The following is a 197,532-nucleotide window of genomic DNA, read 5'->3' as shown; positions in this document are numbered from 1 at the left end:
TTGGCGGTAGCGGCGGTGTCCGCCGAGGGTGCGGATGCTGGTGAGTCTTCCTGCCTTCGCCCAGCGGGTGACGGTTTTGGGGTCGACGCGGAACATGATCGCGACCTCGGTAGGGGTGAGCAACGCCTCGAACCGGGGCGGGAGGGCGAGGAAGGGGGTGATGAGGGCGGAGCCGTCACCACCGATGACCTTGATGCCTTGCATGGGGGATCTCCTGGTGGGGGTCGGAGGACTATCGGCGGGCGCGTTCGAGGAGTTCAGCGTGTACGGCGAGGGCTGCGGCCAGGCGTTCGGGAGTGGTGTGGCCGGTGGATGCCCGCGCCCCGGCGGTGTGCTGGGCAGGGTGCACCGGCCGGGCCGGGGGTGCGGTCCGGCCGGTGCGTGCGGTTTCCCTCCCCTCCAGGAGGGGACCGCGTTGGGGTGCGGCCCGGGTCCCCTCCGGCCCGGGTCGCACGGTGGTGGGTGCGGCGGCGTCCCCTGGGAGGTGATGCCGCCGCACCGGCTTTTTAGGCCGCGTCCCGGTAGGGGCGGCGGGAGTGGTGGGGGTGGTGCGGCGCGGCGGCGGGTGCCGGGGAAGGAACGCCGCCGCGCCTGCTCGGGGGAGGCTGGGACGTCAAGGGGGCCGGAGGTATCGGGGGTGCCGACGCGGTCGGGGTGGCCGGGGCGGTGAGGGGGGTCTCGCGGCGGACGGTCACAGCCATGACCGCCTCATACATCCGCCTCTCCAGGTCCTCGGTGGTGGTGGCGTCGACCATCAGTGGTTCGGAGACCTGCCAGGCGGCCAGGGCGTAGAAGCGTCGGCTGCCCACGCCGTACAGGATCGTCCAGCTCGGCCACGCCTGCGCGAGTCGTTCGGCCTCGGCGCGGGCGCGCACGTCCCAGAGGCGGTGGGGGACGGTGGTGCGGGCCTGGCCAGGGCGGTGTCGTCCGGGGGCACGGGAGTCGCGGTGCCACATCACGACGTCACCTGCCCGGCCGCCGTCCTCGCCGTCCTGGCTGGTTCGGCCGGTCCGGTTGTCACGGCCGGTCCCGGCGCCTGCTTGACCTGACCGGACCACCCATCCTGCCTGTCCTGCCCGCCCGGCCTGTCCTGTCCGGCCTTTCCGGCGGTCTGCCGGGCGGCGGTCTCCTGCCGGTCGACCTCGGTCCTCAGCTCGTCGAAGGTGTCGGCGTCCACCGTACGGAACGGCGGGGCGTACCACTCCGAGTCGTTGGGGAAGGGGAGCACGCGGCTGGCCCAGAAGCGCCCGGCGTCGCTGAGGATTACCCGCCAGCCGGGGATCACGGGGTTGGGGGCGGCGGATCTAAGGTGTTCCATGGATCGGACCTCCGTTGTCCGGTTGAGGGTCCGGCCGGCGCTCGTGACGTCCGGCCGGACCCGGTCTGTGAGATGTGGGAGAAATGTCTGGGGCGCGCCGTATGAGACGGGCGATCGGCGTGTGAGCCGAGGGAACGGTGCGGTTCCGGCATTACGAGGGCCGTGGACGACCCCTCGGGAGCGGTACGGCGTGGGCAGCCGTCCGTCATTGCGTCGACGCGGTGTGCCGGTGGCGGGCCGGGATGTGGACGCCGGGCGCCGGATGGGGCGGGGCGTCCGTCTGGGCAGCGGCGGTGGTACGGCGGGAACGGCGGTCGGGGTGGGCGCGGGCGTGGTGACCGGAGACGGTTCCGGGCGGCGCTGGGCGGGCACCAGTGGGATCACCTCATCGGGGGTCACGACGGCGGGCGGTCCGTAGGCGGGCAGCGCCCGGCCCAGGCCGAATCGGTGGCGTGCTCCCAGGCGTTCGGCCATCAGCGCGCCGGACGGCTGTGCGTAGTCATGGCCGGGTGCGGCCTGGTCGCAGCCGTGGGCGTAGGGCGGGTGGCCGCAGGCGGCGCAGCCCATGGGCATTGGCGGAGTGGTGACAAAGCAGTCGCAGCCACATCTGCTCGCCGCCTGCCGATCGAGGATCGGCGCACTAGGGTTGGTCACGGTCAGGAGTGCCTTCCTGGTCAAGGACCCGTCCGGTCGTTCCAAGCGCCGGGCGGGTCCGCTTAAGTCTTGTTCCCTATAGTTCACAACTATGAAGTGCGGACGTCCGCTGCCATCAGTTATTTGCAGCTGTTGACAGTGGGTATCATGGGGTCATCGCGGATGCCTACGGTGATCTTGTGACGATCGAGTGGCGCGCGAACCAGCCGAAATGGGTCCAGATTGCGAACGTGATCAAGGACCGCATTCGCAAAGGTGTCTATGTGGTTGATGAGCCAGTTGCCAGCGAACACCTGATTGTCCAGGAGTTCGGCGTTGCCCGGCCGACAGCCCGTAAGGTGCTGGTTCGCCTTCGCGAGGAGGGCGTTGTCTACGCAGTTCGCGGGTTGGGGACATTTGCACGATCTCCTGACGAGTGGGCGTCGAGCGAGGACTGAAGCCCTTCGTAAGGGAACAGTGCGGCCGTTTTGTTCGAAATTGTCACCGTGCACTCACTCACTGTGGTGTGATTGCGAAACCATCATGCGCTTGCACTGTGCAGAAATGCAAGCGCTATGCATATGGATTTTTTATCGAACCCACAGCACACTGAGCGGCATGATGAAGAGCCCTACGGTCCGGCATCGTCGTCTGGGTCGTGAACTGCGACGACTTCGTGAAGTGGCGGGTCTCACGCCGGAGGCGGCGGCTCGTCAACTTGGTTGGAGTCGTTCGAAGGTCAACCGGATCGAGAACGCGCGGTTGCTTCCCAGCACGGTGGACATCGGCCACGCCTGTGACCTGTACGGCGTGGACACTACCGGGAAGGCTGGGCTGATTCAGCTTGGCAAGGATGCCGGCCAACGTGGCTGGTGGACGGCCTACAGTGATGTGTTCGCCAGCTCGTATGTTGGTCTGGAGGCCGAGGCGACGTCCATCCGTACGTGGGAGCCACTGCTGATCCCCGGCCTGCTCCAGAGCGAGGATTACGCTAGCAGGATCATGGGTGCCGCCCAGTTGACGCTGGAGGATTCCGAGCTGGAGCGGCGAGTGGCGGGCCGGATGGCTCGCAAGATCAGCCTATTCGGCGCCAGCGCGCCGACTCTGCACGCGGTTGTGGACGAGTGCGCTCTGATTCGTCCTGTCGGGCCGCCCGGTGTCATGACCCGCCAGCTCGATGACATCCTTCAGGTCATGGCTTGGCCGAACATCACGATCCAAGTTCTGCCGCTCCGAGCAGGTGAGCACAGCGGCATGGAGGGGGCCTTCTCGGTGCTTTCCTTCGATGCCGAGGACCCGGACGTGGCATATACCGGGTGCCCAGCGGGAAATGTCTACATCGAGGCGATTGACCAAGTGCGACAGCTTACGCTGACGTTCGAGCGCCTTGTTGGCGCGTGCCTGTCCCCCAAGGAGTCTGCGGCGTTTATCGCCGTTGCGAGGAGTAGCCATGATCTCCCCTGACCTGATCGGTGCGGAGTTCCGCAAGTCCAGCTGTAGTGGTGGCACCACGGACAATTGTGTAGAGGTGGCCACGAACCTTCCGGGTGTCGTTGCTGTCCGTGACAGTAAGGATCCGTCTGGTCCGGTGCTGGCTTTCACTCCGAGTGTCTGGCGTGATTTCCTCAGGGGTGTCCGCGCCGGAGACCTCTGATCTGCGGTTTCGCGTGACAGGCGGCGTCAAGGGCGCGCGAGGCGACGGACCAGGTACGGAACCTTATGCTGTCGTTTGAGTGCCTTGTTGGCGCATGCCCGTCCCCTGAGGAGTCCGCGGTGCTCATCGCCGCGGTGAGGAGTGAGCATGATCTCCCCTGACCTGTCCGGCGCCGAATTCCGCAAGTCCAGCCTCAGCGGTGGTGGTGACAACTGCGTGGAGGTGGCGACGAACCTTCCGGGTGTCGTCGCTGTCCGTGACAGTAAGGATCCGTCTGGTCCGGTGTTGGCTTTCGCTCCGGCTGTCTGGCGTGATTTCCTCAGGGGTGTCCGCGCCGAAGATCTCTGAGCTGCGATCGCGTGGTAGACGTATGGGCCGCCGTCGGCCGTTCGGAGGCGCCCCCGGTTCGCCCTGGGCGCCGCAGTACATGATCGGCGGCCTTTCGCCTGCCCTGACGGGGCGCGGGCGCCGAGGTGAGACTCACACGTGGTTGGCATGCTTGTCCGGCGGAGGTCTGGCTGCGCGTCGAGGCGCAGCCAGATTGGCTCCTGGCCAGGTGCTCCGTTCCTTTTCGCCGTGTTTCCAGGGGTTCTGCGGCCACCTGGCTCACGGCGATGCGGACTCGACCCGGCTCGCGGGCATTACGCCGCGAGGCCCGCGACCATCAGATGCATGTCGTTGGGGAACTGTTCCAACCAGGTGATCTCCAGGCCGTTGCGGATCATCAGACTCTCGTACTCGGCCCTGGTGCGCTCATGGCCGCCACCGAAGAGGCTGAGCATGCGCACGTCCAGAACCGTGGCCATGTGGGGCGGGCCGAACTGTGCCGGAGAGGTGGGGCGGAGCAGGTCGACGCACCACACCTGGGCCGGTCCGTCGGTGGCCTCCATGGCTTTTCGCACGTTCTGCAGGATCAGCCCGGCGTCGTCGTCGGACCAGTTGTGCACGACGCTGGCCAGCAGATACAGGTCCGCACCGGGGGGAACGAAGTCGAGGAAGTCGTCGCCGACGACCTCACACCGGTCCCGCAGGCCGAGCGCGGCGAGGTGCTCGGCGGCTGTCTCCGCGAGGTCCGGGCGGTCCAGCAGGATGCCCGTGCAGTGCGGATGGGTCTGGAGGATCTTCGCCAGGATGGTGCCGTGGCCGCCGCCGATGTCCACCACGGTGCGCACCCGCTCGAAGTCCAGGTCGGCGATCGCCGCCGCGACGGGCGCGGTGCGGGTCCGCATGAACCGGTGGAACAGGGCGCGGGTGTCGGGATTGTCCGCCAGATACTCGTAGGTGGGCTGCGGCAGGGCGGGCTGGCCGGTGCGGACGGTTTCCGGCAGGACACGGATCGCCTCCAGCCACCGTGGCTCGGCGGCCATCATTACCGCCGGCAGCATGGAGTCCGCCAGATCACCGCGCAGTGTCCGCCCCTCCTGGGTGAGGGCGTAGGTATCGGGCTGTTCGGTGGCGCGCAGCAGTCCGAGCGAGGTCGCGGCGCGCAGGATCCGGTGGAGGGGGTCCGCGTCCGCCTCGCACAGGCCGGCCAGCTCCGCCACGCCGCGCGGCCCGTCCGCCAGGTGGTCGGCGACGCCGAGGTCGGTCAGGCTGAGCAGGACGCCGAAGGAGACCACGCCGTTGATGATCTGCTGGACGTGCGCGCCGGGACGTTCGCCCGAGAAGGGGGGGACGGACCGTTCCCGGGGTGCCCGCTGCGGAGATGAGTGGGTGCCGGTCACGATGCTCCGTTCGTCGGGGTGGTCATGGCGGAAGGCAGCAGGAGCGGTGCGACGTTCAGAGGCTGGTCGAGGTAGTGGAATTCGAGCATCTGGTCGGCGACCCGCTGCAACCTGGTCGCGCTGAGGGTGAGGGGAAACTGGCCGAGGGTGATGACCTTCGCGATGTTCGGTGCGATCTGTGTGTAGGACGGGATGGTGGTCACGACCGTCGCGCGGTCGGAGGCCGCGATCTGCTGGCCGGCGGCCATCGCGCGCTGGAAGGCGCTGACGGTCTTCGGGTTCTTCTTCGCGAATTCGGCGGTGATCGCCCACCCGGCGATGGGGAAGTCCGCGGTTGGGCCGCTGGTCATGTCCGCCAGGGTTTTGGCGCCGTCGGTGGTCTTGGCCGCGGTGATGAACGGTTCGGTCATCCACGCCGCCTGTACGGTTCCGGCGGCCAGGGCTCCGGGCATGTTCGGCAGCGGCATCTCGACCAGGCGAACGTCTTTGGCGGTCATGCCGTGGATGTGCAGCGCGATTTCCAGGGTGAGGGTGCCGATGCTGTGGAGGGTGGCCACCGCGACCGTCTTGTCTCGCAGGTCGGCGAGGGTTTTCGCCGTGCTGGCCGCGGAGGTCATCAGCAGGAAGGTGTTGCTGCTGGCCTGGTAGGAGTCGGCGATGATTCGCAGATCCACCGCTCCCTTGCCCTGGGCGGTGAACGCGGACACGTAGTTGACCAGGGCGATATCCAGCTGGCCGTTCTTGAGCAGGGGGATGGCCGGGCCGGTGCCCTGGATGGTCTCCGTGCGCACCGAGTGGAATCCCTCGCGGGCGAAGAACCCTCGGGATTTGGCTATGTGGAAGGCCACGATGTCGGGGATGGGCATGGCGCCGATGACGAGGTCGGGTTTTTCCGGCCCGTTCTTCGCGGAGGGTGATGACTGGCCACCGCTACACGCTGTGCTTATCACCGTGGATAACAGAATAAGTGCTGCGAGTAACTGAATGCGGGATCGCATAAGACGGCTCCGAGGGGGGTTGGGCGCGGCACGCACAGGCCGGGCACACGGACGTGGGGAGTGCGGAAAGGTGTCAGGTGCGGTGGGCTGCGGGCGGCCGGGGATCTGGGCCTGTCGGCCGGTCCTGCCGCAGGCGGGTCAGGTCCACGGCCGTGGCCGGATCCCACGCCAGGCCCTGAAGCTGCTCGTAGGCGGAGTCATCCACGCGGATCTTCAGTGCCTGGGCGGCATCGGGCGACAGATTGATCATCCACGGGGGGCGGTCATCGGCCTGGGGGTCGCCGGGGAAGGGGCTCACCCGGGGGCGGCTGTCCGGCGTGTCGTCGAGCCCGATCGCGGCCGGCACGGTCGGGGCGGGGTGGGTTGCGCGGTCGTCGTGGTGGGTACGCGTCTGCCGGAGATCCGATTGAGCGGGGCCGGCGCTGCGAGCTTCGATTGACACACAGACTCCCTCCGGCCGAAAACGCAGGGCCACGTACTTGTCTCGGACGGATAAACCCGACCGTGTCATAATCGGTGCAACTCCTGGGAGCGCACAGCACGTTATTCACACCAAGTCATTTGGTTTGAATGGTGTGAACTAATCGGAACATCGAAGTTGGGAGGGTTCTTATGGCTCGTCCCCCCGGCGAGGTTGACCCTTCTGCGTCACTTAGCCACTTGTTTGGTGCGAACCTCCGCCACTGGCGCCTTTTGAGGGAAATGTCCCTTGAAACAGCTGGTGAGCGTATTCGGACCGCCGGTGCGGTGATCGGTCGGTGGGAACGTGGAGAGCGCCTGCCACCTCGTGACGCGGTTGGCCGGCTTGACAAGGCGTACAGGGCCGAGGGTGTTCTTATCGCGCTGTACGGTTTTCTACGGAAGGGCGACAGTGGAAGAAATGCTGACTCAGAGCAGCGGGTTAGGAGTACTCTCGTAAGTGCCGCGTTGCCTCAGAATGGCGGAGATAACGACATGGAGCGCCGTACTATCATGCAGCTCCTCGCCGCACTTGGTACCGGAGCCCCCCTTCCTTTGGATGCTCTGGAAACGCTGCGCGCCACCTTCGACCGGGCGGTTGATTCGGCTGGAGAGCACGCGCTGGAGGACTGGGAGCAGATTGCCCATCAGCATGCCTACGACATCCGGGTGGAGCCGCCGACCGCGCTGATCGGCAAGCTCGCCGTCGATGTGGCCGACGTGCGCCAGGCACTGGAGACCCGTCCCGACATCGACCGTAACGGGCTGCAGCGCGTCGGCGCCCAGCTCGCCGCCATCATGGCGATGGCCCTGGCCGAGACCGGCGAGTTCTGGGAGTCGCGCCGCTGGTGGCGTACGGCCCGCATCGCCGCCGACGCCTCCGGTGACCTTGACCTGCGGGTGTGGGTGCGGGGACGGAACGCCCTCATCGAGACGGGGGCGCCCCGGCCGGCCATCGTGAGCGTGCTGCGACTGGCCTCGGAGGCCGAGCATCTGGCCGGGGGCCGCCCGAGCGTCGGGGTGGCGGAGGCGTGGTTCGGCAGATCCGTGGCGCTGGCGGTGGCGCCCGCTTCCGCCGGGGGTGTCCCTGTCCCGGGCGATGTGCTGGGGCGCTACGACGACATCGGATCGAGGCTGCCCGCCGAGGTGACCGGTGAACACAGCGCCATCTGGGGATGGCCCGCGGAACGCCACACGAGCTCACGCGCCACGCTGGCCGTCCTCCTGGGAGTGCCCACGGCGCACGACGAGGTGGCCCGCCAGATAGCGGCAGACGGGCCCGGCGCCGACCCCCGCTCGGTGGCGACCGGCGTGATGAAGAAAAGTGTGTGCCTGATCAACGCGAGCGAGGCCCCGCAAGGACTCACCGATGCCGTCAACGCGTACACGAGGCTGCCGTCCGAGCATCGCACCACGTCCATCACCTGGTGGGCTCGACAGGTGATGCTCACGGCCCCCGAGCAGGCCCGATCACTGCCCGCCGCCGAGGAACTCCGCGCGCTCACCGCCTGAAACACCCCAGATCTCATGCCGGCCCTACTCGCGGAGGTGCTCGCCGATCCCCTTCCGCGACAGGGGGGTCAGCCGTCCCGTACGGCTGCGCAGGGCGGTGCCCATGTTTCAACGAGATCTAGCCAGGAACGGTTTTTGCAGCAGACCTCCGGGGTTTTCCGCGCGACCGGAGGTTCACTGCAGAACAGCGGTTCCGAGGCCCAGCATTGCGCCCGTTGGCCTGCGGCTTTACCGTGGGGGTCCTCATCACCCCTACGAGGTGACGTCCACGCTGGTGGTGTATGAGTTGACGAAGATCCTTGAGACGCACCGTGCTCTGCTGAGTCGGCTGCTGCCCCATGACAGGCCGGACGGTCTCACCGTCCGGCGGGGGCAGTTCCATCATGTGGTGATCGGCTCGGATCGTGTCGTGTGCTTCGCCCGCACCGAGGCGGCGGCCGCCAGGTTGCCCGGGCGGGCGGCGGTACTGCGCGCGCTCGCCGGGCTCGACCTTGGCTTCCGCACACCCGAGCCGCTGGTCGAGAGCGGCACTCAGGGCACAGACGAGCCGCCGTTCCTGGTGCTCAGCCGAATCCCCGGAGCACCGTTGAAGGACGAGGTGCTCGAATGCCCCGAGGTGGCCGAGTCGGTGGCGGCACAGTACGCCACGCTGCTGGCCGCACTGGCCATGGCGGGCGCTGAGGGGGAGGTACGAGCGGCGCTGCCGCACGCGCCGGAAGATGAGTGGCAGCAGTTCGCGGCAGGCGTCCGCGCAGAGCTGTTCGCGCTCATGTCCTGCAGCGGGCGTCAGCGCGCCGAGCGGGAACTCGCGGCGCTCGACGGCCTTCCCCACCTCACCACCGCGGTGGTGCACGGTGACCTCGGTGGCGAGAACGTCCTATGGGAGATCGTCGACGGGCGCCCTCGGCTCAGCGGAGTGATCGACTGGGACGAGGTCGCGCTCGGTGACCCCGCCGAGGACCTCGCGGCCGTCGGTGCCGACTACGGGAAGGATCTGCTGGACCGGGTCCTCGCGCTGGGCGGCTGGTCGGAGAACGGCATGGTCACCCGGATCGCCACGATCCGCAGCACGTTCGCCCTGCAGCAGGCCCTTTACGCGAACCGCGACGGTGACGGAGAAGAACTGGCGGACGGCCTGACCGGCTACCGCTGAGCGCATACCGTCCACTCCCGCCGCGACCGTCTTCTCTCACCACCGTTTCAGGGGCGGGTCTGGGATAGCCAGGTGAAGGCGCCCAGGCCGTCGGGGGTGATGAGTTCGGCCTCCTCCGAGGCCCGGACCAGGGCTTGGAGGTAGCCTCGCGGGTCGGTGTGGGCGCGTTCGACGGGCGGGCGGGTTCCGGTGACGCCGAGGGCGCGGAGGGCTTCCCGCTGGGTGGTCAGGATCGTGTTCACGGCGCCGGCGCGTTCTCCGGCCGCCGCGCAGGCGTCCAGGGCGACGTGGGCGGTGATGTCGCACGATCCGTCCGGCACGGGGGCGACGATTCCGCCGTCGCGGTAGCCGGTCAGCGTGCCGTACGGCGGGCGGCCGTCCAGCCGGTGGGCGTAGTCGATCGCGATCGCGCGGCCCTGGGCCAGCCGTACGATCACCGATGCCCACGCCTCGTCACGCGGTCTGCCGATCTCGGCCCGCTCGCCTGTCGTCCGCATCGGCCACCAGCGGTCCAGCCAGGCCAGGTCGGCCTCCTGGGGCCTGTCGCCGAGCCGTTCCCGGCCGTCGGACGGGTCGACCAGGACCAGCCGGGGGCCGTCGGCGGCCTGTTCGGCGACGTCCGTCGGCACGTTGTCCAGCCACTCGTTGGCGATCACGAGTCCGCGGATCCCGTCCGGTACGGCCGCGGCCCAGGCGATCTCCTCGGGCAGCCCGGCGGGCCGGGGGGCGAGGTCCACCGCGGTCACCCGCAGGCGCGTGCGAAGGCCGGGCGGTGCGGCGGCGAGCACTCCGGCCGCCAGGCCGCCCTCACCCGCGCCGACGTCCACCAGGTCGATCCTCGGGGGGCCGCCCAGCTCGGCGTCCACCGCGGCGAGTTCGCGCGCCACGGCCCCGGCGAGGACGGTGGAGGCGCCGACCGAGGTCCGGAAGTGACCTGAGGGCCGCTCTCGCAGATAGAAGCCGTTCTCGCCGTAGAGCGCCCGCTCTGTCGCGGCGCGCCAGGTGAGCCACACGTCCACAGACGTTACCGGTGGTGCCCCTGGGCCGTCGTCGAGATCACAGGGTGTCCTTGAGGAGGCCACGGTAACGACCTTGTGGCCTCGCGGGGACGTCCCGGAGGCCCCGGGGGCGGCTGTCATTACTGACAGGTTGCTCAGCCGGTCGGATGCCGCCGCTTTCGGACACCTGCCTTGACGCAGTCGGGAGGGTCAGGCCCGTTACGCTGGTCAACTGGGCACGGAGCCCCCATGTGGTCGAAGGACGGGACGTCATGGACGCAGTCGATCGCCCGGCACGGCTGGCCGTCGGAGTGGTTGGGGCAGGCCGGGTGGGTTCGGCGCTCGGGGTCGCGCTCACGCGGGCGGGCCATCGGGTGGTCGCCGCGAGCGGGGTCTCCGACTCCTCCAGGGAGCGGGCGATCGAACGGCTCGGCCTGACGCCGACCGGCCCGCAGGACGTGGTGGCCAAGTCGGATCTCATCCTTCTGACGGTCCCCGACGACGTGCTGCCCGACCTGGTCTCGGGTCTGGTCGGCACCGGCGCCGACCTGCGGGGCAAGCTGGTGGCCCACACCAGCGGCGCGTACGGCCTGGCGGTGCTGAACCCGGCGATCAGGGAGGGCGCGCTGCCCCTGGCGCTGCATCCGGTGATGACGTTCACCGGCAGGGACGACGACCTGCGCCGTCTGGTCGGCATCTCCTACGGTGTCACCGCGCCCGACCCCCTTCGCCCGGTGGCCGAGGCCCTGGTCATCGAGATGGAGGGCGAGCCGGTCTGGATCGAGGACGACGACCGGCCGCTCTATCACGCGGCTCTGGCGGGTGCGGCGAACCACATGGTGACGCTGGTCGCCGAGTCGTCCGAGTTGCTGGGGCGGATCGGCGTGGATCAGCCGGGCCGGATGCTCGGCCCGCTGCTCGGCGCGGCCCTGGAGAACGTGCTGCTGCTCGGTATCGCCGGGCTGACCGGCCCGGTGGTCCGTGGTGACGCCGCCACGGTCCGCAAGCACGTGGACGCGCTGATCTTGGCGGCACCCGAGGCCGCGGACGCCTACGTGGCCCTCGCTAGGCTCACGGCGGACCGGGCGCTGGCGGCCGGGCTGCTCAAGCCCGAGGCCGCCGAGCGCCTCCTGGACGCCCTGGGAGGAAACATATGGACGTGATCGTGGCGGCCGACCGGATCGGGCTGGTCAAGGCGAGGCGGACCCTGGGAATCGGTGGTTTCCCCGGAGACGCCACGCTGGCGCTGGTGCCGACCATGGGCGCGTTGCACGAGGGGCACCGGTCGCTGATCCGGCTGGCCCGCGAGCAGGCCGACCATGTGGCCGTGAGCATCTTCGTGAACCCCCTGCAGTTCGGTCCGGACGAGGACTTCTCCCGCTATCCCCGGACGTTCGAGGTCGACCTGGAGATCTGCGCGGCCGAGGGGGTGGGCCTGGTGTTCGCCCCCTCCGCCGGGGACATGTACCCTCCGGACCGGCAGGTCGGTGTGTCGGCGGGGAAGATGGGCACGGTCGTCGAGGGGGCGTTCCGTCCCGGGCACCTCGACGGTGTGCTGACCGTGGTGCTCAAGTTGTTCAACCTGGTCCAGCCGGATGTGGCGGTCTTCGGGCAGAAGGACGCCCAGCAGCTGGCGATGATCCGCCGGATGGTCGCCGACCTCGACCTGTCGGTCTCCATCGTGGGGGCGCCCACGATCCGCGAGGCGGACGGCCTGGCGCTGTCCAGCCGGAACCGCTACCTGTCCACGCACGACCGGCACACGGCCCTGGCCCTGTCACGGGGACTGTTCACCGGGGCCGGTCGGCGGACGCCGGAGGAGATCCGCCGGGCGGCGCGCGCCGTACTGGAGGGTGAGCCGGAGATCGCTCTCGACTACCTGGTCCTGGTGGATCCGGCGACCTTCGTCGAGGTCGGCGAGGACTACCGGGGTGAGGCGGTCCTGGCCGTGGCCGCACGGGTGGGGTCCACCAGACTGATCGACAACGTGACGGTCGACCTGCGGTGAGAGCGGCCTGTGCGTGACCGCGGCACCCCGGGGTGTTACGGGCCGTACGGTCGCCGGGATCTTTCGAGACCCTGGCCATGCGTCGGACCGGTTTTCAGGACCTGGGGCATATTCTTCGGGGCCCGGGGAATATGTGGTGGGCACCTTTGGAACCTCGGATATATTTTCGCCCAGGCGTGTACGCCACAGGGCGGCGCGACCGTGCGAAAGGTGATTGAAGCGTGCTCCGCACCATGCTCACATCCAAGATCCATCGCGCCACCGTCACCCAGGCCGACCTGCACTATGTGGGGTCGCTGACGATCGACGAGGACCTGCTGGACGCGGCGGATCTCCTCCCCGGCGAACAGGTCCACGTGGTGGACATCGACAACGGTGCCAGGCTGGTGACCTACACGATCGCGGGCCCGCGAGGCTCCGGGATCATCGGTGTCAACGGCGCCGCGGCCAAGCTCGTCCAGCCGGGCGACCTGGTGATCATCATCGCGTACGGCCAGCTCGACGACGCCGAGGCCCGGACCTTCCAGCCCCGGATCGTCCACGTCGACGCCGGCAACCGGATCGCCGACCTCGGCCACGACCCCGCCGCCGCCCTTCCGGGCCTTCTCCGTGGCGACGAGCTCCGCCGGGTGCCGGACTGTCAGAGGTAGGACGAGCCTCGCCCGGCGCCGGGTGCTCCCGGAGCCCGGTGGATCCGGTCGGGTGGTGGACACCCGCCCGCCGGCCGGTGTCGCGTGCCGCTCCGGTGGGCCGGCCGGCGTCGCGTTCCGGTCCCGCTCACCGGCCGGCGTCGTGCGCCGCTCCCGTGGGCCGGTCGGCGCCGCGTTCCGGTCCCGTGGAGCGGCCGGACGGAGGTGGGCACCCTCTCACCGGTCGGTCCGTACACGGCCCACCCCGGGGAACAGTCCTTCCGGGCCGCACGTTATCGTCACATTGACGAGATAAAGAGCCTCTAACCATCCCCACAAGGAGGCGGCAATGACGATTCCAGCCATCCCCCTGAGGCTGACCGCCCCACCTCCGGGCTGGACGGTCGACGCGGACGTCGTCGTGGTCGGCTCCGGTGTCGCGGGATTGACCACGGCGCTGCGCCACGCCCGCCTCGACCCCGCGGCCAGGGTCCTGGTCGTCACCAAGGACGTGCTCTCCTCGGGGTCCACCCGCTGGGCGCAGGGCGGCATCGCCGCCGTGCTCGACCCCCGGGACACCCCTGCCGAGCACCTGTCCGACACCCTCGTCGCGGGGGCCGGTCTCTGCGACGAGGAGGCCGTCCGGGTCCTGGTCACCGAGGGGCCGGGGGCGCTGCGCGAGCTGATGGCGACGGGGGCCAGGTTCGACACCGACGCCTCGGGCGCGCTCCAGCTCACCAGGGAGGGCGGTCACCGGCGCAACCGCATCGTGCACGCCGGCGGCGACGCCACCGGGGCCGAGGTGCAGCGGGCGCTCATCAAGGCCGTCCGGGAGTCGGCGATCCAGGTGATCGAGCACGCGCTCGTGCTCGATCTGCTCAAGGACGCCGAGGGCCGGGCCGCCGGAGTGACCCTGCACGTCATGGGCGAGGGCGAACGCGACGGGGTGGGCGCGGTCAGGGCCGGGGCCGTGGTGCTGGCCACCGGCGGCATGGGCCAGGTCTACGCCGCCACCACCAACCCGGCCGTCTCCACCGGCGACGGCGTGGCGCTCGCGCTGCGGGCCGGCGCCGTCGTCAGGGACCTGGAGTTCGTCCAGTTCCACCCGACCGTGTTCTGGCTCGGCGAGGACTCCGTCGGCCAGCAGCCGCTGATCTCCGAGGCGGTCAGGGGCGAGGGCGCGGTGCTGGTCGACGCCGAGGGCGTCCGCTTCATGCAGGACGTCCACGAGCTCGCCGACCTCGCGCCCCGCGACGTGGTGGCCAAGGCGATCATGCGGCGGATGCGTGAGACCGGAGCCGACCACGTGTATCTCGACGCCCGCCACTTCGGCGCGGAGAAGTGGCGCACCCGGTTCCCGACGATTCACGCCGTCTGCCGGGAGCACGGCGTCGACCCGGTCACCGCGCTCATCCCGGTCGTCCCCGCCGCCCACTACGCCAGCGGCGGCGTCCGGACCGACCTGCGTGGCCGTACCAGCGTGCCGGGCCTGTACGCCTGCGGTGAGGTGGCCTGCACCGGTGTGCACGGCGCCAACCGGCTGGCCTCGAACTCGCTGCTCGAAGGTCTGGTCTTCGCCGAGCGGATCGCCGCCGACATCCACGCCGAGCGGCGGGGCTCCGGCGCACCGGTGGCCGACGAGCGGCCGAGTGGCCTGGTGGACCCCAGGGCGAGACCCAGGATCCAGGGGCACATGAGCCGGGGCGCGAGCGTGCTGCGAAACCGGGAGTCCCTGACCGAGGTCGCCAGGGCGCTGCTGGACGTCCGGTGGACCCCGGTGGCGGTCCAGCCGTGCACCGAGTCGTGGGAGACCACGAACCTGCTGACGATCGCCTCGGCGCTGGTGGCCGTGGCCCGCACCCGTGAGGAGACCCGCGGGTCACACTGGCGCGAGGACTTCTCCGAGCGAAACGATGCCTGGTGGCTGGGCCACCTCGACCTGACCCTGACGGCGGAGGGAACAACCATGACATACGTCCCGCACGCGAGCGGCGCTGACGGCCTGCCGTCCCGGGTGCAGGCGGACCTGGTCGAGGCCGGTCTCGACCCGGCCGCGGTGACGGCGCTCTTCGCGACCGCGGTGGCCGAGGACGTCCAGGAGGCGGGCGACGTCACCAGCGTCTCCACCATCCCGGCGGGCCGGACCGACACCGCCGACGTGGTGGCCCGCGCCGACGGGGTGGTCGCCGGGCTGGCCCTCGCCGAGGGCCTCTTCTCCTACGTCAGCGAGGGCCGCCTGACCGTCGAGCGCCGGGCCAAGGACGGCGAGCACGTCGCGAGGGGCGACGTGCTGATGACCGTCACCGGCCCCACCAGGGACCTGCTGACCGCCGAGCGGACGGCGCTCAACCTGCTCACCCACCTGTCCGGCATCGCCACCCTCACCGGCCGCTGGGTGCGGGCCGTGGCGGGCACCGGGGCACGGGTCAGGGACAGCCGGAAAACGCTGCCCGGCCTGCGGGCCCTGGAGAAGTACGCCGTGCGCTGCGGCGGCGGGGTCAACCACCGCATGTCGCTCTCGGACGCCGCGTTGATCAAGGACAACCACGTGGTGGCCGCCGGCGGGGTGGCAGAGGCGTTCCGCGCGGTCCGGGACGCCCATCCCGGCCTGCCGATCGAGGTCGAGGTCGACCGGATCGACCAGATCGAGCCGGTGCTCGCCGAGGGCGCCGAGGAGATCCTGCTGGACAACTTCACCGTGGAGGAGCTGGCGCTGGCCGTACGGCTGGTGAGCGGCAGGGCGCGGCTGGAGTCCAGCGGGGGGTTGACCCTGGAGTCGGCTCGTGATGTAGCTGAAACAGGCGTTGACTATCTTGCCGTTGGTGCGCTCACGCACTCGGCACCCGCTCTTGACATCGCGCTGGACCTTCGGGGGAATTGATGCTGCTTGCCATCGATGTCGGTAACACCCACACCGTTCTCGGCCTGTTCGAGGGTGAGGACGTCATCGAGCACTGGCGCATCGCCACCGACGCCCGGCGCACGGCGGACGAGGTCGCCGTCGTGCTGCAGGGGCTGCTCGGGCAGTCGCCGCTGCTCAAGGGGGCTGACGTCGGCGGTATCGCGCTCTGCTCCACGGTGCCGTCGGTGCTCAACGAGATGCGCGAGATGTGCCGCCGCTACTACGGCGACGTCACCGCGGTGATCGTCGAGCCCGGCGTCCGCACCGGGGTCCCGGTCAGGATGGACAACCCCAAGGAGGTCGGCAGCGATCGGATCGTCAACGCGCTGGCCGCCATCCAGCTGTACGGCGGGCCGTGCGTCATCGTCGACTTCGGCACCGCGACCTCCTTCGACGCGGTCTCCGCCAAGGGGGAGTACATCGGCGCGGTGACCGCCCCCGGCATCGAGATCTCGGTGGACGCGCTGGCCGCGGCCGGGGCGCAGCTCCACAAGGTGGAGCTGATCCGGCCCCGCTCGGTGATCGCCAAGAACACGGTCGAGGCGCTCCAGGCGGGCATCATCTACGGTTTCGCCGGTCAGGTGGACGGGATCGTCGACCGCATGGCGGCCGAGCTGGCCGACGACCCGGACGACGTCACCGTGGTCGCCACCGGCAGCGCGGCGCCGCTGGTGGTCGGCGAGGCGCGCTCGATCGACGTGCACGAGCCGTGGCTCACGCTGATCGGTCTTCGGCTGATCTATCAGCGCAACACCCCTTAGCCGGACATCGGTAACCTTGCTCTGTGACCGATGAAGTGACCAACCCCGCCGAGGATCTGCCCGAGCAGATGCGCGTGCGCCGGGAGAAGCTCGACCGCCTCCGCTCCGAGGGCGTCGACCCCTACCCGGTGAACTTTCCGCGTACCGCGACCAACGATGAGATCCGCGAAAAATACGCGGATCTCACCGCTGACACCGCGACCGGCGACAGAGTGGGTGTCACCGGACGGGTCATGCTGTCGCGGACCGGGGGCAAGCTCTGCTTCGCCACCATCCGCGACGGCTCGGCCGACCTGCAGGTCATGATCTCCCTGGACCGGGTGGGCGAGGAGTCCCTGGCCGCCTGGAAGCGCGACGTGGACCTCGGCGACCACGTCGGCATCGAGGGAGAGGTCATCACCTCCCGCAGGGGGGAGCTGTCCATCCTCGCCGACCGCTGGGCGATCACCTCCAAGTGCCTGCGCCCGCTGCCGGAGAAGCACGCCGGCCTGACCGACCCCGAGGCGCGGGTCCGCCTGCGCTATGTGGACCTCATCGTCAACGACGAGGCGCGCAAGATGGCCTACACCCGCAGCGCGGTGGTGCGGGCGATCCGTGACTTCTGGCACGGCGAGGGCTATCTGGAGGTCGAGACGCCGATGCTCCAGCCGGTCCACGGCGGTGCGACGGCCCGGCCGTTCAAGACCCACATCAACGCCTACGACATGGATCTCTATCTCCGGATCGCGATCGAGCTCTACCTCAAGCGGCTCGTGGTGGGCGGCATCGAGAAGGTTTTCGAGATCAACCGCAACTTCCGCAACGAGGGCGCGGACGCCACCCACAACCCCGAGTTCACGATGCTTGAGGCGTATGGGACGTATCTCGACTACAACGACATGGCCGACCTGACCCAGCGCATGATCCAGAACGCGGTCGTGGCCGCGCTCGGCCACTCCGTGGTGACCCATCAGGGCCACCAGATCGACCTGGGGCTGGCCGAGTGGCCGAGGATCACCCTGTACGGGTCGGTCTCGGAGGCGCTGGGCGAGGAGGTCACCACCGAGACGCCGCTGGAGAAGGTCCGCAAGCTCGCGGACGCGCGGGAGATCCGCTGGGACCCCAAGTGGGGCCAGGGCAAGCTCGTCCAGGAGATCTTCGAGGCGCTCGTCGAGCACACCCTCATCCAGCCCACGTTCGTCATGGACTACCCGCTGGAGACCTCACCGCTGACCCGCCAGCACCGGGACAACCCGCTCCTCACCGAGAAGTGGGACCTGATCGGCTTCGGCACCGAGCTGGGCACCGCCTACTCGGAGCTGGTCGACCCGGTCGAGCAGCGCCGCCGCCTCACCGAGCAGTCCCTGCTCGCCGCGGGCGGCGACGCCGAGGCCATGCAGCTCGACGAGGACTTCCTCGCCGCCCTGGAGTACGCCATGCCCCCCACCGGGGGCATGGGGCTCGGCGTGGACCGCCTGGTCATGGCCTTCACCGGCAAGAACATCCGCGAGACCATCCTGTTCCCGTTGGTCAAGCCCGCGGGCTGAGCGGCCGGAGGGCGTGTCGGCCCGCGGGGGTGTGTTTTCGGACATGCCTCCGCGGGCCCTGCTTTCGGCTGTCCGTTTTCAGATACGCCCTTCCCCGCGGTACGGAGGTCGCCGGTGAGCGGCGGCCGTATCGGCCATCGGTGGACGACGATTGCACGGAGGGGCGTCGGCGGCCGATCAGAGGGTCGGATAATTCCAGTCGAGGCGGCGTATGGTACGGAAACGCCATTTCGCTGGTGTTCCCGTCTTGTGCTGATTGGCTAGTTTCGGCAGATATGTGCCGGATGCCGTAAAAATCGACTCACTTCTCTCTCATTGCGAGCCGATTCCCTCGGATCTGTCAAGGGGGTGGGTCAGGTGTCCGTGAGAGGGCGTGCCAGATGAGGTCGTTCTTTCTGGTGGAATGTGAGAGGAGGATGGTGGCCGTGTGACCGCCGGTGGAGGCGGTCCCGCCGCGGGAGGCCCCGGCGAAACCTTGTTCTGCGAAGACTCCGTCTGTCAGGGGGCGGTGGGGCGCCCGGGGGCGCCGGTCTTGGCGCGGCCATGACTTAACCGTAAAGGCGCCGACATATCATGAGTACTTCACGTAGCACACGCTATGTCAACAGCGCGTACTACCTCTATGAAGAGTGGAACTTGACGACCTTTGAACAAGCCGTTTACCGTTCCTGACGGGCGGCATTGATTCCAGACGACTCACGCCTGAGTTCCAGCGCGGGGGGAGCGACTCCAGATGGCATATCCAGAGGTGGACTCCCGCCGCGGCGACGGTCTTCTGGGCATGGGTGAGATCGGTCTGAGCGACGAGGATCTCGTGCTGCTGGCGGAGCTCGCCAAGGGCGTCACCGTGGACCGGGTGGGGCGCCGCCTCGACATCAGCGGCCGGACGGTCCGGCGCAGGCTCCGCGGGATCTGCGACCGCATCGGGGTGGCCACGGCGATCGAGGCCGTGGCCTGGGCCGCCCGCCGGCGACTGATCTAAACCCCGCCTCCCGGCCCGCTCCGGCCTTGAAGGCGACACCCCTACCCCGTGCCCCGTTTTGTCCCCGTGGTCGCCCCAGGGGCTCTCTCAGCCCGCCCCAGGGGCGGTTCTCGGCCCGCGCTCGGCCCGTGACCGACCCCGCACCCGACCCGCGCCCAGTTCACGGCCGGGTGTTCGCGGTCGGCCCGCGCCCGGTCCGCGGCGGGGTGTTCGCGCCCGGCGCCGCCGGGGTCCGCACCGGGTTCGCGCTCAGTCCGCGATACGCACACCACCGGCGAAGGGGCGGTTGTCGATCGTCGCGATGTGGATGACGTCACCGGTCTGGGGGGCGTGGACCATCAGGCCCGCGCCGATGTAGATCCCCACGTGGTGCAGGTCGCTGTAGAAGAAGACCAGGTCCCCGGGGCGCAGGTCGTCCCTGGAGACGTGGGTGCCCGCCGTCCACTGGTTGCCCGTGTAGTGCGGCAGGCTGATGCCGACCTTCTGGTAGGCCCACATCACCAGGCCCGAGCAGTCGAAGGAGTTCGGTCCCTCGGCGCCCCACACATACGGCTTGAGTTGCTGGGTGAGAGCCCACCGGGCGGCCTCGGCGGCCTTGCCGTCGCCCACGATCGGCACGTCGATCTTCACCCGGTTGCCCCGGGTGCTGCTCGCCCGGGACCGTACCTCCCGAAACAGGCTGCTCTCGACCTTGGCGACCAGGCGCTCGATCGTGGTGCGCCTGTCGCCGATCTGGTTGAGGAGGTCCTTGACCTCGGTGGTCCGGGCCTTGGCGCTCACCTGCGCGCTCTCCGCGGCCTTGATCGCCCGGCCGACCTGGGCGACCTCCTCGCTCTGCTGCTGCTGGAGCGCGTAGTTCGTGGTGGCCTGGTCGAGGAAGGCGTCGGGATCGGAGGACTGGCTGAAGGTGAGCCCCGGGCCCAGCCCGCCCGCCATGTAGCTGCTCTGCGCGAGCAGGGTGGCCTTGGTGCGCCGTGACTCCAGCTCCGACTCGCTGACGGCGAGGGTCTTCTCGGCGCTCTCGGCGGCGCGCTGGGCCTGCTTGAGCTTGACCCGCTCGCCGTTGTACTGCTCGGTGAGCGTCTCGATCTCGGTGTGCAGCTTCTCGGCCTGTTTGGCGAGCTGGCGGAGGCTGGGCTGCGGGTCGGCGGTGGCCGCCACGAGGGGGGTGCCGAGGGTGAGGGAGGCGAACGCCGCCCCGATGACCGCGAACCGGAACGACAGTCCGCGCGCCGCCTGTTCTCGGCTGCGGGCGTGCCTGCCCGCACGTCGTGCCCCACGGTCGCGCATGCGCTTCACCAACAGGCTCCTCTCTTGGCCGCCTACCGGGTTAGCTGACGGGTTCGGGCCGGAGGCAGCCCTACCGGATGCCGGTGGCACCTCGGATTCACCCCGGGGGACGTCGGGAGGGTGGGTCCCCGGTTCCCCAGTCGGGGGATTCGGCGGGTCAGCTCTTTACGTTGCTGACATCGAGGACGGACATTAGTGCAATTGGAGGTTCATGCTCAACCAGAACTGCAAAGTTGGTAGAGCTTTCACAACTGAAATGTCACGGTCAGGTCACATCATTTCATGATCGATATGTGTGTCACGCCGGCCCCGCGTCCCTCCTGGCGGAGGTGACGGGGGTCTTCGCAGGTCCGTGCGTGTGAGACGGGGGGATTCGGTCCGTCGGCGAAGATCTCGGCTCACCGTGGCAGGCGAGCTACGGTGCGTCATCCAACGGCTCCTGGACAGGGGTTAAGGCTGAGCCGTAAATAGGTGGTGACGAGGACGTACGCTGATCGGTCATGGAGCAGGTTGCGGAGCAGTCCCCGACGCCGGCCGTACGCCGCACCGGAGACGCGGGACGACGAGCGGGGACCGTGGACGGGGGAGTGGACGCGGATCGGGGATCGCCGAGCCGGCGGGAGGCCGGGGCGGACGCCATCGCGATCACGATCCGGCGTGCCCGCACCCCGGACGTGCGCGGCATCCGGCGGCTTGTCGACACCTACGCCGGGGCCGGTCCGCGCCTGCTGGAGAAGGCCACGGTCACCCTGTACGAGGACGTCCAGGAGTTCTGGGTGGCCGACAGGGACGGGGTCGTGGTGGGTTGCGGGGCGCTTCACGTCCTGTGGGAGGACCTCGCCGAGATCCGCACGGTCGCCGTCGATCCCGGCTGCCGGGGCCTGGGCATCGGCCACCGGATCGTCTCCGAGCTCGTCCGCGCCGCCGGCGAGCTGGGCCTGCGCCGGGTCTTCTGTCTCACCTTCGAGGTTGATTTCTTCGCCCGGCACGGATTTCAGGAGATCCAGGGCACCCCCATCTCGCCGGAGGTCTACGCCGAACTTCTCGCCTCCTATGACGAGGGGGTCGCCGAGTTCCTTGAGTTGGAGCACGTCAAGCCCAATACCCTGGGCAACACCCGAATGCTGCTGTACCTGACACCGCGGACCGGCTAGCTTTCCTCGGGTATTGGCTGATGCAAAAGGTGACTGTTGATACCTATCTCGATACCTTGTGCTCCAGAAGCATGTGAGTCGGCCATGTGCCACATGCGCAGTCGAAGTGAGGTGACGCGGTGAGCACCGGACAGCCACCGTATCCGCAGGATGATCCCGACCGCTCACCGTCGGGGCATCCGCAATACGGACACAATGGAGGTCGACCCCCTGGTGAACCCGATCCCGATGTGACAGTTGTGGGATATCGATCGGAGGCCTCACCGTCGAGCACGGGACCGGGGCAGACCCAGCCGGGTTACGGCCAGGCGGCCTACGGCCAGCAGCCGGGGACCGGCGCCTATGGTCAACAGCCCGGCTATGGCCAGCAGCCCGACTACGGTCAGCAGGCCTCCCAGCCCGGTTACGGTCAGCAGCCCGGGTACGGCCAGCAGCCCGGTTACGGTCAGCAGGCCCCACAGGAGCAGCCGGGTTACGGCCAGGCGGCCTACGGCCAGCAGCCGGGGACCGGCGCCTATGGACAGCAGCCCGGCTATGGCCAGCAGCCTGATTACGGGCAACAGTCTGATTACGGTCAGCAGGCCTCCCAGCCCGGTTACGGTCAGCAGCCCGGTTACGGTCAGCAGTCGGGGGCCGGCGCCTACGGTCAGCAGCCCGGTTACGGTCAGCAGCCTGATTACGGTCAGCAGGCCTCCCAGCCCGGTTACGGTCAGCCCGGATACGGCCAGCAGCCGGGCTACGGTCAGCAGCCCGGTTACGGTCAGGCCGCCCCCTACTCCCAGGGGTACGGACCTCAGGGGGAGATGCCCCCCGGCGCTCCGGCACCGCTCGCGGAGTGGTGGCAGCGTCTGGTGGCCCGTCTCATCGACGGAATCATCCTGGCGATCCCGACATTCATTGTCTCCGCGGTGATGACCGCGATCCTGGTCACCCAGCCGGACTTCGACCTCGAAACCGGGAAGTTCACCGCCGGGGGCGGACTCGTCCTCGCGGCCGTGCTCACCGGGATCGTCGGCGGCCTGATCTACGCCGCCTACGAGTTCCTGATGGTCCGGCAGAGCGGCCAGACCGTCGGCAAGATGGTCATGGGTATCAAGGTCGTGGCGGTCGGCGGCGCGCTGCAGCCGGGCGGGCTCTCCTCCGACCTCGCGCTCAAGCGGACCGGTGTGCTCTTCGGTCCGAGCATGGTGAACGGGATCCCGGTCATCGGGTGGATCGCCAACATCTTCTCCCTGGTGAACGTGCTCTGGCAGCTGTGGGACAAGCCGCTGCGGCAGTGTCTGCACGACAAGGTCGCCACGACGGTGGTCGTCAAGACCAAGTAGTCGCCTGAATATCGGGGCCGGCGGATGAACCGCCGGTCCCGTTTTCATACGTGGGCGGGTTCATACGCGGGCGGGAAACCCGGCCCGGTAACGGTGTCCCCCCCAGGCGCGATGGAAGCGCAAACCCATTCGCGGCGGGGAGAGGAGCGTTATGGCCGTCCACCGGCCTCCCCTGGCGACAATCCCCCTGGATCGGTGGCGTCGCGGCCCGGTGCGCCGTACGCCGCGCCGGCCCTCCGATCCCGTGGAACCCATCCGCCCGGCCATATGGGACCGTCGGCCGTCTCGCTCTATGGGATGCCAATGGGAGGGCACTCGCCGCCCGGAGTTCCCGTCTCACTCGCCGAATGGGCGCCGCCTTGCGGACGCCCGCGCCGTCGTCGGCGTCATCTTGGCGCGGTCCGCCGGAAACTTCGTGCGGTCCGCCGGATTGTCGTGCCGGACTTCTCCTTCCACTTCCGGGCGACACGTGAAGACCTTCTTGCCGATCCCGGCTCCACCCCCATGGCGTTGCCAAGGTTGTTGCGCGGTCCGATCCCGTTTGGTGGTTATACGGTCTACGACTATGTCCTGGATGCGGAGAGGGAAGTACTCTTGGGAAGAAAACGATGAAGGTCTGCCTTGTTCCGTCCGGCGGTGCCGTACCGCCACCCCCTGTCCGATGAACCGGGCAGCTCTCTATCCGGACGTTCTTCACGCCGGAGGCATTACCGCGGCGAACCCGCCGGTGATGATCTTCGGCTCTGCGGCAGACCTGCCCCGCCTCCCCCGCAACCACCCCTCACCAGGGGTTTCTCGGTCCAGGGGAGGGTAGTCTGGTGGTCATCAGGCCGGAGTGAGATTGATTTTTCGGCGGAGCGATCACCACGATGATCGCCCTGTCGGTTTTTTCCCTGCGGCTTTACGGAGTGCAACCGGTAAGACGGCTGGAGAGAAGCATTAAGGTAGTCAGCGGTCGACATGGCCGCCCCAGTGACACCTCTGGCCCGCAGGTGACGCTATGGTCATCTGTGGACGGATCCGGACTGATCGAGCGAGCGCCGTGCGCGGCCCGGGATGCCGCCGCCAGAAATTCCATGGTCCCCGGAAAGTTGCCCACGGTGCGGAGCGAGGACGAATGAGCGACGTATTGTCCGCGTTGATACCCCCGGTGGTCGTCGGCGGGGCCTTCATCTACGGAGTTGTCAAGCTTCTTCGCAGTGAAGCCGCAGGCCGCCGCCCGACAAAACGGCGGGATCCGTCTGAGTCGCAGAACAGCTGATCCACTCCCCCCTCCGGAGGTCGGCAAGAATCGCCGGGCTCCCGGAATTGCCGCTCTCCGATTGCGGGTATATGTTTAGCTAGCGAATGAAACAATACTCCGCGAAAGGATTGCGTAGATGGCCAAGCAGATCCAGGAGATTCTCATCGACGACCTCGATGGGGGCGAGGCCAATGAGACTGTCGCCTTCGCGATTGACGGCACGAGCTATGAGATTGATCTCAGTGAAGTAAACGCGAAGAAGCTCCGCGACTCCCTGTCGCCTTTCGTGCAGAGCGCTCGCCGTTCGGGTGCGCTCGCCCCTCGTCGTCGCCGTGCAGGTGGCGCCCGGGCACTCACGAGAGAGAAGAGCGCCGACATCCGGGCCTGGGCCAAGTCCCACGGTCTTAATGTCAGCGAGCGCGGTCGAATCGCCTCCAAGATCGTCGAGCAGTACGAAGCGGCTCACTAGATCGTTGAATCATGCGGTTATGGCGGCCACGGTGGGGTCCGGTGGCGGCCATGACCGCATGACGCGTTTGGGCGGTCGATAAACGTCGTTCGCTTGCGGCGTATCGGGAACACCGCACCCCCCGCAGGTAGTTGGATGGAGGGTGAACGCCCTGCTCTCGGGGAACGTCTACTGCATAGAGCGGTCGCCGGGGCGGGGCTACCATGCGGGATGACAGGGCCCGGATATCCCGGACCTGCCTGACCGCTCTGTGAGGAGCGACGAGATGTTCGAGAGGTTCACCGACCGCGCGCGGCGGGTTGTCGTCCTGGCCCAAGAAGAGGCCCGGATGCTCAACCACAACTACATCGGTACGGAGCACATTCTTCTTGGCTTGATCCATGAAGGTGAAGGCGTTGCCGCCAAGGCTCTGGAGAGCCTCGGCATCAGTCTTGAAGGTGTGCGTCAGCAGGTCGAGGAGATCATCGGCCAAGGACAGTCTGCGCCGTCGGGGCACATTCCCTTCACCCCACGCGCCAAGAAGGTCCTTGAGCTGTCGCTCCGCGAGGCCTTGCAACTGGGGCACAACTACATCGGCACCGAGCACATCCTGCTCGGCCTCATCCGTGAGGGCGAGGGCGTCGCCGCCCAGGTGCTGGTGAAGCTGGGCGCGGATCTCAACCGCGTACGGCAGCAGGTCATCCAGTTGCTCCACGGCTACCAGGGCAAGGAGCCGGCCGCCTCGGGCGGCCCGCAGGAGGCCGCGCCGTCGACCTCCCTTGTGCTGGACCAGTTCGGCCGCAACCTGACCCAGGCCGCCCGTGAGGGCAAGCTCGACCCGGTCATCGGCCGGGAGAAGGAGATCGAGCGGGTCATGCAGGTCCTCTCCCGGAGGACCAAGAACAACCCCGTCCTGGTGGGCGAGCCCGGCGTCGGCAAGACCGCCGTCGTCGAGGGTCTCTCCCAGAAGATCGTCAAGGGCGAGGTCCCGGAGACGCTCAAGGACAAGCAGCTCTACACCCTGGACCTGGGCGCGCTGGTGGCGGGCTCCCGCTACCGGGGTGACTTCGAGGAGCGCCTGAAGAAGGTCCTCAAGGAGATCCGCACCCGCGGCGACATCATCCTGTTCATCGACGAGCTGCACACGCTCGTCGGCGCGGGCGCCGCCGAGGGCGCCATCGACGCCGCCAGCATCCTCAAGCCGATGCTGGCCCGCGGCGAGCTGCAGACCATCGGAGCCACCACGCTCGACGAGTACCGCAAGCACCTGGAGAAGGACGCCGCGCTGGAGCGCCGCTTCCAGCCGATCCAGGTGGCCGAGCCCAGCCTCAGCCACACGATCGAGATCCTCAAGGGGCTGCGCGACCGTTACGAGGCCCACCACCGGGTCTCCATCACCGACGGCGCCCTCGTGGCCGCCGCTCAGCTCGCCGACCGTTACATCAGCGACCGGTTCCTGCCGGACAAGGCGATCGACCTCATCGACGAGGCCGGCTCGCGCATGCGCATCCGCCGGATGACCGCGCCGCCGGACCTGCGCGAGTACGACGAGAAGATCGCCAACGTGCGGCGCGACAAGGAGTCCGCGATCGACGCGCAGGACTTCGAGAAGGCCGCGGCCCTGCGCGATCAGGAGAAGCAGCTCCAGCTCAAGCGGGAACGCCGCGAGAAGGAGTGGAAGGCCGGCGACATGGACGTCGTGGCCGAGGTCACCGAGGAGCTCATCGCCGAGGTCCTGGCCACCGCCACCGGCATCCCGGTCTTCAAGCTCACCGAGGAGGAGTCCCAGCGGCTGCTCCGCATGGAGGACGAGCTGCACAAGCGGATCATCGGCCAGGACGACGCCATCAAGGGGCTGTCCCGCTCGATCCGCCGTACCCGCGCCGGTCTGAAGGACCCGCGCCGCCCGGGTGGCTCGTTCATCTTCGCCGGCCCGTCCGGTGTCGGCAAGACCGAGCTGTCCAAGGCGCTGGCCGAGTTCCTGTTCGGGGACGAGGACGCGCTGATCATGCTGGACATGTCCGAGTTCATGGAGAAGCACACCGTCTCCCGGCTCTTCGGCTCTCCTCCCGGCTACGTCGGATACGAGGAGGGTGGCCAGCTGACCGAGAAGGTGCGGCGCAAGCCGTTCTCCGTGGTCCTCTTCGACGAGATCGAGAAGGCCCACCCGGACATCTTCAACTCTCTGCTGCAGATCCTGGAGGACGGTCGCCTGACCGACGCCCAGGGCCGGGTGGTGGACTTCAAGAACACCGTCATCATCATGACGACCAACCTCGGCACCCGGGACATCTCCAAGGGCATCGGGGTGGGCTTCGCGAAGGCCAACGACGCCGAGTCGAACTACGACCGGATGAAGGCCAAGGTCCAGGAGGAGCTCAAGCAGCACTTCCGGCCCGAGTTCCTCAACCGTGTCGACGACATCGTGGTCTTCCACCAGCTCACGCCGAAGGAGATCATCCAGATCGTGGACCTGATGCTCGCCCAGGTGGCGCTGCGTCTGAAGGACCGCGACATGGGCATGGAGCTCACCCAGGAGGCCAAGCAGCTGCTGGCCGACCGGGGCTACGACCCGGTGATGGGTGCCCGGCCGCTCCGCCGGACGATCCAGCGCGAGCTGGAGGACATGCTGTCGGAGAAGATCCTGTACGGCGAGATCCGTCCCGGCCAGATCGTCAAGATCGCGGTCGAGGGGGAGGGCGACGACGCGAAGTTCACCTTCGTCGGTGAGCCCGCGCCCTCCGACCAGGTCCCGGACTCGGCCGCCGCCATCGCGGAGCCGATCCAGAACTAGGTCACACGTCAGCACTGGAGCAGACCCCGTCGTGAGGACATCACGGCGGGGTCTGTTCGTCTGTTCCCGCGGTTGTCCCGAAGAACCGGTGTTCTTCCCGAAGAAGGCGTCACGCCACTTTGTTCGTCAAGAAGGTGCCTCGCCACCAAAGGTAGTACTACACTCTGTAGAGTGAGTCTGCCCAACGGCTCACCCAAGCGATCCACACGTTGTACCGATTGCGGTGAGATCGGTCTGGAAGTCAGCCCAGCGGCGTAGCGAGGAATCAGCTCCGGGAGTGACGCGGAGAGCGGCGCCACGCGGGATGCTCGGCGGACCGAGCCGGATCCCCGGCCAGAGATCTGTCACCCACGACACCACGGCCGTCGGCGCAGAGCAGTCAGGGTCGCTTGCACCGAAGTACCCACCTGCCCTTGGAGGAACCGGATGCGTTTGCGACACCAGGACGGGACCCTCGTTCACCTGTCCTACAACGCGGGCGTCCACCCCGCCGAGGATCTGGAGAACCTGATCGCGCATCTGACCCGGTACGCCGTCCCGGTGCGCAAGCGTCTCGGGGTGGCGCGGATGGGGGTCGGCCTCTGGCTCTCCCCGAGTGTCGCCGACCACCTCACCGCCGACCGGATAGAGCTGGTGCGGCTGCGCCGCTCCCTGGAGGAGCGCGGCCTGGAGGTCGTCGGCCTCAACGGCGCGGGCGGGCGCAACCAGGAGACCCCCGGCCCCGACTGGGCCAAGCCCGAGCGTTACCGCTACACGATGGCGCTGGCCAGGATCCTGGCCTTCCTGCTGCCGGACGACGTCCGGTTCGGCAGCATCTCCACCATCCCGATCGGCTGGCGCCGAGACTGGCCGGCCGACCTGCACGACATAGCCTCCCGCAGGTTGGAGCGTCTCTCCCGCGAACTGCGCGGCCTCCACAGCGTCACCGGCAAGACGATCAGGGTCGGCTTCGAGCCCTGGCCCGGGTGCGTGCTGGAGACCACGAAGCAGGCGCTGGAGCGGGTCGGCGGCATCGACTCCGAGCACCTCGGGGTCTGCCTCGACGCCTGCCACCTCTCGGACGGTACGGAGGAGCCGGGGGCGGCCCTGCGCGGCCTGGCGGCGGCCGGTGCCCCCGTCGTCAAGCTCGGCCGTGTCCACAACCACCTCGACGACGGCCGCCGGGAACTCCCCAGCACCCGTTCGGTGCTGGAGGACACCCTCACGGCCATGTTCTCCGGCGCGGTGAACGGCACCGCCCACGTCGAGGTCGAGGCACATGAGCTGGCCGTACCGGCCAGGGCCAAGGGGCCGGGCGCACTGGTCAACATGATCGCCGAGGAACTCGACTGGGCCCGCACCAACCTCACCGCGCTCGGCCTGCGCCTGGCCGCCTGACCGCCCACCCGGCCGTTTGCCCGCCTGATCATTTGCCCGGCCGCCCGGACTGTCGGGCGGACGGTCAGGCGGGCAGGCGGTAGGTGCCGTCGTCGAGGACCTCGGCCAGGCCGTCGGCGACGAGGCCGTCGAGCGCGCGCTCCCGCTGCGGGGCGCTGTCCCAGACCACGTCGAGGGCCTCCTTCGGGACCGGGCCGTGGGCCTGGCGCAGGACGGCCAGGAGACGGCCACGGCACTGACGGTCGGTGCCCGCGTAGGACTGGCCCCTGCGGGCCGGGCCCTCATAGGCGGGGCTGCCGGCCAGGCGCCAGGCGCACAGCTCACGGATCGGGCAGTCGGCGCAGCGGGGGGCTCGGGCCGTACAGACCAGGGCGCCCAGCTCCATGACGGCGACCGCCCAGACGGGGGCGTCGTCGGCGCCGGGCAGCAGCGAGGCGGCGAGCCCGCGCTCGGCGGGTGTGGTGGCCTTCGGGGGATACTCCTCGCCCCGTACGGCCCGCGCCAGCACCCGGCGGACGTTGGTGTCCAGAACGGCGTGGCGCCCCCGGAAGGCGAAACTGGCCACCGCGGCCGCAGTGTACTCGCCGACGCCGGGCAACGTCAGCAGGACGGCGTGATCGTCGGGAACCTCGCCGTCGTGCTCGTCGGTGATCGTCCGGGCGCAGGCGTGCAGGTTGAGGGCGCGGCGAGGATAGCCGAGCCGGCCCCAGTGGCGTACGGCCTCGCCGGGGGACTCCTTGGCGAGGGCGGCGGGCGTCGGCCAGCGCTCCAGCCACTCGGTCCAGACGGGCAGCACCCGGACCACCGGGGTCTGCTGCAGCATGATCTCGCTGACCAGGATCGACCAGGGGGAGGCGTCGGGAGTGCGCCACGGGAGATCGCGGGCATTCTCGGCATACCACTTGAGAACGGGGTCCAGTAGGCGGTTCGGCTCGGGCACCTTCCGACGATAGTGCCGCTCCGGACCCGCCTCGGCTTCTTCCCTCGACCTCGTCCGTTGAAACGGGCCCCGACAGCGGCGGGTCGCCCCTCACGGCCCGAGGGAAATCCTCATACTGTCCGTATGGATCCGGACACTTTCCGTAGCGATATAGGGGTGGACGTCTACTGGCGGCGTCGGATGGCCGCGCTCGTCGGTGTGCTCGTGGTGGTCGCCGTCGTCGCCTGGGCCTGTTCGGCGAGCGGGCCGGGGAGCGAGTCGAAGGGGGAGAGCCTGGCCGGCAGGTCGCCCACGCCGGATCCGATCCTGGCCCTCCTGCCTGCGGCGACGCCCACCCCCTCGCCCGCCCCGGCGGCACCCACGGCTCCGGCGGCCCCCGGTTCCGCCCCCTCGGCCATGCCCTCCGTCACGGCCAAACCGGTGGTACGGCCCAGGCGTCCCGGCGACGCCTGCCTCCCGTCCGACCTCGTGCTGGACATGCAGGGGCTCGGAGAGGTCTACGCCGGAGGCGATCGGCCCCGGTTCGTTCTCACCCTGGTGAACGTCGGCAAGGTGATGTGCACGACCGACGTCGGCTCGCGGGCGCTGGAGGTCCGCATCACCTCCGGCGCGGATCGCGTCTGGTCGTCCGCCGACTGCGTCAGTGGTGAGACCGAGGACATCCGCAGGCTTGACCAGGGCATCCCGTACGTGCGGCAGATCGAGTGGGACCGGCGCCGCTCCGGCGGCGACTGCGCGGCCAAGCGCGTCGCGGCCAAGGCCGGCACCTACGTGGCTGCGGTCCACACCTCCCGGCTCAAGAGCCGCAAGGCCGTCTTCCACCTCCGGTAGAGGTGGGGGACGGAGGGTGTCGTGGGTGTCCCGGTCAGACGTAGCGCTCCAGAATGGAGGACTCGGCCAGCCGGGAGAGGCCCTCGCGGATGTGACGCGCCCTGGCCTCGCCGACCCCGCCGACCTCCTGGAGGTCGCCGATGCTGGCGGCCAGGAGTTTCTGCAGGCTGCCGAACTGGTCGACCAGGCGGTCGACCACCGTGCCCGGCAGGCGCGGGACCTTGGCCAGCAGGCGGTAACCCCGTGGGCTCACCGGGTTCTCCAGGGCCTCGCCGCCCGACTGGCCCAGGACCCGGGCGACCACCGACAGGTCGAGCAGGTCGTCGGAGGAGAGCTGGTCGAGGTCGTGCAGCGCCCCGGCGGATCCGCGCGGGCGACGGCCTCCGGCCGGGAGGTAGTCGCGGACGATCAGCTCGCGGTCGCTCTCGGTGCCGGCCACCAGCTCGTTGAGCTGGAGGGAGAGGAGCCGGCCGTCGGTGCCGAGCTCCACCACGTATCCGGCGATCTCATCGGAGATGCGGCGGACCATCTCCAGCCGCTGGGCGACCACCGCGACGTCGCGGACGGTCACCAGATCCTCGATCTCCAGCGCCGACAGCGTGCCGGACACCTCGTCCAGCCGCAGCTTGTAGCGCTCCAGCGTGGCCAGGGCCTGGTTGGCCTTGGAGAGGATCACCGCCGACTCCTCCAGCACATAGCGGATGCCGTCCAGGTAGAGGGCGATTATCCGCATGGACTTGCTGAGGGAGATGACGGGGAAGGCCGTCTGGACGGCCACGCGCTGGGCGGTGCGGTGCCGGGTGCCGGACTCGTCGGTGGGGATGGACGGATCGGGCATCAGGTGCACCGCCGCCCGAACGATCTTGTGATCGCCCGAGTTCAGCACGATGGCGCCGTCCATCTTGGCCAGCTCGCGCAGCCGTGTCGCGGAGAACTCGACGTCCAGCTCGAACCCGCCGCTGCAGATCTCCTCGACCACGTTGTCGTAGCCCAGCACGATCAGGCCGCCGGTGTGACCGCGCAGGATGCGCTCCAGGCCGTCGCGGAGCGCGGTGCCCGGGGCGACCGCGGCCAGGACGCCTCTGCGGCGCTCGTCGAGCCCTTGCTCGTCAAGACCTCTGTAGGTTGCTGCCACATGACCCCCGTGGTCTGCGTATCACACTCAGCTTACCGGTGAAAGCGCTGCGGAGCCTGGAATCGTCCGATGGTCAAACCTATGTGACATGGGTGAGCGCGTCCCAGACGTTTTCCGCTTCGACGACGTCGAAGCCCGGCATGAAGTTCGCGTTCCGGCCGCCGACGGGGACCAGGGAGCGGTCGGCGCCGCGTTTCTGCCCGGAGTCGAGGGAGCCGGACGGGACCAGGGCTCGGGTGAAGCCCAGCCGCGCGGCCTCCGACAGGCGGCGGCGCACGTCGCGCACCGGGCGCAGCTCACCGGCGAGGCCGACCTCGCCCAGCACCACCAGCCCCCGGGGCAGCGGCTTGTCCCCCGCCGCGCTGGCCACCGCCAGCATCACCGACAGGTCCACCGCCGGATCGCTGAGCTTGATGCCGCCCACGGTCGCGGTGAACACGTCGCATCCGCCGAGCTTGGCGTTGAGCCGCCGCTCCAGCACGGCCAGCACCATCGTCACCCGGTAGGTGTCGAGCCCGGATGAGGAGCGGCGTGGCTGCTGGGCCTCGGTCCGCGCGACCAGGGCCTGGACCTCGGCCGGCAGTGGACGGGTGCCCTCCAGCGTGACGGTGACGCAGGTGCCGGGCACGGGCTCGGCGCGGTGGGAGACGAACAGGCCGCTGGCGTCGGCGATGCCCTCGATGCCCCCCTCGTGCAGGTCGAAGCAGCCGACCTCGTCGACGGGACCGTACCGGTTCTTGATCGCCCGGACCATGCGGAGCCGGGAGTGCCGGTCGCCCTCGAAGTGGAGCACGACGTCCACCAGGTGCTCAAGCGTCCGGGGGCCGGCGATCGAGCCGTCCTTGGTGACGTGGCCGACCAGCACCGTGGACATGCCGCGCTCCTTGGCCAGCCGGATCAGGTTTCCGGCGACCTCCCTGACCTGGGTGACGCCGCCGGGCACGCCGGTCGCCTGGGCGGAGCCGATCGTCTGCACCGAGTCGACGATCAGCAACTCCGGCTGGACCTTCTCGACGTGGGCCACCAGCGCGCTCAGATCGGTCTCGGCCGCGAGGTAGAGGCGGTCCTGGATCGCGCCGATCCGGTCGGCCCTGACCCGCACCTGGGCCGCCGACTCCTCGCCGGTGATGTAGAGAACGGTCCGCTGCCGCGCGATCTTGGCCGCGGCCTCCAGCAGGAGTGTGGACTTGCCGATGCCGGGCTCGCCGGCCAGCAGCACCACCGCGCCGGGGACCAGGCCGCCCCCGAGCACGCGGTCGAGCTCGCCCACCCCGGTGCTGCGCGCGTGCGCGACCTCGGCCTTGACCTCGCCGATCGGGACGGCCGGAGCCGACACCGGCCCGGCGGAGGTCACCGTGACGCCGCCGCGCGCGCTCTCCTCCTCGACCGTGCCCCAGGTCTGGCACTCGCCGCAGCGCCCCACCCATTTGGCGGTCTGCCAACCGCACTCACCACAGCGATAGCCGACCTTCTTAGCCATGGCCGCACGTTACAGGTGTTGACCGACAGGTTTCACCCCGGTACGGCGCGCGCCGTACCGGGATGAGGGCCGCGCGGGCACCTTGAGCGGTGCCCGGGAAGGGGCCGCGAGGGGCTTTGAGCGGGTTTTGAGTGGAACGGGACAGGGGGGTCGGCTCAGATGTGGCCTTCGAGGTCGGCCAGGATCAGGCGCTTCGGCTTGGCGCCCCTGACCTGCCCGACCACCTCGCCACCCTTGTAGAGGTTGAGCGTCGGCAGGCCGAGGATCCCGTACCTGGCGGAGATCTCGGGGTGGTCGTCGGCGTTGAGCTTGGCGATCGTGACGCGGTCGCCGTACTCGGCCTCGATCTCCTCCAGGACCGGCGCGATCATCCGGCAGGGCCCGCACCACTCGGCCCAGAATTCCACCAGGACCGGCCTGTCGTTGTCGAGCACCTGCTCGGCGAAGTTCTCGGTGGTCAAAGTGATCATGAATCTTCCCGTCTCTTCAGTACGCATCCGGGGCAGGCGGCGGACAGCTGCCCCGCCACCTCGGCTCTGCGGGCCAGCAGCGTGCGGATCTCGTCGTCGATCTCGGCCAGCTTGCGCCGGTAGACCGCCACCGAATCCGGGCAGGACCCGCCCGACTCGTGCCCGGCTCGCAGGCACGCCACGAACGGCCGCGCGTCCTCCAGGGTGAAGCCGACGGCGAGCAGCGCCCTGACCTCGATGACGAGCCTGAGGTCCGCCTCGCCGTACTCCCGGTAGCCGTTCGCCGCCCGCCGGGCCACGATCAGCCCCTGCTGCTCGTAGTAACGCAGCGCCCTGGGGCTGACCCCGGCCCGCCTGGCGAGTTCCCCGATCCGCATCCGCTCCTCCTTGTGACAGCACGGTAGGCGTTGACACCGGCGTCAAGGTCAAGCCCGAAAACCGCCGGAGCCGCGATCCGGTGTTCCGGCGGGTCACCGCGGGGCGGGGCGCCGGGTCAGAATCGCCTCCACCGCAGCACATTGGGGTAGGCGATCTCCAGGCCGGGGGTCTCGGCGATGGCCCGCTCGGCGATCGCCGGGGTGAACTCGATGCGCAGCACCGCCTCCAGGTCGGCCCGGCGCTCGAAGGCCATGCGCAGGTCGAGGGGCTGGGTCTGCCAGCCCTGGCGGGTCCAGAAGGTCTCCACCGACCTGGCCGAGTAGGACGGGACGGACTGGCTGAACCAGCGGCCGAACGCGCCGCGGGTGGCGTCCAGGTCGATCACGAAGGCCGCGCCGCCGCGCCGTACCACCCGGGACAGCTCGGCCAGCCCCGGCTCGCATCCGGGACCGAAGAAGTAGGCCCAGCGGGCGACGGCCAGGTCCACCGAGGAGTCGCCGACCGGCAGGGCCTGGGCGGTGGCCCGGTGCACCTCGACGTTGGGCAGGGCGTGGCAGCGGCGCCTGGCCAGCCGGACGAGGTCGTCGTGCGGCTCGACGCCGATCACCCTGGCGGCCGTGGCGGACACGGGCGGCAGGTGGTAGCCCGTGCCGCAGCCGATGTCCAGGACGGTCGCGGCGGTCCACGGCCTGATGGCGGCGATCGCCGCCTCCACCCGGCCCTCGGGGTCCACCGCCCGGTTCTCCAGCTCGTAGATCTGGGGGGTGTGCCAGATGTTGGGGCTGGGGATGGCGCCTTGCGCGAACCGCGACATGCCCCCCACGGTAGCGACACGTCCGTGCCGTCCTCACGCGATGGTTCGTGTGACGTCCGGGTGAGGGGCCGCGCGATGGTTCGTGTGATGATCCGTGTGATGTCCGACGCATCAGCGGGCCGGACGCCACCGCGGGCCGGGCGCGCTTAGGCTGGGCAACGTGAGCGAGTTGGTCAACGGCATCGGCGGCGCCCGCTCACGCGAACTCCGGGGCGGAGGCGAGGAAGCCGTATGAGCGTTACCCGAGTGCCCAGCGCGAAGATCGCACTGTCCACCGCTTCGGTGTATCCGGAGCGCACGCCGGACGCGTTCGAGCTGGCCGCGCGCCTGGGATACGACGGTGTGGAGATCATGGTCGGCGCCGACCCGGTGAGCCAGGACATCGACGTGCTGGAGCGGCTGTCGGATCACTATCAGCTGCCGGTGCTGGCCATCCACGCGCCGTGCCTGCTGGTCACCCAGCGGGTCTGGGGCAAGGACCCGTGGGCCAAGCTCCAGCGGGCCCAGCGGGCCGCCGAGCGGCTCGGGGCCAGGACGGTCGTGGTGCATCCGCCGTTCCGCTGGCAGCGCGAGTACGCGCGCGAGTTCGAGACCGGCCTGTCCAGGATGCGCGAGGAGACCGACGTGATCTTCGCGGTGGAGAACATGTTCCCGCTGAGGGCGCGGGGCAACGAGGTGGTGCCGTACTCCCCGGACTGGAACCCGGTCGACCACGACTTCCCCCATGTGACGCTGGACCTGTCGCACACGGCCGTGTCCGGTTCCGACGCGCTGGAGATGTTCGGCAAGCTCGGCGACCGGCTGGCCCACCTGCACCTGGCCGACGGCGTCGGGATAGCGAACAAGGACGAGCACCTGGTCCCCGGCCGGGGCAACCAGCCGTGCGCGCCCATTCTGGAGCGTCTGGCGGGCAGCGGTTACGGCGGGCTGGTCGTGCTGGAGATCAACACGCGTAAGGCCGCCGGCCGTACCGAGCGGATCGACGATCTCGCCGAGGCGCTGGCCTTCGCGCGTCTGTACCTCGCCACCTCCTCACGAGCGTGATCGGGCAGTCGGTGACGGGCGAGAGCGGGCCGGTGACGGAGGGCGCGGAGGGCAGGAGGCGTCCCGGGCGCAGGCCGGGGACGGCGGACACCCGGGGCGAGATCCTCGCGGCGGCGCGGGAGACCTTCTCCGCCAAGGGGTTCGACCGGGCGACCGTCCGGGGCATCGCCAGGCTGGCGGGGGTGGACCCGGCGCTGGTCCACCACTACTTCGCGAGCAAGGAGGGCATGTTCGTCGCGGCGATGGAGCTGCCGGTCGACCCCGGCGAGGTCGTCTCCGAGCTTCTCTCCGGGCCGCGCGAGGAGGTCGGTGAGCGGCTGGCCAGGCTCATCTTGACGATGACCTCGCGGGCCGAGGCCCGTCAGCCGGTGCTGGCGCTGATCCGCACCGCGATGACCAACGAGCGGATGGTCGCGGTGATCCGGGAGTTCATGACGCACGCGCTGCTGAACCGGGTCGCCGAGGCGCTCGGGGTCTCACCGGTCCGGATGGAGCTGGCCTTCGCGCAGATGTTCGGCGTGGTCCTGGCCCGCTACGTGCTCGAACTGGAGCCGCTCGCCTCGCTCGACGTGGAGGACCTGGTCGAGCTGCTCGCGCCCACGATCCAGCGTTATCTCGACGGGACGCCGTGACGCGGAAGCGGGTGCCCTGAAGCGGGTGCCCTGGGGAGTATAGAGCATTGTTCTGGGCACCGTGATGACCGTATGGTGACCCTGGTCGCCACGGCTCGCTGTCCGAAATTATGTTACTGGCGGGTAAGGTCTGTGGGGACCCGCCGTCACCGTGGTCGGGCCGCGGTCGTACGCTGTCAGCCAACGCCGTCTGTGGGAGGACACGTGCTCTGGGTAGCGGTCATTGGGCTGGTCATGACAGTCGTCGCGCTCGCGCTCGCCGCGCGCCGCGTGCTGTTTCTCTACAAGCTCGCCACTGTCGGGCCATCCGCGCCCGAGCGGATCGAATATGCCAGAGACAACATGGGTGCCGAGATCAAAGCCCAGCTGGTCGAGGTTTTCGGTCAGCGGAAACTGCTCAAATGGACGCCCTCCGGCACCGCGCACTTCTTCGTCATGTGGGCCTTCCTCATCCTGGCGACGGTCTACCTGGAGGCGTACGGCGCGCTGATCCAGGGCGCGATCACCGGCACGCCCGACTTCCACATCCCGATCGTCGGGACCTGGGCCGTCCTGGGCTTCCTGCAGGACTTCATCGCGGTCGCGGCCCTGCTCGGCCTGGTCGCGTTCGCGGTCATCAGGATCAAGAACTCGCCGGCCAGGCTGGGCCGTGACTCCCGCTTCTCCGGATCGCACCTGGGCGGCGCCTGGCTCGTCCTCTTCATGATCTTCAATGTGATCTGGACGATGTTCCTCTTCCGGGGCGCGGCGTTCAACACCGGCAACCTCCCCTACCGCTCGGGGGCGTTCGCGTCCGAGGCCGTCGCCGCCGCGCTGCTGCCCCTGGGGACCTCGGGCAACGAGATCCTGGAGCACGTCGGGCTGCTGCTGCACATCGGCGTCATGCTGGTGTTCCTCGTGATCGTGGTGAACTCCAAGCACCTGCACATCTTCACCGCGCCGCTGAACGTGCTGTTCTCCCGCCGCCCCGACGGCAACGGCGCCGCCCAGCCGATGCGCATCGACGGCAAGGTCGTCGACTTCGAGGACGAGGACCTCGACGGCGACAGGCTGGGCCGCGGCAAGATCGAGGAGACCACCTGGAAGGGCTTCCTCGACTTCTACACCTGCACCGAGTGCGGTCGCTGCCAGTCGCAGTGCCCCGCCTGGAACACCGACAAGCCGCTGTCGCCGAAGATGCTGATCCTGGACCAGCGCGACCACGCGTTCAAGATCGCGCCGTATCTGGCGGCCACCACCGAGCAGCGCGCGGACCTGCACGAGGACGTGCTGGCCCTGCTGGACAAGCCGCTGGTCGGCGAGGACGGCGTCATCCACCCGGACGTGCTCTGGTCCTGCACCAACTGCGGTGCCTGCGTCGAGCAGTGCCCGGTGGACATCGAGCACATCGACCACATCCTCGACATGCGCCGCTACCAGGTGATGGTGGAGTCGAACTTCCCGTCCGAGGCCGGCGTCATGGTCAAGAACCTGGAGAACAAGGGCAACCCGTGGGGCATGTCCGAGATGAAGCGGGCCGACTGGATCGAGGAGCTCGCCGGCCGCGCCGACGACCCCATCGAGATCCCGCTCGTCGACGAGAAGATGCCCGAGGACACCGAGTACCTCTTCTGGGTCGGCTGCGCCGGGGCCCTGGAGGACCGGGCGAAGAAGACCACCAAGGCCGTCGCCGAGCTGCTGCACATCGCGGGCGTGAAGTTCGCGGTGCTCGGCCCGATGGAGGCGTGCACCGGTGACCCGGCCCGCCGCCTGGGCATGGAGTTCCTCTTCGAGATGCTGGCCAGGCAGAACATCGAGACGCTGAACGAGGCCGGGGTCAAGAAGATCGTCGCGACCTGCCCGCACTGCTTCAACACCCTCGCCAACGAGTATCCGCAGCTCGGCGGCGCCTACGAGGTCATCCACCACACCCAGCTGCTGGCCAAGCTGGTGGAGGAGGACAGGCTGATCCCGGTCACCCCGATCGAGGAGAAGATCACCTACCACGACCCGTGCTTCCTCGGGCGCCACAACAAGGTGTACTCCCAGCCGCGCGACATCATGGCCAAGGTGCCCGGTGTGCGGACCCAGGAGATGCACCGGCACAAGGACCGGGGCTTCTGCTGCGGCGCCGGCGGCGCCCGGATGTGGATGGAGGAACGGCTCGGCAAGCGCATCAACACCGAGCGGGTGGACGAGGCGCTGACCACCGATCCCGACACCATCTCCACCGCGTGCCCGTTCTGTCTGGTCATGCTGGGTGACTCGATCAGCGAGAAGAAGAACGCGGGAGAGGCCAAGGAGACGCTGGAGGTCGTGGACGTCTCCCAGCTTCTGATCAAGTCCGTCAAGGGCCGGCTCGCCGAGTCCTCCGGCTCCCCGGCCTGACCCCGAATTCCCCCCGTCGGGTACGGCCCGCGCCCGCAGGCCGTACCTGACACTCGGTCAAGTTTCCGCGAAAAGGACAGAAGGTCCGAAACTCTTCCTTCTGATTACGGAAAAATCACGGTAACCTCAACGTCGCGTAGCTCATTTGACGGGGAGGGGGGCTGCGGTGCATGTCGTCGTAACCGATGCCGAGGTCACTTTGGCCGATGTACTGTCCCTCCGCCTGGCCATCGACGAGCCGCTCACCACCGGCACCGAGCTGGTTCTGCGCCAGCGGGGGACGGCAGTGGAGCACCGCGTTCCGCTGGGGGCCACCGGGACGGAGGCGCGGGACGCGACACTGGCGGTCTCACTCTCCCCGCTGACACTCAGTCCCGGCCGCTGGGACGCCTACCTGAGACGCGACGGGGCCCGCGCCCGGCTGCGCAGTGTCGATCCGGGCTTCTCCCTCGACCACCTCGACGCCTACGCGCTGAGCCGGCGCATACTCGCCTACCGGGCCTACCGGACCCGAAACGGTTTCCTGGCCCTCAAGGTCGACCAGGCCGAGCCGGTCGCCGAGGTCCGCGCGGTCTGGTTCCGTGAGGGCCGCTTCGAGGTCACCGGGCTGCTGGCCTTCACCGGCCTGGACGACGACGAGTCCCGGCACCGGGCACGGCTCGCGCTCCGCCGCAGAGGCCCGGACGCCGAGCTGCGCTCGGCCGCCACGGTCCAGGGGGTGCGCTTCCACGCCGCCCTCTCCCTGTGCGACGTGCTCGCCGCGGCGCCCGAGCAGCCGGGAACCTGGGAGCCCACGCTGGAGGTGGACGGCCTGGCGGCGCCGCTCCGCCTGGGCTCCCGGCTGGACGACGTGAACGGCAAGCGACGCCGCCTGCAGTATCCGGCGACGCGGATCGACGGGGTGCCGATCCGGCCCTGCTACACCGCGGACGACGAGCTCAGGATCGAGGTCGGAGGATGAGGATCTGCCTGCTCGTCCCCTCGATCTACGGCATGCGCGGTGACGTCAGGTCGGTCGTCAACCTCGCGGGGGAGCTGGCGGAACGTCACGACGTGGAGATCCTCAGTGTCCGCCGCCACCGGGAGAGGCCGTTCTTCCCGGTGGCGCCCCAGGTGACGCTCTCCTGGGTGATCGACGCGCTGCCCGGGGTGCGGCACCTGTTCCCGCAGGGCCAGATGCGCACCGAGGTCGCCCTCTGGCGGCGGCTGCGCGCGCTCAGGGCCGACGTGGTCATCGGCACCAGGCCGGGCCTGAGCGTCCAGGTGGCCAGGCACGCGCCGCGCGAGATCGTGCGGATCGCCCGGGAGTGGGGTCACCCGCCGATGCCGGGGCCGATCGTGAAGTTCTACCCCCGGCTGGACGCGGTGGTCGCCGCGACGGAGCGGAGCCGGCGTGAGTGGGGCCATCTCCTGGACGGCGGGGCCGACGTCAGCCTGATCCCGGACGCGCTGCCCGCGGGGCCCTGGCCGCGCTCGCGGATGGACAACCGCATCGTCGCCGCGGGCGGGCGCTGGGTGTCGGCGAGGGCCTACGACCGCCTGATCCGCGCCTTCGCCGTGGTGGCCGGCAAGCGGCCCGACTGGCGGCTGCGCCTGTACGGCGGAGGCCCGGAGGAGAGGCGCCTGCGCGGCCTGGTCCAGGACCTCGACCTGCACAACCACGTCTACTTCATGGGCACCACCTCCGATCTGACCGGCGAGTTCGCCAAGGCGTCGATCGTGGCGGTGACCTCCAGGGCCGAGACGTCGGGGACGGCGGTGATCGAGGCGATGGCCAGCGGGGTGCCGGTGATCGGGTTCGACAGTCCGTGCGGTCCCGGCGAGTTCGTGACCGACGGCCGCAGCGGGGTCCTGGTCGCCGAGGGGGACGGCGAGATCGAGGCGTACGCCTCCGCGCTGCTCGCGCTGATCGGCGACGAGCGGCGGCGCAGGGCGCTGGCGGCCGGCGCGCTGAGGGCCGCGGCGGCCCACCGGGCGTCGGCGGTGGCCGACCGGTGGGAGAAACTGATCGTGACCACGTCCCGCTGCGTCTGACACGGGTACCGTTGGGACATGCATGGGTACAGCGGGGACAAGCAGGCTTATCTGACGCGGTTGCGGCGGGTCGAGGGGCAGATCAGGGGCCTGCAGCGGATGGTTGACGAGGATGCCTACTGCATCGACGTGCTGACACAGGTGTCGGCCGCCACCCGGGCGCTTCAGGCGGTGGCGCTCGGCCTCCTGGAGGACCACATCGCGCACTGTGTCGCGGACGCCGTCGCCTCCGGTGGCCCGGAGGCGCAGGAGAAGATCAAGGAAGCCTCGGCGGCGATCGCTCGCCTTGTCCGTTCGTGACTAGTCACCGGACTATCTTTCCGAGCCACGTCCCGGACCCCGCCGAGGAGTCCGGGACTAGGCGGTTCAGTCGGTTCTTTCAATGGCCTCAGCAGATCGCCGAAGCACTTAACCCGAGCGCGTTGTCGAGCTCCGCCAAGGTGAGCGGCCGTTCGCTGATGGCGACGGCGGTAAGCACCTCGGCATAGAGTGCGATCTCGTCCAACGCGACACGGTCGTGGACCCTGGAGTCCAGATCGTCGTGCCCCACCGCGTCGTCCTTCCTTCCGCAGCCCACACCCACTTCGAGGTTACGGCGGAAGGTCTTTGCTGCCCATGGCCCATCGGGACCATTCCTTCCGAGCACCCCCCTGACCTCGTAGGGACCCTTTCCCGCACCCGAGATCACAATTCGGAAAATTGTCTGATGCATATGAGGTTGGAGCGGTATAAGAGCCCGAGAGAAAATAACTGAATTTGTGGTTTGTTTGTGCTGATGTTGGTCAGAAGTGGCGGGGGAAGGTGCCCGACACACCGGGCGCCGGATCGTCCCGCTCGTGGGTCAGCCGGTGCACCACCGCCGAGGCGGTGGTGAAGCCCCGCTCCGGCACCGCGGTCCCGGTGAGGCGGCACCACGCCAGCCCCGTGGCGTAGGCGGCGCCCAGCAGGGCCGCGGCGCCGGCCCGGTCCGGTGGGTGCAGCGCCGAGGGCAGCCTGCCGGAGCGCGGCCAGCACCCCCGGAGCGGGTGGGACGACTCGGTGAGCACCACGTGCAGGATGTGGCGCAGCTCGGGGTCCAGCCACGGGTAGAGCGGGTGGGCCGTCCCGGCGCCGAACGGCGACAGGTCGGCGGCGAGCAGCGAGGCCGCCACCGCCCGGGGGTCGGCGCCCTTCGGGACGAGGAACCCCAGCGTCTCGACCAGGTCGTAGACCGCGTGCTGGAAGTGCTCCCCCGGAGAGGAGTCCGGCAGCGTCACGTGCGGCGGGCGGCGTGACAGCCACGCCTGCCGTACCGCGTCGTCGCCGAGGTGGGCGACGGAGGAGTCGGGGCCGGTCCGGCGGAGCAACGGCTCCACCATGCTCACCAGGGCGTCGGCCCGGGGACGGAACCGCGGATCGCCCCTGATCACCCCCGCGGTGTCGGCCATCAGCGCGACCAGCCGGAGACCGGCCTCGGGGTGCCCGGCCCTGACCCGCTCGCCGTACAGCGCGGCCAGGTCCTCCAGCGAGGCCGGGGGCAGCCAGCGGACCCACTCGTCACCGGGGAGCGGGCGGGCCAGGAACTCGCCGAACATCGACAGCAGGACCTCGTTGCCGTCGAAGGCCGGCGCGTAGGCGCACCACATGAGCGTGCCCCAGATCGCGGCGACCGGGCTGGCCACCTCCCCGGCGAAGGTCTCGGTGAACGGGCCGGTGAGCGGGAAGTCCTCCCTGCGCCTGCCGCGCTGGGAGACGATCAGCTCGCGGACCCGCTCGGTGATCGTGGGGGGCACGTCCGGGCCGACGAACCCCTGGACCGACCCCCGGTCGGAGGTGAAGTCGTGCACGCCGGGGACCAGGTGCTGCGGGACCATCGAGGTGACCTGGACGACGTGCGCGGCCGCACGCGTCCCGGGATCGGCCGGTGGGGCCGTCAGGTGCCAGCGGCCGTCGGCCGGGTCCTGGCGGTACCACCGCGCGTGCGTGCCGAACAGCCAGCGTCCCCCGTCGGGGGTGACCAGGGTGCGCAGCGCGACGGCCTGAGCGCGCGCGGGCAGCGGGAGCGCCGCCCACCGGGGGTCGGCGACCATGACACGCGCATCCCTTTCGATGGCGTCGAACCCGTCCCACTGCCGCACGGCGGTCATGTTACCCACGGCTCCGCGGCGCGTCAGCGGCCCGGGGGATCACGGCGGGGGCGCGGGCCCTCACCCCCGGGTGACGACGGCCGCGGCCCGGTGCCGCTCGGCCTTGGCCATGTAACCGTCGGGGGTGCGGGCGAAGGAGGCGCGGTCGTCGTCGGTGAGCTCGCGGACGACCTTTCCCGGGACGCCCGTGACGAGCACCCCGGCCGGGATCTTCTTGCCGGGACCGACCAGGGCGCCCGCCGCGACCAGCGAGCCCGCGCCGATCCTGGCCCCGCCGAGCACGATCGCGCCGATGCCGATCAGCGCGCCGGTCTCCACGTGCGCGCCGTGCACCATGGCCTTGTGCCCGAGGCTGACCCGCTCCTCAAGGACGGCGGGCTCGCCGGGGTCGGCGTGCAGGCAGCACAGATCCTGGATGTTGCACTCCTCGCCGACCTCGATGAGCTCGTCGTCACCCCGCAGGACCGACCCGTACCAGACGTTCGCGGCCCGGCCCAGCCGTACTTTGCCGACGACCACGGCGCCCGGGGCGATGTAGGCGGTCGGGTGGATGCGGGGGATCGCGTCACCGTCGAGGGAGGCGATGTACGGTACGGCGTTCATGGATTGATGGTACGGGGCGGTCATCTGTCCGATATTTCGGCAAGCCCCTGGCGCGTTCCGGTTGCGGTCTTGGGCAGTAAGCAGGAAAGTCGTCTCCTGACGTCTCCTTTCCCGCCACACAACCTCCACGGGCAGTGCCATGACAAACCAGCACGAGAGCTTTCCCGATCTGATGCATGAGGACTCGTTCGAGGTCGTCATGCGCGGCTACAGCCGTCGCCAGGTCCACGACTACATGAACCGTACCCGCAACCAGGTCCGCGATCTGGAGGAACGGCTCACGCGGGCCATCGACCAGGTCGAGCAGAGCCGTATGGAGTTGTCCGAGGCCCGGCGGCGGCTCTCCGACGCTCCGCAAGACTACGACGAACTCGGTCAGCGGCTCAGCCAGATTCTGAAGCTGGGTGAGGAGGAGGCCGCGGCCAAGCGGCAGGTCGCCGACGACGAGGCCACCAAACTCCGCGACGACGCCGGGGCCGAGGCCGAGCGGCTGGTGACCTCGGCGCAGGAGCGGGCCGAGGGCATACTGACCGCGGCGCAGCAGGAGGCCGAGCGCAGGGTCGCCGAGGCCACCGAGTCGGCCGAGCAGATGCTCTCCCAGGCCGGTGGGGACGCGGAGGAGACCCTCAACGCCGCCCGCACCGAGTCCGAGGAGACCCTGCGCGCCGCCAGGACCGAGGCCGACCGGGTGCTCACCTCCGCCAGGAACGAGGCGGAGCGGACGGTCGAGGGCGCTCGGGCCGAGGCCGACTCCACCCTGGGCAGTGCCCGCGCCGAGGCGCACGCCATGCTGACGTCGGCCCAGCAGCGCTCCTCGACCCTGGACGAGACGACCGGCCGCCGGGTCTCCTATCTCACCGACACCCACCACGAGGTCATGCGCCGCCTCAACGAGATGAGCGCGGTGCTGGGCGACCTGCTCCACCGGGAGGGCTCCGCCGGGCCGCTGATCGACGAGAACGCCGTGCTTCCCCCGGCCCCGGTCCAGCCGGCGCCCACCGCCCCCGAGGCCGAGGGCGAGCCGGAGACCGAGGCCGGAACCGGGGAGGCGTCCGACATTCACGCCGGTGCCACGGTCGACGTCGAGCCCGACGTCGAGGCCGTCCGAGTGATCGTGGACGAGGACGAGCCCCGCGACGGCGACTTCGCCGGTGGTCGCCGCGCCGAGGGCTTCGACGACATCGAGGCGGCGGGCCCGGCGGTCAAGGGGAATGAGGAGTACGCGGGCCGTAAGTGACCTCCGGGTGTCCCCGCTCCCGTAGGCGATCGGGGCCGGGGACATCCTCGGGCCCCGCCCGGGGCACTCGCCCGCCGGTCGTGTTCCGGTTATATGCCACGGTCCCGTGATGTCCGAGATCAAGCGGAAGCCTCCGCCCCCGATTGGGTCGGAGGCTTCCGCGATTGGGTGCCCAGTGCCGGAGCCGCGAGATCCGCTGACCCGGGCACCGGGCGGTTCTCTCAGGGATCCTCTCGGTCGGAGAGGTCCTGTTGATCGTGTAACTGCTCCCGCAGTCTTTTCGGATCGTCCGCGTCGATGGTCATGGCGCAGCCGAGGTCCCGCTGGGCGGAGCTCAGCGGGTGGTGGCGAGTGGCCCACCACCGACCCGCGTCGCTCCGCCAGATCGTCCAGTCGGGAAACTCCCGGGCGATTTCCGCCAGATGCCGGTCAAATGACATCCCTGCACCTTCCCCGCGCCCAGGCCCTTGCGACGTTCCATCTCTGACGGTGAGCCACTTCTCTAGAGAAATCAATGATCGTGAAGGACAGGTCAACCTATCGCTTGACGGACAGGCTTGATCTATGAGTCGAAGTCGTAGTGGAGTACGTAGGCGGCGGCGTCGAGGATCATCTCGTTGACCTCGACCGGGACCCAGTCCTCCGTGTAGGCGATCCGGCAGATCACCATGACCGGGGTACCCGCCGGCAGATCCAGCTGAACGGTCTCATGGGGGTGCGGCATGCGGGCCCGCACCTCCTCGGTGAAGTGCGCCGGTGTGTGGCCGAGATCGCCCAGGCGCGCGTAGACGCCCCCGGGACCGGTGTCCTCCCTGATGATCGGGGTGTCCTCCACCAGGGCCGCGGGAAAGTGGGAGACGGCCAGCTGGACCGGCCTGCCGTCCACCGAGTAGCGCCGTCGCCGCACCCACACCTCCACGCTGTTCAGGACCCGCGCCACGGCCTCCTCCGCGGCCTCCCTGTCGATGGTGATCTCGTCCACGGTGTAGGGGCGGCCTGTGGTGTCGGAGTCCCAGATCGCCTGCCCCCGTCCCCACTGCTGCCGTGAGAGTCGCCGCGAGCCGTGCCGCCTGATCGGCCGGAACTGCCGGACGTAGACTCCCGAGCCACGCCTGGGCACGGCCAGGCCTTCGTTGATGAGCACGGACAGGGCCTGTCTGGCGGTCGCACGGGCTATGCCGTACTCGGCCATCAGGGCGTTCTCGCCCGGAAGCCGGTCCCCGTCTCGCAGTTCGCCGGACAGAATCGCTTCGCGGAGTCCGTCGGCGATGCGTCGATAGATCGGGGGCTCGGGAGGAACCGGGGATTGCTGCACGTTTTATCACCCTCTGTCACCAACCGGGTTTGGCGTCTCCAGAGAACTTGCCCCGTCTTGTCCACGATCGCACAGATGCAGGGGTTGGTCCCGTGCTTCTTTTGAGAGGATCGTGCCCGTGTGGCGAGCTGCGGGAGGTTTCCCGATCCGTTACCGGCACACGGTCGCGGCCGGGGCGCGCCCGGCCCACCACCTCCGCGTGACCGCCGCGGCCAGGACGGCACCCGCCGTGTTCACCAGTACGTCGTCGACGGAGCTCACCCGGCCGAGACTCAGGCCGTACTGGAGGAGCTCGACGGTGAGCGACGCGCCGGCGGCCACGCCCGCGATCCCGGCGAACGAGGCGAAGCGCGCCGAGCGCACCGGGAGCATGGCGCCGAGCGCGGCGAAGACCAGAAGATTGCCGCCGATCTGCACGAACGCCGTCTCGGCGGACCCGCGCAGCAGCGTGAACAGGTCTCCGAACGGGATGAGGCTGACGGTGCCGAAGTCCGCCTCCGGGGTGAGGGTCATCCAGATCCAGGGAGCGGTCCCGGCCACCATGACGACATCGGCGACGGCCGTACGGACCGGGAGGGGGTGGCCGTCGCGGGCGCGGCGACGGGCGAGAAGACGGGCGGCGGCGACGGCCGCCGGGACCGCCACGACGGCCGCCACGACGACGTGTCCCCATAACCGCCACACCTGTTGCATGGGGCCATGATGCCGGGGCGGGAGGGCTTCCAGGGGTACGGGAAGATCACCTTCAGGCAAGGGCCGTCCGCGCCCCCGGGGCCCGTGTTCCGAGGGCCGCCGGTGTCCCGGATCCGGCGGGGGCTCAGCGGACGTGCTGTCTGAGGAACTCCACGGTCCGCCGCCAGGCGACCGGCGCGGCCTGGGGGTCGTGGAACTGCGGGGCCTCGTGGTTGAGGAAGGCGTGCCCGGCCCGCTCGGCGACGTACACCTCCACGTTCGGCCGCCCGGCCGCGGCCTGCTCCACCCGGGCGACCTGATCGCGCGGGATGAAGGGGTCCGAGCCGCCGAACACCAGCAGCAGCGGACAGGTGATCTCGTCCATCAGGCCCGTGGCCCCGGGGACGGCGGAGCCGTAGAACGACAGCACCGCGTCCGCCTCGACGGTGGCCGCCAGGAGGTAGCCGACCGAGCCGCCCAGGCAGAACCCGACCACCCCGGCTCCGCCGCGCGCCTCGGGCAGCGCGCGCAGGTGGGCCAGCGCCATGGCCGAGTCGGCGACCCCCTGGGGGAGGTCGAACGCGGCGGCGGTCCTCATCGACGAGGCCACCCCGTCCTCGTCGTGGCCGGACACCCAGTTGGGCTGGATCCGCCAGAACAGGTCCGGCGCGCCGACCACGTATCCGAGCCCCGCCAGGTCCTCGGCGACGCTCCTGATGTACGCCCCGACGCCGAAGATCTCCTGAATCAGCAGCACGACCGGGCCGCCGCCGCTCTCGGGCAGCCACAGGTGCAGGTCGAACGAGCCGTCGGCGACGGTGACCGTCTCGGTACGGGCTTTCATGGGAACTCTCCTGCCGGCTGACCGGGTCGAACGAACAGTGAACCGCATACCCACCCCGCCGGGTCAGATGCCCCGGGTGAGAGCTCGGGAGATGCCCAGGGCCGCGGCCTTGACCGCGGGGGCCAGGCGGGTGGGCTGGAATCGGGCCAGGGGGACGGAGACCGACAGGGCGCCGACCGCGACGCCGTTGCCGAAGACCGGGGCCGCGATGCAGGCGCCGCCCAGCTGGGCCTCCTCGCGCTCGTAGGCCAGGCCCGAGGCCTGGATCTGGCCGATGGCCTCCTCAAGGCGCTGCGGGTCCACGATCGAGTGGGGGGTCAGCCGGCGCAGGGGGCGGCCGAGCACCTCGTCGATCAGCTCGGGCCCCGAGTAGGCCAGCATGGCCTTGCCGAGCCCCGTGCAGGACAGCGGGAGGCGACCGCCGACCCGGGAGGGCAGGGCGAACGCCTCCTGACCACGGATCTTCTCCACGTAGACCACGTCCAGGCCGTCGCGCACGCCCAGATGCACGGTTTCGTGGGTGGCTTCGTAGAGATCGTGCATGAAGGGCAGCGCCGCGTGTCTCAGGTCGCGTTCCAGGGGCACGATGGAACCGAGTTCGAACAGTCGGCGGCCGAGATAGTAGCCGTCCTCGCGGCGGGTGATCGCGCCGATCTCGGTGAGCTCGGCGAGGAGCCGGAAGGCGGTGGTCTTGGGCAGATGGCATCGCTCGGCGACCTGGGTCAGCCGGAGGGGGCCTCCCGTGGGGCGGAACGCGTCCAGGACAAGCCAGGATTTCTCCAGCATCGAGAGGCGATCGGGGTTCCGTGTCACGGAACACATTGTTGCCCACAATCGTCTTGACCTCTATACCCGTAGATAGTGACCCAGCGGGGGTTCTTTTCCGAGGAGAAGTCTTGTCTGACCAGGTGACCCACTTCATCGGTGGGGTACCGGCCGCCGAGGGGGCGACGTTCGCCGTCCACGATCCGGTGACCGGACGGCCGGTCCGTCTGGTCCACGAGGCGGACCGTTCCGTCGTCGACCGGGCGGTCGACGCGGCCCGCGCCGCCCTGCCGGGCTGGGCGGCGCTGCCGGTGGCCGAGCGGGCCGGCTGGATGCGCCGGCTCGCCGACGCGATCGAGGAGCGGTTCGAGGACCTGGTGGCCGCGGAGATCGCGGACACCGGCAAGTCGATCACGCAGACCCGGACGCTCGACATCCCGCGCGGCGCGGCCAACTTCCGGTCCTTCGCCGAGATCGCCGCCCAGCGTCCGGAGAGCGCGTTCCATCTGACGGACGTGCTGAGCTACACCGTGCGCAAGCCGCTCGGCGTGGTCGCGGTGATCGTGCCGTGGAACCTGCCGTTCCTGCTGGCCACCTGGAAGATCGGCCCCGCGCTCGTCGCTGGCAACACCATCGTGGTCAAACCCTCCGAGCACACGCCGGGCTCGGTCGCCGTGCTGGCGGACATCGCCGCCGCGATCGGCCTGCCACCGGGCGTCCTCAACGTGGTGCACGGGTTCGGCGGCGGCTCCACCGGCCAGTTCCTGGTCGAGCACCCGGGGGTGGACGCGGTCACCTTCACCGGCGAGAGCCGTACCGGATCGACGATCATGAAGAGCGTGGCCGACCGGGTCAAGCCGGTCTCGTTCGAGCTGGGCGGTAAGAACGCCGGGCTGGTCTTCGCCGACGCCGACCTGGACGCGGCCGTCGAGGGGAGCGTCCGGTCGGTCTTCACCAACGGCGGCCAGGTCTGCCTGTGCACCGAGCGGCTCTACGTGCAGCGGCCGGTCTTCGAGGAGTTCGTCACCCGGCTGGCCGAGCGGGCCGGGGAGCTGAGGTTCGGCCGCCCCGCCGACGAGGACACCACGATGATGCCGATGATCTCCGCGGAGCACCGGGACAAGGTGCTCTCCTACTACCGGCTGGCCGCCGAGGAGGGGGCGGAGATCCGGGCCGGGGGCGGCGTGCCGAGTTTCGGCGACGACAGGGACGGCGGTTACTACGTCGAGCCGACCGTGCTGACCGGGCTGCCGCGGACCTCCAGGGTGAACCGGGAGGAGATCTTCGGGCCGATCTGCCACGTGACCCCGTTCGACACCGAGGCCGAGGCCGTCGAGCTGGCCAACGACAGCGAGTACGGCCTGGCGGCGACGGTGTGGACCTCGCGGCTCAGCAGGGCCCACCGGGTCGCCCAGTCGCTCCAGGCCGGCCTGGTCTGGGTGAACACCTGGTATCTGAGGGACCTGCGCACCCCGTTCGGCGGAGTGAAGCTGTCGGGCATCGGCAGGGAGGGCGGCACCCACTCGCTGGACTTCTACTCCGAACCCACCACGATCACGATCAGGCTGGAGCCGGAACATGACTGAGCGGAGCGAGACGGCCGACGCGCTCGTCGAGGCGGCCGACCGGCTGCTGGAGGCGGCGCGCGACGGCAAGCCCTGCGCTCCGGTGCGGGAGATGCTGCCGCTCGGGACCGCCGAGACCGGCTACGCCGTACAGGAGATCAACACCAGGCGGGCGCTGCACGACGGGCGGCGGCTGGTGGGGCGGAAGATCGGCCTGACCTCCCCGGCGGTCCAGCGCCAGCTCGGCGTGGACCAGCCGGACTTCGGCATGCTCTTCGCGGACATGGCCCACCCCGACGGCCTGCCCATCCCGGCCGGCGACCTCCTGCAGCCCAAGGCCGAGGCGGAGATCGCCCTGGTCCTCAAGGCGGACCTGGTGGGAGGGCCGTTCACGGTGGCCGACGTCATCCGGGCGGTCGACTTCGTGCTGCCGGCGATCGAGATCGTGGACAGCCGGATCGCCGGGTGGGACATCACGCTGCTGGACACCGTCGCCGACAACGCCTCCAGCGGGGCGTTCGTGCTCGGCAACACCCCGGTCGAGCTGCGCGGCCTGGACCTGCGCCTGGCCGGGATGACCATGAACCGGGGCGGCCGGGAGGTCTCCACCGGGGCGGGCGCGGCCTGCCTGGGCCATCCGCTCAACGCCGCCGTCTGGCTGGCCAACGCGCTGGGCGGCAGGGACTTCCCGCTGCTGGCCGGCGACGTCGTGCTGACCGGGGCGCTCGGGCCGATGGTCCCCGTCGAGCCCGGTGACGTCTTCGAGGCCCACATCGACGGCGTCGGCTCGGTAAGGGCGGTCTTCTCATGACCTCGGCAAAGGTGGTCTTCTCATGACCCTGGTAGGGGCGGTCCTCACATGAAGGTGAACGAGGCCGGCGTGGCCGGCGAACGGACGGATCCGCCCGCGGAGCGGGCGCGGAGCGGCGGACGGCCGATGAAGATCGCCATTATCGGCTCCGGGAACATCGGCACCGACCTGATGTTCAAGGCCCTGCTCTCCAAGCGGGTGGAGGTCGTCGCCCTGGCGGGCATCGACCCCGACTCCGACGGTCTCGCCCGCGCCCGGCGGCGCGGGGTGGCGACCACCCACGAGGGGGTCGAGGGCCTGGTGGCGCTGCCCGGCTTCGCCGAGGTGGACGTCGTCCTCGACGCGACCTCGGCCAAGGCGCACCTGCACAACGACCGGGTGCTCCGGGCGCACGGCAAGCGGGTCATCGACCTGACCCCCGCCGCCGTCGGTCCCTACGTGGTGCCCCCGGTGAACCTGGACGCCCACCTCGGCGAGCCGAACCTCAACATGGTCACCTGCGGCGGGCAGGCGACGATCCCGATCGTGGCGGCCGTGGCCTCCCGGACCCCCGTCAGGTACGCCGAGATCGTCGCCTCGATCGCCTCCAGGTCCGCGGGCCCCGGCACCCGCGCCAACATCGACGAGTTCACCGAGACGACCTCCCGGGCCATCGAGAAGGTCGGCGGGGCCGCGCTGGGCAAGGCGATCATCGTGCTCAACCCGGCCGAGCCGCCGTTGATCATGCGGGACACGGTCTACTGCCTCGTCGACGAGTGCGACGAGGCCGAGGTGACGCGGGCCGTACAGTCCATGGTGGACAGGGTCCGCGACTACGTGCCCGGTTACCGGCTCAAGCAGGACGTGCAGTTCGACCGGATCCCGGTGGGGGAGCCGCTGCCCACCGGGGAGCGGAACGGGGGGATCAAGGTGAGCGTCTTCCTGGAGGTCGAGGGCGCCGCCCACTATCTGCCCGCGTACGCGGGAAACCTGGACATCATGACCTCGGCCGCGCTGCGCACCGCCGAGCGGCTGGCGGAGGTGAACGTGTGAGACTCTACGTCCAGGATGTGACGTTGCGGGACGGCATGCACGCCATCCGGCACCGCTACACCACGGCCCAGGCCGCCCAGATCGCCGCGGCGCTGGACGCCGCGGGTGTGGCGGCCATCGAGATCGCCCACGGTGACGGTCTCGCCGGGGGCAGCTTCAACTACGGCCCGGGCGCGCACACCGACGACGAGTGGATCGAGGCGGTCGCCGGGGCTGTACGGCGGGCGAGGCTGACGACCCTGCTGCTCCCCGGGATCGGCACCATCCACGACCTCAGGCGTGCCCACGCGCTCGGCGTGAGCTCGGTCCGGATCGCCACCCACTGCACCGAGGCCGACATCTCGGCCCAGCACATCGCCACCGCCCGCGAGCTGGGCATGGACGTGGCCGGGTTCCTGATGATGTCCCACATGGCCCCGGCCGGGGAACTGGCGCGGCAGGCCAAGCTCATGGAGTCGTACGGCGCGCACTGCGTCTACGTGACCGACTCCGGCGGCAGGCTGACCATGGACGGGATGCGGGACCGGGTCAGGGCCTACCGCTCGGTGCTCGACGAGGGCACGGAGATCGGCGTCCACGCCCACCACAACCTGGGGCTGGGCGTGGCCAACTCGGTCGTGGCGGTGGAGAACGGCACCTACCGGGTGGACGCCTCCCTCGCCGGGATGGGCGCGGGCGCGGGCAACTGCCCGATCGAGGTGTTCGTCGCGGTGGCCGACCTGATGGGCTGGGAACACGGCTGCGACCTGCACGCCCTGATGGACGCGGCCGACGACCTGGTCCGGCCGCTGCAGGACCGTCCGGTCCGGGTGGACAGGGAGACTCTGACGCTCGGCTACGCCGGGGTCTACTCCAGCTTCCTGCGCCACGCCGAGGCGGCCTCGGCGCGCTACGGCGTCGACACCCGGACCATCCTGACCGAGGTGGGCCGCCGCCGGATGGTCGGCGGCCAGGAGGACATGATCGTGGACATCGCGCTGGACCTCCTCCGTGCGGAGGAGGGGTCGTGACCGACGTTCGCCGCCTCGCCGCGGTGCTCGACGAGGCCGCGCGTACGGCCCGCGCGGTGCCGCAGCCGGAGCCGGAGCCGGGCTACGACGTGGCCGCCGCCTACCGGGTTCAGGACGAGCTGCTCCGGCTCCGCCTGGACCGGGGGGACCGGCTGGCCGGGGTGAAGCTGGGCCTCACCAGCGAGGGCAAGCGCCGTCAGATGGGCGTGCACGACGTGATCTTCGGCCGGGTGCCGGAGTCGTCGGCCGTGCTCGACGGCTCACACGCCGACGTCTCGGGATACATCCATCCCCGGGTCGAGCCGGAGGTCGTCTACCTGATCGGCCGCCGCGTCGAGAGCGTCGCCGACGCCCTGGCGCCCGGCGCCGTCGCGGCGGTGGCCCCCGGCATCGAGATCATCGACTCCCGCTACCGGGACTTCCGGTTCTCGCTGCCGGACGTGATCGCCGACAACACCTCGGCCGCCGGATACGCGATCGGCCCATGGCGGTCCTACGATTCCGCCCGGTGGAACCTCGGCGTCGTCTTCGAGATCGACGGCCGCCCCGTCCAGGTCGGCTCGACCGCCGCGATCCTGGGCGATCCGCGCCGGGCCGTGGTGGAGGCCGCGCGGCTGGCCGTACAGGTGGGGGTGGTTCTGGAGCCCGGGTGGATCCTGCTCGCCGGTGCCGCCACGCCCGCCGAGCCGCTCACCCCCGGGGCCCATGTCCGGGTGGAGATCCAGCATCTGGGCTCGGTCTCGTTCACCGCCGGGGACATCGGCGGGGACACCGCCGCGGGAGCGGGGGACGCCGGGAAAGCGGGGAAGGCCGGGAAGACCGGCGGAGGCACGACCGGGGGCGCCGGGACGGGCGCCGCCGCGGGGACATCGGGGAGGACATCATGACCGGGGGGCTCGTCGTCACGGGCAAGGCCGCACCGCGCGGGAGATTTCCGCACGTCAAGCGGGCCGGAGACTTCATCTACGTGTCCGGCACCAGCTCCCGCCGGCCGGACAACACGATCATCGGCGCCGAGGCCGACGAGTTCGGCACGGTCAAGCTCGACATCGCCCAGCAGACCCGGGCCGTGATCGAGAACATCGCCGACATCCTTCGGGCGGCGGGGGCCGAGCTGAGCGACCTCGTACAGGTCACCACCTACCTGGTCACCATGAACGACTTCGGTGGCTACAACGCGGTCTACGCGGAGTACTTCGACGAGACGGGCCCGACCAGGACCACCGTCGCCGTTCACCAACTGCCCCACCCACACCTGCTCATCGAGATCCAGGCCGTGGCCTACAGACCGGAGGAGCGCCAGTGATACCCCCCATCGACTTCACCAAGTGGATCGACGAGCACGCCCATCTGCTCAAGCCCCCGGTGGGCAACAAGGTCATCTTCGAGGACTCCAACGACCTCATCGTGATGGTGGTCGGCGGGCCGAACGCGCGGACCGACTTCCACGTCGATCCGTACGAGGAGCTCTTCTACCAGGTCCGCGGCAACATGCACGTCAACGTCATGACCCCGGAGGGGCCGGAGACCGTCCATATCCGCGAGGGGGAGATGTGGCTGCTCCCGCCGAACCTGCCGCACTCGCCGCAGCGCCCCGAGGAGGGCTCGGTCGGATTCCTGGTGGAGCGGATCAGGCGGGAGGGCGTGCTGGAGAAGTTCCGGTGGTACTGCCAGGAGTGCGACGCGGTGGTCCACGAGGTGGAACTCCAGGTCCGTGACATCGTGGCCGACCTGCCGCCGATCTTCCAGTCCTTCTACGACGACGAGAAGGCCCGCACCTGCGACAACTGCGGGGCGTTCCACCCGGGCAAGGGATAACCATTGATCATCGACGCCCACACCCACTACGTCCCGAAGGGCTGGCCGGACCTCGGCTGGGCGCAGGCGCCGAGGCTCCGGGTGGAGTCCGAGCGGGAGGCCATGATCCTGCTCGGTGACCGGGAGTTCCGCCGGATCGCCGACGACTGCTGGAACCCGTCGGTCCGTCTCGACCAGATGGACGCCGACGGGGTGGACGTCCAGGTCGTCTCGCCGACGCCGGTGTTCTTCTCCTACCAGCGCCCGGCGGCGCAGGCGGTCGGGGTCGCCAGGATCTTCAACGACCTGGCCCTGGAGATCTGCGCGTCCGAGCGGCTGGTGCCGTTCTGCCAGGTGCCGCTCCAGGACCCGGACCTGGCCTGCGCCGAGCTGGACCGGTGCCTGGCGGCGGGGCACGCGGGCGTCGAGATCGGCAACCACGTCGGGGACCGCGACCTCGACGACGAGGGGATCGTCCAGTTCCTCCAGCACTGCGCGGCCGTGGGCGCGCCCGTCTTCGTCCACCCGTGGGACATGCCGGAGAGCCCCCGCCTGCAGCGCTGGATGGCCCAGTGGCTGGTCGGCATGCCCGCCGAGACCCACCTGTCGGTGCTCGCCCTGATCCTGGGCGGCGTCTTCGACCGGATCTCCGACGACCTGCGCGTCTGCTTCGCGCACGGCGGCGGCTCGTTCGCCTTCTGGCTCGGCCGCTTCGAGAACGCCTGGCACCGCCGCAACGACGTGGTCGGGACCTCGGAGTTCCCGCCCTCGGCCTACCTGGAGCGGTTCAGCGTGGACTCGATCGTGTTCGACGAGCGGGCGCTGCGGCTGCTGGTGGACACCATGGGGGAGGACCGGGTCATGCTGGGCTCGGACTTCCCCTACCCGCTGGGTGAGTCGCCGGTCGGCTCCCTGATCAGAAACGCCGGGTTCCTCTCCGACACCGCCCGCGCCAAGCTGCTCGGCGGGAACGCCGCCCGATTCCTCGGCCGGTGACCCGTGCCGCCGTCCGGTACGGCGGGGCGGCTCCGGGTTCCGTGTCCCGGAACCTCTGACGTCCCGACCTCCGCCGATGCCCGATGATGGAGAGGTCGGTAAGGCCCTAACCCGGAGATGATTCGTGACCCTCAGCCGTGCGGACTGCGTCGCCCTCGACGACGCCGATCCCCTCAAGCATTTCAGGAACGAGTTCGTCCTCCCCGACGGAACGATCTACCTGGTCGGCAACTCGCTCGGCGCGCCGCCCAGAACCGCCGCGGCGGCGACGGCGGACGTCGTCCGGGAGTGGGAGCGGCGGCTGGTCGGCGGCTGGAACTCCGGCTGGTTCGACCTGCCGCTGACCGTCGGTGACCGCCTGGCCCCGCTGATCGGTGTCGGTCCCGGCCAGGTCGCGGTGGGGGAGAGCACCTCGATCACCGTGGTCAAGGCCGTCTCGGCGGCCCTGAGCCTGCGCCCGGAACGCCGGGTGGTCATCTCCGATCTGACCAACTTCCCGACCGACCGCTACATGGTCGAGGGCCTGGTCAAGGCGCTGGGCGGCTACCAGGTCCGCGACATCGGGGACATCGACGACGCGCTCTCCGACGACGTGGCGTGCGTGCTGCTGTCGGAGGTGGACTACCGGACCGGGGACCGCTACGACACCGCCGAGGTGACCGCGCGGGTCCAGGCGGCGGGCGCGCTGATGATCTGGGACCTCTGCCACAGCGTGGGCGCCTTCCCGGTGGACATGTCGGCGGCCGACTTCGCGATCGGATGCACCTACAAGTATCTCAACGGCGGCCCCGGATCCCCCGCGTTCGTCTACGTCCACCCCCGGCACCAGGCCGACGCCGAGCAACTGCTGACCGGCTGGTACAGCCACGCGGCGCCGTTCGCCTTCGAGCCCGGCTACCGGCCGGCCGAGGGCATCCAGCGCTTCACCGTGAGCACCCCGCACGTGCTCTCCTACGCCCCGCTCAACGCCGCGCTGGACATGTGGGAGCGGGTGGACATGACCCAGGTCCGGGCCAAGAGCGTGGCGCTGACCTCGCTCTTCATCGACCTGGTGGAGGAGCTCTGCGCGCCGTACGGCCTCACCCTGGTCTCCTCCCGCGACCCGGAGCGCCGGGGCAGCCAGGTCAGTTTCTCCCACCCCGACGGCTACCCGATCGTGCGTGCCCTGACCGACCGGGGCGTCCACGGCGACTTCCGGGCACCGGACATCCTGCGCTTCGGCTTCGCCCCGCTCTACATCGGCTTCGCCGACGTCCACGACGCGGCCGTCACCCTGGCGGAGGTGCTGGAGAAGGAGCACTGGCGCGACGAGCGCTACCGGCGGCGCCTGGCCGTCACCTGACGGCAGGCGTTCCGCGGGACGCCTGCCGTACCGGCTTGCGCCCCGCGGACCGGACCGCGTCAGGTCAGTGCTGCCACTTGCTGTATCTGCGCACGAGAACCGCGGTCCTGGCCCGGCTGATCACCTCGATCTTCCTGCTGCGGGTCTCCTTGTCCACGTCGATCTTTATGCACTTCATCCAGACCCGGCGGGGCCCCAGTGGCGCGTCGAACCCGACATCCTCGGTGTCGTGTCCGTACTTGTCCTCGTTGAGACCGATGCCCAGCGCCGTACTGTGCCGCCTCACACCCGCGTCGTTGAGGACCTTGGAGAAGACGACCGCGTCGGTCGCCTTCTTGGGACAGCGCACGATCAGCCGGACGTCACTGTCCTGGCGGGGGCGTCCCGGGGAGATCCGGAGCGAGGTGAAGAACTGGTCGTTCTTGATCTTGCCGGCGTTGACCGGCTCGACGGCCACGGCCAGCGGGTCTTCCGGGTCGGGGGCGGCCGCCACGGCGGTACCGCTCGTCCCCAGAATGAGAAGGGCGAGCGCCCCCGACCCCATAAGCAAACGCATGTACTCCTCCTGCCGGGCGGCTGCCCGATCGTTGGCGACGTGCCGTCATCGGGCGACGGGCACGCAGATGACGTCGGAGGGTTGGCGAGCGAAGGTGACCCGTACGCAATCAACCCACCGCGTCCAGGGGGGAGTCGTCTTAGTATGCGCACTACGTCACAGCAGAAGAGCGGACGCCACGCCGAATTGGTGTTCATCCCGTTCAGCGGTGTTCGCAGGGTTCGTTCCTGAAAGTCCCCCGGCTCGGCCGGAATCCTCGGCGGATGGTTCCGACGTCACAGCGGCGCCGGTGGCCGGCCGCGCTGGATGAGCCGCCTCCGGTCCGCCCATGCGAAGTTGATGACGACCAGTCCTTCGACGGCGAGCCGGCGGGGCGTGGGACGAGCCGCCTCCGGTCCGCCCGTGCGGAGGACCGCGGCGCTAGCCGGGAGCGTCGAGCAGGGCGACCAGCCTCTTGGGCGCGACGGCCCGATAGCTCTCCTCGACCCAGTCGAGGAGCACCTCCGTCTCCGGGAGCTCGCCCAGCAGTGGGATCGTCACCCACCCCGCCTTGCCGAGCCCGTATCCCGAGGGCCTGATCCCCTCCAGAGCCAGCGCGTGGCCGTTCGACTGGGGCAGCTTGACCCCGACGTTCGGGCTCCACTTCTCCGTCGGCTGCTCGACACCGAGGAAGAGGAAGATCTTCTTGTTGACCTTGACCACCGTCTCGCCCCACGGATGGTCCTCGTACGTCTCCGGCAGACGCAGCGCGAACTCAAGCAGCGTCTGCCGGACCTCATGCCACTTCTCCGGGCTTCCCGCGTTCCCCGGGCTCTCCGCGTTCACGTTCTCCACGAGGCCCATTGTGCGCCGGGGCACCGACAGTCACGGCACGCCAGCGGCCGAGCACCCGGTCGACGGACGTCCGGATCCGGTCCCTGGCCTCAGCCCTGGGCACCCCCGACATCAGCAGCCGATCGTAGTCGGTGTCGAGATGGCGCACCGAGGCGACCACGGCCAGGGTGATCGCCTCGGTGCCGAACCCCCTGGCCGCGGCGGTACGGCCCACCCGGCCGCTGCCCCGCTGCCCGGCGTGCCGGGCGATCTCCTCGGCCCGCTCGGGCGGGCAGCCGGGAAACAGCCGGACGATCTCCCGGGCCATCCCCGCCTGGAACTCCACATCCTCCCCGGCCCGCCGTTCCCGGTCACGCTCCCTGCGGCGCAGCCGCACCTCCTCGTCGGCCAGGCACCGCTCCTCGGCCAGCGCCAGCGCGGTCTCCTCGACCAGGACGCCCAGCCGCTCATAACGTTTGCGCCGGGAGTTGAACCTGACCACCACGGCGGCCAGCCCGCTCTCCTTCTTGGCGCGGCGGCTGAGCGCCGCGTCGCCCGCCGGCAGGAAGACCAGATGGTCCAGGTCCGCGCAGGTCAGGCAGTACGGCCCGGCGTTCTCCATGATCAGATAGGGGCCTGAGTCGCCGCAGCCCGCGCACTCCCAGGGCTGCTGCGGCTCCACCGCCACCAGGTCGGGGGCCTTGCTCTGCCGTTCGGCCAGCTGCCGCCGCCGCGCCTCGCTCATGTCGGGTGAGATCCAGTGGACCCGGAAGGCGCCGTCGTCCCCGTCGGTGAGGAAGCGCAGCTCCCCCCGGTCCCGGCCGCCGGAGACGTAGGCGGTCTCGCCCGGCGTCAACCCCTTGGCCAGAGCCCAGCCCCGGAGCACGGCCACCGCGGCGGCCATCTTGGCGCCGTCCACCGCCGCGAGCTCCTCCAGCGTGGCGGCCCGGCCCTGCCGCCAGGTGTCCACATGCCTGGCGTGCAGCCAGCGGACCCCGGTCAGCACGTCGAGTGCGGTGACGAACTTACGCTGCGCGAGCGCGGCCTCCGCCGCCTCCACGATCCGCCGCTCCATTTTGCTCACCCCGCCAGCCTGCCGTACCGGAGCCTCTTCAGGGGGGGGACGTTCCGCGCTTCCGTCCCGGCCAGGTCGATCACGGGCCTCACGCGGCGCCCAAAGGCTGGCACCGGGCCGGACGGAGCCTTTGATCCGGCCGCGTGTTCAGGCGGCTTCGGCACCGTGGCCGGTGGCGATCGTGTCAATGTGGCGCGCGAGTTCGAAATCCTTGGCCGTGAGGCGGTTTCCGGCGTCGTGAGTGGTGATCGCGAAGCGGATCCGCTGCCAGGTGATGTGAATGTCAGGATGGTGGCCGATCTCACGGGCCTTGGCCGCGACGTACATCGCCATGTGCACACACTCGTGGTATGAGTGGGCGAATGTCCGGGTAATGGCCTGACCCTCGCGCTCCCATCCCGGTAGCCCGGCCAGATGGGCCACGATCTGTTCCTCGGACAGCGGCTGAGGGGTCATCGGCACCTCCATATCAATGGGGTCAGACGAATTGAGAGAGGATCTCATTCAACTCCCGGCCGGGCGCAGTACCCGCCCAGGCAGTCGCGCGGCGGGGAATGGCTCGGAGCTCCTGACGCAGCCTCGCCGACCCGGTGCCCTCGACGATCGCCGCCGTGGCTGACGCGATCTGGACAACCCGTTCCGGTTCGGGGATCGAGGCAAGAGCACCGGCCTGGCGCGCCCAGAACACTCCGTTGTCGCGCCGTGCCGCCTCCGGCACCGTGCCGAGAATCCGGTCCCAGAGCGCGACCGCCTCCCGGTAGGCGCCCAGCCGGAGATAGGCGGTCGCTCGCTGGACATCGATATATCCGGGGGTACGGCGGCAGGCGTTGCCCCAGGGGTGTTCGTCGTCGACCTGATCCACAAGCTCGGCCGCCTGGTCCAGCAACCGGTCCACCAGGTCCTTGTTCTTGACCGGCAGCATCGAGTTGCCGTGCGCTTGGTGGACCAGCGCAAGTATTCGAACTTTCGGGCACAGCTTGCCCTTGTCGTTCGAGGCAGCCTCTGCGTAGTCGACAACGGTGCGCCCCTCGCCCACATCGATCGCGAGCATCGCTTTGTTGGTGAGGGCGTAGCTGATGAGCTGCGGATCCTGAGACCGATGAGCCATGTCCAGGGTCAGTGCCCGCCAGAACCCGGACCGGTTGAGGTCACCAGCGTCCTGGTACAGCCAGCCGAGCAGTGCCGCGTATGCGACACCAGCGCCCAGTAGGCCACGACGCACCGGCGTGTCGGCCGCATGGGCGAGTTCCTTGATGAGCTTCGCCTGGGTCGTGACGGTTGGAATGAGATGGCGAGGACCGAGCCACATGTCAGCTCTGTAGTGGCCGGGAAGCTGTTCGAGAAAGTACATGACGAGCTCCGGAGCTACAGGGCCCTGGTGAGGCGGGTAGGGAATGAGGTCGATCGTAGTCAGACCCGTCTCCAGAATGTCACGGCACTTCGGCTTGGCCGTACCGAAGAGCTCGTCCTTGGGAATGCCGAAAGCTGTGGCGTAGGCGATGGTCCAGTCGCGAGGAAAGTGCTTACCTCTCTCCCAGTCACGAATCTGCCGCGCCAGGGATTCGACGGACCCGTGGTCGTGGCCGGCGGCGCGGATGAGCTGGCGTGCCATTTCACATTTGTTCCAGTGGCGCGCCTCGCGCTGAGCCTGCAACCGCATTGCCCACGGCGGACGCTGTTGTCGGGTCATCGCTGCACCAATCGCCTGGCCAGGGTGCCCGGAGACTTCAAGTCTCCGGGTGGTTCTCCGCCATTCTCCGCCTCCCGCTACGGAGTGCGCACGACTTCACTAACAGTGTGACCGAAAGACACGGAGAGCGGCGGTGCCCTGACAGATCGCAAAGCCCTTCGGACAGCCTCGCCCCGAACTGGCGAGGTGGCGCGGCTCACCAGACGTCGCGTCGTCGAATCCCCGAATGAAAGCGGACCCGCCCGGCGCTTGCGACGACCGGGCGGGTCCTCGACCGGACATTGGAGGTCCGATCCATGCACGATGGTAGATCCGCGATGCCCGAGTCCGCGACGTCGATGATCCCCGGTTGGCGGGTGGTCCGCAGCGACGCCGGACGCTACTGGGCCAGCCGCGTGCGGCCCTTCACCACCGAGCAGCTGAACCGTACCGACGCCTACCGCACGGTGGACGCCGACACCTTCGACGGCCTCCGGGCCGAGGCCGCCCGCCAGGAGGAGGCGGCCGAGGCGGTGACGTCATGATGTGGCGCCGCGACCCTCGCGACTCCCACACCTCCGGCCGTCACCGCGCCGGGCAGGCCCGCCCCACGACGGTGCATCGCCGGTTGTGGGACGGCCCGGCCCGAGCCCAGGCCGAACGGCTGGCGCAGGCGTGGCCGAGCTGGACCGTGCTGTACGGCGTGGGCAGTCGCCGCTTCTACGCCCTGGCCGCCTGGGCGACGTCCGAGCCGCTGATGGTCGACGCCGCCACCGCAGAGGAGCTGGAGGCTCGGATGTACGAGGCGGTCATGGCCGTGGCCACCCGCCGGGAGACCCCTCTCACCGCCCCGATATCTCCGGCGCTCCCGGCACTCCCGGTGCCCCAGAGCAGGCGCGGCGGCGCTCCTTCCCCGGCATCCGCCGCCGCGCCGCACCACCTCCGGCGTCCCCACCGGAGAGCCGCATGACCAACCCGCGAGTAACAGCAGACCCTCGTCGGAGCCCGCCGGACACTCCCGTGCTCATCCGCTGAAAGCCTGGCCGGGAAACCGGTCAGGAGACGGGCCCTCCAGGTCAGGCCGGTGCACACCGTGCGCCTGATCTTCCCCCCCATGAGCCGGTGCGGCGGCGTCACATCCCAGGGGGCCCGTCGTACGGCCCGGCTTGAGGGGGCCGGGCCGTACAGACTCCGGGTTTCACGTGCAACAACACCGCATACCGGCCGGTGATGGACGCGATGAAGCTGCTGGAGCAGTACGCCGAGGTCGACGGCAAAAGCCGCTTTCACGGCGAGGCCGACACGGTGCCGATGGACGGCGTCGTACGCAAGGACTGGCACGAGGCCCTCGTCGACGACAGGGGAAGGCCGAGCGGATCGCGGACGGGCCGTGCGTGCTGGCGGCGCTGCGGGACGTGATCCGGCGCTGTGAGACGTACGTCCAGGGCGGATGCGGTGGCGCAACCCGGAGGACGACCTGCCCGGCGACCTCTGGGCACCTCACACCGGGCAGACGACCCCGGTTCCCCCGAGGCCGCAGTAGCTGTTGAGGCAGGAGGCCTCGGAGCCCGCCGGAGCGAAAGGCTGGGGACTTCCCTTCCAGGGGCAGATCAAGACGCCTCACGATCCCGATATGGATCCATGTAGGGCTGTGTGGATTGCTGTACGGCGGCAAGGATCGGTTGCATGGCCGGGCCTGCCACGTAGTAGCGCCCTCTCGCCTGTCCCTGAGGGGCTAACCATCCCAACCGGCAAAGTTCCCGGATATCCCTGATGGCCTGCTGGGTGCTCAACTCGGCGTCCTGCTGGTAGACGGTACGCCGCACGCGCGAACCCCAGAAGGCGGGCAGAAGCGCGAACACTGTTCGCTCGTCGAGCCCGGCAACCGCGGTTACGGCCGACAGTTCCACCCATGCGCGGCTCAGCAGATCGACACGGCGTTTCGCCTGTTGAGCCTGAATGTGGTGAGCCCGCAGACAGAACTTGATCCACGGGTGCGTGTCCCGTTCGGGGCTCCACTCAGGACCGCCGACCTCACCCAGGACCTGGTAGTAGGCGTAGGTGTTCTGCCCCCTGCCGAGCCACTCCTCGATTGAGGAGAACTCCGCGGGCATCAGTGCCTCTCGTGCGAACACCAGGGTGGACAGTGCTCGCGACATGCGGCCGTTGCCGTCGGCCCATGGGTGGATCTTCACCAGGTTCAGATGCGCCATCGAGGCACGAACGTGCACCGGAGCATCGAGGTCTCCTTCGTTGAGCCATGCGACCAGTTCGCCCATAAGAGCTGGGACCGACTCGGGATCCGGCCCGGTGTAGGCGGCGACGGCAGGATCATCAGGACTGGTGACGTAGACCGGGCCTTGGCGAAGCCGGCCTGGGCGCTTGTCCGGGTGGTGTTCCTGGATCATGAAGTGGAGGCCGTTCAGCAGGCCCAGATCATAGGCAAACTCATCACCGGCATCGGACAGGCCCTGGATGTAGGTCATGGTCCGCTGGTAGCCCTCCAACTCCTTGCGAGTGCTCTCGCTGGATTCCAGCGGTTCTTCCCCTGCCATGAGCGCCTCGACATCATCAACAGAGGCTGCGTAACCCTCGATCGTGTTGGAACCGACGATGGCCCTAGCGGTGAGACTTCTACGCAACTGCTTGGTCCAGCGGGTCTGCGGACGAACATGCATGCGCAGGTCGTACCGCATCCTCTCGATCTCTTCGAGTGCCCGATGATCGGCTTCGTCCAGCTTCGGCGTACGGTATAACATGACTCGATGACATCATTATTGTGTCATCAAGTCAACTCTGCTCGTCTCCTCCCAGGTATAGATGACAGGAGACCGGAAACCCGAGGCAGCCTGCCAAAGCTGCATGCTTGGATGGGTCACCTAGCTTGACGTTGGTGCCCCCGATGCCGCAGTAATCATTGAGGGAGAAGGGAGGCTGTTGGTGGGTCCTGCCGCTCAGGCCACCTTTCATCCACGGCAGACACATCACGACCTGCGATGCCTCGACTTGAGGTAGTCGTTCACCCACTTCTTGCTGCTACGCCACATGCCGTCGTCGCCCTTGACCGCACGAAGTCGTCCCCGTGCGGCAGCTACCCGGAGGGCGTTCTCGGTGACGTCGCGCGTCGCGAGAGCAGGTAGGGGGACAAGCTTGACCGGTCCGGCCACCGCCGGCATGACGAAGCGGTACAGATTCGTCGTCACGCTGCGTGCGATGAGTTCACCCAACGGGCCGAACTCGTCATTGTCGGCTCGGCGCATCGCCTGAAGGTACTTGTCGCGGTCGCGCTTGTAGATGATCGCTGGTGGATATCCAGTCCTGCAAAGTATCAAGTTGAGCACCAAACGGCCCGTCCGTCCGTTGCCGTCGAGGAACGGATGTATTTGTTCGAACCGGTTATGAACGTGGGCCAAGCGTTCGGGGAGGGGTTCCTCGGACTCGCCGCGAAGGTCATCGACGACCTTTACCCAGTCCCGCATCTGGGAGTCGACTTCCGGCCATGGCAGCGGCTTCATACCTCCTGGGAACTTGGCGATCTCGTGCTGCCGGAAGTTCCCCGGGCCTTCGGCGGGGGTGGCATGCGGATGGGGATCCACAGCCCACACAAGCGACATGGCGGTGTGGTGGATCTGGCGAACTTCCTGGAGCGTGATGAGATCTCCGTTCTGCCAGTCTCCCGGCTCCAATGCCTGCCCGTACACCCACTTCGCAGCGTCGCCGTACCCCCGCACCTCCATGTAGTCCCTGAGCGGCTTCGCGCCTACCGCCCGGCCCTCCTCAAGGAGCTTCTCCACCTCTTGCAACACGAGCGTGTTGCCCTCGATCGCAGTGCTGTTGTGCGCCTCCTGGTGCCAGATGTCAGACCAGATGTCCTCCGCCTCAGCAGGCGAAGGCAGCCCGCCCAAGCGGTCACGGAGTTCTCGAACGGCCTCGTCGAGGCGCTGATACACAGTCGCCCTGGATGGCCTGCCCGGTCCCGACACCGACGCCCCCATGATTTTGTTCGGCTGAGTCGATATAACTATACCGAACAAAGTCAACCTGACTTGTTCGCTTCGGCCAAAAAAAGCGAACCGAACAACTCTTCCGATGCCGCGGCCAAGGAGGGAAGGACGTCGGAGCCCTCGATCGCCCTGGTCGGCGTCATCCTCCCGACATGGACTCCTTACCCAGCGAACGAACGAGATCCCCTCCGGGTAGGCTGGCCATCGCCCGGAGGTTCCAGCGCTCCCGCCCCCTGCTCACAAAAGGTCCTCAGCCCCGTCGGGCACCGAGCCGAAAGGTCATCCGCACTGCACCGGCGCCTACCACAGTGCGTTCGATGCCGGTCATTCGAAGGTGATCGGCGCCGACCCGCCTTGATCGACGGAGGAGCGACGACGAAGTTGCGCAGACGGATACGGTTCACGCCCAGAAGCTGGGCGTGAACCGTACAAGCGAAGTTCGGCGCTACTCCTCCGTCGGGACCAGGCCTGTCTGGCAGGCGCCCCACTCGGATGGGTCACCTAGCTTGACGTTGGTGCCGCCAACGCTGCAGTAACCCGCGAGGTGTCGGCAGCATGACGATGGGTTTCCTGACGGCGTTGGGGCCTCAGCTCAAGCAGCGGGAGCCCGTGGCGTCAGTCGGACCTCGACATCCGCGTCCAGGGCACGCGCCAGACGCTCCAGAACCGGCAACGTGGGAATGGTTCCGCCCGCCTCGAACCGCGCCACCGCCGACTGTGTCATGCCCGCCGCACGAGCCAGGTCGTTCTGACTCCAGCCTCGTCCCTCGCGCATCCCCCTGACCGTCTTACCCAGTTCGTAGGCAAGACGTGTGGCCTCATAAGCCTCAGCCGCGCCAGGCTCGGCCATCCGGCGATCTCTGAGCTCTCGCCAGCTCCGCTGTTCGCTCATGCTGTTTCTTCTTCCTCGTCGACGGTGTGCGCCAGTTCGACACAGCGACGCATGGCTCGCCGAGCCCGCTCAACCTCATGGCCATCACGCATCCGCGTCTTGTGAAACACGGTCAAGAGCACGATCCGACGATGAGGTGCAATCCAGTAGGTGATGCGCATAGCGAACTCGTCAAGATGAAACCGGAGCTCACGCAGCTTGCCGTCAAGCTGCTTCGTATAGGGCTCCCCCAGCAGAGGCCCTTCCGCCGCAAGCAGCTCAACATAGAAAGCCGCCCTCGCGAACGATGCCGCAGGCAGACCTTCAAGCCACTGCCGAACTTCCGGTTCCAGTTCTACGGTACCCCAGCTCATAGCGTTGATGCTATGAGTCGCGACTCCATCGCGCTCCGCTTTCAACTGAACACAGTCGCCTGCCGGAAGGGCACCTTCGGTGAGGATGACGGTAGAACCGGGCGATCAACGAATACGGCTCACGCCCAGGAGTTGAGCGCGAGCCGTACAGCGAGAGCTGTGGAGCCACTCCTCGGTCGGGACCAGGCCCGTCTGGCAGGCGCCCCATCCGGATGGGTCACCTGGCTTGACGTTGGTGCCCCCGATGCCGCGGTGGCCACCAGGGTTCGGGAGGCTGCCGCGGCCCGAGCAGGGGATCATCTGATCGGCTCTCCGCCTCCGGCTTCAGGTGTCGGTGTCTTTCGGGTGACGGGGGGAGGCGTAGACGATCCAGACAGTGCGAGTGGCGTCATCAATGGCATAGCGGACGCGCCCGCCGCTGGTGACCTCGAATTCCCATTGCTCCAGGTCCTGGCCATTATGACAATGAGTCGCGAGGTCACCGCGTAGGCGATGTTGACGCTCATGGTCCGCTCGTGAGCGGGGATCGACGCGCAGCGCCTCGAAACATCGGCGTGTGTTGCCCAGGGCGTGACGGCACAGTTCCTCCCACCCCTTGACCGCGTCGCCGGCACCGAACCGGATGTCCCATTCGTCATCCGGAGGCGGGACCGTGACCCGGTCACCGCGCTTCGGACTCATGCTGAAACCTCTACCGGTCCGTAGTCGCCGCTTGTGGCCTTGCGAGCCTGGGTGTAGTGCGCGGGGTCGGCCTTGATCCGAGCGGTCGCTCGCCAGCCCGCGATGACTTCCTGTGTGGTGAGGTCGACATCCAGTTCCGCGGCGTCAGAGAGCGCCTCCACCAGTTCGAGTGTGAAGGCGCGCAGCTCGTCGGAGGTGAGGTGGCGAACCCAGGGGAAGACCTCGGGCATGGCGATGACCAGCGCGCGGGCGGTCGGATCATGCTTGATGAGGGCGAGGAACAGGCGGGATGCCGTAGCCAGTGTCTGCCCGCGCTGATCCTCACGGTCAGCGGCGGTCAGGTAGAAGTCCGGGGCATCACGGTGAGTGACGCGTACTCGACCGAGGCGCGCGGCGCGTTCGGCGACGGCTCGGGGGTTTCTCGACAGGTCCGAGAAGGTGACGGCGTCGGCGTTACTGGTGCTCACTCTGCCATCGTAAGTCAGAACACATTCTGAAGTTGGTGAACCAGGGAAGGAGCGTCACACGATCGCCTGTCAGTAAGCAGGCCGAACCGAGCTGCCAAACGACTCTCAGCGCGAAGAAAAGCCATGAATCGTGCAGCAGCCCCTAGAAGGTCGCCCTGAATCAGTTCCCAGCTCGATGAAGGGGCAACGGCGAAACCTCGCAGACGGACACGGCTCACGACCGGGAAGGCAGAGGCGAGCCCCACAAGCGGGTACGGCTCACCCCCAGAGACCGGGCGCGAGCCGTACCGGTGAGGTCAGCGATACTCCTCGGTCGGGAGCAGGCCCGTCTGGCAGGCGCCCCATCCCGATGGGTCACCTGGCTTGACGTTGGTGCCGCCAATGCCGCGGTAGCTGTTCGACACCTCGAACAGATATTGCTGACAGTAACGGTGCGCTTCAGGCAACGAATGGTGATCATGCGTCGATCTTTACTCACGAAGTTTGCGAAGTCGCTGCGCCAGGTCGGGGATGTCTTCCAACTCGCCCGTTGCTACGGCGATGACGAGCCTTTCGGCTTCGTCCACGTCCCGGTACTCCAGGATCTCCCCGTTGTCCTCCAGAAAGGCGACGGACGCCGCCCAAGCGAGCCGCTTGTTACCGTCCACCAGCGGGTGCCCGATCAGAATGCTCTGCATCAGAGCCGCCGCCTTCTCCCACAGGTCCGGATAGGCGTCATCGCCGAAGACGGTGGTCTGCGGGCGCAGCACCGCTACGTGCAGTTGGCCACCATCGCGGAGAAGAACCTCCGGCAGCACCACCTCGGCCAAGGCAAGAAGGTCCGAGGTGGTCGGATAGAGCGTCATCGAGCGAGCCGCTCAAGCAACTCCCGGTCCCGCTCGGCGACCTTCCGGCCCATCGCCTGGTAGCGTTCCCGCCTCCGTCGGGCGATGTATTCCTCGATGGCCACCACCATCGCCGAGTTGACGCTCTGCGCGTCACCGCCGGCGATCTGCTTGATCTGCTCGTACGTCTCATCCGGCAGCCGAAGCCGTGTCTCAGCCATACGATCGACGGTACCATTTTTTGGTACCACTTCTCGGTGACATGGGGCCTTCAAGCCCTGTTCCTGTGAACCGGTCCTGCTTCAAGAGGAGTACCCATGGTGCAGCGTGGCGGACGGGGCCGCCTCAGGCTGGGCATGAGCCCCGGCGAGCACAGACCGAACGGAGCGCCTCCGCCAGCCCGCACGGCGCCGGCACCCCCGCCGACTCGCCTTCGCCCGAATCGCTTGAGGGCGATGACGAAGTTGCCCACTGATTTGTTCGCTTCAGCGATGGGTCACCTGGCTTGACGTTGGTGCCGCCGATGCCGCGGTAATCACTACGTGCACGTGACACGAGACGCGTCCTCGATCTCGTGTTCAGAGCCGTTCGGGCAGGAGAGTGAGCGCGTCTACATGCCGGGGGCGCACGACAGTGAAATGACGGCGATCGAGTGTGGCCGCCTCCGTCAGGCCAAGCCGCTCAGCCACCGCGATCACGGAGGCGTCAACAGCACCCAGTGGAAGGTTGGCGTACATCTCCACAAGCTCGCTCATCCGGTCCAGATTTTCGGTGGTGACCTCGACCAGAACCAGCCCGGCCCGAAAGGAGCTGAGAAACGCCGCCTCCGCCTTGCTTCCCTGCCGTCTCTCTATGAGCTGGCAGACTTCCGTAACGATCGTCGTGGAAACGAGAAGCGGACCGGGGTGGCTCCGCAGCAGCCTGGCGCAGGGTTCGTGATATCGGTCCCGGATGTTGACCGCTGCAACCAAAGGCCCCGAATCAATGACGATCACAAAGAGTGATTGTCCTCCGAGCGCAAGATCTCTTCAGAGCGTTCCGTGAAATCCGGCTCGGCCTCAAGCATCCCGATGAACGGCAGGTCACGGACGACGGGCCGCTCGTCGAGCTGGTCACGCACGAGGCGAAGCAGAGGTGCCACCTTCTCCTCGGGCAGGCGGTCCACCAGGTGGTGCAGTTCCTCGCGCATCACGCTCATGTATCGAGTGTAACCAGGCGATGCTCAACACACGGGGTCTCACCGCGATGCGGGCCGAGCGATGGAACGACCTGCATGCGAGAACCGGCGGCGCTGGAGGGCTACTCCTCGGTCGGGACCAGGCCCGTCTGGCAGGCGCCCCACTGGGATGGGTCACCTAGTACTACTAGCGTGGCCGTCGCCAACGAAACAACGGGAGCGCGCTGTGCGAGAAAGCAGGAGACGGTGGCCTGGTGTGGTGGCGGCGGTGGCCGCCGGGCTGATGATGCTGCCCGCCGCGGAGACGGGGAACGGAGCAGCGGGAGCAAGACGGAAGGCGATTGTTTCATAAACTGAAACATTGCTTTCAGCTTACACAAGTTCCATAGCGCTCGCGGCTGATTTCGCTACAGACAGCAACCACTCCACCTTGGCCACAACACCACTGCGGTGCTCCTGCAGAGGCCGGCCACGTACGACTCCTCTGGTTAGTTGGGCGAGGCGTAGATTGCCTTCACCGCTTGGGATCGAGCCCCCGAACACAGCGATCACGGCGAGCTGATCCGCAGAAGGATCAGGCACTACCGTTGCGGCGGATGTACGGCCCGAAAGTCGAGCCTGTACATGGCAAACGCATTCCTGTCGCGCTCAAAGCATCAACGATGTTTCCGGCAGCTACTTCGCTGAGTTCCCACCCTGGGTCGCACAGGCAAGAAGCCACAGGGTGCCGTGGACCTCCAACCCATGAACCCTCCCCACTGCCACGGCATCCCGATCGTCGGTGATGGCGATCCCCCCGGACAGTTCGGCCGCGGAGAACACACTGGCCTCCCCCAGGTCGCGCTCCGAAGATCCGATGCGCTGCACCCATGTGGCGAAGCACTTGATCTCTTCCAGAGAATCGAGCCTTGCGAGCCCAAGCCAGTCTGCGTCGAGCACGGCCTGCAGGAGCGGGTATGCGTGCACTCCCGCTCGCATCTCTTCCCGAACCACATGCGTCGTCAAGCACGCGACGCCTACTAGAAGATCACGCAGCACGTCCAAGCGCTCCGCGCGAGCGAAATGACTCAGGCACATGGCGTCGAACACCAGGACGGGGTCCGGCTCAGCACTGCTCACAGATCGAGATCCGCATCATCACGCATCGGCAGGTCGGTCGCCACGATCTGACCTCGCATAAGCTCGACCGCCCGAGATTCTGTTATGAGCGACCTCTTGTAGCATTCCATCACCGCATGCGCGAAGCTCGGAGGCACTCGAACCGCTTCCAAGTCGGGTTGAGGTGTCCACCCCACCGCTTCCATCAGTTCCCCGCGCGTCGGATTTCTCCGGCGCAACTCTCTGGCGGCACTCCTGTCGATGACTTCGGCTGCGACGGCTTGCCGCACAGTCAACGACCAGGAGGTCCTGAAGCGCGCGGCCATGACCACCAAATGCTCCCGCTTCGCCCTCTCGCCCGAGCGAGCAACGCTGCTAAATGCCGCGACCGGGAGAAGAAGCTCCGCAGCGAACGCATCGATGACCGCTTCTCTTTCATCACGAGAAGCATGGATTCCTATGTCTGTGGAGTACTCGTCTCCGACGATCAGGTGCCCCAGCTCATGAGCCGCGGTCGCGCGCCGGCGGCCAGGATCACCATGCCTGCTGACAACTGCCACAGCGAGATCGGCATCGATCAACGAGGCTCCTTCACCCGGCGCCTCGACCACCGCGACCATCTGCCCAAGCCGTTCGCATACACTCATGAGTGAATCGATGGGCTCAATGCCGTGACCTAGACGCTCTCGTACCCATACGGCGGCACGGCGGGCGCTCGACGCGTCCTGTACCTCTTCTGGGTAGCGTTCAATCTCAGGAGGATTGAACGCTCTCATCTCGACAAGCTGCCGGATGTCGGCCAACCATGTCGTGAGAGCCACTTCCAAGCGATGAGATTGGCGCGTCGCGTCTGTCACGGTGTCGTCGGCCAACTCTGCGCGACGGGACACGACCGAAGGCGGCGAATCAAGGAGATAGCCCAGGGGTACCTGGAGAACCGCTGACAGCTTGGCGAGTTCGAGCGCGTCGACACGGCGAACGCCTCGCTCGATCTTCGCGATCATGGTCCGATCGAGCTTCAGTGCCGACGCCAGCTCCTCCTGGGACAGGTCGGCAGCCATACGGCACTCCCGCACGCGCTCACCAATGTCCAGCCACTCTCCCGGATCCTTCATGGTGCGATAATCGCACAGGCGCCGGGAACGCGCGAGACGAAGAGCCGAATCCTGGCCTTTTATACGCCGATTGCCTTCCGTACCCTTACCCGGCCTACGTCCGGCTTGGTCGAGCAGGTCGGCGGCAGACTGTCAGCCAAAACGCCCAGGGCGGGGGGCTGACGCGGGTGCACCAACAGGCACGTGTGCCCTTATAGCGTGAGACCGAGACCAGGCAACCACGCCGGGAGTACGCCGCATGCGCTGGCAGGTCAACTCCGAAAAGCCGCTCTACACCGACCCGTGGCTCGATGTCCGGGCGGCGGATGTGGAACTGCCCGACGGCAGGCATCATCGTGAGCGGCACCAGCGTGGCCGCCCTGCTGTACGCCCTCACCGAGCTGTAGGCGGCGGCCGAAGTCCGGACAGCCGGCACGGTGGACGATCGCGGATCAAGTGCGGCCGGACAGCAGGACGGCTCGCGCCCGGAGCCGAGCGTGAGCCGTACAACGAGCGCTGTGGAGCCACTCCTCGGTCGGGACCAGGCCCGTCTGGCAGGCGCCCCACTGGGATGGGTCACCTGGCTTGACGTTGGTGCCGCCGAGGCCGCAATGACCGAGCCACCCGAGAACACGGCGAGACGAACGAGCAGGACGACAGACCTTCGGGATCTCCGAAATCTCATCAACACCCGAAGAAACGGAAGCGGCAGTGGTTGAGCCGAGGTCATGCGGCCAGAGAAGCCGAAGGACCCAACGGAACCCAAGGCGTATCGCATACCCGAACCCGTCGCCCACTGCCCAGGCGCGCCCATACTTGCATGTGCGCCAGCGAGGCGGGCGAGGTCAGCCGGTTGGCCGGCCATGGTCGGGGAGCGCAGCCAAGACGACTTCAGGCCGCCCATCAAGGGGCCCGGTCAGCTCGATCACCGGGACATCGCCCAACACCTGCAGCGGGTCGTCGTACACCAGATCCAGCAGGGTGTCGTTCACCGCCTGCCGGAGCCGGAGCATCTCCGCGCGAGGCAGCACCTGTTCGGTGTCGTACGTGATCGGCACCATGACCAGCAGATCCAGGCTCGCCAGAACCGACCGCAGGGCAGCGGGGTCGGCCTCGGTTCCGAGATTGACCCCCCGCACGGCGAGGTAGGCCAGAAAGTCCACCGGCGTGCGATCGAAAACAATCCTGGTAGCGGGTGAACTCAGCTCGGACAAGGATCGCGTGAGCTGCGCCCGGTAATCGTCCAGCGACGGGGGAAATTCAAACTCGTAGCCCTCCTCCTCAAGCAGGACGTATGGCTCATCGACTGGCGTGTGACCGGCGAGACGCGCACACAGCTCTTCGACGAGAGTCGTCTTCCCGGTCCCGTGCGCTCCGGAGACTCCGATCCGCATTCGTGACGCTCCTCACGTTCACACGCTGGACGGCCCACCGGTGTATCGCGTCGGCAGAGGTGACCACCGCGGGCCTCCAGGCTCTCCGACCAGTGATCTTAAGGCTGCGGTTGTGGTGGTTTGAAATCCAGGCGGGTCTTGGCCATGAAGCCGCTGATGAGCAGGAGTCGGTACTGCTCGGTTTCATGCTTGATGAGGGCGAGGAACAGGCGGGATGCCGTGGCCGGTGTCTGCCCGCGCTGATCCTCACGATCGGCGGCGGTCACATAGAAGTACGGGGCATCGCGGTGGGTGACGCGTACTCGACCGAGGCGTGCGGCGCGTTCGGCGACGGCGCGGGGGTTTCTCGACAGGTCCGAGAAGGTGACGGCGTCGGCGTCGCCGGCGCTCACCCCGCCATCGTAAGTCAGAACACGTTCTGAAGTTGGGAACCAGGGGAGGGGCGTCGCCTGGTTTACCGGCTCAGCCGTCGCTCTGGGACTACCGCCAGATGTGTCACCCGCTTCGTCGGTCCGTTGGCGGGGCGTACAGTACGATAAGAAATCGTATGTGAAAAATGTTGGTGAGGAGCGCACGGCCGATGCACGACCGCCCTGGCATGGCCTCTCGCGCTCTCTCCTCGACCGCCCGGCCATTCGGCCGGCCCGCTGCCCGTGCTGCCGCAAGAGACTCGCCCTGGGCCGTGCCGCCGACGGGGGCTGGCCGGGGGCCGCTTCCGGGTTGACGCCCTCGTCCTGACCGGCACCGGACGGACGGCTGTCGCGGGCCCGGTCGGCTCCGGGGGCGGGAACGGGCCGCCGGACCGGTGCCGTGCGCCGAGGATCAGCCGAGGATCAGGTGAGCACGCCGTTCGCGCCGGAATCGCGGACCGGTAGGAAGCCGCTGGTCTTTATGGTCAGAGGAGACGGCATGATGACGCGCGAAATCCGGCGTATCGTCGATCTGGCGAGCGGAGCGGAAGCGGTGTCACCCTCCTTGGTGACCATTTTCACCTACTCGCCGGTGTCGAGTTCCGCGGCACCGCTGTGAGGGTTCTGGGGGCAGTGATCGTTATGGGGGCGGCCGTCGGTCAGGGCACCGGCCGATGGCCAGGAGTGAGGGGAAACCGGTGAGAGCCGTCAAAAAGCCTGCGAAGGCCAAGGAGTCGAAGGCGGAACTCAGCTACGAACTGCTGCGTTCGCGAATCCTCGACGGCACCTACGGGCCTGGTTACCGCCTGGTCATGGATCAGCTCGCCAGGGAGACCGGGGTCAGCACGATCCCGCTGCGCGAGGCGGTGCGCAGGCTGCAGTCCGAGGGGCTCGTCGAGGTCGTGCGCAACATCGGTGCCCGGGTGGCCGTCTTCGACTCCATCCAGGTGGAGCACTCCCTGCATGTCCTGGCCCGGCTGGAGGGCTACGCCACCGCGATCTCCGCCCCGTTCATGACGCCGGAGCGGATCGAGGCGGCCAGGGAGATCAACGCCCGGATGGTCGAGGCGCTTGAGGAGTTCGACCCGACGTCCTTCACCACGCTCAACCGGAAGTTCCACTTCTCGATCTACCAGCACTGCCCGGACGAGCACCTGTGTGTCCTGCTGGAGCTGGAGTGGGCGCGGCTGGACCACATGCGCCGCTCGACCCTCACCTACGTGCCGGGGCGGGCCCGCCGTTCGGTGGTGGAGCACGAGCACATGCTGGATCTCATCGCGATGGGTGCCGAGCCGTCGGAGATCGAGCGGGTGGCCTGCGCCCACAAGATCGCCACCGCTGACGCGCTGCGCGGCGCGCACGTCGCGCCCCAGACGGTCTAAGCCGGTCGACCCCGGAGGTCGGCCCGGGCGCAGGTCCCAAGGCGCGGTCCGGGCCACGGTTCCCGGGGTGGTGGAGGCGTCCGTCTTCGGCGGCCCGCCCCTGGTCACCCGCCTCTGACCGTCTCTCCCCGGTGGTCCGGCCTCTGGCCGGATGGAAGCCGGATGGGTGCGAACGGGCCGGGCGGGTGCGAGGGGGTTCGGGCAGATCTGGACAATGGGGTTGGTGGGTTTCCCGCCCGCCGTACGAGAACGGGGCCCGGCGCACCGTGGGGGTGCGCCGGGCCTCGCCGCCTCAAAGATCACACCGGCGGCGCGATCGCCTCCGCCGCGCCGTCCGCCGAACCGGTGGTGCGCGTTTTGCCGCCGGTCATGACCATATCCCCGGATATGGAGTCACGCCGGGGTTCATCGGGCACCATTTCAGCATCGCACTGGACACCTCATTTCACCCCGCATAACGTACATGGAATCGGATATGATTTGCGGGTGTCTGCCCCTCGGAGAGGGCGCCCGTGCCACCGGAGGTAACGATGCCCCCGCATCCCGCGGTGCAGAGAACGGTCGACGACGTCAGGCTTCAGGACCGGGGTGCGGCCCTCCGGCCTGACGCGGCGGCGCGCGAGGGATTCCGGTGAAGGCGCACGACGCGCGTGACCGGGTCGTCGCGGCACCGCGGGCCGTCTCCGCGATACCCCGTCGATGAGTGGCGAGGTCCTCGTCCCGAGGAGGGGCCGCGCCACCCGAGACGAGATCCCGGCCGTTCACGATGTCTCGCCCGGCGAGGTCGCCGCAACCCTGAGGGCGAACGGCCACGATGTCTCGCCCGGCGCGATCACCGCGGCCCTGAGGGAGAACGGCGCGGGTGAGACGGCCCCGTTGTACGGCCCCGCCGCTCTGACCTCGGCCACCGTGGGAACGGTCCATAAGGGCCTCGCGGGCCCGACCTCGCTCGTCGGGCGGTGCGCGAACCCGGCTCCGGAGAGCGGCGCCGACGCCCATGTTCCAAGCAGACGCGACTCGTCCGGACGGCCCGCGCGGCGGTGACCGTTCTGGACTTCGGACACACCGTCGCCTCCGGATCCCTGGGACGTCCTCGACGGTCCGGCGACCGCGGCGGCGTATCCCGGGACGGCCGACGCCTTCATCCCCCATCGCCTGACCCCTCCCAGCCAAGGAAGTGCAGAAATGAAGTGTTCCCTCACCAATGTCGTCGCGGTCACCACCCTGGCCCTGGCCGGTACCGCCTGCGCCGGCGACGGTGGCTCGGCCGATGACCCGATCAAGGTTGGTTCGATCAACGGCCTCACCGGCCCGTTTCAGGCGCCCGAGGTCCCTCAGGCGGTCAGGGCCGTCTTCGAGGAGGTCAACAAGACCGGCGGCGTCGGTGGTCGCAGACTTGAGCTCGTCAGCAGGGACGACGCGATGAACCCCCAGCGGTCCACCGAGGTCGCCCTGGAGCTTCTGGAGACCGAGAACGTCGTGGCGTTGGTCGGCTCCTCCAGCGGGGTCGACTGCGGGCTCAACCGCACGACCTACAGCAACGCCGGGGTCGTCTCCGTCCCGGCCGTCGGCATGGACACCGCCTGCTTCACCAGTCCGAACATCGCCCCGGTCAACCCCGGCCCGTCCAAGCTGATGACGACGATGCTCTACTACGCCTCGGAGACGCTCAAGAACGACAATGTCTGCCTGTACTACACGGTGGTGCCGGGCAGCCGCGGCGACATCGACGCCGCCGTCAAGGAGTGGACCGACCTCACCGGCAAGGAGCTCACCGTCAAGGACATCTCCGTCGGCGAGGGCGACCCGACCCCCTACCTGGCCGCCGCCAAGGCCGCCGGCTGCCAGGCCATCCTCTACAACGCCGCGGTTGGCCCGTGGCTCGCCCAGGCCCAGGCGCAGGGCATGCGGGACGTCGACTTCATCATGGGCGCCGGCGGTTACACCGACGCCAACGCCAAGGTCATCCCCGAGGGCGTCAACGTCTACGCGGGGACCGAGTGGCAGCCGTACACCGACGAGACGCTGCCGGGCAACAAGCGCTGGGCGAAGATCGTCAACAGCAACAAGATCCGGAAGACGGCGTTCAGCCAGGGGGCCGTGATGTCGGCCGACCTGTTCGTCCAGGTGCTCAAGACGATCAAGGGCGACATCACGCGCGAGTCGGTGACCGAGGCGTTCAAGAGCATGAGGCCGATCCGATACCCGATGGTGGGCACCCCGTGGATCTTCGGCCCCGGCGACGCGCACAGCCCGATCCAGGGCAGCCGGTTCGTCAAGGCTGAGAACCGCAGGTGGCGGGTCCTTTCCGAGGGCTTCGTCGTCCCGGGCAAGAACTGAGCCCATCGGGGCTCCGGGATCAGCCCGCCGATCATCCTCCCGGTGGCCGGTGGCTTGTTTTCGCGCGCCCACCCCCGAGCCGGAGACCGGCCTGCGAAGGCCGGGAGGCTCGGGGGGCCGTTGCCTTCCGGACGCCGTCGTCACAGGGGGCGCCGGGGCGGGGAGCGGCTGTCAGGGAAGGCGGCGGGCCAGGTAGCGGCCGGTGACGGAGCGGCCGTCGGCGGTCAGGTCCATCGGGGGGCCCTCGAAGACCACGGTGCCCCCGTCGTGGCCCGCGCCGGGCCCGATGTCGATGACCCAGTCGGCGCGCGAGACGACGTCGAGGTTGTGCTCGATCACGATCACCGTGCTGCCGCCGTCCACGAGACGGTCGAGCAGGCCGATGAGGGTGTCCACGTCGTTCATGTGCAGGCCGGTCGTCGGCTCGTCGAGGATGTAGATCTGCGAGGTGCTCCCCAGCTCACCGGCGAGCTTCAGCCTCTGCCGCTCGCCGCCGGACAGGGTGCTCAGCGGCTGGCCGAGGGTGACGTAGCCCAGGCCGACGTCGTCGAGGGCCCGCAGGGTCCGGCGGATCGCGCTCTCGGTGAAGAACTCGGCGGCCTCGACGATCGAGAGGCGGAGCACGTCGGCGATGTTCCTGCCGCGGAGCGTGTAGCCCAGTACCTCGTCGGTGAACCGTCTCCCCTCGCAGGACTCGCAGACCGTGGTCACCGTGTCCAGGTGCGCCAGCTCGGTGTAGATCAGCCCCAGCCCCTTGCAGTCGGGGCAGGCCCCCTTGGAGTTGGCGCTGAACAGGGCGGCGCTCACCTTGTTGGCCGAGGCGAACGCCTTGCGGATCGGGTCGAGAATGCCGGTGTAGGTGGCCGTGTTGGACCGCCTGGACCCGCGGCCGAGACTCTGGTCGATCACCACGGCCTCCGGATGGCTCTCCGGCAGGCAGCCCTGGATGAGCGAGCTCTTGCCCGAGCCCGCCACCCCGGTCACCACGGTCAGGACGCCCCGCGGGATCGTCACGCGCACGTCTCGCAGGTTGTGCAGGTTCGCGTGCTCGACGGTCAGCTCGCCGGTCGGCCGGCGGGGCTCGGTCTTGACCGGCTGATGACGGCTCATGTGGTTGCCGGTCAGCGTGCCCGAGGTCAGCAGCCCGGCCAGATCGCCCTGGTAGACGATCTCCCCGCCGTCGCGACCGGCGTACGGTCCCATGTCGACGACGTGGTCGGCGATGGCGATGATCTCCGGTTTGTGCTCGACGACGAGGACCGTGTTGCCCTTGTCGCGCAGCTGCCGGAGCAACTCGTTGAGCCGGTGCACGTCGTGGGGGTGCAGGCCGACGCTGGGTTCGTCGAAGACGTAGGTCATGTCGGTCAGGCTGGACCCGAGGTGGCGGACCATCTTCACGCGCTGCGACTCGCCGCCCGACAGCGTGGAGCTCTCCCGGTTCAGGCTGAGATAGCCGAGACCGATGTGGGTGAGGCTGTCCAGCCGGGCGACCAGTGCGGAGAGCAGCGGTGCCACGGTGGGCTCGTCAATGGTCCGGACGAACTCCGCCAGGTCGCTCACCTCCATCGCCGCGCAGTCGGCGATGTTCCTGCCGTCGATCAGGCAGTCGAGGGCCGTCTTGTTCAGCCGGGCGCCGCCGCACGTCTGGCAGGCGGCGCGGGTGACGATCCGGTCCAGGGCGTTTCGCAGGTGCGTGGCCATCTGGTCGGTGTCCTTGGCCAGGTAGAGGCGTTTGAACTTCGGGACCAGACCCTCGTAGGTGGACTTGATCGTGCCGCCCAGGCTGCTGAGCTTGATCTTCTCGTCGGGCGCGTGGAGCAGCCGGTCCCACTCCTCGGCGGTGTAGTCGCGGAGCCTCCTGTCGTTGTCGAAGAACCCCGAGTGGGCGAAGATGTTCCAGAACCAGGAGTCCACCGCGAAGGTCGGGAACAGGATCGCGCCCTCGTTGAGCGACCTGTCCCGGTCGACCAGCGCCTCGATGTCGATCGCGGAGACCCGGCCCAGTCCTTCGCAGTCGGCGCACATGCCCTGGGGGTCGTTGAAGGAGAAGACGCTGGAGTGGCCGACGTGTGGCCGGCCGAGGCGGGAGTAGACGTTGCGCAGCATCGTGTAGGTGTCGGTCACCGTCCCGACCGTGGAGCGGGAGTTCCCGCCCAGCCGTCGCTGGTCGACGATGATCGCCGCCGACAGGTTGGCCAGTGAGTCGGCCTCGGGCTGGCCGTACCGGGGCAGCAGCGACTGGATGAAGGCGGTGAAGGTCTCGTTGATCAGGCGCTGTGACTCGGCGGCGATCGTGCCGAAGACCAGCGAGGACTTGCCCGACCCCGAGACCCCGGTGAAAACGGTGATCTTCCGCTTGGGGATGTCGAGAGAGACGTTCCTGAGGTTGTTCTCTCTCGCGCCTCGGATTTCGATGGATCCGTAAATAGTGCTGCTCTCCTCGGTGCGCAGGTTTCTGTGGATCTTCGGTAGGGGACGGAGCGGTTTATCTTCCTAGCTTTATAAACGTCCGCACCGACAACGGGAGGAAGACGGCGGCGAGCAGCGCGGGCCACACGACCGCCATGAGCGTCGCGTGCTGCGCGATCCAGGACTCGCCGCCGAACCCCGGATTGCCGAAGAGCCCCCGGGTCGCCGAGGCCGTGGCCGACAGCGGATTCCACTCGGCGATCGCGCCGAGCCATCCGGGCATCGTGCCGGGGTCGACGAAGACGTTGGACAGGAACCCGATCGGCCAGACCAGGATCTGGACGGCCGCCACCGACTCGGGCCCCCTGGCGACCAGGCCGACGAAGATGCCCACCCACAGCAGGGCGAACCGCAGCAGGAGCAGCAGTCCGACGGCGGCGAGGGCCGAGCCCGGCCCGCCGTGCCAGCGCCAGCCCAGCAGCAGCCCGGCACCGACCATGATCGACAGCCCGACGGCCGAGTTGAGCATGTCGGCGACGCAGCGGCCGGACACGACCGCGGAGGAGCTCATCGGCATCGAGCGGAACCTGTCGGTCACCCCTCGCGCGGCGTCGGTGGTCACCGCCGTCATGGTGGTCTCCAGGCCGAAGAGCACGTTCATGGCGAACATGCCCGGCATCAGGAACTCGAAGTATCCGCCCCCGTCCGGCACGCTGATCGCCCCGCCGAACAGGCCGCCGAACATCAGCACGATCATGACGGGGAAGAGCCAGCCGAGGGCGACCGCGCCGGGGCGCAGGGCCCAGTGGTTCAGGTCGCGCCTGGTGATCGTCCAGGTGTCGGCCAGGGCCCAGCCGAGCCGGGAGAGGGCGAGGTCGTCGGGGGAGTCGGCGGGGCGGGGACGGGCGGCGGTGGTCATGCCGTCACCTCCGTGGTCACCGTCGAACCGGCCGTACCGGTGCCGCCGCGGGCGCCGGCACCGTCTCCCGTGAGCCGGAGGAAGACCTCCTCCAGGGTCGGACGGCGCACGGTGATGTCCCGGGGTTCGACGCCCGCCTCGTTCAGCGCGGTCACGAGCTCGACCAGGGCCCGGGTGCGTTCCGCGACGGGGACGCCGACCCGGTGGGCTCGGCCGTCGACGCGCGGCTCACCGGAGGCGATCCGGGCGGCGACGACCGCGGTGGTCTCCGTGTCCGCCGCGCCGGAGAGCACCACGTCGATCCAGTCGCCGCCGACCGCCGACTTGAGCTCGTCCGGGGTGCCCTCGGCGACGATCCGGCCCGCGCTGAGCATCGAGACGTGGTCGGCCAGCCGGTCGGCCTCCTCCAGATACTGGGTGGTCAGCAGCACGGTGGTGCCGGATTCCACCAGGTCGTGGATGGCCGCCCACACCTCCTGCCTGACCGAGGGGTCCAGCCCCGTCGTCGGCTCGTCCACGAACAGCACCGGCGGCGCCACGATCAGGCTCGCGGCGAGGTCCAGGCGGCGGCGCATGCCTCCCGAGTACGTTCCGACGGGCTTGCCGCCGCTGCCGGAGAGGGAGAACCGCTCCAGGAGCTCGGCCGCCCGTCTTTCGGCCACCGCGCCGGGCAGGTGGTTCAGCCGCCCGAACATCACGAGGTTCTGCCGCCCGGTCAGGATCTCGTCGACCGCGGCGTACTGTCCCACCAGGCCGATGTGCCGGCGGACCTGCCGTGGCTGAGTCCGCACGTCGAACCCGGCCACACTCGCCCGCCCGGCGTCCGGTTCGAGCAGCGTGGAGAGGATCCGCAGCACCGTCGTCTTCCCGGCCCCGTTGGGCCCCAGCAGCCCCCGGACGGAACCGGCGGGCACCTGGAGATCGAACCCGTTCAGCCCCGCCCCGTCGGGGGCCTTCGGGTAGCTCTTGCGCACACCTTCCGCGCTGATCGCGATCGTGGTTGCCGTCATGTTCACCCCTTTCGCACACGTCATCCCGGTACGGCCCGGCCCCGCGAGGCGCCCATGCGGAACCGCGCTCTTCCGTATGATGTACCGTACACCGTACTGAATAGTCCTGACGGGGTCAACGCGGCAGGGGTGCGGTCTGTTCCCGTGAACTCGGGGACGCGAGGAGATCCGTCCGGGCCGGCGGCGGGGTTCGGGCTCTGCCGGCCCGGTTGGACTGTGGAGGCAGGTGGCTCGGAGGCCCGCCTCCGGTCGGTTCCGGGATCCGTCGCGAGTCTGAGGAACCGTGGGTCGCCCTGCTCCCGATCGTGGCCGGGAGGAGGGCGGGGGTCAGCGAAGCCAGCCTTTGTGCCTGATGTACCAGAGCGGGATCAAGGCGGCGATCAGCGTCATCAGGGTTGTGATCAGGAAGCCGTGTTCCCAGGACAGTTCGGGCATGACGGTGAAGTTCATGCCATAGAACGTGGCGATCAACGTGGGCGGTAGGAAGACCGCGGTGATGATGGTGAACACCTTGACGATCTGGTTCTGCTTGATGTCCAGCGATGTCAAGATCGACTGCTGTAGATAGCGCACCTTGTCATGCTCGTAGCTGGCGTGCTCCTTCACCCCGTCGATGTCCGCGATGAGGATGTCGAGCAGCCCGGCCAGCTGCACCTGGTCGACATTCAGTTCCGCGCGCAGGTGGCGGGCCGCGCGGGCCAGCAGCAGCTGGGTCTCCTGCGAACGCGAGACGATCTCCTCGGCCTCGTTCATCCGGGCGATGGCGTCCTGCATGTCGCTGACGCCGATCTCCCTGCCGCGCGCGGTGTAGCCGCTGGTCGCCATGGCGATCTCGTCGTTCATGGCCTCCAGGGCGTCGCTGGCGTGGTCGATGACCCACTCGGACGCCTCGTTGAGCGCATACAGCAGCGCGTACATGACGCCGTGGGGGCTGTCGGCCAGGTGGGGCGTGCGGCGCATCCGGGTGAGCGCCTTGTCGAACGGGGGGAAGTGGATGCTGGGCTGCAGTGTGACGAGCAGGTGACAGCCGAGGGCGAACGCCACGGCCTCCCGCTTGAGTGTGTCGCCGTCACGCACGTTGAGCACGACGGGGAGATAGACGAACTCGTCGGTCTCCCACACCCGGCCCGCACCGGTGGTGAAGTCGACGCCCGTGGCCTCGCAGATCCTGGCCGCCTCCACGGCGTCGTCCGCGGGCACCTGGGCCCAGAGGCGTCTCAGGTCGGCCGGGTTGTAACCGACGGCGGCTGTCCGGTTCCGCATGCTGATGTCTCCTTGTGTCTCCTTGGCGGATGCGGTTCAGTGCCCGGGGTTGAACGGGGAGATCGACGAGCTGCCGGTGTCCTTCGCGGGTGTCTCGGGTGCTCCGTAATGCACGACGAGCAGTCCGGTGCAGATGAACAGGTAAAGGCCGATGGTGAACAGGATCGCCTGGCGCTCCAGGTTGGGGCGCTTCAACCGGGCCTTCCGTGCGGCGTTCGGGGTGAGCGTGGTCATAGCGGCTCCTTGGGGTGGTTATACGGCCGTCTTCGGCAGCCGGGCGGTGGTTCCCGCAGGGGTGTGTCACCGGCGGGCGTGCGCGCACCCGGCCGCCGAATCGGCCCGGCCCGCGCCTGTGGCGCCGGTGGGCCGGCGGCCTCACGGGCCGTCGGGTGCCGGGTGGAGCTGAGGCGCCTGCTAGAGCGGCGGGGCCGACTGTCTGAAGTGCGCGCGGTACCGGCGGGTGCCCGGGGGCGGAAACCATGAGGAGGGCATGGCGAGACTTCCTTGATCGGGAGGAGGACACCGGGCGGCCCGCGGTTGCGGAGAGGACCTCAGCCCGATATGGCGGGCGTCATCGGCCTCCGCGAGAGGATGATGTGCGCGGGTGCGCGGCTCCGCACGCGAAAGCGGCGTCGCGGTGTTACGGCGTGCGGAAGGGAAGCAAGATCAACCGGATGTGGGGCCGACTGCGGCCCGGACTACTGCAGTCCATCTCTCGCCTCCTCGTTTAATGGCGCCCTGAGGGAATGCTCCTCCTGGAGCCTCCCGAGGCTAACCTTTACTCGCGTATTTACACAACTATATGCGTTATTGACCTCCCCCTCGTGGCCGCCCCCTCGCTGGCCCGCTGAGCTGCGGTCGGAGCCGCCGGGCGCCAGGAAGTCACCCTATCCGCAGCCGGATCGGTTGAGTCGGACATTTTGATGATCTCTCATCTTTGGCAATGTCCAGGTGTGGTCGATGAATGCCCGGGTGTTGATTGGCCGATCGGTTATATCGGTGATGAACTGGGAGTTCGGTTCGCATTTCAGGGTGGAAAAGCGGTGCCCGGTGGGCGCCCCCGAGTCGGCCGAGCCGATCGCGGATGCCGTCGATCGGCTCGCGGAGGGGGAGGCGGCCCGGCGTCCGCCGCCTGACCGGTCGTGGGGGCCGCTGTCGCGGCGTGAAGGGTCAAGGCTGTTTCGCGTGGCTCGGCCCCGCGGGCCGCCCGGGTGGTTCCGTTCGCTTTCGTATGTTGTACCGTACGATGTACGGAATGACTATGATGGGAGTGACGCCACAAGGTCTGGAGGCTGGTCCCGTGGGTGGAGGAACATGAGCGGACGGAAGGGTGCCGCCGCCGATCCGGCTCGGAGCCTGGCGCTGCTGTGGGGCTCGCACGGCAAACCCGGCAGATCGGGGCTGACCATTCGGTCGATCGTCGCCACCGCCATCGAGCTGGCCGACGCCGAGGGCCTGGAGGCCGTCTCCATGCGCCGGGTCGCCGAGCGGCTGAGAGTGGGCACCATGTCGCTCTACACCCACGTGCCGGGCAAGGCCGAGCTGGTCGATCTCATGGTCGACACCGCGTACGGGCAGCTCTACGACGACGTGGACGTGCCGTCCTCGCAGCCCGGCGGCTGGCGGGAGGCGCTGGAGTTCGTCGCCGCGCGCAACTGGGAGCTCTACCGGCGGCACCCCTGGCTGCTGCACGTCGTCGGCGCCCGGCCGGTCCTGGGGCCGAACGCCTCGCTCAAGTACGAGGCCGAGCTGCGCCCTCTGGACGGCGTCGGGCTCTCCGATGTGGAGATGGACTCCGTCCTCACGCTGATCCTGACCCACGTCGAGGGGGCGGCCAGGGCCAAGGCGAGCGTGGAGCAGATCCAGCGCGAGACCGGAATGACCGACGCCGAGTGGTGGACGGTCAACGCGCCGCTGCTCGACAAGGTCATGGACGCCGTGCGGTTCCCCGTCTCCGCCCGTGTCGGGCAGGCGGCCGGTCAGGAGTACGACGCGGCCTCCGACCCCGAGCGGGCCTTCGCCTTCGGCCTGGAGCGCATCCTGGACGGCATCGCGGGCCTGATCACGAGAAGGCGGCAGCCGTAGGCGTCCCGTTCAGGAGAACCGGGAGAACGGCGAGGGGCCGGTCACGGCCCGGCCGGGCGCAGGATCGAGACGGCGCCCGAAGGGCAGAGCCGTTCGGCCTGCCTGACCGCTGCGTGCCGCTCGGGCGGCGGCTCGGCGTCGAGGAGGACGACGGTGCCGTCCTCCTCGCTCTGGTCGAACACCTCGGGAGCCGTGAGCGCGCACATGCCCGCGCCGACGCACCGCTCCGTGTCGGTCTGGATTCTCATTCGATCCCTCCGGACGGGAAACTCGGACCCTTGATCACGCACGCCTCCTCCTGGCCGCCTCCTACCAGCCGACCGGGAGCGCGTGCACGCCGTAGATGGACATGGTGTCTCGCATCGGCACCTCCTCGGCCGGTACGGCGAGGCGCAGCCCGGGGAACCGATCGAACAGCATGGGGAAGGCGAGGCGCATCTCCGCCCGGGCGAGCTGCTGCCCGAGGCACTGGTGCACCCCGTGCCCAAAGCTCAGGTGGCCGCCGGGCGGGCGGGTGATGTCGAGGCGCTCGGGGTCGGGGAAGCGCCCGGGGTCGCGGTTGGCCGCGGGAAGGGAGACGGTCACCACGTCACCGGCCCTGATCGGCTCTCCCTCCAGCTCGACGTCCTCCAGGGCGGCGCGTATCGGGCCGACGTGGACGATGCTGAGATAGCGCATCAGCTCTTCGACCGCGTTGTCGATCAGGGAGGGGTCCGCGCGCAGCGCGGCGAGCTGCGCGGGGTGCCGCAGCAGGGCGAACGTGCCGAACCCGAGCATGTTCGCGGTCGTCTCGTGCCCGGCGGCGAGCAGGATGAACCCGATGTTGGTCAGCTCCTCGTCGTTCAGCTCGCCGTTTGTGATCAACCCGGTGAACAGGTCGTCGGTCGGCTCGGCCCGCTTGCGGGCGATGAGCCCGGCGAAGAACCCGGTCACCCCGTCGAGCGCCGCCCGTATCTCCTCCACGGAGGACTCCCGGTTGAGGAACACCGCCGTGGCGTGCTGGAACTCCTCACGGTCGGCGTAGGGGACGCCGAGCAGCTCGCATATGACCAGCGAGGGGATGGGCAGCGCGAACTCCCGCACCAGGTCCTGGGGAGGGCCGGCCTTCGCCATCGCCGCCAGCCGTTCACCGGTGATCTCCTGGATCCTGGGCTCCAGCTGTTTCATCCGGCGCACCGTGAACTGCGCGGTGAGCAGCTTCCGGTAGTGGGTGTGCTCCGGCGGGTCCATGCGGACGAACTGGCCGGGATCGGCCGGGTGGCGCGCCTCATGCGCCACCGGATAGTCGATCGGAGGGCACAGCAGTTCGCGCCGGGAGCTGAAACGCGGGTCGGTCAGGACGGACCGCGCCGCCGAGTAGCCGGTCACCAGCCACCCCACGCGACCGTCGGGGTAGGCCATGGGCGCGACGGGCCGCTCCCGCCGCAGCGAACGCAGCCGCTCGGGCGGGTCGAACGGGTCGGAACGGTCGACGGGAAAGGTGATCGGCCCGGTCCGGAACTCTGACATCTCATGCTCCTCGGCGGCGATGTGCTCCGTCACCGCCCAGAAGACTACATGAAATGCAAACTTGCAACAGGTGCATAGTTAAATCCTTGCACTAAGCTGCCCGCATGGGTGAGGTTCCGGGACTGCGCGAACGCAAGAAGCTTCGCACCCGTCGTGCCCTGACCGCGGCGGCACTACGCCTCTTCATGGAGAAGGGGTACGAGCAGACGACCGTCTCGGAGATCGCCATGACGGCCGACGTCTCGACCCGGACGTTCTTCAGTTACTTCGCCAGCAAGGAGGAGGTCCTCCTTTTCAACTCCCGGGAGAACCTCGGCCGTGTGCTGCGCACGGTCGCCGAGCGCCGGAGCGGCGAGAGCGCCGCGGACCTCCTGGCCCGGGCGGTCGGCACCGTCTTCGACGTCGTCTCGGCGGACGCCGAGATCGAGTGGGAGATCGCGTCGGTCAACCATCTGATCATGACCGTCCCCTCCCTCCGGGCGCACGCGCTGCTGCTCCTCTTCGATACCCAGCGGGAGATGGCCGAAGCCCTGCACCGGGCGTGTCCCGACGAGCTGGATCTCGTCGAGGCGGCGGCGGCCGTGGGCGGGGTGGTCGGCGCGGTCAAACTGGCCGGGTTCATCCGGCTGAACCGCGGCGCCCCGCCCGCGGAGGTGATGGCGGCCTGCCGCCGGGCGGCGGAGATGGCCCTGGCGGGACTGCGCGCGATCAGCACGCCGCCGTCCTGAACCGGTCGTCCGAGCCGTCCGGAGCACCCGAACGCCCACCTGGCCGTCCGGACTCACCCGGGGCACCCCGGGCACATGAACGCTCGCCCGGGGCACCTCTGAGCACTCGAACACCCACCTGGGCCGCTCGGGCTCGTCCGGGCCACCCCGGGCGCCCGAACGGGGGCCGTGCAGAGGAAAGGCAAGCACGAGGCTAACCGTGGGTTGAGTATTCCCTGACCCGCCTGCCCCTACCTTTTCGGTAGCCGGCCGCGAGAGCCGGGGCGGATCGAGGGAGCGGGCCATGTGGTGGCTGGACGGAAGACGGCGGCGGCCGATGGCGACCGCCGCCGTGATCACCTCGGCGGTGTGCGCCCTGTCCGGTTGCGGCACCTCACCGCCGCGGAACGACACCGTCGTCCCCGCGGGCCCCGCCGTCGCCTCTCCCAGCCCGACCGGGCAGGAGAGGTCCGCGCCGGTGGACGTCTACGCCCACGATCGGCCGGGCATGCTCAGCCCGGTCGTGGCGAGATTCCCGGCGCGGGTCTACGTGCCGAACAGCGAGAGCGACACCGTCTCGGTGATCGATCCCCGCACCTACCGGGTCATCCGGGAGTTTCCCGTCCACGGACGGCCGCAGCACGTGGTCCCGTCGTGGGACCTGAAGACGCTGTGGGTCAACAACAACGACGGGAACACGCTGATCCCGATCGACCCCGTGACCGGCAGGCCGGGGAAGGCCGTGGCCGTCGACGACCCCTACAACCTGTACTTCACCCCGGACGGCCGCACCGCCCTGGTGATGGCCGAGCGGAACAACCGGCTCGATTTCCGCGACCCGCACACCATGCGCCTGAGGCACTCGCTGAACATGCCGTGCCGGGGGATCAACCATGGGGACTTCACCGCCGACGAGACCGTCTTCCTGGCCAGCTGCGAGTTCTCCGGCCAGCTGGTGGCCATCGACGTGGCAGCCAGGAAGGTCCGCGCCGTCATCGACCTCTCGCATCGGAGGATTCCACGCGGCGGAGTGATTTCACACGGCGGTGCGATTCCCCACGGTGGCGTGCGCCCCGACGACGTACGGCACGGGGTGGCGAGGCACGGCGGCACGCGCCACACCGAGACCGGTCATGCCGAGCGGGGTCATGCCGACACGCGGCATGCGGTGGCGGAGCACGGCGACATGCGACATGGGATGACGGAGCACGGCGACATGCGACATGGAACGTCGCAGTACGACAGCATGCCGCAGGACGTCAAGCTCTCCCCGGACGGCACCGTCTTCTACGTCGCCGACATGGCACGGGGTGGCGTGTGGCTCGTCGACGCCGCGAAGCTCCGCGTCAAGGACTTCATCAGGACCGGCGCGGGCGCCCACGGGCTCTACGTCAGCCGTGATTCGCGGATGCTGTACGTGTCCAACCGCGGTGCCGGATCCGTCTCGGTCGTCTCCTTCGCCCGTCGGCGGCCTGTCGCGACCTGGCGCATCCCCGGCGGCGGCTCGCCGGACATGGGCGGGGTGTCCGCCGACGGCCGTCGCCTCTGGCTGTCCGGGCGCTACGACGGTGTGGTCTACGTGTTCGACACGGGCAAGGGCCGTCTCATCCGTAAGATCAAAGTCGGCGCCGGCCCCCACGGCCTGGCCGTCTACCCCCAGCCGGGACGCTACTCGCTCGGCCACACGGGGATCTTCCGGTAAGCCGGGCCCGACCACCCGCTCACCCGACCACCGGGCGAGCGGGCGGGCGGAGGCCACCCGGCCGCCGTTCTCAGTTCCGCGTCACGGCTTGCGCGCGACCGCACCGAACTGGGCCACCTCCGCGGGCGCCTCACCGATGTCGGCGAACTCGGACCGCCAGCGCGAACACGACACGATCCCCGGCTCCAGCAGCTCCAGGCCGTCGAAGAAACCGGTGACCTCCTCGCGGCTGCGGGCGGTGATCGGGGGAGTGGCGTGCTCGTTCCAGAACCGCATCGCCTCGACGTTCGCCTCACCGCCGAGTTCCAGGGTGGGATGGGTGAGCGCCAGATAGCTGCCGGAGGGCATGGCCTCCATCAGCCGCCTCACGATCTCCCGAGCCTCCTCGGTGTCGAGGACGAAGTTCAGGATGCCCAGCAGCATGACCGCCACGGGCCGGTCAAGGTCCAGCGTCTCCGCGGCGGCTCGCAGGACCTTGTCCACGTCGCGGGCGTCGGAGTCGATGTAGTCGGTGGCTCCCTCGGGTGTGCTGGTGAGCAGGGCGCGGGCGTGCACCAGCACGAGGGGGTCGTTGTCGACGTAGACGATCCGCGCCTGGGGGGCCACCCGCTGGGCGACCTCGTGGGTGTTGTCCACGCTGGGCAGGCCGGTGCCGATGTCCAGGAACTGCCGGATCCCCGCCTCGTCCGCGAGATAGCGGACCGTACGGCCCAGGAACGCGCGGTCGGCGCGGGCCACGTGGACGATGTTCGGGAACATTCCGAAAATCCGCTCACCGATCTCGCGGTCCACGGGATAGTGGTCCTTACCTCCAAGCCAGTAGTTCCAGACCCTGGCATTGTGCGCGACATCGGGGTTCAGCCTGCTCGACTCGGGGGCGTTCGGCGTGCTGTCCACGGGCTCTCCTCGGTCTCCGTACCTGCTGCTCGCCGGGTTTCACCGCCTCGGTACGGTTACGTCTCCGGTGAGATCCACCGAAATGATAATGAACTCATCGTCATACCTGCCTATCCCGTCGCGCGGGACCCTACTGACCTGTAAGGGTTGAATCCCGACACACTTTGGTGGTTTGCTGTGTCGGTTTGCTGCATAGGGAGCGAGCTTGCGCACTGTTCGGACGACCGTAGGCGGACTGGACGAGTCCCTCACCCTGGATCATCGGTACGCGGGCCCCACGGTGTCGCGGATGCTGGTGGGCGCGGAACTGCGCCGGCTCCGCGAGGCCAGGGGCATCACCCGGGAGGACGCAGGGAATTCGATCCGGGCCTCGCACTCCAAGATCAGTAGATTGGAGCTGGGCCGTACCGGCTTCAAAAGGCGTGATGTCGCCGATCTCCTCACCCTGTACGGCGTCACCGACGACGGCGAGCGCGCCACCCTGCTCTCGCTGGCCGAGCAGGCGGGGATGCCGGGCTGGTGGCACACCTACGGCGACGTGGTGCCCGCCTGGTTCGACGCCTACCTCGGGCTCGAACAGGCCGCCTGCGTCATCCGAGGCTACGAGGTCCAGTTCGTTCCAGGTCTGCTGCAGACCGAGGACTACGCCCGCGCCGTCATCCGGCTCGGCCCCGGCGACTCCACCGAGGAGCAGATCGAGCGCCGGGTCGCGCTGCGCATGCGGCGTCAGCGGCTGCTCCACCGGGCCGATCCCCCCAAGCTGTGGATCGTGATCGACGAGGCCGCGCTGCGCCGTCTCATCGGTGGTGTCGCGACGATGCGCGCCCAGATCGAGCATCTCATCGAGCTCGCCGAGCTTCCCCACGTCACCATTCAGATCATGCCGTTCTGCGCCGGTGGCCACCCGGGCGCCGCCGGGCCCATCACCATCCTGCGCTTTCCCCAGGGAGAGCTCCCCGACGTGGTCTATCTCGAACAGCTCGCCAGTTCGCTCTACCTCGACAAGACCACCGAGACCGAGCGCTACTGGCATGTCATGAACCGCCTCTACATCGAGGCCGAGCAGCCGCGCGCGACGGCCGAGACGCTCCGCCGGATCCTCGCGGAGACCTGAGCCGTAGGGGACCGTTCCTCTTCTCGCCGGCACCCCGTCTCGACGGTGAGCCCGTACCTCGGTACAGGTCGCGAGTGCCGCCGGGGCCGCCGCGCGTACCTCGTCCACTCCCGAGGCGCCCGCGCCGGAGCACTGGACGGCGACTCCGCCGGCGCCGTCCGCGGCGGACTCATCGCCGTACCGTGCTCGCATCAGGTGAAGTAGCGCAGCCACACGTAGATCCAGGCCATCAGCGAGCTGAGTGCCGTGACGAGGATGCCGTACCTGGTGAACTGCCAGAAGGAGATGGGGTGGCCGGAGCGGGCGGCGATGCCGATGGCCACGACGTTGGCGCTGGCGGCGACCGCGGTGCCGTTGCCTCCGAAGTCGGCTCCCAGCGCGAAGGCCCACCACAGCGCCTGGCCGGTGGCCGGGTCGGGGGCCTGGACCACGAGCCCCTCGACGATGGGCGTCATGGTGGCGACGTAGGGGATGTTGTCGAAGAATGCGCCCAGCGCGGCGGAGCCGAACAGCAGTGCGGTCGCCGCGCCGAAGAAGTTGTCGCCCACCGCGCCGATCGCCCAGTCGCCCACGGTGGAGATGACACCGGTGTGCACCAGCCCGGCGACCATGACGAACAGTCCGATGAAGAACACCAGGGTCGGCCACTCGACCTCGCGCAGGGTTTCGGAGACGTCGGTGCCCGACACCAGGACCATCACCCCGGCGCCGACCAGCGCGACGATCGACGGTTCGACGTGGAGGACGGCGTGCAGCCCGAAGCCGACGACGACGAGACCGAGTACGGCCAGGCAGCGTGCCAGCAGGCGCGGGTCGGTGATGGCGCGCCGTTCCTGGAGTGCCATCACCGCGGCCACACGGTCGGGGTTGTAGCGGAACGACCTGCGGAACAGCACGCGGGTCAGCAGCACGAACGCCGCGAAGGTCACCACGGCGATCGGCGCCATGTGGATGAGGAAGTCGTTGAACGTCAGCCCGGCCCGGCTGCCGATGATGATGTTGGGCGGGTCGCCGATGAGCGTGGCCGCGCCGCCGATGTTGGAGGCCAGGACCTCGGCGATGAGGTAGGGCTGGGCGGGGATGCCCAGCCGGTTGCACACGACGATGGTGACCGGGGCGACGAGCATGATCGTGGTGACGTTGTCCAGGAACGGGGAGGCGATGGCGGTGATGACCATCAGCATCACCATCAGCCGGTACGGCCGGCCCCGGGACTTCTTGGCGGCCCAGATGGCGAGGTAGTCGAAGACTCCCGTCTGCTTGAGGACCCCAACAATGATCATCATGCCGAGCAGCAGGAAGATCACATTCCAGTCGACGCCCTCGTGTTCGGAGAAGAACACCTCGGAGCCGGGGATCAAACCGAGCACCGCCATGGCTCCGGCGGCGATGAGCACCACCTTGACCTTGTTCGCCTTCTCGGTGGCGATGTAGAAGAACGCCACCACGAAAACGGCGAGCGCGACGACGGCACTCATCGGGTACGCCCCGGCGGTCCGGTCTGGATCCCGGCCGAGGCGCCGGGCCGGACCCGGCGGGATGGTGTCGAGAGCCGGGGCATGCCCGCAAGGCGTCGCCGGAAGTCGTGCATGGGAAAGCCTCCGAACGGTGTGCGCGCGTGCTGAGCTTCAAGGCGCGCGGAACAGGACCGGGATGGTGTACGGCGGGCGGGACGCGGAAGGTCCCGGCCAGGGCGAGGCGGGACGCCCCGGACTGAGGGCGCCGAGGGCGCCCGTCCGGGTCAGTCGCCGGAGCCGGAGAGGGCCAGGCTGGTGAGCAGGCGCTCCAGGGTGATCGTCCCGATCAGGACCCCCGTGCGGTCGACCACCGCCACCAGGGGGCTGCGCAGCCGTGCCATGAGGGCCGCCACCTCCAGCAGCGTCGCGTCGAGGGCCACCGTGGCGGGCTTGACGGGCTGGCGCGGCAGGCAGTCGCCCACCGTCAGGTCGCCCTGCTCCTGCCAGAAAAGGTCGGCATGCGCCTCGTCGACGGTCCGGGTGAGCGCCGGGTCCTCCTGGTAGGCGGTGGGGACCGTCATGCGGAGCACCTGGGTGCCGGGCAACACCATCCTGGGCCGAGACTCGTCGTCGACGACGATCAGTCCCGGCAGACGGGCCAGCGTCATCACTCGCACCGCTCTGGTGACCGGGTCGTGGACCGTCACCGTCGGCAGCTTCACGGCGATATCGCGTGCCTGCATGACACCGTCCCTCTGGGTCTTGCGAGTGCGGCCCGATCCCGGGCAGTGGCGTTTCACGTCCGGAAAGTGCGCGGACGGCACACGGACGTATCGTTCCCGAGCCCTCTGAAAAAGGTGTTCGTCTCTGTCTATTCTGCTCATGGCGCCCCTTCGGTGAGTGCGGCGAGTCGGTGTTCGAGGTCGGCGACCCGGTCGGCGAGGGGCCGCGCCTGGAGGAACCCGGCGACCTGGTCGGCCTCGTCACGCTCCATGACGACGCGGTGCGCGGGCACGTCGGGGTCGGCGGAGCCGTAGACCAGCAGGGAGAGGCGGTCGGCGTCGTCCACCAGCACGCAGAACCGGTGCCCGCTGCGGGTCTTGAAATGGTGCAGGGTGCCGGTACCGGGGACGGTGGTGTGGGTGATGTCCACCTCGATCCTCCGTTCGCGTGGGTGGGACGGGCGGTACGGACAACTCCGCCAGGTCGCGCCCGGCGACGTGGCGGCGGGCCACGGCCTTCACCGCGGCGGTCGTGGCGGGCGGCGGAGAGTCCTCGGCCGGGCAGTGGCGGACCGGGTCGCGTACCCGTGCCTCCAAGTCTGGGGGGCGCCGGGCGGTCAGACCATCGGGGCCGACACCCATCTACGGCCGGGGACGACATGTAGAAGGACCAGGTGGGAATGGGAGGAGGTGTGGCTTTATGGGGGGCACCGCGCATGGACAGACGGCCCGGCCGCAGTGAGGCTGGAGACATGAGCGACCGTGCTGAGCACCACCCGGGCAGGTCCGGCGCGTCCGGCGCGTCCGGTACGGCACCGGACGCGTCCTCCACACCGCCGGATGCGCCGCCGTCCGTGGCACCGTCCACGCCGCCGGACGCCTCCCACTCCCGCAGGACACCCGCGCGGGCGCTGTTCAGGAGGCTGTTCGCGATCAACGGCCTGGTCTTCACCGTCGGCACGCTCGTCCTCGCGATCTCGCCCGCCACAGTGTCCTCACCGGTCCTGCTCACCGAGGTGCCGGTCCTGGCGGTCGGGCTGGCGCTGATCCTCACCGCCAACGCGCTGCTGTTGCGCACCAGCCTGGCCCCGTTGGAGGCGCTCACCGCGCTCATGCAGCGGGTGGACCTGCTGGGGCCGAGCGATCGCCTCACCGACAACGGCAACGGCGACCTCACCCACCTCATCGACGCCTTCAACGCGATGCTCGACCGGTTGGAGGCCGAACGCACCACGGCCACCGCGCACGCGCTGGCCGCCCAGGAGGGTGAGCGGCAGCGCATCGCCCGCGAACTGCACGACGAGATCGGCCAGAGCCTCACCGTGGTGCTGCTCGGCCTGAAACGAGCCACCGACCGCGCGCCGGCCGAGCTGCGCGGGGAACTCCACACCATCTCCGAGACCGTTCGCTCCAGCCTGGACGAGGTGCGTCAGGTCGCCCGGAGGCTCCGTCCCGGCGTACTGGAGGACCTCGGCCTGATCAGCGCCATGAACGCCCTGGTCACCGACTTCTCCCAGATCAGCGACGTGCCGGTGACACGCCGCCTCGACCCGCGGCTGCCGAGGTTGAGCGGCGACGCCGAACTCGTGCTGTACCGCATCGCCCAGGAAGGCCTGACCAACATCACCCGGCACGCCGACGCCTCACGCGTCGAACTGTCCTTGACGGGGAAACCCGGTGCCGTGGTGCTGTCCATCACCGACGACGGCAGGGGCGGCCCGATCCGCGAAGGCGCCGGCATCCGCGGCATGCGTGAACGCGCCCTGCTCATCGGCGCCCGCCTGACCGTCGACCACCCGCCGGCGGGTGGGACCCGGATAGGCCTGACCATACCGGTCCGGCACGAACAGGAGTGATCAGGATGCAAGCACCTCCGACCCGGATCCTGCTCGCCGACGACCACGCGCTGGTCCGCCACGGGCTCCGGCTGATCCTGGACGCCGAGCCCGACCTGACCGTCGTCGCCGAGGCGGCCAACGGCGCCGAGGCCGTCGATCTGGCCGCCGGCCACGACATCGACCTCGCCATCCTCGACATCGCCATGCCCCGCATGACCGGCATCCAGGCCGCGCGGGAGATCTCCCGACGCGCGCCCGAGATCCGCCTGCTGATGCTGTCGATGTACGACAACGAGCAGTACCTGTTCGAATCCCTCAGAGCCGGCGCCTGCGGGTACGTCCTCAAGTCCGTCGCCGACCGGGACCTGCTGGAGGCCTGCCGGGCGGCCATGCGCGGCGAGCCCTTCCTGTATCCCGGCGCGGTCACCGCGCTCATCCGCGACCACCTGCAACGCGACGATCCCGCCGAACACCTGCCCGCCAGCCTCCTCACCCCGCGGGAGGAGGAGATCGTCAAGCTCATCGCCGAAGGGCACTCCTCCAAGGACATCGCCGACCTGCTGTTCATCAGCATCAAGACCGTGGAGCGGCACCGCGCCAACATCCTGAGCAAACTCGGCATGCGCGACCGGCTGGAGCTGACCCGCTACGCCATCCGTGCCGGGCTGGTCGAACCCTGACCTGGCGGCGGCTCGGTGAGCCGCGCGGGCCGGCCGAGCTCAGGCGGCCAAGGGCCGGCCAGGCTTGTTCCACCTGTCATCAACAGGGCCAAAGCCTCATCGGTGCGATCGGTGGGGCGTGTGAAAAGCAGGGAAATCTCCGGTGAGATTGAGATGTCGCCCCCGCTGAATTCGTTGTCCGGTCTGGAGGGAGTTTTCTGCCGGCCTGCTGTCCCGGAGCGGCGACTTTTGTCGGCCAAGAGACGAATTCATTACCTAAAAGGAAGCGAAAATATCCTTTTCGCCACTCGATGAATTTGGCGAACCGGTGTTGAATTGGGGCATAATTAACATATAACTATAAGTGGGAAGAGGTTTTGGTCCCTCGGGCCTTAATCGTCTTCCTGCGGCTTCCCGTCAAGGGTTCCGCGGCTGTCGACCTCCAGCTCAACGTGGAACCGGGAAGAGCTCTCAGTGAAGTCCGTCATGTAGTTGGCGGACTTTCTCGTGTCATGACAAGAGTCGTAACCGGAGAGGAGGTAACGTCGGCCTGCCCTTTTTCCGAGTGCAACCGATGAGGTCATCGTAACAGATTTCGCATGAGGGGGAACACTTCTCGCCGTAGAGAAGCATTTTCTGGGCGACATCAACACCTGGGCCGGTGATTGAGGCCGGAGTTTACCGGTGCGGCCCTCCCCCTTTTCTTGTCGACCCATCTTTCGACGGGTGCGGCAATATCGCTCGCAAGCGCCTCGTCCGGCCTCTTCGACGTTGGTGCTTTCGCGCCGCCCGGTGGGGGGCGGAGTAGTCGAGTCGACGACTTCCGTCATCGGTCGGACACCGGATCGGCGCAGCGCGTGGATCGCATGGAGCTCTGGCTGAACCCCCCGGCTGGATCGGCCGGGGCGGACCCTCCCCGCCCCTGTGAGGACTGTAACGATGTCCGAACTGCACCACCCGCAGACCGGTAACGACTCACCGACCCCTCGCCGACACTCCCTCCCCTCCTCTCCCTCTCCCTCCTCCCCGCCCTCCCGTTCGTTCTTCTCTTCGCTGTTTCCACGGGCGGACGTGAAGTCCGGTTTCCTGGTCTTCCTCATCGCTCTGCCGCTCTGCCTGGGCATCGCGCTGGCCAGCGGATTCCCGCCGGTGGCCGGTGTGCTGACCGCGATCATCGGCGGCGTGCTGGTCAGCCCGCTCGGCAGCGCGCCCCTGACCATCAAGGGTCCGGCCGCCGGCCTGATCGTGATCGCGCTGGGCGCCGTCCACGAGCTCGGTGCCGGTGACCCCGTCGCCGGCTACCGGCGCACCCTGGCCGTCGGCGCACTCGCCGCGATCGTCCAGATCGTCTTCGCCCTCTGCCGCACCGCCACCGCCGGTGTGGCCATGTCCCCCTCGGTCGTGCACGGCATGCTCGCCGCGATCGGCGTCATCATCATCGCCAAACAGGTCCACGTCGTGCTGGGTGTCACCCCGCACGCCCACGAGCCCCTGGGACTACTCGCCGAGATCCCGCACAGTCTCCTGAACGCCAACCCCCACATCCTGCTTCTGGGCATCCCCGCCCTGCTGCTCATGTTCGGCCTGCCGATGATCCGCGCCCGGTGGGCCCGCGCCGTACCCGCCCCGCTGGTCGTGCTCGCCGTGACCGTGCCCGCCGGCCTGTGGCTCGGCCTGAACACCCCGCACGACTACCGCTTCCTGTCCACACTCCACCACGTGGGCCCGGAATACCTCGTCCGGCTGCCCGGCACCCTGCTCGACGCCGTCGCCTTCCCCGACTTCTCGATGATCCTCACCGCCGCCTCGCTGAAGTACGTGGTGATGTTCGCCCTGATCGGCACCGTGGAGTCCACCCTCACCGTCCTCGCGGTCGACGCGATGGCCCCGCGAAGGCGCCCCTCCGACCTCAACCGCGACCTGCTCGCCCTCGGTGGCGGCAACCTCGTCTCCTCCCTGCTCGGCGGCCTGCCGATGATCTCCGAGATCGTCCGCAGCAAGGCCAACATCGACGCCGGCGCCACCTCCCGCCGGTCCAATCTCTTCCACGGCGCCTTCCTGCTGCTCTTCGTCGCGCTGGCCCCCGGTCTGCTGCAGGCCATCCCCCTGGCGGTGCTGGCAGCCATGCTCGTCTACACCGGCGCCCGGCTGGCCTCTCCCAGCCAGCTCGTCCACGCCAGGAAGGTCGGCCCCGACCAGCTCGCCCTGTTCCTGACCACTCTGATCCTCACCCTGGCCACCGACCTGCTCATCGGCGTCGCCGCCGGACTCGTCCTCAAGATCGTTCTTCACCTGCTGCGCGGAGTCCCCATCCCCGCCCTCCTCCGGCCCCGTACCGAGGTCACCCGGACCGGGCACGTCCTGCACGTCCGCATCCCCCGCGCCGCGATCTTCACCGCCCTGCTCCCCCTGCGACGGGCAATCAACGGTGCCAACGCCAACGGCGCCAATGCCAACGGTGTCAACGGTGTCAACGGCAACGGTGTCAACGGCAATGGCGGCGGCATCGGTAACGGCGGACCTGTCGGCATCGGCGCCATCGGCAACGGCGGCGCGGGCCCCGGCACCGTCCATCCCACGAACGGCCCGGCCGGCAACGGCGTCGGCCACAGCGACGGCGACGATCACGGTGGTGTGGAGATCACCGAGGTCGTCATCGACGTCAAGGACGCCGCCGTGGTCGACCACACCTTCCTGGCCGGACTGGCCACCATGTCACAGGAGTGCTCCACTCCCCTCACCCTCAGCGGGCTCGACGACCTGCGCCCCATCTCATCCCACCCCCAGGCCACCCGGCTCAGGAGGCGGACATGAGCCCCTCACCCCGTAGAGCCCGCCGAACCGCGTCCCCGTCCCGGCGACGCGGACGACCCTGAGCGGTGGCTGACAGCGGTCTGTGCTGAGTCTGGCAGCGGACCGGACCGGGGTGCACGGCGTCACCGCTCATCGCTCATCGCTCATGGGAGGAAACGCCATGCCCCTTGCCTTCGAGGCCGGGGGACCGGTCAAACGATTCGGGAAGACCCCCGCGCTCGCGGGGGTCGACCTGGCCGCCCGGCGGGGCACCGTTCTCGGTGTGCTCGGGCCGAACGGGGCGGGTAGGCCGGTCGCCCTACGATCACAGCCGCCCTTGACAGGTCCCGGGAGCCTCCGACAATTGGGCGGCGGGGTCACCCACCTGCACGCGCTACGCGCACACGTCAGATGGCGCGCTTCCCTCGTGTGATGACCGGTTACGAAAAGATCCCGCTGATGCGCTGATTCAGCGGGATCTTTTGTGCCCTTCGCCGACTGTCGTTCCTCGATGGTGGGCCGGGTCAGCCGGGGACGGCCTCCGGGGGTGAGGGGTCAGTCCTTGCGGCCGACTCCGCCGACGACCCACACCGCGTCGGGCTGGGGGAGCATGGTCCCGTCGGGCCGCCAGTACGGGATGTAGACGAAGCCGGGCTCGACGAGGGTGAGCCCGTCGAAGAAGGGCTCGACCTCGGCCTTGCGCCGCAGGTTCTCCCGGCGGGGGCCGGTGATCGCGCCCGCGTCCTGGTAGACCGTGGAGAGTTTCGCGGTCCGCTCGGGGCAGAGGTCGCGGACCGGGTGGGAGATGGCCATGTGGCTGCCGGGCACGATCTCCTTGCGCAGGTGGTCCATGACCTGGGTGGCGACCGCGTCGTCGGTCAGGTCCTGCAGGAGCGCGAGGACCAGGATCGCCACGGGCTGTTCGAGGTCGATCATCTCGGTGAGCCTGGGGTGGGAGAGCAGTTTCTCCGGCTCGCGCACGTCGGCTTCGATGACCACGGTCCGCTGATCGTCCTGGAGCATGGCCTGGCCGCGGACCACGACCATCGGATCGTTGTCGACGTAGACCACCCGCGCCTCGGGGGCCACCGATTGGGCGATGTCGTGCACGTTGCCGTAGGTGGGCAGGCCGCAGCCGAGGTCGATGAACTGCCGGATGCCCGCCTCCTCGGCGAGGAAGCGGACCGTTCTGCTGAGGAAGCGGCGGCCCTCGCGCCAGAGCATGGGCAGCTCGGGGGCGATGGCCAGCACGGTCTCCGCGGTTTTCCGGTCGGCGGCGAAGTTGTCCTTGCCGCCGAGGAGGTAGTCGGTTATCCGCCCCGCGCTCGGGACCGTGGTGTCGAGCCTCGGACGCTCCGGCTTCGACGGTGACACCGTGTTCTCCATCCAGCAGATCTACGTTTCTGCGGAGAGTATCCTTTTTCCGCCATCCGGAGCGACATGTTCGGATAATCGGTCATTGTGTCGAATTAGGGCGAGAATTAGGGCGTTAGCCGAAAATCATCCGATGAGCCCCAGACGATGCCGGACCTGGGTGTCGGCGCGGACCTCGCCTCCCGGGACCCGGGTGGGCGGGCCCTTCCGTTCCACACCCGCTGGTTTTCGGTGGGGTGCTCCCGGCTTTGGCCCCTCGCTCTGGTTAAGGACCGTTCCAGTGGTCGAGGCCGGTGAACGGCCGTTTTCTCCGGCGGCGGCGTGGCACATCATCTTCCTGAAAAATACCTTCTTATGCTGTGTTTTCGCAGGTCAGCGGATATAAGACTTTTTTGCGATACGTATACGGATGCCGCTACGGATGTGCGGAAGTTGCCGGTGGACCTAGCGTCACGACAGAGGTTGGTCCCCCTTCGGCCGGTCACCCCGGGAGAGCGGCGTGGGATCGATGCCGCCCCCCGGGCGGGATACGGAGGGGATCCATCACGGTCGGCGGCCCGGAGACTCCCGCCTGTTCGCAGAGTAATAAGGAGCACCATGAAGCGCCCCCCTCCCTCTCCGCCTCGGCCGCCGTGGCGGCGGTGTCGCCGTTCACTCCGCCGGTCGTGACCGCGGCGGCGGCCGGAGACGCGCTCCGGCCGCCGTTCATGCGTTCTCGGCCCTGCCCGCCAAGGGCTCCCAACGGGCGGACGGCCGGAGCGCGCCCCCTGCGACGGTGACGTTTCCGCCGGATGACGGCGGCCGGCCCCTCCCCGGCTGATCACTTCATTCGGCGAAAACCCGCTTTTCCCTCTCTTTCACCCCCCTAACTCCCACCGTTCCCGCTGTCGCGGATTCCCGGCAGTGCGGCCGTCACTGCTCGCATCGCGGTGTGGGAGACCAAAGAAAGGAACACGCGCGTGAGACGCAGAGCTCTACTCGCGGCCACCGTGGGCTTGGCCGCGGTGGCCGCGACGGCACCCTCGCTGCCCGCGGCCGCGGCCCCCTCCCTCGGGACCGCCGGCCGCACCCAGCTCCTCGGTGACCCGCCCGCGCTCGCCGCCGCCGCGGCGGACAAAGCCGTCGCCAGCGGCTTCGACGACCTGCAGAAGGGGCCGGACGAGACCTACCGGCGCACCGCGGTCACCCCGGGCGTCGGCGACATGTTCTACGTCACCTACGAGCGCACCTACAAGGGGCTGCCCGTGGTGGGCGGTGACGCGGTCGTGGTCACCGACGCCAAGGGACACGTGCGCGACACCACCGCGGCGGCCGACGCCACGGCGCGGGTGGCGACCTCGCCGAAGGTGACCGCCAAGGCCGCCCTGGCGAAGGCGAAGACCAAGCTGTCCCGGGTCGACGACACCGCCAGCCCCCGCCTGGTGATCCTGGCCTGGGGCGAGAAGCCGATCCTGGCCTGGGAGACGCTGGTCGCCGGCATCGCCGCGGGCAAGCCCAGCAAGCAGCACGTGTTCGTGGACGCGACCACCGGCCAGATCGCCGACTCCTACGACGAGGTACGGGCGGGCAGCGGCACCGGTTACTACAACGGCAAGGTCACCATCGGCACGAGCGGCTCGTACTCGATGACCGACTCGACCCGCAACGGTCTTGGCTGCGGCGGGCAGAACGGCTCCGCCTACACCGGCAACGACGACGTCTGGGGCAACGGTTCCGGGACCGACCTGGAGACCGCCTGCGTGGACGCGCTTTATGCGGCCCAGCAGGAGTGGGACATGCTGCGCGACTGGCTCGGTCGCAACGGCGTCAACGGCAACGGCGGCGGCTTCCCGGCCCGGGTGGGCCTGGCCGACGTCAACGCCTACTGGAACGGCAGCTACACCAACTTCGGCCGCTCCCAGGACGGCAGCCGCCAGGCGACGCCGATCGACGTGGTCGCCCACGAGTTCGGTCACGCCGTCTTCCAGAACACCCCCGGCGGGGCCGGTTCCGGCAACGAGAACGGCGGCATGAACGAGGCCGTCGGCGACGTCTTCGGCGCGCTCACCGAGGCCTTCGCCAACAACCCCGGCGACCCGCCGGACTACGAGGTCGGCGAGGAGGTGAACCTGGTCGGCAACGGGCCGATCCGCTACATGTACGACCCGTCGAAGGCCGGCGACCCCAACTGCTACTCCTCCTCGATCCCCAGCACCGAGGTGCACTCGGCGGCCGGTCCGTTCAACCACTGGTTCTACCTGCTGGCCGAGGGCTCCGCGCCCGGCGGCGGCAAGCCGAACAGCCCGATCTGCTCCGGCGGCCCCTCCTCGGTGACCGGTATCGGCATCCAGAAGGCCGGCAAGATCTTCATGGGCGCGCTGATGCGCAAGACCTCCAACTGGAGGTACGTCAACGCCAGGTCGGCCTCGCTGGCCGCGGCGGTGGAACTGTACGGCGCGGGCAGCACCGAGTGCGCCACCACCAAGGCGGCCTGGAACGCGATCAGCGTCCCCGCCCAGTCCGGTGAGCCGAACTGCGCCGCGGCCGCCGATGACTTCTCCATGTCGCTCAACCCCGCCTCCGGCTCGGTCAAGGCCGGTGAGACGGCCACGTTCACCGTCGGCACGCAGACCACCTCGGGCAACGCGCAGACGGTCAAGCTCACCGCCTCCGGGCTGCCGACCGGCGCCACCGCCGCCTTCGCCCCGGCCTCGGTGACCTCCGGTGGCTCCTCCACCATGACGGTCAGCACCTCGGCCTCCACGCCGGAGGGCTCCTACACCGTCACGGTCACCGGTACCGGTACGGCCGGCACCCACACCGCGACCTACAGCCTGAAGGTCGGCGGCGGCACCGGCCCGAACCCGGCGGCCCCGCCGAACATCAACGTCGACAACATCAAGGCGCACCTGCAGGAGTTCCAGTCGATCGCCAACGCCAACGGCGGCACCCGTAAGTCCACGGGCGCCGGCTACACCGCGTCGGTGTCCTACGTCGAGCAGAAGCTCCGCGCCGCCGGCTACACCGTGGTGCGCCAGGCGTGCACCTCGGGCTGCACCAGCGGTGCCGGCCCGAACCTGATCGCCGACTGGCCCGGTGGCGACGCCGACCAGGTCGTCATGGCCGGTTCCCACCTGGACAGCGTCTCGGCCGGTCCCGGCATCAACGACAACGGCTCGGGCTCGGCCTCCATGCTGGAGGTCGCGCTGACCCTGGCCGCGACCAACCCGTCGCTCGCCAAGCATGTGCGCTTCGGCTGGTGGACCGACGAGGAGCAGGGCCTGAACGGCTCCGACTTCTACGTCCGGTCGCTCAGCGCCACCGAGCGGAGCAAGATCAAGGTCTACCACAACTACGACATGGTGGGCTCCACCAACGGCGGCTACTTCATCAACAACATCACCACCGAGGCCGCCAGGTACCTCAAGGAGTACTACGACGGCCTGAACCTCCAGCCCGAGGAGAACACCGAGGGCGCCAACCGCTCCGACGACGCCTCCTTCCGCACCGGTGGCATCCCCACCTCCGGTGTGGCCGCGGGTGCCAGCGCCGTCATGACGTCGGCCCAGGCCGCCAAGTGGGGCGGTACGGCCGGCAAGGCGTACGACTCCTGCTACCACCGCGCCTGCGACACCACCGCCAACATCAACACCGTCGTGCTGGACCGGGCCGCCGACGCCGCCGCGTACGCGATCTGGAAGCTCGCGGTGGGCACCGCCACCGGCCGTGACTTCTCCGTCTCCACCACCCCCGCCTCGGGGTCGGTCCAGCCGGGCCAGTCCGCCACCGCCACGGTCGCCACCGCCACCGTCGGCGGCACCGCCCAGACGGTGAACCTGTCCGCCTCGGGCCTGCCGACCGGTGCCACCGCCGCCTTCAACCCGGCCTCGGTCACCTCGGGCGGCTCGTCCACGATGACCGTCGCCACCTCGGCCTCGACCCCCGCCGGTAGCTACACCGTCACCGTCACCGGCACCGGTGAGACCGCGACCCACACCGCGACCTACTCGCTGACCGTGCAGAACGGCTCGTCCGAGCGGACGTTCCGCAACGACACCGACTACCCCGTCAGGGACAGGTCCACCACCCGGAGCGCGGTCACCTCCACCGCGACCGGTTCGGCGACCTCGCCCGTCAAGGTCACGGTCACCATGAAGCACACCTGCGCCGAGGACCTCTCGATCCGGCTCCGCGGCCCGAACAGCGTCTCGTACCTGATCGACTCCCACAGCAGCACCAGCTGCACCCCGTACGGCACCCGGGACTACTCGGTGCCGGTCAGGCAGCAGGCGTCCGGACGATGGGTCCTGGAGGTCACCGACATGTACACCGGCGACACCGGCACCCTCGACTGGTGGAGCATCACCCTCTGAGTAACGGCTGACCGGCAGACGGTCTGACCGGCAGACGGCTTAACCGGCGAAACGCCCCCGGGACCCCCAGGTCCCGGGGGTTCGCCTTTCTCCCGGCTCCCCACTCGGATCCGGGCGCGACCATTCCGCTGGAACGGCGGGATCGGCACCTGCCGCTCCGGGGGAGGGCGCCGTCTCGTGGGTCAGGACGGCGGGGCGATCTCGGTCCGGGACCGTACGCCGAGTTTGCGCAGCACGGTGGCGACATGGGTCTCGACCGTCCGCGTGGACAGGAAGAGCACGTCGGCGATCTCCCGGTTGGTCCGGCCGAGCGCGACGAGCCGGGCCACCTCCTTCTCCCTGGGGGACAGCGCGCCGGAGTTGCCCTTCCGGCCCCGGGGAAGCTGGAACTCGACCCCGACGTCGCGCAGTGCGCGCCGGCAGCGGGCCGCGTCGTGGGTGGCGCCGAGCGCGGCGAACCGCTCGGCCAGCTCGGCGAAGGCCGAGGTGGCCGCGTGATCACCGAGGGCGAGCCGGGCGCGGGCCTCGCCCTCGCCGGCCCGCGCCGCCGCGTACGGCTGGGGCAGGGCGGTGTACGCCTCGCGGGCGCGGGCGAAGAAACCCGCGGCGTCGGCGTGCCGCCGGTCCGCGGCGGCCAGTGCCCCCCGGGCGGCGTCGAGGGCGGCGTGCGCGGCCGGTGCCAGCCGGCCTGTGATCCCCTCGGCGAACTCGGACACCAGTTCGGCCGCCTCCTTCATCCGGCCTGCCTGGGCGATCGCGGTGACGGCGGGCTGGATCATGGAGGCGCCCCACACCCACACGCCCTTGCGGCGCAGCCGGGCCACCGCGTCCTCCGCCTCCGTCACCGCGCTCTCCAGCATGCCGCGGGCGAGGTGGAGCTCGATCAGACCGCCCGAGGCGGCCAGCACGACCGGCTGGTAACGGCCGTCCGGCGCGTCCAGCCCCGCGTCGCGAAAGTGCCTGACGGCCTCGTCCCACTCACCGGTGGACAGGGCGAGCAACCCCAGCACCAGCCAGACGTCCATCATGATCATCGGTGTCTCGGTGGCCGGCTCCGCCAGGGTGGTCGCCCGGTCGCGGAGCCCGTCCCACCGTCCGACCAGCCATTCCCAGCGGATCGTCGAGATGTCGACGAGGTGGGCCGGGTACAGCGCGCCGGTCTCCGCGGCCAGCTGCCTGACCTTCCGGCCGAACTCCTCGGCCTCGGAGTAGAGGCCCAGCACGGTCGCCGAGTCGTGAAGGTTGGAGTAGGCGCGGGCGGCCTGCCGCCGGACCGCCGCGCACGGGTCGTTGACCGGCAGCGTGGCGATGGCCGCCGGCGCGCCGGGGGAGCCGATCGCCATCTCGAACGAGACCCGGTTGGCCAGGACCGTGGCCGCCAGCTCCGGGCTGTCGGTGGTCGCGACCAGCGATTCGGCGCGGGTCATCCACTCCTTGTGCGTCGCCAGCGACTCGGTGCCCCACCACGGCATCGCGAGGCAGGCCCAGCCTCGGGCGGCCAGCGTCGGCCGGTCGTGCAGCTCCGCGACGGCGGCCATGATCTCCAGGCGTCCACCGGCGCTGTCGCCGACCTGGTTGCACAGGACCACGCCGAGGTTGAGCCGCGCCTCACCGCGCACCTCGCGGGAGAGGAAGTCGTCCCTCAGCAGGTGGCGCAGGAACCGTACCACTCGCTGGTGCGACAGGCCGGTGGCCGCGACGCGGCTCAGCGCCAGCGCGAGCGGGCCGCGATCCGCCCTCGGCAGGTCGGGGTCGGCGAGCATGCCCTCAAGCACCTCGACCGCCAGCGGGGTGTCGCCGAGCGCGGCGGCCCGGTCGGCGGCCGCCATGCCGTGCTGGAGCCAGGACTCCATGTTCCCGGCCTGCTTGGCGTGGAAGGCGAGCTGGACCAGCGGCGGGGGGTCCACCGCGCCGAGCGCGGTCATCGCGTGCTCGTGCGCCAGCCGCCGGTCGGGTCCGGGGATCGCGTCGTAGACGGCCTGCTGGGCCAGGGCGTGGCGGAAGCCGTACCGGCCGTCGGGATGCTCGTGGAGCACGCCGGAGCGTAGAGCCTCGCCCAGTCCGGCGGAGTCGCCGCCGACCGCGGTGATCGTCTTCTCTCCCATGGGCAGCCGGAGCACCGCGGCCGCCTGTACGGCGCCCACCGCGGTCTCGGACAGCCCGGCCATCTGCTCGGCCATCGCCTCGCGGAGCAGCAGCGGCACCCCGGCGCGGTCCACCGCCTCGGGCCCCTCCGCGTCGGGAAGGGATCTGACGACCTCCTCCACCACGAACGGGATGCCCGCCGTGCGCTCGTGCAGCCGGGTGACGAAGGTGGGCGACAGGTCGGACCGGTTCAGCAGCGCGCAGGCCAGGTTGTGCACGCCCGGCACGTCCAGGGGGGTCAGCGGTATGACCACGCTGGTCGTGCCCGGCGGGCGCCGGTAGGTGTGGCCCAACGGCAGCCTGGCGGAGCCCAGGTCCTCCCGCCGGTAGGTCGCCACCACCGTCAGGCCGGCGGGTGGCTGATCGGTCAGGAAGCGCAGCAGGTCCCGCGTCCCGTCGTCGGCCCAGTGCAGGTCCTCGATCACGAGCACGGCCGGTCCGATCACGGCGAGCAGGGCGCGCATCGCGCGAAACAGCCGGTGCCGTTCGGCGTGCGGGTCGTCCAGCGGCGGCGGTGCGGGCGGCAGCGCGCCGGCCAGCTCGGGCAGGTAGCCGCGGAGCGCGCCGGTGACCGGGTTGAGGGTCTCGCTCGACGGCAGCCGGCCCGCGACCTCCCGCAGCGCCTCGACCACGGGCCCGTAGGGGAAGGGCTCGCGGATCTGATGGCAGTAGCCGAGCAGGACGATCCGGTCGCCGGAGGCGAGGCGGCCGAGCGCGGCGTGGACCAGCCGTGTCTTCCCTATGCCCGCCTCTCCCTCCACCAGCACCACGGCGGGCGGATGGGTCATCGCGTCGATCAGAACCTGGAGTTCCGCGGCGCGTCCGACGAGTACCGGCGAGGCGACGCTGCTCATTGACGGCTCCGAGGGATACAGGGTGCGGACCCTCGGGGAAAGTTACCCACATACCTCTGTTCAGGGTCAACCCTTGGGCATAACAGGCTTATTGTGACTCCACGTCAAATTTCATGTCAGGATCCGCGATGGAACGGACACGGCACCGTAGGGTATCGGTGCCGTCCGAGGTCCGGACCTCGCGGGTTCGGTGCCCGCGAGAGGTGGTCTCGCGGCGACGCCGGTCTCCGGTGAACGCCGGTCTCGCGGAGGGGCCGTGGGGAGCCTACCGTCTCCTCACCCGCCGCGCACCGCCCGAACGGCTCAGGACAGCCCACTCCGCGCGATCTCCTCGATCCTCGCGCGGCGGCGCACCGCGGGGGCCAGCGCCAGCTGGCCGAGGGCGGCGAGCAGTCCCAGGGTTCCGGTGGTGAACCAGAGCAGGCGGGGGTCGACGGCGAGCAGGCGGGTGCCGATCAGCGGGGCCAGCAGCGAGCCGGCCGACCAGGCCGAGCCGTACAGGCCCGCGTATCTGCCGCGCAGGTGGGCGGGGGCGAGCGAGGCGACGATGGTGCTCGCCATGCCCGCCGCGACGATCTCGCCCACCGTCCACACGGTGACCGTCACGGTGTAGCCCAGCGCGGAGGAGGCGCAGGCCGTCAGGGCGAACCCGGCGCCTATGACGGCGAAGCCGGTCGCCAGGACGCGGCTGGGGTCAAGGCGCGAGAGCCGGCCCAGGGTCAGCGGCTGGAACACGACGATCAGCAGGCCGTTGATCGACATGGCGATGCCGTACGCGCTGGTGGGCAGGCCCCGGTCGGCCATCGCGAGCGGCAACGTGGTGTACGCCTGCAGGTAGACGAACATGTAGACCAGGTTGACCAGCACGCAGCCGACCATCAGCCGGTCGCGCAGTACGTCGCGGAAGCCGCCGCGTTCGGCGTCGGCGGCCTGCCGTACCTCGGGGATCGCCCGCCAGACCAGTGTGCCGAACACCGCGCAGGTGAGCGCGTTGATCCAGAACAGCCAGGTGAAGCCGGCCTCGGCGAGCCAGCCGCCCGCGACCATGGAACCCGAGAAGCCGAGGTTGACCGCCCAGAACAGCAGTCCGTACGCCCGGGGCCGGTCCAGCGGGTCGACGAGGTCGGCGACGAGCGCCTGCGAGGCCGGCCGGTAGGCGTCCACCGCGACGCCGAGCACGAACATCGCGGAGACGAGGGCCGGGACGGTGGTGCTGTGTCCGAGCAGGACCATGGTGACGGCGGTGGTGAGCATGCCGCCGGTCAGGGTGGCCCGCCGCCCGATACGGTCGGCCAGCCAGCCCGCGAGCGGCTGTGACAGCAGCGACCCGGCTCCGAACACCGCCATCACCAGTCCGGCCGCCGTGATCGACATGCCGTGCGCCCGGGTCAGGTAGACGCCGATGAACGGCTCGACCATGGTGCCGAGGCGATTCACCACGGTGCCGCCGAACAGCACCCAGAAAGGGCGGGGCAGGCCACCCAGCTTTAGCCGGATGGCCTGCTGTTTCGCCCCCGGGTGATCCATATGTGTCCGTTTCGCTATGCCAGAAAGAGCGTTGACGATCCTTCAGCGGCATCCTAATGTGTGGCATGTGAAATATCACGTAATAGTGGACAGGGGGTGCTGTGACCGATATCGACCTTGATGATCGAGTGTCCGACCTGGTGCGCGAAGTGGGGCTCCGCCGCCCGGAGAATCGGTTTTTCCAGCGGGCGCGGCTGCTGGACTCTGTGGAACCGGATGCCGCCCTGGCGATCGCCCACCAGTGGCAGGCCATGACGAAGGCATTCATGTTTACCACCATCTCCGGCCTCGGGGTGATGGCGCGGGAGTTCAACTCACATCCGGCGCCGGACCGCGAAGTGCTGGGGGCCTTTCAGACCGCCTTCCGGGTCATCGGTGACGACCTGGATAACTTCGCCCCGGAATTCAGTGCGGTCTCCCCGAAAGGTGTGGCCGGAATTCACTACCTGTGGTGGCAGGACACGATTGTGACGCCGCTGGTGGCGGCGGTGCCCGACTCCGGGGCCCGGTCGGCCGACACACTGCCGGAGGGGATAAAGGGCCTATTGGAGAACATGGAACGGCTGGCCGAATCCAGGCTGGGGGCGGCGGTTCAGCTCCGGGTGGTGGAGACCATCGCGCTGGACATCGCGGTGGCGTTCCGGCGGGTGTTCTCCAAGGTCGCCGTGGACGGCCGGAAGGTGTTCACGTCGGCGGAGTCGCTGACGTGGATCGATTCACACATCAAGGCGGAGACGGGGCACGCCGAGTCGGTGAGCGATCACGAGACCGGCATGACGGTGATCGCGGAAAGCGCGTCCGACCAGGCGGAACTGCTGAAGCTGGCGGAGGAGTACGCGCGGAACTGGGCGCGGGCGCTGGACGACTTCGCGAGCGCGCTGGCCGGGTGACCCGCGGCGCGGAGCACCCGGGGCACGGAGAGCGGGGGATGCGGTACGGGGAGCACGGGGAGCGGTACGGGGAGCACGGGGAGCACGGGGAAGGGAGTTCGAGGCGTGGTAAACGGTCCACCCACCGAGGCCATGAACCTCACCGAGGTCATAGACGAGATCAATCGAATGCGCGGGACACTGGGGCCGCGCGAGACGTTCCGGAAGCCGGACTTTCTCCACGGGCTGGCCGACAGGCTCATGGGCTCGCCGGTGCTGCGGGGTCAACCGGCGGTGCGGGCGTTCGCCGAGGACGCCAGGACGTTCGACGACGATCCGCGGCTGAGCCGCACGAAACTTCATATCAACGGCGAGGTCGACAACCATATCTTCTCCCTGTTCGACGCCTCGTATTTTCCCGCGCTGTCGCTCGACTACCTGACATACAGGAAACTGCCCGCCGACGAGCATCTCACCCGGCGTTACGCGAGCAACACGATGCCGGTGACGATCGAGCGGATGACAGCCGGTTTCGAGTCGCGAGTGGTCGTGGCCCTGTTCCCGGAGAACCATCTCGACGGGTCGCAGAACCCCGACGACCTGATTTTCTACTTCATCGACAAGTTCGTCGAGCGGCATCTCCGCCTGACCCGCCGCCTGGTGTCGGCCGTAATGGCGGAAGGCAGTTTTCCGCTGGTCCTGGCGGCCGGGCCCGCCGAGGTGGAACGGGCATCCTCGTGGTGGGTGCGGTTGCATGAATATCACCACAGGCAAGGCGACATGCCGATCCCCGATTTCCTTCCGATAAAGCGTCTGAAACCGCTGGCGGGACTGGAGGAGCTACGGGTGGACGTCTCGTCGATGCTGGCCTGCCTGCATGACGACGCGCTGCCCGCGCGGGATGCGCTCCTGGCCTACGAATACATTCTCTCGGAGCGCCTGCTGCGCTACTCGGTGGAGGGAATACCCCGGCCCAACTACGACGCGGTGGCCTCGCAGGTGCTTTTCAACTACCTGATCGAGGCGGACGGCATCCGCCTGCGCGACGGGGTCGTCCACCTGGACCCCGGCCTGCCCGGGGTGCTGGCCGCCTTTCTGGCGGAGATCGAGACGATCGAGCGGCGAATCCACTCCGAGTCCGCCGAGCAGGTCCAGCGGCGGTTGCTCGATTTCGCCAACCGGTACGCCGACTTCGACGAGACCACGAAGGACTACCGCCACATCGCCTACTTTGCGGAGATCAAGCAGAGGCTGGGCGTCTGACGAAAGGCCGATGCGGATGAGTTTCAGCGACGATGCGAAAGACGGTGTGACGGACGGTGTGACGGTGGAACTCCCCCTCTACCAGGTGGACGCCTTCACCGACCGGGTCTTCTGGGGAAACCCCGCCGCGGTCTGCCCGCTGGAGGACTGGCTGCCCGACGAGGTGATGCAGGCGATCGCCCTGGAGAACAACCTCCCGGAGACGGCCTTCATCGTCCCCGTGGGAGACGCCTACGACCTCCGCTGGTTCACCCCGGCCACCGAGGTCGAGCTGTGCGGGCACGCCACGCTGGGGGCGGCCCACGTCGTCCTCACCCACCTGCGACCGGAGTGGGACCAGGTCACCTTCAGGTCCGCCAGCGGTCCTCTCGTCGTCTCCCGGGACGGCGGGCGGATGAGCCTCTCCTTTCCCGTCCTCGACTACGAACAGGTCGATCCGCCGCGGGCGCTCCTCGAAGGGCTGGGCCCGGCGCGGCCCGTCGCCGTCCACCGGTCCATGGACTATCTCGTCGTCTTCGAGAACGAGGAGCAGTTGCGGTCGGTCAGGCCGGACCAGGCGCTCCTGGCCACGCTCGACCTGCGCGGCGTGGTCATCACCGCCCCCGGATCGGCGACGGACTTCTCCTCGCGGTTCTTCGGCCCCAAGCTCTCCATCCCCGAGGACCCGATCACCGGGTCGGCGCACTGTGCCCTCGTGCCCTACTGGGCACGGCGCCTGGGCAGGACGTCGCTGCGGGCCCGCCAGTTCTCCCCGCGGCTGGGGAGCACGCTCGCCATCGACCTCGAATGTGAACTCCGCGGCGATCGGGTCGTGCTGCGCGGTTCCGCCAAGGAATATATGTCAGGCACCATCCATCTCACCGCCTCGGACCTCGTCCAGGCGGAAGCGTGACCCCCCTTTAACGATGTTGGAGAACCAATGCGCACCAAGCGGATCTTTCATGCGGTCGACTCCCACACCGAAGGCATGCCGACCCGCGTGATCACCGGTGGCGTCGGGGTGATCCCCGGCGCCACCATGGCGGAACGCCGCGTCTACTTCAGGGAGAACCTCGACCACCTCCGCACCCTGCTGATGTACGAACCGCGCGGGCACGCCTCGATGAGCGGCGCGATCCTCCAGCCGCCGACCCGCCCCGACGCGGACTGGGGGGTGCTGTTCATCGAGGTCTCCGGCTACCTGCCGATGTGCGGGCACGGCACGATCGGCGTGTCGACCGTGCTGGTGGAGACGGGCATGGTGCCGGTCTCCGAACCGGTCACCACGGTGCGCCTGGACACCCCCGCCGGGCTGGTCACCGTGGACGTGGCCGTCGAGGACGGCGTGGCCAAGGCGGTGACCCTGCGCAACGTCCCGGCCTACAGCGACCGGCTCGGCGCCGAGGTCGAGGTGCCGGGCTTCGGGTGGATCCGTTACGACCTCGCCTACGGCGGCAACTTCTACGCCATCGTCGAACTCGACGACTACGGCCTGCCGTTCAGCCGTACGGCCAAGAACGAGATCGTGGCCGCGGGCCTGGCCACGATGGAGGCGATCAACAAGGCCGACGAGCCGGTGCATCCGGAGGACTCCCGGATCCGCGGCGTCGGCCACGTGTACTTCACGGCTCCGGGCTCCGACGCCAAGCGGTCGCGGCACGCCATGGCGATCTACCCCGGCTGGTTCGACCGCTCACCCTGCGGCACGGGCACCAGCGCCCGGATGGCGCAGCTGCACGCGCGGGGCGAGCTGGAGATCGGCGCCGACTTCCTCAACGAGTCCTTCATCGGCTCGAAGTTCACCGGCCGGCTGGTCGAGCCGGCGACGGTGGCCGGCAGGCCCGCGGTGATCCCGACGGTCACCGGACGCGCCTGGATCACCGGCACCGCCCAGTACTTCCTCGCGCCCGACGACCCCTTCCCCGCCGGATTCCTGCTGTAGCCGAACCGTCAGGAAGGACGGACACCAGCTCATGGCCTCACGAATCCTTGGCCGCATCCCTCTCGACGACGAGCGGCTGGCGGCCGACATCGCCACGCTCACCCGGGTGCCCGCGCCGCAGGAACCCTACGAGGTGTTCACCACCGGCAGGTGGGTGAACTTCAACCTCTGGAACGCCTCCGGGCAGCACGACGACGGGTTCTTCTACGGCCACAAGCAGGTCGCCGGGCGTGCGACGGAGATCCTCGACGGGCTCCCCTACCTGGGGGAACTCCTGACCACCTGGTTCAACACCGACCTGCTCACCATGGTGCGGGCCCGCAACGTGGTCGAATGGTCCATCATCCCGCACCGGGACTTTCTGGAGTCCGGTCCCGCCAAGAACTTCTTCCGGGTGCTGATCTTCCTGGAGGACAACGAGCACGCCGTCAACTCCGACGAGGACATGGTCTTCCACATGCGCAGGGGCGAGGTGTGGTTCCTCGACTCGGCCCAGATCCACGCCGGGATGAACATCTCCTCCCGCAGCCGGTGGTCGCTCTGCCTCGACTTCAAGGCGGGGGAGGACTTCTCCCCGCGTGACGTCTTCGCCCGCGCCGACGACTACGACCCGACCATCCAGCCCGCGCTGGTGAAGCGGGAGCCGGCCTCCGCCGACCTGCCGGACCGCCTGCTCGCGCTGAGCTCCGTGGTGTCCAGGGACAACATCAAGGACATCGCGTTCATGCTGGGCAAGCTGCACCTCACCCAGGAGATACCGATCGACGCCTCCTGGGAGTGGCTGATCGAGATCACCCGGGCGTCGGGCGATCCGGAACTGCTCGACATCGCCGAGCGGGGCCGGACGTTCTTCCTGCACTCCCGCGAAGTGGGCGAGAACTTCGCCTTCGTCCCGGCGTAACCGCATGTCCGAGCAGCAGGCAGCGGGCTTCGCGCTGTCCATGGGGCAGCGCCGGCTCTGGTCGCCGGACCACGCGGCCGTCGGCGGCCCGGCGTTCACCCTGCGGCGGGCCCACCGGCTGCGCGGCCCGCTCGACCGCGCCGCGCTGGCCACGGCCCTGTGCGCCGTGGTGGCCGGGCACGAGGCGCTGCGCACCCGGTACGGCCTGGCGGGCGGCGAGCCGTACCAGGTCGTCGACGCCCCCGGGAGGTCCCCGTTCGCGTGGACCGACCTGACCGGTGAGACCGATCCGGAGCGGAGCGCGGCGGAGTTCGTCGAGCCGCCGTTCGACCTGATCGCGGGCCCGCTGTTCAGGGCCCGCCTGATCGGGCTCTCCGCGGACGACCACGTGCTCCTGCTCACCGCCCACGAGAGCGTCGCGGACAACCGGTCGATGCTGCTGGTGGAACGCGACCTCCGCGCCGCCTACACCGGCGGACCGGCCGCCGTGCCGCGCCCATCGGCACGGTACGGGGACTTCGCCGACCGGCAGCGGGACCACGTCGCCGGTCTCGCCGAGCATCTTGGATACTGGCGGCGGCAGCTGGCCGGAGCCCCGCCCGTGCTGGAACTCCCGGGCCGCCGGCGGACGCCGCCGACCTACCGGGGCGGGAGGATCCCCTTCACCCTCCCGGCCGACCTCGCCCGGCGATTACGCCGGTGGGACGAGGACGAGGACTCCAATGACGTCCTGCCCGCGATGGTCGCCGTGCTCGCCGGTTTCCAGGCGGTGCTGGCACGCCGCGCCGGGGTGAACGACCTGGTGGTGGGCGTGCCGGTCCCGGGACGGCCTCGGGCGGAGTACGACGGTGTCGTCGGGCCCTTCGCCGGCCGCGTGATGCTCCGCGGCGACCTGTCCGGCAACCCGGCCTTCGCGGAGCTGGTCGACCGCGTCCGCGACACCGTGCTGGACGCGCACACCTATCAGGACCTGCCGTTCGAAGCCCTACTGGACGATCCGCCCCCGTACGGCGCAGGCGGTTCCGGCACTCTGGGAGATTCCGGTCGGCAGCCGATCGCCCAGGTCTGGTTCGAGGTCGTCGAGGCCGGGCCGGGGCTGGACCTTCCCGGTCTGGAGGTGTCGCCCTTTCCCACCGCGCCGATCACCACGCGGTTCGACATCGAGCTCCGGCTCACCGGCGACGGCTCCGGGGAGCTGGTCTACGCCGTCGACCTGTTCGACCGGTCCACCATGGCCGGCTTCGCCGACGACCTGCTCGCCCTCCTCTCCGCGGCCGCCGCCGACCCCCGGATCCGGGTCGCCGAGGCCGGACCGGCACCCGGCATCCGGCGGCCGGACCCGCCGCCCGGCGCCGAGCCGTACGGAGAGGGATCCGGAGACGGCACCGCTGCGGAGCACGACGGCTGTGCGCGGACCGATAAGCAGGAACTGGCCGGCGGGCGGGAAGCGGCCGACGGGTGTGAGCGGGTCATCGCGCGGATATGGCGGGACGCCCTGTGTGTCGACCGGATCGGGCGGCACGACGACTTCTTCGAGCTGGGCGGCCACTCACGGCTGGCCATCAAGGTGGCGGACCGGTTGCGGGACGCCTTCCATACCGACCTGCCGCTACGGGTGATCTTCGACCACCGCACCGTCGCGGAACTCGCCACAGTGATCACGGCCCGTACGCGACCGGCCCCCACCCCGTGAGGCGCAGATGAGAGAGTCGAACCGTCAAGAGGGCCGGTCCGGCCGGACGATCTTCCAGCCGGTCGGCACGCTCGTCGAGTTCGCGGCCATGGCCGAGGAGTTCCGGGCGGCGCTGGACCGGGACGGGCCGCGGCCGGTGGCGAGCGGGGCCGGTGGGGAGTGGACGGGGCCGCCGGTGCCGGTGTGGACCGGCCCGAGGCGGGACCTCCTCGACGGCGTCGCGCTCGCCGCCGATCTCTACCCCGGCGTCCGCCGCCCGCCCGTCTGCGACCTCGGGGTGGTCGTCGGCGACGACGTGCCCCAGGAGCTGCGCCGGTTCGCCCGTCCCTTCGCCGGGGAGTGGCTCGGAGACCGGAGGCCGCCGGCCGGGACCGAGGGCTCGCTGCTCATCGTGGGGTGCCATGCCGAGCTGCGGGCCGCCGTGCTGCGGCCGGTGCTGGAGGAGGCGTACCTGCGAGGCCGGGACGTCTTCCTCCTCACCGGCCGCGACCCGCACTCCCTCGCCTGGGCGATGGCCAAGCAGTACGGCGACGCGGGCGCCGAGGGTGCCACCGGCCTGTTCACCGAACTCGACGAGCTGCCCCTGCCCACCCGGGCGCGCTACTTCCACGCCGGGCACATGGAGACGGCCGACATCCAGGCCGTCGTGCTGGGGCAGACCTGGAACCGGGTCCTGTTCAACGGCCACGGCACCGACGACAGCATCAACCTGGGCCGGTTCACCGTCTGCGGCCTGAGCCCGGTCGCCGCCGGCCGCACACCGGTGTCCGCGCCGAGGTGCGCCTACGGGCGGGGCTGTTACAAACCGGAGGACAAACTCATCGCCGCGCACCGGATCCGGGCGGCCGAGATCGTGCTCAGCGGCTGCGACAGCGGGCCGCTGGTGGACCTGGCCGCCTACGACCCGGCCTACCAGCTGCTGATGAACGCGATCGACGGCCCGGCCCAGGCACTGGTCGCCTCGCTCTCGATGCACCAGTCGGGCCGGGTGGAGAACGCGGTCTGGCTGGATTCGGCCGCGCGGGGAGGCAGTACCGCGCGGGTGCTGAACGACAGCCTCCGCGCCATCCACCCGTATCCGACGTTCGTCCAGGTCGGCCTGCCGAGTTCGGGCTACACCCGCGACGGCGGGGACCCGGCGCCCTCGGCGGACGGGGCCGAGACGCGCGCCCTGGTCCGTACGGCCAGCGCCCGCCTGCAGGGCCTGCTGACCACCACGCTGCTCTCGCCGGACCACCCTCTGCGGGGGAGGCTGGAGCGGCTGGCCGAGAGGATCGAGGCGAGCTCCACCCGGCTGGTCATGGGGCTGGACACCGAGCGGCGGTCGCTGCTGCGGTCGCTCGACCCCGACCTGCAGTCGCTGGACCGCGCTCTGGCGGAGCGGATCTCGGCCGACCCCGAGGACGACGTCATGGAGTTCCCGCGCTTCTTCGGTCACCGGAGTTCGGTGGCCGACGAGGACGTGACCGGTACCACGTGCCTGTGCGGGCGTCCCGCGTGGCGCTACCTCCGTCGGGGGTTCACCGCCCGGATCCCGGACACGGTCGCGCTGGGCTGCCTGCGGTGCGGCCCCATCGGATACTCGTTCGCCGGCGGGGTCACCCTCGGCTCGTCGGCGCCGGCCACGGTGACCGTCACCGGGACGCTGCGGGTCGAGGTCGAGGTCGAGGCGCCCAGGCGGGGGGTGGCGCAGGTTGGGGTGTCGGTCCCCGGAGACCTGCGCGCCCGGATCCACCCCGGGCTCCACCGGGTCCGGCTGCGCGCCGGTGAGCGGCGGCGCGTGGACTTCGACATCGCGCCGGATCCGGCCGCGGCCCCGCAGGAGTATCACTACACGGTCTTCGGCGTTCAGGACCTGGGGATCTCCCTGCTCCGCCGCCACTTTGGCGTCCTGCCGGAATGAGATGACGACGATGACCCTTTATGAGTGGTTCGCCGCCAGTGTCGAGCGCCACCCGGACGAGACCGCCCTTGAGGTTCAGGGCTGCTCCTTCACCTACCGGGGGCTCGACGCCCTCGTCGGCCGTCTCGCCCGCGATCTCCTCGACGTCCACGGCGGCCGGCCGGGGGCGGTCGGGCTCCTGGCCTCCCGCAGCGTGACGGCCTACGCGGCCTATCTGGCGATCCTGCGTGCGGGGGCCGCGGTGGTTCCGCTCAACCCGGCGTTCCCCGCCGCCAGGAACCTCGCCATGTGCGAGGGCGCGGGGGCCCACCTCGTCGTCCTCGACGAGGAGGGCGCCGCCCAGCGGGAGGCGATCGAGGCCGGCGGACGCCGTACCGTCGTCCCTCTGGCTCCGGACGGCCTCGACCGGCTCCGGGGCGCCACCGGGCCCGATCCGTATCGGGGCGTGGCGGACGACGTGGCCTACATCCTGTTCACCTCGGGGTCGACCGGCACCCCGAAGGGGGTCCCGATCCCGCACCGGAACCTCGACACCTACCTGGCGAGGAACATCGCCTGGTACGAGGCGGGGCCCGGGTGCCGCTTCTCCCAGACCTTCGACCTGACCTTCGACCCGTCGGTGTTCGACATGTTCACGGCCTGGGGGTCCGGCTCCGCGCTGGTGGTGCCGACCAGGGACGACCTGACCTCCCCGGCCGAGTACGTCGGCCGTCACGGGATAACCCACTGGTTCTCGGTGCCCTCGATCGTGTCCATGGCGCGGCGGCTGGACGCCCTCCGCCCGGCGAGCATGCCCTCACTGCGGTGGAGTCTGTTCGCGGGTGAGCGGTTCACCTTCGAGCAGGCCCGCGTCTGGGCGGACGCCGCGCCGAACAGCGCGGTGGAGAACCTCTACGGTCCCACCGAGCTGACCGTCACCTGCACGCGTTACCGCCTGCCGGCCGATCGGGAGAAGTGGCCGGTCACCCGGAACGACACCGTCCCGATCGGGAGGGTGCACGACCATCTGGAGGCGGCCCTGCTGGATGGCGACGGCCGTCCGGCGGCCGACGGCGAGCTGTGCGTGCGCGGGGTCCAGCGCTTCCCCGGCTATCTGGATCCGGGGCGGAACCGGGGCAGGTTCGTCGCCTTCGACGGCGCCCTGGGTGCCGTCTACGACGGGACCGGGCCGCTCGCCGGGCACCACTGGTACCGGACGGGGGACCGGGTCGCCTCCGAGGACGGGGAGCTCGTGCACCTCGGCCGGATCGACGACCAGGTGAAGATACGGGGTTACCGGATGGAGCCGGGGGAGATCGAGGCGGTGCTCCGGCGCCATCCGGACGTGCTGGACGTCGTCGTCGTCGCGGTGACCGCCGACGACGGTGAGGTGGATCTGCTGGCCGCCTACACGGGCGGCCCTGTGCCCGGGAGCGAGCTGGCCGCGCTTGTCCGCGGAGCGCTCCCCGCCTACATGGCTCCGGCCGGCTTCGTCCACCTCGGCGCTCTTCCGGTGAACCCGAACGGCAAGACGGACCGGGAGCGGCTCGCCGCACTGCTCTCGGAGGCTCGGCCGGAGTGGTGAGCCGCGGTGCGTTCGGAGGCTCGGCCGGTGTGGTGAGCCGCGGTGCGCCGGAGCGGAGTACGGCCGGGCGCGCTTGGCGGCGACCGGTCCGCGCGTGGGGCCGACGCCCGGACGCCGAAAGTTCCGCTGGCATGAGCGGTGGTCTCTGGTGCAGACTGGCAAGAAGCTGGAACCGGTGGCTTTCAGCCCTCCTCGCGGTGGTGCGCGGGCCTTCTAATCACCTTCTGAGTCTCAGGTGGGACACACGTTGGTAACGCCCCCTTGTGGGTAATATTTCACATTATTATGTTACGTGCCACCAGTTCCCCCCTCAACACGTGGAGTGACGCGATGTCTGGAACGACCAGGATCGCCGGTGGCCTGTTGGCCGCCGCGCTGGTGATCGGACTGTCCGGCTGCGGGGGCGCGAAGGATGCCCCTTCCGCCTCCGACGGCAAGCCCGTCTCCGATGCGCCGGCCAAGGGTGGGACGCTCACGGTCCTGTCCAACCAGGACTTTTCCCACCTGGACCCGACCCGTAACTGGACGATGCCGCAGATGGACTTCGGTATCCGTCTGCTCTACCGCACGCTGACGACCTTCAAGTCGGAGCCCGGTGCGGCAGGGGCCGAGATCGTCCCCGACCTGGCGACCGACCTGGGCACCTCCAGTGAGGAGGGCAAGGTCTGGAAGTTCACCCTGAAGGACGGCCTGAAGTACGAGGACGGCACGCCGATCGTCGCCGACGACATCAAGTACAACGTCGAGCGGTCCTTCGCCCCCGAGCTGCCCGGCGGCCCCAACTACGCCCAGATCTACCTGGCGGACGCCGACAAGTACAAGGGCCCGCTCAAGGGCGCGCGCCTCAAGTCGATCGAGACGCCCGACGACAAGACGATCATCTTCAAGCTCAAGCGGCCCGTCGCCGAGTTCGCCTATACCGTCACGCTTCCCACCTTCGCGCCGGTGCCCAAGGCCAAGGAGGCCGGTGCTCAGTACGACAACCGGCCGTTCTCCTCCGGTCCCTACAAGATCGAGACCTACGACCGGGGCAAGGAACTGGTGCTGGTCCGCAACGAGCACTGGGACGCCGCCACCGACACCGTCCGCAAGGCCTACCCGGACAAGATCGTGGTCAAGCAGGGCCTCCGTCAGAGCGTCATCGACGACCGGCTCATCGACAGCCGGGGCGACGACGACACCTCGATCACCTACTCCGACGTGAGCTCCGCCAGCCTCGCCAAGATCCTCCCCAAGCCGGACACCAAGGCGCGCCTGATCAGCGAGATCTCCGGTTGCACGGACATGCTCGGCTTCAACACCAGCAAGCCTCCGTTCAACGACCCGAAGATGCGCCAGGCCGTGCAGTTCGCGCTGGACAAGCAGGCGATGCAGACCGCCGAGGGCGGCCCCGAGATGGCCGAGATCGCCACCGCCTACCTGCCGCCGGCCCTGTCCGGTGGCCAGGCGCAGGACGTCTACGCCATTCCGGCCACCGGTGACGTGGAGAAGGCCAAGGCGCTGCTGGCCGGCAAGACGCTCAACGTCGGCATGACCATCTCCACCGGCGACAAGGCGCTCGGCGAGGCCGCGCAGTCCTCGCTCAAGCGGGCCGGGATCAACGTCACGCTCAGCCCCGTCGACCCGTCGGTCTACTACGACACCCTCGGCGACACCGCCAAGACGCCCGACATGTTCACCTACGGCTGGTGCCCCGACTACCCGTCCGGCGCCACCTTCCTGCCGATGATCTTCGACGGCCGCACCATCGTCGAGAAGGGCAACTCCGGCAACGTCTGGCAGTTCAAGGACGAGGCGGTCCAGGCGAAGATCGACGAGATCCAGGCCATGACCGACGGCGAGGCCGCCAACAAGGCGTGGGTCGACCTCGACAAGCAGATCATGCAGGCGACGCCCGCGGTTCCCTTCCTCTGGAAGAAGAAGCCGCTCCTGGTCGGCAAGGGCGTCACCGGCGCCTTCGGCCACCCCGTCTGGTCCGGCCAGCTCGACTACGCGACGCTGGGTGTGAAGCAGAAGTGAGCGCGCTCACCGTCAGTCTCAGTGTTTTCCCGTCACGGACCGAGCCGTTGGGCAAGGAGAGGCAGTGACCACGGTCTCCACACCGGCGGCTTCCCCGGTGGCCCCCGCGGCCACCGGGCGGTCGCCCTCGCGGGTGATCTGGGATCGGATCCGCCGCGACCGAGCCGCCAAGTTCGGCATGGTGATCATCGTTCTGTTCGTGCTCATCGCGGTCACCGCGCCGCTGCTGACCATGATCAACGGCTGGTCGCCCTACGACTTCGATCCCAACGCGATCGACAAGAGAATGGCCGGGGTGCCCAAGGGCACCCTCGGCGGGATCAGCGCCGAGCACTGGCTCGGCGTCGAGCCGGTGAGCGGACGCGACATCTTCAGCCGGGTCGTGTACGGCGCGCAGATCTCGCTGCTCATCTCGGTGCTCGCGATGATCGTCTCAGTGGTGGTCGGCACCGTGCTCGGCCTGCTCGCCGGATACTTCGGCGGCTGGATCGACGCCGGGATCAGCCGGGTGATGGACCTGCTCATGTCCTTCCCCAGCCTGATCTTCATGATCGCGCTGATCTCGGTCATGCCCGAGGGCAACCGGGTGCTGCTGCTGGTCGCCATCATGGGCGGGTTCGGCTGGCCGTACATCGGCCGGATCGTCCGCGGGCAGGCGATCACCATCAAGCACCGCGAGTACGTCGACGCCGCACGCGTCGGCGGCGCGATGGGCGCCTCGATCCTGTTCCGCGAGATGCTGCCGAACCTCACCGCGCCGATCCTCGTCTACGCGACCCTGGCGATCCCCACCAACATCGGTACCGAGGCCGCCCTGTCCTTCCTCGGTGTCGGTGTGCGCCCGCCCACCGCCTCCTGGGGACAGATGATCCAGGAGTCGATGCTCTGGTACGAGGTCGACCCGATGTACTTCCTCGTCCCCGGTACCTGCCTGTTCCTTACCGTGCTCGCCTTCACCCTCTTCGGTGACGCCCTGCGTGACGCGATCGACCCGAAGGGCAGCCGATGATCGAGCGAGGTGAGAACGTCCGCCCGCACGGTGCCGTGGCCGGGCGGCCGACCAAGGAGACCGCATGATCATCTACCTGTCCAAGAGGCTCGCGGCCGCCGCGGGGATCCTCCTGGTGATCTGCGCGGTGACCTTCGTCATCTTCTACGTCGTGCCGAGCGATCCGGCCCTGCAGGCGTGTGGCAAGACCTGCACCCCGGAACGGGTCGCGGAGGTGCGCGCCCAGATGGGACTGGACCGGCCGATCTGGGAGCAGTTCGGCGTCTATGTGGTCGGCATCTTCGCCGGCCGTACGCTCGCAGCGGGCGTCGAGTGCGGCTTCCCCTGTTTCGGCTTCTCCTACCAGAACTCCCTGCCGGTCTGGGACCTGCTGGTCGACCGGCTGGGCACCAGCGTCTCCCTCGCGATTGGCGCGGCCGTGCTCTGGCTGATCGTGGGCCTCACCGTCGGCGTGATCTCCGCGCTGCGGCAGGGCACCACGCTGGACCGGAGCCTGATGATCGCCACTCTCACGTCGGCGTCGCTGCCGGTCTACTTCGTGGCCATGCTCCTGCTGCTGTTCGTGGTCCGGGTGACCGAGATCCTTCCCTACCCGGCCTATGTCGAGCTGGCCGAAGACCCGGCGGCCTGGGCGAGCAACCTGATCCTGCCCTGGGTCACGCTCGCCGCCCTGTACGCCGCGATGTACGCCAGACTCAGCCGCGCTCAGATGATCGAGACGATGGCCGAGCCGTACATCCGCACCGCCCGCGCCAAGGGACTGCCCGAGCGGACCGTCGTCGTCAAACACGGCATGCGTGCCGCGATGACCCCGATCGTCACGATCTTCGGTATGGACCTCGGCGGTCTGCTCGCCGGAGCGATGATCACTGAGACGGTGTTCGGCCTGCCCGGCATCGGACGGCTGGCCTACGACGGCATCGTCAAGTCGGACCAGCCGGTCATCCTCGGCACCACGCTGCTGGCGGCGTTCTTCATCGTGCTCGCCAACCTGGCCGTGGACCTTGTGTACGCCGTGATCGACCCCAGGGTGAGGTATTCGTGAGCGAGTCCGGCACAGTGAGCCAGATGACCGACCGGAGAACGCGATCGTCCGCGCGGCGGACGGAGGGCGGCGAGCGGGAGGCCAGTCCGATCCTCGACGTCAAGGATCTCTCGGTCTCGTTCGGCGCCGTCCAGGTGGTCGACGGGGTCTCCTTCAACGTGGACCGCGGCCGCACGCTCGGCATCGTCGGCGAGTCGGGATCGGGCAAGTCGGTGTCATCGCTGGCCATTCTCGGCCTGCACCGCAACGCCTCCGTCAGCGGCTCCATCGTGTTCGACGGTGAGGAACTGGCCGGGGCCTCCGCCGAACGGCTGCGGAAGCTCCGGGGCAGCAGAATGGCGATGATCTTCCAGGATCCGCTGTCGTCCCTGCACCCCTTCTACACCGTCGGCGAGCAGATCGCCGAGGCGTACCGGCTGCACCGCCGTACCTCCCGCAAGGCCGCACGCGAGCGCGCGGTCGAGATGCTCGCCGAGGTGGGCATCCCCGAACCGCGCCGTCGCGCCCGGGAACACCCGCACCAGTTCTCCGGCGGCATGCGCCAGCGCGTCATGATCGCGATGGCGCTGTCGTGCGAGCCGGACCTGCTCATCGCCGACGAGCCGACGACCGCGCTGGACGTGACGGTCCAGGCGCAGATCCTGGAGCTCATCGCGCGCATCCAGGCGGAGCGCGGGCTGGCCGTCATCATGATCACGCACGACCTGGGAGTGGTCGCGCGGATCGCCGACGACGTCCTGGTGATGTACGGCGGGCGGACCGCCGAGCACGCCGCCGCGCGGACCGTCTTCAAGTCTCCGAGCCATCCCTACACCCAGGGACTGCTGGCCTCGGTGCCCGGCGCCGGATGGGCTGCGGAGGACGGTGGTGACGGACGGCTGCGGGCGATCCCCGGCAGTCCCCCGTCCCCACTCACGCCCCCGCCCGGCTGCCGGTTCCATCCCCGCTGCGCCACGTTCGCCGCCTCGGACAACCCGGAGATCTGTACGGCGGAGCACCCCCTGCTCATAGGGACCACGCACAAGGTCGCCTGCCATTTCCCCGGAGGGGTCCAGTGAGCCTGCTCGTCGAAAAGGGCAGACCGGTCACGACCGACGCGCTGCTCGCCGTACAGGATCTGCGGATGACCTTTCCCGGTCGGCGCGGGCGTGGCATTCGGGCGGTCGACGGCGTCAGCTTCGACCTGCGGCCGGGAGAGACACTCGGTCTGGTCGGCGAGTCCGGCTGCGGCAAGTCCACCACGGGGCGCATGATCGTGCGCCTGCTGGAGCCGACCTCCGGCACGGTCTCCTTCGACGGCCGGGACATCACCCACCTCGGCCCGCGTGAGATGCTGCCGCTCCGCAGCGAGATCCAGATGATCTTCCAGGATCCGTTCGCGTCGCTGAACCCCAGGCAGACCGTCCAGCAGATCATCTCGGGGCCGCGCCGGCTGCTCGACCGGGCAGGCGTGATCGAGCTGCTGAAGCTGGTGGGCCTGTCGCCCGAGCACATCGACCGCTACCCGCACGAGTTCTCCGGCGGTCAGGCGCAGCGCATCGGCATCGCCCGCGCGCTCGCGCCCAAACCCAAGCTGATCATCTGCGACGAGCCGGTGTCGGCGCTGGACGTCTCCATCCAGGCCCAGATCGTCAACCTGCTGGAGGACCTGAAGGCGGAGTTCGATCTGGCGTACCTGTTCATCGCGCACGACCTGTCGGTCGTGCGGCACATGTGCGAGCGGATCGCGGTCATGTATCTCGGCAGGATCGTCGAGGTCGGCGACCGCGAGGCGATCTACACCGATCCGGCACACCCGTACACCAAGGCGCTGCTGTCGGCGGTGCCGGTGCCGGACCCCGATGTGGAGGCCACCCGGGAGCGGATCGTGCTGCGGGGCGACCCGCCCAGCCCCGCCTCGCCGCCGCCCGGCTGCTCGTTCAACCCCCGCTGTCACAAGGCACAGGACCGCTGCCGTGTCGAGGTGCCCCTGCCGACGGTCGTGCGTGGCCGCGAGGTCGCCTGCCACTTCCCAGAGGAATGACCACCGATCGGACGCCCGGCGTCCGATCCGGCCCCGGCAGAGTGAACGGCGCCGCGACGACCTGCCGTCGCGGCGCCGTTCCGCCTTCCCCCTTCCCGTCGTTCCGAGGCTCCGCCGTTCCGCCGTTCCTCCGCGGAACCCGCGCATTGAATATGAGCCGTTTCGCGACATGCGAGAAATAACCGAGTGAGCCTGCGTCCGCTCCGGACACGCCTTCATCCGGTGTTCTCACAACGACCGAACCCGCCCGGCGCCTTCGGCGGAGCTGAGCCACGGTGTTTCCGGCCGTCGCTCACTTGACTTTTTTGACAACCGCCGCATGACTGTTCAAGATCGAACGCTCGTGCGCCACCGACAGAGGGGTCCCCCCTCCAATCCCCATAGGAACGACATGCGAGGCATTTCCCGAGCCGTCGTCTTACTGACCCTGACCGCCACGACCGGTGCGCACGCGCTCACCGCGCGGGCGGCGGGTGCCGAGGTCATCACCGAAACCCCCGCTCAGCGGAGCACCGTCCAGAACGGCACCCCGCGGAGCGGCACCGTCCAGAACGGCACCGTCCAGAACGGCACCCCGCGGAGCGGCACAGCCCGGACCGCCGCCGCTCCGATCGAGGAGCGCGTGTACGTCGAGACCACGGTGGACACCGACCACGACGGACGGCCCGACCGGGTCGCCGTCGACATCTCCCGTCCGCCGGGCGGCGGGCTCGTACCGGTCGTCTTCGAGCAGAGCCCGTACCGTACCGGGCTCAACAACGTCGCCGACCACGGTGTCACCGTCGATCGGCTGCCCCAGGAGCGTCTGTTCGACGGGACGCGGCTCCGCCCCCGGGACACCCCCGACACGGCTGTCAACCGGCCTGTCCCCGACCTGCCCGGCTGGTACGACGACTACTTCATACCGCGCGGCTATGCCGTCGTGCTTGGCCACAGCATCGGCAGCGGCGCCTCCGAGGGGTGCCCCACCAGCGGTGACATGAACGAGGCGCTGGGGGCCACGGCCGTCGTCGACTGGCTCAACGGGCGGGCCCGAGGGTTCGACCCCTCAGGGCGGGCGGTGGCCGCGACGTGGAGCACCGGCCGGGTCGGCATGATCGGTGTCTCCTACGACGGTTCGCTGGCGAACATGGCGGCGGCGACCGGCGTCGAGGGGCTGAAGGCCATCGTGCCGATCTCGGCCATCTCCAGCTGGTACGACTACTACCGGGCCAACGGACTGGTGGTCGCGCCCGGCGGCTACCAGGGGGAGGACGCCGACGTCCTGGCCCGCAGCGTGGTCGCCCGGACCGGCTGCGACGACGAGATCAACGCGTTGGAGGCCGCCCAGGACCGGGTCACCGGTGACAGGACCGCCTTCTGGCAGGACCGCGACTACGTCCAGCACGCCGCCAAGGTCAAGGCCGGGGTCTTCGTCATCCACGGCCACTCCGACTGGAACGTCAAGGGCCAGCACTACGCCCAGTGGTGGGACGCGCTGCGGCGGTACAACGTGCCGCGCAAGATCTGGCTGCACAAGGACGGCCACGGTACGGCGTCGCGGCCGGACTACCGGTCGGAGGTGGGCCGGTGGTTCGACTACTTCCTCAAGGGTGTGGACAACGGGATCCTGAACGAGCCGAAGGCCGACGTGCAGTACGCCGACGGTTCGTGGCGGCAGTACACCGACTGGCCGGACCCCTCCGCCAGGCAGATCGTGTTCCATCTCGGCGCCACCTCGGCCACCGCGCCCGGGGAGCTGTCCACGGCCGTCACCGTCGGCGAGGTCCGGCAGACCTTCGTGGACCAGGGCGCCACCTACCGTGCGGACTCCCTGGTCGCGAACCCGGACGGCGCGAACGGCAACCGGCTGGTCTACCGGTCGGCTCCGCTGACCACGGCCGTGCGGCTGTCCGGCATCCCGAAGGTGGAGTTGCGGGCGGCGGTGGACAACCGAGGTGACGCCAACCTGACCGCGCTGCTGGTCGACTACGGTCCCGAGGGTGGCACGTCCGCACCCGTCATCGTCACCCGCGGCTGGCTCGACCCGCAGAACCGCGCCAACGCCTCGGCCGGCGAGAAGGTGGTGCAGGGCCAGGAGTACGTCATGCGCTTCGGCATGCAGCCCAAGGACTACGTCTTCGCGGCGGGCCGCCGTATCGGGCTGGTCGTCGTCTCGACCGACTACGAGTACACCCTCCGCCCGCTCGGCGGCACCCAGCTCACGATCGCGCCCTCCCTGAGCACCTTCACCGTGCCGCTGTCGGGTATGCCCGACGGCCCCGTCCCGAACCCCAGCCCCAACCCCACGCTCACCCCCACCCCCACTCCCACGTCCACCTCCGGGCCGACCGTCTGCCCCGGTCACCGGACCTACCACACCGGAAGCCTGACGGCCGGGGCCGGCGCCTACCTGCCCGGTGAGGGCGGATACCAGTCGACGGTCTGGGGTGTCCACCGCGCCTGCCTGAGCGGCGCGGCCGGCACCGACTTCGAGCTGTACCTGCAGAGGCGGAACGGCTCGGCCTGGACGACCGTCGCCAAATCCACCTCGCCGACCTCGGACGAGGTGATCAGCTACACCAGCACGGCCGGGTACTACCGCTACCGCGTGTTCTCCCGCCGCGGATCGGGAGCCTTCACGCTGGGCCTGACCAGACCGTAGGGACGACCTCGGGGAAGGGCCGGGAGCGGCGCCCGGCCCTTCCCCTCCGATGGACGGACACTCTGTTCGCCGAGGTGGCCGGCACATTAATCCTCATTTTCTTTCCTGATAATTCGCCTAACTTCAAGATCTATGGTTTCTTGACGGCCGACGTTAGGCTCCCCGCACATTCGGTTGGCCGAGAGAGGACTCATGGATGTCACTTCTGAGAAAAGCCCCGTGTCCTGGGCGGAGTTCGGCAGGCGGCTGAGATTCTGGCGCCGGCGCTCCGGACTGACCCAGGTCCAGCTCGGCCTGCGGCTGGGATACCACCACAGTCACATCAGCAAGCTGGAGAAGGGCTTTCGAGGACCGTCGGCGGACCTGCCGTTCCAGGTCGACGAGCTGTTCGGCACCGGAGGCGAGCTGGCCGCGATCTGGGCGCGGGCGATCGGCGACCGGGGGAGCGGGCTCGACGGCCCCTCCGGCGTCACCCTGGCCGGCGGCCGGCTGATGGTCCCGATGCCCGATACCGGCAGGGGCGGCGAAGGCGCCGGCGCCCCGATCCTCGTCGGCTGGCCGGCCCGCCTGCCGGCGAACGGGCTGCCCTGCCCGATGCACGGCACCGCAGGCTGCGCGGTGCCCCCCGCCGAGCAGACGCTCACCACCGACCTCGATCCGGCGCGGCGCGGCCGGTCCGGTCACCGTACGGCCCAGCCCGACGCCGACACCGTGCACGGGCTGACCGCGCTGCTGGCGTCCTACACGCGGATGAACGTGGAGCAGACCCTCGTCGACATCGTCGTCCCGGTGGAGCGGACCCTGCACGCGATCGTGCGATGGGCCGACGACGTGCGGCCGTCCCCCTGCCACGTGCTGCTGCGCCTCGCCGCCCACTACGCCCAGCTCGCCGGATGGCTGCGGGTGCTGAGGGGACAGAACGGCCTGGGCATGGCCTGGTACCACCACGGGATCACCTGGGCGGAGGTGTCCGGGGACATCACGGCGCGGGTCGCGCTGCTCTGCGACATGAGCGTGCTCGCGCGGATCGAACGCGACGCGCAGACCATGCGCGTGTACACCCGCGCGCTGGGCGCCGCCGACCCCGCCCGCCGCTGGATCCTGACCATGGCCCGGCTGTACGAGGCGCGCAGCCACGCGCTCTCCGGCGACCTGCACGAGTTCGAGCGGCACATCACCCTCGCCAGGGAGCACCTCGTCCGCCTCGACACGCGGGACCGCGCGGAGGCCCCGTGGCTGACCGGCGGCGAGGGGCTCCTGCGGGTCGAGTCGTGCGCCGCCGGCGCGCTGCGCGACATCGCGGTGCTGACCGGTGACCGCGCGGTCGCCCGGCGGGCGGTGACCGCGGCCCGCAGCTCGCTGGCCTGCCTTCCCAGCCGGATGCACCCGACACGGGTGCTGCTGACACTGCGCCTGGCCGACACCTACGCCTGCGCCGGGCAGGTGGACGAGGCGGTCGCCACCGCCCGGAGCGTGCTGGCCGAGGCGATGCCGGCACTCCGCATCACGATCACCAAGGAGCTGCACGGCCTCCAGACCCGGCTGACGGGCCTGTGGGACGCGACGCCCGAGGTGCGCGATCTCGGTGAGCTGATCCGGGACAAGAGCGGCTGACCGGCACGATGGACCTCCCCGTTCACCGGGTCCGGCCCGCCGGACAGTGGAGGCGGTCGCCGTGGCGGTGGCCTTCCCCGTCCACCGGGGTCCGGCCCGCCGGGCGGTGGAGGCGATCGCCGTTGCCGTGGCCTTTCCTCGTTCACCGGCGGCCCGACCCCGGCCGGCACCGCCCGGTGGGAAGGCCTCTCCACCACCCGGAGTCCCGGCCGGCGGGTCGGGCCGCCGGTCTACGAGGAGTTTCTCGCCCTGTCCATGACCTCCTCGACGGTGAGCGGGTCCTTGGGGTGGTGGCTCAGGCACATGGGGATCCGCACCTTCACGAACGGCCTCCCCTCGACGGCCGTGTAGAACTGGCCCGAGGTCAGCCGTGAGATGTCGGAGACATCGCCGCCCTTGGCCTGCGCCATCTCCCTCGCGGCGGTGATCTGGGCCGGACTGTTCAGCAGGCCGAAGAACTGGGTCGCTGCGTTTCCCGGGATCCGGTTGTGCAGCCCCTTCGGCGCCTGGGTCGCGAACACCAGGCCGAGGCCGTACTTACGGGCCTGGGAGGCCAGCGCCAGCGTGCTCTGCGTGCAGGCGGTCATCGCGCCGGACGGTGCGAACGTCTGCGCCTCGTCCATCACGAACAGCCCGCCCAGCGGCCGGTCGCCCGCCGGATTCCTCCTGATCCAGGCGAACAGGGCCATCTGCAGCTGGTTGACGAAGCTCTGCCGCTGGTCGTCCGACTGCAGCCCGGCGAGGTTGACCACCGAGATCCGCGCCCTCTTCCCCGGCGCGGGAGTCAGCAGCAGACCGGGGTCCACCGGCGCGCCGTCGCCGCCGAACAGCGGGTCGTTGACCATGGCCGCGGTCAGGATCTGGGCCAGGTCGGCGCCGATCCGCTCCGCGCCGCCCAGCTCGCTCACCCCGTCAGGCAGCGCCGACAGCAGCTCGATGAGACCCTTGAGACCCGTCCCTCCCCGCCGCCCGTAGTGCGTGAGCGCCTCGCGGAGCACCGCCTGCCCCAGGTGGGCCTTGTTCGTCTTCGCGTCGAGCTTCGTCCTCGGCACGATGGACGCGACGGCGACCTCCACCGCCTCGCGGAACTCGTCGGCGTCGTCGACGACGCTCGCGAAGTCGGGTAGCGGCTGGAAGCTGAGCGGGCGCCCCGCGCCCCGCCGGGGGGTCCAGACCACGACGTCGGTGCCGGCCAGATACTCCTCGGCCCGCGCCGCGTCGCCGGCCTCCCAGTACGGCGGCGGCGCCGGCCACGCGTCCCCCAGCCGCGCCAGGTCGTTGTTGGGGTCGAGCACGATGGCGGAGACACCCTGGAGCGCGCATTTCTCGACCAGGCTCCGGATGAGCACGGTCTTCCCCGACCCGGATCCGGCGAAGATCGTGATGTGCTTGCGGAGCGACTCCAACTCGACGCTGACGGACGTGTCGTTGGTGATCGCCCTGCCGAGCGTGATGTACGGCCCGCGCCCCGCGCCGGACTTCGCCGGAGAGGGCTGCCGAGCCGAGAGCATGCCCTGCCGGACGAGCCGGCCGGGCTGCACCGGGGACGCCGGGGCCTGCTCGGGCTGTGTCGGGGGCGCCGCGTCCCGGTCGGCTCGCGGGGGCGCCGCGTCCCGGTCGGCCTGTGAGGGGGCCGCGTCCTGGCCGGGCTCTGTCGAGGGGGCGGGGTGGTCGGGCCGGGGTGGGGACTCGCCCCGGTCGGACTGCGCCGGGGACGTGTCCTGGTCGGCCTGTGCCGGAGGCACCGGATCCTGGCCGGGCTGTGCCGAGGGCGCGTCCTGATCAGCCTGCGCCGGGGACGTGTCCTGATCGGGCCGCGGGGGCGCCGCGTTCTGGTCGGCCCGCGAGGGTGCCGTGTCCTGGCCGGGCCGCGCCGGGGGCTCGTCCTGGCCGGGCCGTCCGCCGGGAGCGCTGTGGTCACGCCGCTCGCCGGGAACGTCGCCGGGAACGTCGGTACGCGCCTCGGGAACGACGCGCTCACCGGAAGCGGCAGGGACGTCGGGAACGGTACGCACGTCGCCGAGCGCCTCGCCGAGCACCTTGACGTCACCGGCCGGTCTGCGGTCGGCGAGCCACGCCCGCAGGTTCGGCGGGTTCTCGGCGAGCAGGTCCCGGAGCGCCGCGAGCGTCCCGAGGTCCTCGTCGTCCACGGACAGGACCCTGCCGCCCGCCTGCTCGAACGCCTCGACGGCCTCCTGCGTGCGGGGCCCCTTCGACCAGGGCGTGTTCCGCAGCAGGAACAGCCGCCGCTTGGAGACCTCGGCGTTCAGGCCCGCCGCCACCGAGGCGCTGCGCAGCCGGTTCAGCGCGGCGTTGGCGTTCTCGGTGGTGATCGCGCGAAAACCCCAGTGCGCCTCGTCCTCGGTGGCCTCGTCCAGGCTCTGCCGCAGGCGCGCGTGCAGGGGCGGCTTCGAACTGGGCGCGGGATCCTGGCTGAACGTCCGCCCGGCCTCGCCCAGTCCGGCGATCCAGGCGGTGAGCCCCGCGGACAGCAGCGACGGCATCACGGTGTCCTCGGTGGCGGGGGTGAGGAGCGCGGTCACGCCCGCGGCCTCCCGCAGCTCCGCGAACCGGGTGTCCAGAGCGGTGAGATCCGGCGCGGGCACCTCCGGCGGCCCGGTGGGGGGACCCGGCCGTGCCACCGCGGGGTTGTCCAGATGTTCCAGCTCCTCGATCTCGCCGTTGAACAGACACGACTGGATGTGACCGTCAATCTTGATCAGCAGCTGCCGGGGGGTGAAGTCGGGGGCGAGGTCGAACGCGGACGGTTTGACCGGCCACGTCGGATAGGGCGGCTCGAAGCCGATCTTGCGGAACCGCTCCTCGAACCGCTTCTCGATCAGGGCACGACCGGTCTCGGCGTCGGGGATCGTCTTGAGCTGGAGCGTCTGCCGGAACCGGTCGCGGACGGTGTCGGTGGCGAACTTCTCGATGAGGATCCAGCTCGCCGGGATGCACGAGACGACCGTCAGCGTCCGGCGGGTGACCTCCCGCAGCGACATCAGACCGCCCGCGATCCGCTCGATGATGAGAGACTCCCGCCAGTCCGGGACGGCGCTGTCGGCGGTGGAGATCGAGGACTGCGCGATGACCAGGTCGATCTGGTCGATCGCGACGACGGACGGCCCGGTGAGGGCGAGCAGACGTGACAGGTCCCTGACGATCTCCTGGGGCGTCTTCTGGACGTGCCGTATCCCCCACCGCGCCCGCTCGCCCGGCTCCTCCTCGGGCATCGAGGACAGGAAGGACTCCCCGACGTCCTGCGCGTTCAGGTCGTCGGACGCGAGCAGCACCAGGGCCCTGGCGGTGTCCTGGCTGTCCCGGCCGACCGACTTGTTGAACCGGCGCAGCGCCTCGATGAAGGTGTCGAGGGCCGGCCTCGACAGCGCCGAGTTTCCCGCCACCGCGCGCCGTACCATCCTCGGCACGTCGGCCAGCGTCGACAGGCGTTCCAGCAGGACGGTGAGCTGGCTCTTTCCGTCGCCCCGCTCGCGGGACAGGCTGTCGACCATGGACACCACGGTGCTCTCCCAGAAGCCCTTGGCGTCCAGCAGGCTCACCAGGAAGAAGTATCCGCCGTCCTGCTGCACCTTCTCCCGCACCCAGCCGAGCAGGTGGGTCTTGCCGGTGCCTCGCTGTCCCTGGACGACCACGCCGATCGGACTCGTGTCGGGGCTCTCTCCGGCCTCGGCCAGGCCGCCGAGGAGCACGTGCGCGGTGTGCCGGTGCAGGCCCTCCACGTGGAACCGCGCGGGGCGCCACACGTCGTCGGGCACCTGGGCGTAGTTGAGTTTGAGCGTGGCCAGCGCCTCCAACTCCCGGCCTGTCATCGCACGCCGATCGAGAGCAGATGCTTGTCCTGGTCGCCGATGGTCACCGCCGCTTCCCGGTCCTGCGGGGTGAGAGTCTTCTGGTTGGACTCGGGGACGATGTTCACGTCCGGCATGCGGTTCATCCGCCTGAGCATGTCGTCGACCTCCGCTCTCGACACGTCGCCCAGCAGCGGGCGGAGCTTGGTGAGGCTCACCCAGGTGCCGGGTTCCCCGGCCAGTTCGCTGTAGGCGACGCGGACGCGCACCTCGATGTCCGCCTCCGTCTCCGTCTCAGGTCCCGGCGTCGGCCCGGCTACCGCGACCGCTTCCGGGGTCGGCCCTGTCGCCATGATCGATCCCGGATCCGATGCGGGCATGAGCGCCGTGACCGGGCCGGGCTCCGATGTCGGCTGGGTCGTCATGATCGGCTCGCGCTCCGGCTCCGGGTTGAGCGCCGTGACCGGCTGGGACGCCGTGACCGCCTCGGGCGTCGGCTCGGGCTCGGTCGCCGTGGCGGGCACCGGTGCCGGGGTCGGCTCGGGGGGCGTGACCGGCTCGGGGGCCGGAGCGGGCTCGGCCGAGGCAGGGGAGACCGAGACGTCGCGTGGCTGGAAGACGTCGGCCAGTCGGTGGTCGGTCCGCTCCAGGAACCCCTGAAGCCCGGCCCAGAGGGCGCGAATCATGGCTCCGGCCGAGCCGGTCGGCGCGGGGACCGTTCCCGTCTGGAACTCCTCGGCCAGACGCGCCCACCCGGCGTCGGTCAACATGTGCACGTAAGCCCGCCCCTGCTTCCAGCTGTCGACCAGTTTCAGGTCGTTCATACGCAGGCGTGCCTTTCCATCGAGGGTCAGGCCGTAGCGTGCCTTGAGCTCGGGGTTGGAAACCTCCCGCGCCTCTACCATCAACACCACAAGAGCGGAGACCTCGGGGAGTGACAGCGCTCTATCAGGCATGATTCATCCTTCCAACGTTCCAAGGCGGCGGTTCCGAAGGAGCCGCATTATCTGGTGGACCACTGTTTCGGTGTCGGTCAGGACCTGTTCATTGGTGAAACGCAGTACGGCGTAACCGTCCAGCTGGAGTTGCACGTCCCGTCGCCGGTCCGCGGCGAACATGAGCGGGGTGCGGTGCTCGGGACCGTCGACCTCGACGACGCACCGTTCGTCGTGCCAGAGCAGATCCACCCGGATGGGGTTGGTGAGCGGGTGCGACCGGTGGGTCTGGTTCCACGCCCGCCCCGCCGCCCAGTGGTATCGGGCCAGGGCCGCCTCCAGCGCCTGCTCGGCGCCGCTCGCCGGATGCGGCAGCCCGGCGACGGCCGGATAGGCGACGGCGGGTGCCGTCCGGGCGTCGAGTGGTGACCCCGCCGTGTCCCGGGCGAGGCTCGTCACCTCGGCGGGCAGCCGTACGGTCATCGCCTCCACCCGGTCGACGGCCGTCAGCGGGGCACCCGTGAGCCAGACTCCGAGCTCGCCACGGTGCGCCAGCCACTCACACCCCGCGACGAGCACCTCCTCCTCCGCCGCGGACAGGCCGTCGGGCACCCGTACCAGGACCGACGTGTGCGGACGGCCGAAGCTGGCGGCGAGCACCCGGGCCAGACCGGCGGCGCGCACCTCCGGGGCGAACCCGGCGGCGCGGCCCGCCCTCTCCACCGTGAACGGCCCGGCACCGCGGTGGGACGGCCCGGCCTCGTGGACGGACGGTCCGACGACGCGGCGGGGCGGCTCGGCGGTACAGAGAGACGGTCCGGTACCGCGGCGGGACGGTCCGACGATGCGGCGAGGTGGCTCGGCGGCACGGAGGGACAGTTCGGCCAGTTCAGCGAGGAAGGGGCCGAAGTGGCCGGTCACCGACGCCATCTGCCGGGCGAGGACCCGTACGGCCCGCGCCCCGGCGCCCCCCGGTACGCCGATGTCCTCCGCACCCGGCAGCCAGGCCGGAAACAGGCCGATGGCGGCCCTTTCCAGTTCGCCCAGTACCGAGGTCACCATTTCTCCGGCGGAGCGTGCGCCGTCCGCGAAGTATGTGACAATCGCCGGTGCGTCCTCGGGGAGCGGGTCTATCGACAGCGCAATTGTGTCCGCATTTGCGCCATAAAGGCGGATGACGCGCCCTTTCGGAAGCTCTGCCCACGACCGTGTCACGTCGCTTCCCCTGATTTCCGGATACGTCGAGTTTCGCCGAGGTTATCCGCCGGAGGCGGCGGAGTGCAGGTGCTTCGCCGGACGTTATGAAATTCACGCCACAGCCGTCGTCTCCGGCCTGTCCGCTCCGTGGTGGTCACGGAGCGGCGGCGGGAGTGAGACGAGGACGTCGATCAGAAGAGCAGCACGGAGAACGCGGAGGCGGTGAGCAGCAGGAGGGACGCGGTGCAGGCGACGGGGATTCCGGCGCCCTTCGCGTCGATGGCCTGGCGGAGCAGGGCCCGGCGTTCCGCCGGCGATATCGACATGGGGATGCCGCTCAGCACCTCGTCGCGCACCTGGGTCAGCACGACGGCGATTCCGCCCAGGACGACGGCGCCCGCCAGCATGAAGGATCCGCACCCGAGCACCTCGGAGACCCGGTCCCTCCTGACGTCGTCCTGCACCGCCGAGGTGAGAAGGTTGATCGCCGTCGCGGAGAGCACACCCACGAAAAGGTTCAGCGCCTCGGGGGTCGGCATGAACCGTGAGATCGACAGCCGGCTCACCGGCCCAGGCCCTTCCATGCCTTGCCCTGGATGGCCCGCCCGAACTCGTCTATCTCGGCGAGCAGCGCTCCGACCTCTGACTCCGAACTTATCGTGCGGGACGCCTGGAGTGCCGCGATGAGGCGTTCGCACTCGGTCGCGCGGCTCCGCCACAGCTCCCAGTTGGCGGCGACCTCCTTGACCGCGTTCCCCCGGCTCAACAGCGCCTCGCGGTCTCTTATCTGACCGATGATGAAGTCCGAGAGATCGGACAGGGCGGCCTGGGCGGTGGTGGCGCGGCGCTCCGAGGCCAGGTTCACCTCTTCACGCGGGTTCACCCCGTGCCCCTCCTCCCCGGAGATCCCCTCCAGCAGGATCGGGAGTTCGGCCCGTGCCGCCTCCCAGATCAACGTGATCAGCGCTCTGGCGACATAGGGGACCTTGCTGCTCTCGTCCTGGGTCTCCGAGGCGAGCAGGCCGGCGGTGTCCCATGCACGGCTGTCCCCGGCCCAATGGATCAGATGATTGACGATCTCCGAGGAGCTCGACCAGCTCTCGCCGAGCAGCAGGGACGCCTCCAGGGCCTGGGCGCAGTCCACCTCCTGCCCGGGAACGGTCCAGTCGCCGCGGACGGCGACGATCGACGCCACCGACCTGCTGACCCGTTCGTCCTGCTCGACCCCCGCGGTGGCCAGCGCCAGCAGCACCAGCGCGGTCGTGTTGACCACCGTGTTCCACTCGCCGGTCCCCCCTCGCCACATGCCGTCCACATAGGGGCCGCGAGGCGACTCGGTCAGCAGCCACCGCACCGCCTGCCGCAGCACGTTACTGGTGGCCGGGGTCTCTCCCATGTGGCACAGGCCGATGCAGATCCGGGCGGTCACCCACGGGACACGGGAGGGATAGAAGGAGCCGTCGGGCTGCTGCGACCGCGCGACCATCCTCCGCAGCGCGGTTATCCGCCGCTCGTCGGGCTCCAGCGCCGCCCCCTCGAACCCCATCAGCAGCCCCAGCACCCAGGTCCGGTGAAACCGGTCGGCGTCGACATCCTCGGCGGACATGGTGAAACCGGTCCCGGCCGCGTCCTCGACGCGCATGCGCTTGATGATCTCCACGAAGTCGACGCTCTCCGCGGTCCGGCCCCGGGTGTGCTCGGGGAGATCGGTTCCGTCCGGGAGAGTCCACCGGCCCCGCACGTAGGCGGCGACCTGCCGCCACTCATCCAGCATGCCCAGTTCGGCGAGGGCCTCGGAGGAGAAGACCGCGGACGCGACGTTGTCGCCCCAGCTCGCGTCCGCCTCCACCTGGCGGGCTATGTACCGTGCCAGGATGCGGACGCTCGACCACGCCTCGGCGAGGAACGCGTCTCCCTCGTCGACGCCCTCTCTGGCCTCCAGGGTGAGCAGGTCCAGACGGTCCAGGGTGATCTGTATCTGCTGGTCACCGGCGGCACGGAGATAGGCGACGGCCAGGGAGACCGGGGTTCCGCTGGAGGCGGCGTCGACCAGCCTGTTCTCCCGGATGTGCCGGACGACGAACCGGGCGAACGTCCGGTGGCCGAAGGAGACGTACGCGCCACGCTGACGGAGCACCCTCCCGTGCAGCAGGTTCCGCACGGTGTCCCGGGTGACGTGGTCGGTGTAGGCCAGATTGAGGTCGATCTCGAACAGCGCCAGGCAGGCCACCAGCCACAGGACCCTCAACTCCGTCTCCCGGAGCCGCTTTCCCCCGGTGAGGACCTCATACATCCGGCTCGCGACCTCGGACGGCCGGGGCATGCGGCCGGAGTCGTAGAACATCGAGAGCGCGGTCTCCGCGATCAGGGCGTTCGACCGGGCGAGGCTCAGCAGTTCTCTTCTGGCCGGTTCCTCGATCCCCGGGGCGGAGGCTATCCGTCTGCACACGTCGCGCCCCTCGCAGATCAGCACCCGCCCGACCCCCATGGTCCTCTCGATGAGGTCGCGGGCGTCGAGCCAGCCCAGAGCGAGCACATGCCTGGCCCCCGGGGACGTCGTCGCGTGCATCAGCCGCAGCAGTGCCGCCCCGGCCGCCGGATTGCTCTGGATGTCATCGCATATCACCAGGGCCGGCGCCCTGGTGGCCGGTGCCCTGTTCGGCTGGGGCCGTGGCGCCCTCATCATCGTCACGACGCAGCCGAGCGGCGTCGCCTCGGGGTCCGCGAGGTCCAGCCAGACCGCCCTGGCCCCCCTGCCCTCGTACTCCTTGGCCAGGAGGTCCGCGAGCACGGTCTTCCCCGAGGCGCTCACCCCGACGAGGCCGGCGAAGTCGCCCCGGTTCAGCAGCGTGCGGATCTTCGATATGGAGGGGGGCTCGACGAGGACGCGCTCGTCGAAGTCGTGAACCCGCGCCTGGGAGTTCTGCGTGGCCTCGGCCGACCTGGCCAGGGACTCGGCCGGCGGTACCTCGGTCTGCAGGCCGTCGAGGATCTCCTCCAGGGTCCGCATGAGCAGGAGTCCGGTCAGCGACTGGCCTCTCCCGTAGGCGGACCTGAACTCGGAGAGGCTTACCGCCCCGATGCGTGGCCAGCCGAGAATGGACAGCTCAAGAAGGGTATCGTCGGAATCCGCCCCTCCACGGCCGGTGAGTTTCCACGGCAGGAGCGGCCGGCCGTTCTCGACTGATCCGAGCTCGTGATGGATCAGGTTGGAGGCGGCCGTGATTCCGGCGTCGGCATCCGCCGTCAGCAGGGCGACGATATCTTTCTCGTACACGATCCATGGACTCGATTCACGCTAGTCGGGCCAGGAAACCGCCGAGCCGGTCCTGTAGTTCGGCCTCCTGGCCGGCGAAGTTGTGTGGCGCCTCGGGGATCACATGGGACGAGACGCCGGAGAGGTCCTTGAGCCCGTCGACGACCTGGACCGCGTCGGGAAACGCGGCGAAGTCGTCTCCGCCGACGGCCACGAACGTCCGGACCCCGCACCCGGCGACCCACCCGCTGTGCTCGTCGCCGTTCCGCGAGGGAAAGACGTCCCATCTCCCGCCGGGTTCCGTGATGTCAAGGTAGGTCCTCGCCGACAGGGGCCAGTGCGGGAAGATCGTCTTCGGAACGAGCGCGTCCGTCTCGGATACCACCAGGTCGCGCACGGCCGCGCGGCTGGTCTCCACGCCGAGCCGGGTGGAACCCCCGTTGAACGCCACGATGTCGAACGGGGCCAGGAGCACGGCCGCCGCGACCGTGACGGGGGCGCCCCGCAGGGCTCCGTCGTGCAGGGCGCGGATCACCTTCAGCGCCCCCAGGCTGTGCCCCTGGAGGATCACCCTCGATCCCGGTCTGCCCAGCCGGTCGATCCAGGCCCGGAGCGCCTCGATGGAGTCGTCGAGGGTCTCGTCGATGGATCCGCCGTCATGGCTGGGCAGGTTCACCGAGGCGTACCGCCATCCGGCGGCCGTGTAGGTGTCCGCGAGGGCGACGACGAACGGATTCTCGTAGAAATTGCCCCAGGTGCCGTGCAGGTGAACGGCGAGGTCGTCACCCTCGCCGATCTCCATTCCGTGCAGGCGCCCGCCGGGCACGGCCTCGGTAAGGAATGTGAAGTTCACGCTATTCTCTCTTTCTCATGACCACGCGCAGGTACTGCGTCGGGCGTAGTGGGTCGGGGACGTCGGCGACTTTCAGGTGACGTATGGAGAACGTGGTCCGCAGGAGGTCGGCCACATCTTGGGCAGGCCCGAGCGGGGTGCTTCTCACCCGTTTGGCATAGATGTCCAATCTCCGGCTCAGCTCCGCAAAGGCCGGCGCCGATCCGGCACACGTCTCCTGCCACCTCTCGTGGGCGCTCTTTATGAGCTTTTCGGCGTATATTTGGCGGTCCATCCCACCCAATTCGACCTCGGTGAGCCGTACCGTCGTGATGACATGCCCATGGTCGTCGAGGAGATCCTCCCAGGCGGAAAGAACTTCGGCCGTCCCGTCTTTTTCGAATCGAGTAAGAAAGGCGTCGGTGCAAATAAGGTCGAACCTTGCGGGGCCGCCGAGATCGACCGACCGGACATCACCCCTGACCAGCCGGAAGTCGTGTGACAGCCGCTTGGACAGCCATCCGCAGGAGAAGAGCGGGGTGGGGCAGAGGTCGACCACGGTGATCTCGACGAGGCGGGGGACGGCCTCCGCGATCATGACGACATAGAGCGGCATTGAATAGTCGGCGGCTCCCGAGACTAGGATTCTGGCCGGCTCCCGGCTTCGCTTCAGGACTCGTTCGATGGCAAATCTGTAGAACTCGTCGTGCCAGGTTGGGGAGGACACCAGGTCAAGGATCCGAAGGTATTGCCACGTGCCGTGGTACCAGTCGCAATCGCGGGACCCCGAAAGGCCGCCACGGCATAGAATCCCTGCCTTGCGGGCAACAAGATCGGCGCTTCGAGGAAGAAGATCTTTTTCCAGGGACCGGATAATGCTGCCAGGTGCCATCGCATCACCCCTCGGGTGCGACCCCCATACTCGATACCTGGAGACCACTTTGCCGCAGAATTAGGTTTCTGTCAGGTGCTTCTTCTGAATCGGGCGGGCAGATGCCGGATGCCATAGGCCGTGACCGCGCCTGGTATTCGCGGGAAAACAGTGGTAAGAATCCCGGGTGCCCGGCCTTTCCGCCCGGCGGGCCCGCCCCGTGGACGACCCGCCCGGCGGCCGGTCTGTCCGGCGGGGGCGGACCCGCCGGTCACGATCCCGCCCCGTAGACGACCCGCCCGGGGCGCCGGTCGTCGTTGACCTTGACGTACACCCGCAGGCAGTGCAGCACGATCCCGCCCGCGCCGGCCACCCGGATGTTGTCCCTGGTCAGCCTGCCGACCTCGGCGAGCTGCAGCCCGGTCAGCTCCATCCGCCGCAGGGAGGCGCCCGGCACCCGCTCCCTGGCCCGGGTGAGCAGCCGCCACGAGGAGTCCCACAGCCCGTGCCACCAGCTGTCGGAGGCCGGGATCGGCAGGTGCACGGTCGAGCGGAGGTCCTCGTCCACGTCGATCAGGCGGAAGAGCCGGGCGTCGTCGGATCCGGCGCGGGCGTACTCCCGCAGCCGGCGCCGCAGGAAAAGCCGCAACTGCCGCCGTGGTTCACGGTCGGCGAGGCGCGGGGTGGAGTCGGTCACCAGAGCGCGCCAGTAGAGGAGCTCGCCGTCCAACTCCGCGAGGCGCAGCAGCAGGGTGCAGAGCGTACCGAGCTCCCTCGCGCCCGGCGCGTCTCCCAGGGCGTCGGCCACCTCCGGATCCAGTGGGGCTCCGCGCAGCAGCCTGAGCCCGGCCACCCCGGCGGCGGGCCAGGGGGGGATCAGGACCGTCTCCGTTCCCGAGGCCGGCAGGTCGATCCAGTCGCCGCCGGCCCCGTCGTACGCGGAGAGCTCGGACTGCCAGCGGTGGGCGACGGAGGCGGGCAGACGCAGCAGGTCCAGGCAGAAACGGCGCCAGGTCTCGCCGGGTTCGGCCGCCTCGCTCCGGTGGGTGCCCGTCCACACGGCCGCCTCCGGCGACTCGTTGAACGCCTCGGCCAGCTCCAGCCGGGGGACTCGCGCGTGGCGCGCCGGCCCGCTCACGGCGCCGGGCCTTTCCGCGGAGAACACCTCGTCCCGGGGCCGGTCCGCGGAGAACCTCCCGTCACCGGGCCGGCTCGCGGAGAACTCCTCACCGTCCGGCCGGCTCGCGGAGAACCCTCCGCCCGTCCCGCCCCCGGCGGGGGAAACCCCCGCCGGGGCGTCGGCGCGCCTGCGCGGAACCTGAAAAACGGGAGAAACCAGGGAGACAGGAGAGACAGCGGGGGCGGGGGGAACGGCGAACGGCCCCCTGGCCGGGGGCCACGCCTGCGGAGGAGCGGGGGAGAGGAGCCCGCGGAGGTGGTCGCGGACCTCCGGGTAGAGGTCCGCGCCGGGATCGCCGGCCGGCGCGGTGCGGGCCGCGTCGCGGAGAGCGGCCTCGACCAGCTCAAGGCCGGCGCGCAGGCGGCGTGCCAGCTCCGATCCGGGGACGGCCAGCAGGCGTTCGAAGGGGTCGCTCATCGGCGCCCGCCGAAGGGGTGCGGCCGCTGTTCCCGGAAGGGGTTCTGGTGCTCGGTGCGCCGTACCGGTTCCCGGGCGGGGGAGTTCAGCCTGGCGCGGGCCTCCCCCGGGAGCCGGGACCGGTCACCGGCGCCTGGCGGGATGCCGGTTCCGTGGATCCGGTCGAGAACGTCTCGCGGATCGGCCGCCGTCTCGCCGACCTGGGCGTGTCCGTGGTTCCGGTAGGTCCGGTCTGGTGCGCTGCGCATCATGTGTCCCGCGTCTTGGCCACTGAGTCGATTGGAACGATATATCTCGTGATACTTCTGGATCTATGTCATTTGTCAATCCCGGAACATCGGGCCCGCCGTACGCGCCAGTGGTTCTCTGAGGTGCGTCGATCCTTTTAGGTGTGAATAAAATACGACTTATAGTCAACCTGAAAGCCGGAGGGGCGGACGCTGTCCCGGCCTGACCGCGTTCACCGGCCGCCGGATCCCCGGAGTGGTCCCGCCGGCCTCGCGGGGGAGGCTCTCGGCCGGGTGCCGGCGCCCTCGGCGTGTGTCGCTCGAAATACCGGGATCGCTTCAACAGGCCTTCAACAAACCTTCAACAGACGTTCGGCAAGCGCCGCCCGCACTGATTTCCGGTCGATACGGTGCCTCTGGAAACTATTTCCGACCTTGTCAAGATCGACATTAAGGTCGTCTTCTGGGGCCGTCCGGGGTGCCCGGTTCGGCGATCCAATGTGTGATAGATCACAGGCTCTGATGGGTGGACGGGCTTTCTGGCGCCCGTAAGCCTTCGATTTGGGTTGTAAACATTTACGAAGGCGGTGAGATCGGGAAGCGATTGCGATCTCTCTACTTGTCAAATGTTCTACCGGCCTGTATTCGTGCTTGTAGCGATGTGTCCTTTGTTCCCCCCCACCTCTGGACGGTGCGCCTGACGGCGGGTCGACGGGTCTCTCCTGTGAGCTGCGGTCTTCGAGCGAAGGATCTTGAGGGGCCCCTGTGTCGCGCCCGCCTCCGGGTGGGTCCGCGGTTCGACGGCGGCCGGGCGATCTCTGTTGACGGCCGCGCCGGTCGCGGGGGAATGTGCCGACGCCGCTCCGGGGCTCTTATTGCCTGTCCGAGGTGCCTAGTATGTACAGAGATTTCGCATTGTCAAGTGAATCTTCGTTGAACGGAATGCCGGACATCGTGAGAATCTGAAGCGGGTCCTTGCTGTGCATAGTCAAATAATGTAATACTCCACTTACAAGGGATGCGTCGGGGCCCATTCGCCGCCGATCTTATCGGGGGCTCCTGGGGAAGCTCTCCTTGCTTTTATCGGTCCGTTCGGTGTAGCACCGGATCAACCTGCGGGGGAGGGGGAGTGCTGTGATGGTGTGCTCATTCCGGGCGTCGCCATCGGTCTGCTGCCGGCCGCCGCCGCGGTTGCCGCGTCCACGATTGTCCTGGCAGGCGTGCACCTGCTTGAGATCTCCCTAGATGGATGCGTGGCATGGATATTCCGCCCGAAATCGATTCCGATGCGCCGCGGCCGCGGCAAGGAATGGATGCTGTTCCGACGTTTCCGCTCCGTCCCGTCCTGTGCCGTGCCGCCTATCCGATCCTGCTTCTGGCGATGGTCTCGGCGGCCGTGGTGACATTGCGGTACCACTTGGACTTCGGCCAGATCAGCGTCTTTTTCCTGATCGGTACGGTCATCTACCTGGCAGCCCTGGAACGATTGATCCCCTATGACCGCGGCTGGCACCCCAACCGCGGCGAATGGGGCTGGTACGGCGTCTACTTCCTGCTGACCCTGCTCGGCGGCGGCCTGGCGCAGCTGTCGGTGATGGCCGTCGTCGGCGCGGTGTCGCCACCCGATCCGGTGCTCGTGCTCTGGGCCGAGATTCCGCTGGCCCTGCTCCTCCGCTCGCTGGCCTGCTATCTGGTGCACCGGTTCGGGCACACCAGCCGGTGGCTGTGGCGCCTGCACGGTGTGCACCACGTGCCGGAGAAGGTCAATGTGGCCAACAACGGCGTCAACCACATCCTCGACGTCGCGCTCGGGAAGGGCGTGGCGCAGCTGGCTCTGGCAGTGGCCGGGTTCTCACAGGAGTCCGTGTTCGCCGTGGGCCTCTTCACCATCGCGCAAGGCTATTTCGTCCACGCCAACATCGATGTCCGCATAGGTCGGCTCAACTACGTTCTCGCGAGCCCCCAACAACATCGCCTGCATCACAGCACCGACCTGTCCGAAGCGGGCCACTACGGCTCCGACCTGTCGATCTGGGACCTGATGTTCCGGAGCTTCACCTGGTACCCCGGCCGCCAGCCGGCCGCGGTCGGACTGCAGGACCCCACGTCATTTCCGAGGACCGGCGCCGTTGTCGCCGGCCTTCTTCATCCCTGGCGTCGCTCGTAAAGGCCGACGGGCCGTCCGCCTGATCGACCCAGACAGCGCATATCGCCATCCATGTTCGCGCCGCAGCGCCATGACCACACAAGGATTCGACGGTGACTGACTTAAGCAACGCCGCCTCCCGTGACAAAATAGCGATCATCGGTATCGGCTGCCGGCTGCCCGGCAGCGCGTCCGACTACCGGGCGTTCTGGCAGAACCTGATCGACGGCAAGGACTGCATCACCCGGACTCCGGCCGACCGGTATGACGTCACGACGCTCGGCAGCCGGGACAAGTCCAAACCGGGACGCCTGGTCGGTGGCCGAGGTGGTTACATCGACGGTTTCGACGAGTTCGATCCGGCCTTCTTCGGCATCAGCCCGCGTGAGGCCGAGCACATGGATCCGCAGCAGCGCAAACTGCTGGAGGTGGCCTGGGAGGCGCTGGAGGACGGCGGGCAGCGGCCCGCGACCCTGGCGGGGCGTGACGTCGGCGTGTTCGTCGGCGCGTTCACCCTGGACTACAAGATCGTGCAGTTCGCCGACCTGAGCTTCGAGACGCTGGCCGCGCACACCGCGACCGGCACCATGATGACGATGGTGTCGAACCGCATCTCGTACTGTTTCGACTTCCGCGGTCCCAGCGTCTCGATCGACACCGCGTGCAGCTCGTCACTGGTGGCCGTGCACCTGGCATGTCAGAGCCTGCTCCGCGGCGAGACCAATCTCGCGCTCGCCGGAGGCACGCTGCTGCACATGACGCCGCAGTACACCATCGCCGAGACGAAGGGCGGCTTCCTGTCCCCCGAGGGCCGGTCGCGCACGTTCGACGCCTCGGCCGACGGCTACGTGCGCGCCGAGGGCGTCGGCGTGGTCGCGCTCAAGCGCCTGGAGGACAGCCTGCGCGACGGCGACCCGATCCACGCGGTGATCGTCGGCAGCGGGGTCAACCAGGACGGCCGCACCAACGGCATCACCGTGCCGAACCCGGACGCCCAGGTCAGCCTCATCGAGCGAGTCTGCGCCGAGGCGGGCATCGAGCCCGGCAGCCTGCAGTACATGGAGGCGCACGGCACGTCGACGCCGGTCGGCGACCCGATCGAGGCCAACGCGCTCGGCCGCGCGCTCGCCATCGGGCGGCGACCCGGCGCCAAGTGCTACGTCGGCTCGGTCAAGACGAACATCGGGCACACCGAGTCGGCCGCGGGCATCGCCGGGTTGATCAAGACCGCGCTCTGCCTCAAGCACCGGAAGATCCCACCTCACATCAACCTGGAAAAGATCAACCCCGATATCGACCTGGCGTCGCTGCCGTATGAGATCCCCACCCGGCCGACCGACTGGCCCGAGCACGAGGGGCCGGCGCGCGCCGGGGTGAACTCGTTCGGCTTCGGCGGCACCAACGCGCACGTCCTGCTGGAGGAGGCGCCGGTCCGCGACAACGACGACCGGCCCGCGGCGGCGGTGAAACCGGGCTACAACATCCTGCCGTTGACCGCGCGCGACCCCGCGGCCCTCCCCGAACTGGTCAGGGGCATCCGGCGGGAGCTCGCCGGCGTCGGCGGCTCCGCCGTGTCGCTGACCGACCTCGGTCACACACTCGCCCACCGACGCCAGCACCTTGAGTCACGCCTGTCGGTCGTCTACTCCTCCCGCGAGTCACTGGACGAACGTCTCGCCGAGTACCTCAGGGGCGAGACACATCCGCACCTGCTCTTCGACCAGCAACGCGACGGACGGCGGCGGCGCCTGGTCTGGGTCTTCACCGGAATGGGGCCGCAGTGGTGGGCGATGGGGAGAGGGCTCTTCGAGAGCGAACCCGTCTACCGCGAGATGATCGAGCGCTGTGACCGCGAGATCGGCGAGCTCACCGGCTGGTCGCTGATCGAGGAGCTCCACGCCGACGAGGCCGACTCGAAGATGAGCGAGACCTGGCTGGCGCAGCCGGCCAACTTCGCCCTGCAGCTCGGCCTGTCGGCGCTCTGGCGTTCGTACGGCGTGCACCCCGACGCCGTGGTCGGGCACAGCACCGGCGAGGTCGCGGCGTTCTACGAAGCCGGGGTCTACACCCTCAAGGACGCGGTCACGGTGGTCGTGCACCGCAGCCGCCTGCAGCAGAAGCTGGTCGGCACCGGCACCATGCTCGCGGTGAGCCTGTCGGAGGCCGAGGCGGTGCGTCGCGTGCGGCCCTACGGCGACCGCGTGTCGGTGGCCGCGATGAACAGCCCGACCGCGCTCACCCTGGCCGGGGACGAGGACGCGCTCGCCCAGCTCGCCGGCGAACTGCAGGCCGAGCAGATCTTCGCGAAGTTCCTCACCGTGCGGGTGCCGTACCACAGCGCCCGGATGGATCTGATCAAGGATGAGCTGCTCTCCTCACTGGCCGGGCTGGACCCGCGCGCCGCGCGGGTGCCGCTCTACCTGACCGGACAGGAGGGTGTCGCGCACGGCACCGAGCTGGACGCGGGCTACTGGTGGAAGAACGTCCGCGACAGCGTCCACTTCCGCGCGGCGGTCGACCGCCTGGCCGGCGACGGCTACGGCCTGTTCCTGGAGATCGGCCCGCATCCCGTGCTCGGTCATGCGATCAAGGAGTGCCTCGACGCCGCGAACGCCGACGGACGGACGGTGCCCTCGATCCGCCGCCAGGAGGACGAGGCGGCGCGCTTCACCATGTCACTGGCCACGCTGCACAACCTGGGCGTCGACATCGCCTGGGACGCGCTGCACCCCGCCGGGCGGCCGGTGACGCTGCCGCGCTACCCCTGGAAGCGCGACCGATACTGGGTGGCTCCCAGAGCCGTCGAGCAGATCAGGCTCGGCCGGCTCGACCATCCGCTGCTGGGCCGTCGCATGGCCACCGCCGAACCCACCTGGGAGGCGAAGCTCGACGCCGAGACGATGCCGTACCTGAACGATCACCGGATCCAGGGCAGCGTGCTGTTCCCGGCGGCGGGCTACCTGGAGATGGCGGCGCAGGCGGTGCGGGCCATGACCGGCGGCACCGAGGCGACACTGGCCGACATCGAGCTGCGCAGGGCGCTGTTCCTGTCCGACGGTGAGGCCGGTACGGTGCAGCTCTCCTTCTCCTCCGAGGGCGCCACGTTCACCGTCGCGACGGCGCAGGAGGGCGACCAGGAGCGGACCGTGCACGCGAGCGGTGTCGTGCGCGCCGGGCAGCGCCGCCGGACCGCCTCGGCGCTTGACATCGGAACGATCCAGGCACGGAGCGAACGCCATCTCGACGGCGCCGGCTGTTACTCGGCGCTGGCGGCCCTGGGCTACCACTACGGCCCGGCGTTCCAGGGCATCCAGGAGGTGTGGATCGGTCCCGGTGAGGCGCTCGCCCGGATCCGCCCGACCGAGACGCTCGGTGACGACGCCGCCGGCCACCATTTCCATCCGGTGCTGCTCGACGCCTGCTTCCAGTCCCTGCTGACGCCGCAGATCCTCACCGAGCGCGCGGACCCCGCGGACACCGGCATCCGTCTGCCGCTCTCGATCGAGGAGGTGCGCGTCGACCCCGTCGGCGACCAGCCGCTCTGGGCGCACGCGACCGTCTCGCGGTGCGACGGCGACGAGCTGGTCGGCGACATCGCCGTCTACTCCGAGAGCGGCGCGCCGCTCGGCCGGATCGGCGGTTTCCGCGCGGCCGACATCGAGAAGGCGTCGACGACGGTCGGCCGGGGCACGATCGACAACTGGCTGGCCGACATGACCTGGATCGAGCGACCGCTCGACACGGACCGGGACGGCGCCACCGGTGATCCGGCCGCCGCCGTCGATCCGGCCGCGCACGACTGGCTGATCTTCGCCGACGCCCAGGGGGTCGGCGACGAGCTCGCGGCGCTGGTCACCGCTGGTGGCGGGCGCTGCCATCTGGTCCGTCCCGGCCGGGGGTACCGGATGCGGAGAGAGCATCGGGAGACCACGGTCGTGCCGGGTTCCGCGGCCGACCTTGAGCGCCTCCTCGCCGAGCTGGGCCGGGACGGCGGCGCGCCGTTCGGCACCGTCGTGCACCTGTGGAACCTCGACCTGCCGTCGATCGACGCGACGGCCGGGCACGAGTTCGACCGGCACAACAGCGTCGGCGCCTACTCGCTGATCACGCTCGCCCAGTCGCTGCCGGCCGGGCCGGACGGCGGCAGGCTGCACATCGTCACGCGCGGGACGCAGGCGGTGGCCGCCGGTGACCCGATCGAGCCGCTGGGAGCGCCGGCCTGGGGCATCGGCCGCGTGCTCTGGTACCAGGAGCTGGTCGCCAACCGGGGCAAGCTGATCGACCTCGACCCCGCCCTGGGCGACGACGCCTCGGCGCGCCGGGCCGAGGCCGAGGCGCTGCTGCGCGAGGTGACGGCCCGCGACGAGGACGAGATCGCGCTGCGCGGCGACCGCCGCTACACCAGCCGGCTCAAGCCGGCCGCCGACCTCACCCGCCCGCTGCCGCTCAGGCTCCGCGCCGACGGCGCCTATCTGGTGACCGGCGCGTTCGGCGCGCTCGGCCGGCTGCTCTGCCGCACGCTCGTCATGCGGGGCGCGCGCCGGCTGATCCTGGTGGGCCGCACCAGGATGCCCGAGCGCGACCGGTGGCGCGAGATCGACCCCGACACCCCGGCCGGCCGCAACGTGCGTTTCCTGAAGGAGCTGGAGGCGCTCGGAGCTCAGACCGTCCTGGTGCCGCTCGACATCACCGACGAGGCGAGCCTGACCGCGTGGCTGGCGGACTACCGGCGGAGCGAGTCACCGCCGATCCGCGGCGTGTTCCACCTCGCGGGTCACGTCCGTGACACGCTCGTCCCGGAGATGGACCGGCAGGTCTTCGACGCCGTACACGACCCCAAGGTCATCGGCGCCTACCTGCTCCACCGCCATCTGAGCGACGAGCCGCTCGACCACTTCGTGCTGTTCGCCTCGATCGCCTCGCTGCTCACCACCGCGGGCCAGACCAACTACGCGGCCGGCAACGCCTTCCTGGACGCGCTGGCCCACCACCGCAGGGCCCGCGGCCTGCCGGCGCTGAGCATCGACTGGGGTCCGTGGGCGACGGGCATGATCGAGGAACTCGGGCTGATCGACCACTACCGCAACAGCCGGGGGATGAGCTCGCTGTCGCCGGACGCCGGCATGGCCGTGCTGGAGCGCGTCATCGGCCAGGACCGGGCCCAGCTGCTGGTCGCGACGGTCGTCGACTGGCAGATCTTCCTGGCCTGGTACGCCTCGCCGCCGCCGCTGGTGACCGAACTGGCCGCCGCCGCCGGTGGTGGTCCCTCGCCCACCGAGAACAGCAGCTTCCTTGACGCGTTCCGCGACGCCGACGAGGAGAAACGCCTGCTGCTGCTGACCGAGCGCTTCACCGCGCTCGCCGCCGGTGTGCTGCGGGTGCGGACGGAACAGGTCGACCCGGCGGTCAGCCTCAACACGCTGGGCCTCGACTCGCTGCTCGCGATGGAGCTGCGCGCCCGGGTCCACACCGAGCTCAGGATCGCGCTGCCGGTGGTCGCCCTGCTGAGCAGCGCCCCGGTCAGCGGGCTCATCGCGCAGCTGCACGACGGCCTGGCCGACCTGGTGGCGGCGGACCCCGGTGAGAGCGCCGACACCTCGGCGATCGAGGTGTTCGGCGACGGGCAGAAGTACCCCCTGACCCAGAACCAGAAGGCGCTCTGGTTCCTCAAGCAGCTCAACCCCGACGGGTTCGCCTACAACATCGGCGGTGCGGTCGAGGTGCGCGTCGAGCTCGATCCCGAGCTCATGTTCGACGCGGTCCGCGCCCTGATCGAGCGTCACCCCAGTCTGCGCGCCAACTTCGTGCTGGAGAAGGGGCAGGCGACGCAGAAGATCTCCTCCGAGGCCAGGCATGACATCGCCCTCTTCGACGTCGAGGACATGGAGTGGGATGACATCTACCAGATGATCATCCGTGAGTACCGCAAGCCCTACGATCTCGAACGCGATCCGCTGATCCGCTTCCGCCTGTTCAGGCGGGGCAGGGACCGGTGGGTGATCATGAAGGCCGTCCACCACATCATCTCCGACGCGATCTCGACGTTCACCTTCATCGAGGAACTGCTCTCGATCTACGAGGGGCTGCGCCAGGGCCACAGGGTGGAGCTGCCGCCGATATCCGCGACCTACCTCGACTTCCTCAACTGGCAGAACCGGTTCCTGGCCGGCCGCGACGCGGAGAGGATGCTCGACTACTGGCGGGGCCACCTTCCGGACGAGGTGCCGGTCCTCAACCTGCCCACCGACAAGCCCCGGCCGGCCGTGCAGACCCACAACGGCGCCTCCGAGTTCTTCGTGCTCGACCCCGAGCTCAGCGCGCGCGTCCACACCCTGGCGCGCGAGCACAACGTGACCGTCTTCATGGTGCTGCTGAGCGCCTACTACATCCTGCTGCACCGCTACTCCGGGCAGGACGACATCATCGTCGGCAGCCCGGTGACGGGCCGTACCCAAAAAGAGTTCGCCTCGGTCTACGGGTACTTCGTCAACCCGCTGCCGCTGCACGTGAACCTGGCGGGGGAGCCGTCGATCGCCGAGATGCTGGCGCAGGTCCGCGCGACCGTGCTCAACGGCCTGGACAACCAAGAGTACCCGTTCGTGCTGCTGGTCGAGAAGCTGGGGCTGCAGCACGACCCGAGCCGCTCGGCGGTGTTCCAGGCGATGTTCATCCTGCTCGCCCACAAGGTCGCGACCGAGAAGTACGGCTACCGGCTGGAGTACATCGAGCTGCCCGAGGAGGAGGGACAGTTCGACCTCACGCTCTCGGCCTACGAGGACGAGGCCGACCGGCGCTTCCACTGCGTGTTCAAGTACAACACCGACCTGTTCCTGCCGGAGACCATGCGGTGGCTGGCGTCGCGCTACGTCAACCTGCTCGACGCGCTCACCCGTGAGGCCCCGGCCCAGCCGATCACCCGGCTGGAGCTGCTCGGATCCGCCGAGCGGGAGCACATCCTCGGCACGTGGAGCGGGGCGGAGCGCCGCGTCGGCTACCACGAGCCGGTGCACCGGCTGATCAGCGGGGTCGCCGCCCGGCGTCCCGACGCGATCGCCGTGTCGGTGCCGTCGGAGACGGGCGAGACGGAGCGGCTGACCTACGCCGAGGTCGAGAGCCGCTCCCGGCGGCTGGCCCACCGGCTCCGCGGGCTGGGCGTCCGCGACGGCGCCGTGGTGGCGCTCTGCCTGGAGAAGTCACCCGAGCTGATCGTCACCCTGCTGGCGGTGCTCAAGGCCGGTGGCACCTACCTGCCGCTCGACCCCGACCACCCGGCCGACCGGCTGACCTACATGGTGCGCAACGCCGGGGCCGCGCTCGTCGTCGTCGACCGGGCCAACCGGGAGCGGCTGGCCGGCCTGCTGGACGAGGTGCTGACCCTGGAGGACCTGCACCCCGCCGCCGACCCGCACCGGGGCGCCGATCCGGGGACGGCCGGCACCGGCATAGGCGCCGATGTCGACGTCGACGTCGCGATCGACATGGACGCCCCCGCCTACGTCATCTACACCTCCGGCTCGACCGGCCGGCCCAAGGCCGTACAGGTCAGCCACCGGAGCCTCGCCTCCGCCTACAGCGCCTGGCGCGAGGAGTACCGCCTCGACCACGACGTCCACGTGCACCTGCAGATGGCGAGTTTCTCGTTCGACGTCTTCACCGGTGACCTGGTCCGGGCGCTCTGCTCCGGCGGCAACCTGGTCCTGGTCACCCGGGAACTGCTCTTCGACACGGCCCGGCTGTACGAGACCATGCTGAGGGAGCGGGTCGACTGCGGCGAGTTCGTCCCCGCGGTGGTGCGCGGCCTGATGAGCCACTGCGAGCGGGAGGGCGGGCGCCTGGACTTCATGCGCCTGCTGATCGTCGGCTCGGACGCCTGGAAGGTCGAAGAATACCGCCGGCTGCACGACCTGTGCGGCCCGTGGACCCGCCTGGTCAACTCCTACGGGCTCAGCGAGGCGACCATCGACAGCACCTACTTCGAAGGTCCGGCCGACGGGCTGGAGCCGAGCCAGATGGTGCCGATCGGGCGCCCGTTCCCCAACAGCGCGCTCTACATCCTCGACGAGCACGGTGAGCCGGTGCCGGCGGGCGTGCCGGGCGAGCTCTGGGTCGGCGGCGACGGCGTCGCGATCGGCTACGCCGGCGATCCCGAACAGACCGCGCGGCGCTTCGTCACCCTGACGCTCGGCCGCGAGCCCGGCGCCGAACCGGTGCGCCTGTACCGCACCGGCGACCTCGCCCGCTGGGACGCCGAAGGCGGTGTGCAGCTGCTCGGACGCGTCGACACGCAGATCAAGGTACGCGGCCACCGCATCGAGATCGGCGAGATCGAGTCGCAGCTGGCGGCCTGGCCGGCGCTGGCGCAGGCGGTGGTCACCGTACGGCCGGACGCGCGCGGTGACACCGCGCTCTGCGCCTACTGCGTCCCGGCCGCCGGGGCGGTCCTGGACCGGCGCGAGCTCCGCCGGCACCTCGCCGGATACCTGCCCACATTCATGATCCCGTCGTACTTCGTCGAACTGCCCGAACTGCCGCTGACCTCCAACGGCAAGGTGGATCCGGCCGCGCTGCCGGCACCGCGGGCCGACGCGGACGAGCAGGCCTACGAGGCGCCGGTGACGCTCTACGAGACGCGCATGGCCGAGCACTGGGAGTCGCTGCTCGACCTGGAACAGGTCGGCCTGCGGCACGACTTCTTCGAGGTCGGCGGTAGTTCGATCAAGCTGATCGAACTGATCTACAACCTGCAGGCCGAGTTCAACATCACCATCCCGGTCAGCCAGTTGTTCAAGGTCACCACCCTGCACGGCATGGCCAAGACGGTGGAGCACATCATCACCGGCCACATCGCCGGCGCCCAGCCCTACCTGTGGTTCAACGCCGACCGGGAGCAGACGGTCTTCTGCTTCCCGCCGGCCGGCGGCCACGGCCTGGTCTACCGCCAGTTCGCCGCCCACCTGCCGGAGTACCGGTTCGTCGCCTTCAACTACCTGGCCGGCGACGACAAGGTGGCCCGGTACGCCGACCTGATCGAGTCCATCCAGCCCGAAGGCCCCTGCGCCCTGTTCGGCTACTCACTCGGCGGCAACCTCGCGTTCGAGGTGGCCAAGGAGCTTGAGCGCCGGGGACGCGAGGTGCCGAACGTGGTCATCATGGACTCCTACCGCATCTCCGAGGCCTTCGAGCTGGGCAGCGAGCACTTCCGGGCCTTCGAACGGGAGCTCGGCGACCACCTGCGCAGGCACACCGGCTCGGAGGTCGTCGCCCAGGAGACCCTCGAACAGGCCAGGGAGTACATCCACTTCTGCAGCCACACGCCGAACCTCGGGGCGATCACCGCCCAGGTCAGCGTGATCTCCGACCAGGAGAAGGTCGCGTTCTACGCCGCGGACGAGAGCGGCACCTGGCACGGCAGCTCGACCACGCACACCTCGGTGCTGCGCGGCTTCGGCACGCACGCCGAAATGCTCGACCAGGAGTACATCGCGCTCAACGCCAACCTGGCGCGCGGCATTCTGACGGAAGGCAGGACGCATGTCGCGTGAGACCGGACCCGACTGGAGCGACCGCGACCGTGCTCCAGGCGGTAAACCCCGGGTCATCGTCATCGGCGCGGGCGTCGGCGGCATGTCCACCGGCTGCTACGCGCAGATGAGCGGCATGGAGACCCGCATCTTCGAAAAGCACGTACTGCCCGGAGGCTGCTGCACGGCCTGGTCGCGTGAGGGCTACATCTTCGACTACTGCATCGAATGGCTGATCGGCACCGGCGCGGGCAACGACGCCAACCAGGTGTGGCGCGAGCTCGGCGCGCTCGACGGAAAAACGATCACGAACTTCGAGATGTTCAACAAGGTCGTCGACGAGAGCGGCCGGTCGGTGACGTTCTACAACGACCCCGACCGGCTGGAGCGGCACCTGCTGGAGATCTCGCCGGCCGACGCGCGGCTGATCCGGTCGTTCTGCCGCGACCTGCGGCGGTTCATCGACATCAACCTGTACCCGTTCCTGAAACCGCCGCCGCTGCAGTCGGTGCGCGAGAGGCTCGGCACTCTGCGCACGGTTCTCCCGGCGTTCCGCCTGTTCTGGCGGACCGCCGCGACCCAGATGCACACCTTCGCCGACAGGTTCCAGGACCCGCTGCTGCGCCACGCGTTCCGCAACATCTTCTTCCAGGACCCCGAGAACTTCCCACTGCTGCCGTTCCTGTTCAACATGGCCGGCGCCTACCACGGCAACGCGGGCTTCCCGCAGGGCGGATCGCTGGGACTGTCGCGCTCGATCGAGGAGCGCTACACCTCGCTGGGCGGTGTGATCACCTACCGCACCCGCGTCGACAGGATCCTGATCGAGGACGGCCGCGCGGTCGGGGTGGAGCTGCGGAGCGGGGCGCGGTACTACGCCGACCACGTCATCTCGGCCTGTGACGGCTACACCACGATCTACGGCCTGCTGGACGGACGGTACACCAGCCCGAGAATCGACAGGCTCTACGACGACATGCTGAACAGGCCGGGCATCCTGTTCCCCGCCGTGGTCTCGGCCTTCGTCGGCGTCGAGGGCGACTTCGACCCCGACGACGCGCACAGCACGACCTACCTGCTGCCCGAGCAGGAGGGCGCCGAACTGCCGGGCGCGCTGCAGAGCAGCCTGGTGGTGCAGCTGCGCTCACGGTATTCGGACGGCTTCGCGCCACCGGGAAAATCAGTGATCCACTGCACCTACTTCAGCGACTTCACCTACTGGCAGACGCTGCGGAGCGGCGACCGCAAGGAGTACTGGGCGCAGAAGCGCAAGGTCGCCGACTTCGTGCGAGGCTTCCTGGAGCGGCGCTATCCGGGCATCGGCCCGCGCATCGAGCTGGTCGACGTGGCCTCGCCGGCGACGACCAGACGCTACACCGGCAACTTCAACGGCAGCATCCTCGCCTGGAAGGCGTTCTCCGACGCCGACGATCTGGCGACCAAGCTGATCAACAAGGATCGTATGCGGCTGCCCGGTCTGAGTGGCTTCTCCATGGCCGGCCAGTGGGTCGGGATGGGCGGCCTGATCCGTGCCGCGTCAACCGGCCGCTTCGTCACCCAGTACCTCTGCGAGGAACTGGGCCTGGAGTTCAAGGCGTGGGAGAGCTCAGGCCGGGAACCCTGGCACCGCGGCAAGCTGGGCCATCTGCCCCAGCTCGACAAGCGGCCCCTGCGGCAGAGGACCGCCGGATGAACATCGAGGAGGCCAGGGACATGTCACGGTTGAAACAGGACAGAGAAACGATGATCATCATCGGCGCCGGCCTCGGTGGTCTGTCCACCGGCTGCTACGCGCAGATGAACGGATACAAGACCCAGATCTTCGAGATGCACGAGATCCCGGGCGGCTGCTGTACGGCCTGGGACCGAGGCGACTTCATGTTCGACTGCTGTATCAGCTGGCTGCTCGGCAACGGGCCCGGCAACGAGATGCACCAGATCTGGCTCGAACTCGGCGCGCTCCAGGGCAAGCAGATGCGCCACTTCGACGTGTTCAACATCGTGCGTGGCCGCGACGGCCGCGCCGTCTACTTCTACTCCGACCCGGATCGGCTCCAGGCGCACCTGCTCGACATCTCGCCCGCCGACGCCAAGCTGATCAGGAACTTCTGCGACGGCCTGCGGAAGTTCAGGAAGTGCCTGGCCGTCTATCCCTTCCTCAAACCGGTCGGCCTGATGGGGCGGCTGGAGCGCTGGCGGATGATGGCCTCCTTCGTCCCGTACTTCAACGTCATCCGTAAGTCGATCACCGTGCTGATGACGGACTACTCGGCGAAGTTCAAGGATCCGCTGCTGCGTGAGGCGTTCAACTTCATCCTCTACGAGAAGCACTCCGCCTTCCCGGTGCTGCCGTTCTACTTCCAGCTGGCCTCGCACGCGAACCTGTCGGCCGGGGTGCCCGAGGGCGGCTCACTCGGGCTGGCGAAGTCGATCGAACGGCGCTACACCTCGCTCGGCGGCGAGGTGACCTACAACGCCAAGGTCGAGGAGGTGCTGGTCGAGAACGACCGCGCGGTCGGCGTACGGCTCAGCGACGGGAGCGAGTTCCGCTCCGACATCGTGGTCTCGGCCTGCGACGGCCCCACCACGATGATGAGGTTCCTCAAGGGCCGCTACCTCAACGAGACGTACCGGAACCTCTACACCCAGACCATCAAGGAACCGGGCATGGTGTTCCCGGGCTACTTCATCCTGTTCCTCGGCCTGAAGAGGCCCTTCCCCGAAGGGGAGCCCTGCACCACCCACCTGCTCGACGACGCCGAGGCGGCCGAACTGCTCGGCATCCGACACCCGAGCATCAACGTGCAGTTCCGCAGCATGCACTACCCCGAGCTGTCGCCGGAGGGCACCACCGTCGTCTACGCCACCTACTTCTGCGACATAGCCCCCTGGCGCGCCCTGAACGAAGGCCCGGAACAGGCCAGCCGGGTCCACAAGGGCGAGGAACTGCACACCCTGCCGGTGCGGCGCGGACGCGAGTACTACACCGCCAAGTACCGGGTGCGGAACGCGCTGCTGAACTTCCTGGAGCAGCGCTATCCCGGCATAAAGGACGCCATCGCGGTACGCGACATCTCGACCCCGCTCACCCAGGTCCGCTACACCGGCAACTACGACGGGACCGTGCTCGGCTGGCAGCCGTTCGTGGAGAGCGGCGAGACCCTGGAGGAACTGGTCAAGGAGCACGGCCCCGGGCTGCCCGGACTGGAGAACTTCTACATGTCGGGGGTGTGGGCGACGACGGGCGGCCTGATCCGCGCCGCCGCCGCCGGCCGGCACGTCATGCAGTTCGTCTGCCGCGACGACCGCAAGGAGTTCACCGCCCACATCGACGAGACGGAACCGCCGCCCACGCACGTCGTCATCCCCGTGGGGGCACGGCCCGCCGCCTTCGACGTCGACGCGGAGTTCCCGTCGACCGTCGGCTCGACGAGCGGCAGGAGGTGAGGGCCGGGAAGCGGGCCGCCCGCTGACCGGTGGCCGTACCCGCCCCCGAGGGTTGCCGATCTACTGGCCGACCGGGGCGGGTACGGCCCCCGCACATGCCGGACGGGGATGGTCCTGGTGAGATGTTCGGGTACGCGTGAGGGACGCCCGCGGTCACCGCACGATCTACGCCATGGCCGGATCCGGTCACCCGCCGAGGCGACGCGATCGTGGGGTCCACGGGGGCGCGCCGTACCGATGTCTTGATCCACGTGGGAGCGATCCGGCACTGTGGTGGCATGCTCCAGGACGCTTCGGACTGCCTTGAGGTTCGTGTCACCGCCGCCGACCGTGAGGAGGCGGACCGGATCCGCTCGGCGGTGGTGGCACAGCGCCTCGCCGCCGACTGTCAGGTCGTCGCCCCGATCGAGTCCACCTACTGGTGGGCGGGTGAGGTGCGGCGCTCCCAGGAGTGGCTGCTGCTGATGAAGACCACTGTCGAGCGGTTCGAGGATCTCGCCTGGCGGGTGCGGGAGCTGCACTCCTACGAGGTGCCGCAGATCGTCGCGGTCGCGCTGGCGGTCGGCACCGCCGACTACCTGGACTGGATCAGGCAGGAGACGGCATCGCGGCCCGGCGCGTAGCGCCGCCGCCGCAGACGACCGTCGGCGGCGGCGGGTTTCCCCGGCGAGGGCGGTGGGAGAGACGTCAGGGCTTGCGGCCGATGCCGCAGATCGCGTCGACCTCCTCGGGACCGTTCCCGATGTCCGCGACATCCGGCCGCCACCTGGAGGTGGTGACCACGCCGGGTTCCACCAGCTCCAGGCCGTTGAAGAAGCCGGCGATCTGCTCGGGGGCGCGGAGATGGTAGGAACTGGCCGAGTTGTCGTTGTAGACCCGGAGGGCCGCGTTCAACGCCTCGTTGGTGTTGGTGCCGTCGCTGAGCGCCAGGTGGCTGCCGGACGGCAGGGCGTCCAGGAACCGGCTCACCATCGAGGACGGGTCCTCGGAGTCGGGGATCTGCCCCACGATTCCCAGCATGACGAGCGCGACGGGCTGGGTGAGGTCCAGCGTCCTGGCCGCCTCACGGAGGATCCTGTCGGGGTCGCGCACGTCGGCTTCGACGTAGTCGGTGGCTCCCTCGGGTGTGCTGGTGAGCAGGGCCTGGGCGTGCACCAGCACCAGAGGGTCGTTGTCGACGTAGACGATCCGCGATTCCGGGGCCAGGCGCTGGGCGACCTGGTGGGTGTTGTCGGCGGTCGGCAGACCGGTGCCGACGTCCAGGAACTGGCGGATGCCGACCTCGCCGGTCAGGTACTGGACCGCTCGGGCGAGGAAGCGCCGCTGCAGGCGGGCGATGTGGGCGATGCCCGGGAACATCCGCAGAATCAGGTCGCCGGCCTCGCGGTCCGCGGCGTAGTTGTCCTTGCCGCCCAGCAGGTGGTTCCAGACGCGGGCCGAGTGCGAGACGCCGGTGTTGATCGAGGTGGGTGGTCGCCGATCGGGATCATCGATCAAGAGTCACTTCTCCGGTCTGTTCCGGGGTGCGCGGGCGATGCGACAAGCGTAGTCCTCACCTCCACCAAGATCCATAGACCCGGACGGAGTGAAGGAGGACGCCACGTGCGCCGGCTGAACGTGCGCCGACACAGTCTGACCAAGAAGGGTGCGACACGTGGCCGCGATCATCCGGGAGGGGCGTGCCACGGCGACCGTGGCCGAGACCCACCGCGCGATCTGGGCGGACACGATCGGCGACGTCGCGGAGGGCGGCTCGGCGCTCCTGGCCGGGCATGGGGGGCGATCGAACTGGCGTTGGTGGCCGTGCTTTCCGGATGCTCCGCACGGCTCCTGGGGGACGCCGTTCGCGTACTGCGACGGTGTGCGTCTCGGCTTCGCCGGCGGTCGCTCCGTAAGCGTCGAGTGTCACCGGGCGCCGCGGAGCCCTGTCCGGCCGGACTGAAGCTCGCCGCCAAGGCAGGGCTGAAGGTCCTCCCTCCGTACGGGCTTTGGTCCCTGCCCGGGGCTCGGACGCGGTGGTTGGCTGGGAACAGGGGTGAGTTCGATGTCCATCACCGTGGCCCTGGCCGGTGACACGATGCTCGGTCGTGGCGTGGCCGAGCGCGTCAGCCGCTCCGCGGACCTGAACGACTTCTTCTCCGGCGAGATGCGCGACCGCCTGACCGGGGCGGACTTCTTCCTGCTCAATCTGGAGTGCTGCGTCTCCGCGCGCGGCGTGCGCTGGGACGCGCCGGGTAAGCCGTTCCACTTCCGGGCTCCGCCGCCGGCCGCCGAGTTGCTGGCCGGTCTGGGGGTCGGCTGCGTCACCCTCGCCAACAATCACGCCCTGGACTTCGGTTACGACGCCCTGCGGGACACCCGAAGGCACCTCGACCGCGTGGGGATCCGGTGTGTGGGCGCGGGGGACGGCCTGGCCGAGGCGCGACGGCCGGTCGAGGTCACGGTCGGTGGCCTGCGGCTGGGGATCGTCGCCTGCGGCGACCATCCGCGAGACTTCGCCGCAGCCCCGCACCGGCCGGGCATCGCCCACGCGGCCCTGACCGACGGCGTCCCGCCCTGGCTGCCGGCCGCCATCGGAGAGCTGCGGACCCGGGTCGATGCGGTGCTGGTCACCCCGCACTGGGGCCCCAACATGGTCGGCGAGCCACTGCCGTACGTGCGCGCCGCGGCCGGCGCACTCGTCGAGGCCGGAGCCACACTCGTGGCTGGGCACTCCGCCCATGTCTTCCACGGTGTCGCCGGGAGGGTCCTCTACGATCTCGGCGACTTCATCGACGACTACGCCGTGCATCCGTTGCTCCGCAACGACCTCGGGCTGCTCTGGCTGGTCACCCTCGACCGACACGGCCCCGTACGGCTGCGGGCCCTGCCGCTCAAGCTGGACTACGGCCGTACCCGGCTCGCCGAGGGGGCGGATTGGTGCTGGGTCCGTGACCGCCTCACCCTCGCCTGCGCGCGCATGGGCACCTCCGTGAGCGAGGACGGGCGTGAGCTCGTGGTGGAGGTCGGCGCGGAACCGGGCTCCGGCTCTGTCCAGGACCGTGGGGTGAGCGGTCAACCAGGTCCTAGGGCCGGTGGAGGAGTTGGCTGAGCCTGGTGGCTGTTTCGTCCATCTGGTCGGCGTGGACGTGGTCGGCGCCGGTGCGTCCCAGGAGCCCGAACACATTGGGGCCCCGCAGGTCGTCCGGGAGGTCGCGCATGCGCGGCACGATGTGGAAGTGCACGTGACTGAAGCCCTCATGTTCACTGAACTGCGCCACGTACGTCTTCACACAGCCGGTCGTCTCCTGGAGTGCCCGTGACAGCCGGACCTGCCAGAGACCAAGCGCGGCCGCCTCGGCGTCGGTCAGGGACGCGATGGTCGTGACATGTCGGCGGGGGACGAGCACCAGCCATCCCGGCAGTGCCGTGTTGATCGCGTGAGCCGTCCGCCAGTGATCGTCGGCCGCGATCCTCTCCCGAGGCGGCAGCGCGTCGAACTGCGCCTCCTGGTCGCAGGTATAGCAACCTGAAAAGGCCGTCATGCCGTCCGATGCTATGAGGTCGGCGCACCGTATCGGGCGGAAGGCCGGTAAGAGCCCTGCTTCACGGCTTCTTGCTCCACCCGGTCGGGCCCGACCGGGGGCGTTTGAGGACGAACGAAGCGCGGGCGGGTGGGGGCCGGATGGTCCGTAAGCTCGGACGGTCTTGACGGGGTGCTCCACCCGCCTGCGGCGTGCCCGATCCATGTGGTCGGTCAGTCGGCTGCCGGGACTCCCTCGGGCAGGCCCGGGATCTCGTATTCCAGCCATATCGGGCACCAGTCGCTCAGCTCGTGGAAGCGGCGCAGCTCGGCGATGCCGCTGAGCCAGCCCATCCAGGCGGCGTGGGGCGGACGCCGGGTGTCGAAGCCGCTCTGCACGAAGGTGAGCCGCGTCTTGCCGTCGGAGTCTTCCAGCTCCCAGGTGCTGACGCCGGTTTCGTCCCAGTCGATGGACATGGTGTGGCCGGGGTCCAGGTCGATGATCTTCGCTGCGGGGCCCGCGTCGAAGCCGCCCATGGCGAAGCGCCCGCCGACGTACGGCTCGATCCCGATGGGGTAGCCGAACCACTGGCCGGCCTTCTCCGAGTTGGTGAGCGAGTCGTACACCTCCTCGCGGGAGGCGTCGATGACGATCTCTTCCCGCCGGTGCGAGGAGGTGAAGTCGTTTTTGGGGGTGAGCCCGCGGCCCTCAAGGTGGTCGACCAGGTTCGCGATCGACAGCGACCAGAACGTCTGGAGCACGCCCCGGATGCTGTTGCCGGTGATCACATCCTGGAAGTCGAAGTGGGTCTGGGAGAGCGTCAGGATGGTCGTGTCGGCGCTCTCCGCCTCCAGGTGGATCTCGACCGTGGTGTCCTCGCCGTCCAGCAGCCAGGAGAGACGGAGCGTGTGATCGTCGATGTGCAGCAGTCGCTGGTGGGGCGCGTCCCCCTCTGGGGTGTAGCGGCCCCAGAACTCATACCGGTGCGGCAGGTCGACCTCGGCGTGCTCGGCCAGCCAGGTGCGCAGCGCCTCGGCGTCGGTCAGGGCGTGACGGACCTCCTTGATCGACGCGGCCACGCGCGCTCGGAGCTTCATCGGTTCACTCACGGGGTTCTCCCTTGGGGTAACAGGCCACGGCGAGCTTGAAGGCGTCGCCTTCGGCGCCGCCGTAGCGGGTGAAGAGGTCTTGCAGCAAGGTCTGGAGGTCGTCCAGGAACTCCTGGCGCTGCTCCGGCCGCACCCGGATCTCGCCGGACACGCCGACCGACGGCAGCTCGGGCGCGGCCCGGTCGAGCGCGGCGACGTCGGCCTGGACCTCCTCCATGAGGTCGAGCAGGTAGCCGAGGCTCAGCTCGTCCTGCGCCTTGCGCAGGCCGATCCGGCCGACCAGGCGGGGCGAGAGCCAGTAAGAACGGGCACTCGCCTGGTAGACGCCCTCGTGGATGCCGCGCACCCGGCGCTCCGACACCTGGGTCACCAGGCCGGCGTCCACCAGACGTTTCACGTGGTAGTAGACCCGCTGCGGGGTCTGGCCGAGCCGGGCCGCCACCTCGGTGCACGAGTGCGGCTCGGCGAGTTGCCGCAGCACTTCGATGCGCTGCGGCTTGAGCAGGGCTTCCGCCTGCTCGATCTGCTCCAGGTACAGGACGTCTCTCATCGCGAAATTGATTTTGTACGTACAGATTAATTTTGTCAATGGGTCCGCCGGCCTTCTCCGAGAGCTTGACGATCTTGAGAAGTCACGGGGAGGCGCGGCCGGAACCGGGAGGGCGGCCGGGACCGGGGAGGAGGGGGCGGGTCAGTGGTCGAGGACGCGGGCCAGGGTCCGCAGGTCCTCCTGGGAGGCTCCGGGGGGCGGGGAGACCCGCAGGACCGGCGTGGGCAGGTCCTCGGGCGCCCGTGCGACCGGTACGACGCCGACGGTCAGAGAGGCCTCCACGGCTCGCGCCCCGGCCTTCTCGACGGCCGCCCCGGGGTCCGATCCGGGCGGCGGTCTGAGGGTCACGATGGCCGACGGCTCGTCCAGCGGCTCGACCGCCCGCCAGCCGCCGACCCCGTCGAGGAGACGGCGCGCCGTGACGCCGAGCTCCGCCAGGCGGGCGTGGACCGCGGCGGGGCCGAGCGCCTGGTGCTCCAGTACGGCGACGCAGAATCCGACCCGCGCGGCGATCGGCCCCTCGTGGGTCTCGTAGCGGGCCGCCCCCGCCGACGGTGACGCCTCCCCGTCCACCCAGGTGTGCCCGCTGATCGCGGGGACGGCGGCGTCCATGTCGCCTCGGCCGCCTCCCTCTCCGCGGGCACGCCCGTCCTCGTCCCCGGTCCCGGTGAGGCCGGGCACGATCAGGAAACCGACCCCGCGTGGCCCGGCGAGCCATTTGCGTGAGGTCCCGACGTAGGCGGTGGCGCCGACGCCGCCGGTGTCCACGTGCCCGAGGGACTGGCAGACGTCGAGGATCAGTGGCACCCCGGCGTCACGGCAGAGCCGCCCGACCTCGGCGGCGGGCTGTACCACGCCTCGCTGGGAGGGGATGTGCGGGAGGGTGACCAGGTCCAGCCCGGTGGCGAGCAGGGAGCGCAGGCCGTCCAGGTCGAGCCGGGAGTCGTCGTCCACGGGCAGTTCGACGAGCCGCCAGCCGTACAGCCGCGCCAGACGACGCAGCAGCATGAGCGTGCTGCCGAACTCGGTGCGCGTGACGGCGACGCGGCTGCCCTCCGGCAGTCGCCAGCCGCCGAGCAGCGCCGCCATCGCCGCGGTCCCGCTCTCCAGGAAGGCGACGTCGCCCGCCTCGGCGCCGACCAGCGAGGCCAGTACGGCCTTGGGCGGGTGGAAGTCCGGGACCGCCGGGTAGCCGCCCACCTGGCGTTCGCGCCGGAGGTGCCGGACGACGGCGTCGAACACCCGGTCGCTGGGCACGTTGCATCCGGCGGCGTCCAGGTGGCCCGGGGCCGTGGAGGGGCGGGCCGCCCGCCAGCTCTCGGCGACGGCATGTGGTCCCGGTGAACTCCCTGGGGCCGTGCGGGGGAGGGAGAAACTCTCGAAGGTCATCTGGGGCTCTCCACGGTCGGGTGCGGAACGAGGATCGTCGCGATCATCGGGGACCTGGTGGAGGAGCTCTCCACGGTCGGGTGTGGCACAGGGGCTCCCGGGGCGTCTGACACGGCCCGGACGGGCTCTCGGCGGTCATAGGAAAATCCCTCGCGGGGTCGCCCTCTCGGCGGTCCTGGAGGCGTTGCAGGGCTCTCCGAGCCTATGTGTGGACCAGGACGAGGCTGAAGTCACCGGTCGGGTCGGTGTAGTGGCGGCCCGGGGTGAAACCGGCCGCGACGAGTTCCCTCCGGAGTCCCTCCGGGCGGAACTTGGCGCTGATCTCGGTGCGCATCTCCTCACCGGCGGCGAAGGACGCCGACAGGTCGAGGGCGCCGATCCGCACCTCCATGGCGCGGGTCGCGCGCAGCCGCATCTCGATCCAGTCCCGCCGTACGTCGTAGAGCGCGACGTGCTCGAAGGCGTCCGGTTCGAAGTCGGCGTCCAGCTCCCGGTTGATCACGTGCAGGACGTTCCGGTTGAAGGCCGCGGTCACCCCGGCCGCGTCGTCGTAGGCGGCGATCAGCCGTCCGGTGTCCTTGACCAGGTCGGCTCCGAGCAGGAGGGAGTCGCCGGGGAGGAGGGTGGCGCGCAGTTCCTTCAGGAACACCTCGCGCGCCGCCGGGTCGAGGTTGCCGACGGTGCCGCCGAGGAAGGCGACCATGCGCCGCCCCTGGCGGGGGAGCAGCGCCAGGTGGCGTTCGAAGTCGGCGCAGACCGCGTGTACGGCCAGGCCGGGGTAGCGCGCGGTGAGCCGCCGCGCGGCGTCACCGAGGGTGATCGCGTCGACGTCCACCGGCGTGTAGGCGCGCAGTGTCCCGGCCGAGGCGAGGGCGTCGAGCAGCAGGACGGTCTTCTCGCTGGTCCCCGAACCGAGCTCGACCAGCGTGTCCGCGCCGCTGCGCCCGGCGATGTCGGCGGCCTGCCGGCGCAGGATGGCCAGCTCGCGGCGGGTGGGATAGTACTCGGGCAGCCGCGTGATCTGTGAGAACAGGTCACTGCCCACCGCGTCGTAGAACCACTTGGGCGGCAGCCACCGGGGTGTCGACGCCAGTCCGCAGCGGACGTCGTGTTCGAGCGCCTGGCGCAGGTAGTCGTGGCCGAGATGGTTGGTCAGCCGGACGGCCGACTGGCTGACGGGCATGGGATCTCCTTCAGGGCTACAGGTGACAGGGGTGTGGGCGACGACGGGGTGTAAGGGTGACGGCGGGGCTGTGGGCGGCAGCGGGGTCACGGGGTCCGGCGGGGCCGCGTCACAACGGCTGGACGCGCACACCACCGGGTGAGGCGAGGACCAGGCTCCGATCCGGTACGGCCTGCCAGCCGGGCCGGTCGTCCAGTGGTTCGCTCGCCACGAGCACGCCGTCGTCGGGGTTGTCGAGGTTGAGGAAGAGCGTCTCCCCCCAGACGGTCGCGGCGAGCGAGGCGCCGTCACAGGCGAGCAGGTTCAGCCGGCCTTCGGGATCCTTCGTCCCGGCGTGCGTGACCACCTCGGCCAGCGCGTCGCCGAGCGGGCGGGCGGCGCGGAGCCGTGCGAACACCGCGGCGGCGACCCACGCGGAGTCGCAGGTGCTCTCCACGTCGCCGGGGTCGGCGAGTTCCCGGACGGCCTGCCGCGCGATGCGGCCGTTATGGCTGAGCAGCCACGGCCCGTCGGTGAAGGGCGCGGTCGCGGTCTCCTCGATCGGCATGCCGGCGCTGGCGGACCGTACGGCGGCCAGCAGGCAGCCCGAGCGGGCGGTCTGGGCGAGGGCCGGCAGGTTGGCGTCCGCCCAGACGGGCACCGTCCGGCGGTAGCGGACGGGTTCGGCGCGGGCCGGGTCGTACCAGCCGGCGCCGAAGCCGTCGGCGTTGACCACGCCGTGGCGTTGCAGGCGCGGGACGTAGGACTGCCGCAGCAGGCCGTGGCCGGGTTCGTGGATCAGCGAGGCGAGGGCGCGGGGGACGCCCAGCCAGGCGGCGTGGCGGCACATCTATCCGCGCTCCGGTGAGTACCCGTGCTCCGGTGGACGCCCTCCTTGTTCGGGGGAGGCCGGGCGGGCGCAGCGGAAGCCGGAGAAGATCTGCCGCCGGATCGGGTGGTCCCAGTTCCGGAACGTCGTGCGGACCACGGCCGGGTCGGTCGCCCAGGATCCGCCGCGCAGCACCCGGTAGTCCTGGCCGAAGAAGACCTCGCTGTACTCGCGGTAGGGGAAGCTGCGGAAGCCGGGGTAGGGCAGGAACCGCGAGGCGGTCCACTCCCACACCTCCCCGATCATCTGTTCGGTGCCGTAGGGGCCGGCCCCGGCGGGGAAGGCGCCGAGCGGCGCGGGCCTGGCCGCCCGGTGTCCGAGGTTCGCCCGGTCCGGTGCCGGGTCGTCGTCTCCCCACGGATACTTCCTGGTCCGCCCGGCCGAGGGGTCCCAGCCGCAGGCCTTCTCCCATTCGGCCTCGGTGGGCAGCCTCTTCCCGGCCCAGCGGGCGTAGGCGTCGGCCTCGTACCAGCACACGTGCTGGACGGGTTCCTCCATGGGCACGGGCTCGTGCCGGCCGAAGCGGGCCCGCCACCAGACGCCGCCGTCCCTGGTCCAGAAGAGCGGGGCGAAGACGTGGTTCTCCTGCCGCCACCGCAGGCCCTCCGGGGTCCACCAGCGCGGGTCCTCGTAGCCGCCGTCCTCGATGAAGTCGGCGTAGGCGCGGTTGCCGACGGGGAGCCTGTCGATCCAGTAGGCGGGCAGGTCCACGCGGTGGGCGGGCCGCTCGTTGTCGTAGGCCCACGGCTGGGTGCCGGTCCCCATCAGGAACGCGCCCGCGGGGACGAACACCTCCTCGGGCCCGGCGGGACGGCCGGGCGGCAGGTCGCCGTCGCGGACCAGGCCCGGCCTCCTCGACAGCTGCAGGGTGGCGAGCATCGTCTCGTCGTGCTGGTGCTCGTGCTGGATCACCAGGCCGAAGACGAAGGCGTCCCGGTGCAGCGGGGCCGGGTCGCGCGGGTCGAGGGCGTCCAGGACGTCCAGCACCCGGCCGCGGACGCCGTCGATGTAGCGGCGGGTCTCCGCCGGTCCCAGGATGGGCAGGTTCGGGCGGTCCTTGCGCGGGTGCTTGAACGCGTCGTACAGGTCGTCGATCTCGGGGCGGAGCGGGGTGATCCCGGCGGCCTCCCTGAGCACCCACAGCTCCTCGTAGTTGCCCACGTGCGCCAGATCCCACACCAGCGGTGACATCAGCGGTGAGTGCTGGCCGACCAGCAGGTCGTCCTCGATGTCGGTGTAGGCCAGTGATCGGTCGCGCACCGCGATCAGCTCGCCGGCGATCCGTTCCTTGAAGTCGTTCACGCCGGTTCCTCCTCCGTCAACCAGGCTGGCCGGGGCCGTCCCGATCCTCTTGCCGGATCCAGCAGGTCCACGGCCGGGGATCGGCCGGTCGTCACGTGGCGGTCGGCGAACGCGGCCACCTCGCCGATCAGGTCCGCGGACGCGCCCAGGCGGGGCAGCGCGGCCAGGGCGGCCTGGAAGCAGGTGTCGGCGGCCCTCCTCAGCTGCGGCTCCGTGAGGCCGCAGCGCGCCGCCTCCGGCCACATCCCCGCGTACGGCTCGGCCGCGGCCAGCGCGGTGTCCGCCGCGCGGTCGTCCATCAGCAGGGCGTGGGTCACCGCCACGCACACCGGCCAGCGCGCCGGGTGCTGGGCGTCGAGGTAGCGGATCTCCAGCCAGCCGCGGGGCCGTACCGGGGGGAAGACCGTCGTCGCGTGGTAGGCGAGGTCGGCCAGGGTCGGCGGGTGCTCGGGCGCGGCCAGCCAGTCGCGGAAGGTCGAGCCGTCGCGGATCGGGCGGTAGTGCTCCCTGCTCTCGCGGACCAGCATGAGCCGGGCGTCGAGGAGATACTCCGTCCAGGCGTCGGCCGGATCGCCGCCCCGCTCGCCGGGGAGCGTGACGGGAGTCGTCCGGGTGCGGTCGAGATGCTCCCACACCGCCTGGCGGCCCGACATCCATCCGCACGGCAGGCTCTCGTGGAGCGGGGAGTTCGCGAAGGCCGCCACCAGGACGGGGCCCAGGAGGTGCGCGCGGTTCCAGCGCACCGAGGGGTTCTCGCCCAGGTCCAGGTTGACCTGGACCGACGCCGTCGAGCACATCATCAGCGATCCGTACGGCGTGCCGAAGAACTCCGCCATCGCCTCGTACCGGGGCAGGCGCAGCTGGCGCCGGGCCGGCCGGATCGGGTCGAGGCCCACCGCGCCCAGGACCAGCCCCGCCCGCCGCAGCGCCTCGCGGGTCAGGCGAACATCGGCGGAGAGGCGGGCGATCGCCTCCGGTAGCGGTCCCGCCGGACCGGAGAGTTCCAGCTGGCCCCCCGGCTCGAAGGTCACCCGGCTCCCGCCCGGCAGCGGTGGCAGGACGTCGGCGATCCTGGCCAGCGGGACCTGGCCGGCGGGGGCCGTACGGTCGAAGACCAGGAACTCCAGCTCGACACCCACCTGGTCCCCGGTGGCGCCTCTGAAGCAGCTCCGCGCGAAGGCCCTCACATCCGAGGCGTCCCGGATCGGTGTGTCCTCGGCCGCAGGACCGGTCATCGTCTCCCCTTCCGCCCGACGTGTACGGATCTATAGATCCGCGAGGCGGGCAGGCGTTACAGCGGGGACCGGACGAGGGAACGGCGGGGGCCGCGGTGTGGCGGAACGGCGGGGGCGGTGTGGCGGAACAGAGGGTGCGGTGTAACGGATTGATCCGTGTGCGGTACTACTCCACATGGAGCGGGAGCGGGAATGACGCGAGGGGGGTCCAGGTTCGGGCGCTCGGCCGGCTGCCGTGAGGTTCTGGGGTTGGTCACCGACTATCTTGACGGGGCGCTGCCCGCCGGGCGGCGGCGGCGTCTTGAGGCCCATCTGACCGGGTGCGCCGACTGTCTCGCCTACCTGGAGCAGATCCGGGTGACGATCGGGATTCTCGGCTGTCTCCGTACGGGGGAGGTTCCCCAGGGGCTGCTCAGCAGGTTGTGCGGGATCTTTCCCGGCTCAGGAGCCCCGCAGGTCCCGGAAGGCCGACAGTAGCCGGTCGCGCATCCCGCCGGGCAGGGGCTCGGGACGCAGCCCGCCCAGGGTGTCGACGGTGACGCGGAACTGGGCGAGATAGCGCTCGCACCCCTCACAGTCGGCCAGGTGCTCCTCGAACAGGTACCGGGTGGGCTCGTCGAGCTCGTTCTCCATGTAGGCGGTGACGAGTGTCCCACACTGGTCGCAGCTGAACCGCTTCACGACGTGGACCGCCTTACCGTCTCGAAACTGAACCGATTTCACTACGCCGACCGCCTCGCCGTCTCGAAATACTCCTCCAGTCGCCCGCGCACCGCGACGCGGGCGCGGTGTAGCAGGACCCGCTGGTTGGCCGCGGAGATGTCCAGGATCTCGCAGACCTCCTCGGAGGTGCACCCCTCGACGTCGCGGAGTGTGATCACGGCCCGCTGCCTGGCCGGGAGCTCGGCCAGGGCCGCCGCGATCTGGTCGCGCACCTCCGCGGCGAGCACCTCGCCCTCCGGGGTCGGCCAGGCCGCGGGGATGTTCTTCCAGTGTCCGGGAAAGGGGTCGTCCGCGCCCTGGAAACACGAGCGGTCGACGGCCGGTTTCTCCTTCGGGGAGAAGGCGCTGCTCCACGGGACCGTGCGGTTCTCGCGCACCCCGCGCTTCCTGGCGGTGTTGACCAGGATCCGGTAGACCCAGGTCTTGACCGACGAGCGCCCCTCGAAGCCGTCGATACCCCTGATCACCGCCAGCCAGGTGTCCTGCACGACCTCCTCCGCCGAGTCGTTGGTGGACACGTGCGAACGGGCCAGCCAGAGCATCCCCCGCGACCAGGTGTCCAGCAGTGCCGCGAACATCGTCTCGTCTCCGGCGCGCAGGGCCGCGACGACGACCTCGTCCGGAGGCAGCCTATTGCCGGTGAAGGACTCCAATATCGCCTCCTCCCGGTCGGTTGTGCGGGGTATGCGTCAGGCCGGGGTGGTTGTGCGGGGCATGCGCCACGCCGAGACGGGTGCGCGGGGCACACGTCATGTCGAGACGGCCGACCGGCCGTCCGCGGCCCAGGGGTGTCTCGGCGTTGACGGGTGAGATCGCCCCCGTCGGGGCTCCGAGGCCGGCAGCCGGGGCTCCGGGGCCGGGGGCTCCGGGTCTGCGAGCCGGGGGGTGACGCGGCGCCACGTGCGGCGTCTCGGTCATCGTGGCGCGTCCTCTCCGTTGAAGCGCTCCCACAGCGCGACCTCTCCGGGGATGAAGGTTCCCGCCCTGACCTGCGATGACACCTTCTCCGCCCCGGCTCATCCCGGGGTCCGCCCTGGCCGGCCCCCGGCCGGGGCGCGTGGGCGTCCGCCACCTCCTCCTCGTACGGTTCCCGGACCGTGCCCGTTCGTTACACGGACTTTGCCCGGCGTCCTGTCGTGGATCCGGGCCCCGGGGATTTCCCGCCGTTCCGTGCCCGGAGCGGAACGGTCAGGCGCCGGGGAGTTTCAGCATGCGATCGACCAGCTGGTGAAGGTGGGCCCGGTAGCGGCGCAGGGTCTCGGGGTCGGCGGAGGGGGACTCCTCCGGCTGGGTGACCGCCTCGCCGTACAGGAGGCCGTAGATGCTCCAGATCAGGGTCCGCACCATCAGGTCCAGATCGACGTGGTTGTCGATGAGGCCGGCCCGCGCCGCCGAGAGCAGCGCGTCCCGGGTGCGTTCGATGAGCGGGGCCGCGTACTTCTCCTCCACGTCGGGGATGTCGGCGGCGTCGCCGAGCCAGCGGTGCACCCACAGCGCGGGGACCTGCGGATGCGCCAGGCAGAACTCCAGGTAGCGGTCCACGAGCGCGTACATGGCCGAGGCGATCTCGGCGGGGTCGTCGGTGGGGAACACCGCGAGCGCTTCCTCCGCGACGGCCCGTTCGGCCTGGGCGGCGCGTTCGAGGACGGCGAGGTAGAGGTTGCGTTTGTCGCCGAACGTGTCGTGCATCCACGCGAGGTCGTGCCCGGTCGCCTCGGCTATCCCCTGAAGGTAGGTGCCGTCGTAACCGAACGCGGCGAAGAGTCTCGCCGCGAATTCTATGACCGCCTCACTCTGCCGGCCGTCCGCAGAAGCCATGACTCGATTTAAGCCCTTTGTGTAGATCGCAGTAGCTAAGCGGTGGTGTTGACGCGGTCAAACCTGCGTGCGCAATGCCTTGGCCGAAGCCGGCCCGGCCGGTCCGCGCCCTTTTCGCGGGGGTCGTCTGGCTTCCGCCGGGACCACCCGATGAAGTGTTCGGGGATCCTCGATTCCCCGTGCCGTGTTCTGCCCGCCTCGAATCGAGGCTTCATGTCCATATATGGATTCCATACGGACTCGGTTCTTGTTTTTCGGCCTCTTCCCAAGAAAGCATCTACGTTAGGCAAATAGATCTAAATCCCATATAGGATGGAGCCCCTGGCGTGATGAAGCCGAGAGCCCTCGCCCTCCTCGCGGGTGCGGCCACGTGTGCCGCCGTCACGGGCGGTACGGCCCACGCCGACCCCACCCCCGCCCCGGCGGCGGTCGCGGCGCCGCCGATCACCGATGAGACGGCCAACACCGGCGGTTTCCTCACCGTCACCGCGGACACCACCGAGGCGCAGATCGCCGAGCGCGTAGCCATGCACGCCGCCGAGGTCCACGCCCTCACCCCCGCCAACGGCCTGTGCACCGGCACCTGGAACCACCCGGTGTCGGCCGTGCAGTTCCAGCGGGCCCCCGGCGGCACCCTGGCATGGGGATTCTGGTTCACCACACAGGCCAAGGCGGCACTCGGCCCGGTCGCAACGGTCTCGATGCCCTTCTCCTATGTGAACGGCAGGTCTATCAATCCCCCGTACCGCCCGCACACCCAGAGCAGCGGCTACAACTTCCACGGTAGTCTGAGGAATTACCAGTTCACCGGGGGCGGTGGCGGCACCATCCAGACCGGAAACAACGTCACCTTCTATTGGTACGCCGTGGGCTCCAGGCCGGGTAGCGCGGCTGACCGTTACATCACCTGCAAGGTGCCCAGGCCGGGCAGCTCCTGACATTCAAGGGAGACCCTTTTGAGTGCGGTGGTTTCCGTTAACCGGACCATTCCGGTGCTGGGGGGACGGCACATCCTCAATGTGCTCACCCTGAGACGGGAGCCGGACTGCTTCTCGATGGACTACACGCTCACCCCGCCCCTGCCCGGAGATCGGCCGGGCGGCGACACCGTGTTTCTCTGGGTCGAGGCCACCGACGACCTCGGAACCGTTTACGGCGACGGTGGTGGAGCGCGGGGCCTCAGCGAGGACGCCACCCACACCCGGGGGGTCGTTTCCGCGCAACCCGAGCTCGCCCCGCACGCGCGGGAGATCAAACTGGAGTTCGTGTTCCTCCACGCCGCGGAAGAGCACAGGTACGAGTTGGCCATCCCGGTGGGCTGACCGGCCGTCTCCTCGGAACGCGCGGCCGAGTCCGGTGAGACGAGCCCCCGAAACCGGGGGCGACAGCCGGCCGGGCCGTCGCCGTCGCCAGGGCCGGGCGCTTCCTGCGGGCCGCCCAGGGCGGGCGTGCCCCTGGGCCGCGAGGCCGACGGCGCGGTGTGCCGCGATCATGCCGAGGGCCTCGCCGAGGCGGACCCGGCCGCGGCCTCTTCCGATTCTCGCGCTCCCGGATCATCGCCCAGGGCGGACGGCAATGGTGCATTCGACGCGTATATGCACTTGTTGCAATTATGCTTTTGGTGAGGTTCTGCGAAGGGGAACACGCGCGCCTACCTCAAGGAGCACGCCGTGAACGATGTGGGATCGAGGCGGTCTGCGAGGTTTTCGGGCGGACTTTGTCCACAGCCTGTCGGGGAGGTTTCCGCAGGCGGACCGGGTTTTCCACAGGCTGGAGGGCAGGGTTGTCCACAGCCTGTGCACAGCGCGGCCGGGGTGTGCCCGCTCCGCGGGGTCCGCGACCGGGTCTCAGGGGCGGATCAGGGACGGGTCAGGGGTGCCGCCGGATGTGTGAGGGGGCCTCCGGCGGACAGTGTTGGGCCATGCTCGCGTTGAAGAGGCTCTATCCGCTGGTCTCCTGTGCCGGGATCGCGGTGGCCGTCGTGGCCATGATCGTCGGCCGGCTCGACCCCGACCCGTACCTGAACCCGCTCGATCTGACGATCGGCGAGTACGCGGCCATGGAGCGAGGCGGAATCACCGAGTTCGCCATGGCGTCGCTGGGGGTCGCGTCCTTCGCGCTGGTCGCCGGGTTGCGCGCGGCCGGGACGCCGATGGGGGCGGCGGCGGAGCGGCTCATGCTGGTGTGGAGCGGGGCGCTGATCGTGCTGGCCGTCGCGCCGGGCGCCGTCCCCGGCGCGCTGTCCGACCTGACCGTCCAGCTGCACCGCTACGCCTCGGTCGCGGCCTTCCTCGCCGTGCCGGTGGCCGGTGCGCTGATGGTGCCGCGGCTCGGCGAGGACGAGCGGTGGAGGGGGGTGGCCAGGCCGGTGGAGTGGCTGGCGCTGGCCGGTGGTTTCGGGCTGCTGGCGGTCACCTACGTGGCGCTTCCCGGCGACCAGGTGTTGATCGGCCTGGTGCAGTGGGTGCTGCTGGGCGCCGAGGTTGCCCTGGTCGCGGTGCTGGCCGTACGGCTGACGCAGCTGGAATGGAACCGGGAGACCGCTCGCGCCTCACGTGCCGCTCTCGGCTGACTTGTCACTTTGCTTTACTACTTCATGACATGTCACAAATAGGATAAGAATAATAGGGTCAGTCAGTGCTATCCTCATCGGCGATCTAGAGATCGTCCGGAGGTCTCCGTTCCGGCGCTCCGAGAACGAGCCGATGAGGTGACATGGCATCGAGCAAACCCATCCGGTTCAAGATCTCGGCCCTTCTGGCGATCCCCCTGATCTCGCTGATCGCCCTATGGGGGTTCGCGGCCACCGTCACGGTCGGCGACTCAATGCGTCTGCTGACCATCGACACCCTGTACGACACGATCGGCAAGCCGGGTGACGAGCTGAGCGACGCCCTCCAGCGCGAGCACCTCCTGTCGGCCGAGTACGTGGCCACCCGGTCGAGTCCCGACCAGGCCACCCTCGCCCTGCAGCGCACCGTCACCAACCAGGCGCGCCAGCGGTTCCGCGAGCAGACGAGCACCGAGGCGGCCCAGGCCGCGATGACCGCGGACATGAAGATCCGGTTCAACGAGGTGATGAACCGCGTCAACGCGCTCGACGCGCTCCGAGCCAAGATCGACAGTGGCCGGATCGGGCCGGTCGGCCTCTCCCGGGACTTCTCCCTGGTGCCCGACGCGCTGAACCGGCTCTTCAACAGCATGAGCCTCAACAACGACCTGCCGCTCTACCAGCAGTCGCGCAGCCTCAACATGATCAACTATGCCAAGGACCTCATCAGCCGTGAGCGGGCGCTCGCCGCGGGGGCACTGGCGACCGACCGCGCGCTGTCGCCGAGCGAGCTGCGGCTCTTCACCCAGCTGGCCGTCAACCGGACCTTCCTGCTGGAGCAGGCGCTGCCGGAGCTGGAGCCGAGGCTGCGCCAGCCCTTCGCCGGGATGATGACCTCGACGATCTACACCCGGTTCGGCACCCTGGAGGAGAACCTCCAGACGGGGGAGGCCGTGTCCTCCGCCGAGTGGCGAGCCGCCGGCAACGACGTGGAGGCCATCTACCAGCGGGCGCTGATAGCGGTCAGCCTCGCCCTGGCGGACCGGGCGGCCCCCTCGGCCGCCGCGACCTTCATCAAGGCCGGGGTCGCCGGAGTGCTCGGGCTCGTGGCGGTCGTCGCCTCGCTGCTGATCTCCTACCGCGTGGGCAGCGGGCTCACCCGCGAGCTCGCCGGGGTACGGCGGACCGCCATGGAGGTGGCCGAGGTGCGGCTGCCACGGGTGATGGAGAAGCTGCGCAGGGGCGAGAGCGTGGACGTGGCGGCCGAGGCGCCCCCGCTGGAACCGCTGGGCAGCACGGCCGAGGTGCACGACGTCGCCGCCGCCTTCGACAGCGTTCAGCGCAGCGCCGTCCAGTCCGCGGTGGAGCAGGCCAAGCTCCGCGAGGGGGTGGCCCAGTCCTTCCGCAACCTCGCCCGGCGGAGCCAGTCCCTGCTCCAGCGCCAGCTCAAACTGCTCGACGCGATGCAGAAGCAGGCCGAGGATCCCGCCGCGCTGGAGAACCTGTTCCGGCTCGACCACCTCACCACCCGGATGCGCCGTCACGCCGAGGGCCTGGTGATCCTCTCCGGTGGGGCCGCGGGCCGCAAGTGGCGCTCGTCGGTCCTGATGGAGGACGTGCTGCGCGGTGCCGCCGCCCAGGTGGAGGAGTACGCCCGGGTGCGGGTCTACCCGATGGACGGCAGCACCCTGGTCGGCAGCTCGGTGGCGGACATGATGCACCTGTTCGCCGAGATCATCGAGAACGCCACCGTCTTCTCCCCGCCCGGAGGCGAGGTGTCGATCCGGGGTGAGCTCGTGGGCCGGGGCTTCGCGATCGAGATCGAGGACAGGGGCCTGGGCATGACCGCGGAGAAGCGCACCGCGATCAACGAGCGCCTGGCCAGCCCGCCGGAGTTCGACCCGGCCGAGACCGACCGGCTGGGCTTCGCCGTGGTCGGCCTGCTGGCCGCCCGTTACGGGATCAGCGTGACGCTGCGGCCCTCGCCGTACGGCGGGACCGGGGTGGTCATGCTGCTCCCCGAGATCCTGCTCGGGGATCCCGAGCCGGTGGAGCCGGTCGGCGCGGTGGAGTCCGCGCTTCCGGAGCCCGCCGAGTCCGCGCTGTCGGCCCCCACGGACCTGTGGAAGACGCCGGTGCGGCGCGGAGGCGGCCTGCCGCGCCGGGTCCGCCAGGTGAACCTCTCGCCCGGCCTGCGGCAGGACGGCCTGCCGCCGGAGCCGGCGCCCAGGGCCGAGGAGCGGTCGCCGGAGGAGGCTCGGGCGCTGCTGAACTCGTTCCGATCCGGATGGCAGCGCGGCCGGGCGGAGAGCGAGGACGGCGGCGCGGAGCCGTGATCCGGGTCCTCGGACACCAGCGGGGCCGTGACGCCGCATTCGCGGCCGGCCGCGCCCCACAGTGAGCTTGACCATTAGAGGGGAAGGGGTTTTACCACGTGCCAGGTGAGCTGCATTGGCTTCTAGATGACTTCGTCACGAGTGTGGCGGACGTCTCGCACGCGCTGATCCTGTCCAACGACGGACTGATGATGGCCTCCTCCAGGGGCCTCAGCAAGGAGGACGCCGACCACCTGTCGGCGGTCGCCTCCGGGTTTCAGAGCCTGGCGAAGGGAACCAGCCTCCACTTCGGTGGCGGGGCCGTACGCCAGACCATGGTGGAGATGGACTCCGCCTTCCTCTTCGTCACCTCGGCCGGTCAGGGAAGCTGCCTGTCGGTCATGAGCAGCGGAGCCGCCGACGTCGGCCTGATCGCCTATGAGATGGCCCGGTTGGTGACCCGTGTCGGCCAACACCTGGCCACCGCGCCCCGGGTGGCCGGCCCATGAGTGACGAGGTCGAGTGGGTCGACGAGGAGGCGGGACCGGTCGTCCGCCCCTACGCGCTGACCGGTGGGCGGACCACGACGTCCTCCGCCACGTTCGACATGCTGTCCATGGTGGTGGCGACCGGCTCGACGGTCTCGACCAGCTCCCACCTGGGTTCCGAGCACCGGCGCCTGCTCGGTCTGACACGGCGGACCCGGCCGATCGTGGAGCTCGCCGCCGAGGTCGGGCTGCCGATCGGAGTGATCAAGGTCCTGCTGGGGGACCTGCTCGACCAGGGCCTGGTCCTGGTGCGCTCGCCGATTCCGGCGAACACCTCTCCCGCCGAGGGGCTGCTGCGAGAAGTGATCAGCGGCTTGCGGGCGCTGTGAACGCCCCGTACCTCCTCGGGCACGGGGGAGTCGCGGCAGAGCGGTAGTTCCGCGGGGTGGGGCGCGGGCTACCGGCTCCGCTCACGACTGGCTGGCCGTCAGCACCCTCAACGAGTGCTCCACCAGCGTTACCAGCACCGTCTTGGCCGATGCGCGACGCCGTACGTCACAGAGCAGTATGGGCACATCCGGGTCCAGGTCCAGGGCGATCCGGATCTCCTCCTCCCCGTACCTGTCGGCCCCGTCGAAGCAGTTGACCGCCACGACGAACGGTGTGCCGCGCTGCTCGAAGTAGTCGATCGACGGGAAGCAGTCCGTCAGCCGGCGGGTGTCGGCGAGTACGACGGCGCCCAGCGCGCCATAGGACAGTTCGTCCCACATGAACCAGAAGCGTTCCTGTCCCGGGGTGCCGAACAGGTATACGACCAGGCCGTCCCGGATGGTGATGCGACCGAAGTCCATCGCCACCGTGGTGGTGGTCTTGCTCTCCACGCCCTCCACGTCGTCGATGCCGATGCCGCGGTCGGAGAGCACCTCCTCGGTGCGGAGCGGACGGATCTCACTGATCGCACCGACGAACGTGGTCTTGCCCACCCCGAAGCCGCCCGCGATGAGAATCTTGAGCGCGACGGGTTCGTCAGAGGGCCCGAAGTCCATTGATCACTTCCTTGAGAAGATGCTCACTCGCCGAGGCGTGCCCGATCGAGATGAGCTTGTGGTCCTGCAGGTCGCCGAGAAGGACGCGGACCACGCCGAGCGGCAGGTCAAGCTCGGACGCCACGTCGGCGACCGAGGCGATCCCGGAGACGAGGGAAAGGATGCGTTCCTGCTCCGGTCCTGGGACGAATCCGTTGGATGGGGCGACTCCGGTCGCGGTGATCATCGCGATCAGGTCCAGTGTGTCGCCGGAGGACCGGGTACGACCTCCGATCAGCGCGTACGGCCGGACTATGGGACCGGCCTCCTCGTCCATCCACAGCGTCATCCGGTCCCCTTGCCAGAGGCCCGGGGTCCGGGCGACCCGTGGTCTCCGCGCCGGAGGCCCTGCTCGTTCATGAGATGCCCTGGCGCGGATGGGTGGAGATGTGCTGACCGACCCGCTTGACCAGCATCGCCATCTCGTATGCGACGTGGCCGACGTCGGCGTCGGCACTGCTCAGCACGGCCAGGCAGGTTCCCTGCCCGGAGGCCGTGACGAAGAGGAAGGCCGTCTCCATCTCCACGATGGTCTGGCGCACGTCGCCGCCGCCGAAGTGGCGCCCGGCCCCGCGTGCCAGGCTCTGGAATCCGGCGGCGACCGCGGACAGGTGTTCGGCGTCCTCCCGGCTGAGACCCTGGGAGAACCCGACGGCGAGTCCGTCGGTGGACAGGAGTACCGCCTGGCGTACCGCGCCCACCCTGCTGGTCAGGTCGTCGAGGAGCCAGTTCAGCTCGCCGGTGCTACTAACTTTTCCGGTCATTAGTCCCCCTTGTCGCCTGTCGTCTGGTGTGCGGCATCATTTCCGTGTTCCTCGCGCCCACGCCGTACTCCCGCCTGGAAGGCGGAGAACAGTGCCCTGGCCTCGTCGGGCGAGCGTTCGGCGGCCTTGGGCTCCGGGGCGGGGGCGGCGGTCTCGGACTCCTGGCGGAGCTGTGGCATCAGGTTGGCCTGCCGTACGCGGCGGGGCAGGCTCTTCGGCCCGGGGGGGCCGGCGGGCCCGGGGGGCCCGGCGTTCTCGCGAACGGGTTCACGGACCGTCTCGCGGGCGGGTTCACGGACCGGCGGACGGGCGGGTTCACGGACCGGCTCACGGACCGTCTCGCGAACGGGCTCATGGACCGGCTGACGGACCGGCTCGCGGGCCGGTTCGCCGGCGGCCCTGTCCACCGGCCCGCGCGGCGGCAGATCGGCCACCACGGACAGGGCCGGGGTGACCGGAGGCTGGGGAGCCGGGGGCGCGGCGTGGGAGGCCGCCCTCGGCCGGCGGGGCAGGCCGCCACCGGAGGCGGGAACGGGGGCGGAGGCGGAGGCGCTGGAGGCGGGAGCGGCGGCCAGCGCGCTCGGCACGCCGGGCTCGAAGAGCTGCGAGGGCCGTTCGACGACCCGTTCCGCGGTGAGGGTGAGCGTCGTCGGACCCTCGGCGAGCAGGGCGCGGGGAATGAGCACGATGGCCGTGGTTCCGCCGAACGGCGAGCCGCGCAGCACCACCTGGATACCGTGCCTGGCGGCGAGCTGGCCCACCACGAACAGGCCGAGCCGGTCGCTGTCGGCCGGGTCGAACTCCGGCGGGCCTTCCAGCCGCCGGTTGATCGCCTCGTACTCCTCGGGGCTCAGGCCCAGGCCCCGGTCCTCCACCTCGACGGCGAATCCGTTGGCCACGATGTCGCCGCGCACGGTCACGGTGGTCTGCGGCGGCGAGTAGATCGTGGCGTTCTCGACGAGCTCGGCCAGCAGGTGGGTGATGTCGGCGACCGCCGCCCCGTCGAGCGCGGCGTCGGGCAGCAGCGCCACGCTGACCCGGGTGTAGTCCTCGACCTCGGCGATCGCCGCCCTGACGATGTCGACCACCGCCACCGGATTGCGCCAGGCCCTGCCGGGCGCGGCGCCGGACAGAATGATCAGGCCCTCCGCGTGCCGTCGCATCCGGGTGGTCAGGTGGTCCAGCCGGAACAGGTCGTCCAGGCTGTCGGAGTCGGTCGCCCGTCGCTGCATGTTGTCCAGCAGCATGAGCTGGCGCTGGAGCAGGCTCTGCTTGCGCCGGGCCAGGTTCACGAAGACCTGGCTGACGCCGCGGCGCAGCCTGGCCTGGCCCACGGCGGCCTCGACGGCGGTGCGCTGCACCGAGTCGAACGCCTGGGCGACGTCCTGGATCTCGGCCGATCCGTCCGCGCTGATCGGCGGCGCCTCGGCCCGTACGTCCACCTCCTCGCCGCGCCTGAGCCGTTCCACGACCTCCGGGAGCCGCACGTCCGCCAGGTCCTGCGCGGCCGAGCGGAGCCCGGCCAGCTCACCGGCCAGGCGGCGGCCGAAGCGGACCGAGATGATGATCGACGCGATCACCGCGATCAGTCCCATGCCGCCGGCGACCGCGATCCTCACCATGATCCAGGTGGCCACCGACTGGGACCGCTCGGCCAGCGTCTTGGAGGAGGCGGCGCCGAGCTCGTCGAGCCAGACGGCCAGCCCGTTGGTGGTCTGCCGCCACTGCGTGGCCTCCGGGGGCAGCCGGCGGCCGCTTCCGGAGACGATGGCCTTCTCCAGCGCGGTGAACTTGTCGAACGCCGTGGAGTTGAACGTGTCGCGGTACGGCTTGCCCAGCGTGGTGTCCAGCGCGGACAGGCCGCGGGCCTGCAGGTAGTGCCTGGTGGCGGCGTACCCGGCGAAGGCGTCGCGCTCCCCGGCGGAGAGCCGGGAGTCGATCAACGCCCCGCTGATCAGCGCGTTCTCCCTGGCGATCATCTCGCGGGCGCCGGCCATCGACTGCATGGCCGCGGCCTGCTGGTAGATCGACAGGTCGGGGACCGCGACCATCTGGTCGTAGAGGAGGAAGACCGCGTCGAGGATCTCGTTGTAGTTCGACAGCACGTCCAGCCGGCTGTGGCGGCCGCTGTCGATGCCGACCCTGACATCCTGGAGTCGGTCGAGCTGACGCATGAGTGTGTTCAGCGATGCCCGTAGTTCCGGGCTGCCGGAATCATCGGCGAACGCCGCTTGCCGAAACTTCTCCACTGCCCGGTCCGTGCGGTCGCGCTGCTGACCGATCCCACTGGTGAGGATCCGTGAGCTGATCGCCATTGAGGACTGCGTCCGTTCGGCCTGAAGTTGGAGTCCCAGGTCGGTGGAGGTCATGCCAACGGTCTGGTAGAGGGCGTTCGATCGCAGCAGAGCTGCTCCGTCGCCCACGGTCAGGTTAAGAACGAAGCCCCACAGGGCGCTTAGCGAGAGCAGGGGTAAGAGCAGCAGCAAAAAGATCTTGAACCGAATTGACCGGTTTCCAGAGCCCATGCCCACTCGTCCCAACTTCTGAGTGTGTGGAGGCCCGCGCTGCTTTAGGGATGAAATACGCCTCCGGAAGATCGCACAGGAGACTAGCACCGATAAGGCCCCCGGCGCAGGGGAGGATCTGATGATTAATGTGATTACCTGAGTCGGTGCCGGGATTGGCGAGACGCCCTCCGGGTAGCCCGCGAGATGCGGACGGTGCGCTGTTCTGGTCATCCGGAATCGGCGGCTGACTCGTGCGGCCGGTCTGGTCAAGGCTGTACACGGGGGTTTCGGACGGCCCATGAGACGCTGATCTGCGGCCACACTTCTCCCCGAGGGCCGGTCCGCCCGCCGTGGGACCACCCCCTGTTACCGGCTGACCGCTGTCCCGGTCAACACGCGCGCCCCCGCGTACCCGGTCGTGCCCCGGCCGGGGGCGGCGTCGCCGCCCCCGGATACGTGTTTTTCGGATGCCCGGTCACGCCCGCAACTCCAGGACGGCGCGGTAGGCGGCGGTGATCGCCGCGTCGGCGTAGGCGGCCGGCACCGAGTCGGAGTTGGCGATCGCGATCCGGCCGAACCGGCGGCGGGCCAGGGTGGCGGGCAGCGGCCCGTGGGGGTAGAAGTCGAGGTTCCACGGGGTGGCGTACTCCGGCGCGTAGCCGTGGCCCCACCGGTTGATCGTGATCGCCTGGATGTCGCGGGTCGCGTCGAAACCGCCCGGCCCGAGCAGGCGGGTGAGCTGGTCGCGGATGCTGTACTCCAGGTGGCTGTAGGGCGTCGCGAGCAGCTCGTAGCGCCCGGCGACCGCGCCGTCGGAGGGTGACATGCCCCGTACGGCCGGCGTGCGGACCATGTGCACGTTGATCGGCTCGTGGGGCCTCCTCGGGCACCGGTAGTCCCCGATGCCGACCGGGTGGTCCAGTTCGGCCACGCACCAGTAGGCGCCGGTGAAGCGGGTGCGGTGGACGCCCACCCTCCTCCAGGACTCCCAGCCGCGGAGCTGGACCGTCGCGTACAGCAGCGGCACCTTGACGGCGCCTCGGAGCGCCCGATCCTGGTCGGGGGGGAGCCCGGCGACCAGATGGGGGATCATCATGTTCCAGCAGGCCATGATCACGTTGGCGGCCTGGACGGTCCGCACCCTCTCGCCGTCGAAGTAGCCGACCGTGGCGGTGGCGGCCGTGTCGGGATCGCCGTCGTTGGCCGCCGAGACCACCGGGCTGGACAGGCGGACGCGGACCCCGTTGCCCGGCAGGTCGAGCCTGTCGTAGTCGAACCCCGCGGTGGTGACGCCCTCCATGTCGCCGGCCGTGGCGAAGCCCGGGACCATCCGGGCGATCATCATCCGGACCAGCGCCTGGTTGCCCTCGGGGAAGTGGTGGACGCGCGGGTCGTCGGCGCCCCAATTCTTGATCATGCTCGGCGAGTTGTACTCGGACGGCTTGGCGCGGTCGAGCCCCAGCCCGCCGAACCCCGGATAGCCGTGGCCGCCGGCGCTGCCCCAGGCGTCGATCGCGCCGAAGGCGTCGGAGCCGTAGCCCCACTCGTCGTTCGGCATGGTCTGGACGAACCCCAGCACGTCCGGGTGGACCTTGCAGACGTCCCTGAGGAAGCCCGCGTAGGTCAGCCTGGACAGCCGCTCCTTCTTCTCGCCGTCCGACAGGCCGGGGAACCAGTCGGGCGGGTCTCCGTACAGCATGAGCAGGTCCCTCCTGGCCTGCTCGGCGACGGGTAACTCCGCGACCCACCGGGAGGTCCCCTTGCCCGGGGTGAAGACCACCAGCCTGTCGGCCGAGAAGGTCTCCCGGTCGCAGAAGACGCTGTCGTACATCTTGAGCCCGGGGTAGAGCCCGTCGTCGAAGCAGTCACCCAGCCTCTGGAGCCCCACCCCGAGCTTGTCGAGCAGGTCCCTGCCCTCGGGGGTCCACGCCGAGGGCGCCTCGATCGACGGGGATCCGCCGTACCCGACCAGTGGTCCCCGGCGTCCCCGGGGGTGGAACTCGTTGCGCCGGGCGTGGCCGCCGAAATCGTCGTGGTTGTCCAGGATCAGGATCCGGGCGCCGGGGTCGCCCTCCAGCCACCGGTGGGCCGCGCTCACCCCGCTGATCCCGCCACCCACCACGATCAGGTCGTAGCGCTCGCCGGTGGGCTTGGGGGTGCCCGCGTGTCTCCAGAACCTGTTGTCGCGCAGGGCGTGTGGCACGCTGAGGGCCTCGGGAGTGTTGCCCTGGAGTCCGGTGAGGGTGGGGGGGTAATAGGACCCCTGAGGGCCTCTCGGGGCCTGTACGGCGCCGCCCGCCCCTGTCGCGCCCGTCCCTGTCGCCGTCCGGGTTCCTCGGGGCAGGGGGGTGGCCGGACCCAGCGCGGCCACCCCGGCGACCGCGGCCACGCCGTCGAAGAAGTCACGGCGGGAGATATGCCGGTCCATGCCCAGATCTCGGGCCCTGCGGGAAGTGATCTCCTGGGGATCGGTCATGGGGTGATCATCACGATCCGGCCGACCGGCCACGGCCGCCTCGCGGTGGTCCCGGGAACTTTTTACCCGCCGTATTGAAACGCTATTCGCGATATCGGTAGGACGGGCGTCATGACACGTCCGCCGGAAACGCGGCCAATAGGCGTGCGGTTCCGCGCTCCACGGGGGAACCCCGCCGCCACGGTGATCGTTGTCGGTTCGAAGACGGAGAGCGCGGGTGCGCGGCGACGGCCCGGCGGCCCGATGTCCCACCACGGCGGGTGGTGGAACGAGGCATGCCGGGGTAGCGTCCGCGGACGTGGATCTGTTTCACGATGGGACGGGGGCCTCGCGTGGTGGGTAAGCAGGGCAGGGTCACCGGCAGGATCGGCCCCGGCCTGGTCGGGGAGGTGATGCTGGAGGTCCGCGGCGGTGTCGAGGCCTTCTACGCGCACTCCACGATCCCCGACGAGGTGATCTTTGCCGGTTCGATCGTCGTCGTCGTGGAGTACTTCCCGCCCCGCACGGTCTACGTCGCCCGCGCGCTCGTCTGACCCCCCTCATCTCCCACCGTGGAGGCTGCATTGCCCACCGAGTCCTACCTCGTCGCCGGCGTCGTCCTCGCCGCCCTCGTCATCCTCATCCTGCTGTTCAAGGCCGTCTGGCGGGTGGCCGAACCCAACGAGGCGCTGATCATCTCCGGTCTCGGCGCCCGCGGCAGGACCGAGCTGACCGACAGCCTCGGCTTCAAGATCATCACCGGCAAGGGCACCTCCGTGCTCCCCGGCTTCCAGACCGCCCGCCGCCTGCGCCTGGACAGCCGCGCGGCCAACCTCCAGGTCTCCTGTGTCACCCAGCAGGGCATCCCGGTGGTCGTGCGGGGCGTGGTGATCTACAAGGTCGGTGACGACCTGCACTCCATCGCCAACGCCGCCCGCCGCTTCCTCGACCAGCAGGACTCGATGAACGGCGCCATCCACGAGCTGTTCACCGGTCACCTGCGCTCGATCATCGGCAACCTGACCGTCGAGGACCTCATCCTCAACCGCGAGCGGCTCACCGGGGAGACCCGCGCCTCGGCCGCCGACGAGATGATCAAACTCGGCCTGATCGTCGACTCCCTGCAGATCCAGGAGATCGACGACGAGACCGGCTACATCACCAACCTGGGCAAGCCGCACGCCGCCAGGATCGCCGCCTCCGCCCGCATCGCCGAGGCCCAGCGCGACCAGGAGGCCACCGAGGCCGAGCAGGTCGCCGCGGCCAACAAGGCGGCCGCCTGGCGCGACGCCCAGATCAAGCAGGCCGCCTACCAGGCGGAGATCGACGAGGCGCAGGCCAGGTCCCGCCAGGCGGGCCCGCTCTCGGAGGCGTCCGCCCGTCAGGAGGTCGTGGTCCAGGAGACCCGCGCCGCCGAACTGGAGGCGGCGCTGGCCGAGCAGCGGCTCCAGGCCCAGGTCCGCAAGCCCGCCGACGCCAGGGCGTACGAGACCGTGACGCTCTCCCAGGCCGAGCGCGACGCCCGCATCGCCCAGGCCGAGGCCGAGGCCCGCGAGACCGAGCTCCGCGCCGTGGCGCAGGCGTCCCAGGTCAAGCAGGCCGCCGCGGCCGAGGCGGAGTCGGTACGGCTGCGCGGCCTCGCGGCGGCCGAGGCGACCAAGGCCACCGGTCTCGGTGAGGCCGAGGCCGCCAAGGCCCGGGGTCTGGCCGCGGCCGAGGCCGCCAAGGCGCAGGGGCTCGCGGAGGCCGAGGCGGCCAGGGCGAAGGGCCTGGCAGAGGCGGACGCGATCCGCGCCCGGTCCGAGGCCCTCGCCGAGAACCAGGAGGCGGTCATCGCCCAGCAGCTCGCCGAGAACTGGCCGCGGATCGTGGAGGCGGGGGCGCGGGCCTTCGGCAACGTCGACCACATGGTGGTCCTCAACGGAGCCCAGGGGATCGAGGAGATGCTGGCCAAGGCGCTCACCCTCGGCGGCACCGGCCTCGGTCTCGCCCGCTCCCTGCTGAACGGCGCCACCCCCGCCTCGGGGGGCGGTCCCGAGGCCAACGGCAAGGCCGTCGACCCCGCCCCCTGAGGCGGGGACGCCGGGGAGCGCCCGCCCGTCCCCACCCGTACGGGCCCGAGGCCGCGGCGGCTCAGGGCCGGTAGCGGCTCAGCATGGTGGCGACGCACGACGGGCGGGCGGCGCCCTCCACCGTGATCTCGACGATCCAGGCCGCGTCGACGTCGCCGCCCCGATCCGTCACCGTGTCGAGCCGGACCGTGCCGCGGACCCGGGCTCCGGCCGGGACGGTGGCGGGGAATCGGACCCGGTCCAGACCGTAGTTGATCGCGTACGAGACGCCGGTCGTGGTCTGCAGCTCGTCCAGGACCCACGAGCACAGCGCCAGGGTGAGGAACCCGTGCGCGATCGTCCGGCCGAACGGCCCCCGCCGGGCCCGCTCGACGTCGGTGTGGATCCACTGCTCGTCGCCGGTGATCCGGCCGAACGCGGTGACGTCGTCCTGGGTGACCGTACGCCACCCGGTCGGGCCGAGCCGGATCCCCACGGACCCGGCGAGGTCGCGGAGTCCGTGGAAGACGTGCCGTTCCGGTGCCGGGCGCGCGGCCGTGTCCGGGCCGGGCGCGGCGGCGCCTCCGGTGCCGGTCACGGCGATCCGCGGGTGAGCAGGACCTGGCCGGTCATGATGGCCGAGTCGTCGGAGCTGAGAAAGGCGATCACCTTCGCGATGTCCTCGGGGGTGGCGACCCGGCCCAGTGCCGCCTTGGCGGCCGAGTTCGCCTTGAACTCCTCGTAGTCGAGGCCGATCCGCTGCGCGGTCGCGCGGGTCATCTCGGTCTCGACGAACCCGGGGGCGACGGCGTTGACGTTGACGCCGAACTTGCCGAGCTCGATGGCGAGGGTCTTGGCGAGGCCCTCGATTCCCGCCTTGGCGGCCGAGTAGTTCGCCTGTCCCCGGCTGCCGCCCGCGGAGTCCGACGACAGGAACACCATCTTCCCGTGGCGCTGGGCGACCATCGGGCGCTGCACGGCCCGCGCGCAGTTGAAGGTGCCGGTCAGATGGGTGTCGATGACCGATCTCCAGTCGTCGTCACTCATCTTGAACAGCAGGTTGTCACGGAGCACGCCCGCGCAGGTGACCAGGATGTCCACCCGGCCGTGGTCCTGGCAGAGCCGCTCGACGGTCGCGTCGACGCTCCGCGCGTCGCTCACGTCGCACGCGTAGGACGTCGCCTCGCCGCCCAGCTCCCGTAGCCGGGTGGCGACCTTCTCGGCCGCCGCGTGGTTGAGGTCGACGACACCGACCACGGCGCCCTCGGCGGCCAGCAGTTCGGCGACGGAGGCGCCGATGCCCCCGGCCGCGCCGGTGACAAGGGCCACGCGCCTGGCGAATCTCATCGGATTTCCTCTCCGGGGGATGAGCCGGTGGATCTCATGCCGCTCCGTTCCTCTACTGGTCTTCTCTTCTTCTACCGGTCTTCCGGATCCTGGGCCGCGAGGGGCGCGGCGGATCCGGGGGGCTGTTCGGAAGGGGCCGGTCGTAGCAGGCCCTCCGCCCAGGTGGAACCGCTGAGGCGGTCGTAGACGGCGCGGATGCGCTTCTGCGCGGCCGTGCCCATGGCGGTGGTGACCGAGGCCACGAGCGCCTCGATGAGGGCCACGACCCCGGCACGCGAGTCGAAGGGGCCGACCCCCGCGGTGTCGCAGACGAACACGTAGCGGGCGTGGTCGGCCGCCGGGGAGATCCACTTGTCGGTGAAGAGCACGACCGTGGCGTGCTGACCGGCCGCCTGCCTGACGTAGTCGATGGTTCCGCGCTGGTAGCGACGGAAGTCGAAGGCCACGATGACGTGCCGCCGGGTGACGTCGAGAAGCTCGACGGAAAAACCGCTGGGGTTGGCGCGGACGTGACGGACGTCGCCGCGGAGCTGGCTCAGCAGGCTCAGCAGGTGGAGGCTGCAGACGTCGCTCTCGAACCCGCCGAGGGTGAGAACGGGTCTTTTGATGTCCGACAGCAGCGCCACGACCTCGTCGAACTCGGAGCGCTCGACGTGCTCGGCGGTCTCGGCCACGTTCTCCGAGAGGCGGCTGAGGACGGCGCCGAGATCGTCGTCCTTCCCGTCCCGCTGCCCCTCACCTCCGGCTCTGGTGGAGGGCTCGCTCATCCGGGCGTAGACCTCGTCGAGCAGCGCCCGCTGGAAGTCCGCGTACGCGTTGTAGCCGAGTTTGGCCAGCAGCCGCAGCACGGTCGGCGCGCTGACCTGGGCGCGTTCGGACAGCTTGGGGAGGGATTCAAGGCCGGCGATGGGATACTGCGAGATCAGTATTCGTACGACTTTGCGCTCCGCGGCGGTGAGCTGCGGCCCGCGCAGGCGGAGCAGCTCGCTCACCGTACGGCCCGCGGCCGGCGCCTGGTCGTCACTCTGCGTCATGGCGCCATCTGTTCGGGGATCTGTTCATGATCACTCTCAGTGGATGGGAGGGGTACGGCGGCGGGGGTGGTCCGGCCGCGCTCCGGGTGTGCCGGTCGCGGGATCACCAGTGCATCACCGACGAGCACGTCTGTCTCGCGAACGAACAGGGGATTGACGTCGATCGCCGCCACCTGTTCCCGTAGGGCGACGGCCACGTCGCCGAGCCGGACCAGGAAGGAGGCGACGGCGGAGAGATCCACCGCCGGACGCCCCCGGGCCCCCCGCAGGATCTTCACGCCTCGAAGATTCTCCACCATCGCGAGCGCGCCCGCGTGGTCCAGCGGGGGAATTCCCAGACTGGTGTCGTCGAGGACCTCGGCGAACACGCCGCCCATGCCGACCATGACGGCGGGCCCCCACCGAGGGTCGACCACGACGCCCGCGATCAGTTCGGCGACCGGCCTGATGTGCCGCGCGACGAGGACGCCGTCGATGGGCAGATCACCCGCGACGCGGGCCAGGGTGTCGTACGCCGCGCCCACCTGGCCGGCGTCCCGGAGGTCGAGCAGCACCCCGCCGAGCTCTGACTTGTGGGGGATGTCCGCCGACTGGATCTTCGCCACCACCGGGTAGCCGAGGGCCTCGGCCGCGGCGACCGCCCCCTCGCGGTCGGTGGCCAGCCGCCCCTCGTTCACGGGCAGGCCGTACCGTCCGAGCAGGCCGATGCTCTCGTGCTCGTTGAGCGCCTGGGCGGAGGTCTCCAGGACGGCGTCCCCGGCGTCCCCGGCGTCCACCGGCTCCACGGCCCGGGTGGCGCGGGCGGTGTTCTCGCCGTACTCGGCGAGGTGGCCGAGGGTTCTGACGGCCTGGGCGAGGCCGTCGCAGACGTGCAGGCCGCGCCCGTGGAAGTAGGCCTGGCGGGAGGTGTCCACGTCTCCGGCGAGGGTGCCGGCGAGCAGAATCGGAATCGACGGCGCGGCGATCGCGTCGGCGATGCCGCGCATCCGCTCGGCGATGTCGTCGAGCTCCCCCTCCGAGGCGGGGGGAAGGTCCAGGTTGACGATCATGGCGTCGTAGACGCCGGCCTGGGCGAGCTCGCTCACGCACGCCCGCAGCAGGTCCGGGTCGTCGACGATGGCGCCGGTCGTGTCCAGCGGGTTCTGCGGCGTGCCGAACGAGGGGAGGACCGAGGTCAGGCGGTCCCGCACCCCGGGCGGGATCTCCGGCAGGGTGAGCGAGGTCTCCTGGACCAGGTCGGCGGCCATGCCGCAGGCCCCGCCCGAGGCGCTGACCACGGCCACCCGCCGTCCCCGGGGCCAGCCGGCCGTCGCGAACGCCGCCGCCGTCTCGACGAGGTCCTCCGGGGTGGAGACCCTGGTCACCCCGAGGTCGCCGAAGACCGCGTCCACCAGCCGGTCGTCGCCGGTCAGGGCGCCCGTGTGCGCCAGCGCCGCCCGCGCGGCGATCTCCGAACGGCCCGCCTTGACGGCGACGATGGGCTTGCCCAGCTCACGGGCCCGCTCCGCGACCCGCCTGAAGTGCTCGGGCTCCCGGATGCCCTCCAGATACATGGCGATCACCCGCACCGCCGGATGCTCGATGAGCTCCTCGGCGATCGACGCCGAGGTGAACATCGCCTCGTTCCCGACCGAGACGAGGTGGGACAGGCCGAGGGAACGGCGCTGGGCGGCCCGGTGGATCAGCTGGAGCAGGGCGCCGCTCTGGCTGATCACCGCGACGGCTCCCGGCTCCATCGGCGGGCTGACCCGGTCCGCGAACGTGGCCAGCCCGGAGTGGTAGTCGATGAGGCCGAGGCAGTTGGGGCCGAGAAGCGCGATGTCGAGCTCCTCGCAGCGGCGCAGCAGCGCCGCCTGGTGCGCGGCACCCTCCGCCCCCTTCTCACCGAGCCCGGAGGTGAGCGCGACGATCGAGGTGACCTTCTTCTTCCCGCACTGCTCGACGATGTCGTCGAGTCGCGCGCTGGAGGTCATCACGAAGGCCAGGTCCACCGGGCCCGGCACCGCGTCCAGATCGGGGTGGCAGGGGCGCCCGAACTGCCGGCTCCTGGTGGGGTTGACCAGGTGGACGTCGCCGTCGAAGCCGAAGCCCGCGAGGTTCCGGACGAGGTGCCGGGACCAGAAGGACTGCTCGCTCACCCCGACGAGGGCGACGGACCTGGCCTGAAGCAGCCGGCCGAACCGAGGCGTCACCTGTCCTCACCCGGCCCGGATCCGGATCCGGCGAGACGGAAGAACGGGCGGGCGGGGTCGCCGGTGACGGCGAGGACCACCTCGTCGCCGATGGCGACCTCCCCGGCTCGCTCACCGATGATCTCTGTGATCATTCTGGGCCCCTCCGCGAGGTCGACGAGGGCGATCACGTAGGTTCCGCCGCCGCGTTCGTGGATCGTGGTGTGGCTGTGCACCGTCGCCCGCCCCCGGGCGGTGACCCAGGTCAGGCGCTCGCCGCCGCAGGCCGTACAGACCGCGCGGGGGTAGAAGAGGTGCTGTCCGCAGTCGTCGCACCTCGGCATGTCCAGCCGGCCCTCGCCGAGCGCGGCCCAGAACGGCCGGGAGTCCGCGTCCTCGTAGGCCGATGGGTAGACCCTGGTCATCAGTCTCTCCCGAGTATGAGCGTCGATGTCGCGCTGAGTTCGCCACCCGTGCCGTGGGCCAGGGCGAGCTCGGCGCCGGGCACCTGACGGTCCCCGCACGCTCCCCTGAGCTGCCGGACCGCCTCGATGATGGTGAAGATTCCGTACTCTCCGGGGTGGCAGTAGGAGAGTCCGCCGCCGTTGGTGTTGGTCGGCAGGTCGCCGCCTGGCGCGGTCCGCCCCTCGGCGACGAGGGCGCCCGCCTCACCGGGGCCGCAGAGGCCGAGCGACTCCATGGTCAGCAGCACGGTGACGGTGAAGGAGTCGTAGATCTGGAAGACGTCGATGTCGCCGATGCCGACACCGGCCTCACCGAGGGCCCGCGCGCCGCTGGAGGCGGCGGCGGTCCGGGTCAGCTCGGGCATCGACGAGACGTTCATGTGGGTGGAGGCGTCGCCGTGGCCGAGAATGAACACCGGGCGTTCCGGCAGGTCGCGGGCGCGATCCTCGCCCACCAGGACGATCGCCCCGCCGCCGTCGGTCACCAGGCAGCAGTCCAGCGCGTGCAGCGGATCGGCGATCATGCGGGAGTTCAGCACGTCGTCGACGGTGAGCGGGTCCCGCCGGTAGGCGGCGGGGTTGAGCCCGGCCCACTGCCGGGCGGCGACGGCGACCGCGGCGAGCTGTTCGGAGGTCGCCCCGTGCTCGTGGAGGTAACGCCGTGCGGCGAGCGCGTACGCGGTGATGGGGAACGGGGCGCCCCACATGCGCTCGTACTGGCCGGGACCGTACACCGGCTCCGAGGGTGCGCCCGGCGGGTTCCAGCTCCGGGGGGCTCGCGCGTAGCCCACCACGACGACCTCGGCCCGGCCGTCCCTGATCGCCTGGGCGGCGTGCGCGGCCTGTGACAGGAAGGACGCCCCGCCCAGGGCGGTGGTGTCGTGGTAGGTCGGCCGGATGCCGAGATATTCGGCCATGCGGACGCTGGGGGCGTATTCCCCGGCGAGATCCGAGGTGCAGTAGCCGTCCACGTCGGCCAGGCTCAGCCCGGCCTCCCCGAGCGCCCGGGTCACCGCCTGCGCCTGAAGCGCCGTCGGCGTCCTCCCCGTGATGCCGAGATCCGACTCCGCGACCCCCGCGATGGCCACCCGACCGCTCATCCGTGCCCTCACCAGCCTCTCCACCCGGCGGCCCGTCTTGTCCCGGCCACGTCGAAACTGTAGCACAACATTACATCTTGTACCGAATATGGCAATCCTGTAATGTTCGTGACGTGCCCGAGGGTGGCATCGAGTCATCGCGCCTCCCGGTCGGCGAGGCCAGGGGCGCAGTATGCAGGGAGTCATTCATGACAGGCCGCTATGACGTCATCGTGGTGGGCGCGGGGATTACCGGTTGCGTGACGGCCGCCGAGTTGGCCGCACGCGGTTTCGAGGTGCTGGTCGTCGACAAGGACGACATCGCCTACGAGGCCTCCGGCCGGAACATGGGTGCCATCGGGATCCTCGGAAAGTACGCCTCCGACATCGCCGGCGCCAGCGTGGAGAAGTGGGACAGGGCCGCGAGCGAGCTGCCCACGCCCTTCGAGTACCAGAAGATGGGGCGGCTCTGCCCCGCGCACTCGGCCGAGGACATGCTGATCCTTGAGGAGATGCGCGAGACGGCCAAGGACAACGGCATCAAGATCGAAATGCTCTCCGCCTCGGACGTGCGGGAGCGCTTTCCCGAACTCTCCAAGGACATCATCGGCGCCGCCTACAGCGCCGAGGACGCCCTCGTCGACTCGGTGGCCGCGACCAATGCCTACGCCGCGCTGGCCCGCGGGCGGGGGGTCCACTTCCGGATGGGCGAGACGGTCAGCCGGGTGCGCACGCGTCAGGGGGCCGTCGCCGGCGTCGAGCTGCTGTCCGGAGAGGTCGTCACCGCCAAGAAGGTGCTCCTGGCCGCCGGGGTCTGGACGACCAGGCTCCTCGACCGGCTCCGCATCCGCCTCCCCATGCAGCTGGTCTGCATCTACCACGGGGAGACCCAGCCGATCGAGCGGAGCTTCGACTACTTCCTGCGCGGCCCGGACTACGGCGCCCGGCAGATGTCCGACGGGGTGATCCGGGTCACCGGCGGATACCGGACGCTCGGCGCCGGTCACTACCTGAGCTTTCACGACTTCCGCGACATGCTGATCTGGATCCCGAGGCTCATCGACCGCCGCAAGGAGGTCCAGTTCCGGTTCGACCCGCGCATCCTCAAGTCCGAGATCCAGGCCTCCCTGGGCGCGGCCCCGGCGCCGAGCGGGTTCGACCCGCTGGTGCCCCAGAAGTTCCCGAGGCGGAAGCTCGCGGCGCTCCAGGGCGTTCTCCCCGGTGTCGGTCACGCGCGGATCGTGCGGACCATCGCCGGACTGGTCGACATGACCGCCGACGCGCTGCCCGTCCTCGGGCCGATCGAGCGTCTCGACGGCCTCTACGTGGCGACCGGCTTCAGCGGGCAGGGCTTCGGGCTCGGCCCGGTGGTGGGCGAGCTGCTCGCCCAGTCCATGTCGGGTGAGCCGACCTCGCTCCCCCTGCACCCCTACCGCTGGTCGCGTTTCCAGGACCGCAAGCAGATCCCCGTGCCTCACCGGCTCGTGTGAGATCCGTACGAGCGAGGAGAAGATCCGTGAACCCCGATGAGGAACGCCGCCTGACCGAGTTCAGGGCCACCGTACGCCGATGGGTGGCCGAGAACCGGGTGGACGGGCTGCCCAAGGACGGCGACGTCTGGACCAGGGACGTCGGCCCGGAGATGGCCGAATGGCTGGAGCGCCTGCGGCGGCGCGGCTGGCTCTGCCTGCACTGGCCGGTCGAGTACGGCGGCGCGGGCATGGGCCCGCTGGAGCTGGCCGTCCTGGACGAGGAGTTCGCCGTGGCGGGCGTGCCCCGGCCCATGCTGGGCTTCGGTGAGGCGCTGGTCGGCCCGGCCATCATCGCGCACGGCACCGAGGAGCAGCGCAGGCGGCTGCTGCCCCGCATCGTCAGCCGCCAGGACGTGTACTGCCAGGGGTTCTCCGAACCCGACGCGGGCTCCGACCTGGCCGGCGTGCGGACCCGGGGGGTCGTGGACGGCGACACCCTGTCGATCACCGGGCAGAAGACCTGGACCTCGGAGGCGCACGGCGCCGACATGTGCTTCGTGTTGTGCAGGACCGACCCTGAGGCCCAGAAGCACCAGGGGCTGACCTTCGTCCTGGTCCCCATGACCGGCAACAACGTCGAGGTCCGCCCCATCCGGCAGATGGACGGCCGCCTGGACTACAGCGAGGTGTACTTCGACGACTCGAAGGCCTCGATCTCCGACGTCATCGGCGGACTCGGCAACGGCTGGCGCGTCACCATGACCACGCTCGGCGCCGAGCGCTCCATGGGCTACGCCTTCCGGCACTTCGAATTCCTCGACGAGTTCAGGGACGTGCTGGCGGTCGTGCGCGAGGACGGCAGGGCCGATGATCCGCTGGTGCGCCAGGGCCTGGCGGAGGCGTACACGCTGCTGGAGGTCGTGCGCTTCCTCGGCCGCAGCCGGCTCGACCGCCTCGCCGCGTCCGAGCCCGAGGGCCCCGAGATGATCATGTACAAGCTGCTCTGGTCGGAGGCCCATCGCCGGATGGGCGAGATCTACATGGACGCGGTCGGCCCCCGGGCGGCGCTGCGCCCGGCCGGGAAGGACTACTCGGTGGACATCTGGCACGACGTCCTGTTCAAGGGCCAGGCGGAGACCATCTACGCCGGCACCAGCGAGATCCAGCGCAACATCATCGCCGAGCGACTGCTCGGCCTCCCGAGGCGGTGACCTTGTGACCCTTGCCGGATACACGGATGAGCAGAAGGAGTTCCAGCGACTCGTCCGTCAGATAGTGAACGATCGGGACACCCTCGCCGCAGCCCGGGAGGTGGACTCCGCCGGATGCTACGGAGACTCCTGGCGCGGCCTCGCCGAGGAGACCGGGCTCGCGGGGGTCGCCGTCGCCGAGGAGCACGGCGGCGCGGGGCTCCCCGCCGAGATGATGTTCGTCATCGCCGAGGAACTCGGCCGGGGACTCTTCGCCGGCCCCTACCTCACCAGTTGCGTGATGGCCTCCTCGCTCCTGCAGTCCTACAGCGACGGCCCCGGCCGCGCGCCGCTCCTTGAGTCGATCGCCTCCGGGGCGGTCACCGCGACCCTGGCGTGGGTGGAGAACCCGGTGAGCTGGCTGGTGAGCGACACCGTCGCCACCCGCGCGGTGTCCACCGGCTCCGGCGGCCACCGCCTGGACGGCGTCAAGCGCCTCGTGGTCGACGGCGTCACCGCGGACGTGGTTCTCGTCCTGGCCGCGAAGGAGGACGGCGACCTCGGCCTGTTCGCGGTGGGGACGTCCGCCGCCTCGGTCACGGTCACGCCGTCCGAGACGCTCGACCTCACGCTGCGCCTGGCCGAGCTGCGCTTCGAGAACGCCCCCGCCACCGAGATCCCGCTCACCGCCGGGGCGGTCGAGGCGCTGGAGGGGACCCTCGACCTGGCCCGGCTGGCCGTCGCGGCGGCCCAGGTCGGCGCGGCCCGCCGCTGCCTGGAGCTCTCCGTCGACTACGCCAAGACCCGGCACCAGTTCGAAAAGCCGATCGGCACCTTCCAGGCCGTCAAGCACCTGTGCGCGGACATGGCCGTGGCGGTGGAGTCCGCCTGGGCCTCGGTCGCGTTCGCGGTCCGCTCCCTGGAGTCCGAGCCCGAACGGCTGCGCACCCTGTCGCCCCTGGTCTCCGCCTACGTCTGCGACGTCTACCGCGCCGTCACCCGCGACACCGTCCACGTCCACGGTGGCATCGGCTTCACCTGGGAGCACGACGCCCACCTGTACTTCAAGCACGCCCAGTCGACGGCCGCCCTCTTCGGCACCCCCGCCGAGCTGAGAGAACTCCTCGCCACGAGGGTGGGTTTCGCCGGAGCCTTCACCCCGATCGGCTTCGGCGACCCGGCCTGACCACCCGACCGGTACCCCTCGCCCCCGTTGGGAACGAGGGGTACCGGCCGCCTCAGACGGCGGGCCCGGTGCGGCGACGCGCCCCCGCACCGGGCCCGCTCACATTCCCCTGGTCCGGCGCCCGGGTCGACCGCTCGCGATCGCAGTCGAACATGTCGGTGGGCCTCCGTACCCGCCTCGGTTAAGAGAAGCATGGTTATGAGAACTGTGCTTCTCTTAACTCATGACTCAGGGATACGTGGTTTGAGCAGTTGATTCGTGCTCTGGTCACGACATCTTCCGGGGTACCTGAGGGTGCTTCCCGGTGGCGGAGGGCCCTCCTCGCGTCTTCCGGTGGCTGCTCAGGGCCGGTCGGCCGTCGTCAGGGCGTGGAGGTCGCGGGCTGCGGGCAGGGTACGGGCCCTGTCGGGAAGGGTGCTCAGGATCTCTCCCACGAGTTTGCGCCGGGCGGCCGTGACGGGGAGGGCGGCGGTGATGTCGAGGGCGTGGCCGAGCCCTTCGGTCACCTCGCGATCCCGGACCATCCCCCATGCCCGGATGAGACCGATGTTCGCCCGCCCTCCAGCCTTCTCCTGCGGGCACGCCGCGAGGGCCTGCTCCACCAGGGGGGTGGCCGCTGTGGTGTCTCCCAGCTTGGTGAGCGCGAAGGCCTCAGTGAATTGGATGCTCTCCAGCGGCACGCCCCATACGGAGATGTGGTCGTCGGTCACCGCGGCCGGTAGCCGCTCGTAGGCGCCTTTGAGCTCGCCGAGGACTTCGCGGGTGAGGTCGGCCCGTCCCTGCGCGGCGAAAATACAGGCGCGGGTCTTCAACGCCGTGTTCAGGCCAGGGCACGGCCGACCGTCGGCGAGACGCACGGCCTCGTCCAGCAAGGTGTCCGTGACCGGTCCAGGACGGCCCAGATAGAACGAATCCGACGCTTCGCGGGCTCGTACCCAGACGCTCAACTCGCGATCTCCCGAGGCGTCCGCGACCGAGCGGGCCACCCGCCACGAACGCCAGCACGCGCGGGAGCGGGAGGTTTCAGACAGGTCGAGTGCCATGAACGCCGTCAGCTGGGCGTAGACACGCAACAGGGTGGCGTGCTCCGCCGGGGCCTGGGTGCGGGCCAGCACCTGGTCCAGGGCGCGGATGTCGCCTGCCAGATCGGCGACCCTTGAGCCAGGCGGTTCGGTCCACACACCCTGTGCGTAATCCCAGGCGGTCTGCTCCCAGTCGTCCGCGCCGTTCTCGGAGGCGTGCCCCGTGATCTGCCGCAGACCCGCGTGAAGGGCGTCCACCGCGGAGGCGGGAACGCCGGCACCGGCACCCAGCACCGTCAGGATTTGAAGAAGGGCACGACGTTCCACATCATCCTCCTCACGTACCGGGGGATTTATATCCATTTTGCTTCTGCGTAACCGGTCAAGTTCGGCGATAAATATATGGAGCGCCGTAATTTGCCCGTCGGCTCCCAGTGCCTCATCAATCGCCCGGACACTGCTGATATCCGGACGCGATGTGGCACGTTCCCATGCGGAGATCATTGTGTGGTCCACGTGGACGACCCCGGCGATATCGCGCTGTGACAGCTGCCGGACGTCGTCACGCCAGTGACGCATGGTGGCCCCGAGCAGGTGCCAGGGGGAGGCGGCGGGATTAACCGGTTGAGGCGTACGCGGCATTCCGTACTCCAAGGCTGGGGAAGGTTGGGGGAGACGCGCCGTCCCCCGGTAAACCTCTTGGATATCTCGTCTGGTCAATTCCACTATTGCACGGACACCGCGGAAAGCCCCGTGAAATGGCGGACCCGCCCGGCGCTACCAACGTCCGGACGGGTCCTTGATCAGGAAGGGACTCCTGACCCATGGAAGATGTTAGATCCACAATGCCCACATCCACCATTCCCGGGTGGCAGGTGTTTCTCAGTGACAGGGGCCGTTTCTGGGCCAGCCGCCGGAAGCCGTTCTCCGTCGAGGCCATGTACGCCGGGGCCGAGCGGACGGTGGACGCCGACACCTTCGAACAGCTGCGGGCCGAGACCGCCCGCCAGGAGGAGACGGCGACAGTCCAGGCGGTGAGGTCGTGATGTGGCGCCGCGACCCCCACGACTCCCGCCTCTCCGGCACCTCCGGCCGTCACCGCGCCGGGCAGATCCACACCGCCGTGGTACATCGCCGCCTGTGGGACGGCCCCGCCCGCGCCCAGGCCGAACAACTCGCCCAGGCATGGCCGAGCTGGACCGTCCTGTACGGCGTGGGCAGCCGCCGCTTCTACGCCCTGGCCACCTGGCCCGCCCCCGAGCCGCTGATGGTCGAGGCCGCCACCGCCGAGGAGTTGGAGAGGCGGATGTATGAGGCGGTCATGGCCGTGACCACCCGCCGCGAGACCCCCCTCACCGCCCCGGCCACCCCGACCGCTTCGGCACCCCCGATACCTCCGGCATCCTCGCCTCTCCCGACGCCCCTGGCGTCCTCGTCTCCTCCGAGCGGGCGCGGCGGTGTTCCTTCCCCGGCATTCGCCGCCGCGCCGCACCATCCCCGCCACCCCTACCGGGACGCGGCCTAAGGACCGGTGCGGCGGCATCACCTCCCAGGGGACGCCGCACCCCTCACCGTGCGCCCCGGGCCGGAGGGGTCCCGGGTCGCACACCCCTCGCGGCCCTCTCCTGGAGGGGGAAGAGGGCCGCCCGCACCGGCCGGACCGCACCCCGGT

Annotated in this window: 176 protein-coding genes, 2 pseudogenes and 1 riboswitch; of the genes and pseudogenes, 89 read left to right on the top strand and 89 right to left on the bottom strand. The window is 69.6% G+C overall.

Going from position 1 to position 197,532, the window contains the following annotated elements; translation table 11 throughout:
* The 3 genes from ACWEF2_RS15380 to ACWEF2_RS15370 all read right to left on the bottom strand — a co-directional run.
* Positions 1-204 (bottom strand): BldC family transcriptional regulator (locus tag ACWEF2_RS15380; RefSeq protein WP_453815597.1); only part of this gene is annotated, 204 nt, incomplete at its 3' end.
* 302 nt (positions 205-506) lie between these two features.
* Positions 507-959 (bottom strand): hypothetical protein, encoded by a 453-nt coding sequence (locus tag ACWEF2_RS15375; protein WP_453815595.1) that lies wholly within the window; start codon positions 957-959, stop codon positions 507-509.
* A complete protein-coding gene (locus ACWEF2_RS15370) occupies positions 956-1,318 on the bottom strand; it encodes a hypothetical protein (protein ID WP_453815593.1) in 363 nt (120 codons plus the stop codon). Before ACWEF2_RS15370 ends, ACWEF2_RS15375 begins: the two co-directional genes overlap by 4 nt.
* A gap of 229 nt (positions 1,319-1,547) precedes the next feature.
* On the opposite strand from ACWEF2_RS15370, the gene ACWEF2_RS15365 reads away from it, so the two are divergent.
* From ACWEF2_RS15365 to ACWEF2_RS15345, 5 genes are all read left to right on the top strand, one after another.
* Positions 1,548-1,736: a hypothetical protein gene (locus ACWEF2_RS15365; RefSeq protein WP_453815591.1), complete on the top strand. Its 189-nt coding sequence runs from the start codon at positions 1,548-1,550 to the stop codon at positions 1,734-1,736.
* A gap of 415 nt (positions 1,737-2,151) precedes the next feature.
* Entirely contained in the window at positions 2,152-2,409 is a 258-nt protein-coding gene (locus ACWEF2_RS15360; protein WP_453815590.1) for a GntR family transcriptional regulator, read from the top strand.
* A 160-nt stretch (positions 2,410-2,569) separates the two neighbouring features.
* On the top strand, positions 2,570-3,415 hold the full coding sequence (locus ACWEF2_RS15355) for a helix-turn-helix domain-containing protein (RefSeq protein WP_453815588.1): 846 nt from the start codon (positions 2,570-2,572) through the stop codon (positions 3,413-3,415).
* On the top strand, positions 3,402-3,605 hold the full coding sequence (locus tag ACWEF2_RS15350) for a DUF397 domain-containing protein (protein ID WP_453815586.1): 204 nt from the start codon (positions 3,402-3,404) through the stop codon (positions 3,603-3,605). Before ACWEF2_RS15355 ends, ACWEF2_RS15350 begins: the two co-directional genes overlap by 14 nt.
* Positions 3,606-3,752: 147 nt before the next feature.
* On the top strand, positions 3,753-3,953 hold the full coding sequence (locus ACWEF2_RS15345) for a DUF397 domain-containing protein (RefSeq protein ID WP_453815584.1): 201 nt from the start codon (positions 3,753-3,755) through the stop codon (positions 3,951-3,953).
* A gap of 293 nt (positions 3,954-4,246) precedes the next feature.
* Here the strand turns inward: ACWEF2_RS15345 and ACWEF2_RS15340 are convergent, their stop codons facing one another.
* From ACWEF2_RS15340 to ACWEF2_RS15330, 3 genes are all read right to left on the bottom strand, one after another.
* Complete coding sequence (locus ACWEF2_RS15340; RefSeq protein ID WP_453815583.1) at positions 4,247-5,329, bottom strand: methyltransferase; 1,083 nt, start codon at positions 5,327-5,329, stop codon at positions 4,247-4,249.
* A complete protein-coding gene (locus tag ACWEF2_RS15335) occupies positions 5,326-6,327 on the bottom strand; it encodes an ABC transporter substrate-binding protein (RefSeq protein WP_453815610.1) in 1,002 nt (333 codons plus the stop codon). Before ACWEF2_RS15335 ends, ACWEF2_RS15340 begins: the two co-directional genes overlap by 4 nt.
* A gap of 73 nt (positions 6,328-6,400) precedes the next feature.
* Positions 6,401-6,769: a hypothetical protein gene (locus ACWEF2_RS15330; RefSeq protein ID WP_453815581.1), complete on the bottom strand. Its 369-nt coding sequence runs from the start codon at positions 6,767-6,769 to the stop codon at positions 6,401-6,403.
* Positions 6,770-6,939: 170 nt separating this feature from the next.
* Here ACWEF2_RS15330 and ACWEF2_RS15325 point away from each other — a divergent pair.
* From ACWEF2_RS15325 to vph, 3 genes and pseudogenes are all read left to right on the top strand, one after another.
* Positions 6,940-7,158: pseudogene (locus tag ACWEF2_RS15325) on the top strand (helix-turn-helix domain-containing protein); the annotation flags it as partial.
* A gap of 123 nt (positions 7,159-7,281) precedes the next feature.
* The gene (locus tag ACWEF2_RS15320; RefSeq protein WP_453815613.1) at positions 7,282-8,298 is read left to right on the top strand and encodes a hypothetical protein; all 1,017 of its coding nucleotides are present in this window, start codon (positions 7,282-7,284) and stop codon (positions 8,296-8,298) included.
* A 286-nt stretch (positions 8,299-8,584) separates the two neighbouring features.
* A complete protein-coding gene (vph, locus tag ACWEF2_RS15315) occupies positions 8,585-9,451 on the top strand; it encodes a viomycin phosphotransferase (protein WP_453815579.1) in 867 nt (288 codons plus the stop codon).
* A gap of 47 nt (positions 9,452-9,498) precedes the next feature.
* Here vph and ACWEF2_RS15310 read toward each other — a convergent pair whose 3' ends face one another.
* A complete protein-coding gene (locus ACWEF2_RS15310) occupies positions 9,499-10,470 on the bottom strand; it encodes an SAM-dependent methyltransferase (RefSeq protein WP_453815577.1) in 972 nt (323 codons plus the stop codon).
* 251 nt (positions 10,471-10,721) lie between these two features.
* Between ACWEF2_RS15310 and ACWEF2_RS15305 the strand changes: the two genes are divergently transcribed.
* From ACWEF2_RS15305 to ACWEF2_RS15275, 7 genes are all read left to right on the top strand, one after another.
* Positions 10,722-11,612: a Rossmann-like and DUF2520 domain-containing protein gene (locus tag ACWEF2_RS15305; protein WP_453815574.1), complete on the top strand. Its 891-nt coding sequence runs from the start codon at positions 10,722-10,724 to the stop codon at positions 11,610-11,612.
* Entirely contained in the window at positions 11,603-12,457 is an 855-nt protein-coding gene (gene panC, locus ACWEF2_RS15300) for a pantoate--beta-alanine ligase (RefSeq protein WP_453815572.1), read from the top strand. The genes ACWEF2_RS15305 and panC overlap by 10 nt, the downstream gene beginning before the upstream one ends.
* A 221-nt stretch (positions 12,458-12,678) precedes the next feature.
* Entirely contained in the window at positions 12,679-13,107 is a 429-nt protein-coding gene (panD, locus tag ACWEF2_RS15295; protein ID WP_453815571.1) for an aspartate 1-decarboxylase, read from the top strand.
* A gap of 328 nt (positions 13,108-13,435) precedes the next feature.
* Entirely contained in the window at positions 13,436-15,967 is a 2,532-nt protein-coding gene (locus tag ACWEF2_RS15290) for an L-aspartate oxidase (protein WP_453815569.1), read from the top strand.
* Positions 15,967-16,749, top strand: a complete 783-nt coding sequence (locus ACWEF2_RS15285; RefSeq protein ID WP_453815568.1) for a type III pantothenate kinase — start codon at positions 15,967-15,969, stop codon at positions 16,747-16,749. Before ACWEF2_RS15290 ends, ACWEF2_RS15285 begins: the two co-directional genes overlap by 1 nt.
* A 23-nt stretch (positions 16,750-16,772) precedes the next feature.
* Entirely contained in the window at positions 16,773-18,275 is a 1,503-nt protein-coding gene (lysX, locus tag ACWEF2_RS15280; protein ID WP_453815566.1) for a bifunctional lysylphosphatidylglycerol synthetase/lysine--tRNA ligase LysX, read from the top strand.
* A 733-nt stretch (positions 18,276-19,008) separates the two neighbouring features.
* Positions 19,009-19,257 (top strand): LuxR family transcriptional regulator, encoded by a 249-nt coding sequence (locus tag ACWEF2_RS15275; protein ID WP_453815564.1) that lies wholly within the window; start codon positions 19,009-19,011, stop codon positions 19,255-19,257.
* Between the two features lie 249 nt (positions 19,258-19,506).
* Here the strand turns inward: ACWEF2_RS15275 and ACWEF2_RS15270 are convergent, their stop codons facing one another.
* The gene (locus tag ACWEF2_RS15270; protein WP_453815607.1) at positions 19,507-20,547 is read right to left on the bottom strand and encodes a C40 family peptidase; all 1,041 of its coding nucleotides are present in this window, start codon (positions 20,545-20,547) and stop codon (positions 19,507-19,509) included.
* A gap of 14 nt (positions 20,548-20,561) precedes the next feature.
* Positions 20,562-20,712: riboswitch (cyclic di-AMP (ydaO/yuaA leader) on the bottom strand.
* Positions 20,713-21,047: 335 nt separating this feature from the next.
* Between ACWEF2_RS15270 and ACWEF2_RS15265 the strand changes: the two genes are divergently transcribed.
* The 5 genes from ACWEF2_RS15265 (at position 21,048) to ACWEF2_RS15245 (ending at position 28,888) form a co-directional block, all read left to right on the top strand.
* Entirely contained in the window at positions 21,048-21,701 is a 654-nt protein-coding gene (locus ACWEF2_RS15265) for an amino-acid N-acetyltransferase (RefSeq protein ID WP_453815562.1), read from the top strand.
* 239 nt (positions 21,702-21,940) lie between these two features.
* Positions 21,941-23,026, top strand: a complete 1,086-nt coding sequence (locus ACWEF2_RS15260; protein ID WP_453815560.1) for an RDD family protein — start codon at positions 21,941-21,943, stop codon at positions 23,024-23,026.
* Between the two features lie 1,379 nt (positions 23,027-24,405).
* Positions 24,406-24,738 (top strand): histone-like nucleoid-structuring protein Lsr2, encoded by a 333-nt coding sequence (locus ACWEF2_RS15255; protein WP_355593868.1) that lies wholly within the window; start codon positions 24,406-24,408, stop codon positions 24,736-24,738.
* 265 nt (positions 24,739-25,003) lie between these two features.
* Entirely contained in the window at positions 25,004-27,511 is a 2,508-nt protein-coding gene (locus ACWEF2_RS15250) for an ATP-dependent Clp protease ATP-binding subunit (RefSeq protein ID WP_453815557.1), read from the top strand.
* A 426-nt stretch (positions 27,512-27,937) separates the two neighbouring features.
* Positions 27,938-28,888, top strand: a complete 951-nt coding sequence (locus ACWEF2_RS15245; RefSeq protein ID WP_355593864.1) for a TIM barrel protein — start codon at positions 27,938-27,940, stop codon at positions 28,886-28,888.
* A gap of 64 nt (positions 28,889-28,952) precedes the next feature.
* Here the strand turns inward: ACWEF2_RS15245 and ACWEF2_RS15240 are convergent, their stop codons facing one another.
* Positions 28,953-29,828, bottom strand: coding sequence for an A/G-specific adenine glycosylase (locus tag ACWEF2_RS15240; RefSeq protein ID WP_453815555.1), 876 nt, complete (start codon positions 29,826-29,828; stop codon positions 28,953-28,955).
* 156 nt (positions 29,829-29,984) lie between these two features.
* Here ACWEF2_RS15240 and ACWEF2_RS15235 point away from each other — a divergent pair, with 156 nt between their 5' ends.
* Positions 29,985-30,659, top strand: coding sequence for a hypothetical protein (locus ACWEF2_RS15235; RefSeq protein WP_453815553.1), 675 nt, complete (start codon positions 29,985-29,987; stop codon positions 30,657-30,659).
* A gap of 34 nt (positions 30,660-30,693) precedes the next feature.
* Here ACWEF2_RS15235 and disA read toward each other — a convergent pair whose 3' ends face one another.
* From disA to ACWEF2_RS15210, 5 genes are all read right to left on the bottom strand, one after another.
* Complete coding sequence (gene disA / locus ACWEF2_RS15230) at positions 30,694-31,794, bottom strand: DNA integrity scanning diadenylate cyclase DisA (protein ID WP_453815551.1); 1,101 nt, start codon at positions 31,792-31,794, stop codon at positions 30,694-30,696.
* Positions 31,795-31,873: 79 nt separating this feature from the next.
* Complete coding sequence (radA, locus tag ACWEF2_RS15225) at positions 31,874-33,274, bottom strand: DNA repair protein RadA (RefSeq protein WP_453815549.1); 1,401 nt, start codon at positions 33,272-33,274, stop codon at positions 31,874-31,876.
* Positions 33,275-33,429: 155 nt separating this feature from the next.
* Positions 33,430-33,744, bottom strand: a complete 315-nt coding sequence (gene trxA / locus ACWEF2_RS15220; RefSeq protein ID WP_453815547.1) for a thioredoxin — start codon at positions 33,742-33,744, stop codon at positions 33,430-33,432.
* On the bottom strand, positions 33,741-34,121 hold the full coding sequence (locus tag ACWEF2_RS15215; RefSeq protein ID WP_453815545.1) for a MerR family transcriptional regulator: 381 nt from the start codon (positions 34,119-34,121) through the stop codon (positions 33,741-33,743). Before ACWEF2_RS15215 ends, trxA begins: the two co-directional genes overlap by 4 nt.
* A 116-nt stretch (positions 34,122-34,237) precedes the next feature.
* Positions 34,238-34,936 (bottom strand): class I SAM-dependent methyltransferase, encoded by a 699-nt coding sequence (locus ACWEF2_RS15210; protein WP_453815543.1) that lies wholly within the window; start codon positions 34,934-34,936, stop codon positions 34,238-34,240.
* Positions 34,937-35,167: 231 nt separating this feature from the next.
* Here ACWEF2_RS15210 and ACWEF2_RS15205 point away from each other — a divergent pair, with 231 nt between their 5' ends.
* From ACWEF2_RS15205 to ACWEF2_RS15180, 6 genes are all read left to right on the top strand, one after another.
* Positions 35,168-35,980 carry a sugar phosphate isomerase/epimerase family protein gene (locus tag ACWEF2_RS15205; RefSeq protein ID WP_453815541.1) on the top strand — a complete coding sequence of 271 codons (813 nt, stop codon included), beginning with the start codon at positions 35,168-35,170 and terminating at the stop codon, positions 35,978-35,980.
* A gap of 11 nt (positions 35,981-35,991) precedes the next feature.
* Positions 35,992-36,612, top strand: a complete 621-nt coding sequence (locus tag ACWEF2_RS15200; protein WP_453815539.1) for a TetR/AcrR family transcriptional regulator — start codon at positions 35,992-35,994, stop codon at positions 36,610-36,612.
* A gap of 204 nt (positions 36,613-36,816) precedes the next feature.
* Positions 36,817-38,979 (top strand): (Fe-S)-binding protein, encoded by a 2,163-nt coding sequence (locus tag ACWEF2_RS15195; RefSeq protein WP_453815537.1) that lies wholly within the window; start codon positions 36,817-36,819, stop codon positions 38,977-38,979.
* A 166-nt stretch (positions 38,980-39,145) separates the two neighbouring features.
* Positions 39,146-39,940 (top strand): hypothetical protein, encoded by a 795-nt coding sequence (locus tag ACWEF2_RS15190; protein WP_453815535.1) that lies wholly within the window; start codon positions 39,146-39,148, stop codon positions 39,938-39,940.
* Entirely contained in the window at positions 39,937-41,013 is a 1,077-nt protein-coding gene (locus ACWEF2_RS15185) for a glycosyltransferase (protein WP_453815533.1), read from the top strand. Before ACWEF2_RS15190 ends, ACWEF2_RS15185 begins: the two co-directional genes overlap by 4 nt.
* A gap of 18 nt (positions 41,014-41,031) precedes the next feature.
* Entirely contained in the window at positions 41,032-41,313 is a 282-nt protein-coding gene (locus ACWEF2_RS15180; protein ID WP_453815532.1) for a metal-sensitive transcriptional regulator, read from the top strand.
* 88 nt (positions 41,314-41,401) lie between these two features.
* On the opposite strand, the gene ACWEF2_RS15175 is transcribed toward ACWEF2_RS15180, so the two are convergent.
* From ACWEF2_RS15175 to ACWEF2_RS15165, 3 genes are all read right to left on the bottom strand, one after another.
* The gene (locus ACWEF2_RS15175) at positions 41,402-41,563 is read right to left on the bottom strand and encodes a hypothetical protein (protein ID WP_012895481.1); all 162 of its coding nucleotides are present in this window, start codon (positions 41,561-41,563) and stop codon (positions 41,402-41,404) included.
* A gap of 232 nt (positions 41,564-41,795) precedes the next feature.
* The gene (locus ACWEF2_RS15170; protein WP_453815529.1) at positions 41,796-43,139 is read right to left on the bottom strand and encodes a hypothetical protein; all 1,344 of its coding nucleotides are present in this window, start codon (positions 43,137-43,139) and stop codon (positions 41,796-41,798) included.
* Positions 43,140-43,199: 60 nt separating this feature from the next.
* The gene (locus tag ACWEF2_RS15165) at positions 43,200-43,742 is read right to left on the bottom strand and encodes a gamma carbonic anhydrase family protein (protein ID WP_453815527.1); all 543 of its coding nucleotides are present in this window, start codon (positions 43,740-43,742) and stop codon (positions 43,200-43,202) included.
* 139 nt (positions 43,743-43,881) lie between these two features.
* On the opposite strand from ACWEF2_RS15165, the gene ACWEF2_RS15160 reads away from it, so the two are divergent.
* Positions 43,882-44,979 (top strand): DivIVA domain-containing protein, encoded by a 1,098-nt coding sequence (locus ACWEF2_RS15160; RefSeq protein WP_453815525.1) that lies wholly within the window; start codon positions 43,882-43,884, stop codon positions 44,977-44,979.
* A 221-nt stretch (positions 44,980-45,200) separates the two neighbouring features.
* Here the strand turns inward: ACWEF2_RS15160 and ACWEF2_RS15155 are convergent, their stop codons facing one another.
* From ACWEF2_RS15155 to ACWEF2_RS15135, 5 genes are all read right to left on the bottom strand, one after another.
* Positions 45,201-45,419 (bottom strand): hypothetical protein, encoded by a 219-nt coding sequence (locus ACWEF2_RS15155; protein WP_453815523.1) that lies wholly within the window; start codon positions 45,417-45,419, stop codon positions 45,201-45,203.
* Between the two features lie 122 nt (positions 45,420-45,541).
* On the bottom strand, positions 45,542-46,294 hold the full coding sequence (locus tag ACWEF2_RS15150; RefSeq protein WP_453815521.1) for a GntR family transcriptional regulator: 753 nt from the start codon (positions 46,292-46,294) through the stop codon (positions 45,542-45,544).
* 150 nt (positions 46,295-46,444) lie between these two features.
* Entirely contained in the window at positions 46,445-46,951 is a 507-nt protein-coding gene (locus ACWEF2_RS15145; protein WP_453815519.1) for a VanZ family protein, read from the bottom strand.
* Positions 46,952-47,111: 160 nt separating this feature from the next.
* A complete protein-coding gene (locus ACWEF2_RS15140) occupies positions 47,112-47,810 on the bottom strand; it encodes a dienelactone hydrolase family protein (protein ID WP_453815517.1) in 699 nt (232 codons plus the stop codon).
* 63 nt (positions 47,811-47,873) lie between these two features.
* On the bottom strand, positions 47,874-48,632 hold the full coding sequence (locus ACWEF2_RS15135) for an IclR family transcriptional regulator (protein WP_453815515.1): 759 nt from the start codon (positions 48,630-48,632) through the stop codon (positions 47,874-47,876).
* Between the two features lie 74 nt (positions 48,633-48,706).
* Here ACWEF2_RS15135 and ACWEF2_RS15130 point away from each other — a divergent pair, with 74 nt between their 5' ends.
* The 9 genes from ACWEF2_RS15130 (at position 48,707) to kynU (ending at position 57,128) form a co-directional block, all read left to right on the top strand.
* Positions 48,707-50,161 carry a 2-hydroxymuconic semialdehyde dehydrogenase gene (locus ACWEF2_RS15130; RefSeq protein WP_453815513.1) on the top strand — a complete coding sequence of 485 codons (1,455 nt, stop codon included), beginning with the start codon at positions 48,707-48,709 and terminating at the stop codon, positions 50,159-50,161.
* On the top strand, positions 50,154-50,951 hold the full coding sequence (locus tag ACWEF2_RS15125) for a 2-keto-4-pentenoate hydratase (RefSeq protein WP_453815511.1): 798 nt from the start codon (positions 50,154-50,156) through the stop codon (positions 50,949-50,951). Before ACWEF2_RS15130 ends, ACWEF2_RS15125 begins: the two co-directional genes overlap by 8 nt.
* 126 nt (positions 50,952-51,077) lie before the next feature.
* Complete coding sequence (locus ACWEF2_RS15120; RefSeq protein WP_453815509.1) at positions 51,078-51,983, top strand: acetaldehyde dehydrogenase (acetylating); 906 nt, start codon at positions 51,078-51,080, stop codon at positions 51,981-51,983.
* Positions 51,980-52,993 carry a 4-hydroxy-2-oxovalerate aldolase gene (gene dmpG / locus ACWEF2_RS15115; RefSeq protein WP_453815507.1) on the top strand — a complete coding sequence of 338 codons (1,014 nt, stop codon included), beginning with the start codon at positions 51,980-51,982 and terminating at the stop codon, positions 52,991-52,993. The genes ACWEF2_RS15120 and dmpG overlap by 4 nt, the downstream gene beginning before the upstream one ends.
* Positions 52,990-53,880, top strand: a complete 891-nt coding sequence (locus ACWEF2_RS15110; protein WP_453815505.1) for a 2-keto-4-pentenoate hydratase — start codon at positions 52,990-52,992, stop codon at positions 53,878-53,880. Before dmpG ends, ACWEF2_RS15110 begins: the two co-directional genes overlap by 4 nt.
* A complete protein-coding gene (locus ACWEF2_RS15105) occupies positions 53,877-54,299 on the top strand; it encodes a RidA family protein (protein WP_453815503.1) in 423 nt (140 codons plus the stop codon). Before ACWEF2_RS15110 ends, ACWEF2_RS15105 begins: the two co-directional genes overlap by 4 nt.
* Entirely contained in the window at positions 54,296-54,811 is a 516-nt protein-coding gene (locus ACWEF2_RS15100; protein WP_453815501.1) for a 3-hydroxyanthranilate 3,4-dioxygenase, read from the top strand. The genes ACWEF2_RS15105 and ACWEF2_RS15100 overlap by 4 nt, the downstream gene beginning before the upstream one ends.
* Before the next feature lie 3 nt (positions 54,812-54,814).
* A complete protein-coding gene (locus tag ACWEF2_RS15095; protein ID WP_453815498.1) occupies positions 54,815-55,786 on the top strand; it encodes an amidohydrolase family protein in 972 nt (323 codons plus the stop codon).
* Between the two features lie 124 nt (positions 55,787-55,910).
* Positions 55,911-57,128 carry a kynureninase gene (kynU, locus tag ACWEF2_RS15090; protein ID WP_453815496.1) on the top strand — a complete coding sequence of 406 codons (1,218 nt, stop codon included), beginning with the start codon at positions 55,911-55,913 and terminating at the stop codon, positions 57,126-57,128.
* Positions 57,129-57,192: 64 nt separating this feature from the next.
* Here kynU and ACWEF2_RS15085 read toward each other — a convergent pair whose 3' ends face one another.
* From ACWEF2_RS15085 to ACWEF2_RS15065, 5 genes are all read right to left on the bottom strand, one after another.
* A complete protein-coding gene (locus ACWEF2_RS15085) occupies positions 57,193-57,684 on the bottom strand; it encodes a hypothetical protein (RefSeq protein WP_453815494.1) in 492 nt (163 codons plus the stop codon).
* Between the two features lie 420 nt (positions 57,685-58,104).
* Complete coding sequence (locus ACWEF2_RS15080) at positions 58,105-58,509, bottom strand: MmcQ/YjbR family DNA-binding protein (RefSeq protein ID WP_453815492.1); 405 nt, start codon at positions 58,507-58,509, stop codon at positions 58,105-58,107.
* The gene (locus ACWEF2_RS15075; protein ID WP_453815605.1) at positions 58,460-59,572 is read right to left on the bottom strand and encodes a DUF2293 domain-containing protein; all 1,113 of its coding nucleotides are present in this window, start codon (positions 59,570-59,572) and stop codon (positions 58,460-58,462) included. Before ACWEF2_RS15075 ends, ACWEF2_RS15080 begins: the two co-directional genes overlap by 50 nt.
* A 147-nt stretch (positions 59,573-59,719) precedes the next feature.
* Entirely contained in the window at positions 59,720-60,028 is a 309-nt protein-coding gene (locus ACWEF2_RS15070; RefSeq protein WP_453815490.1) for a 4a-hydroxytetrahydrobiopterin dehydratase, read from the bottom strand.
* A 22-nt stretch (positions 60,029-60,050) separates the two neighbouring features.
* Positions 60,051-61,262, bottom strand: a complete 1,212-nt coding sequence (locus ACWEF2_RS15065) for a hypothetical protein (protein ID WP_453815488.1) — start codon at positions 61,260-61,262, stop codon at positions 60,051-60,053.
* A gap of 296 nt (positions 61,263-61,558) precedes the next feature.
* On the opposite strand from ACWEF2_RS15065, the gene ACWEF2_RS15060 reads away from it, so the two are divergent.
* The 3 genes from ACWEF2_RS15060 (at position 61,559) to ACWEF2_RS15050 (ending at position 62,660) form a co-directional block, all read left to right on the top strand.
* Positions 61,559-61,786 (top strand): hypothetical protein, encoded by a 228-nt coding sequence (locus ACWEF2_RS15060; RefSeq protein ID WP_453815486.1) that lies wholly within the window; start codon positions 61,559-61,561, stop codon positions 61,784-61,786.
* Positions 61,783-62,211: a hypothetical protein gene (locus tag ACWEF2_RS15055; protein ID WP_453815484.1), complete on the top strand. Its 429-nt coding sequence runs from the start codon at positions 61,783-61,785 to the stop codon at positions 62,209-62,211. The genes ACWEF2_RS15060 and ACWEF2_RS15055 overlap by 4 nt, the downstream gene beginning before the upstream one ends.
* Before the next feature lie 260 nt (positions 62,212-62,471).
* Positions 62,472-62,660 (top strand): hypothetical protein, encoded by a 189-nt coding sequence (locus ACWEF2_RS15050; protein WP_453815482.1) that lies wholly within the window; start codon positions 62,472-62,474, stop codon positions 62,658-62,660.
* Between the two features lie 191 nt (positions 62,661-62,851).
* Here the strand turns inward: ACWEF2_RS15050 and ACWEF2_RS15045 are convergent, their stop codons facing one another.
* From ACWEF2_RS15045 to ACWEF2_RS14980, 14 genes are all read right to left on the bottom strand, one after another.
* Positions 62,852-64,000: a Fic family protein gene (locus ACWEF2_RS15045; RefSeq protein ID WP_453815480.1), complete on the bottom strand. Its 1,149-nt coding sequence runs from the start codon at positions 63,998-64,000 to the stop codon at positions 62,852-62,854.
* Between the two features lie 225 nt (positions 64,001-64,225).
* Entirely contained in the window at positions 64,226-65,191 is a 966-nt protein-coding gene (locus ACWEF2_RS15040; RefSeq protein WP_453815478.1) for a Fic family protein, read from the bottom strand.
* Between the two features lie 646 nt (positions 65,192-65,837).
* Positions 65,838-66,137, bottom strand: coding sequence for a helix-turn-helix domain-containing protein (locus tag ACWEF2_RS15035; RefSeq protein ID WP_453815476.1), 300 nt, complete (start codon positions 66,135-66,137; stop codon positions 65,838-65,840).
* The gene (locus ACWEF2_RS15030) at positions 66,134-66,490 is read right to left on the bottom strand and encodes a type II toxin-antitoxin system RelE/ParE family toxin (protein ID WP_453815474.1); all 357 of its coding nucleotides are present in this window, start codon (positions 66,488-66,490) and stop codon (positions 66,134-66,136) included. The genes ACWEF2_RS15035 and ACWEF2_RS15030 overlap by 4 nt, the downstream gene beginning before the upstream one ends.
* A gap of 324 nt (positions 66,491-66,814) precedes the next feature.
* The gene (locus tag ACWEF2_RS15025) at positions 66,815-67,171 is read right to left on the bottom strand and encodes a hypothetical protein (protein WP_453815472.1); all 357 of its coding nucleotides are present in this window, start codon (positions 67,169-67,171) and stop codon (positions 66,815-66,817) included.
* Positions 67,168-67,638 carry a hypothetical protein gene (locus tag ACWEF2_RS15020; protein ID WP_453815470.1) on the bottom strand — a complete coding sequence of 157 codons (471 nt, stop codon included), beginning with the start codon at positions 67,636-67,638 and terminating at the stop codon, positions 67,168-67,170. The genes ACWEF2_RS15025 and ACWEF2_RS15020 overlap by 4 nt, the downstream gene beginning before the upstream one ends.
* 470 nt (positions 67,639-68,108) lie before the next feature.
* Positions 68,109-68,483 carry a type II toxin-antitoxin system death-on-curing family toxin gene (locus tag ACWEF2_RS15015; RefSeq protein ID WP_453815468.1) on the bottom strand — a complete coding sequence of 125 codons (375 nt, stop codon included), beginning with the start codon at positions 68,481-68,483 and terminating at the stop codon, positions 68,109-68,111.
* Positions 68,480-68,683 (bottom strand): CopG family transcriptional regulator, encoded by a 204-nt coding sequence (locus ACWEF2_RS15010; protein ID WP_326825116.1) that lies wholly within the window; start codon positions 68,681-68,683, stop codon positions 68,480-68,482. Before ACWEF2_RS15010 ends, ACWEF2_RS15015 begins: the two co-directional genes overlap by 4 nt.
* A gap of 357 nt (positions 68,684-69,040) precedes the next feature.
* The gene (locus ACWEF2_RS15005; protein ID WP_453815465.1) at positions 69,041-69,457 is read right to left on the bottom strand and encodes a type II toxin-antitoxin system VapC family toxin; all 417 of its coding nucleotides are present in this window, start codon (positions 69,455-69,457) and stop codon (positions 69,041-69,043) included.
* On the bottom strand, positions 69,454-69,651 hold the full coding sequence (locus ACWEF2_RS15000; protein WP_453815463.1) for a hypothetical protein: 198 nt from the start codon (positions 69,649-69,651) through the stop codon (positions 69,454-69,456). The genes ACWEF2_RS15005 and ACWEF2_RS15000 overlap by 4 nt, the downstream gene beginning before the upstream one ends.
* A gap of 663 nt (positions 69,652-70,314) precedes the next feature.
* Positions 70,315-70,758 (bottom strand): hypothetical protein, encoded by a 444-nt coding sequence (locus ACWEF2_RS14995; protein ID WP_453815461.1) that lies wholly within the window; start codon positions 70,756-70,758, stop codon positions 70,315-70,317.
* Positions 70,755-71,852: a helix-turn-helix domain-containing protein gene (locus ACWEF2_RS14990; protein WP_453815459.1), complete on the bottom strand. Its 1,098-nt coding sequence runs from the start codon at positions 71,850-71,852 to the stop codon at positions 70,755-70,757. Before ACWEF2_RS14990 ends, ACWEF2_RS14995 begins: the two co-directional genes overlap by 4 nt.
* Before the next feature lie 824 nt (positions 71,853-72,676).
* Positions 72,677-73,225 carry an AAA family ATPase gene (locus tag ACWEF2_RS14985; protein WP_453815457.1) on the bottom strand — a complete coding sequence of 183 codons (549 nt, stop codon included), beginning with the start codon at positions 73,223-73,225 and terminating at the stop codon, positions 72,677-72,679.
* 98 nt (positions 73,226-73,323) lie between these two features.
* Complete coding sequence (locus ACWEF2_RS14980; protein ID WP_453815455.1) at positions 73,324-73,617, bottom strand: hypothetical protein; 294 nt, start codon at positions 73,615-73,617, stop codon at positions 73,324-73,326.
* Between the two features lie 445 nt (positions 73,618-74,062).
* Between ACWEF2_RS14980 and ACWEF2_RS14975 the strand changes: the two genes are divergently transcribed.
* The 4 genes from ACWEF2_RS14975 to ACWEF2_RS14960 all read left to right on the top strand — a co-directional run bounded on the left by ACWEF2_RS14975 (position 74,063) and on the right by ACWEF2_RS14960 (position 77,357).
* The gene (locus tag ACWEF2_RS14975; RefSeq protein ID WP_453815453.1) at positions 74,063-74,254 is read left to right on the top strand and encodes a hypothetical protein; all 192 of its coding nucleotides are present in this window, start codon (positions 74,063-74,065) and stop codon (positions 74,252-74,254) included.
* 79 nt (positions 74,255-74,333) lie between these two features.
* Positions 74,334-75,017: a GntR family transcriptional regulator gene (locus tag ACWEF2_RS14970; protein ID WP_453815452.1), complete on the top strand. Its 684-nt coding sequence runs from the start codon at positions 74,334-74,336 to the stop codon at positions 75,015-75,017.
* Positions 75,018-75,716: 699 nt separating this feature from the next.
* On the top strand, positions 75,717-76,061 hold the full coding sequence (locus tag ACWEF2_RS14965; RefSeq protein ID WP_453815450.1) for a hypothetical protein: 345 nt from the start codon (positions 75,717-75,719) through the stop codon (positions 76,059-76,061).
* 141 nt (positions 76,062-76,202) lie between these two features.
* Complete coding sequence (locus tag ACWEF2_RS14960) at positions 76,203-77,357, top strand: ABC transporter substrate-binding protein (protein ID WP_453815448.1); 1,155 nt, start codon at positions 76,203-76,205, stop codon at positions 77,355-77,357.
* A 171-nt stretch (positions 77,358-77,528) separates the two neighbouring features.
* On the opposite strand, the gene ACWEF2_RS14955 is transcribed toward ACWEF2_RS14960, so the two are convergent.
* Positions 77,529-79,481, bottom strand: a complete 1,953-nt coding sequence (locus ACWEF2_RS14955; RefSeq protein ID WP_453815446.1) for an ATP-binding cassette domain-containing protein — start codon at positions 79,479-79,481, stop codon at positions 77,529-77,531.
* Here ACWEF2_RS14955 and ACWEF2_RS14950 point away from each other — a divergent pair.
* A complete protein-coding gene (locus ACWEF2_RS14950; RefSeq protein ID WP_453815444.1) occupies positions 79,471-79,782 on the top strand; it encodes a hypothetical protein in 312 nt (103 codons plus the stop codon). The two genes, ACWEF2_RS14955 and ACWEF2_RS14950, sit on opposite strands and share 11 nt — an antisense overlap.
* 60 nt (positions 79,783-79,842) lie before the next feature.
* On the opposite strand, the gene ACWEF2_RS14945 is transcribed toward ACWEF2_RS14950, so the two are convergent.
* The 4 genes from ACWEF2_RS14945 to ACWEF2_RS14930 form a co-directional block, all read right to left on the bottom strand.
* A complete protein-coding gene (locus ACWEF2_RS14945; protein ID WP_453815443.1) occupies positions 79,843-80,685 on the bottom strand; it encodes an ABC transporter permease in 843 nt (280 codons plus the stop codon).
* Positions 80,682-81,695: an ATP-binding cassette domain-containing protein gene (locus ACWEF2_RS14940; RefSeq protein WP_453815442.1), complete on the bottom strand. Its 1,014-nt coding sequence runs from the start codon at positions 81,693-81,695 to the stop codon at positions 80,682-80,684. The genes ACWEF2_RS14945 and ACWEF2_RS14940 overlap by 4 nt, the downstream gene beginning before the upstream one ends.
* A gap of 327 nt (positions 81,696-82,022) precedes the next feature.
* Complete coding sequence (locus ACWEF2_RS14935; protein ID WP_453815440.1) at positions 82,023-82,958, bottom strand: CorA family divalent cation transporter; 936 nt, start codon at positions 82,956-82,958, stop codon at positions 82,023-82,025.
* Between the two features lie 36 nt (positions 82,959-82,994).
* Positions 82,995-83,192, bottom strand: coding sequence for a hypothetical protein (locus ACWEF2_RS14930; protein ID WP_453815438.1), 198 nt, complete (start codon positions 83,190-83,192; stop codon positions 82,995-82,997).
* Positions 83,193-84,272: 1,080 nt separating this feature from the next.
* On the opposite strand from ACWEF2_RS14930, the gene ACWEF2_RS14925 reads away from it, so the two are divergent.
* Positions 84,273-85,043 (top strand): TetR/AcrR family transcriptional regulator, encoded by a 771-nt coding sequence (locus tag ACWEF2_RS14925; protein ID WP_453815436.1) that lies wholly within the window; start codon positions 84,273-84,275, stop codon positions 85,041-85,043.
* 41 nt (positions 85,044-85,084) lie between these two features.
* Here the strand turns inward: ACWEF2_RS14925 and ACWEF2_RS14920 are convergent, their stop codons facing one another.
* Together ACWEF2_RS14920 and ACWEF2_RS14915 are read right to left on the bottom strand one after the other, a co-directional pair.
* Positions 85,085-85,291 carry a ferredoxin gene (locus ACWEF2_RS14920; protein WP_453815434.1) on the bottom strand — a complete coding sequence of 69 codons (207 nt, stop codon included), beginning with the start codon at positions 85,289-85,291 and terminating at the stop codon, positions 85,085-85,087.
* Positions 85,292-85,352: 61 nt separating this feature from the next.
* The gene (locus tag ACWEF2_RS14915) at positions 85,353-86,552 is read right to left on the bottom strand and encodes a cytochrome P450 (protein WP_453815432.1); all 1,200 of its coding nucleotides are present in this window, start codon (positions 86,550-86,552) and stop codon (positions 85,353-85,355) included.
* A 104-nt stretch (positions 86,553-86,656) separates the two neighbouring features.
* Between ACWEF2_RS14915 and ACWEF2_RS14910 the strand changes: the two genes are divergently transcribed.
* Both ACWEF2_RS14910 and ACWEF2_RS14905 read left to right on the top strand, forming a co-directional pair.
* A complete protein-coding gene (locus ACWEF2_RS14910; RefSeq protein ID WP_453815428.1) occupies positions 86,657-87,280 on the top strand; it encodes a TetR/AcrR family transcriptional regulator in 624 nt (207 codons plus the stop codon).
* A gap of 283 nt (positions 87,281-87,563) precedes the next feature.
* Complete coding sequence (locus tag ACWEF2_RS14905) at positions 87,564-88,961, top strand: YncE family protein (RefSeq protein WP_453815426.1); 1,398 nt, start codon at positions 87,564-87,566, stop codon at positions 88,959-88,961.
* 81 nt (positions 88,962-89,042) lie between these two features.
* On the opposite strand, the gene ACWEF2_RS14900 is transcribed toward ACWEF2_RS14905, so the two are convergent.
* Positions 89,043-89,858: an SAM-dependent methyltransferase gene (locus ACWEF2_RS14900; RefSeq protein WP_453815424.1), complete on the bottom strand. Its 816-nt coding sequence runs from the start codon at positions 89,856-89,858 to the stop codon at positions 89,043-89,045.
* 289 nt (positions 89,859-90,147) lie between these two features.
* On the opposite strand from ACWEF2_RS14900, the gene ACWEF2_RS14895 reads away from it, so the two are divergent.
* Positions 90,148-90,972 carry a helix-turn-helix domain-containing protein gene (locus ACWEF2_RS14895; RefSeq protein ID WP_453815603.1) on the top strand — a complete coding sequence of 275 codons (825 nt, stop codon included), beginning with the start codon at positions 90,148-90,150 and terminating at the stop codon, positions 90,970-90,972.
* A 191-nt stretch (positions 90,973-91,163) separates the two neighbouring features.
* Here ACWEF2_RS14895 and ACWEF2_RS14890 read toward each other — a convergent pair whose 3' ends face one another.
* The 3 genes from ACWEF2_RS14890 to ACWEF2_RS14880 form a co-directional block, all read right to left on the bottom strand.
* Complete coding sequence (locus ACWEF2_RS14890) at positions 91,164-92,450, bottom strand: ArsB/NhaD family transporter (protein WP_453815422.1); 1,287 nt, start codon at positions 92,448-92,450, stop codon at positions 91,164-91,166.
* 263 nt (positions 92,451-92,713) lie between these two features.
* The gene (locus ACWEF2_RS14885; RefSeq protein ID WP_453815420.1) at positions 92,714-93,172 is read right to left on the bottom strand and encodes a CBS domain-containing protein; all 459 of its coding nucleotides are present in this window, start codon (positions 93,170-93,172) and stop codon (positions 92,714-92,716) included.
* 137 nt (positions 93,173-93,309) lie between these two features.
* Positions 93,310-93,582 carry a hypothetical protein gene (locus ACWEF2_RS14880; RefSeq protein WP_453815418.1) on the bottom strand — a complete coding sequence of 91 codons (273 nt, stop codon included), beginning with the start codon at positions 93,580-93,582 and terminating at the stop codon, positions 93,310-93,312.
* Between the two features lie 321 nt (positions 93,583-93,903).
* Here ACWEF2_RS14880 and ACWEF2_RS14875 point away from each other — a divergent pair, with 321 nt between their 5' ends.
* The 3 genes from ACWEF2_RS14875 to ACWEF2_RS14865 all read left to right on the top strand — a co-directional run bounded on the left by ACWEF2_RS14875 (position 93,904) and on the right by ACWEF2_RS14865 (position 98,462).
* Positions 93,904-95,007 (top strand): HAMP domain-containing sensor histidine kinase, encoded by a 1,104-nt coding sequence (locus ACWEF2_RS14875; RefSeq protein WP_453815416.1) that lies wholly within the window; start codon positions 93,904-93,906, stop codon positions 95,005-95,007.
* A 5-nt stretch (positions 95,008-95,012) separates the two neighbouring features.
* The gene (locus ACWEF2_RS14870; RefSeq protein WP_453815414.1) at positions 95,013-95,669 is read left to right on the top strand and encodes a response regulator; all 657 of its coding nucleotides are present in this window, start codon (positions 95,013-95,015) and stop codon (positions 95,667-95,669) included.
* Between the two features lie 1,050 nt (positions 95,670-96,719).
* The gene (locus ACWEF2_RS14865; protein WP_453815412.1) at positions 96,720-98,462 is read left to right on the top strand and encodes a SulP family inorganic anion transporter; all 1,743 of its coding nucleotides are present in this window, start codon (positions 96,720-96,722) and stop codon (positions 98,460-98,462) included.
* 534 nt (positions 98,463-98,996) lie between these two features.
* On the opposite strand, the gene ACWEF2_RS14860 is transcribed toward ACWEF2_RS14865, so the two are convergent.
* The gene (locus tag ACWEF2_RS14860) at positions 98,997-99,815 is read right to left on the bottom strand and encodes an SAM-dependent methyltransferase (RefSeq protein ID WP_453815411.1); all 819 of its coding nucleotides are present in this window, start codon (positions 99,813-99,815) and stop codon (positions 98,997-98,999) included.
* Between the two features lie 959 nt (positions 99,816-100,774).
* On the opposite strand from ACWEF2_RS14860, the gene ACWEF2_RS14855 reads away from it, so the two are divergent.
* On the top strand, positions 100,775-104,167 hold the full coding sequence (locus ACWEF2_RS14855) for a M28 family peptidase (protein WP_453815409.1): 3,393 nt from the start codon (positions 100,775-100,777) through the stop codon (positions 104,165-104,167).
* A gap of 182 nt (positions 104,168-104,349) precedes the next feature.
* On the opposite strand, the gene ACWEF2_RS14850 is transcribed toward ACWEF2_RS14855, so the two are convergent.
* Together ACWEF2_RS14850 and ACWEF2_RS14845 are read right to left on the bottom strand one after the other, a co-directional pair.
* Positions 104,350-107,166 (bottom strand): helix-turn-helix transcriptional regulator, encoded by a 2,817-nt coding sequence (locus tag ACWEF2_RS14850; protein ID WP_453815407.1) that lies wholly within the window; start codon positions 107,164-107,166, stop codon positions 104,350-104,352.
* Between the two features lie 303 nt (positions 107,167-107,469).
* On the bottom strand, positions 107,470-108,693 hold the full coding sequence (locus ACWEF2_RS14845) for an MDR family MFS transporter (protein ID WP_453815405.1): 1,224 nt from the start codon (positions 108,691-108,693) through the stop codon (positions 107,470-107,472).
* A gap of 101 nt (positions 108,694-108,794) precedes the next feature.
* Here ACWEF2_RS14845 and ACWEF2_RS14840 point away from each other — a divergent pair, with 101 nt between their 5' ends.
* The 15 genes from ACWEF2_RS14840 to ACWEF2_RS14770 all read left to right on the top strand — a co-directional run bounded on the left by ACWEF2_RS14840 (position 108,795) and on the right by ACWEF2_RS14770 (position 129,161).
* Positions 108,795-109,583: a DUF6202 family protein gene (locus tag ACWEF2_RS14840; protein ID WP_453815403.1), complete on the top strand. Its 789-nt coding sequence runs from the start codon at positions 108,795-108,797 to the stop codon at positions 109,581-109,583.
* A 105-nt stretch (positions 109,584-109,688) separates the two neighbouring features.
* Positions 109,689-110,825: a DUF6421 family protein gene (locus ACWEF2_RS14835; RefSeq protein WP_453815401.1), complete on the top strand. Its 1,137-nt coding sequence runs from the start codon at positions 109,689-109,691 to the stop codon at positions 110,823-110,825.
* 64 nt (positions 110,826-110,889) lie between these two features.
* Positions 110,890-111,717, top strand: coding sequence for a PhzF family phenazine biosynthesis protein (locus tag ACWEF2_RS14830; RefSeq protein WP_453815399.1), 828 nt, complete (start codon positions 110,890-110,892; stop codon positions 111,715-111,717).
* Between the two features lie 27 nt (positions 111,718-111,744).
* Positions 111,745-112,746: a proline racemase family protein gene (locus ACWEF2_RS14825; protein WP_453815397.1), complete on the top strand. Its 1,002-nt coding sequence runs from the start codon at positions 111,745-111,747 to the stop codon at positions 112,744-112,746.
* Between the two features lie 31 nt (positions 112,747-112,777).
* Entirely contained in the window at positions 112,778-113,647 is an 870-nt protein-coding gene (locus ACWEF2_RS14820; RefSeq protein ID WP_453815395.1) for an aspartyl/asparaginyl beta-hydroxylase domain-containing protein, read from the top strand.
* A 4-nt stretch (positions 113,648-113,651) separates the two neighbouring features.
* Positions 113,652-115,340: a condensation domain-containing protein gene (locus ACWEF2_RS14815; protein ID WP_453815393.1), complete on the top strand. Its 1,689-nt coding sequence runs from the start codon at positions 113,652-113,654 to the stop codon at positions 115,338-115,340.
* Between the two features lie 7 nt (positions 115,341-115,347).
* Positions 115,348-117,243, top strand: a complete 1,896-nt coding sequence (locus ACWEF2_RS14810) for a hypothetical protein (protein ID WP_453815391.1) — start codon at positions 115,348-115,350, stop codon at positions 117,241-117,243.
* A gap of 10 nt (positions 117,244-117,253) precedes the next feature.
* Complete coding sequence (locus tag ACWEF2_RS14805) at positions 117,254-118,807, top strand: amino acid adenylation domain-containing protein (protein ID WP_453815389.1); 1,554 nt, start codon at positions 117,254-117,256, stop codon at positions 118,805-118,807.
* A 330-nt stretch (positions 118,808-119,137) separates the two neighbouring features.
* Positions 119,138-120,826, top strand: coding sequence for an ABC transporter substrate-binding protein (locus ACWEF2_RS14800; RefSeq protein ID WP_453815387.1), 1,689 nt, complete (start codon positions 119,138-119,140; stop codon positions 120,824-120,826).
* A 64-nt stretch (positions 120,827-120,890) separates the two neighbouring features.
* A complete protein-coding gene (locus ACWEF2_RS14795) occupies positions 120,891-121,835 on the top strand; it encodes an ABC transporter permease (RefSeq protein WP_453815385.1) in 945 nt (314 codons plus the stop codon).
* Between the two features lie 64 nt (positions 121,836-121,899).
* Positions 121,900-122,880, top strand: a complete 981-nt coding sequence (locus ACWEF2_RS14790; protein ID WP_453815383.1) for an ABC transporter permease — start codon at positions 121,900-121,902, stop codon at positions 122,878-122,880.
* Positions 122,877-123,938: an ABC transporter ATP-binding protein gene (locus ACWEF2_RS14785; protein WP_453815381.1), complete on the top strand. Its 1,062-nt coding sequence runs from the start codon at positions 122,877-122,879 to the stop codon at positions 123,936-123,938. The genes ACWEF2_RS14790 and ACWEF2_RS14785 overlap by 4 nt, the downstream gene beginning before the upstream one ends.
* A gap of 65 nt (positions 123,939-124,003) precedes the next feature.
* Positions 124,004-124,903 carry an ABC transporter ATP-binding protein gene (locus ACWEF2_RS14780; RefSeq protein ID WP_453815601.1) on the top strand — a complete coding sequence of 300 codons (900 nt, stop codon included), beginning with the start codon at positions 124,004-124,006 and terminating at the stop codon, positions 124,901-124,903.
* A gap of 391 nt (positions 124,904-125,294) precedes the next feature.
* A complete protein-coding gene (locus ACWEF2_RS14775; RefSeq protein WP_453815379.1) occupies positions 125,295-127,547 on the top strand; it encodes a Xaa-Pro dipeptidyl-peptidase in 2,253 nt (750 codons plus the stop codon).
* Positions 127,548-127,766: 219 nt separating this feature from the next.
* Positions 127,767-129,161 (top strand): helix-turn-helix transcriptional regulator, encoded by a 1,395-nt coding sequence (locus ACWEF2_RS14770; protein WP_453815377.1) that lies wholly within the window; start codon positions 127,767-127,769, stop codon positions 129,159-129,161.
* 230 nt (positions 129,162-129,391) lie between these two features.
* Here the strand turns inward: ACWEF2_RS14770 and ACWEF2_RS14765 are convergent, their stop codons facing one another.
* From ACWEF2_RS14765 to ACWEF2_RS14725, 9 genes are all read right to left on the bottom strand, one after another.
* Complete coding sequence (locus ACWEF2_RS14765) at positions 129,392-132,991, bottom strand: helicase HerA domain-containing protein (RefSeq protein ID WP_453815375.1); 3,600 nt, start codon at positions 132,989-132,991, stop codon at positions 129,392-129,394.
* A complete protein-coding gene (locus ACWEF2_RS14760) occupies positions 132,988-133,926 on the bottom strand; it encodes a hypothetical protein (RefSeq protein WP_453815373.1) in 939 nt (312 codons plus the stop codon). Before ACWEF2_RS14760 ends, ACWEF2_RS14765 begins: the two co-directional genes overlap by 4 nt.
* A gap of 3 nt (positions 133,927-133,929) precedes the next feature.
* On the bottom strand, positions 133,930-134,964 hold the full coding sequence (locus ACWEF2_RS14755; protein ID WP_453815371.1) for an endonuclease domain-containing protein: 1,035 nt from the start codon (positions 134,962-134,964) through the stop codon (positions 133,930-133,932).
* Between the two features lie 329 nt (positions 134,965-135,293).
* Complete coding sequence (locus ACWEF2_RS14750) at positions 135,294-135,668, bottom strand: hypothetical protein (protein WP_453815369.1); 375 nt, start codon at positions 135,666-135,668, stop codon at positions 135,294-135,296.
* On the bottom strand, positions 135,665-138,379 hold the full coding sequence (locus tag ACWEF2_RS14745; RefSeq protein ID WP_453815367.1) for a hypothetical protein: 2,715 nt from the start codon (positions 138,377-138,379) through the stop codon (positions 135,665-135,667). The genes ACWEF2_RS14750 and ACWEF2_RS14745 overlap by 4 nt, the downstream gene beginning before the upstream one ends.
* A gap of 16 nt (positions 138,380-138,395) precedes the next feature.
* Complete coding sequence (locus tag ACWEF2_RS14740; protein WP_453815365.1) at positions 138,396-139,211, bottom strand: alpha/beta fold hydrolase; 816 nt, start codon at positions 139,209-139,211, stop codon at positions 138,396-138,398.
* A gap of 1 nt (position 139,212) precedes the next feature.
* Positions 139,213-140,082: a hypothetical protein gene (locus ACWEF2_RS14735; protein ID WP_453815363.1), complete on the bottom strand. Its 870-nt coding sequence runs from the start codon at positions 140,080-140,082 to the stop codon at positions 139,213-139,215.
* 250 nt (positions 140,083-140,332) lie between these two features.
* On the bottom strand, positions 140,333-141,658 hold the full coding sequence (locus ACWEF2_RS14730; RefSeq protein ID WP_453815361.1) for a hypothetical protein: 1,326 nt from the start codon (positions 141,656-141,658) through the stop codon (positions 140,333-140,335).
* Positions 141,655-141,906 (bottom strand): hypothetical protein, encoded by a 252-nt coding sequence (locus ACWEF2_RS14725; protein ID WP_453815359.1) that lies wholly within the window; start codon positions 141,904-141,906, stop codon positions 141,655-141,657. The genes ACWEF2_RS14730 and ACWEF2_RS14725 overlap by 4 nt, the downstream gene beginning before the upstream one ends.
* A 1,237-nt stretch (positions 141,907-143,143) precedes the next feature.
* Here ACWEF2_RS14725 and ACWEF2_RS14720 point away from each other — a divergent pair.
* The 5 genes from ACWEF2_RS14720 (at position 143,144) to cutA (ending at position 157,622) form a co-directional block, all read left to right on the top strand.
* Positions 143,144-144,052: a sterol desaturase family protein gene (locus ACWEF2_RS14720; RefSeq protein WP_453815357.1), complete on the top strand. Its 909-nt coding sequence runs from the start codon at positions 143,144-143,146 to the stop codon at positions 144,050-144,052.
* Between the two features lie 92 nt (positions 144,053-144,144).
* On the top strand, positions 144,145-153,573 hold the full coding sequence (locus ACWEF2_RS14715) for a non-ribosomal peptide synthetase/type I polyketide synthase (RefSeq protein ID WP_453815355.1): 9,429 nt from the start codon (positions 144,145-144,147) through the stop codon (positions 153,571-153,573).
* Positions 153,563-155,245, top strand: coding sequence for a phytoene desaturase family protein (locus tag ACWEF2_RS14710; protein ID WP_453815353.1), 1,683 nt, complete (start codon positions 153,563-153,565; stop codon positions 155,243-155,245). Before ACWEF2_RS14715 ends, ACWEF2_RS14710 begins: the two co-directional genes overlap by 11 nt.
* Positions 155,242-156,999, top strand: coding sequence for a phytoene desaturase family protein (locus ACWEF2_RS14705; RefSeq protein WP_453815351.1), 1,758 nt, complete (start codon positions 155,242-155,244; stop codon positions 156,997-156,999). The genes ACWEF2_RS14710 and ACWEF2_RS14705 overlap by 4 nt, the downstream gene beginning before the upstream one ends.
* A 278-nt stretch (positions 157,000-157,277) precedes the next feature.
* Positions 157,278-157,622, top strand: coding sequence for a divalent-cation tolerance protein CutA (gene cutA / locus ACWEF2_RS14700; RefSeq protein ID WP_453815349.1), 345 nt, complete (start codon positions 157,278-157,280; stop codon positions 157,620-157,622).
* 64 nt (positions 157,623-157,686) lie between these two features.
* On the opposite strand, the gene ACWEF2_RS14695 is transcribed toward cutA, so the two are convergent.
* Positions 157,687-158,493 (bottom strand): SAM-dependent methyltransferase, encoded by an 807-nt coding sequence (locus tag ACWEF2_RS14695; RefSeq protein ID WP_453815599.1) that lies wholly within the window; start codon positions 158,491-158,493, stop codon positions 157,687-157,689.
* Positions 158,494-158,653: 160 nt separating this feature from the next.
* Between ACWEF2_RS14695 and ACWEF2_RS14690 the strand changes: the two genes are divergently transcribed.
* The gene (locus ACWEF2_RS14690; RefSeq protein ID WP_453815347.1) at positions 158,654-158,941 is read left to right on the top strand and encodes a hypothetical protein; all 288 of its coding nucleotides are present in this window, start codon (positions 158,654-158,656) and stop codon (positions 158,939-158,941) included.
* Positions 158,942-159,043: 102 nt separating this feature from the next.
* On the top strand, positions 159,044-160,090 hold the full coding sequence (locus ACWEF2_RS14685) for a CapA family protein (RefSeq protein WP_453815345.1): 1,047 nt from the start codon (positions 159,044-159,046) through the stop codon (positions 160,088-160,090).
* Here the strand turns inward: ACWEF2_RS14685 and ACWEF2_RS14680 are convergent.
* The 8 genes from ACWEF2_RS14680 to egtA form a co-directional block, all read right to left on the bottom strand.
* On the bottom strand, positions 160,065-160,523 hold the full coding sequence (locus tag ACWEF2_RS14680) for an HIT family protein (protein WP_453815343.1): 459 nt from the start codon (positions 160,521-160,523) through the stop codon (positions 160,065-160,067). The genes ACWEF2_RS14685 and ACWEF2_RS14680 overlap by 26 nt on opposite strands.
* A gap of 212 nt (positions 160,524-160,735) precedes the next feature.
* Positions 160,736-161,611 (bottom strand): SRPBCC family protein, encoded by an 876-nt coding sequence (locus ACWEF2_RS14675; RefSeq protein WP_453815341.1) that lies wholly within the window; start codon positions 161,609-161,611, stop codon positions 160,736-160,738.
* Positions 161,604-162,161, bottom strand: a complete 558-nt coding sequence (locus tag ACWEF2_RS14670) for a helix-turn-helix domain-containing protein (protein ID WP_355593648.1) — start codon at positions 162,159-162,161, stop codon at positions 161,604-161,606. Before ACWEF2_RS14670 ends, ACWEF2_RS14675 begins: the two co-directional genes overlap by 8 nt.
* A gap of 141 nt (positions 162,162-162,302) precedes the next feature.
* Positions 162,303-163,550, bottom strand: coding sequence for an ergothioneine biosynthesis PLP-dependent enzyme EgtE (egtE, locus tag ACWEF2_RS14665; protein WP_453815338.1), 1,248 nt, complete (start codon positions 163,548-163,550; stop codon positions 162,303-162,305).
* 202 nt (positions 163,551-163,752) lie between these two features.
* Positions 163,753-164,733 (bottom strand): L-histidine N(alpha)-methyltransferase, encoded by a 981-nt coding sequence (gene egtD, locus ACWEF2_RS14660; protein ID WP_453815336.1) that lies wholly within the window; start codon positions 164,731-164,733, stop codon positions 163,753-163,755.
* A 109-nt stretch (positions 164,734-164,842) separates the two neighbouring features.
* The gene (gene egtC, locus ACWEF2_RS14655; RefSeq protein ID WP_453815334.1) at positions 164,843-165,562 is read right to left on the bottom strand and encodes an ergothioneine biosynthesis protein EgtC; all 720 of its coding nucleotides are present in this window, start codon (positions 165,560-165,562) and stop codon (positions 164,843-164,845) included.
* Complete coding sequence (gene egtB / locus ACWEF2_RS14650) at positions 165,563-166,903, bottom strand: ergothioneine biosynthesis protein EgtB (RefSeq protein WP_453815332.1); 1,341 nt, start codon at positions 166,901-166,903, stop codon at positions 165,563-165,565.
* Positions 166,900-168,138, bottom strand: coding sequence for an ergothioneine biosynthesis glutamate--cysteine ligase EgtA (egtA, locus tag ACWEF2_RS14645; protein WP_453815330.1), 1,239 nt, complete (start codon positions 168,136-168,138; stop codon positions 166,900-166,902). Before egtA ends, egtB begins: the two co-directional genes overlap by 4 nt.
* Positions 168,139-168,330: 192 nt before the next feature.
* On the opposite strand from egtA, the gene ACWEF2_RS14640 reads away from it, so the two are divergent.
* Positions 168,331-168,615, top strand: coding sequence for an anti-sigma factor family protein (locus tag ACWEF2_RS14640; protein ID WP_453815328.1), 285 nt, complete (start codon positions 168,331-168,333; stop codon positions 168,613-168,615).
* On the opposite strand, the gene ACWEF2_RS14635 is transcribed toward ACWEF2_RS14640, so the two are convergent.
* The 3 genes from ACWEF2_RS14635 to ACWEF2_RS14625 all read right to left on the bottom strand — a co-directional run bounded on the left by ACWEF2_RS14635 (position 168,580) and on the right by ACWEF2_RS14625 (position 170,679).
* Positions 168,580-168,819 (bottom strand): anti-sigma factor family protein, encoded by a 240-nt coding sequence (locus ACWEF2_RS14635; protein WP_453815326.1) that lies wholly within the window; start codon positions 168,817-168,819, stop codon positions 168,580-168,582. The two genes, ACWEF2_RS14640 and ACWEF2_RS14635, sit on opposite strands and share 36 nt — an antisense overlap.
* A gap of 41 nt (positions 168,820-168,860) precedes the next feature.
* A complete protein-coding gene (locus tag ACWEF2_RS14630; RefSeq protein WP_453815325.1) occupies positions 168,861-169,514 on the bottom strand; it encodes an RNA polymerase sigma factor in 654 nt (217 codons plus the stop codon).
* Positions 169,515-170,049: 535 nt separating this feature from the next.
* A complete protein-coding gene (locus ACWEF2_RS14625; protein ID WP_453815323.1) occupies positions 170,050-170,679 on the bottom strand; it encodes a TetR/AcrR family transcriptional regulator in 630 nt (209 codons plus the stop codon).
* A 326-nt stretch (positions 170,680-171,005) separates the two neighbouring features.
* Here ACWEF2_RS14625 and ACWEF2_RS14620 point away from each other — a divergent pair, with 326 nt between their 5' ends.
* The 6 genes from ACWEF2_RS14620 (at position 171,006) to ACWEF2_RS14595 (ending at position 176,422) form a co-directional block, all read left to right on the top strand.
* Positions 171,006-171,617, top strand: coding sequence for a hypothetical protein (locus ACWEF2_RS14620; protein ID WP_453815321.1), 612 nt, complete (start codon positions 171,006-171,008; stop codon positions 171,615-171,617).
* A gap of 18 nt (positions 171,618-171,635) precedes the next feature.
* Complete coding sequence (locus tag ACWEF2_RS14615) at positions 171,636-172,001, top strand: hypothetical protein (RefSeq protein ID WP_453815319.1); 366 nt, start codon at positions 171,636-171,638, stop codon at positions 171,999-172,001.
* Between the two features lie 599 nt (positions 172,002-172,600).
* Positions 172,601-173,251, top strand: coding sequence for a DUF998 domain-containing protein (locus tag ACWEF2_RS14610; protein WP_453815318.1), 651 nt, complete (start codon positions 172,601-172,603; stop codon positions 173,249-173,251).
* Positions 173,252-173,394: 143 nt separating this feature from the next.
* Positions 173,395-175,566 (top strand): sensor histidine kinase, encoded by a 2,172-nt coding sequence (locus ACWEF2_RS14605; RefSeq protein ID WP_453815316.1) that lies wholly within the window; start codon positions 173,395-173,397, stop codon positions 175,564-175,566.
* Positions 175,567-175,664: 98 nt separating this feature from the next.
* Complete coding sequence (locus tag ACWEF2_RS14600) at positions 175,665-176,054, top strand: roadblock/LC7 domain-containing protein (protein ID WP_355593622.1); 390 nt, start codon at positions 175,665-175,667, stop codon at positions 176,052-176,054.
* Positions 176,051-176,422 carry a DUF742 domain-containing protein gene (locus tag ACWEF2_RS14595; protein WP_355593620.1) on the top strand — a complete coding sequence of 124 codons (372 nt, stop codon included), beginning with the start codon at positions 176,051-176,053 and terminating at the stop codon, positions 176,420-176,422. The genes ACWEF2_RS14600 and ACWEF2_RS14595 overlap by 4 nt, the downstream gene beginning before the upstream one ends.
* A gap of 81 nt (positions 176,423-176,503) precedes the next feature.
* On the opposite strand, the gene ACWEF2_RS14590 is transcribed toward ACWEF2_RS14595, so the two are convergent.
* From ACWEF2_RS14590 to ACWEF2_RS14570, 5 genes are all read right to left on the bottom strand, one after another.
* Positions 176,504-177,079, bottom strand: a complete 576-nt coding sequence (locus tag ACWEF2_RS14590) for a GTP-binding protein (protein ID WP_355593618.1) — start codon at positions 177,077-177,079, stop codon at positions 176,504-176,506.
* Positions 177,060-177,407, bottom strand: coding sequence for a DUF742 domain-containing protein (locus ACWEF2_RS14585; protein ID WP_453815313.1), 348 nt, complete (start codon positions 177,405-177,407; stop codon positions 177,060-177,062). Before ACWEF2_RS14585 ends, ACWEF2_RS14590 begins: the two co-directional genes overlap by 20 nt.
* A gap of 67 nt (positions 177,408-177,474) precedes the next feature.
* Complete coding sequence (locus tag ACWEF2_RS14580; protein WP_453815311.1) at positions 177,475-177,882, bottom strand: roadblock/LC7 domain-containing protein; 408 nt, start codon at positions 177,880-177,882, stop codon at positions 177,475-177,477.
* Positions 177,882-180,368 (bottom strand): sensor histidine kinase, encoded by a 2,487-nt coding sequence (locus ACWEF2_RS14575; RefSeq protein ID WP_453815309.1) that lies wholly within the window; start codon positions 180,366-180,368, stop codon positions 177,882-177,884. The genes ACWEF2_RS14580 and ACWEF2_RS14575 overlap by 1 nt, the downstream gene beginning before the upstream one ends.
* A gap of 496 nt (positions 180,369-180,864) precedes the next feature.
* Positions 180,865-182,865: an NAD(P)-binding protein gene (locus ACWEF2_RS14570; RefSeq protein ID WP_453815307.1), complete on the bottom strand. Its 2,001-nt coding sequence runs from the start codon at positions 182,863-182,865 to the stop codon at positions 180,865-180,867.
* Between the two features lie 332 nt (positions 182,866-183,197).
* Between ACWEF2_RS14570 and ACWEF2_RS14565 the strand changes: the two genes are divergently transcribed.
* Positions 183,198-183,398 carry a hypothetical protein gene (locus ACWEF2_RS14565; RefSeq protein ID WP_453815305.1) on the top strand — a complete coding sequence of 67 codons (201 nt, stop codon included), beginning with the start codon at positions 183,198-183,200 and terminating at the stop codon, positions 183,396-183,398.
* A gap of 30 nt (positions 183,399-183,428) precedes the next feature.
* Positions 183,429-184,916, top strand: a complete 1,488-nt coding sequence (locus ACWEF2_RS14560) for an SPFH domain-containing protein (RefSeq protein ID WP_453815303.1) — start codon at positions 183,429-183,431, stop codon at positions 184,914-184,916.
* A 61-nt stretch (positions 184,917-184,977) separates the two neighbouring features.
* Here ACWEF2_RS14560 and ACWEF2_RS14555 read toward each other — a convergent pair whose 3' ends face one another.
* The 6 genes from ACWEF2_RS14555 to ACWEF2_RS14530 form a co-directional block, all read right to left on the bottom strand.
* Positions 184,978-185,493, bottom strand: a complete 516-nt coding sequence (locus tag ACWEF2_RS14555; RefSeq protein WP_453815301.1) for a MaoC family dehydratase — start codon at positions 185,491-185,493, stop codon at positions 184,978-184,980.
* On the bottom strand, positions 185,490-186,242 hold the full coding sequence (gene fabG, locus ACWEF2_RS14550) for a 3-oxoacyl-ACP reductase FabG (protein ID WP_453815299.1): 753 nt from the start codon (positions 186,240-186,242) through the stop codon (positions 185,490-185,492). The genes ACWEF2_RS14555 and fabG overlap by 4 nt, the downstream gene beginning before the upstream one ends.
* Positions 186,243-186,313: 71 nt before the next feature.
* Positions 186,314-187,276 (bottom strand): MurR/RpiR family transcriptional regulator, encoded by a 963-nt coding sequence (locus ACWEF2_RS14545; RefSeq protein WP_453815297.1) that lies wholly within the window; start codon positions 187,274-187,276, stop codon positions 186,314-186,316.
* On the bottom strand, positions 187,273-189,468 hold the full coding sequence (locus ACWEF2_RS14540; RefSeq protein WP_453815295.1) for an acetate--CoA ligase family protein: 2,196 nt from the start codon (positions 189,466-189,468) through the stop codon (positions 187,273-187,275). The genes ACWEF2_RS14545 and ACWEF2_RS14540 overlap by 4 nt, the downstream gene beginning before the upstream one ends.
* Positions 189,465-189,872, bottom strand: a complete 408-nt coding sequence (locus tag ACWEF2_RS14535; protein ID WP_453815294.1) for a Zn-ribbon domain-containing OB-fold protein — start codon at positions 189,870-189,872, stop codon at positions 189,465-189,467. The genes ACWEF2_RS14540 and ACWEF2_RS14535 overlap by 4 nt, the downstream gene beginning before the upstream one ends.
* Positions 189,872-191,011: an acetyl-CoA acetyltransferase gene (locus tag ACWEF2_RS14530; RefSeq protein ID WP_453815292.1), complete on the bottom strand. Its 1,140-nt coding sequence runs from the start codon at positions 191,009-191,011 to the stop codon at positions 189,872-189,874. The genes ACWEF2_RS14535 and ACWEF2_RS14530 overlap by 1 nt, the downstream gene beginning before the upstream one ends.
* Before the next feature lie 188 nt (positions 191,012-191,199).
* On the opposite strand from ACWEF2_RS14530, the gene ACWEF2_RS14525 reads away from it, so the two are divergent.
* Genes ACWEF2_RS14525 through ACWEF2_RS14515 form a run of 3 tightly spaced genes read left to right on the top strand, consistent with a single transcriptional unit; the run spans position 191,200 to position 194,838 of the window.
* Entirely contained in the window at positions 191,200-192,480 is a 1,281-nt protein-coding gene (locus tag ACWEF2_RS14525; protein ID WP_453815290.1) for an NAD(P)/FAD-dependent oxidoreductase, read from the top strand.
* Positions 192,481-192,506: 26 nt separating this feature from the next.
* Entirely contained in the window at positions 192,507-193,673 is a 1,167-nt protein-coding gene (locus ACWEF2_RS14520; RefSeq protein ID WP_453815288.1) for an acyl-CoA dehydrogenase family protein, read from the top strand.
* 4 nt (positions 193,674-193,677) lie between these two features.
* A complete protein-coding gene (locus ACWEF2_RS14515) occupies positions 193,678-194,838 on the top strand; it encodes an acyl-CoA dehydrogenase family protein (RefSeq protein ID WP_453815286.1) in 1,161 nt (386 codons plus the stop codon).
* Between the two features lie 341 nt (positions 194,839-195,179).
* Here the strand turns inward: ACWEF2_RS14515 and ACWEF2_RS14510 are convergent, their stop codons facing one another.
* Positions 195,180-196,187: a hypothetical protein gene (locus ACWEF2_RS14510; protein WP_453815612.1), complete on the bottom strand. Its 1,008-nt coding sequence runs from the start codon at positions 196,185-196,187 to the stop codon at positions 195,180-195,182.
* Between the two features lie 102 nt (positions 196,188-196,289).
* Positions 196,290-196,439, bottom strand: a pseudogene (locus ACWEF2_RS14505) (helix-turn-helix domain-containing protein); the annotation flags it as partial.
* Positions 196,440-196,705: 266 nt separating this feature from the next.
* Here ACWEF2_RS14505 and ACWEF2_RS14500 point away from each other — a divergent pair.
* Positions 196,706-196,906, top strand: a complete 201-nt coding sequence (locus tag ACWEF2_RS14500; protein ID WP_453815284.1) for a hypothetical protein — start codon at positions 196,706-196,708, stop codon at positions 196,904-196,906.
* Positions 196,903-197,385 (top strand): hypothetical protein, encoded by a 483-nt coding sequence (locus ACWEF2_RS14495; RefSeq protein ID WP_453815282.1) that lies wholly within the window; start codon positions 196,903-196,905, stop codon positions 197,383-197,385. Before ACWEF2_RS14500 ends, ACWEF2_RS14495 begins: the two co-directional genes overlap by 4 nt.
* Positions 197,386-197,532 lie beyond the last annotated feature (147 nt).

This window comes from Streptosporangium sp. NPDC004631 (assembly GCF_053601935.1).
Note: the sequence above shows the minus strand (reverse complement) of the source record. Positions and strands in the feature narration are given on the sequence as shown.

What these genes read in the sequence shown, in the direction of transcription:
- ACWEF2_RS15370 (WP_453815593.1), bottom strand. Translation starts at nt 1,318, where the DNA reads ATGGAACACCTTAGATCCGCCGCCCCCAACCCCGTGATCCCCGGCTGG.
- ACWEF2_RS15355 (WP_453815588.1), top strand. Translation starts at nt 2,570, where the DNA reads ATGATGAAGAGCCCTACGGTCCGGCATCGTCGTCTGGGTCGTGAACTG.
- ACWEF2_RS15350 (WP_453815586.1), top strand. Translation starts at nt 3,402, where the DNA reads ATGATCTCCCCTGACCTGATCGGTGCGGAGTTCCGCAAGTCCAGCTGT.
- ACWEF2_RS15345 (WP_453815584.1), top strand. Translation starts at nt 3,753, where the DNA reads ATGATCTCCCCTGACCTGTCCGGCGCCGAATTCCGCAAGTCCAGCCTC.
- ACWEF2_RS15335 (WP_453815610.1), bottom strand. Translation starts at nt 6,327, where the DNA reads ATGCGATCCCGCATTCAGTTACTCGCAGCACTTATTCTGTTATCCACG.
- ACWEF2_RS15320 (WP_453815613.1), top strand. Translation starts at nt 7,282, where the DNA reads ATGGAGCGCCGTACTATCATGCAGCTCCTCGCCGCACTTGGTACCGGA.
- ACWEF2_RS15305 (WP_453815574.1), top strand. Translation starts at nt 10,722, where the DNA reads ATGGACGCAGTCGATCGCCCGGCACGGCTGGCCGTCGGAGTGGTTGGG.
- panC (WP_453815572.1), top strand. Translation starts at nt 11,603, where the DNA reads ATGGACGTGATCGTGGCGGCCGACCGGATCGGGCTGGTCAAGGCGAGG.
- ACWEF2_RS15290 (WP_453815569.1), top strand. Translation starts at nt 13,436, where the DNA reads ATGACGATTCCAGCCATCCCCCTGAGGCTGACCGCCCCACCTCCGGGC.
- ACWEF2_RS15285 (WP_453815568.1), top strand. Translation starts at nt 15,967, where the DNA reads ATGCTGCTTGCCATCGATGTCGGTAACACCCACACCGTTCTCGGCCTG.
- ACWEF2_RS15275 (WP_453815564.1), top strand. Translation starts at nt 19,009, where the DNA reads ATGGCATATCCAGAGGTGGACTCCCGCCGCGGCGACGGTCTTCTGGGC.
- ACWEF2_RS15270 (WP_453815607.1), bottom strand. Translation starts at nt 20,547, where the DNA reads ATGCGCGACCGTGGGGCACGACGTGCGGGCAGGCACGCCCGCAGCCGA.
- ACWEF2_RS15265 (WP_453815562.1), top strand. Translation starts at nt 21,048, where the DNA reads ATGGAGCAGGTTGCGGAGCAGTCCCCGACGCCGGCCGTACGCCGCACC.
- ACWEF2_RS15255 (WP_355593868.1), top strand. Translation starts at nt 24,406, where the DNA reads ATGGCCAAGCAGATCCAGGAGATTCTCATCGACGACCTCGATGGGGGC.
- ACWEF2_RS15250 (WP_453815557.1), top strand. Translation starts at nt 25,004, where the DNA reads ATGTTCGAGAGGTTCACCGACCGCGCGCGGCGGGTTGTCGTCCTGGCC.
- ACWEF2_RS15245 (WP_355593864.1), top strand. Translation starts at nt 27,938, where the DNA reads ATGCGTTTGCGACACCAGGACGGGACCCTCGTTCACCTGTCCTACAAC.
- radA (WP_453815549.1), bottom strand. Translation starts at nt 33,274, where the DNA reads ATGGCTAAGAAGGTCGGCTATCGCTGTGGTGAGTGCGGTTGGCAGACC.
- trxA (WP_453815547.1), bottom strand. Translation starts at nt 33,744, where the DNA reads ATGATCACTTTGACCACCGAGAACTTCGCCGAGCAGGTGCTCGACAAC.
- ACWEF2_RS15215 (WP_453815545.1), bottom strand. Translation starts at nt 34,121, where the DNA reads ATGCGGATCGGGGAACTCGCCAGGCGGGCCGGGGTCAGCCCCAGGGCG.
- ACWEF2_RS15210 (WP_453815543.1), bottom strand. Translation starts at nt 34,936, where the DNA reads ATGTCGCGGTTCGCGCAAGGCGCCATCCCCAGCCCCAACATCTGGCAC.
- ACWEF2_RS15205 (WP_453815541.1), top strand. Translation starts at nt 35,168, where the DNA reads ATGAGCGTTACCCGAGTGCCCAGCGCGAAGATCGCACTGTCCACCGCT.
- ACWEF2_RS15185 (WP_453815533.1), top strand. Translation starts at nt 39,937, where the DNA reads ATGAGGATCTGCCTGCTCGTCCCCTCGATCTACGGCATGCGCGGTGAC.
- ACWEF2_RS15180 (WP_453815532.1), top strand. Translation starts at nt 41,032, where the DNA reads ATGCATGGGTACAGCGGGGACAAGCAGGCTTATCTGACGCGGTTGCGG.
- ACWEF2_RS15170 (WP_453815529.1), bottom strand. Translation starts at nt 43,139, where the DNA reads ATGACCGCCGTGCGGCAGTGGGACGGGTTCGACGCCATCGAAAGGGAT.
- ACWEF2_RS15165 (WP_453815527.1), bottom strand. Translation starts at nt 43,742, where the DNA reads ATGAACGCCGTACCGTACATCGCCTCCCTCGACGGTGACGCGATCCCC.
- ACWEF2_RS15160 (WP_453815525.1), top strand. Translation starts at nt 43,882, where the DNA reads ATGACAAACCAGCACGAGAGCTTTCCCGATCTGATGCATGAGGACTCG.
- ACWEF2_RS15155 (WP_453815523.1), bottom strand. Translation starts at nt 45,419, where the DNA reads ATGTCATTTGACCGGCATCTGGCGGAAATCGCCCGGGAGTTTCCCGAC.
- ACWEF2_RS15140 (WP_453815517.1), bottom strand. Translation starts at nt 47,810, where the DNA reads ATGAAAGCCCGTACCGAGACGGTCACCGTCGCCGACGGCTCGTTCGAC.
- ACWEF2_RS15135 (WP_453815515.1), bottom strand. Translation starts at nt 48,632, where the DNA reads ATGTGTTCCGTGACACGGAACCCCGATCGCCTCTCGATGCTGGAGAAA.
- ACWEF2_RS15125 (WP_453815511.1), top strand. Translation starts at nt 50,154, where the DNA reads ATGACTGAGCGGAGCGAGACGGCCGACGCGCTCGTCGAGGCGGCCGAC.
- ACWEF2_RS15120 (WP_453815509.1), top strand. Translation starts at nt 51,078, where the DNA reads ATGAAGATCGCCATTATCGGCTCCGGGAACATCGGCACCGACCTGATG.
- ACWEF2_RS15105 (WP_453815503.1), top strand. Translation starts at nt 53,877, where the DNA reads ATGACCGGGGGGCTCGTCGTCACGGGCAAGGCCGCACCGCGCGGGAGA.
- ACWEF2_RS15085 (WP_453815494.1), bottom strand. Translation starts at nt 57,684, where the DNA reads ATGCGTTTGCTTATGGGGTCGGGGGCGCTCGCCCTTCTCATTCTGGGG.
- ACWEF2_RS15075 (WP_453815605.1), bottom strand. Translation starts at nt 59,572, where the DNA reads ATGGAGCGGCGGATCGTGGAGGCGGCGGAGGCCGCGCTCGCGCAGCGT.
- ACWEF2_RS15070 (WP_453815490.1), bottom strand. Translation starts at nt 60,028, where the DNA reads ATGACCCCTCAGCCGCTGTCCGAGGAACAGATCGTGGCCCATCTGGCC.
- ACWEF2_RS15065 (WP_453815488.1), bottom strand. Translation starts at nt 61,262, where the DNA reads ATGACCCGACAACAGCGTCCGCCGTGGGCAATGCGGTTGCAGGCTCAG.
- ACWEF2_RS15060 (WP_453815486.1), top strand. Translation starts at nt 61,559, where the DNA reads ATGCACGATGGTAGATCCGCGATGCCCGAGTCCGCGACGTCGATGATC.
- ACWEF2_RS15055 (WP_453815484.1), top strand. Translation starts at nt 61,783, where the DNA reads ATGATGTGGCGCCGCGACCCTCGCGACTCCCACACCTCCGGCCGTCAC.
- ACWEF2_RS15050 (WP_453815482.1), top strand. Translation starts at nt 62,472, where the DNA reads ATGGACGCGATGAAGCTGCTGGAGCAGTACGCCGAGGTCGACGGCAAA.
- ACWEF2_RS15045 (WP_453815480.1), bottom strand. Translation starts at nt 64,000, where the DNA reads ATGTTATACCGTACGCCGAAGCTGGACGAAGCCGATCATCGGGCACTC.
- ACWEF2_RS15035 (WP_453815476.1), bottom strand. Translation starts at nt 66,137, where the DNA reads ATGAGCGAACAGCGGAGCTGGCGAGAGCTCAGAGATCGCCGGATGGCC.
- ACWEF2_RS15030 (WP_453815474.1), bottom strand. Translation starts at nt 66,490, where the DNA reads ATGAGCTGGGGTACCGTAGAACTGGAACCGGAAGTTCGGCAGTGGCTT.
- ACWEF2_RS15025 (WP_453815472.1), bottom strand. Translation starts at nt 67,171, where the DNA reads ATGAGTCCGAAGCGCGGTGACCGGGTCACGGTCCCGCCTCCGGATGAC.
- ACWEF2_RS15015 (WP_453815468.1), bottom strand. Translation starts at nt 68,483, where the DNA reads ATGACGCTCTATCCGACCACCTCGGACCTTCTTGCCTTGGCCGAGGTG.
- ACWEF2_RS15010 (WP_326825116.1), bottom strand. Translation starts at nt 68,683, where the DNA reads ATGGCTGAGACACGGCTTCGGCTGCCGGATGAGACGTACGAGCAGATC.
- ACWEF2_RS15000 (WP_453815463.1), bottom strand. Translation starts at nt 69,651, where the DNA reads ATGCGCGAGGAACTGCACCACCTGGTGGACCGCCTGCCCGAGGAGAAG.
- ACWEF2_RS14990 (WP_453815459.1), bottom strand. Translation starts at nt 71,852, where the DNA reads ATGAAGGATCCGGGAGAGTGGCTGGACATTGGTGAGCGCGTGCGGGAG.
- ACWEF2_RS14985 (WP_453815457.1), bottom strand. Translation starts at nt 73,225, where the DNA reads ATGCGGATCGGAGTCTCCGGAGCGCACGGGACCGGGAAGACGACTCTC.
- ACWEF2_RS14965 (WP_453815450.1), top strand. Translation starts at nt 75,717, where the DNA reads ATGAGTGGCGAGGTCCTCGTCCCGAGGAGGGGCCGCGCCACCCGAGAC.
- ACWEF2_RS14960 (WP_453815448.1), top strand. Translation starts at nt 76,203, where the DNA reads ATGAAGTGTTCCCTCACCAATGTCGTCGCGGTCACCACCCTGGCCCTG.
- ACWEF2_RS14945 (WP_453815443.1), bottom strand. Translation starts at nt 80,685, where the DNA reads ATGACCACCGCCGCCCGTCCCCGCCCCGCCGACTCCCCCGACGACCTC.
- ACWEF2_RS14940 (WP_453815442.1), bottom strand. Translation starts at nt 81,695, where the DNA reads ATGACGGCAACCACGATCGCGATCAGCGCGGAAGGTGTGCGCAAGAGC.
- ACWEF2_RS14935 (WP_453815440.1), bottom strand. Translation starts at nt 82,958, where the DNA reads ATGCGGAACCGGACAGCCGCCGTCGGTTACAACCCGGCCGACCTGAGA.
- ACWEF2_RS14930 (WP_453815438.1), bottom strand. Translation starts at nt 83,192, where the DNA reads ATGACCACGCTCACCCCGAACGCCGCACGGAAGGCCCGGTTGAAGCGC.
- ACWEF2_RS14925 (WP_453815436.1), top strand. Translation starts at nt 84,273, where the DNA reads ATGAGCGGACGGAAGGGTGCCGCCGCCGATCCGGCTCGGAGCCTGGCG.
- ACWEF2_RS14920 (WP_453815434.1), bottom strand. Translation starts at nt 85,291, where the DNA reads ATGAGAATCCAGACCGACACGGAGCGGTGCGTCGGCGCGGGCATGTGC.
- ACWEF2_RS14915 (WP_453815432.1), bottom strand. Translation starts at nt 86,552, where the DNA reads ATGTCAGAGTTCCGGACCGGGCCGATCACCTTTCCCGTCGACCGTTCC.
- ACWEF2_RS14910 (WP_453815428.1), top strand. Translation starts at nt 86,657, where the DNA reads ATGGGTGAGGTTCCGGGACTGCGCGAACGCAAGAAGCTTCGCACCCGT.
- ACWEF2_RS14905 (WP_453815426.1), top strand. Translation starts at nt 87,564, where the DNA reads ATGTGGTGGCTGGACGGAAGACGGCGGCGGCCGATGGCGACCGCCGCC.
- ACWEF2_RS14895 (WP_453815603.1), top strand. Translation starts at nt 90,148, where the DNA reads ATGCTGGTGGGCGCGGAACTGCGCCGGCTCCGCGAGGCCAGGGGCATC.
- ACWEF2_RS14890 (WP_453815422.1), bottom strand. Translation starts at nt 92,450, where the DNA reads ATGAGTGCCGTCGTCGCGCTCGCCGTTTTCGTGGTGGCGTTCTTCTAC.
- ACWEF2_RS14885 (WP_453815420.1), bottom strand. Translation starts at nt 93,172, where the DNA reads ATGCAGGCACGCGATATCGCCGTGAAGCTGCCGACGGTGACGGTCCAC.
- ACWEF2_RS14875 (WP_453815416.1), top strand. Translation starts at nt 93,904, where the DNA reads ATGAGCGACCGTGCTGAGCACCACCCGGGCAGGTCCGGCGCGTCCGGC.
- ACWEF2_RS14870 (WP_453815414.1), top strand. Translation starts at nt 95,013, where the DNA reads ATGCAAGCACCTCCGACCCGGATCCTGCTCGCCGACGACCACGCGCTG.
- ACWEF2_RS14850 (WP_453815407.1), bottom strand. Translation starts at nt 107,166, where the DNA reads ATGAGCAGCGTCGCCTCGCCGGTACTCGTCGGACGCGCCGCGGAACTC.
- ACWEF2_RS14845 (WP_453815405.1), bottom strand. Translation starts at nt 108,693, where the DNA reads ATGGATCACCCGGGGGCGAAACAGCAGGCCATCCGGCTAAAGCTGGGT.
- ACWEF2_RS14825 (WP_453815397.1), top strand. Translation starts at nt 111,745, where the DNA reads ATGCGCACCAAGCGGATCTTTCATGCGGTCGACTCCCACACCGAAGGC.
- ACWEF2_RS14820 (WP_453815395.1), top strand. Translation starts at nt 112,778, where the DNA reads ATGGCCTCACGAATCCTTGGCCGCATCCCTCTCGACGACGAGCGGCTG.
- ACWEF2_RS14815 (WP_453815393.1), top strand. Translation starts at nt 113,652, where the DNA reads ATGTCCGAGCAGCAGGCAGCGGGCTTCGCGCTGTCCATGGGGCAGCGC.
- ACWEF2_RS14810 (WP_453815391.1), top strand. Translation starts at nt 115,348, where the DNA reads ATGAGAGAGTCGAACCGTCAAGAGGGCCGGTCCGGCCGGACGATCTTC.
- ACWEF2_RS14805 (WP_453815389.1), top strand. Translation starts at nt 117,254, where the DNA reads ATGACCCTTTATGAGTGGTTCGCCGCCAGTGTCGAGCGCCACCCGGAC.
- ACWEF2_RS14800 (WP_453815387.1), top strand. Translation starts at nt 119,138, where the DNA reads ATGTCTGGAACGACCAGGATCGCCGGTGGCCTGTTGGCCGCCGCGCTG.
- ACWEF2_RS14790 (WP_453815383.1), top strand. Translation starts at nt 121,900, where the DNA reads ATGATCATCTACCTGTCCAAGAGGCTCGCGGCCGCCGCGGGGATCCTC.
- ACWEF2_RS14780 (WP_453815601.1), top strand. Translation starts at nt 124,004, where the DNA reads ATGACCTTTCCCGGTCGGCGCGGGCGTGGCATTCGGGCGGTCGACGGC.
- ACWEF2_RS14775 (WP_453815379.1), top strand. Translation starts at nt 125,295, where the DNA reads ATGCGAGGCATTTCCCGAGCCGTCGTCTTACTGACCCTGACCGCCACG.
- ACWEF2_RS14765 (WP_453815375.1), bottom strand. Translation starts at nt 132,991, where the DNA reads ATGACAGGCCGGGAGTTGGAGGCGCTGGCCACGCTCAAACTCAACTAC.
- ACWEF2_RS14760 (WP_453815373.1), bottom strand. Translation starts at nt 133,926, where the DNA reads ATGCCTGATAGAGCGCTGTCACTCCCCGAGGTCTCCGCTCTTGTGGTG.
- ACWEF2_RS14735 (WP_453815363.1), bottom strand. Translation starts at nt 140,082, where the DNA reads ATGGCACCTGGCAGCATTATCCGGTCCCTGGAAAAAGATCTTCTTCCT.
- ACWEF2_RS14730 (WP_453815361.1), bottom strand. Translation starts at nt 141,658, where the DNA reads ATGAGCGACCCCTTCGAACGCCTGCTGGCCGTCCCCGGATCGGAGCTG.
- ACWEF2_RS14725 (WP_453815359.1), bottom strand. Translation starts at nt 141,906, where the DNA reads ATGCGCAGCGCACCAGACCGGACCTACCGGAACCACGGACACGCCCAG.
- ACWEF2_RS14720 (WP_453815357.1), top strand. Translation starts at nt 143,144, where the DNA reads ATGGATATTCCGCCCGAAATCGATTCCGATGCGCCGCGGCCGCGGCAA.
- ACWEF2_RS14710 (WP_453815353.1), top strand. Translation starts at nt 153,563, where the DNA reads ATGTCGCGTGAGACCGGACCCGACTGGAGCGACCGCGACCGTGCTCCA.
- ACWEF2_RS14705 (WP_453815351.1), top strand. Translation starts at nt 155,242, where the DNA reads ATGAACATCGAGGAGGCCAGGGACATGTCACGGTTGAAACAGGACAGA.
- cutA (WP_453815349.1), top strand. Translation starts at nt 157,278, where the DNA reads ATGCTCCAGGACGCTTCGGACTGCCTTGAGGTTCGTGTCACCGCCGCC.
- ACWEF2_RS14685 (WP_453815345.1), top strand. Translation starts at nt 159,044, where the DNA reads ATGTCCATCACCGTGGCCCTGGCCGGTGACACGATGCTCGGTCGTGGC.
- ACWEF2_RS14680 (WP_453815343.1), bottom strand. Translation starts at nt 160,523, where the DNA reads ATGACGGCCTTTTCAGGTTGCTATACCTGCGACCAGGAGGCGCAGTTC.
- ACWEF2_RS14670 (WP_355593648.1), bottom strand. Translation starts at nt 162,161, where the DNA reads ATGAGAGACGTCCTGTACCTGGAGCAGATCGAGCAGGCGGAAGCCCTG.
- egtE (WP_453815338.1), bottom strand. Translation starts at nt 163,550, where the DNA reads ATGACCTTCGAGAGTTTCTCCCTCCCCCGCACGGCCCCAGGGAGTTCA.
- egtD (WP_453815336.1), bottom strand. Translation starts at nt 164,733, where the DNA reads ATGCCCGTCAGCCAGTCGGCCGTCCGGCTGACCAACCATCTCGGCCAC.
- egtC (WP_453815334.1), bottom strand. Translation starts at nt 165,562, where the DNA reads ATGTGCCGCCACGCCGCCTGGCTGGGCGTCCCCCGCGCCCTCGCCTCG.
- egtA (WP_453815330.1), bottom strand. Translation starts at nt 168,138, where the DNA reads ATGACCGGTCCTGCGGCCGAGGACACACCGATCCGGGACGCCTCGGAT.
- ACWEF2_RS14640 (WP_453815328.1), top strand. Translation starts at nt 168,331, where the DNA reads ATGACGCGAGGGGGGTCCAGGTTCGGGCGCTCGGCCGGCTGCCGTGAG.
- ACWEF2_RS14625 (WP_453815323.1), bottom strand. Translation starts at nt 170,679, where the DNA reads ATGGCTTCTGCGGACGGCCGGCAGAGTGAGGCGGTCATAGAATTCGCG.
- ACWEF2_RS14610 (WP_453815318.1), top strand. Translation starts at nt 172,601, where the DNA reads ATGCTCGCGTTGAAGAGGCTCTATCCGCTGGTCTCCTGTGCCGGGATC.
- ACWEF2_RS14605 (WP_453815316.1), top strand. Translation starts at nt 173,395, where the DNA reads ATGGCATCGAGCAAACCCATCCGGTTCAAGATCTCGGCCCTTCTGGCG.
- ACWEF2_RS14595 (WP_355593620.1), top strand. Translation starts at nt 176,051, where the DNA reads ATGAGTGACGAGGTCGAGTGGGTCGACGAGGAGGCGGGACCGGTCGTC.
- ACWEF2_RS14590 (WP_355593618.1), bottom strand. Translation starts at nt 177,079, where the DNA reads ATGGACTTCGGGCCCTCTGACGAACCCGTCGCGCTCAAGATTCTCATC.
- ACWEF2_RS14585 (WP_453815313.1), bottom strand. Translation starts at nt 177,407, where the DNA reads ATGACGCTGTGGATGGACGAGGAGGCCGGTCCCATAGTCCGGCCGTAC.
- ACWEF2_RS14580 (WP_453815311.1), bottom strand. Translation starts at nt 177,882, where the DNA reads ATGACCGGAAAAGTTAGTAGCACCGGCGAGCTGAACTGGCTCCTCGAC.
- ACWEF2_RS14570 (WP_453815307.1), bottom strand. Translation starts at nt 182,865, where the DNA reads ATGACCGATCCCCAGGAGATCACTTCCCGCAGGGCCCGAGATCTGGGC.
- fabG (WP_453815299.1), bottom strand. Translation starts at nt 186,242, where the DNA reads ATGAGATTCGCCAGGCGCGTGGCCCTTGTCACCGGCGCGGCCGGGGGC.
- ACWEF2_RS14545 (WP_453815297.1), bottom strand. Translation starts at nt 187,276, where the DNA reads ATGACGCAGAGTGACGACCAGGCGCCGGCCGCGGGCCGTACGGTGAGC.
- ACWEF2_RS14535 (WP_453815294.1), bottom strand. Translation starts at nt 189,872, where the DNA reads ATGACCAGGGTCTACCCATCGGCCTACGAGGACGCGGACTCCCGGCCG.
- ACWEF2_RS14530 (WP_453815292.1), bottom strand. Translation starts at nt 191,011, where the DNA reads ATGAGCGGTCGGGTGGCCATCGCGGGGGTCGCGGAGTCGGATCTCGGC.
- ACWEF2_RS14525 (WP_453815290.1), top strand. Translation starts at nt 191,200, where the DNA reads ATGACAGGCCGCTATGACGTCATCGTGGTGGGCGCGGGGATTACCGGT.
- ACWEF2_RS14500 (WP_453815284.1), top strand. Translation starts at nt 196,706, where the DNA reads ATGCCCACATCCACCATTCCCGGGTGGCAGGTGTTTCTCAGTGACAGG.